This window comes from Curvivirga sp., from assembly GCF_965219885.1.
Classification (GTDB): domain Bacteria; phylum Pseudomonadota; class Alphaproteobacteria; order UBA8366; family Aestuariispiraceae; genus Curvivirga.
Genome location: NZ_CBDCOT010000009.1, coordinates 1,677,475 through 1,908,160 on the forward strand (window position 1 = coordinate 1,677,475; position 230,686 = coordinate 1,908,160).

The window sequence follows — 230,686 nt, forward strand, 5'->3', positions numbered from 1 at the left end:
TGTGCGTACTGGTGGATGTGATTATCGCTGTAGCTGGTGTGACACATTACATGCCGTGGAAAGTAAATATCGCGAAGATTGGCTGCCCATGTCCAGCGAAGATATCTTTGAGGAAGTTAAAAAGCTTTCCAACGATAAACCGCTGGTGGTGACATTGTCAGGTGGGAATCCAGCCACCCAACCGTTAGGGGAGTTGATCGACCGTGGACAACAAGAAGGCTATCGGTTTGCTATGGAAACCCAAGGCTCAGTTGTGCATGACTGGTTTTCCAAGCTGGATGTTTTGACCCTAAGTCCAAAGCCACCTTCAAGCGGGATGGAGACCGATTGGGATAAATTGGATCAAGCCGTTTCTGTGACAGGGACGCAGACGCAAATTGCGCTGAAAATTGTGATCTTTGATGATCAGGATTATGAATATGCCCGCCACGTGTCTGCACGATATCCTGATATTCCAACCTATATTCAACCGGGAAACCATACCCCACCAGATGGGGATGAAGAAGATGGCGAAATCGACATCGACGGGATTATCGACCGATATGATTATCTGGTAAACAAAATCGCCGAAGACCAATGGTTCAACGTAACTTTGCTGCCACAACTCCATGTATTGGTGTGGGGCAATAAACGCGGTGTATAGAAAGAGTAAGAGATTAAGAAAATGAACAAAGAAGATATTTATTCAAATTTACAACAATTAGGTCAACAAACAGACTTACCACAAGATCCTGAAGAAGCTGTGTTGGAAAAGGTGCCTAATCCACAAGAAGGCACAGATTATGTGGTACGTTTTGTTGCGCCTGAATTCACATCACTCTGTCCAATGACAGGCCAGCCGGATTTTGCTCATTTGGTGATTGACTATATTCCAGGGGATAGCTTGGTTGAAAGTAAATCCCTAAAACTATTCCTTGGATCCTTCCGTAATCACGGGGCGTTTCATGAAGATTGTACCGTTTCCATCGCCAAGCGCTTGGTGGATTTGCTTAATCCAAAATGGTTGCGTATCGGTGGTTATTGGTATCCACGTGGCGGTATTCCAATTGACGTATTTTATCAAACCGGTGAAGCACCAAAAGGTGTCTGGATTCCGGAACAAGGTGTACAGAATTATCGCGGACGTGGTTAACCCTGTTTCTGTGATCACTGATTAATAATCATGCTTTGAAACGCGGCCGCGGTTTTTCTTAATCGCGCCGCGTTGTTTTTTCTGATCCGTGCGTTTTGCTTTTGCGGATTTGCTTGGTGCGGTAAATAAATATACATGATCTAAAATTCATATTTAATTCGGCGAATCATGCAAAGTTAAATGAGATTTATAATTCACGTTTAACTTGAGAAATATATGAATACTACGAGCAAGGGAAATACCTTAGAGACTTCTTTTTACAATTATTTGCTTCAACAAAAAGAAGATAACCTTCTAGTCAATGGCATATATCCAGCGCAATTATGCGCGATTTATCGAAAAAAGAAATATTTCTGTAGTGAAAGGCTAAATGATATCGAATTCGATATAGTCATTGAACTTTCGAGAGAGGGAGCAACCTCACCGCATTTAATTATTATATTTGAATGTAAGAACTATATTAATAGTGTGCCAGAATCTGATCTCACTGATTTCTCAGACAAACTTTCGCGAATAGCAAAACATGGTGCTAAAGGAGTCTTGGTTACTAATTCAAAACTACAATCCGGAGCAAAAAATTTAGCGGAAAAAAGAAAAATTGGGATTATTAAGTTCGATGAGCAAGGAGCTAAAATTGTTGCTGAGCGACAAAACAAAATAGCTAACAACTCAAACTACATGTACGATTTACTTTTTAATAAGAGTACAAGTGATAAATCATTAAAATTTTCTGCTTTCTCCGAAGGAAGTTATTTTTCTTCAACACATACATTTATTGCAGCATTAAGTGGGCAATATGTATGCGATGAAAAAGAAGACAATAGTTCAGTACCATTCATACCAGATGACAAACTTCAAGATGAAGCTAATACTCTTCTAACAGACTCCAAATACATATCAGGGGCAGTAGATTTAAGAAAAATATGCTCAATCCTTTCAATTGAATTAGAGTACAGTGACAAAGCTCTTACTCAAGATAATGGACTTGAGGTACTAGGATTAGCAGATTTTGAAAACAGAAAAATTAAGATATTCTCTCATAACAATATACATCGTGAAAGATTTACAATTGCCCATGAGATTGGCCATTTTTATCTAAAACATAATAAATTCTTAAGTAGCGAGTCTGTTATTGCCTCTGATCTATTAATTGATAGTTCTATATCTCATGAATACGAACTAAATAGATTAGAGATACAAGCCAATAGATTCGCGGCATGTTTATTACTACCGCTACATCCTTTCTTATTGGAAATCGCTCAATTGCGAGAGGATTATGATATCAGAGATACAGGCAATGGATATATTTACGTTGATAATCAAGCATGTAACTTAAAAGATTATCATAATATTTTGTTTAGAGCCTCCCGGACATTTAACGTTTCACAACAAGTCATTGAAGTAAAGCTGAAAAAGTTCAAAATGCTAAATGATCAAAGAGTAAGTTCTAACTCTCTGTGGTGAATAATTTACTGATCATTCAATAATCATGTTTTGAAACGCGGCTGCGGTTTTTCTTAATCGCGCCGCGTTGTTTTTTCTGATCCGTGCGTTTTGCTTTTGCGGATTTACTTGGCTTTGTCGGGCGACGTTTTTTAGGCTGGATGGTTGCCTTTCGGATTAAGTCACAAAGTCTTTCACGTGCTTCATCGCGATTGCGTTGCAAGGAACGATGGCTGGTAACCGTTATAATAATCTCACCATCTTGGGTGATCAGATGGCTGGCAATTGTCTTTAAACGATCATAAACGGTTGAAGATAGGGTCGGGCAAGCTTTTGCATTAAAGCGCAATTGTACCGCCGAAGATGTTTTATTCACATGCTGCCCGCCGGGGCCGGGAGCACGAATAAATTTTTCTTCCAGTTCATCATCTTCAATAATGATCGTGTTTGTAACCTTCAAACTAGACACAATTTTCCCTATCTATCTGTGCTTAATTCTTGCTTACAGTTTTTAAAACTTCCCCTGCAAGATGGGCGTGGTCGAAATATAATCAGACATGAAGTCCCGTAAAGCTTTTGCTTTGGCGTTCAGTAATTTTCCCGTCGGCCAGATTGCAAATATCTCTCTTTCAGGACCTTGCCAGTGTGTTAGAACTCTTTGCAATTTTCCTTCATTTAATTCCTTGTATACCTCAGTTATGGGTAACAAGGCGATGCCATGACCGTCTTGTACCATTTGGGAGGCTAAATATATATCATTCAGGATTAAATGCGCATTGGGATAATAATCTTCCCGGCGATTAAGATGGGTATTTGTTAAGGCCCATTTGGAAAAGATATCCGTTACGATGATTTGATGATTTGCAAGGTCAGATAAGTTATTGGGGGAGGCGTATCTATCCAGATATTCAGGTGATGCAACCAGAATTGTTGCGATATTTCCTAATTTCTTTTGATATAAAGCTGAATCATTCTGTGGACCGATGCGAAGTGCAATATCCACTTGGGATAAAATGATATCTTCCAACCCATTACTGATCTGCAAGTTTAGCTGGACTTCCGGATATTGTTTTATGAAATCCGACCACATTGGCTGTAAAATACCGATGGAGATATTTGTCGGTGCCAAAACCTTTAAGGGACCGCTTACTTGATGCATTTCTGAATTTAAATGACGTGCGGTTTCTTCGATCTGTTTTACCAAACCGGAAAAAGCATCGTAATAACTGCTGCCTTCTGCCGTTAAAGCAAAGTTTCGCGCAGATCTATGAATAAGCTGGCATTGCAAGGTTTTTTCAAGCTTTTTTAAGCGCCGGGTTACTGTGGCAGGTGGCAGGTTCAAGCTCTTCCCCGCGGCGGCGAGACTTCGTTGTTCAACGATGTGAATAAAGAGGGCGATGTCGTTTATCATGGTTTCATTTATGGAATTAATAGCTTCATAATTGTCTATATATTTCAAATATAAAACAACATATTTCTATTCATATCAACTAAACAACAGCAATTTAAGGATTTGATATGAGTAATTTATGGGTAAGTGCAGGTATTGAAGTTACGGATGTAACACGTGTTTTTGCAGCGAAAGAAGCGTTGGCAAAATTAGTGGCAGAAACCGTTAAAGAACCAGGATGCATCAAGTTTGAAATACATCAACATCTTTCAGAACCTCAAAAATTTACCTTATGGGAAATATGGGAAACAGCGGATTCTCTGACAAAACATTTTGAGCAGGTGCATACGATTGAATATCTAAGCCATAACTATACCGAAGTGAATTATATTGAGAAAATGTCCGGCCCGATCGGTTAGTGAGGCTTCATGCATTTCAGAATAATTTTTTCCCTTTTGATGTCTTTGGTTTTGTCATTTTTTATGACCTTGTGGGTGACATGGTTAAATCTGGGCTATAGCGACATGTTCTTTGATCATTGGTTTCAAGCTTTTCAATATGCTTGGCCTGCTGCAGCCGTCATTTCGTTCCTATGTGGTCCGCATATCCAAAGCTTAACCGAAAGAATTTATACAAAATTTCAATGATATTTATGGAATAGTAAAATGAATATTCATCGTCAAAATATCACAAAATTGGCAGAGCCTGTTGGGCCATATACCCATGTCGTACAACATGGAGATATTTTATACACATCCGGCTTCACGGCTTTTGGAAGTGATGCTCAGCATGACACAATTGATCAGCAAGCGATTGCGATATTTGATCAATTGAAAATCGTTGCGACCGAAATGGGGAGTTCACTGGATAAGCTAATAAAAGTGACGATTTTTGTGACAGAGTTTGAGGAGATGGAAGCATTGAGAGATACTTTATTCTCCATCTATGGCACACATATACCGGCAAGTTCGCTCATAAAAATCGATCAACTTTTTGCACCGGAACTTAAAATTGAAATCGAAGCAATTTTTGCACAATAGCAATTGTTAAATCAATGTTCAGTCCAATAGGGTCTTTTGTCTCTATTGGACTGAATTATTGATCATACATATTGCCCGGCACAATAGCCGGAAGACCAAGCCCATTGAAAATTAAAACCACCAAGATGTCCGGTTACATCCATAACTTCGCCAATGAAGTATAAACCTTCGGTTTTATTGCTTTCAAAAGTTTTGGATGAGATTTCTTTGGTGTCGACCCCGCCCAGAGTTACTTCGGCTGTGCGATAGCCTTCAGTGCCGGAAGGTTTAACCTGCCAGTTGTTGATCATCGCAGCCGCTTGATTGACAGTTTTCTTGCCAAGTTCCGCCATCGTGCGATCTGCACCGACATCCGCGGTGATTTTCTCTGCGATACGTTTGGGAATGAAATTCGCTAAAACGGTCGATAATTTTTGCTTTGGATGTTTATCACGCGCGGAGGCTAATTCTTCCTGAATATTATGGTCTGGTGCCATGTTGATTGTGATAGGATCCCCTTCTTTCCAATAAGAGGAAATCTGCAAAATGGACGGTCCGCTAATCCCGCGATGCGTGAACAACATTCCCTCACGAAATGTGGTTTTGCCATATTTAATAATAGCATCGACGGATAGTCCTGACAGGGATTTCATATGATCAAGAAGTTGATCTGTGAAAGTTAAGGGAACAAGGCCTGCGCGTGTTTCAAGAATGGTATGGCCAAATTGTGCAGCGACTTCATATCCAAATCCCGTTGCGCCGATTTTTGGAATAGATTTGCCACCGCAGGCGATAACCAAGGATTCACATTCCATTGGTCCCATTGTGCTTTCAAGGGCAAAACCATTATTTGTCTTTGTGATCTGGTTGATGCTTGTTTCCGTGTGAAGAGTGACGCCAGCATCCTGACATTCTTTTAGCAGCATATTGATGATGTCTTTTGCTGAATCATCGCAAAAAAGCTGACCTAATGTTTTTTCATGAAATTTAATGTCATGCCGTTTTACTAAATCAATGAAATCATGTTGGGTATAGCGTTTTAAGGCAGATACACAAAAACGTGGATTGTTGGATAGAAAGTCATTTGGGCTGGCATGAATATTTGTAAAATTACAACGACCACCGCCTGAAATACGGATCTTTTCCGCCATTTTTTTTGAATGATCCACAACCAGAACCTTACGTCCGCGCTGTCCCGCATGGATCGCACAAAAGAGGCCTGCTGCCCCGCCACCAATTATGATTACATCGAATATTTGCATAATGATCTGGATATACTGGTTTTGGCAGGGATAGCCAATAAAAAAGGGGAGAGCCTATAAATATATAAAACTCTCCCTCAAATTACGCTTAGAAGTAATTTATTGAGTTCGCAGCTGAGATACGAAACCTTGCATGGCAGTATCAAGTTTTGCTGCTTGTTCTCGCAAACTTTCAACAGAGTTAAGTACATTCTGAACACGTTCTGTATTGCTTTGTGCATCCATTTTTACATTACCCACATTGTTTGATACGGACGATACTTCTTGGGCCGTTTCTGCTGCTTTATTCGCAATTTCGCGGGTGGCTGCTTCTTGTTCATGAACAGAGGTTTCAATGGATTCTGAGGTGTCTTGTACTTGGCTAATGGCATCGTTAATTGCCTGAATGCTTTTAACGGTATTGTCAGTTGCACCAACGACAGCGTTGATTTGGGTGCCGATTTGTTCGGTTGCTTGTGCTGTTTGACTGGCTAAGTTTTTAACTTCATTTGCAACTACGGCAAACCCTTTGCCAGCTTCACCTGCACGTGCAGACTCAATGGTTGCATTTAAGGCAAGTAAGTTTGTCTGATCTGCAATGCCGGCAATTAAAGTTACAACCTCAGAGATTTCGGTCACTTTCTGTGACAAACTTTCAACATCTGTTGTCGTGTTTAAACCTAATTCTGATGCATTGGTTGAGATTGATTTGGCATGTTGCACTTGGCGGGAAACTTCATTCACCGACACAGATAACTCTTCTGATGCCGCAGCCACGGTTTCAACATTACTGGTAATGCTATCTGCTGACATGGACGCATTTTGTGCGTTTGAATCCAGTTGTACGGCAGCAGATGACATTGTGTCTGCAAGTTGTTGAATGTCATTTGCCGATTGGTTCACATTTGAAATAATTGAGCCCACTTGCGTTTCAAAAGTTGAGGCAACGGACTGCATCTCCATCGCTTTTTCTTTTTGATAGCGTTCTTCGGCTTTCTTTTGTTCTTCCGCAGCTTCTTTGGCAGCGGCAAGGGCTTGATCCGCCTGCTGAGTTGCTTCGCTTGCGCCACGTAGTGCCTCTAAAAGTTTCATGGTCGCAAAGGTAAGGACGGCCGTTTCAAGGATGACGATGACTGCATGCAAGACAACTCTGAAGAAGTCGCCACCATTTGGGAAAACCCAAGCCGGAATAATAAAGTTTAACGCCAGATGGTGGGTTGCAATGACAACTGTGGCAACGATGTAAACGCGCCAGTCAACAAAGGCGAGTAACATGGCAAGGCCCGCAAAGAAATACATATGAATATCCAGCTGCCATGCATGACCTTGGAATGTATAGACGACCACACCGATAATCAACATAAACGAAACTGCAGTCAAATAACGCGAAACAGGTTTGTTACCTACAAGCTTGTAGCTGATAGTTGGAATGATTGCGAAGATGGTTGTCATAACGACTGCCCATAATGGATTATTTCCTGTGATATAGCTTGAAATCCAGACGATCGGGATATGGATATATAGATAAGGTAATAGAAATTTAGCAGCGAGTTCCTGAAGATGGTTTTCTGAATAGTTTGTCATTACTTCGTCCTGGAGTTTTTATAAAATAGGTGTGCAAATCCCAGGTGTTTTGGGATTTAATGCAAGAAGTGCTTTTGATTGCTCAAAGGCTTCTTCAGCAGATTTATTGTTATTGAATTTTGCGATGATGATATTTTCGCTTATGCCAAAAGATATTGGGGTGCCATCAACTGTAATAATTGCATTGAAGCTTTCTTGATGGCTGAAACTGGATGGAAAAACAAAGGCAACTTCATCCTGAGCGAAATCCGCTTTGAATGTAACTGCCATTAGGCCCAAAATTCCCACGACAGCAAATAGAAAGGCGATTGCCATTGCTTTTGCTGTTTCCCCCGCTGTCGATGTGTAATTAGACATCATCTTTCCCTCAGCTGGTTTATTAGAAGATATTTAACTAAAATATTTTATAAAAGGGAAGGCATTAATTTCTTATCTTTTGTTCATACTTCTACGGTTGCGCAGCTTTCAAATTTTTCGAAAGGGTTTAAGGGATTGGTCATTCAATCCTTGGTTGTGATATATTTTTTGCAATTTAAAATCAGTATGATACTATGCACCTAATGAAGCATTTGTTGGGTTTATTTGGGTGGCTTCTTCGTTTGCACGATATATCAGGATCGTATGCATAGGAGTGACCGATGGAACGTAAAACCCGCAGCCTGAAATGGCTTCTACTTATCCCTGTACCCGTTATTGTATTTATCTGTATCATTTTTGCACTAGCAATTTTGCCAGGGCAAATGGCGAATAATGCGCTTGAAGATGCCAAAATCTCTGCTATGCGTACGGCGGATCAATTTAAGACTATTCGTGGCTATTATACAAAAAATGTTATCAGCAAGATCCTCAAAGATGGTGATTTGAAGCCTAGCTACAGTCATAAAAATGAAGAAAAAGGAGTGCCACTACCAGCAACCTTTATTCATGATATGAGCGAGTTATTAGCGGAAAAAGATACATCGATTAAGTTATATAGTATTTATCCGTTCCCCAATCGTCAGACCCGTACATTAGATACCTATCAACAAGAAGCATGGGAATTTCTGGTTGCGAATCCTGGTGAAGCATATGTGCGCAGTGAAACTATAGATGGTAGAGAAGCCATTAGAGTTGGGATTGCAGATACGATGGTCGCTGAAGGATGTGTGAGATGCCATAATAATCGTGCTGATACACCTAAAGCGGATTGGAAGTTAAATGATGTGCGCGGGGTACTGGAAGTACAAACATTTATTGATGATCAGTTAGCGCGTGGCACCAAGTTAAGTTTTGAAATGGTTGCTGGTTTAGTCGTTGTGGGGATTATTTTGACGGCGATTTCTGTCTATTTGAACTCCCAAATTGCCGGTCCGGTTAAGCGTATGACGCAAGCGATGCAGGACTTAGCTAAGGGAAATCTAGATGTAAATATCCCGGGCCAGGAACGTAAACATGAAATCGGTGATATGGCTGTTGCTGTTCAGGTATTTAAAGATGCTGCCATTCAGACCCGTCAATTAGAAGAAGAATCTATGACGGCTGCTCATCAAGCCGAAGAAGATAAAAAGCGAATGATGGCAGATCTTGCCCAACGATTTAATCAAACAGTTGGCGGAATTATCTCTTCCATTACCAATACTATTTCTAATCTGGATGGTATCTCTAAGGAAATGATTAATGCCACATCACAAGCGAGCGACGGGGCATCTGGTGCTGTGGATCAAGCTGAACGTGCATCGTCTAATGTGGAAACAGTTGCGGCGGCTGCGGAAGAACTATCAAGTTCCATCACTGAAATTAGCCGTCAGGTTTCTGATTCATCAAATGTGGCACGTGATGCGGTTTCCCAAGCAGAAACAACACATGGCACCGTACAGGAATTAGCGGAATCTGCAGATAAAATCGGCGAAGTTGTGAAATTGATCACGGATATCGCAGAGCAGACAAACCTTTTAGCATTAAATGCCACGATTGAGGCTGCCCGTGCCGGAGATGCCGGGAAGGGATTTGCTGTGGTTGCAAGTGAGGTAAAGAACCTTGCTCAGCAAACATCCAATGCGACCGACGAAATCAGCCAACAAATTAATGGTATTCAAAATGCCACGAAAGAGGCCGTCACAGCAATTGAAGGTATTACCGAAATTATTTCTTCGATGGATGAGATCGCGGCCAATATTTCTGCGGCGGTTGAAGAGCAGGGAAGTGCAACACAAGAAATTGCACGAAATGTGGATGAAGCTTCTGTCGGAACTCGCAATGTAACTGATGGTATCCAACATGTGAGTAATGCAACAGGCAATGCTGGTGCATCGGCCAATAGCGTGTCTTCGGCTGCACAGGAATTACATGAATTAGCCAGTAATTTAGAAGCGGAAGTGAATAGCTTCCTGAAAAGTATTGAATAACGATGACCTATTTAAAGAAAGGGGAATGATCCCCTTTCTTTGATATTTCTGATAAACATCCTTGTGTTCATGGAGTGGTTTTGTCATAGTTAGTTCATGTCACAAGTTATGCAAATTACCATTCCAGTTATTTGTTGCTGCCCTGCTGAGATTAGCATTATGGGCGGCTGTTGTTGTTGATCCCTTTTCGCGGATAAAACAGCCCAGCCGATCGGCTCTTCAAACATTGAAACCGACCAATGTTTTGGTGACTAACTCTCCAAATATTTTAAAAAAATTGATCTTTTGGACGCGCCGTTTATAAACGGGGTATCATTTTCAGGAACGAGAAATCCAATGCCGTTAAAAATTTATGATACAGCTCAACGTAAAGAGACTGAATTTCAACCACATGATCCGCAAAATATTCGCATGTATGTGTGTGGACCAACTGTATATGACTATATTCATATCGGTAATGCGCGTCCGTTGGTGATTTTTGATGTGTTGTATCGTTTGTTACGTCTGAACTATGGCGAGAACCATGTGAAATATGTACGCAACATCACTGATGTGGACGATAAGATTAATAATCGTGCGCGTGAAAACTGGGATGGAAAATCGGACTTGCGTGATGACATTCGGGCTTTGACTGAAGTCACAAATGGCCAATATCAAGAAGATGCACAAGCCCTTGGATGTTTGCAGCCTGATGTGCAACCACGTGCGACTGAACATATCGCAGAGATGTTAAACATCATTGGGAAACTGATCGATAATGGTCATGCTTATGCTAAGGATGGTCACGTTCTGTTTGATACAAAATCATGGCCTGATTATGGTGAATTTTCTAATAAAGATCAGGAAGAATTGGAAGTCGGTGCCCGTGTTGAGGTTGCTCCGTATAAAAAGAATCCAACAGATTTCGTGTTATGGAAACCAAGTGATGATGAAACACCGGGTTGGGAAAGCCCTTGGGGGTATGGTCGTCCCGGTTGGCATATTGAATGTTCAGCCATGTCGGAAAAACATCTAGGTGAAAATTTTGATATCCATGGCGGTGGTCAGGATTTGATCTTTCCACATCACCAAAATGAAGTGGCGCAAAGCTGTTGTGCCAATAAAGGCTCTTCTTACGCAAAATATTGGATGCATAATGGCTATCTGATGTCTGAAGGCGAGAAGATGTCTAAGTCCTTGGGCAATTTCTACACCGTGAATGAATTACGTCAGGAATTCCCGGGTGAAGCTTTACGTCTTGTGTTATTGAAAAGTCAGTATCGCCAACCTTTGGATTTCTCAAAAGAAAAACTACGCCAAGCTAAAACAGAATTAGATAAGTTCTACCGTTTGATTGGTGAAAATTCAGATGTTGCTGCAAGTCAGGTTGATAAAGAAGTTCAAGCTGCCCTTGAAGATGATTTAAATACGCCATTGGCGATTTCTCGCCTACATGCACTTTATGATGCAGGTGATGTTGCTGGTTTGAAAGCCTCTGCAGAAATTCTTGGGCTATTCCAGCAAGATGCGGAAGTCTGGTTTAAGGGCGAAGGTAATGAAGATGAGGCCGCTGAAATTGAAGCTTTGATCCAAAAGCGTAAAGATGCCAAAGCCAGTAAAGATTTTGCAACGGCAGATGCTGTGCGTGATGAATTAATGGCACGTGGTATTGTTCTTGAAGACAAGCCGGGCGGTGTTACTGAATGGCGTAAGGCATAGGGGGCGATTATGGCTGAGCGTGTATATTTATTTGATACCACTCTACGTGACGGGGCGCAGACATCTGGTGTTGATTTTTCCGTTGCTGATAAAACTGTCATTGCGCAAGCTTTGGATGATCTAGGGGTAGATTACATCGAGGGTGGCTGGCCGGGGGCAAATCATACAGATGATGCCTTCTTTGAGAGCCCACCTGCATTGAGTAATGCCAAGCTAGTTGCTTTTGGGATGACGCGTCGTCCCGGGCGTTCCGCGGAAAATGATCCGGGGTTAGCGCCTTTGGTGAATAGTAAAGCAACCGCAAATTGTTTGGTTGGAAAAAGCTGGGATTTCCATGTGGATGTAGCCCTTGAAATCCCGCGCGAAGAAAATGTAGCCATGATTGCGGATAGTATTGCTTTTTGTAAGATGCGCAAAGAGGAGGCAATGTATGACGCTGAACATTTCTTTGATGGCTATAAAGCCAATCCTGACTATGCGCTGCAATGTGTGAAAGCAGCTTATGAAGCTGGCGCGCGCTGGATTGTCCTTTGTGATACCAATGGGGGTACTTTACCGCATGAGGTTTATGACATCGTGAAGGAAGTATCCGCACATGTGCCTGCGGATCATCTTGGTATTCATGCCCATAATGATACTGAAAATGCTGTGGCGAATTCCTTGGCAGCGGTACGTGCAGGCGCACGTCATGTACAAGGGACTTTAAACGGACTTGGAGAGCGTTGCGGTAATGCAAATATGATGTCCCTGATTCCTTCTTTGATTTTGAAGATGGGCTTTGAGACTGGTATCAAAGAAGATGCATTACATAAGCTGACCTCCATCTCTCGTTTGTTGGATGAGCGTCTAAATCGCGCACCAAATCACCATCAACCTTATGTGGGGGAACGCGCATTTGCCCATAAAGGTGGTTTGCATGTGTCTGCGGTGGCAAAAGACCCAACCACCTATGAACATATTAATCCGGAATTGGTTGGAAACCGTCGCCAGATTGTTGTGTCGGATCAAGCGGGACGATCTAACATCCTTGCACGTCTTGAAGATGCCAAGGTGAAAATTGAGGATGAAGGTAAAATCCGCCAGTTATTGGATGATGTGAAAAAGAAAGAACATGAAGGCTATAGCTATGATGGTGCCGATGCCAGTTTCGAATTGCTTGCACGTCGTTCTATTGGTCAGGTGCCAGCCTATTTCAAGCTGTCCCGCTTTCGGGTGATGGATGATCGTCGCCGGAACGCGATGGGGGAATTGGTTACGGAATCTGAGGCCACTGTAACTTTGGATATGCGTGGTCAATGTTATATGCGTGTGGCAATGGGGAATGGTCCGGTAAATGCGTTGGATAATGCTCTACGTCAGGCCTTGGTTGAATTTTATCCTGTGCTAAAAGATATGCAGTTAGTGGATTATAAGGTGCGTATCATGCAACCAAGCGGTGATAGTACAGGTACGGATGCGATTACCCGGGTGGTGATTGAAAGCCAGCATGGTGATGAGCGTTGGTCTACTGTTGGGGTTTCATCTAACATTATTGATGCCTCCTATATTGCATTACGTGATGCCTACATTTTCAAATTGTTTAGCGCTGGTGAAAAAAGCGCCGATTAAGGTTTAAAGGAAACTCTCATGACAAAGCCGATTGGAATTATCTCTGCGATCCCAGAAGAAATTAAACATCTTCTGGATGGGCAAGCGGAAGAAGTGGTTATTGGGAATATCACTTTTTATCGTGGTGAGATCGAAGGGGAGCAAGCTGTTTTTGTTGAAACAGGTATTGGTAAGGTAAATGCCGCAATTGTGTCGACGTTATTAGTATCACATTTTGATTGTCGCGCATTAATGTTTTCCGGCGTTGCCGGCGGTCTTGACCCAAAATTGAATGTGGGTGATGTGGTTATCGGAGAGCGTCTGGTTCAACACGACTATGGCAAGATTCAAGAAGAAGTATTGCAAACCTTTCAGCCAGGCGCTTTCCCGTTGCCAGGCGTTGATAGTACCCATGGCTTCAATATGTCTGCGGAATTGAAAGCACGCTCCCATGAGTTACTTGATGAGGTGGTGCTGGAAACATTGCCAAATAACGAAACACCTTCCCATCATTTTGGGGCGATTGTAACAGGGGACGCTTTCATCAACTGTGAGGCGACCCGCGTGCGTTTACATAAAGATTTCAAAGCAATGGCAGTAGAAATGGAAGGGGCGGCTGTGGTACAGGTGGCTGAGCAAATGAATCGTCCATGGGTGGTTGTCCGTTGCTTGTCTGACTTGGCGGGAAGTGAAAGTCATATGGATTTTGATACCTTCTTGGCTGCGGCATCTATTAATGCGGCACGCGTAACACGTAAACTTGTGCATTTATTTGGATAAAAATAATGTCTGATAAACCTGTAATTATTCTGGTTGTTCCGCAACTCGGTGAGAATATCGGCATGGTGGCGCGTGCGATGTTAAATTGTGGGTTAACGGAGTTACGTTTGGTGAATCCAAGAGATGGATGGCCTAGTCAATCTGCACGGGATGCATCTTCGGGTGCTATAGAAGTTATTGAAGGGGCAAGGCTCTTTGAGACTACGGCAGAGGCAGTCTCTGATTTGACATATGTATATGCAACGACTGGGCGCCCACGGGATATGGTGGCTCATGTGGTCACGCCGAAAAAAGCCGCGGTTGAAATTCATGAAAAAGCTGCACAAGGACAGACCTGTGGTATTTTGTTTGGTGGGGAAAGATCTGGTCTAAACAATGACGATGTGGCTTTGGCTGATGCGATTGTGAATGTACCTCTTAACCCCGATTTCAAAAGCTTGAATTTGGCGCAGGCTGTATTGTTGTTAGCCTATGAATGGTATCAGCATGCAGATGACACACCGGAAAGTTTTTTAGAAACCAATGATAGCCAGCCTGTGTCCCAAGGCGAATTTAATAACTTTATTTCACGATTGGAAAAGGGGTTGGATCAAGGAGGATTTTTCCGTTCTCCCGATATGAAGCCTGTCGTGATGCGTAATATTCGTAATCTGTTTCAACGTGCGCAGATGACCGAACAGGAAACGCGTACTTTTCATGGCATGATGGTTGCGCTAAAGCGCGCTGGTTTGGAAATTGGGGATGTTGATAAGCTGCGGGATTAGACCGCAGCTTTATTTCTTGGGAACCTCAATCGGTAGAGGCTATGTATAAGTAAGGTGCCGACAACGATTGCGCCGCCATAGATTTCATTGGTATGTGGTTCTGTACCGATCCCAATCCAAACCCAGATTGGACCTAGAACAGTCTCCAATAACATCAATAAACTTACTTCAGCTGCGGGGATATAGCGTGGGCCAATAGCAAGGCAAGCGAAAGATAGGGGCACGACAACAAACCCCATGATTGCCATGTATATCCACTGGCTAACTTCGTAATCAATGCGATATAGGAAGCTTACAGCAATAATTGCACCCATGAAGGCTGAAATCGCTGACGTCGGCAGCATATTTACGTGGGATTTTTTGCGAATTAACGTGAAGGAAAAGGCAAGTGTAATCGCAGTTGCAATACCGAAAATGTTTTGGCTCAAATCTGCGCTACCAAAATCGTCCATAAACACCACGATAATCCCAATGAAGGCGAAGATCATGGCCACTAGTGTAACAGGGCGCACACGTTCTTTCATGATCAGGAAGCTGAATAGGGCCGCCCACATGGATGAAGTCGCAACACAGATCAATGTATTGGCCGCACCGGTCAAGGCGAGGGAGTAAACGAAGGAGATATTACAAATCGCAAAGGAAAGGGAGACAAGTATGCCTGTTTTACCAATCGCTTTGACCATTGGGAAAAACTGATCTTTATAAACAAAAGCCAAACCAATAGTTAGGGCTGTTCCTTGAAACAGGCCTCGCCAAAAGATCATTTCAAACGGATCAACATTCGCTAGAAAGAAAAGTAGCGAATCTGGGGTGAGCACTAATACGCCAATTAAGGTGATTAGTAAGCCTTTACGATGTTGTAATTGATCCATATGATGCCCGCCTGATGAGTTGATTATGGTTTATTTTCTAATATTCCTTATAGACTCTGCCTTATAGGCGAATTCAGGGTTTGACAATCCTTTTTAAATACGTATGATGCGCCCGCTTTCTGGGAATGCGGATTAAGTGGACTTTTATGTTGCACTTCTTCCCGCCAGTTTTCCCAAGACTTCAGTGGAGTTTTGGACTTATTGGACTACCGGGACAACAAACAGACTATGAAATTAAGGAAATAGTGAAATGACACGTCGTATTAGTGCGAAGTACAAAATCGATCGCCGTTTGGGTGTAAACCTATGGGGTCGTCCTAAATCTCCAATCAACTCCCGTGAATATGGTCCAGGTCAACACGGTCAACGCCGTAAGAAACCTTCTGACTTCGGTGTTCAGTTGATGGCAAAACAAAAGCTGAAAGGTTACTACGGTAACATCGGCGAAAAGAAATTCAAAAAATACTATCAAGAAGCTGTACGTCGTAAAGGCGATACATCTGAAAACTTGATCGGTATTTTGGAACATCGTTTGGACGCGGTTGTTTACCGTTCTAAATTCGTACCAACAGTATTCGCTGCTCGTCAGTTCATTAACCACGGTCACGTATTGGTTAATGGTAAGCGCGTTAACATTGCTTCTTACAATGTTAAAGTTGGTGACGTTATCGAAGTTCGTCAAAAGTCCCGCGAAATTCCATTGGTTCTAGAAGCACAAGCTTCTGCAGAACGTGAAGTTCCAGATTACATTGATTTGGACGCAGGTAAGTTAAAAGCAACATTCCAACGCACACCTAAGTTGGAAGACGTTCCTTACCCAGTTCAAATGGAACCAAACTTGATCGTGGAATTCTACTCTCGTTAATTTTTACGAGACGAAATCAGATTACGAAGAAGCCGCTTCATTTCGAAGCGGCTTTTTTCGTTTTGATATATTAGGGGAATCTGTTAAAACTGAAATATTATTTAAGTTGCTACGTTGAGTTGCGGGGAAGGGAACGATGCGTAAATTTCTATTTATACTCAGTTTTATTTTTGGTTTGTCCCAAATTGTGATGGCTGAGGAAGTTCGGGTTAATGTGGCTTTGACATCGAAGCAACCGCCTTTGGTTATTGATACAAGAGAACCAACTGGACTGGTATATGATGTCTTAAAAGCCATGAATGAACATCAGGATGAGTTTCATTTTGTACCACGTTTGATTCCGGCTAAGCGGATATTTTCTACATATCAAAATGGTGACATCGGAGTAATTGCCTATAACGATCTGAGTTGGGGTTGGTCGCAGAGAGGTGGTGTTGGCTCTGTTGCTATGACAGCAGGGGAAGATTTGTTCTTTTCACTGAAAAAGGAATATCTGGGCACGCAACCGGTGAAAGAAATCGGCGCTGTACTAGGCTTTAATTATGCCTTTGCAGGGTTTGATTCCAACAAGACAGCCCATATGGATAATGTGTATCTCGTCAAAGATGAGGAAAGTGTATTTCGTTTGGTAGTTAATAAGCGGGTACAGCAAGGTATTGTGAGTCGATCTTTCCTAGATTGGATGTCTGTATCCAACCCTGTCTGGTACACAAAGATTAACATTAATCCTACCCCGGATCATAGTTATACGCGTCGTTTTATCGTGTTGGAAAAATCTCCTATTAGTGTTGATCAGATAGATTCGATTATTGACGACTTGAAGAGGCAAGGTGTTATTCAGAACATATATGCGAATTACGGTATTAATTTTCCAGAATAGTTAGAAGTTTTATTTCTTATCTACTTTGAAATGGCGGTTATAAATCTTTTCATAGGTGCCATTTGCTTTGATAGCTGCAAGTCCCGTATTGAATTCCGATAGAAATTTTAAGCTGCTTTCACTTTGAATAGTTGACGCGATATGTTGATCATTTTGTGAAATCGCAGGTGATAAAATCTTTATTTTGTTTGGATCATATTCAGGCATGTTTAATAGATTATATTTTAATTGATCTGCATTGACTGCGAAAACATCAATGCGATCATGGTATAATAACTTGATACCTGTAGATTCATCTTTGACAGTTTGCTTGTTGAAGCCAGTATAGTTTTCAAACTCGCTTGAATAGGCCCATTTCAAGCCTGTTGCCATCCGGTAAGGCTTTAATTGATCAAAATTAGAGTATGTATCTAACAAAACTTTGTCTTTATATGCAGCAAAAACCATTTTTGTTGTATTTAATGGGGCGGAAAAATAAAAACTCTTTGCGCGTTCCTCATTATAAAATGCGCTTAATAAACCATCATAGCGACCATCTGCAGCTTCTTTTAAGGCGCGCGCCCATGGTTTGAAATCTATCTCTAGATCATGCCCTCTGATCTTTAAGGCTGCACGTGTCAATTCTACGAGAAATCCGCCTGTGGCACTGTCTTGTGAAGTAAACGGGGTGAATGAAGCAGTTACCAGTTTATAAGTTTCGCCATAGCCAGGTCGGCTAGCCATAAGAACTAAGGATAAAACCAGAATAATTGCTTTTAAATTCATTGCGTACTCCCATACCGCGATGCGTAATCATAGAGGCAATCGAGATTAATGCTACTAAATAATTGATAGAGGTGTGTTTTTATTTTTTGTTTTGGTTGTTTTAGTGATGTGTGACGGATCATGAACTCAGAAAAAACTACTAATTTCTTCCAATGGTTTTTTCTCGGTTGCGTGTTTGGGGATTACGGCATCTCCCGATGGGTATCCTGCGACAAGTAGAATATAGGGTTTCTCATTGGCAGGACGTTCACAAATTTCATTTAAGAAACCCATAGGAGCAGGGGTATGTGTTAATGTTGCCAAGCCTGCATTGTGAAGCGCCATGATCAGGAAGCCAGTCGCGATAGAGACGGATTCCGGCACATAATAATTTTTATACTCTTCGCCATCAGCACCGATACTGCGGCGCTGCCCGAATATAGCAATTAGCCACGGAGCTGTTTTTAGAAAGGGTTTATTAGGGTCTGTGCCAATTGGTTTTAAGGCTTTAAGCCATTCTTCACCAGCCCGTCCGTCATAAAATTCCTGCTCTTCTTTTTCCGCTTCAATCCGAATGCGCTTTTTCTTATGGGAATCACCAATGGCGCAAAAGTGCCATGGTTGGTGGTTCGCACCATTGGGGGCTGCACCAGCAGAGAGAATGCATTGTTCAATAATCTCTTTTGGGACGGATTTGTCGGAAAAATCCCTAACCGTGTGGCGGCGTCTTACTTCGTTGTAAAAGGCTTGCGCACGTTCCAGCATCTCACTTTCAGGATAAGTTTTGTAATCTGGAAGAGGAATTGGTTCGAAATCCTGCCCGAATTGACTATTGGCCATCAAAAATACTCCCGCCACAATTTTGATTTATAATTATGGGCGGGATTATAATTTGCGTTCGGTCCAATAGACAACAAAAAGTCCAAGCAAACTTAAAAATCCAAAGCCTGCGACTAACGGTGTGACGTTGAAATCATACGCATTCCCAACCGCATATCCTAAGAAAATGGAAATTAAAGTGGAGAGGGCGCCGATTACAGAAGAGGCAATCCCAGCAATATGTCCTAATGGTTCTAGTGCAAGAGCGTTAAAGTTCCCAAATAAGATGCCGGTACAAAAGAATGCTGACATACCCCAAATCATGAAATACAGAAGGTCTGGTCGCCCTTCAGCAAAAAGAACAAAGGGTAAGAAAGCGAAGCAAATAACGATCTTGGCTATGAGGGCTTTGATTAGTAAATTGCGCATCCCGTACTTAACAACAAGCTTTCCGTTAACAAGGGAGGCTGCGCCGATGGCGAGTGCCAAAACGCCGAAGTAGATAGGGAAATTTTCACCCGCCTCATAAACATCTTGGAAAATCTGCTGTGCAGAGCTTAGATAGCCAATAAAGGCACCAAAAATGATGCCAGCCGCAATGGTGTAGCCAAAAGATGCGCGGGTGGCACATGTCTCTTTTATACCTGTCCAAATTTGTTTGGGTGAAAAAGGTAATCTTTTTTCTTTATCTAATGTTTCGGGTTGGCGTGTTAATAACCAGATAAAGCCAATCGCAGCCATGATGATGAGTGTAAGGAAAATCCAACGCCATGCTGCAATTGCAAGAATGGCTTGCCCTACGGAAGGGGCCAAGGCTGGCACAATAATAAATACAGCCATAATGAAGGACATAATTTGGGCCATCCCACGTCCTTCATAAAGGTCCCGAATCATAGCCATGGTAACAATACGTGGTCCTGCGACACCCAGTCCCTGAATAAAGCGCCCCCATAACATGGTATCAAAACTTTCAGCTGTGACACAGAGGATGGAGCCAAATAGAAAGAGGCCCAGTCCAAAAAAGATAGCCAGTTTTCGACCAATGCTATCAGATAGAGGTCCCATAAAAAGCTGTCCTATGGCAAAGCCTGAAAACAGAACCGAGACAACCAACTGGTTATCATTCTCTACCAATACGCCAAGCTCTTGCCCCATGATTTGAAGGGCAGGTAACATGGAATCAATGGACATGGCGACAAGTGAAGTGAGCATTGCGCAAAGAGCGATTAGTTCAGCTTTGTGTATGTGTTTTCTATCTTTTTTCATCATGGCGCCAATCTATGAATTCATTCTCCATTAAACAAGTGTTAATCTCGCCCAGGAGTGTTTCCAATTGATGACTATTTATAGAATTTCAGTAATATACATTTATCTGTGGAAAGCATGATTCAGTTGGCTTTCAGGGCTTGAAACGCATGATTAAAAGTTGTACCAAGTCCATGACTTAACAGGTATCGCTTGTTGATACCGTTTGACTTGCTTGGTTGGAGCCAATTTTTCCATGTTAGATAACGATACACAAAATGGCGCAGTATCTCTTTTGCCTCAAGGTCTTGGTGACCAGTTGCCGCCTGAAGCTCTACATGAAGCTGCTGTATTGGATAAAGTTGTGCATGCGTTTGCCTCAATGGGATATGAACGCGTTGAGCCACCACTAGTCGAGTTTGAAGAAAATTTGTTAAATGGTGCAGGGCAAGCGATGGCATCGCATACCTTCCGCCTGATGGACCCGGTAAGCCAACGCATGATGGGGGTTCGTGCGGATATGACGCCCCAGGTTGCGCGCATTGCGGGTACTCGCTTGCGCAGTGTTGAGCGCCCCCTTCGCCTAAGTTATGCGGGGCAAGTTCTTCGGGTAAAAGGCAGCCAATTACGTCCTGAGCGTCAATTTGCCCAAGCTGGCGCAGAGTTGATCGGTGCTGATGTTCCAGAAGCTGACGCAGAAGTAATCACCTTGGCGGTTAAGGCGCTGCAGGCTGCAGGTGTGAAAGATATTTCTGTAGATCTAAGCTTGCCGACGGTTGTTTTGTCTATCGCTGAAAGCCTTGGTTTAACTAAAGAAGAAACAAAATCCTTACGTGTTGCATTGGATCGAAAAGATGCAGCAGAAGTTGCAACACTTCCAGAGAAGGCGGCTGAGATATTTGGTACTTTGTTAAATGCAAGTGGATTGGCAGATCAAGCACTTGAAAAATTGAAAGGTTTGAATTTGCCGGCAGCTGCTGCAGCAGAGCGTGATCGCTTAGCCGCGGTTCTCGATATTTTGAAAAGTAATTTAAATGGCGTGATGTTTACCGTGGATCCTGTGGAACATCGCGGCTTTGAATATCAAACAGGGTTAAGTTTTACTTTGTTTGCCAAAAATATCAGAGGCGAGTTAGGGCGCGGTGGACGCTATGAGGCTGGCGAAGCAAAAGAACCTGCAGCTGGTTTCTCTCTATATATGGATACAGTTTTACGTGCTGCACCTATTGTGGCAGGGTTGAAGCGTGTGTATCTGCCTTACGGCACAGATATGGCTGTTGGCGAAAAATTACGTGAAGAAGGCTGGGCAACAGTTGCAGGCCTTTATGCTGATGAAGATGTGCCCGTGCGGGCCGAAGCTGCAAATTGCGGCTTTATCTGGTTGTCAGGTGAAGTTCAGGAAGTCTAATCCGGGCTGCTGAATGATTTATCTGGCTTAAACTAATGGTTCGATCAGTAGTCGGGCCTGTTTAGTCTGGAAGGACAAAAGAATGACCAATGTAGTTGTGGTTGGTTCCCAATGGGGCGATGAAGGTAAAGGTAAGATTGTAGACTGGTTGTCTGAGCGTGCAGATGTAGTTGTACGTTTTCAAGGCGGTCATAACGCAGGACATACCTTAGTAATTGATGGCAAGGTGTATAAGCTTTCCTTGTTGCCATCTGGTATTGTGCGCCCAGGTAAGCAATCCATCATTGGTAACGGTGTTGTGGTTGATCCATGGGCGCTGGTGAAAGAGATTGAAGCTATTCGTTCTCAAGGCGTTGAAATTGGTCCTGATAATTTAAAGATCGCTGAAAATGCAGCATTGATTTTGCCAGTACATTCTAACTTGGATGCTGTGCGTGAAAAGGCACGCGGGGACAAAAAGATTGGTACCACAGGTCGTGGTATTGGTCCGGCTTATGAAGATAAGGTTGCCCGTCGCGCTGTGCGTGTTTGTGATTTAGCTGATCGTGCTTTCTTGGAAGAACGTATTGATAATTTATTGGCACATCACAATCCATTGTTAAAAGGCTTGGGGGAAGAGCCAATTGATCGTGATAAGTTGATCAGTGATCTTTTGGAGATTGCGCCTAAAGTATTGCCTTATGTAGATGTGGTTTGGAAAACTTTGGATAAAGCACGTCAGGAAAATAAACGTGCGTTGTTTGAAGGTGCGCAAGGCATGTTACTGGATATTGATCATGGTACATACCCGTTCGTAACATCTTCTAATACCATTTCCGGTCAAGCTGCTGCAGGTAGCGGTGTTGGACCTGGTCAGGTTGGCTATATTCTGGGTATTACAAAAGCATATACAACACGTGTTGGGTCCGGTCCTTTCCCGACCGAGCAGGAAAATGAAATCGGTCAAAAGCTAGGCGAGCGTGGTCATGAATTCGGCGTTGTAACAGGACGTAAGCGTCGTTGTGGCTGGTTTGATGCCGTTTTGGTGCGCCAATCCTGCAAAATTTCTGGCATGAATGGTATTGCTTTGACAAAACTTGATGTTTTGGACGGTTTTGAAGAGTTGAAAATCTGTGTTGGCTATAAGATTGACGGGAAAGAGTATGACCATCTACCAGCCCAAACAGACTTGCAGCCAAAGGTAGAGCCTATCTATGAAACCATGGAAGGTTGGAACGAAAGTACCGAAGGTGCGCGCAGTTGGGCCGACTTGCCAGCAAAAGCGATCAAATATGTTCGTCGTATTGAAGAGTTGATTGAAACTCCTGTAGCTGTACTAAGTACAAGCCCTGAGCGTGATGATACAATCTTGGTACGTGATCCATTTGAAGGTTAATTGTGGCGTTGTAATACGTTAAATTAGCAAAAATAATTAAGAAGGGTGTGAGCAATCAGTTTCGCACCCTTTTTCATTTGCCACAACATCCCCAAATCATGTTAGGATTCAAAGAGGTTAATCTAAATTTGGATTAATTTGATTGTATTTTTTATTGCTTCTTACATACTTGAAGCTACTTGGTCTTGGTTAGGGTAGGTATTCTTTAAATGGCGCTGAAAATCGGAAAGCCAAAAAAAGATGCAGCAGGCGGCGGCAAAGGTGGCGTCGTTGACGTAAAAGGGCGCTTTGAAATCCTGCCAGATCAACCTATTCCCAGTATGGATTCTCCTCCGGCATTTGCATTTAAAGCTGTTGCGACACGTAAAAAAGATAAAGAACGTGGCTTTTATGCGTATATCTGCGATCCCGCGATGCCGCCGCGATTGGGCATTATTTCTCTTCTAACACGTCTTGATGATCGACATTTAATCAAAGTACAGGACTGGGATGTTGTGGATTGGCCTCTTGAAGGTCGCCGATGTCCGGTCATGATTTGTGAGAAACCTGAAGGCAATCGCTGTTTCGAAACAGTTGAGACAACGCGCCGCCCTATGAAGGAGGAAGAGCTTCTTCGTATCGTCATTGATCCTCTAACAGCTGCGATCCGCGAAATGCATGCAGTAGGCGTATTCCATGGGGCGATACGCGCAGATAATGTGTTTTTTACATCTGATCAGGAAAATCAGGTCATGTTAGGTGAATGTTATACATCACCCGCAAATGTGGCCCAACCTGTTGCCTATTCCACGATTTCAAATGCTTTATCTCATCCTACAGGACGTAGCCCGGGCTCTCGTGCGGATGATATGTATGCTTTAGGCGTCACATTACTAGCCTTTGTGATGGGAAAAAATCCGGTATCACAATTCCCTGATGATACTGAATTACTTCGGGCGAAACTGACATATGGCACCTATGCATCAATGGCGTTGAGCCATCGTGTCTCCCCGGCTGTAATGGAAGTACTTCGCGGTCTGTTAAATGATAATGAAGAAGATCGTTGGGGGGTCGAAGATCTAGCGATGTGGGTGAATGGTCGTCGTATGAACCCACGGCAGCATTCCATGGGACAAAAAGCATCCCGTCCATTCATGATTAACGGAAAAGAATATGATACTGCACGAGAAGTGGCTTTAGGTTTTTCTCAAAACTGGGATCAGGCTGTTGGGCTTATTCAGGAAGGAAATCTGGATACTTGGTTGCGTCGTAGTCTATCTGATGATGATCGAATTGAAGCTGTTAATATTGCGAAAGGCGTTGCAGCCGGAAATGCAGTAACACAAGCGGATCAAGAAAGGCTTGTATCCCGCATTTTGATGAGTTTATCGCCTATATGGCCCGTACAGGTACGTGAAATTGCCTGTTCATTTGATGGTTTTGCTCAGATGGTGGCAATTAATATTCATAATCGTGATTTTACCCAATTCTTTGTGAAGGTCATTGATATGGGGTTGGTGCCGTTCTGGTTGGAAATGCAGGAACGCCCAAGTCAAGATCAGTTGCGGGTTTTACAAAGGCTTGAAAAAGCAAAGTTACTTTTGGTCAACCGCCAGATGGGGAATGGTCTAGAGCGCGTAGTCTATGAATTAAATGATTACATGCCATGTTCATCGGTTATGTTTGAAGATGACTATGTACCAAATCTTGATTACTTGCTACCGGCGTTGGATCGGTTGGCGCGTCGACGCAAATGGAAGTTAAATGCATTAATTGATCGTAATATTGCAGCTTATATCGCCGTAAATCACAAACGCAATATGAACCGTTATTTACAAGCTATGGATAGTGGGCATCAGGCTGTTGAAAATGCAGTGGCGCAAGTTCGTATTTTAATGCATCTGCAAGAAACAATAAGTAAGCGCGGTTACGTGGATTTAGCGAAAGCTTGCGTGAATTTTTTACAGCCCTACATTGATCAATTTTATTCTAATGATGAACAAGCTGCTATTCGTGAACGGATGGATAAGGCCGCAAAGAATGGCCGCATTAAAGATGTTATTGCTATTGTGGATGATAAAGAAGCCTTGCAAAGGGATCATGCTGAATTCTCCAAGGCGGTGCATGAATATACGGTCGTGGTTGTTAAGCAAGCGCGCTTATATGAAGAGATCAAAGACCGCCATAAGATTGCGGGTACAATCGGTGGTAAGATTTCAAGTGGTATTGCTGCAACACTAGGGGTTCTAGGTGTTTGTATTGCCTCTATTTTCAAACTGTTTTTATAGGTTGAATGGGAATGGCAAAGGATAAAAAAAATAAACAGAATGATGATCAGAAGCAAAACTCTTTCGCTAAGAGATTTATGCTTTGGATTGCCATGCCTGTTACCTCCCTGATTTTCTTTTCAACAGCGATCGTAATAGCAGGTGGGATGATCCCTACGGGTGTTGCTTATTTTGTTGATAAAAGCGAAGGTAAATATGCAACTCGCACAGTTGGATATATGAACATCGCGGGTGCTATCTATGTATGTATGGATATGTGGAGTAGCGGGGATAATACGGTTGAACGTGCGCTTACATTATTAAGCGATCCCTTAAACTGGTTAATCATGTTTGGGACGGCAGGGGCTGGTTGGATCATCTATTTTATGTTGCCACCTGTGGTGTTTTCTTATCTTCACGCATATTCCCTGATCCGTAATAAGAAGATCAAAGAGCAACAAGATGCGTTGGTGAAGGAATGGGGGGAAGTTGTGCGTGAAACAGCGCCGATGGTTTCTGCAGATCTAATGCGTTTCGATCCTGATCTTGCTTTGGAAGACGGCTCACCGCCACCATTGTCCGAAGAGGATCAAGTGAAGGCAGTTGAATTGAAGAAAGCACTTGCGAAAAAAGAAAAAATTAAAGAAGCGCGGGCCAAGAAAAAACAACAAGGTTAAATATTGTTGGTAAAGAAAAAAGCCATCTGAATTTCAGATGGCTTTTATTCTGTTAAACTAAATTTTTCTCCAAGGCCAAATTACGCATAGCCTTTTGAAGTTTTTCAAAGGCACGTGCTTCAATCTGTCTTACGCGTTCTCGACTGATGTTATACACTTGGCTTAGTTCTTCCAGAGTTTGAACAGGGTCTACCAATCGACGCTGGGTAAGAATTTCACGTTCGCGTTCATTTAGATGTTCCATTGCCTCTGTTAACAGCTCACGACGTAGGGTTAGTTCTTCGCTTTCTGCATACACGGCTTCCTGGTTGTCAGTTTCATCTTCCAACCAATCCATCCATTCGCCATCACCATCACCATTTGCTTTTAATGGCGCATTCAAAGAATTATCAGCCCCAGCTAAACGGCGATTCATTGAAACGACGTCTTGTTCTGGTACATCTAGCTCTTCAGCAATTTTCTTCACATTTTCAGGATGAAGATCGCCTTCCTCAAATGCTTGCAATCGACCTTTAATGCGACGTAGATTAAAGAACAATTTCTTCTGAGCTGCCGTTGTGCCCATTTTAACCAAAGACCAACTGTGAAGAATGTATTCCTGAATGGAAGCACGAATCCACCACATTGCATAAGTGGCTAAACGGAAGCCTTTTTCAGGATCAAAACGTTTTACCGCTTGCATCATACCAACATTGCCCTCTGAAATTAATTCAGCGACAGGTAGTCCATATCCTTTATAGCCCATAGCAATTTTGGCAACGAGGCGTAGATGTGAAGTTACAAGTTGATGGGCCGCGTCACGATCTTCGTCTTCGCGCCAGCGACGCGCAAGCATATATTCCTGATCTGGCTCCAGCATTGGGAACTGACGGATTTCATCCATATAACGTTGTAGATTACTTTCCGGCGTTAGAACGGGTAAATTTCCTGTTGCGCTATTACTCATAATTTCACCTTTTAAATCTCTGTTGGTCGGCTCGTTTGTCATTTATCTATTATGACGCTTTTACCTATTACGATCCGATATAGATACAATATGGGCATCACTCATGTTTTTTCAAGGGCTAAAATAAGGCAAAAATGTGGCAATCGCCAAAATTGTATCTTCTACAGGATACTCGGAGATTATCTTAAAAGATAGAGCAGTTCCTCTAAATCACGTGGAAGTGAAGAGGAAAACTGGACTTCTGCACCAGTTACAGGATGTTGAAAACCCAGTGTTTTTGCATGTAGTGCTTGTCTGTTGAAATTTTGTAAAAAGTCTTTCGCCTCATTTGACAGAACGGAATTACGTGCTTTTGTCACTTTTCCATACACAGGGTCCCCCATTAAAGGATGGCCTATGGATGTCATATGGACACGAATTTGATGTGTGCGACCTGTTTCCAATTCACATTCTATCAAACTAGCTGCACCCGCATGGAGGGGTTTTATTGTCTTGTAATGGGTGATTGCATGTTTTCCGGCTGGTGCAGAAACAATAGCCATACGTTTCCGGTCAACTGGATGGCGGCCTATATTACCCTCTATTGATCCGGAGGTAGGGGCAGGTAATCCCCATACGATCAACTGATATTGGCGGGTTAGGTTGTGAGCCGCGAATTGTTCTGAAAGGCCTTGGTGGGCTTGATCAGATTTGGCGATAACTAACAACCCACTGGTGTCTTTATCGATACGATGTACGATGCCGGGGCGCTTAACGCCACCAATGCCGGATAAACTATCACCGCAATGATGCATCAGGGCATTTACAAGTGTGCCTGAAGTGTTGCCGGGTGCAGGGTGAACGACCATCCCTGCGGGTTTATTAACAACCAATAAATGTTCATCTTCAAACACAATGTCCAACGGAATATCTTCCGGTTGCACATCCAGATCTTCAGCGGGAGGGACTTTGACGATTATGCGATCTCCCGGTTTGACCCGCCTTGCGGGGTCCGTTAAGGTGCTGTCGTTCAAGGTGACCATTTTGCCATAAATCAAGGATTGGACACGACTTCTTGAGAGGTCTTCCACTTGGCTGGCAATATACTGGTCCAGGCGCTGACGTTGCTTCTTTGGGATGTCGCCGTCAGGCAATGTAAATTCAAAAATTTCGGATGTTTCGCTCATAGAAGGGGCTATACATCATTGGATAGAAAAAGGCGAGGTCTTTTCATGCAGGCTATACGTACTGTTGTCATCTTTATGAGTTTCTTACTGGTTACCGGGATTGGTGTTCTTTTTTACGGTATCATGAATGATTGGCACAAGAAAAATGACCAAGCCGATGTTGTAGATCCTGTCGCAATTCCTTCTATTCCGTCTCTTAACGCGGTCAGTTCTATAGAACCAATTTTGTCTTTAGAAGCTTTTGGTGATTGGGAAGTTCCATTGCCTGCAGGAGCTGTAATCCGTGATATGGAAAGTAAGAATGGAATGCTGTTTTTACGTTATGTCTCTGGTGGTCGTGGCGGTGTGATCGTTTTGGACCTATCAACAAAAACCCATTTGGGTACAATCAAATTTAAATAATATTTAAAAATATAACGGAGCAGGGAAGATGAATTTCGCATCTGATAATTCTGTGGGGGCTAACCCTGAAATCATTCAGCATTTGCTAACCATTAATGATGGCGGTTTACCTTCTTATGGGGATGACGAAATTACACAGCGTGTAAAAGATAAACTGTCAGAAATTTTTGAACGTAAGGTGGCCGTATTTCCTGTTGCAACAGGGACGGCAGCGAATGTGATTAGTTTATCTGCGATGACGCCTTCATATGGTTCTATTCTTTGTCACAGTGAATCCCATATTCAATTGGATGAATGTAATGCGCCTGAAATGTTTACGGATGGTGCCAAGCTGATCTCTATTGCAGGTGAAAATGGCAAGATGACTGCGAAATCTGTGCAAGATTATCTGGATATGGGATGGAAAGGTGTCGTGCATCATGCCCAACCTTCGGCGATTTCTATCACACAAGCCACTGAATCTGGTACGGTTTATCAGTTGGATGAAATTAAGGCCTTAACAACCGTCGCGAAACAGGTTGATATGAAGGTACATATGGATGGCGCGCGCTTTACCAATGCATTACGCACATTAGGCTGTAGTCCAGCTGAAATGACTTGGAAGGCAGGTGTGGATGTATTGTCTTTCGGGGCTACTAAGAACGGCTGTTTGAATGTGGAGGCAATCGTGGTGTTTGATCCGGATTCTGATATCGCAAAGCAGATGCCTTTTCGTCGTAAACGTGGCGGACATCTATTTTCCAAGATGCGGTATCTTTCAGCTCAACTTGAAGCATATCTGGAAAATGATCTCTGGATTAAAAATGCAGATTATGCAAATGACATGGCAAAACAGATTTCCGATGCTGTTGAAGCCAATCCAAGTTTGGATGTTATTTTTCCTGTTGAAGCAAATATAGTATTTTCAAGAATGACCGCAGAGCAGGCACAGAAATTATATGATCAAGGGTTCTATTTTTATGATTTTCCCGCGGCGGGAAAGGATGCCTATCGTATGGTGACTTCTTGGATAACAAAGCAGGAAGATATTTCTAAATTGGTAGCTGCGATTGCGGAAATTTAAGGAAAAACACTAGGAAATGCAGAAAGTGAAATAAAAATGACATTTTTTGCATTTTTCCTCTTGCAAGGGGCGGCGGAAGCAGATAGAAACCACCCCGTCGCAAGGAACACTTTGTGATCGAAAATATGTCCCCTTCGTCTAGAGGCCTAGGACACCGCCCTTTCACGGCGGCAACACGGGTTCGAATCCCGTAGGGGATGCCAATTTAAAACCGCTCGCAGAAATGCTTGAGCGGTTTTTTTATTATCTGAACTTTGATTTTAATCCCAAAGTAAAAAGCCCGACATGAATGCCGAGCTTTCTTATTTGAGCGATGGGGGGCGCAGAATTAATCTGCTAAAGTACCACAAGCTTTAATTAAATTTAAAATCTGATTTCGAATATCTTCATTGGGTATTGCATCAATTTGCTTTGCTAAAGCAATGGTGCGATTACGTAACGCTTCTACGCCTTGACCGCTACCTGAATCTTGATCTTCGAAATAATAAGAAATGTCTGTATCTAATGCTTTGGCAATTTCCCAAAGGCGGCTGGCACTAATACGGTTGGTGCCTTTTTCGTATTTTTGGACCTGTTGGAAACTAACACCTAGAATCTGAGCAAGCTTTTCCTGGCTGTAATTTTTTGCTGCACGCGCAATACGTACTTTATGTCCCACTTGTACATCAATTGGATGTGGCATGAATATCCCTCATAACATTAGCCCTGCCATCTTAGGTAGTTGATGACAGTTTTATAACTTTAATAATGCCGGAGGAATAACCAACGGGTCGCTGCAAGAGGCTTATCCAAAAGCTGCGATTGATTGATCATCAATCTAGACAGCTTAAATGACGTTGACAACAAAAATCTAGTTCTAGGTGTGGAAAAATATAGGAACAACTTAAAACTGACCATTTGGTTAATAATTTTTACACCTTATAGTATAATTAGCAATTATTGATTATCCTGATGTTTGATTTTTTACAGCAAAATTGTGGTGTTATGATAAGGTTTTTGTTGAGTTAGCTAAAAACCGTCGCAAGTTGTTGAGCAGAATGTTGAGTTAACATCACATAAACGGTTAAACATTGACATGTATTAAATCCATAGTAGAATTATGGTTTATATGTAACGTGGCAGTATTTGTGTTAGAAACATTGATGTTTCTTTCGCACATATTTGGGGGGTGGAGAATGTCATGTTTTCAAACCTACCTCTTAAACGTCAAATTCAATCTATCAGTACTATCGCACTTATCGGTTTTGTAGTCATCGGCGCCGTTGTTCTTATTGGTTTGCTTCAACAAGAAGAAGTCGAATATGAAGTGCAGCATGAGGCAACCACACTCACGATAACTGAAGAAATTAAATACTATTTTTTAAATGCGCGTAGGGCTGAGAAAGACTTTTTAGCACGCTTAGATATGAAATATGTGGATCGTCATGCCGCTATTGCCAATGATATTCATGTAATGAGCGAAGAATTAATTAGTTTGGTACGTGACTCCGAAACAGATACGGGTCTAGTAAATGTACTTGATACGAAATTTAAAGAATATGAAGTTGTGTTTGCGAATGTCGCAGGGCTTTGGCAGGAAATTGGTTTGAATGAAAAAGAAGGGCTTCGTGGTGCATTACGAGGGGCAGTACATAAAGTTGAAGAAAAGTTAAAAACTTTTGATGAAGCGGAATTAACGGTCATCATGTTAATGATGAGACGGCATGAAAAGGATTTCTTATTAAGGTTAGCGGATAAATATATTCCTCGTATGGATAAAAGGAAGTCAGAGTTTTATGAGTTACTGTCTCAATCTTCGATTTCTGAAAGTGATCAGAACGAAATCAAAAAACTGATGGAACAATATCATGCGAATTTTAAGAGTTTGGCAGAAAAGCGCCTGGAAGTTGTTGCCGCAACTAAACAGTTGAGTTCTAAATTCGCTGAGTCACAACCTGTTTTCAGTGAATTGGAAGAACATGTAATTAAGGAATATGAGGATAAGATACGCCAGATGCATGACTTGGCTTTCTTTATTGAAACTCTATCGGTATCAGTCATTATTGTGACAACATTAATTGTGTTTGTTTTAGCTTCGATGATTGCGCGTGGCATCACAGGACCTGTTCAGCAAGTCACTGATATCATGCAGGGGCTATCTGAAGGAAGTTTGGATATTGAGGTTCCATCATTGAAGCGCAAAGATGAAGTTGGTGCAATGATGGAAAGTTTGGCAATCTTTAAAAGCAAACTTGTTGAAAATAAGAAGTTCACTGATCAAGCAAATGCAGAGCAAAAAGAAAAACAGTTAAAAGCGGAAAAAGCGGCTGAACGTACGGCATCATTTAAAAATGAAATCGATCAATCATTAGATCAAGTGAATGATGCAGTAGTTTCAATGAATAGCACTTCCACAGAGTTATCAGGATCAGCTGCACAAACGGACAATCAATCTAAAGCAGTTGCCGCTATTTCTGAAACGGCAACTGGCAATGTGCAAATGGTTTCAGCCGCGGCAGAAGAACTTGGCAGTTCTATCACAGAGATTAGCTCTCAAGTTAGTCGCGCGTCAGATGTGGCGCAACAAGCTGTGACACAGGTTGAAGAAACAAATCGGAATGTCACTGGTTTAGCCGAAGCAGCTCAACGCATTGGTGACGTGGTCGGTTTGATTACGGATATTGCTGAACAAACAAATTTACTGGCCCTCAATGCAACTATTGAGGCGGCGAGAGCTGGTGAGGCAGGCAAAGGATTTGCTGTAGTAGCAAGTGAAGTGAAAAGCCTTGCACAACAAACATCCAACGCTACGGATGAAATCAGCGCCCAAATTACCAATGTGCAATCGGAAACGCAAAATGCTGTTACTTCTATTAGTAGTATCGGTGAAATCATAGAGCAAATTAGTCAGATTTCCGCAGGTATCGCATCTGCTGTTGAGGAGCAACTGGCTGCAACACAAGAAATTGCAAGAAATATTGAGCAAGCATCTTCCGGCGTGCAAGAGATTGATAGCAATATTGTTCAGGTGGCAGGTGCCGCAGGTGATACGGGCGATGCAGCGGCCAAAGTTCAGGATATGGCCAATCTTCTAAAAGATCAGGCCGCTAAACTGGATGAACATATCCGTGGATATCTGTCGGACATGGAAGTTATTGGGTCATAAAATGATTAAGGCCGGAATAAAATCCGGCCTTGATTATCTTTGATGAACTTAGTTAATCTTGTCAAATTCATCATCTGGCAAGCGATTAACGCCATCCAGAATATCCAGACTAATGGCACGAGATAGCCCATCTACATCATTATCTTCAATGGCTTTCATAGCCGCTTGATGTTGATCTTCAACGGTCCCCAATCCTTTGCTTCGCATCGCCATTTTTAGAAATGGACCGATTTGAAGCCAAAGACTTTCGATCAGTGGCATGATGATTTGAGACGGACCATATTGATAAAGGGTGAAATGGAACTCCATATTCTTAATCAAATATGTCTCTACATCATTACGTAAAATAGCTTGATCGATTTCTTTATCTAATTCACGAAGTTCTGTGAGGCGGTCGGCTGTGATATGTTCCATAGCACGCCGTGCTGCCAATGCTTCCATTGCAACACGTGCATCGGCCAATTCACGATACTTCTCCGCAGTCATTTTAGGAACCGTTACGCGACGGTTCGGTAATAGTTCTAACGCGCGTTCGGCAACGAGGCGACGTAATGCCTCACGTACCGGCATTGGGCTTGTGCCTAATTCTTCCGCGAGCCCACGAATGGTAATGGCTTTACCAGGCTCAAAATTCCCAAGCATGATGTCAAGTCTAAGTTGTTGATAGACTTTTTCCTGTAGGGTTAGATGTTCAGGTGTATCCTGAGTTGAATTATCGATCTCTGAACTCATAATCTCTTTTTTTCGAATCACTTAAATTTAGCTGTGATCACAAATTGAGACATGCTTCGCGAATTGTCAATTCCTAGGCCTGAATTTCTGCGGTTTTTTTCGGTTTTCTAGATTCACGCCATGCGATATAGCTGGCACTGAAGGCAATGACGATCCCACCGACAATGGTATAGAAGTCAGGTTCCTCGGCAAATAGAAGCCAACCTAAAATAGCCAGCCAGATAAGGCGGGTATAATCCATTGGCATGACAACATGTGTATCACCCAGTCGCAAGCTTTCAGTCATGGCATATTGCGCTATTGTGCCAAGCAAGCCGATACCAAGTAACCATAACCATCCTTCAGCACTTGGCCAGCTCCAGACAAATAAAGCAGGAATAAGGGTTAGTGGGGTCATCATAATTGTCATGTAGAAGGTGATGGTTAAGCTACTTTCTGTGCGAGACAATAGTTTAATAACCATTAGGGCGCCGGCCCATAAAACAGAAGCAATAATGACTAAAATTGAACCAGTATCAATTTCGACCATTCCCGGGCGCAAGATGATCAAGGCGCCGATAAAGCCTATAATAATCGCAAACCAACGATGATATCCGACTTGTTCTTTAAACATTAGGATAGCTAGAACGGTTGCGAAAATAGGTCCAAGGAAGCTAAGCGCTGTGACATCGGCTAGAGGTGCCACAGCTAGTGCTGTGAAATATAATGTCATTGCGCCTGAATTAAGAATGGCGCGCCATAATAACATACCCGGGCGTTTTGTTTTTAGGGGCGTTAGGCCATGTTTGAAAAGTAGTGGTACCAATACAAACATACCAAAGAAATTTCTGAAGAAGACGACGACTAAAACATCTACATCATGAGATGCAACGCGTATCATGGCATGCATGGCAGAAAACAAAAGAACAGCTACCAACATCCAGATCATACCAGTGATGTTTTCAGATAAATTATGCTTTGTAGATATCATAAAGGCAGCCTTCCCAATCAGTTAGAAAGATAACCTACGGTAAATCTGGGATGGTGCAAGTTACATTTTCTTGTCATGCGAAAATATTCTCAACTCTTTCCGATTATTCTCATTGCTAAGGGGAATGCCAATGGATACAAATTATGCAGCTTGAAATTAATCAATAAAATGGGGAACGAAATGTCTGTTTCTATCTATCACAATCCGCGTTGTTCCAAATCCCGTGAAACTTTGGTTTTATTGGAAGAGCATGGCATCGAAGCTGATATCATTGAATATTTGAAATCTACACCTTCTGTGGATGAGTTAAAAAGCCTTGCCGAAAAACTTGGTGTTGGCCCGCGTCAAATGATGCGTTCTAAAGAAGCCGAATATAAAGAACAAAGCTTGGCAGAAGCAGATGATGAAGCTTTGTTTTCTGCGATGGCTGCAACACCAAAATTGATTGAGCGTCCGATTGTTGTGAATGGTGATAAAGCGCGTATTGGTCGCCCACCAGAAACTGTGATGGAATTATTCTAGGCGACTTTAATCAATGGTTTCTTTGAGGAAAGATATTATGTCTGATCCGGTTTTAATGTCTGTGAAAGATCATGTGGCAACAGTGATATTAAATCGTCCGGATGAGTTAAATGCATTTTCCGATCCGGTGATGATTGATGCTTTCCTTGAAACGTTAGATAAAATTCAAGTCAATCCAGATATTCGTGCAGTTGTTTTAACCGGGGCTGGTCGGGCGTTTTCTGCTGGTGGTAATGTGAAGCATATGCGCGATAAGATGGATATGTTTGCAGGCAGTGCAGAAGATATTCGTCAAGCCTATCTGGATGGTATTTTACGTGTACCACCGCGCTTTTACAACTTGGATATCCCGGTTATTGCTGCTGTAAACGGCCCTGCATTTGGAGCTGCGTTAGATTTGGTCTGCATGTGCGATATTCGCCTTGCAGCACCAGAGGCAAGTTTTGGTGCGCCATTTGTAAAGATCGGTATTGCCCTGGGGATGGGGCGGCTTGGTTCTTACCACGAATTATAGGGCAAAGTAACGCTGCTGAAATGCTGTTAACGGCTGAGCCGGTTAAGGCGGAAAAAGCCCTGGAAATAGGGCTTGTTGGACGCATTATTCCGCAAGAAGATCTCGTCGACGAGGCTATTAAGCTTGCTGAGAAGATTGCTGAAAATGCACCTTTAGCTGTACGGGAAACTAAAAAGCTTCTGCGTGAAGGACAATTTACTAAGCTGGAACCTCATCTCGAAGCCTGTGCAGCTGCACAAGGTAAGCTTCATTGCACAGAAGATCATGTGGAAGCGATTAATGCTTTCTTTGAAAAACGAACTGGCAATTTTAAGAACAAATAATTATTTATCTGTAATAGATGTATATCTCTTGTAAATCTCGATAAATGCACCATCCTGACGTAGTTTGGGGATGATTTTGTCGAAATCTTCTTTCAGTTTTTTATTTTCTGGTTTTTTACTGTAAGCAATATAAACATTCGAAATGTTAATTGGAGGGGTTAAAAATCTGAGCTGATCAGCTACACCCTTTTGTCTAGCAATGTATGATGTGGAGTATTTTAATCCAGCGATTAATTTAACACGTTTATGAACTAGTAATTTTACTAAGTCCTCATTCGAATTTGCGTAATGAAGGTCTTTAAGCAATCTACTTTTGATTGCCTCATTCATTCTTTGGCCGTAGTTCAATGTTGGATGAATACCAATAGAGAAATTGCTTAGTTGATCAAGATTCCCGTCATAAGCTAATTGTTCTTCTATCAATGTAAAAAAGTAACTACCATCCTGCCCAATATACTCTTTAGAGAAATTAAAAATTTCTTCGCGTTCAGGGCTTTTGAGCATGAAAGAGAAATTACTATCTCCCCGTTCCAGCACCTTTTGAACGCGTGCCCATGGGCGCAGGGTTACATTGATTTTATAGCCACTTTCCTTGCTTAACAGGTCAATTAGATCTTTATTTAAGCCTTTATAAATACCATCTTCTTTGTAAAAATATGGTGCAAGCTCAGTTGTTGTATATATGACTTCTTGCTTATTTTTTGAATAACAGGGGGCGGAAGTTATCATGCTGACTGAGATCAGAGTTAGGAACCATAATTTAGCTTTTGATCTGAGCATCAGTGTTTTCCTCTAAGGATGTTTATTGATATATTAGCCTTATTATAAGATTTGAAGAAATAGTTTTTTGTTATTATGGGGTGGGATTTTTCACTCCCTAACTTGGATATTAAAATGAAGACAGCTGTAATTGTGATTGATGTTCAACATGCCTTATTTGAAGCGGATGAAGGGCCGTTTGAAAGAGAAGAGGTGATTGAGCGTATTAATACGCTTACTTCGAAGGCTAGAAATCTAGATGTGCCAGTTATTATGGTGCAACACGAAAGAGAAGATACTGTGGTTGCTTATCAGTCGGCTGGATGGCAACTTTATTCAGAACTCGATACGAAGCCAACTGATGTTATTGTACGAAAGCAAACGCCGGATTCTTTCCACGAAACAGATCTTGCTGATGTTTTGAAGAAGAATAGCGTTACAGACCTCATTGTCTGTGGTTATGCGACCGAATTTTGTGTAGATACAACAGTACGTCGTGCTGCCGCATTGGGGTATGATGTACAATTGGTTGCGGATGCACATACAACACATGATAAAGATCATCTAAATGGAGGGATGATCAGGGGGCATCATAATGCAACTTTGCCTAATGCTACCAGTTTTAGCGGAAATATTGAAGCTGTTGAAGCTATTTCAGTTCGTTTTGGGTGAGAAAGCATCATAGATGATGGTGCCGAAGGTCCCATCTTCACGCATCTCTTGAAGGGCAGTATCAATCGCGTCGGAAACCTGTCGCATGTCGCGTTTTTTCGTGAAGGCGTTATAGACATTCGCATTGCTTAAATTAGGCGTGACAGCTTCTATTGTGTTTGTGAAGCCATTTTTCTCAATGACACTGTCAATCACATAGCTGGCTCCAACAATCAGATCGACTCTTTTTCCTGCGAGTAAGGAAACAAGATTATTGTGGTTATTCGCCCGTTCGATATCTTTAAATGTTCCTGCGGCAAGGGCTTCGTCAAATTTCTTACCGTAACTGATTTTGTTTACAACGCCGATTTTCAATAAAGAAATTTTATTAAAATCCCCATCGTAACTGATGGCGCTGTCAGAATGTTTAAAAAAACGCACCGTTATTGGAAAGATTGGCTTCTGAGAAAATGTATAGATTTGCTCCCGTTCCGGGTTTTTATACATATTCGTAAAATCAGCGTCACCATTTTCAATCATCTTTAAAACACGGGCCCAAGGCCTAAATTCGATCTTTAGATCATAGCCAGCACGTGTGCTAGCCTCTTGAAGAAGGTCAAGCTTAAAGCCCTTCTTCTCGCCATTCTCAAGATATTGATAAGGTGGGAATTCAGGAACCACTAAAGTCAAGCTTTCTGCCGCATGTGCAGGTAAGGAGGAAGCTACATAGATTCCGGCAGAAAAGAACGTCTGTATGCATGCTTTTTTGAATCTTGATGCGAATCTCAATAGTGAGCCCTTTATATGTTTGTTTCTTGGGAAGATAACTTAAAAAAGGTAAGGAATCAAATAAATCATTTGTCTGTTTGCGACAGGAAAATGACGCACAAAAACAAAGATTTGTGAAGTTTTTGTGAATATCTGTTCTGCTATGTCGTTTTGTCGTTAGGAAGGTAAAAAAAGTCGCGAGATTTAATTTTCTATCTGTTTTTTCTGCTTAATCTCGCAGACAATGAAAAGAGACTACTAGAAAAATATTCTTTTCAGTACAAAATTTTTACTTATGGGAAAAGGTACGTCACTATGGCGAAATCTGATATTGATATTGCGCGCGAAGCGAAGATGATTCCAATCACAGAGGTTGGGGCTAAATTGGACATTCCAGCTGATGCGTTGCGCCAGTATGGTCCAGACAAAGCAAAGGTTAGCTTTGAATTCTTGGAATCCATCAAAGACCGTCAAGATGGTAAATTGATCTTGGTAACAGCGATCTCTCCGACACCAGCGGGTGAAGGTAAAACAACTACAACAGTTGGTTTGGGCGATGGCTTAAGCGCAATTGGCAAAAAAGCTATCATGGCATTGCGTGAGCCTTCTTTGGGCCCTTGTTTTGGTGTTAAAGGTGGTGCTGCTGGTGGTGGTTACGCTCAGGTTGTTCCAATGGAAGACATCAACTTACATTTCACAGGTGACTTCCACGCAATCGGCGCAGCACACAACTTGCTTTCTGCTTTGATTGACAACCACATCTACTGGGGCAATGAGCTTGGTTTTGATGAGCGTCGTGTTGCATGGCGTCGTGTTGTTGACATGAACGACCGCGCTTTGCGTGACATCGTTGTATCCTTGGGTGGTGTATCTAACGGTTTCCCACGTCAAACAGGTTTTGACATTACAGTGGCTTCCGAAGTTATGGCGATCTTCTGCTTGGCAAATGATCTTGATGACTTAGAAGACCGTCTTGGCAAAATCGTTGTTGGTTACACACGTGACCGTAAAGCGATTTATGCACGTGACCTGAACGCACAAGGCCCAATGACTGTATTGTTGAAAGATGCGTTGATGCCTAACTTGGTTCAAACATTGGAAAACAACCCGGCATTCATCCACGGTGGTCCTTTTGCAAATATCGCACATGGTTGTAACTCTGTTTCCGCAACAAAAGCTGCGTTGAAATTGGCTGACTATGTTGTAACAGAAGCTGGTTTCGGTGCTGACCTAGGTGCTGAGAAATTCTTCGACATTAAATGTCGTAAAGCTGGCTTGAACCCAGAAGCAGTTGTAATCGTATGTACAATTCGTGCGATGAAAATGCATGGTGGCGTTGCGAAATCCGATTTGGCTGGTGAGAATGTAGAAGCTGTTAAAGCAGGCTTGGAAAACTTGGGCCGTCACATTCGTAACGTTGGTCAGTTCGGTGTACCTGCTGTTGTTGCGATTAACCGTTTCGTACTTGATACAGATGCAGAAGTTGCAGCTGTTCAAGAATATGCGAAAGAGTTGGGTGTAGAGGCAATCATTGCTAACCACTGGGCTGAAGGTTCCAATGGTACAAAAGAATTGGCTGAAAAAGTTGTTGAATTGGTTGAAGGTGGCACTGCACAGTTCCGTACTTTGTACAATGACGACATGCCATTGTTTGACAAAATCAACACTGTTGCACGTAACATCTATGGTGCTGACGAAGCTGTTGCAGACAAAAAAGTTCGCGATCAGTTGAAGCAGTGGGAAGATGAAGGTTACGGTGACTTGCCAGTATGTATGGCGAAGACACAATACTCCTTCTCCACAGATCCTGCGCTTTTAGGTGCGCCATCTGGTCACGTAGTACCTGTTCGTGAAGTTCGCTTGTCTGCAGGCGCTGGCTTCATCGTTGCAGTTTGTGGTGCGATCATGACAATGCCTGGTCTACCACGTGTTCCTGCTGCGAACTCCATCCACTTGGATGACGAAGGTCTGGTACAAGGCTTGTTCTAAGTTTCAGAACAGCTTTAAGACTGAAAACATTTTGTTTTGGAAAGCCGCTGGAGAGAAATCTCCAGCGGTTTTTTTATGCGCCGAAAATCGGAAAATTGGATTTCTACATTAGAACTATTCTAATATTTTTATTGATAATTAATCGCAATATTTATTGACTTTGCGAGTCATTCGCAATAAACCAAATTCATTGATTTACTGCTTAGTATCTTTGAGGGGATCATCTTAAATAAGATACTAACTGACTTGGAGAAGTAAAAATGTTGAAACGCTCTGTTGCAGCGGTTGCACTTTTAAGCCTTGGTGCATGTGTAACTTCTGGGGATAAAGAAGTTACAAAAGCAAATGTTCTAGATACATATGCAAATATCGCTCAAGCTAAATTTGAAGATTCTTTGACAACAGCTCAAGACCTTCAGGCTGCTATTGATGCATTGGTTGCGAACCCATCTGAAGAAACATTGGATGCAGCACGTGATGCATGGGTTGCAGCACGCGTTCCTTACCAACAATCAGAAGTATACCGTTTTGGTAACGCAGCTGTTGACGACTGGGAAGGTAAAGTTAACGCATGGCCGTTGGACGAAGGTTTGATCGATTATGTTGACGCTGGCTATGGTGTTGATTCTGATGAGAACGCTTTATACACAGCAAACGTGATTGCAAGCACAAGCTTGAAATTGGGTGGTGAAACAGTCGATACATCTGTCATTACCAAACAATTACTATCTGAAACATTGCATGAAATCGATGGTGTAGAAGCAAATGTGGCAACAGGTTATCATGCAATTGAGTTCTTGCTATGGGGCCAAGATTTGAATGGTACAGATGCTGGTGCAGGTGATCGTCCTTACACAGATTTCGATGTTGCAAATTGCACAGGCGCAAATTGTGATCGTCGTGTTCAATATTTGACAGTTTCTGCTGATCTTTTGATTGATGATTTGAAAGACGCTGTTGCAATGTGGTCTGAAGGTGGTGAGGCACGTGTTGCTTTAACATCTGACGGCGAAGATGCTGGTTTGACAAAAATCTTCACAGGCATGGGTTCACTTTCTTATGGTGAATTGGCTGGTGAACGTATCAAACTTGGTTTGATGTTGAATGACCCGGAAGAAGAGCATGATTGTTTCTCTGACAACACACATTGGTCTCACTACTACGATGCGAAAGGTATCCAAAACATCTATAACGGTTCTTACACACGTGTGAACGGTGATGTGATTTCTGGCCCTTCTGTGTCTGATTTGGTGAAGGCAACGTCTGCAGATGTTGACGCGGCTGTTCAACAAAAATTGGACGCAACAATGGGTGCGATGACAGTTATGGCTGATATGGCTGAATCTGGTATGGCATATGACCAAATGCTGGGCGAAGGCAATGCAAACGGCAATCGTATCATTCAAGATGTTGTTGATAGCTTAGTTGACCAAACAAAAACTTTCGAAGCTGCAATGGGTACACTTGGCCTGACATTGCCAGAATTTGAAGGTTCTGACAGCTTGGATAATCCATCCGCTGTATTTGAATAAGTCGACAGACTAAAAATAAAATAAGGGGGTGTGGCTTGGTCGTTCCGGGCTACACCCTTTTATGCATTTAATGCATAAAAAAGTGATTAGGATATAAATAAAGCAAATGACAAAAAAGATAATGAGTCGCAGCTTGCTTCCACTAGCATTCATTTCAGGCTTTGGATCTATTTCCCAAGCAGAAATCATCCCACCCACAGATGACTTTTCTAAACCGGAAAAAGGAGAAAAGTTTCAGGGCGGGGCAACAACACATAAAAACAAAGTGGGGCGCAACTCATTTTCTTTTTCGTCACGTAATCTTGCGTTCGAACAAGGCCTTGATTTTAAAATCGGGAATGGTTTCTTCAAACGTATCTGGGTGTCTTCACCTGCAAGTACGAAATCGGCAGATGGATTGGGGCCAATTTTCAATGCTAAATCCTGCCAGCGTTGTCATATTAAGGATGGTAGGGGCCATCCACCTGCAGGTAATTATCCTGATGATACGGCTGTGTCGATGTTTTTACGATTGTCCGTGCCGCCTGCAACGGAAGAAGAGCATGCATTGTTAGCTGCCGGTAAAACAGGTGTTATTCCTGAACCAACATATGGTGGGCAGTTACAGGATTTTTCAGTGCAAGGGGTGCCCGCTGAAGGTCGTATGCATATAGAATATGAAGAGCTGGATGTGGTGTTAGGTGACGGTACCAAAGTATCTTTGCGCAAACCAACCTATAGCGTCACCAACCTGCAATACGGTCCGATGCAAGATGGTGTTATGCTGTCACCGCGAGTAACACCTCAAATGATTGGTCTTGGTTTGCTAGAAGCAATACCGGAAGCAGATATCTTATCGCAAGTTGATGAAAATGACGCAGATGGAGATGGTATCTCTGGCAAGGCAAATTATGCGTGGGCGATGCGTGAGAGCAAGCCAAAGGTTGGTCGCTTTGGCTGGAAAGCCGGCAATGCGACTTTGTTTGATCAGGCGGTACATGCTTCAACAGGGGATCTAGGTATTTCATCCAGTTCTCAACCTGATCCTTGGGGGGATTGTACGGCAAATCAAACTCTTTGCCGTAATGCGCCGGATGGTAACAATCCAGAAAATGATGGGGTGGAAATTTCTGATGAGGCGATGGAAAAACTAGTTTTCTATACGCAGAATTTAGCACCACCGCGTCGTAAAAATATTGATGATCCAAAGGTTCTTCGTGGTAAGGAACTTTTCTATGGGGCGAATTGCATTGCTTGTCATACACCTAAATATCGCACCGGTAATAGTGCAGATTTTAAAGCGGTTAAGAACCAGTTGATCTGGCCTTATACTGATTTATTGTTACATGATATGGGCGAAGGACTTGCCGATAACCGCCCGGAAGGAAAGGCAAATGGGCAGGAGTGGAAAACACCACCTTTGTGGGGCATTGGACATACTCAAAATGTCAGTAAGCACACATTCTTCTTGCATGACGGGCGTGCACGTAATTTAACCGAAGCGATCTTGTGGCATGGGGGCGAAGCAAAAGCATCTCGTGATGTTTTTGCAAATCTTACTCAAGAAGACCGCGAAGCCATGTTGGCTTTCTTGAATTCACTTTAAGCTGGAAAATAAAATGAAGAAAACTCTGCAATTTATCACCGTTGTTTGTACAGCTTTAATAACTGGATCTGCGTTTGCCGGTCAGTTTAAAGAAACGAATGCCAATTATGTGGATCAGCATATTTTCCCGCGCACCGAAGCATTTGCAAAAGAGGCTTTTGAATTTAAAGAAACGACAATCAAGGCATGTCGGTTGACCGGGGCTCAACAACAAGAAACTTTGCAAAAAGCATTTCATGAAGTGGTGGATACATGGCAAGGGATAGAGCATCTTCGGATGGGGCCTTTATCTGATTATGATCAAATGCACCGATTGCAATTTTGGCCAGATAAACGGAATAAAGTGGGCAAAGCATTAGCTAATCTGCAGAAAAAACAAGAGGCTGGTGAACATATTGATGAGCAAAAGATTGCGTTTAGTTCTGTTGCCGGGCAAGGCTTTCCTATTTTTGAACGGATTATCTATCAGGATGGTGAGATTTCAGCAAAGCAATGTGAAATCCTTCGTGCGGTAGCGTCAAATATCTATTCAATCGCCAAGTCAGTTCACCAATCTTGGGTCGATCCAGAATATGGCTATGGTGGTGAAATGAAATTCACTTTGGCTGAGAATGAATTATATACGGATGAATTAAGCGTAACTGCAGATTTATTCACAAATTTATGGTCCGCCTTGCAATGGGTTGAAGATAATAAAATTCGATCTCCATTACGTGAAGACGTAAAGAAGGCCAAACCGCGTCGTATGGAAAACTGGCGTTCATCAAGAAGTTTTAAAAATATCTCAATTGATGTTGCTGCGTTGAAAGATAGCTATGAAACGCTACTGCAAAATCATGTGTTGAATTTAGCTGATGGTGCTCAACGCGATACGTTAATACTTGATAATTTGAATGCGGCTTCCACGATTTCTCAAGAACTTGAAAAAGTGAAAGAAGAAAGCATTAAAAGTGAGACAACATGGAATAAGATGTTGGACATGGCGGTGTATCTTAAAGAGGCTCGCGGGCAATTATTTGCCGTAGCAAAAGAGTTAAGTATCCCGGTTGGTTTTAATAGCCTAGATGGTGACTAAGGTTATTCTTCATGTTGTTTGATTACACCCGCCGAGACTTATTGAAATCTGGTATAACAGCAGGCATCGTTACACTTGCCTGGCCTAAAATCCTGCAAGCCAGAAATGACAGTGGAGGGTTATATTGGTCTGCCTTTGCAAATGCGGATAACAGTTATGGAATGGCAGTCTTTGATCTGCAAGGCGAATTCATTTTTGAAAAAGAGTTGGCTGATAGAGGGCATGGGGCTGCTGTATCTGACATATATGGGCATGTGGCTATTACGGAACGTCGTCCGGGTTGGTTCGGGCAGGTTTGGGATATCAGTGCCGATCGATTGGTTGCTGAGTTAGATCTTCCAAAGGGTCGACATTTCTATGGTCATGCCTCCTATTTGGGAAATCGTCTTTATACGACCGAAAATGCCTATGATGAAGAACGTGGTGTTATCGGCGTATGGGATGTTTCAAATGGCTATAAACGTATAGCGGAGTTTGATGCAGGTGGCATCGGTCCACATGAAATGCGCATTCTCGCAGAGGAGCGCGAAATGGTCATTGCATCTGGCGGTATCCTTACGCATCCAGAAGACGGACGTAGCAAATTAAATATTTCTGACATGACCCCTAAACTTGTTTGGCTGGATTGTAAGTCAGGTGAAATGTTACGTGAATGGGCGCCGGAAACAGAATGGCATAAAGCTTCTATCAGGCATTTGACGACGAATGTTGAAGGGGATGTGTTTTTTGGTATGCAATATCAAGGAAGCCGGAGGGAGCGTGCACCTCTTGTGGGCATAGCCCGCCGTGAGGGGGAAGTCATTATCTCAGAACTACCAGCCGACGTGCATAAGTCGACTCAAAATTACTGTGGAAGTGTTGAACTAGATTCAAGTGCCACCTTCATGGCAGCATCCACACCAAGAGGTAATAAAGTTATCTTTTTCGATGCCCGTGACGGTATGTATTTGGATCATGTTGATATAACGGATGCTTGCGGCGTTATTGCTGCTGGGAATAAATCCGGACAGTTCTTGATTTCCTCAGGGAATGGAGGATTATATTTACATAATACGCTTCAAAAGAAGACTGAATTGATTACTCAAACCAACAAGCGTTGGGATAATCATATGGTACATATTGGTTAACAATTTCTTGAATTGTTATTTTAGAGGGATCACGTTAGCTTTGCCTTAACGGTAGGGCTAAATGAAACGCATATTTTTTCTTATTTTTAATAGTTTAATTCTATTTGCCACAGCGAGCGCGGCAAATGCGCAATCTATTTTTCAAAATATAGAAGATCCTCGTCAACTTGAACAAGTTAATCAAGGACGAAAGATTTTCAACCGTGATTGGCAAGCTTTCCCAGGTGTGAATCCAAATGGAGATGGTTTGGGACCTGTTTTTAACCGTGTATCATGTTCTGGTTGTCATTTTCAGGCTGGCCGTGGACGTCCACCAGAGAGTCCAGATGAGCCTTTTACTTCGATGGTGCTGCGTTTGGGGTTTACCGATGAATTAGGCAGCCGTGCGCATATTGCTTATGGTGAACAACTTAATGATCGTTCTTTACCTAATATCCCTGCCGAGGGACGACCTAGTCTCTCATTTCGTGCAATCAATGGGCAATATGTTGATGGAGAAAGATATACCCTTCGTATGCCACAATATGATGTTAAAGATTTGGGCTTTGGACAGCTGGGTTGGGCGATACAATTTTCTGGTCGCGTTGCACAACCATTACAAGGAATAGGTCTTTTAGAGGCGATACCACAAGAAGTTATAAATGGTTGGTCTGATCCAAATGATTTGGACGACGATGGAATTTCCGGTCGTGTCGCGATGGTATTGGACCAAAGCGGTAGCATGTCGCCAGCCAGATTTGGTTGGAAAGCAGCCCAAGTAAGTTTGTTCAGCCAAACGGCACAAGCTCTGCATCAAGATATGGGATTAACATCAAGTTTACATCTTGAACAAAACTGCACATGGGAGCAACTTGCATGCCGTGCTGCGCCGAAAGAAAACGGGCCAGAAGTAAACGCCGCACAGTTAGATCAATTGGTTAGTTTTCAACGTGCTTTATCTCCAAGAAGTCAACAAAACCGTAATGAACTTGGTCGTTATCTTTTCAATGAAATTGGATGCAACAGCTGCCATATTCCAACAGTTCAGATACCTGAAGATACTTGGCCAAGATATCTTGCAGGACAGAAGATACATCCTTATTCCGATATGTTGCTTCATGATATGGGGGATGGACTTTCAGATGGTTTGTTTCAGGGTAATGCTTCTCCATCAGAATGGAGAACGGCACCGTTATGGGGTTTATCGCAACGACAGCCGCTAAGACTGTTACATGATGGCCGTGCTCGTTCAGTTGCAGAAGCTATTCTTTGGCATGATGGTGAAGCACGTATAAGTAAAGAAGCCTTTCGTCATTTACAAAAACATGAGCGTGAAGCACTTACAGATTTTGTGGAAGGTTTATGAGGTTTATGATTTGTTAGTTCGGCTTGTTCAGGCAGTCCTTCAGAGCTTCTAATAACTGTGCCACATCTATAGGTTTTGTGAGGTATTGATCGAAACCTGAACTCAGTGCTTCATTAATGCCATCCGGTGTGGCATTCGCGCTTAGAGCAATAATGGGGACATTCAAGGTTTTATCAAGCGCTTTCAAGTGACCAACAGCTTCAATACCACTCATCCCGGGTAAATTTATATCCAGAATAATAGTATCGAATTGTTCTTTTTCGGCTAAGGCGATCCCTAGTTCTGCTGTGTGAACTGAGGAGAGATGAATATCTTCAAGTTCATCAATGATATCTTCCATCAATGAAACATTCGCTGAATTGTCCTCAACATATAAGATATGCTTTTTTTCTGAGCCGAGATTGGAAAAAACTGGTGAAGGAGCTTGCGATAATATTGGGGCTTCACAACTTTCTTGATTTTCCGTGATTGGAAAGTCTACCCAGAAAATACTTCCTTTTCCTTCTGTACTTTCCACACCGATTGAACCGTTCATCTCAGAAATCAACTTTTTTGAGAGGAAAAGACCAATCCCAGTTCCGGCAATTTGCTTTGTTTCTTCCCCTAAACGACTGAACGGCTGAAAAAGTTCTGATTGTTGATCAGCAGGAATACCTTTGCCTGAATCACGTACTTGAATACGTAATGTTTTTTCATCTTGGATATGAGCAGAAACCCAAACCTCACCATTTTGGATGTTATATTTCATTGCGTTGGTGAGTAGATTTAGTAAAATTTGTTTGGCGCGAAGTGGATCTGCCCATAGATAAGGAACATCTGATGGTGTTTCGTCGTAGAATGTGACGTTTTTGTCATTGCGGATCGTTTTCATGAAAGCAAGACATTCATGGATTAGATTGCAGGTTGAGACAGCATCATAGTTAAGCGTCATTTTACCTGCTTCGATTTTGGCAAGATCTAGAACTTCATCAATTAGGCCTATTAAATGTTCTCCGCCATCAATGATAAATTTCATCTGAGTTTGTTGGCGTTCTGTGAGAGGAGTCTTTTTACTATTTTTTAATAATTGAGCAAAACCCAAGATGGAATTCAAAGGTGTACGTAATTCGTGACTCATGCTGGATAAGAATTCTGATTTTGCTTTGTTCGCTTTTTCTGCATCTCTTTTCGCACGCACCAATTGAATTTCTGATTCTTGTCGTTGCTGTTGAGTAGCTAAGAATGCATTATACCATGCAATCAATTCTGAGATCTCGTCTTTACCTGACGCTTCCATTCGACTGGATAAATCTAATTGGCCTCTTTGGTATTTTTTAAAACTCTCAGTGATGTTTCTAATTGGTGCTACAATTGTACGGGATAGATAAAGAGCGACCAAAATGACCAGCAATAAACAAACGATAATAATGAACATTATGAAGGTATTAACAGTCGACGCATGTTTGTAAAACGAACTTTCCGGTATCACACTGATAATATGCCATCCAGTCGTGCGGGATTCTATATGATTGAAGACATAAGTTTCATCCTGAATATCGGATATGACAGAGTCGATGGAATTCGTTATCCTTTGTAGCGGGATTGGTAAATCATATTGTGATCCAATCCGTGCTTTGTCGGGGTGATAGATTATTCGCTCATTTTGATCTACAATTAAAATATACCCGTCATCTCCTATTTTTGTTTTGGAAATTTGCTCAAATAAATGGTCTGCACTAAAATTAACGATAATCGTGCCAACAAGTTCAAGATTTAACGTTTCTCTGTTTATTTCTGTGATGCTGCGGACAGCGGGCAATGTGAATTGATCACGTGAATCCAAGCTAACATTGGGTTCAATACCTGGCCAAACGACCCTTGTGCGATTTGTATTACCTATATTCAATAAGCGATTTTTAACATCTTCATCGATTTGATTATTGATCAGGGAATAGCCGACATGAAAATGTGTATCTGTTTTGCTAAACAGATCAATTGATACGATTCCATCTATGTTCAAGAATCTATTTAACGTGTAACCAACACGGGCTTTTGTCGCGAGGTTGTTAAAGGAATCTATATTGTGATCAGCATTGCGAAGGGCGTCGGTAATGGTGCTTAAGCTAGCTATCTGTCCGGATAAAGCCTCAACCTGTTTGATTTGTAATTCTATCAGCTCTTCTTGATTTATAATCAAGGAATTTGTGTAGTTATCCACTTGATTTTTTAGGGCATGCGAAGAATAAAAGTATGAAGTACCTCCAACAATAAAAATCGGTAAGATACTCAGGAAAATCATATAAATAATTAATTTCCAAACGATACTTAGATTAAACACATTCATTTGAAATCCAGAAGGTTATGGCAATTAGTTTAAGTTTTCTGCATTTAGGACACGGACATCAATTAGGATCTCTTGAGATGGTGATATACCGTTGAGCATCTCAAATGCAGTTTTAACCCCCATATAACCTTGCTGAGATGGGCGTTGATCAATTGTAACCTCCATCTTGCCAGACTTGATGGCATTTTTTGCTTCTTCAATGGCATCAAAACCAGCAACCGGGATATGTAAATCATGCTCTTCTAAATACCTGATAGCACCAATAGCCATCATGTCATTTGCTGCAAATATTGCCTGAATATCAGAAGATTTTAGAAAGAAGTCATGCACCACATTATAAGCTTCATCAATTTTCCAATAAGCAGATTGAGAAGCAACAATAGTGATATTTGGATTTTCCTCAAACGCGCGTATGGCGCCTGCTTTGCGAGCTTGGGCGTTGGCAGCTGTCGGAATACCTTCCAAAATTACAACTTTGGTCGGTGTTTTAATTTTATCCGAAATGTATTTCGCTGATAAATACGCTGCTGCTTCATTATCAACGCTGATAAACGGAATTGGTTCCAGACCAAATTTTTCTGCAAAATGTTGATCAAGCTTATTATCGATGTTTACTATTTTAATACCTTGATCTTGTGCTGCTTTTAACGCAGGTAATAATTCAACAGAATCGCCTGGTGCTATAACAATAGCATCGATCTCTCCGCTACGCGTTAGTTCATGTACGATATCTATTTGCTGGTAAATAGATGTTTCTTCCGCAGCGGTTCTGACCACTAACTGAAGATTGAGTTCTTTTTCAGCTTGCCTTGCACCTTGTTCCATCGAAATGAAAAATGGATTGGTATGTGTTTTCATTACTAAGGCAATACGAGGTTTTGCTAGATTATTGGATATGTTGTCATTTGACTGATTGGACGTATCTTCGTCTTGGCATGCAGCCATGATAAGAAGAGCCATAAACAGGCTAAAATGTAGGAAGCTTTTCTTCAGATGACGGAACATCTATACCTCGGCAACTGGATTTTCGTTGTTTTATAAGTTACTCGCAGAAGAATAATAAAGATTATAATAGCCAAGATAAGGGTTCGGGTGAAGCTTATTCTTACTTTCGCTTAATAAAATATAATTAAAATTATTAAGATTGCCTTGCACTCTTAACAAACTGGTTATAAAAGTGGTTGTTAAGAATTATTCGCAAGTAATGTCGTTCTATACTTTCGACAGTTTAATAAAGGGTTTCCAGATGAAAAAAGACCTGTTGGGTTTAGGGGCTGCTATTGCAATCGCCGCTGTATCAATTGCCGGATTAATGAAGAACTCCCATGCTGCGGAAGAGGTTAATGTATATTCCTATCGCCAGCCGTTTTTGATTGATCCAATGTTTGATGCTTTCACCAAGGAAACGGGTATTGCTGTTAATGTTGTTTATGCCAAGAAGGGCTTGGAACAACGCATTAAGCAAGAAGGGCCGAATTCGCCTGCTGATTTGATTATGTCAGTGGATATTGGTCGTCTTTCTTCGATTGTGAATAAAGGTCTTACGCAGCCTGTTGAAAGTGAAATTCTGGAAACAGCAATCCCGGCCAATCTTCGTTCGACTGAAAACCAATGGTTTGCGCTGACGACACGTGCACGTATTGTTTATGCCTCTAAAGATCGTGTTCCAGAAGGTGATTTAACAACATATGAAGATTTAGCGGATCCAAAATTTAAAGGCCGTATCTGTACACGTGCAGGTAACCATTCTTACAATTTGGCTTTGATTGCTTCTATGATTGATGTTCATGGGGAAGCAAAGACAGAAGAATGGTTAAAAGGCTTAAAGGCAAATTTAGCACGTAAACCACAAGGGAATGATCGTGCGCAAGTAAAAGCGATTTGGCAAGGCGAATGCGATTTATCCATCGGTAATACCTATTATATGGGTAAAATGATGTCGGATAAGAAGCAGATCGAATGGGCGAATTCTGTTCGTATCATTTTCCCGAACCAAGAAGGTCGTGGTACACATATCAATGTTTCTGGTGTTTCCATGGCGAAATATGCGCCAAACCGTGAGAATGCTCAGAAACTAATGGAGTTTTTGGTAAGCGATAAAGCGCAAGCTTTATATGCGGAGTTAAACTTTGAATACCCGGTTAAAGAAAGTGTTGAATGGTCACCAGTTGTAAATGCATGGGGTCAATTCAAAACAGATGATATTAGCCTGGACACAATTGCCAGTTTACGTGACGAAGCATCCAAGTTGATCGATAAAGTTGGCTTCAACGAATAAACGATTAGCACTTGCATATACCTGATATAAACAGGTAAGGAGAGAGGAGAGATGATTATCTTTCCTCTTTTTGTTTAGGGATCAAATGTCTGAGACAATCGAATTGCAACCCGCGCAGCGACAAGTAAGCTTTTCCAGAAATAATCTGCGCTGGGTGATTGGGGCATTTGCAATTGCGGGGTTTGTCCTGTTGCCTGTTGTGGCCATTATCTGGCTTGCATTTAATCCCGAAGAAAATATTTGGCCTCATCTGATTAGCACAATGTTACCACGTTATGTGAGTAATACATTGATTTTGATGTTGGGGGTCGGGGCTGGAACAATTACAGGTGGGGTGATGTGTGCATGGTTTGTCACCATGTGCAATTTTCCGGGTAAGCGTATTTTCGAATGGGCGTTATTATTGCCTTTGGCTATGCCTGCTTATGTGGTGGCATATGTCTATACTGATTTATTGGAATATGCAGGGCCTGTTCAAACGAGCTTACGGTATGTTTTTGATTGGAAGCTAAAGTCCGAATATTGGTTTCCTGACATTCGAACTCATGGCGGTGCGATCGCTATGCTTTCACTCGTATTGTATCCTTATGTTTATATGCTTACGCGGGCTGCTTTCTTGCAACAATCAGTATGTGTTCTGGAAGCTGGTCGTGTGTTGGGACGCAGCCCATGGGTTTGCTTTTGGTCTGTTGCACTTCCGTTAGCGCGTCCGGCTTTGGTTGTCGGGACAGCCTTAGCCATGATGGAAACCTTGAATGATTTTGGGACGATTGATTTCTTTGCCGTACATACCTTAACCGCAGGTATTTTCGATGTCTGGCTAAATATGAGTAATATTGGGGGAGCGGCTCAAATTGCTCTGGTGATGTTACTTTTCGTGATCGGTCTGCTTTGGATTGAACGAGCATCACGTAAAGGGCAGAAATATCATAGCACGACAACACGATATAAAGCTTTACCCGGTTATCAGCTACAGGGATGGCATAAATATTTTGCGATTGTGGCGTGTTCAAGTCCGATCCTGTTCGGATTTCTTATACCTGCGGGTACCCTAGCTTTTTATGCCGCACGTCGCTTTGAAGAAAGCTGGACGTCAGAGTTCTTTGGATATGCTTTAAATTCCTTATTCCTAAGTTCTTCTGCAGCCATGTTGGTGATTGTCGTTGGTGTATTTATGGCTTATGCAGTGCGTTTGTCTGGACAGAAGAGTTTGAAAACAGCGACACGGTTGGCAAGTGTCGGTTATGCAATGCCGGGAGCCGTGTTAGCGATCGGTGTGTTGATTCCATTTGCCGGATTTGACAATTTCTTGGATGGACAAATGCGTAGCCTATTTAATGTCTCTACAGGGTTGTTGTTATCAGGAACGGTGATTGCAATTATTTTTGCATATACGGTACGGTTTTTAACCGTCGGTATGGGCGGGGTTGAAACCGGACTGGCGAAGGTAACTCCAAATATGGATGATGCTTCGCGCATGTTGGGTGAGGGGCCTTTAGGGACACTGCGCCGGGTGCATTTCCCACTTATCCGTGGCGGATTGTTAGGTGGCGCCATTCTAGTCTTTGTGGATAGCATGAAGGAACTACCTGCAACTTTGATTTTACGCCCGTTTAACTATGATACATTAGCGACCTATGTATATCAGTTTGCTTCTGATGAATTATTGGAAGAATGCGCATTAGGTGCCCTTACCATTGTGATTGCAGGCATATTGCCTGTGATCCTGCTCAGCCGTTCAATCCGAGCCTCTAGACCCGGACATGAACAAAGTTAGGTCCGTTTAGTTATCACCCTCAAATTGTGGTAAACCATCAGTGATTTCATAATAATCCGCTTTGTCTTTTACGAAGATATGGGATGTTGCTTTTAGTCCCGTTGGTAAGTCTAGGCTACCAGCTAGAATTGCGGTATAGGTGCCTTCGTCCGGTTTCCAGAATAAAGTACTACCACATTGATCGCAAAAACCCCGGCTGGCTGTGTCACTAGCACGAAACCACTTTAGGCCGCCATCTGCCACAAATTCCAATTCATCATTTTCACATGCTGTGGCCGCAAAATAATGTCCGGTTGTTTTTCGACATTGACCACAATGACAATAGGTAACATCGCGTAAATGACCTGTAATTTCAAAACGCACGGCCCCACACAGGCAGCCTCCTTCATGGGTTTCAACTTCAGCCATGTTTTACTCCCTCATTTTATGTTTTTCGGAGTTTAAGCAAAAAAAGAGGCCGAGGGAAATAAATTCCATCGGCCTATTGCATTTATCAGATGGGAGGCATCTGATTGCATTTGGGAGCTTGATTTATGCTGCTTTCATAAACTTTTCTTCGGCAAGACGATCTGCTGCTTCAAATGGTTGAGTATTTGTTGCGCGTGCTTTTGCATAGATTTCGCGCAATGTATCTCCAATACGACCGACATGTTCCATCGCTGTATCACGGCTAGAACCTTCAAGTTGATGATAAAGATAAATCACACCACCAGCATTGATTACATAATCTGGCGCGTAAAGGATGTCTTTCTCAACAAGCATCGCACCATGGCGTTCCTCTGCGAGTTGGTTATTTGCAGCACCAGCAACCACCTTGGCTTTCAAGCGTGAAATTGTGTCGTCATTCAAAGTGGCACCTAATGCGCAAGGAACATAGACATCAACATCTTGATCATAAATGGCATCCGGGTTAACGGCAGTTGCACCTAACTCTGCTTGTGCTTTGCGAATACTGTCATCGTGGATATCTGTCACACAAAGGGAGGCACCCGCTTCTTTTAACTGACGTGCAACATCGTAACCTACATGACCAAGACCTTGAACAGCGACTTTCACATTATCCAGATTATTTTTCCCAAGACGTTCAAGTACAGTTGCTTGAATACCTTTAAACACACCATAAGCTGTTCCGGGAGATGGATCTCCTGCGCGTTCAACTGTTCCTAATACGTGATCTGTATGCTTTGCTATATAGCCCATATCTTCAGGGCTGGTACCCACATCTTCAGCAATACGATAGGTGCCGTTTAGGCGATCGACAAAACGACCCATAGCTTCAAACATTTCTGGTGTCTTATCTTTACGGGCATCGCCAATAATGACCGATTTACCACCGCCCCATGGCAGGCCTGCTAGCGCATTCTTATAAGTCATACCGCGGGCAAGTCGTAAGGCATCTGTAATCGCTTCTTCTTCGGTCGCATAATCCCACATACGACATCCTCCAAGCGCACCCCCAAGATTTGTGTTGTGAATCGCGATAATTGCTTTTAGGCCTGACGCTTCATCATGGCAAAAAACTACATTTTCGTGATTATCAAAATGGGGTGAGGTAAATACAGACATCGATCTATCCTTCGCATTTGTGGTTAAGGATAGCGTCTTTTTTACCCAACTGCAGAAGCCATCCCGTCATTAATTCATTTATTCTTAGATCAGCTTTTATGCTGAATTTAATATTAGATATTTCTACTTTGAAATATTATTTCAATAAATATACTTGTATATATGAGTAGCTCAAAGGGGTAATTTGGATTCTAACGAAAATAACAATTATAATATAATTACCCATATCGTTTGTGAAATAATTCTAAAAGTTGAACTAAATTTTGGGTTAAGATGAAACATTATTTCACTGGTCATTTAGCGGTGAAATTTGATAAAGTTGCCGGAAATAACATAACAATGGCTGTAAGGAAGCGGGAATGAGACAGATTATTTTGGATTGCGATCCGGGATTAGATGATGCTGTTGCAATTATGATGGCATTGGGGGCGTCTGAAAAAATCGAAATATTGGGTATTACGACGGTTGCGGGAAATGTCGGCTTGGATGCTGTGTACCAAAATGCCCGTAATTTGTGTTCTCTTGCAGGGCGTGAAGACATTCCTGTATTTCAGGGCTGCCCACATTCAATTATGGGCAAGCATGTCCGTGCGGCTGAAGTGCACGGATCTGATGGGGTGGGTGGTGTAATTTTGCCGTCCTCAACGCGTGAGCATGATGTGATGCATTCCGTTGATTTCATCGTAGATACTTGCATGAATGCCGAGGATAAAAGTATTACCATTTGCCCGACAGGACCTATGACCAATCTAGCTGTTGCCTTGATTAAGGCGCCTGAGATTGAAGAAAAGATTCGCGAGATCGTATTCATGGGCGGCGTGGCTTTTGGACCAGGCAATTGTACTCCTGCGGCTGAGTTTAATATCTTTGCGGACCCTCATGCAGCACAAATTGTCATACAAACAGATATTCCAAAGGTTATGATGGGGTTGGATGTAACGCATCAAACACCCTGCACGGATGATCGCCTGAATGAATTAAAGGCAATTGGAACGGAACCTGCTAACGCAATCGCCGCCATGATGGAAGCTTATCGTCGTTTGGTAATGAGCCGTGATCATGGGCAAAATGATTGTATGATGCATGACCCATGCGTCATTGCGTATTTGTTGGAGCCTGATCTATTTTCTGGCCGCCATTATTACGTTGAGGTGGATACGCATGATGGCGTGAGCCACGGGCGCACTTTGGCTGATGGTTTAAGTGTCAGCAAGAAAGCCCCCAATGTGAAGATCATGGAAAAGATCGACGATGAAGGCTTTTATCAATTGCTCTATAAAAGTTTACGTGACTTAGGCTAAATCAATTTCATAAACTACGGGAACTGAGGGGCCTGCCATTTTGTGGTATAGACCTCTTGCCCGGAAGTTGAAATGCTGTGTTTGCCAGTACACTTTGGCACGTCCGTCTGCTTTGGCTTGTTCTTTAACTGCATTGATGAGTTTTTCCCCAACACCACCACCACGTATAGATGGACTGACAAATAGGTCTTCCAAATAACAATAACCTTCTTTAAACCACGTGGTTTGATGATAGAGATAATGGGTAAATCCAATCATCTTTTCATTTTCATCAAATGCGCCAAAAGCCATTATTTCATTAGTCTGACCTGTGAGTATGGCCCAAAGATGATTGGTCTGTTCATCGCTAATAACATCAGCAGATTCATAGAATTCCAAATATCCCTGCCAAAGAGGATTCCATGCCTTTCGGTCATGAACTTCTAATGGTCGGATAGTAATAGGCATAGTAAAGGCCCCCTAGACTTTATACTTTCTTATTAAACATTTATTCAGCAGAAAAACATAGACTAGGGGGCGCCAACAAGTGACAATTACACAGAAATATTTTGGAAATTGGCCCTATTAAGTTACGGCTGCTTTCACACGATATTCAGGCTTATCATATTTCTTTTCCGCCATGATAATACGTAAGCGGTCAACTGCATCCCAAACATCTTGATAGCTTGTATAAAGTGGGGTGAAACCAAAGCGTAAAAGATTGGGCGCACGGAAATCACCAATAACTTTATCGGCGATTAAGGCTTGCATGATTGGATAACCATCTTCATGGGCAAAGGAAACCTGACTGCCACGCTGTGCTCGTTCACGCGGGGTTGCCAATGTGAAACCATATTCTGCACAACGTGTTTCAACCAATTCGATAAATGCATCGGTGAGGTTTAGGGATTTCTCACGCAATTGCTGCATATCTACGTCTTGCCAAATTTCCAAACCTGCTTCTAAAGCGAGTAAAGAAAGAACAGGCGGAGTTCCCACCACAAATCGTGTTTGAGTATCTGATGGTACATATTCTGTTGAGAATTCAAATGGAGATTTATGGCCATGCCATCCTGATAATGGTTGGATGACTACGTCTTTATGACGATCCGCAACATAGATAAAAGCCGGGGCGCCAGGACCACCGTTTAGATATTTATAACCACATCCAATTGCGAAATCTGTATTTGTGCCTTTTAGATCAACGGGGAAAGCCCCCGCGCTATGGCATAAGTCCCAGATTACAATGATACCTTTTGCCTGAGCTTGTTGTGTGATCGCATGCATGTCGTATTTACGGCCAGTTCGGAAATTAACTTCATTGAGAAGAAGAACGGCAATTTCTTCTGTTAAGCTTGCCTCAACTTCGGTTTCGTCAACCACCTTAAGCTCACAGTTTTCTTTACCGATCAATTCTTGTAAGCCTTGGATCATATAAAGATCAGTCGGGAAATTTGCTGTGTCAGATAGGACGACAGAACGGCCTGATTTCGCAATTTTTAAAGCCGCTGCAACAGATTTAAATACATTAACAGAAGTACTGTCGCCTACCTTGATTGTTCCTTTGTCAGCCCCCACGATTGGGGCAATCATATCGCCCAGATCGTGTGGTTTATTCATCCAACCATGCTTGTTCCAGCTGGTGATTAAGTCGGTGCCCCATTCGACGTCAATGCCCTTGATAACACGTTCTTTTGTGCGTTTAGGTAAAGGACCAAGAGAATTACCATCCAGATAAATTAAACCATCCGCCAGTTCAAATTCATCACGATATTTAGCCAATGGATCTTGCGCATCCAATTTTTGCAATTTTTCCAAAGTATACATGGTTATTCCTATCCCCTATTTCTATTTCTTCTTATTTGTTAATGCAGCCAAGATTTGTCCGATCTCTTGATCAAATTCACCGTCATGTTTGTTGGGACGAAAGCGAAGTTGAAACGCCGATATGGCCTGAGTGATATCCCTAACATCATAACCAAGTTTGGCAAGAGCCGCGGCTATTACTTTTTCATCATTTGCCATATGAAAAGTTGATAGATCATCGTTTGGCCAGATAGCTAGACCTTCCTTTGCAAGTTCTTTCCATGGAAAAAGAGGTCCGGGATCAACCTTACGCCCCGGTGCAATATCGGAATGTCCAATCACGCCTGCCGTCGGAATATCATGTCGTATACAAATATCCTTCGCGAGTTCAATTAAACTTTCGATTTGTTTTTCAGGGAAAGATTGTAATGGGCCGTTGCTATGTCCGGGATTTGCCAATTCGATACCAATAGAAATACTATTCACATCTGTTTCTTCATGCCAGCAACTGACACCTGCATGCCATGCCCGCTTATTTTCATCTACCATTTGGTAGATTTGACCATCTTCATTGATAAGATAGTGCGCACTGACTTCTGTTGCAGGATCACACATGCGATCTAATGCAGCTTTGGCTGAAAGCATATCGGTATAATGCAGGATCAGAAGGCTTACCTTCTTACCATCACGTCTATCTCCATAATTGGGAGAAGGATGTTGGATGATCTCTACCATTTACTATCCCTGTAATTCTTCCTGTAACATTTCTAGTTCCAGCCAACGATCTTCTGCCTCTTGAAGTTCAGCTTTTTTCTTATCCAAAGTATCTGCCGTTGTTTGAAACTTTAACGGGTCCTTGGAATAAAGATCCGGCGTTGCCAAGGTTGTTTCCAATATTGAAATTTCTGAGCTTAAGGCATCAACTTTTTCTGGGAGCATATCCAGATCACGTTGATCTTTATAGCTTAACTTACTTGCTTTTTTCTTTGGCTTTGGCGTTTCGACTTGTTCAGAAGTTTCTTTGTTTTTGGGAACCTTGTTAACGGATTTATCTGTATTGCCATATTCACGTAGATAGTCGCTGAAACCACCTGCAACTTCCCGGATAACACCATTGCCTTCAAGGGCAATGGTTTGAGTCACAACACGATCCAGGAATTCACGATCATGGCTTACCACTATGAGAGTGCCATCATAGTCGGCTAACATTTCTTCTAGCAAATCCAGAGTTTCCATATCCAGATCATTGGTAGGTTCGTCAAGTACTAAAAGATTTGCAGGCTTGGTTAGGATTTTAGCTAATAAAAGTCTGTTCTTCTCACCACCTGATAAGGTGCTGATCTTACCGCGAATTTGTTGTTCATTGAATAGGAAGTCTTTTAGATAACCGACCACATGACGTTGGTTCTCACCGAGTTGAATTTGATCAGAACCTTCCCCGATAACATCCCAAGGTGTGGAGTTTAATGGTAATTGCGCTCGCTGCTGGTCAAACCAAGCTGTTTGCAGGTTCATGCCAAGTTTGATCTCACCACCATCAGGTTGTTCTTCGCCAATAAGCATCTTCACCAATGTGGTTTTTCCCGCCCCATTAGGGCCTAGAATGCCAACACGATCACCTCGCATAATACGCGTTGAAAATGCTTTGGTGATAGATAAATCACCAAAGCATTTATCGACATTTTCTAACTCTGCAACACGCTTACCGCTCGTTGCAGCCGTTTGGGTTTTAATACTGCCTACCGTTTGGTTATTGCGCCATTCGCGTTTTTCTTTTCGTAGGCTATCTAATCTTTCAAGGCGGCGTACATTTCTTTTGCGACGTGCAGTTACACCGCGAAGTTTATATCTTTCTTCTTGTTTGATGTAGTTTTCAACACGATTGCGTTCAGCTTCTTCAGTGGCTTCGATTTCTTCGACCCATGCATCGAACTTCTCAAAGCCTGCATCAAGGCGACGTAGACTGCCACGATCCAACCATACAACCCCATTTGTGACGCGCTTCAAAAAAGCACGATCATGGCTGACAATTAGTAAGGAGCCACGGAATTGTGAGAGCTCTTCTTCAAGCCATTGAATAGCTGGTAGGTCTAAATGGTTAGTTGGTTCGTCTAGCAAAAGTAAGTCAGGGTCTTGGGCTAGCGCACGGGCTAAATCTGCCCGACGAATTTGGCCGCCAGATAATTTGCTGGCTTCCTGATCAGGCATAAGACCGACAGCATAAATCAAAGATTCTGCACGATATTCTTCTGCACCACCTGCTATGACATATTCTAAAACGGTACCGCTTTCAGGCGCAATGGGATCCTGTGGTAAAGTGGCAAGCTTTAACCCTGCCATAACATATCGTTCACCTTTGTCGAGCCCAAGTTTACCTTCTATCGCCGCTAATAATGTAGATTTACCACTACCGTTGCGTCCTATCAGGCAAAGACGATCTCCCTTAGCAATGCTGAGGTCAGCATCTTCGATAACTGGTGGTGTGCCATGACCTGCGCGTATGCTGCGCAAAGCCAGATATTCAGGACCTTTGGCCATGTTAAACCTGTATTCTTTTCTTGTTTATAGTTAAAGCAAGCCTTTTAAAGGCCGCGTTGTTTTTTTATCTCGTCATAAGCGGCATTTATCGTTGCAAGTTTCTCGTTTGCCATCTCAATAAACTCTTCTGGTAACCCTTGGGCTGTTAACTTATCAGGATGGTTTTCAATAACTAACTTACGATGGGCGGATTTAATGTCTTGATCGCTCGCAGATGAATTTAAACCAAGAATAGCATATGGATCCGCAGCTTGCCCGGATTGTTTGAGACCTGTAACGCGTTCGAAACATTGATCCGTGAAGCCAAAAATATGAGAAACCTTGTACAAGAACTCCAACTCACCCGGATGAATTTTGCCATCAGCTTTGGCAATATGAGTTAAGCACCAAAGAAGCTCTTCAAGAACGTTTGGGGTGTCTTTGAAAGTATCTGCCATTTGTTTGGCGTAAGGTTCAAATCCATGAGAGTCTTGACGGGCCTGATTAAAAATGCGGGCTACATTTTTGACTTCATGATCTGGCACATGGAAGACTTGCTTGAAAGCAATAACTTCATCATCGGTAACTTGCCCATCAGCCTTGGCCATCTTGGCCCCTAAGACAATGACACCAATCGTAAAAGTAATTGTCTTTGTTTGGTCTTTTTGACTGTCTGATTCCGGACCTTCGCGCATTTTATCAAGAACGTGACCGCCCAAGGCACCAACAAGTGCGCCAATCGGACCGCCGACAGCAAAACCGCCAACACCGCCGAGAATTTTACCCCAAATACTCATGCTATTTTTCTAAGCTTTCAATGATTTCAAAACTGTTGATCTATGTGGGTTATCTATACGTCATTGCAAGGGATGTGACTAGAATAAATCCACATCGTCATCATCCCCATCTGTATCATTTGCAGAGGCGTGATGAGCAGCCTCACTATCGGCTTCAGGGAATTGTTCTAAAAAGATTTGTAACGTATGCGTTTCACTTGCAGGTATATTAAATTCTAAATGTACACCTTTATTAGAAATGCGATATACCGTGCCTTCAATTACGTTTACCAGGCCGTCCAATTTAAGTGTGAAAGGCATCCCTTCGTTAAGCGGAATAGGTAAAGGTGGCATTAATGCGCCACCTACCGAGATATCGATGAAATTAGTTTTATAATCCATTCCATCTATCGCTAAGTCTACTTCGAAAGGGAGGGTATAACGAGTATGTTCTCTGCGATTGCCAATAGCTGATTGACGCAGGTTCCCCATCAATTCTGTTAGACGGGATGTCATATTATCCACATCTTTTGCAGATTGTTCGGCTGTATTTCGGACTTCTTGTGACATTTCATTGGTTGTGGTCACAGCTTCCAGAATTTCAGCAGATGATTGGGATACCCCTTGCGATCCTTTTGCTGCTTCCATAATACGATCTGTAATGTCATTTGTCGCGGCAATTTGAACGTCTACTGTTTCTTGGATAGATGTTGAGATGTTATCTATCTGACTAACAACTTCTGTAATTTCTTCAATCGCAACAACGGAATCTCCTGTTGCACTCTGAACGTTTGAAATTTGTGTTTGAATTTCATCAGTGGCTTTTGCCGTTTGATTGGCAAGATTTTTAACTTCTGAGGCGACCACAGCGAAGCCTTTTCCGGCTTCACCAGCACGGGCAGCTTCAATTGTTGCATTGAGGGCTAATAAGTTTGTCTGTTCAGCGATTTCAGTAATGATGGTTACGACATCCCCAATACGATTAGCCGCTTCAGATAAACTTTGAATGCTTTCTCTCGTAGAGTTTGATTTGAGAACCGCTTCGCGTGCGACAGAGGCCGCCTGAGATACTTTTTGACCAATATCATTAATATCAGTTTGCAACTGTTTGGTTTCGTCTGCGGCTATGTCAACTGAATTACCAACATTCTGAGAGATATCAGCTAATTCTTTCATGCGGGCAGAAGCTGTATCTGCTTTACTGGACATTTGTTCAGAAACAAATTTGAGTAAGGAAACATTTTGGGCAACGTTTACACCTGTTTCCTTGACTTGCTGATCTAGGCCTTCTGCGATGCCTACGAGTTCTTCGTTTAGTGATCTTTGTTCTTCGTCTTTGGCTTTGAATTCCTTTGCTAAGAACTGATCAATAGCAAAGAAGTTTTGTTGTATAAGTTCAACGGAACGCACGAAATCAGAATGTGGATCCCCGTATTTTTCAAAATTAATATCGCGCTTACCTGCGGATATTTCTTCCAAGTCTTTAATAAGACTGACTGTTCTTTGATACACACGAAAGAAGTAATAGCATATCGCGATGGTTGCGCATGCAGCTATAACTGCAAATCCAATACCTACAATCCAGTCGACTGCTAGAAAGCTATATATGGTTAGAACCCATCCTAACATGGATGCAATCAGTAGAGTTATTGTTATCGTTTTTGATGCAGAATTCATAACCGCCCCCAGCGAAATAATCCCTTGATGAATATAAGAAATTCATCTTCCTGAACATAATGTATTATTGATGAAACTAAATTTATTCGCAACAATAAGATGATTTCTTTTAAAAATGATTAATTTTTGTCGCATATGATAAAATAATTTTTGCTGACTTATTTAATTTGTCATACATAAATTTTACGGTGCCTATTTGATAGGAAAAGGGAATTTGGTGCTGCTATTATAGCAAATTCCAAAGCTGCCCCCGCAACTGTAGTTGATCGTTCCCATAATGGATAAGTATGGGGAATTTGATACAGGCCACTGAAATTTTCTTTAAGGGAATTTGGGAAGGCGTATCTATAGATCAAAAGCCAGGAAACCTGCCGTGATTTGTGTTAACTCTCATCGGGCGGGGTGCCCCGGAAGGAATATTATGTATCAGAATACATCTGGCTCTATGTCATCTAACGCATCTATGATAATGGCGCGTGAAGTTTTTATGCATTGGATTTTAACAATGCCTGTTAATGCGTCTCCTGCGGTGGAAGCGCAAAAAGTTCTTGAAAAACAAGATAGTCCGCTGGAAAATCTTCCCAAAGAAGTACAAAAAGATCTTCGTCATATGTTACGTCAGGTTGCAGAAAATATTGCAGCTATTCCTAAAAGGCGTCGACGTAATCGCCAGTTAGCGAACTGATTTCAGGGCTTCTAACTTAATAGCCTATCTATGATAGGTTATTAATCTGATTAATCTAATATTAATTGCTAGCCATCTTCGCAAAAATCTGTTCCAATCTTCGTAAATAATAAAAAAAGCCTAGCCAAAACCATTCAAGGGAAAGTTTGTTGGAGTGTGGTTTTGGTTCAATAGGGAGATGAAGAATTGACCGAAGCTAATCAGGTTGAAACTGTTGATAAAAGGCAACAGGCCGAAAGGGCTGCCTTTACGGCTCTTAGAGATTTAGGAACATTAAAAAATACCATTCGGGGTGAGTTTGAGGGCACCGTACACCATGTACAAGAAGCAAGTGCCGAAGCTGAAGCTTATTCTGTAGAAGTTTCCAAAGCAATTGATGCTGTTAGGGCGTTATCAGAAACGGCGCGTTCTGGCGCAGTGGAAGCGACGCAAAATGTAGAAGCTATGGCTGCGGCTACTGAAGAGATGAATGTCTCAATTGGTGTTGTTGGGGATCAAATTCAAAAAACTGCACAACGCGCACATGGGGCGGCAAATGATGCGCATGCAGCAGGTGATGTTATTGAGCGGCTCGTTTCGGCATCAGATAAAATTGGTGATGTGGTGAAGTTGATTGCAGGTATTGCCGGCCAAACGAATCTACTAGCTTTAAATGCAACCATTGAAGCGGCAAGGGCTGGTGATGCAGGTAAAGGGTTTGCAGTTGTAGCTGGTGAAGTGAAAAGTCTAGCGAGCCAAACCGCAGATGCGACAAAAGATATCACGGATCAGATTTCAGAGATTCAATCCGTCACCAAACAGGTTGTTGATGCAATTCAGAATATTTCATCTGCTATTCAGGAAGTGGAAGAATATACAAGTGAAGTCAATCATACAGTTGGTGAACAGGTAGAGGCCGTTCAGGAAATTGGCCAAAATGCTCAACGGGCGGCCTTGAGTACAAGTAATGTAACGGAAGCCATTGAAAATCTATCTGCAGAAATGGCGAATGTTGAGGCCACGTGCGATAACCAACATAGTAAGTCGAAAGAAGTGCACGATCAGGTTGTGCAAATGGAACTGCGTTTAGCTGTTGCTTTAGAAGAAGATGACACAACCGAAAATCATATGCTTAGTCATATTCCTTTTTCCATGCGAGGACGTGTTGAGGGTATAGGCGTATTTGATGTGCAGAATCTTGCAGATACAGGGGGATATGTATTTGAGCCTTTCGCAAGTATGTTAGCCCATAAATCTGTGACGGTAGAGTTAATGCCGGGCTTGCGTATAACAATGAGCTTTGGTGAGCTAAGAGACGAGAAAGTTTACGGTGAGATCGCGCCCGAAGATCAGTCAAAAGTGATACGGTTTATTCAATCTGAAAATGTTATGGATCAGCCTTATATAAGTTTAAATGCGGAAGCCGCAGGGCGAATTTCTAATGCATTTGAAGAGGGGATACGTCGGGGCGAAATCAGTGTCGAGGAATTGTTTGATACAAGCTACATCCCTGTAGAAGGCTCCGATCCTCAACAACATATGACCAAATATATTTCTTTTGTGGATAAGGTGTTGCCGACGATACAGGAGCCTGTCTTAGAGTTTGACGACAAGGTTGTCTTCTGTGCAGCTGTTGATATGAATGGGTATCTGCCAACTCATAATGTGATTTACAATAAGGCACAAAAACCAGATGATCCCGTGTGGAATGCAGGGAATTGTCGTAATCGTCGTATCTTTGCAGATCGTACTGGCGCCGCTGCTGGTGCCAATAAACAACCCTATCTAGTTCAAAGTTACCTGCGTGATATGGGCGGTGGTAGTTATGTCCTTATGAAAGATTTGGTAACCCCAATTATGGTGCAGGGGCGCCAATGGGGTAATCTACGTATTGGATACAAGCCTAGGTAAATACATTATAAGAGCAGCTTCCTATTTATCAAAATAGGAAGCGTTCTGACCACGCAGTTCTTTCATCACCCAAATAGACAGCGCGAATGTAATTGCTGCTCCTGCTTGATGGGTAACAGCTAAATGCATTGGTACAGCGAGTAGCAAGGTAGAGATACCAAGTGCGATTTGAAGGATAAGCATGCCAAGTAATGCGTTTATGGCAGTTTTTGCACGCTGGGCAAGGTCATGTTTTTTGGCTGCGATCCACAGCCAAACAATAACAATTGCAGTGAGATACGCCATGCTTCGATGGTTAAACTGTACAGATTGTACAGTTTCAAAGAAATTGATCCACCACGGGTCACGCCAGAAATACCCATTTGGGAAGAAATCACCATCCATAAATGGCCAATCGTTAAACACGCGACCTGCTCCTAAGCCCGCGACGAGCGCACCACTGATTGCGGTAAAGAAAATAACGGCATGGGCCATAGCACCTAGGCGGCGAAAACTTCGTTGTACCGCTTTACGGCCTTGTTCAATTGGGGCTAAAAAATCAAGCATCACCCAGATTAAGTAGCCTAGGATTAAGAATGCGACACCAAGATGAGTTGCTAATCGATATTGACTTACATCTGTACGATCAACAAATCCGCTTTTAACCATCCACCAGCCGATCACACCTTGAAAACCACCAAGGAAGAGTAAGGCGGTAAAATGACGTTTGTAACCTTTAGGGATTTGACCTCGTAACAAGAACCAGAAAAATGGGAGACTATATACAATACCAATCATACGGCCCCAAACGCGATGGATATATTCCCACCAGAAGATATTCTGGAATTCTTCAAGGCTCATTCCAAAATTTGCAAGTTGATATTCACTGGTTTGTTTATACAGCTCAAACACGCGTGTCCATTCTTCTACACCGATTGGTGGAATCCAGCCAATAAACGGACGCCATTCAACCATAGATAAACCAGATTCAGTAAGGCGTGTGATGGCACCAATGATCATCATCATGAAAACCATAAATGCTGAAAGAGCTAGCCATAAACCAATATGGCGTTCCGTTTTAGCTTGTTGGGTCATATCTTCGTATCCATGGAATGAAGGTTATGTTTATTTGATTGGCTGAGAGAATAGTCACCTTGCAGAATTTGCCAAGACCCCGCATACTTATTGCTAAAATAAATACGTATAAAAGGGGTAATTGGATGCGGTGGCCATTGGTAACAGGGGCAAATGATTTTGTTTTTCCTAATCTGCTGATCTTTTTAGAATCTATGCATGAATTTATGCCCGATGAAAAAATCTATGTTGCTGATTTCGGGTTAACAGATGCACAAATTCGTTATCTTGATGCGCAAGGGTATCTATTACCTTTACCTGAAAAACTCAGAGAATACGATCATGCTTGGTATCGTAAAGCCTCGTTATATGATTATTTAACGCCTCTTGGGGTCGACGGTTTTGTTTGGCTGGATTGTGATATGATTTTGGCTGAAGATTTCCGCCCAGCAATGTCTTCGATTATGGAAGAAATGGAAGCAACGGGCGCAGATATTTCTATTTGTCAGGATGCCGGGGGTATGACCTTCCAAAGTTTTTACGATTTTGGTAAATCCCATGATGCCGATATTGAGCCATTTAAGAATTTAGCCGCAGCGATGGGATGTCCAATGGAAAGTGCGTATCTGAATTCTGGTGTTATGATTCTGAATGGTATGGAATTGCCTATGTTATGGGGCGCCATGACACGTAAACAACATCAATGGTTATTATTTGAACAATGTAGTTTAAATTTACTTGTGCAAAATGGCAGTCGAAAAATGAAGATGCTGGATTGTCGTGAATGGAATGCGCATGGGCCATTCTTGGAAGATGTTATGACTGAAAAGGCACCATATACATCACGTATTGTCCATGTTACTTCTTCTGGAAAATTACATTTCAATCAGGAATTTAAATATGATCATCTTGGCAAAAGTATCTCCGGGAACCTGAAGCTATTTGTTCGAGAAGATTTGAGAAAAACCTTGCTTGATAATTTTGCAAGTAGTTTTGAACGTAACGGCGAGTTGATGGTCGAGACGGGTCTTTTAGTTTAGTTAAAAGTTAAATGTGTCTTTCACGTTATCTCTAAACAGAATCATATTTTGATACCATGGGGTATGACTGCCATCGAAGCCCCATCGCCATTCTGGCGCTTTTTGCAAAATCAGATGTGTACGAACACCCAAAGCACCAGCGAGATGAGCTGGGCCTGTATCTGTTGTAATTACTAGATCAAGTTGATCCATGACTGCAGCTGTATCAATAAAGGCATCATTTCCATGATCGAGCTTCATACCTAGATCCGTAACATTTTCTGGTAATTTTACTCTCTCTATTTCTTCTCTTCCATGAAGGCATTGTAATAGGAAGTAATGACTGTCAGGTCGAAGATGCGGTAAATAGTCAGCGAGCTTTTTGGAACGTCCGGTTTCTGCCTGTGAAGATGGATCCCCTTGCCAGATGAGACCTACTTTCTTTTTCTCGCCAGCATTTCTTAGTGTGTCTTGCCATTGTAGTCGAATATTTTCTTCTGCAGACAGATACGCTTGTGATCCAAGAAGTTCGGCTTCTGTATCGATCTTTAAGAAATGTGGTAAAGATAAAAGAGGGCAATGTATATCAGCTGTTTTGTTCACAGCATCTGTTATCTTGATTTGTTGGCAAGTGGCATCTGTAAGCAAGGACCTTATCAGACGGGCCAAGCGTGGACGTACCCAAAATGTTATCCTACATCCGAATTCAAGTATCTGAGGGATGAAACGAGAAAACATAATCGTATCTCCCATACCTTGTTCATCATGAATTAAAATATGTTTCCCTTGGATGTCTTCCCCTTGCCAAAGAGGCATGGGAAGGTTCGGCATATCCATGGTTTCACGTGCCCACCGACTTTCGTAATCGGCAAAGCCAGCCTTATAATTACCAAGAGCTAGATTCATACAACCATGTTCAAAACGAATCGCTGGGTCGTTTGGGGTTATTTCAAGTGCTTGCCCCAGAAGATCAACGGCAACTTCTGGTTTCGCCAAGTCACGGGCACACATCGCGGCTAGTTTTAAAATCTGTGGGTCACGTCCTGAAAGCAGTATTGCTTTTCGATAGGCATCTAACGCGTCATTTTTCTCGTTTAATCCTGATAAGACATGACCAAGCCAAGTTTGAACTTGTCCGTCTTGTGGTAACAGTTTTTTTGTTTCTAAAAGATGTTCTTTTGCTTTTTCTAGTTGTCCGGACTTCATCAAGGCGATAGTCAGATTGTGACTTGCACCTCTATGATCAGGCATAAGTTCGATGGATTTTTGCCATGATTTAATGGCTTCATCTTCTAATCTTCCTGCAGCTTGGACTGTGCCACGCCAAAACCAGGCCTCAGCATTATCACTTTCTTGAATGATCCACATTTCTGCGTGTTTCAAGGCTCCCATGATATTACCATTTTGCAAACAGGATTGAATGGAAACAGCTTGGCTCATATCTTTCACCCATCGAGTTGAAGGCTAAAGGTTAAAGTGATTTGGATAAAATCCCAATAAAAAACCCCGCACTAGTCATGCGGGGTTTTTAAAAAGGTCTAAGACTAGGATCTAGTCAAACACATTCAAAACTTGACCGATTGGGTGGGAGTAATGAAGTGTTACAACTTCTGTACCTGGGTTGCTGTCACCGATACCTGCATTTGATAAGTGGTATAGAGACGCCCCAATACGCGCGTTGTTGTCAAATTCATAAGCAACTTCGATCGCAGAACGGAATTCGATAGAATGACCTAAATCCTTACCATTGCCATCTGCATAAATGCCTGGTGCAAAAGAAGGAGCGATAATGATGTTGTCTGTCACATACCAGTCGTAACGAACGCCTGCATAAACATAACCAGCACCTTCACCAGTTCCCATAACACCTAAGAATGGGTTTAGGTGAAAAATTTCACTACCGGAAATTAATTCAGCATGGCCTGTTACTGTTTGATCTTCGTCGTCACCGTTTAAGGCATCATAGTAACCAACACCAACACGTAAATACGAAGAATCATGTTCCTGTGCAGATGCAACAGAACTCATTCCAAAAATTAATGCTGCCCCTGCAGCAATCTTCCCCAATAACCTCAGCACGGCTACCTCACTTGATCCACTGTCTTTTAAAATAAACAAACAAATGTGTGTACATATAAATTTGTTTGCAAAATTCTCATTAATCTAGGTTAGGTATACTCAAATATTGGGGGATGGCAAAGTATTTATTCATGTTAATTTCAAGAAAACTATATTTGACTAGATATCGTGACAAGAATGCAACGCTCTGAAATTGATAAGGAAAATTACTGAGAGGCGCATGTAACATAGGTTTAAGGATGCTTGTGGGGGCTTAGGGTATTGACCAATCTGTCTTTCAGGCGTAAAAGAGCGCGCCTTTTATATGATTTTATCTTATTGAGGTGCTTTGTTTATCCTATATTTATACGGACATTCCAAGCTTTCGTGCCATACTGATTCGTAGTTATACAAGTCTGTTTGGTTATCAAGTAAGAAAAGGCGTCAAAAGACGCTAATTGCTATGTAAAGGATTAATCCCATGGCTCGTCGTTGTATGATCACCGGCAAAACCGTGATGAGCGGTAACAACGTTTCTCACGCTATTAACAAGACTCGTCGTCGTTTTCTGCCAAACTTGCAGACAACACGTTTGATGAGCGAAGTTTTAGGCGAAGATGTTCGCTTGCGCTTGTCTACACGTGCATTACGCACAATCGAAGTTAAAGGTGGCTTGGATGCTTTCTTGTTAGGCACACCAAACCGCAAACTTCCAGCTGAAGCGCAAAAGATCAAACGTCGCATTCAGAAAAAAGCAGCTGCTGCATCTTAATTAGATAAAGCATATTTGCTGAAGCATTTCTTGGCCCGATCAATTTGATCGGGTCTTTTTTTTATCTTAATTTTGCTACGCCTTTAAATTTTGCAACATGTTTGCAGCTTCGATCATCTTATCGCGCGCTAAGAGTCGATCAGATGATTGAGGTAATATCGCATTTAATAGAAACTCAATTTCAGTGAGTGCTGTTTGTCGATCAATCCCACCCAGTTGCAGGCCACAGCGAAGCCATAACCCATCTATCGCAGTCGTTAAGGTCATTGTTATTTGTTTCGCATCTTCAACAGTCGTAATGTGTTCTAATGCAGAATATAAGTTTGAATGCATTCTGCGATAAATAACTGCTTGGATTCGTTGAAATTGCATGTTGAATGGAACTTCTGCGCAGAGGTTGATCCAACTATGTGCTACTTCGGGCCTGAAGGATGTATGGGAAAAGTTTGCTTGTACGACCGCGTATATTCTTTCCCATGGATTTTGGGCTACATTGAACAGGCAGACGACTTCTTTCCTGACGACTGAATTCGCCTCTCGCATAGCAGCCTCCAATAGTTCATCTTTATTTTTATAATAATGAAGAATCCCTGCTTTGGATATGCCAGCTTCCTCAGCGACCCTATGCAATGTAGTTCCCTGAATACCATATTTTGTGAGAGTTTGATATGCCGTAATCGCCAATTCCGAACGGCGAATTTTTGCAATATTTTTTCGACCCATCGATAAGCCCCTTTCTTATGGCAGAATAATTTTTGTTGACTCATTAAGCAATACTGAACAATAAATATATTTACTTACCAAATGGTAAGTTTATATTTTGATCGTTCAGGGAGGACGAAAATGAATCAGCAAAAATATATCAAGAAAATAATTGCGCCGTTACTTGCTGTCGCGTCAGTTTGGGCTGTGCCAAGTGTCGCTGCTGATAGCCAAAATTCATGTGACCTTGTACGCATGGCAGAACCAGGATGGACAGATTTGGCTCTGACTACTGGAACAGCTTCAGTCATATTAAAGGGGCTAGGATATGACACAGAAACCAAGGTACTTGGTATTCCAGTTATATATGAAGCGATGGTGAATCGGGATCTGGATGTATTCTTAGGTTACTGGGATCCAGCCATGGAAACATATTTTGCAACCTACAAAAATACCGGGAAAATCAAAACAATTCACAAAAATTTGGACGGTGCGAAATTTACTTTTGCCGTGCCGAAATTCGTTTATGAGGCAGGCGTCACAGACTTTAGTGATCTGAAAGCACATGCTGATAAATTCGATAGGAAGCTTTATGGTTTAGAGGCGGGTTCAAATGAACTAATGTTCGATGTTATTAATGACGCGCAGTTTGGAATTACGGATTGGGAAGTCATTGAAAGCTCAGAACAGGGCATGTTAGCACAAGTCGATCGATCTATCCGTCGAGATAAATGGATTGCGTTTGTCGGCTGGGCACCTCATCCCATGAATACACGATTTGAGATTGAATATCTAACGGGGGGTGATGACCATTATGGCCCAGATTTTGGTGGTGCTTCTGTTTATACGCAAGTGCGTGAAACTTATGCCGATGAATGCCCCAATGTATCAAAACTCCTGAGCCAATTGACCTTTAATGTTTCAATGGAAAGTAAAGGGATGGGATATATTCTGGACGAGGGTATGAGCCCGGAAGAAGCTGGTGTTTTGCTAATAAAAGAGAATGCCAATCTTTTGGATGGTTGGCTTAAGAATGTAAAAACAAAGGATGGTGCAGATGGATTAACCTCTGTGAAGAAATCATTAGGCTTATAGTCGGATGTTATTCACACCTTCAGAAGAAAAAAATGAAATCATAAACGGGAAGCAGATATGTTATGTGGAAATGGGACAATCTGCTTCTCCGGTTCTGATTTTAATCGTTGGCTTGGGTATGCAGCTTGTGGAATGGCCTGTTGGTTTCATTCAGGCCTTATCAAAACAATATAGATTAGTATTGCTAGATAATCGCGACGCAGGGAAATCAGCTAGATATGGTCCTGTTCATGAAGAGACTGCGAAAAATTTTGATTGGCAGTTAAGTGAAATGCGAGGGATGGAATATGATCTATTTGATATGGCTGATGATATCATAGATTTGGCTGATCAATTATCCATTCGCAAATTCGGCTGTATAGGCTTTTCTATGGGCGGCATGATTGCGCAAATTGTAGCAGCTCAACATAAAGAGAGAGTTGAAGCTTTGGCATCCCTATGTAGTAGTGGTGGGACATTGCCTTTAGGAGCGACTAAGGAAGCTGAAAGTGTGATGAATGAAACCATGCACAATGCTGGGCATGATATTGAAACGTATACCTATCGCTTATTTAAGAGTAGCCAATATTTTCTTGGGAATGCGTTCTTTGATACAAAGAAGCTTTTAAATGAAACTCAGAAACTTGTAAAACGCGGGTACAACCCGGGGGGAATATTTAGACAGGCTAAAGCTATCTATGGCACAACTGATCGGCAGAAACTACTAGAAGAGATATATGTTCCAACCTTGATATTACATGGAGTGGAAGATACTTGCATCCATCATTCACATGCAGTGAATACGAAGAGATTAATATCTCAGGCCCGATTAGAACTACTAACAATGCATGGGCATTACTTAAGCGAAGAACTAGGGGGGAAGGTGTTTAATTGGCTTGCAGAGGTTTATTCTAAATAGAAAAAGCCCGGATTTTCTATCCGGGCTAATATTTCGGGTTATTTAACTGCGCAGCTCTGACAAGAAGTTATCGACTTCACGCTTCATTTCGTTACTTTCATTTTCTAAGTCTTGAGCAACAGTGTGAAGTTCTTGAGACAGCGCGCTGGTTTGTTCTGCTGCATTTGCAACTAACTCAATACGCTCACTTACATTACGTGTTGCGGTGGCTGTATTTTCAACATTCATCGCAATTTCACCTGTTGCCGCATTTTGTTCTTCTACCGCGGAGGCAATGCCGCTTGCCATCTCATCAATTGTATTGATCATTTGAGTTACAGCATTGATGTTTTCGGCACTGGCCACAGTTTGACCTTGAATAGCTTTAACCTGATCTTCAATTTGACCTGTCGCGCTAGATGTTTGGCTGGCTAAGTTTTTCACTTCATTCGCTACGACCGCAAAACCTTTACCTGCTTCACCTGCACGCGCCGCTTCAATAGTAGCGTTGAGGGCCAGCAAGTTTGTTTGTTCTGCGATATCATGAATCAGGTTCACGACGTCCCCGATAGATTGTGCCGCTTCGGAAAGGCCAGATACTTCACGATTGGCTTCTTCAACCTGTTCTACGCCATCGCGTAAGGAAGCTGATACTTGTGCTACCTGACGGGAAATTTCCTGAATAGAAGAGGATAGCTCTGTACTTGCGGCAGAAACCGTCTCCACATTTGTACTTGCTTCTGCTGTGACGCGGGATACTTCTCCAGCTTCATCGGTGGTTTGAGTGGCGTTGGATGCCATACGTTCAGACGTGCCTTGAAGTTGGGAAACTGATTTATTGACACTCTCAACGACATTACGGATACGGTTTTCTAAGCTGTCAGCCATGGCTAAGGTGTCTTGGCGACGACGTTCTGTATTCTCTTTTTCTATTTGATCCTGTCGACTACGCAGTTCATCGTTATGCTTTGCCTGGTCACGGAAACCGACAACTGAATCTGCCATTTCTCCCAATTCGTCCCTGCGGCCAATTCCAGTGATTTCTTGGCTATAGTCTTTGTTGCCAATCGCCAACATGTTTTCACGTAAACCTAGCAAGGTGTTCGCGAAGTCACGGCTAATTAGATATCCGATAATTAAAACAACAATTAAGCTGATAACAGCTACGCCGACAAATTCAAACAGGATTGAAAGAGCAGCGGCCTCAAGATCATCAACATAAAGACCCGTGCCAATATGATGGCCCCATGGTAATGGCGCCGCATAGGAGACTTTTTCAAAGGCAGCGTCTTTATCTTCGCCTGGTTTTGCCCAGACATAGCTAAAGAAGCCGTTGTTTTTACCTTTTGATGCAGCCAGCAATTCCTGAATTACAAATAATCCGTTTTGATCCTTAACTTGTGACATATCTTTGCCTACAAGTTTTGGGGCTGCGCCGTGCATTTGTGCGATACCTTTTCCATCATAAGAAAATAGATAGCCTGCACCGTTATCAAATTTTATATCGGAGGCAACTTCATAGTATCGTTTAAGGGCCTCCTCTTTAGTAAGAATACCTTCATCAATTTTCTTTTGATAACCTTCAGCAACGTTGATTGCGGAATCAACAACAGATTTGATTTTATCTTTCCTGTCTTCCAGCATAACTGAAAAAATGGTTGAAGAGCCTAAGAGTGAAATAATGGTTAAGCTAAAGACCATCAGGACGAGAAGAATCCCGAATTTTGCACGCATTTTTAAGTTTTTTATCATTTTCCGGTTCCCCATAATCCTATGAAGTTTATGTTTTATATGATTGTTATTTGTTATTTAGCGACATTATAAAGCAAAAAAAGCCTTAAAAGTCCATGAAATTATTATGACTTATCGGCCTTGGGGAATTGAATAAAAGTTATTTTATACCGAGTTCTTTTAAAACAATCTCTTCATTTTCTTGATGAATATAAGATGCGCGAAACTCTGCGAATTCCGTTTGAGTATATAAGCATTTTAACGCCCAAACTGCAGAACCCCGTATCGTTGGAGATGGGTCTTCTAGCAATTTTTCAATTTTAGGTACGAAGGTTGGATTTCCGCTATTGCCTAGTGCTATTAAAACATTGCGAAGAAAGCGTTCACGACCAATGCGTTTTACAGGGCTTGCAGTAAAGAACTTTCTGAAAGATGCATCATCCATATCAAGGAAATCAATTAGACGCGGGCCTTTCAGTTCCGGGCGCGGCCAGAAATCTGTCTCTTTTGTACGTGTCGCAAATTTGTTCCAGGGGCAAGCAGCCAGACAATCATCGCATCCATAAATCCTATTGCCCATAGGTTTGCGAAACTCTTCATCGATCATGCCCTGATGTTCAATGGTGAGATAAGAAATACAACGTTTTGCGTCCAATTTATAAGGGGCAGGAAAAGCGTTGGTTGGGCAAGCAACCTGACAATCCATACAAGAGCCACAATGATCTTTTTCCGGTTCATCAGCTGGTAATTCTATTGTTGTGAATACTTCACCTAAAAAAAGCCAGCTACCATAATCACGGGACACAATATTGGTGTGTTTTCCTTGCCAACCCAATGTGGATTGAGCGGCGACAGCTTTTTCCAACACGGGTGCGGTATCAACAAACACTTTGACATCGGTATCAGATTGAGCTGTAAAGTTCTGTTCAACGATCCATCGGGCCAGCTGTTTTAAGCGTTTTTTTACCAGATCGTGATAGTCTTTATTTTGTGCATAAACGGAAATATTTGCACGTTCATGAAACAGGTTTTTGATCATGGGATCCAAAGATGGCCCATAGTTTAATCCCAGAACGATCACGGATTTTACCTCTGGCCAAAGACCTTCTGGGCTTTCACGATGTTCAACACGGCCTGCCATCCATTCCATCGTACCATAAGACTTTTCATCCAGAAATTCATGAAGACGTTTTTTATTTCGATCAGGTATAGATACAGGGGCAAATCCAATGGAATCAAAACCAATGGATTTCGCCTTCTCAATGATTTGTTTCTTAATTTCTGTTGTTTCAATCATCTGATCAAATAATTATGTCATTCTGATAATTTAATCAGATGCATAAGTTCTTCTTTGCTGTAACTTTCATTACGATAATCATCCCGGTTTCGATGTAACGTTTTATGTGCATGTTCCGCATCATAGCCATAAATGGTAAAACATAAAATAGCTTCTGGTTCTGTGAGTGGCAGGATGCATCGAAGAGAAGATTTTTCTTGTCCTGCTTGTTCTATTTCACGAAAGGTAATCAGGCATTTTTGGGTTGATCGAGCCTCATTCCATTTTTTAATGATGACGTCAGCGATATGAGGGGAATGGTGCTGATAACTATCGCGTAAAGTAATGCCCTTTTTATCTAACGCATCCAAACCACTAATATGGTCGCCAGCTAAATACATTTTGTAGTCGTCTAGATCTGGCACATAAATATGTATCGAAATATCAGGCAAAGCTGACCAGAATTCCAGCGGGTCCAGTTGTGATTTAGATGGTGGTTTATTAGTATCAGATTGTTTTAACCAATGACGTATCAATGGGCCACAAGCTTTATGAGATAGGATCGTCTCAATGGAAGCTGGAATATGTGATGCAGGCACCGTGAAAGTCGCTCCTTATTTCGGAACACGTATAGGATGACTATGTTTGAAGGCTTCGCAACTGAAACTTAGCTTCTTGAAACATGCGGTATATAATGGCAGTTTTGCAAGGAATTTCATGAGAGTTAATCGTAAAGATAACTTTGAAGCTTGATGTCGTTTAGCCCATTTCGCTGCACGCGAAGTACATCGATAAAGTGCATAGTTTTTGTAGTGTTTTCCAAGATTTGGGTGCTGATCCACAAAGTAAGCAATCGCCATATTCACGTCATGTAAAGTTTGTGCTTCATTACCTGACATACGTTCACCCAGCTCGCTTGGAGCATAAAAGACAGGTGTAGAAATTTTGGCAAATTTCCCAAGATAGGCGGCTGCCAATTCAAAGGAGTAATCTTGAATGAAAACATCGGGATTGGAACCGCCCGTTTTCTCAATTACCTCTTTCTTGGTTAGCAGTGCACTAGGAGTTGTTCTGGCTGAACGCAAAGAATCCATTAATGGATCATGGATAACTTCTACAGGTTCCATTTCAGATACATCTGCAGATATAGGTAAGTGTATATTGTCGTCAGCTGTAATCTCATAGGTATCCTGTTCTGTTGGTGCGCCAAATGACAATATGCAGTCAGGATGTTGTTCTAGAGCTGTAAAGAGGTGGGCTGTCGCATATGGTGCTAAAATGTCATCACCGTCTAGCAGTTTTACGTAAGGGGCCTCAGTCTCCTTTAAGCCACGATTTTGAGCACGCGCAGGTCCCGCATTTTCTTGTTCTATCAAGGTCATAGGAATTGGGCAGGTTTGTTGGAATTGTTTGATGATCTCGATACTGTTATCTGTCGATCCATCATCAACTATGATGATTCTTTTAACAAATTCACCTTGTTGATTAACGATACTTTCCAAGACATGTTTTATATAATTAGCCTTATTAAAACATGTAACCACATAGTCAATATGAGCTGCCACTGAATTTGGTCCCCTACCCACGCCATAGAATTCGGCAAATGATATACATGAACAGTAAAAGAATAAAAAGTTTCTTTTGTCAAAAGGAAAGCCCCGCAAGTTTTATTAGCAGGGCTTAGGAAATGTTAACTTTTGGTGTAAGGGGCGATATCTCCCCCATGGTATTCTTCGTTAAAGGCGGCTTGGAAATCTTCAAAAGTGCCAGCCTCAATGGCATCACGCATGCCTTGCATTAATGTTTGATAATATTGAATATTGTGCCAGCTTACTAACATAAGACCAAGAATTTCCCCGGCTTTGGTTAAGTGATGAAGATATGCGCGACTGTAATTTGTACATGCAGGGCATGGGCATTCTTCATCTAATGGACGTGGGTCATCAGCATGACGGGCATTACGCATATTTACCGTACCACGGCGTGTAAAAGCTTGTCCATTACGGCCGGAACGTGTTGGTAAAACGCAATCGAACATATCAATGCCACGTGCAACTGCACCTACTAGATCAGTTGGTTTGCCAACCCCCATTAAATAACGTGGTTTATCAGCACGCATGGCTGGTGTGGTGAAATCGAGGGTAGAGAACATTAATTCCTGACCTTCGCCAACGGCAAGACCGCCAACTGCATACCCCTCAAAATCCATATCGTTTAGAACTTCCACGGAACGCATACGCAAGTCTTCATGAACAGAACCTTGAACGATACCAAATTGACCGTAACCTTCACGTTGAACGAAAGCATTACGGCTGCGTTCTGCCCAACGCATGGAAAGCTCCATGGATTTACGGGCTTCTTCTTTTTCACATGGGAAAGGCGTACATTCATCAAAAGCCATTGTAATGGTCGCGCCCAACAGATGTTGAATTTCGATAGAACGTTCCGGTGTCAGCATATGGTAACTGCCATCAATATGGGAGCGGAAACGAACCCCTTCTTCGGTCAGTTTACGAAGCTGAGTGAGGGACATCACTTGATACCCTCCTGAATCTGTCAGGATAGGTTTGTCCCAATTCATGAATTTATGCAAACCGCCAAGCTCTGCGATACGTTCAGCTGTTGGACGAAGCATAAGGTGGTATGTATTGCCAAGGCAGATTTCTGCACCAGTTGCGGCCACAGATTCAGGGAACATTGCTTTTACGGTTGCTGCAGTACCAACTGGCATAAACGCGGGGGTTTGAATATTACCATGGGCAGTTTTAACTTCGCCGCGACGGGCTTGGCCGTCTGTGGTTTTTAATTCAAAAGAAAATTCGGTCATCTTGGGATTACTCTTCTATTGCTTCTACGGTATCGTCACGTTCTAATAGGCAACAATCTCCGTATGAATAAAAACGATAGCCATCATCAATGGCATGTTTATAGGCCGTTTGCATGAAATCCAGTCCGGCAAATGCGCTGATCAGCATAAACAAGGTGGATTTCGGTAAATGGAAATTAGTCATCAGGACATCAACAGCTTTGAAGCGATATCCCGGCGTAATGAAGATATCTGTTTCAGCGGCGAAAGGTTGTACCACACCATTTTCGTCCACAGCGGATTCCAAAAGGCGTAGGCTGGTTGTGCCAATGGCGATGATACGGCCACCATTTTTCTTAACGTCGTTAATGCGGGTTGCTTCTTCTTCGGTGATGACACCGTATTCGGCATGCATTTTGTGATCTTTGGTATCATCCACTTTGATTGGCAGGAAGGTACCTGCGCCAACATGCAAGGTAATGGCTTGGAAGCCAACACCTTTCGCTTCAAGTTTTGTTTTTAACTCATCAGTGAAATGCAGGCCGGCTGTCGGGGCTGCAACCGCCCCTTCTTCTTTGGCGAACATGGTTTGATAGTTTTCACGATCCTGGGCTTCTTCACCTTCATCGCCACCTTTTGTGCGTTTGATATAGGGTGGCAATGGCATGATGCCATGATCCCAAAGCGCAAGCACCAAATCGCCGTCAGCTTTGTTGAACTGTAGTAAAACTTCGCCTGCGTCACGCTTTTCAATGACTTGGGCTTGAAAGTCGTCCGCAACAACAAAGAGATCATCTACACGTAACTTCTTGGCAGGACGGGCAAAGGCCGACCAAGTGTCAGAAGCTTCTTGCTTATGTAAAGTAACCTCAACGCCTGCTTCGCCGCGTTTCCCGAACAGGCGTGTTGGAATAACCTTTGTGTCATTGCAAACAATCAAATCGCCCGGTTGTAGGAAGTCAGGCAAGTTAAAGACTTGTTGATCATTTAGCTCCTTGTTCAGGCAAAGTAACATGCGCGAATGATCCCGTGGGAAGACGGGTTGTTGCGCGATGTTTTCCTGAGGCAGGTCAAAATCAAACAGTTCCACTTTCATGGCTGATTTCCTAACAACTAGATAAGGGTGATTTATTAAGCGGCTTCACGCATATTTGCTGGATAAAAAGAAACCAGCAAACGGAATGGGTAAAGCAATACAGCGATCATAACTAATTTGGCTGTGAAATCGCCAAGTGCCCATGTTTCCCATGGTAAACCTGTGCCTGCGAAAGCAAGGGAGAAGAAAATGGCTGTATCAATGATTGAACTTACAAATGAAGAGATAACAGGTGCTTTCCACCATGTGCCCTGACGTAGTCTATCAAATAGAGCAACGTCCAATAGTTGCGCAATCAAGAATGCAGAACCGGATGCAACAGAAACGCGTAACATGCCAAAAGCATCATCATTGTTAAACAAAGCATCAAGCAAAGATGTACCGGTTTCAGCAGCTACTGCCGCCGCGATACTGAAAGCTGCAGATAAAGATAAAAATACACCTAAACCAAAACCAACAATCACAACTTTACGTGCTTTTTCAGGGCCAAAAAGACGATTGGTTGTGTCTGTAACCAAGAAGGCGATTGGGTATGTGAAGGCACCCCATGTTAAAATATCAGCCAATGGCAAGCCAAATAATTCGGTCATACCAAATAGGGAGATTACAGGATGTTGAACAAGTTCGTTGGAGGTTAAAATAACCACGCCCATGCAAATCACAGGGATAAGCAGGGACAAAACAAACCGTAAAGACGGTTTTGTTGCCTCAGTAGACATTTAATTTTCCTTTCGTATTGGGCGATTACGCCGAGGTTCTTCTATAACCTCGAAAGAAACAGGCAAAATAGACCTGTCCCCAATTACCGTTAATGGGCGTCTTCTATCGGAAAAGAGGTGTGGTTGTCAATGGAAGGTAATTTTATGACTTAATCTAGAAAGCCTGTACGTTCTAAAAGGAGGACAGCTGCAGAGAAACGTTTTACGCCAAATTTTTTTGCTATTCGTTTTTGCCTGTTTTTCAATGTGGTTTGGCTGATGTTTAATTTTTCTGCCAGCTCTGCACTGGAAAGATCTGGTTCCAGCATTTGAAGTTTTAGTGTTTCAACTTCTTTTGGGGAGAATAATTCGAACTCTCTCGGTACTGAATACAAGTCCTCACGGTCTTTTAACCAGTGATCAAGCTTACGCGTAGCTGCAAAGTAAGTTATCTCTATATCATCTAGGTTTTCAATTTTTCTAGAAGCTGAATAAAAGGCGGAAGAGTCACAATCAGGGCGACCAGATAAGCATACAATCGCATCGACGAAGCCATGCTTTAACCATATATCATATGCCTTTTCGGCGTTTTTAATTGAATTGAATTGTGGTTCTGCTCTGGCTTGCTCATGAGTGAAAATAGGCCATTGCCTACTTCGAAAGGCCCATGCTGCAGGACAGATTAAGTCAATTTCTTTGCTATAATATTCGTCAAAGAAAGGTGTTTGTATCTGACTATAAGTATAAACGAAACCGGGCGTGTGTCTTTGCCAAGCGTATTGAATATCATAGCTAGCTAAGAGCTCGTTAAAACCTTCCAAGCTATCGCAATTCAAGATGTCATCTATGGTTAGCAATGATCTATCCCTAACGTTGGTCAAAAACTATTATTAACGACATTTAGTTAGCTTTAAAACAATTGGCATCAATTATTCTTACACCTCACTTTTACACAGTTAGATAATAAGTGCATTGAAAGTATAGAATATGCACAACTAATCTATTATTTAGTCAAGAAAACCAGTTCGCTCTACAAGTAATGCGGCACCAATAAAACGCTTTACGCCAAATTTTTTCGTAATTCTTTCTTGGCGAATCTTGAGGGTACTTTGACTAATACCTAATCTTTCAGCTTGTTCTGCAGTTGAAAGGTGGGGTTGGGTCATTTGAAGTTTTAGGGTCTCGACTTCTTTTTCTGAGAGGAATTTAAATTTTCGCGCAATCTTAATCAGGTCTGCATTGCCTTCTAGTAATTTATCAAGTTTTCGTGTTGCGGCAAAGTATGCGATTTCAACTTCATCTAGATTACTTATATGTTCTTTGGATGAGAAAAATGCGAACGAGTTGGTCGTTGGGCGACCAGATAAGCATAAGATGCCATCCACAAAACCATGCTTATGCCATACCTCGTAAGCTTGCTCTGAGTTATTTATAGAATTAAAGCGCGCTTCATTACGTGCTTGATCATGAGTAAAAATCGGCCAAAGCTTACTGCGGTACGCCCACGCGACAGGGCATATGAGGTCAACATCTTCACCAAAGTAATCTCCAAGGAAATTGCTACCGACATAATCGTATATATGAAAATAGTCAGCGCTAACTTTTTGCCAAACATACTTGATATTATGTTTGTCCATTAGGGTGTTGAAATCATTAATATGTTCACAGTCCACTACTTCATTCAAAGTAAGCAATTGGCCGATCCTTAATATTTAATAATTAATCGAGCTCTTTATAGATTGGCTTGAAAGGGCGTTTCCCAAACCAGATCGGAGGCTCACTTGAACGGTGAAAGCCTCTTTTCTCCATATATCTTATTAATCTATCGTCAGCAACTTCGGCAGTATATTTTTTAAACCCAATGGTTTTACAATACTGCTCTGCGAAATCTAGGATAGCATTTAAAGCGGATAATCTATCTTTGGAAGAAGTTGGTAAAGTTGCTAGGCGCCCCCAATGTATGGAGCCGCCATTTTCAATTGAAACGAGGCGTAGTCGCATGCAGGCGACGGGCACTCCTGCGTTTTTTGCAAGAAGGTGAATAACCATTTCAAACTCTTTACCATCAAATTCTTCATCATATGGCTCAGTAGGGAGGAAGGCCACAGCTCTTAGTTGCTGACACTGTAACCACTCTTCTACTGTGTTGACGATACTCACATCAATGTGTGACATGTGTTTACTCCTTTTTATTTAAGTGGAGTAAAATAAATAATAGATTTCACAACCTATGAATTCAAAATTTTCTACTTTATGTAATTATAATTTCGATTTTTGTCGAATTAGTTTGAATTTCAGTTATTTACAGTAATTATTTTAGGGTTAAGCGATAGGCGCAGCGATGTGATTTATTCAAGATATGTTCCTCGCGACTGATATTGCAGTTGGGAAATAGTTTTTGAATAACGTCGAATTCGTTTGCACAAAGATTGCTACATTGTGAGGCCGCCGCACAGATTGGACAGTGGTTTTCGACGAAAAAATAGTCATTACTATCTTCATCTTGATGGATAGCAGCCATGTAACCTTCGTCACTACGAAGTTTGGCAAAAGCATCTAGTCGTTTTTCAAGCGATGTAATGCCTTCCATGCCCCTTTTATAGCTCTCAAATTGTTCTTCGCTACGTTTGGCAATGATCTGGTTTAAACCTTCTTCCCCAAAAATGGCTTTCATATTGTCGAGAAGGCTGAGGGAAAGATCTGCATGGGCATCGGGGAATAGGCGATTGGCTTCCTCTGTCAGGCGCCACAATTTGGCAGGGCGCCCTTTGGGCCTAGGTACTTCTTCATAGGTAACCAGTTTTTCATCAGATAAATCATATAGATGCTGGCGTACAGCCATGGCGGTGACACCAAGTTCAGCGGCTAGATATGCAGCATCCTGCGGGCCATTCTGCTTTAGAATGTCCTGAATTCTTCTTTTGCTGCGCTGGGCTTTTTGGGAGGTGGATAATTTGCTCATACATACTTTCTAAAGCTTTTTCTTGCGTAAATCAAATCTTCTATGTTATGACTTTATAAAGAAAAAACTTTACTTAATAAAAAGATGGATTTGGAGGCGCAAGAAAAGAGGTTCAAAATGGCAAAGCCGATCGTCAGTCTAAAAGTGGGAAATGTTGAATGTTATCAAACCAATGTGCAGCCATGGCGGTTAGATCAGGACCTATCGAAGGACCTGTTGAGTTTTGGGAAGCCTGCTGTTTTTAAATACTCTAAATTCTTCTTATGTTATCTTGTTTTGATGGTTGCATGGATCATCTTGTCGACGTTGAGTAAGTTTCTTTCTGTTGTGATTTAATAAAGAAAAGATGATTTTTGGATAGATTGGGGAGGAGACCCAAATGATAGATACAATGACAATCAGTATTGAAGATGGATATACGAAACTTCAAGAAAAGGGCCGCCTTTTGGTGAAGCAACAAGGGAAGCAAATCGCCTTATTCTTGCGGGGGGAGAAAATCTATGCCTGTAACAATCGATGTCCTCATGAAGGTTATCCGCTGATCGAAGGGCAAGTGGATGCTGATCCGAACTGTGATAAAGGGGCAGATAACAGCTGTGTGCTTACCTGCAGCTGGCATAACTGGAAGTTTGATCTGGAAGATGGTGGAAACCTGTATGAGGGGGATGAGTTACGTGTCTATCCCGCAGCGGTAAACGGGAATGATATCGTTGTTGATATTACGCCGCCTGATCCTGCCATACAGATTGAAAAGGCGCTGGAAAATTTGAAATCCACTTTCGCGCGTCATGAATATGACCGTATGGGGCGGGAAATTGCACGTTTAGATAAGGCGGGTGCGGGCATGGATTTAGCAGTCAAACATGCCATCCTTTGGACATATGAAAATAATGAATATGGTATGACTCATGCCTATCCTTCGGCCGTGGATTGGTTGAGCCAGTATGACCGTCATCTTGCCGCGGGTCGCACAGAATATGCCTTGGCGGCTATTATGGAGGCTGTTGGGCATTTCGCATGGGATACTATGCGTGAGGAAAAATTCCCTTATGCCAAGGCGGCGACTTCTTTTGAGGTTCAGGTGTTGCTAGATGCCATTGAAAATGAAAAAGAAGACATCGCAATTGCGCAGGTGAATGCAGCCTTTGAAGCAGGGTGGGACTTTGCAAGCTTGGAGCCTTATCTGGCTCAAGCCACATTTGCCCATTACCGTGCCTTTGGTCACTCTGCGATCTATCTGGAAAAAACAAAAGCGTTGATAGACCGATTTGGTAAAGATATTGAGCGCGAAGTGACTTTATGTTTTGTGCGCGAACTTGTTTACAGTTGGCGTGAAGATGAAATCCCGGAATTTAAGCAATATCACCCAACCTTGATGCAATGGCAGAAAGGTGAGGGGCAAGGCTTAGCGCAAATTGATGACTTTATTGGTCTGTCTAACAATGCCGCTTATAAAAAGTGTTTAGACTTGTCTCTTGTCGATCCAATGCCTGTTTTTAACGCATTGATGAAAGCTATTTGCTGGAATATGACCCGCTTTGATACATCTTATGGTCATCGCCATGATTTACCTGTGGCACATAATATCAATTGGCTGGACTTCACTCATGGTATTACTTTTGCCAATGCGGTGCGCAAGATTTGTGGCGAATATCCAGAATATTGGCCGCAAGGCTTGTTGCAGATGGCCAGTTTCGTTGGGCGCAACAAATCTTATGTGGATGCCAATCAGGACGTGAAAAAATGGCATGTGCCAAATCCGCCAGTTTTTTTCGGGGAGAAATTCGAAGCCTTACATGATCATGGCTTGTTTAACTATATTGTCTCCTGTCATTTACTGAAAACATTGTCAGCATTACAGGAAGAAATATCTGTGCAGCCAGATGCAGAATGGGCAGAGGAAGGTTTGGCCGCGTTGAACAGGTTTTTTGCATCCGAAGTCAAGGGAAAGCATGTTCTGCGAAATGCAAAACAAGCTTTATCCCTTGTGAATGCAGAAGATTAATTAACCTACTTTTAAAAGTAGATTTTGATGGGACATATGGACAGAATCGGCGTCCAGAGACTGTAGATAGGGTTGAATGCTTTCTTGCTGCATAAAGTCTTTGGAGGCCGCTTTTGCATTTTCCATATTGTCCCACTCAATATATTCCAGCCAAATATTATCCTCGGCTTTTGAAAGATATCTTGTGATAAACCCCTTGCAGTTTTGTAAATAAGCTGTAACGGCTTCAGTTGTTTTGATGAAATCACTTTCTTGAACACCTTCAGCCAGTTTAAAACGAACGATTTCAAATACTTTGTTAGTCATAATGTTTTCCTCAAATTATCAATGAGGTCTATATAACAACACCCTACTGACAGCATTTTGTCAGTAGGGTGTCATTGTTCGCAAATTATTTTATTTTCTAAATAAAACCGAAAGATAGCCAGATGTTGAAACCGTATCCGATGATCATTGAACCAAATAATGCGATGCCAATGAAGGTCAGAAATAAAGGTGTTTTGGTGAGGGCTTTTACCGCAACCGCGGCTGGAATACAGGTTGCCCCACCTGCAACCATAAAGGCTAATGCGGCACCGGGTTGAAGACCTAACTGCATTAATGTGTCTGCCAACGGGATCGCGGCATAGCCATTTAAATAAGCTGGGGCGCCAATAATGGCTGCCATAGGGATGGCATAAGAACCTGTATTTGCTAACCATTCACCAATGATATCCATTGGCACATTGGCAATCATAATACCTTCTAACATAAAGGCGATGGACAGCCATTTGAACAAGAACCAGCTGGTGCTTTTGCCTTCTGCAAAAAAGTCATTACGTCGTTTGTCTTCTTTCCAGAATGCCCAAGCTGGTTTTTCTGTGCGTGTGATGGCGCCGGCCCCGCAACCAGCATTGACCTCAATTCGTAATGGATCAGCAAAACCACCGAGTTTTTGGATAAGTGCCGTGCTGTATCCCCCCATAAGGCCAAGGGATACCGCCGCAACGGTTTTGGCTGCCGCGAATTCAGGGCCCAATATACCTGCAGTCACCAGCATCATTTCCGGATCAATGACAGGCGAGGCCAACCAAAAAGCCATGACAGGCGCGATAGGTACACCTGAAGCTAGCAAGGCAGCGATTAGAGGCACGACACCACAACTACAAAATGGAGAAAAAGCCCCCACAATGGCGGCAACCATCACAGCTTTACCCGCATTTGCACGAAATGCATTGCCAATCAAACTATCCGCACCCGTTGCTTTTATATAGGCTGCAAAGGCAACTGATATGGCTAGATACGGGGCAATTTCCCAAAGGCTTTTGCCGACAAATTCAATACTGGACCAGGATTGATCAGGAACCGTAATCGCAATCGTCACCCATGTCAGGATAAAGGCAATAACAACACGATCCATATCTTTTAATTTTTTAACGAAAGGGTTTTCGTGTTTTGGTTCAACAGGTGTGCCTGCAGAGTCTGGCGCGCAACAACTATTTGCCATTTTTCTTCTCCACAATCATCCCCGATCCTTAGGTGATCCGACTGGGGTCTCTAATCCTTATGCCAATGACCTTTATGATCACTTTCTGGTCTATCCGCACAACATTCCTTTGTAAGGAACAGGACAAGTTCATCCATTTTTGGGATATTTGCACTTACCATGTGGGTCGTGCCTTGTTTCCCGCGCGACACAAGACCAACAAGTTCCAGAAGTTTCAAATGATGGGAAAGTGTTGAGGCCGGAATGGCAAGGGCTTCTTGAATTTGCCCGACTGTGCGACCTTCACCACCTGCCCGAACGAGTAATCTAAAAAGATCAAGGCGTGTCGGGTTTCCCAATGCATCTAGACATTCTGCAATTTGCTCGGTTTCTTGCATGTCATGTTCCTTTGTTATTTCTAGTAATATCGAAATAGTAGTTGCAAGTCAATAAATATTTCGAAATTACTCGAAATACGGAATTTAAAAAGAATTTGAGTATTCGGCGCATATGCGTCAACTCTGGTCGGAAATCTAACTTGCAAAAGAGATTTAGACAAACTACTTCCTATATGTATAAGAAAATAACTGGATGGATTGTAATGAGCAACTTACCGGAAATACCGTCTCCATGTACGGGTGTTTGCAAGATCGAAGATGACAGCCAGCTCTGTGGCGGTTGTTTACGCACACGTGACGAAATTCGCAATTGGCGTAAAAGTTCCAATGATGATCGGTTGCTTGTTCTACAAGAATTGAAAAAGCGTCGTATGGCTAGAGGTAAAGTGAGCGAGTCTGACTTAAAACCCCGCCGCCGTCGCCGTTCTGCATAAAATCAGAAAATAGTCGCTTAGTTCCTCGCAAGAAACGCAATCAGGCGCCTGCGAATGCTCTGGCGTTGGCTGGTTTCATCTTTATCACGTTTCGCCCAGTAAAGCTCGCGATGTAAAATATAGAGGCTACTCGCGACAATGACAGAGGCACCTGCCCATACTTCCCAACCCGGTACTTCACCCCAAATTAAGTAAGCCATGGTTGCTGCCCAAATCAGGGCTGTATATTTAAATGGGGAAACAACCGCCACTTCGGCAACCGCAAATGATCTGGTTGCAAAATATTGGGCCAGTCCACCTAAGACACCAATAGAAATAAGTAATATCCAATCAATGCCACTTGGCATAATCCAGCCTTGGACGGAAATCCCAATTGACGAAACAATTATCCCATAAAGCGTGAAGTAAAAGGCAATGACGGATCCATGATCTTTTTTGCCTAAAACGCGCAGGATAAGCATCGCCGTTGCCATCAAGATTGCCGCCATGATTGGATAAATTGTATCAGATGACAATATGCCGGGCCCGGGCTGGATAATAATCAGGACGCCTATAAAACCTGCAAGAATGGCTAAGCCTCGATGGATTCCGACACGCTCTTTTAAGAAAACAGCCGCCATGATTGAGACAATAATCGGTGCTGCAAAAGTAATACTAACCACTTCCGCCATGGGCAGCTTAATAAAGGATGTGAACACAAAAAACATCGCGCCCATTCCCACGGTACCACGTAAGAAATGTTTAAAAGGCTGTTCGGTTTTTAAAAGTTGAAGCCCGCCAGCCTTCCAGAGGGTAATGCTGATCGGTATCATGGCAAAAACGGTTCTGAAAAACAGTAATTGCATGACAGGATAGCTTTCACCCGTCCACTTAATTAATCCATCCATTAAGGAAAATAGCAGAGTAGAAACAGTTACAAGGTAAATGCCTTTTACTGTATTGGATTCATTATGAGCAGGTGCCTTTACCTGCGATGCAGCCGACGCGGTCATGATACTTTCTTTGAAGGTTAGTTTTATTTGTAACTATTCAAAGCATACAGGCTTCTGTGCCTTAGGGAAGGGGGATGAGTTAAAATAGTTGGAAATTGAGTTGTGACGTAAAGATGTTAATTGGGACTTGCGCCGAATAAGAAGTTGCGCCAATTTGGATTAACTATTGAATAATTATTTAAATAAACGGGGTAAGGTGATGTTTACAACACGTCCGGAATTGGTCGGTACATTCGGGGCTGCGGCTTCGACACATTGGTTGGCAAGTCAGGTATCTATGTCGATTTTGGAACGTGGTGGAAATGCCTTTGATGGTGCCGTTGCTGGTGGCTTTATGCTGCAACTTTGCGAACCTCATATGAATGGTCCGGCAGGAGATGTGCCGTTAATTATTTACTCAGCAGAAGAAGAACAGGCGCGCGTCATTTGTGGGCAGGGTCCGACCCCGGCTGCGGCAACACGTGAAAAATATGAAGAGCTTGGCATTGAGGTTATTCCGGGAACGGGGTTGTTGGCAGCCTGTGTACCTGGTGCTTTTGATGCTTGGATGTTGATGTTACGTGATTATGGTAAAATGTCTTTGCGTGAAGTCTTAGAACCTACCATTGAATATGCGGAAAAAGGCTGCCCTATTACAGCGTCACCAGCGGGTATCATCGGCGCTGCTGCCGAAATGATTGATAAACATTGGCCGTCCACTGCGGCAATTTATTTAAAAGATGGTAAAGGGCCAAAGGCAGGGGATTTTTATACCAATCCACAATTAGCAAAAACCTGGCGACGAGTGATTGAAGACGCAGAAGGCGTTTCTTCAGATCGTATAGAACAGATTGATGCGGCCCGTGATATTTGGGCTGAAGGCTTTATTGCAGAGGCAATGGTTGAGTTCAGTCAGGGGGAACCTCATTACGACCAAACAGGTAAAAAGAATAATGGCTTGCTTGTCGCTGAAGATTTGAAAAACTGGCGCGCTAGCTATGATGAACCCGTCAGCATAGACTATCACGGGCATACAATTTTGAAATGCGGCCCGTGGAGCCAGGGGCCAGTTCAACTACAAGCTCTCTCCTTACTTAAAGATGCAGGGCTTGCGGATATGGATCCAGTTGGGTCTAAATTCGTGCATACTGTGATTGAAGCAATGAAATTGGCTTATGCAGATCGTGAGGCTTTTTATGGCGATCCTGATTATGTGGATGTGCCTATGGAGGTATTATTTTCTGAGGAATATATTTCCAGCCGTCGCCAATTGATGGGCGGCACAGCGTCACTGGATTTCCGTCCAGGCCTCATTGAGGGGTATGGTTTTCAATTTGATTATGAGGCAGCATTAGATCGTGTGCCGGAAGATAATGGTCTTGTTGGATTTGGTGGTGGAGAACCAACTATGGCAAAATTGCATAAAGGCGATACCTGTCATCTAGATGTGATTGATAAATGGGGCAATATGGTTTCTGCCACACCAAGTGGTGGCTGGTTGCAATCCTCACCTGCTATTCCTGAACTAGGTTTTTGCCTTGGTACGCGTACTCAGATGATGTGGATGGATGAAGAGTCACCAAGCGTGATTGGGCCAAAGAAACGCCCACGTACAACCTTAACACCAAGTATGGCTTTAAAAAATGGCAAGCCGTATCTTGCATATGGAACGCCGGGTGGGGACCAGCAAGATCAATGGCAATTGATTATGATTTTACGCCATATCCATCATGGGATGAACTTGCAGGAAGCTATTGATTGTCCAAGTTTCCATAGTGAGCATTTCCCAAGTAGTTTTTACCCACGTCATGCACAACGTGGCCGACTGGTCATGGAAGGGCGATTTGACGCGAAGGTTGTCGAAGAATTACGTGAGCTTGGTCATGATGTGGTGGTTGGAGATGATTGGTCAGAAGGTCGGTTATCTGCGGCCAGTTGGGATGATGGTGTTATTAAAACTGCAGCTAATCCACGTGGCATGCAGGGATATGCAGTTTGTCGTTAGCTTCTTTTTGGGAAAGTATAGACCATGAGCGTAGCGATTGACGCGAAAACAAGTTACAAAAACGAATATATCGCAATTTCAGGTGCGTTGATCTCTATGTTTCTAGGCGGTATTGGATTTGGGATGTCCTTGCCTCTCTTGCCTCTGGTCATGCATCGTTGGGGATTAGGCGAAGCCATGATCGGCTATAATGGGATGGCACAATCGCTTGCGCTCTTTTCCATGTGCCTGATTGTTGTAAAGGTTTTTAGAAAGTTTCATATGTTGCCAACCATGTTGGTTGCGTCGGCAATTATGGTTGTGGGGTCTTTGGCCCTAATTGAGTTCCAATCCTGGTTTGGATGGTTTTTGATCCGTCTTTTTATTGGTGGCGCTTTTGCTTTTATGTGGATTGGGTTTGAAGTTTGGGTCAATCATTTAGCGCCCGAACATCAACGGGGAAGGATTTTGGCAATTTATGCCGGATGTTTTGCCGCACCAACGGCCCTAGGACCTCTTGTCTTGAATTATGTAGGGACGGAAGGTGATTTACCATTTTATGTGATTGCAGCATTATATGGTCTTGGCGCATTACCCATGCTGGTAGGTTATAAAATGCAACCAAATTTCAGAGCTGAAGAAAAAGTAAAGCTTCTGAGTATGGTTAGAGTTATGCCCTTCCTAATTCTATGTGCTGCTATGGCGGGGCTTGGGGATGGCGCAGCCTGGAATATGATGTCCTTATTTGGTGTGAAAGTGGGCTTGAATGAAAGTTCTGCGTTGATGTTGTCATCAACCTTTCTGTTGGGCAGTTTTATCCTTCAATTTCCGATTGGATATCTGGCAGATAAATTCAGCCGCATGAAGCTTCTTATCCTTGTAACCGCGATTGGGGCCGTGGCTTGTGCAGGTGTCGCTTTAAGTGCGGTGAATGGTATCGCGTTTTGGGCTTTGACCTTTGTCGCCGGTGGCATGCTGATGGGCGTATATGTTTTGGCACTAGCCGTTCTTGGTCAACGCTTCAAAGGGGGCACCATGGCGGCGGCAAATGCGGTATTTGTGATTGTTTTTGAGTTAGGGACATTTACAGGTGGTCCTATTTCAGGAGGATTAATGGAATATATCCATCCGTCTTCTTTGTTATGGATGATGGGCTTAGCTTGTTTGGTCGTAACAGTGGCGGCGATTATTTCACGTCGCCTTCAGTCATCACAAGCAGCATAAGCCTATTGCCTGACACCTTTTCCCTTTTCGCAGGTGCGATGTTTCACAATATGATCGATAAAGGCACGGATTTTTGTCGGTGTATAACGTGCAGGCATATAGACCGCATAAATGCCGAAACCAGACATTTCATATTCTTCAAGGACAGATTCTACAGCACCTGAAGCAAGTTTATCCTCACAAAGGAAGGATGGGACACGACAAACCCCGTTACCTTTTTCAGCCATCAAAACTTCCATCCGTCCATTATTGCTTAGGAATTTCCCAGAAACCTTGATGTTTTCCTGCTTTCCGTCAGGGGAGGTAAAACGCCACAATCCGGGATTTTCGGCATTGCTGTAACGCATACAGTTATGATTGAGAAGATCTGATGGAACTTTAGGACGGCCATGTTTTTTCCAGTAATCCGGACTTGCAATGATAACCCCATAAGTCGTGCCAAGCTTTCTTGCGATCAAGCTTGAATCTTTAAGCGTCCCGATGCGGATCGCCAAATCGAAATTGCTTTCCATAAGGTCGATTTTTTGATCCGTCAGATACATTTCGACTTCAAGGTCGGGATAAGCCTCCATAAAACTTGGTAGAATATGACGAAGTTCCATATTGCCAAAGGCGATTGGGGCGGTAATCCGCAAACGTCCCTTTGGGGCCGCTTGGAAGGTTGTAATCTCTGCTTCTGCTTCTTCTGCTTGTTCAATAATAGCGCTGGCTTTTTCAAAATAACTTTGACCCGCATCGGTTAAACTAAGCTTACGTGTGGTGCGGTTTAATAATTTAACTCCAAGGCGTTCTTCCAGCTTGGTGACATGCTTACTGACAGCTGATTTTGTCTGTCCTAGCTGATCTGCAGCTTTTGTAAAACTGCCACTTTCCACCACAGCTACGAAGCTGGACATCCCATCAAGTATTGTCATATTATTAAACCCTATTTGGAAACAATAAATACTAAATATCATATATTATCATTTTATCAATGATAAACTATATCTTTCTTAAGTTAATGGCGAATGCCGATTCATAGATTCTTAAGGAGATAAAAATGGCTAAAGTATTGGTGCTTTATTATTCCATGTATGGACATATGGAAACCATGGCAAATTCAGTTGCAGAAGGTGCGCGTAGTGTTGCAGGTGTTGAGGTTGATTTGAAACGGGTTCCTGAAACAATGCCGGAAGATGTGGCGCGGGAAGCTGGGGCTAAACTGGATCAGGCTGCGCCAGTTGCTTCTCCGGAAGAATTGGCAAACTATGATGCCATCCTATTTGGGAGCCCAACCCGATTTGGTAATATGACAGCACAGATGCGTAACTTTTTAGATCAAACAGGTGGGTTGTGGTTTCAAGGTGGTTTGATTGGTAAAATTGGCTCTGTTTTTACCTCAACAGGTACAAATCACGGGTCGGAAACAACTATTACCTCATTTTGGAATACTTTGGCGCATCACGGTATGTTAATTTCGGGTTTGCCGATGAAAGATCCGCGTATCACAAATACCGAAGGACCAAGAGGTAGTACATTTTATGGGGCTGCCATGATTGCAGGGCATGAACATAATCCTGATCCTGAAATTGATTTGGCCATGGCAAAATTGCAAGGACAGCATGTAGCGGAACTTGCTGTTCGTCTTGCTAACAGTCAGATAGACGCTGAAGCAACAGCAGCGGATTAAAGCGATGTTGAAAAGCGGCTCTACGGGGCCGCTTTTATTATATCCTAAATCTATCTACAGTTTTCTCTATTGGGGGAATTGTCAGATTGGTTTTGAAACCCTACTTTTATAACAAGATAAAAAATTAAATTGATAGGTGGATCGTGAACGGTGTCGGCAGAGATGCAATTAAAGATGGATTTTTTCAACAGATGGCTGAAGAAGGTGAACGCCTTGGCCTGATCCGTCGTTGTACACCTGAAGAACGCGAAGCCAGCTGGCGTCATATTCTTTCAACTAATCCAAATGAATGCGGTAGCGTTTGGATATTTGCTTATGGATCCTTATTATGGAATCCCGCTTTTCATCTGGTTGATCGTGTTGATGGACGCCTCTTTGGATATCACCGTTCCTTTTGTTTGAGAACCTATATCGGGCGTGGTTCACCGGAACAACCGGGCTTGGTTTTGGGATTGGAAGCTGGTGGGTCATGTTGTGGGCAGGCCTTAAAGGTTGATCCAACCAAATTGGAAGAAGAGCTGGATGTTATCTGGTCTCGTGAAATGGTAAGCGGTGCGTATCATCCGCGTTGGGTCAACTTAAAGACTGATCAGGGTGACGTGCCTTCTGTCGCATTTGTGATGGACCAAAATTATGATAATTATGCAGGCGATTTAAGCTTTGAAGAAAAGTGCCATGACCTTGCTCATGCCCAAGGGGCGTTAGGATATGCCTCTGATTACCTCTATGAAACTGTGGCGGCGATGGATAAGATGGGCTTCAAAGATAAAATGCTGGATCAATGCGTAAAGCGTGTAAAAGAAATCCAGTCTGACAATAAGTAAAATTGATAGGATTTGAGCGATGTCTGAAAAGATTGAAAAGTCTGACCGTGAATGGAAAGAAATTCTAACTCCTGATGAATATTATGTATGTCGTGAAAAAGGGACGGAACGCGCCTTTACGGGTGAATATTGGGATGTGTTTAAGGACGGCACTTATAACTGTCGTGCATGTGGGGAAACGCTTTTTCGATCAGAAACTAAGTTTGATGCAGGTTGTGGTTGGCCAAGCTTCTATGAAGGCATCGATAAAAGTAAAATCAACGAACATGAAGATTTAAGCTATGGCATGCGTCGGGTTGAAGTGACTTGTGCCAAATGCGACAGCCATCTGGGGCATGTTTTTCCAGACGGTCCAGCCCCGACAGGCATGCGATATTGTATTAATTCCTTGTCGATTCAACTTGATGAAGATGAAGGTAAGTAGACAATTTACCTTTTCATTTCTTCCAATACATTCTGCGCAAATCCGGTGAGATAGCCAAAATCGGTGCCTATGGACATGAATTGATATCCCCATTTAATCATTTCTTTAGCCATTGCTGTATCTCCGCAATGAATGCCTGCATAGACGTTTTTCTTGCGACACGTATCCGCGATAAGTTTTATGGCATCGCGTACAGCTTGATCTTCCGGCATAGACATTGGTTGGTTGCCATAGGTGAAGCCTAAGTCATTTGGGCCAACCAAGATAGCATCCAAACCTTCGGTTGATAATATTGCATCTAAATTTTCGACAGCTTGTTTTGTTTCAATTTGGGCAATGGCCATAACGTTGCCATTAGCTTTTTGGGTGTAATCACTTCCATAATAAAGCCCTGGTTTCATAGGGCCCCAACTACGTCCACCTTCAGGTGGATAGCGCAATGCATGGACAAACTTTTTTGCTTCTTCTGCTGTATTCACCAAAGGACAAACCACACCGAGGGCCCCACGGTCCAAAGCACCCATAATCAATCCATCATCATTTGTGGCGACGCGCACGATAGGCGTGCAATCGGTACCGATGAGTGGGGTGATCATATGATCCACATCATTACTATCGATCAGGCCATGTTGTTGATCAATAAACACAAAGTCCATCCCCACATTGGCAACGCTTCGTGTAACTAAAGCGCTGTCCATATCAGCGAAAAGGCCGTAACCAGTTCTACCAGCTTGTAACTTTTTTAGTAGTGAATTCATCTGTTTTCCCCGATTTAGGATGTCATCTTTGGGTGGATTAGAAGAGGAAAATTGAAAGATAGCAAGCTTTTAAAACTTAATAGGGAAGTGCCATACTCATTGCCCAATAGTGATAGACAATAATCCGACCTCTGTCATTTGGCAGGAAACGATAGCCAAAGCCAACTTCGGTAAGGTCTGAAACTAACATGGCTTCACGATGTCCGTCTTTTGACTTTTTCCAAGCTTCAACGACTTCTTCAGGTGTAGTTTGACCTGCAGCAAGGTTTTCATAGATTTTTTCGTATTCATATCCCATTTGATTTGCGCGAAAACCGGGGTCTTTTCCGCGTAAGCTTATATGGTCAAAATAATCATAAGTTGCCATGTCATCTGCATGATATTGAGCCGCTTGATGTAGCCGATTATTCATGACCAGCGGGGATAATCCATATTGTGCCCGAAATCTGTTTACGGCTTTTAAAAGGCCTTTTTTCCAATCTGACCTTAATTGTTTCGTTTCTTGAGCTGCGAGGATGATACGTACATTTTGTATGTCACTGCGGCGTTTTTTAAAGTTGGGCCCAATATAGGCAATTCCCATATGCGTGAAATTCTTATCGCCAATTAGACGTCGACCATTGGACGTATTCATCAGGTTATTGGTAAAGCTTTCTTTACTGCGCTCATTGGCAAATACTCTAACGGCGACTGCACCCGCATTGAAGCTCACTTTTGCTAAAGATTCACGAAGCCAATTGTCAGGATAATTTAAATTGCCAGTTTGCATAAAACGTGAAGCGATTTGTTGAGCAAGATGGGCAAGACGTGGATCATTCACCCATTTTTCCTGTCCTTTTGTCGCCTGCCAATTGTTGATCACATGTGCTGCATGGTGAGTCAGTTTGCGATCTTCTTTGGTGATCAAACTTTGTGCATGGGCTGAAAGGCCAAACAAAAATGGCAACAACCCTAAGAGGATTGCTGCCATGATTTTTTTTATGCAATGCAAATAACCAAATGTCATTCGGTGTAGGCTCCTGAAATTTCAGGTTTAAACGTTTGAAATATTTTAGCTGATCGTAATTTTGGGTCCAGTATTTTGTGGTTCACCACTTAGGCTTGTCCATAATTGACTAGCGATGTCATTGTAAATTTTCGCATGTGCGGATTCTGGATCACTTTCGACAATTGGATTGCCATTATCAGATGTTTCGCGGATATCCATATGAAGAGGGATTTCACCAAGGAATGGAATACCAAGTTTTTCTGCTTCTTCTCTTGCGCCACCGTGACCAAAGATATTACTGCGATCACCACAGCTTGGGCATAGGAAGTAGCTCATATTTTCTATAATTCCTAAGACTGGCACGTCGGTTTTACGGAACATGTTTAGGCCTTTGCGGGCATCAATAAGCGCGATATCTTGAGGTGTAGAAATAATGACAGAACCTGCTAATGGGACATTTTGTGCCATGGTCAATTGTGCATCACCTGTACCTGGCGGCATGTCGACAATTAGAACGTCCAAGGGCCCCCAGTTCACATCGTTCAACATTTGTTGCAGGGCGCCCATAACCATGGGGCCGCGCCATACAACAGGTTGATCTTCATCGACCAAGAAGCCCATAGACATAACTTTGAGGCCATAGCCTTCTTTAGGATCGAGCATCTTACCATCTGCGGAGGTTTCCGGTTTGCCAGAAACACCCAACATACGTGGCTGGCTAGGACCAAAAACATCTGCATCCAGCATCCCGACATTTAGGCCGAGTTTCTTCAATGCGAGTGCAAGATTGATGGCGGTTGTGGATTTACCTACACCACCTTTACCACTGGCAACCGCAACGATATGGGTGATTTTGGACGCACCTGCATTTTTCTCTTGGGTGTCCGGTTTTTGCTGTGCTTTTTCTTGTGGCTTTTCTGCGGTTAGGATAGCCGTCACGGCAAGAACGCCTTTTACATCTTTCTTTACCAAGTCTTCGGCAGCTTTGCGCATAGGTTCAAATTTATCAGCATTTTCAGGATTACCGATATCGAGCGAGAATTGGACCATATTATCCTTTACCACTAATCCGGTGATCATATTCATTTCAACCACGGATTTGCCATTTGGAAGTTGTAAGCGGGATAGGGCTGACAGAACCTGATCTTCTGTGACTTGTGCCATTTTTTTCTCCATCTCGATTTGTTTGAAGGCTTTTTAAGTGATTCTTTATCAGTTCTTTTACAAAGCCTCTGGAATTCTTGGATTTGTGACATATATGAAAGATATCGGGCGTTGCAAGCCAGAAGTCATAACTTAGGTCGTTTTTCTTGCGAATAAATCGCAGGAACCGTTGCCTTTGTTGTCTGCTTGGGGTATGCCCTTTAAAGGCCTGTTTTATATATCAGGCGGATACAGATGAATATAATTTGGACGATGAAATAGGGATAGTAAATATGCCTTTGCAAATGAATTCCGGAAACGGCGGCCCATGGGGCGGCGGTGGTACCGGTGGCGGTAATCGCGGCGGTGGAAATGGCGGCAGCCCTTGGGGCAGTGGCGGGGGTGGTCCTCGCGGTGGTGGTCCACGTGGCCAAGGACCAAATCCACAAGACATGGAACGTATGGTTCGTGAAGGACAGGAAAAACTTAAAGAAATGATGCCAGGTGGACTTGGCGGTAAAGGTATTTTCCTGATTGTGGCTTTGGCAGCAGCTATTTGGCTGGGAACTGGTTTTTATACCGTTGAACCGGATGAACAAGGTGTTGAACTTGTATTTGGTAAATTGTCCCAAACAACGGGTTCTGGTTTGAATTATAACTATCCGGCACCAATCGGTGAAGTGTTGAAACCAAAGATTACAACTGTCAATCAGGTTGAAATTGGTTTCCGTACATCTTCCAATTCACGTTCAAATATTTCTCGTGATTTGACGAATGAAAGTTTAATGCTGACCGGTGATGAGAACATCGTTGATGTTCAATTCGTGGTTCAATGGCTCATTGCGGATGCTGGCAAATTCTTGTTTAACGTAAGAAATCCGGAACAATCCGTGAAGTCTGCTGCGGAAGCTGCGATGCGCGAAGTTATCGGTAAATCTGAATTTAAGTCCATTCGTACAGGTGGTCGTGCGCAAATTGCGGCTGATACAAAAGATTTATTACAAGAAATCTTGGATAGCTACGGTGCTGGCATCGCGATCCAATCCGTAAACATTAAGAAGGCAGATCCACCTGCACAGGTCATTGATGCTTTCCGCGATGTACAAGCAGCAAGTGCAGATAAAGAACGCGCAATTAACGAAGCGACAGCTTATAAGAACGAGGTGACTGAAAAAGCCCTTGGTCAAGCTGAACAAGTTACACGTGCGGCGGAAGCGTATCGCGAAGAAAAAATTGCAGCGGCAACTGGTGATGCATCCCGCTTCCTTCAGGTTTATGAAGAATATAAAGGTGCTGAAGAAATTACCAAACGTCGTATCTATCTTCAAACCATGGAAGAAGTCCTTGGTGGTATGGATAAAGTCTTGATTGAAGAAGGTGAAAATGGCTCTGGCGTGCTTCCCTATCTTCCATTGAATGAATTAAAGAAATCTAACTAAGGGGAATGATGATGAAGAAAAGTCCTATTGTTTTGATCATTCTCGTTATTGCGATTTTGATCGGTATTATGTCTACAGCTTTTACAGTACGTGAAACTGAAAAGGCATTGGTGATGCAATTCGGTAATCCTGTTCGTGTTATTGACGAAGCAGGTTTGAATTTCAAAATCCCATTTGTTCAGAATGTTCGTTTCTTTGATAATCGCGTTTTAGATTATGATGCGAATGTTCAAGAAATTCCAACATCTGATCAGAAGCAAGTCTTGGTTGATGCTTATGCGCGTTATCGTATTACTGATCCGCTTCAATTCTTCCAGGCGGTTAACAATGAATTTGCGTTGCGTGCCCGTTTAGATTCAGTAATTTCTCGTTCCTTGCGTGACGTTTTGGGTGAAGTACCTTTGGAAGTTGTGATGACACCAAAGCGTGCAGACCTGATGCGCGGATTTACAGAGCGTGTAGAAGTTGAAGCTAGAAAGTTTGGTATTCAGGTTGTTGATGTACGTATCCGTCGTATTGACTTACCTGAAGAAAACTCTCAAGCGATTTATCGTCGTATGCAAACTCAACGTGAGCAAGAAGCACGTAAGTTCCGTGCGGAAGGTGATAAAGAATCCCGTCGTATTCGTGCGGAAGCAGATAAAGAGCAACGCGTGATTTTGGCCGAAGCACGTAAAAATGCTGAGATTCTTCGTGGTGAAGGGGATGCGAAAGCGCAAGGTATTTATAATGATGCTTATGGTCGTGACGCAGACTTCTTTGACTTCTGGCGTTCTATGCAGGCGATGCAAAAAGGCTTGGGTTCAGAGAGCACAACCTATGTTGGCCCACCAACTGGTGACTTCTTCCGTTTCTTCGGAGATGAAACTGGTAAGGGTGCTCAATAATTTATTGAGTTTCTAGATAAGTGAGAAAGGCAGTCTTTGGACTGCCTTTTTTATTTATATGCTTTTGATACCATGTAAATATTTGATATGCTGTCGATGTGGGGCTTGAACTATCTGTTACAAACAGATGGCGGGAGAGCATCGTGGCCAAATATGATTCTGGATACTTTAAGGATTTTAACTTCAACAGCATAATGCGTTCTGCAAAAGTAGATGAAACTCTATTGCAAACTGTTGTTTGTCGAAATCTTTATACTTGGTGGAAATCTTTCCACCCAAAGTTACCTTCCAGAAAAGATTTTGATATTCTGGATCATCTTAAGGCTGCGCCTCATATCTTTATGATTGAAGTACTTCCAAATCATGAATTCTTATATCGCACGCAAGGTGAAGAAGTTATCAATTTGATTGGTATGAATAATATGGGGAAAGTGTTTTCCCGAACATGTGGGGATAAATCTATGGAAAATTTTGCGATTTTCCTGCATGAAGTAATCGATCATAGGAAAGCAATTCACAGTTATGGCACCATGGAAGCAATGGGACGTGCATTTCTACATTTTGAAGCATTCGATTTACCTTTGATCAACGAAGAAGGGGAGGTTACTCATATTCTGGGTGCTATCGCTTCAAGTGGTAAATATGATGAGAAATATTAGGCAATAAAAATAATGGATAATAATGATTTTTGGGCGGCGCTGGCGACAGCTGCAGGTTTGGTGTTTGTATTAGAAGGCGCCATCTATGCATTGTTTCCACAACAAATGAAAAACATGATGGTGCAAATAATGTCCATGCCGGCAAGCAATATTCGTAAAGGTGGATTAATTGCGGCTTTTATTGGTTGTGCCATTGTATGGCTCATTCGGGGATAAGAGATGAAGATTGGTGAATTGGCAAAAGAGACAGGTGTGTCCACGCATACGTTACGTTATTACGAAAAAATCGGCTTAATAGATACTGCCGCAAAAGATGCAAGTGGACATCGTAATTATGGGGCCTTTGAACTGGATTTGATCAATTGGGTTGTATGTCTCAAGAAATCCGGTATGCCGTTAGAGAAAATTAAAACATATGTGGCTGCCTTTAAGACAGGTGATGCGAATAACATGCGTGAAATGTTAGAAGCGCATCTTGTGAAACTACATAAGCAACAAGCAGATATTGAACATTATCTGGATGTGACAGAACGAAAACTCGCTTCCTTAAAAAAATCGACCACACATTAAATTAACCTGTTGACTTAGAGTATACTCTAACTTGTTAGGCTCCTCTCAAATCAAATTTGAAAGGATAAAATCATGCAAGTTGAAGTAAGTATTGTAAACGCATTCGTGGATCAGGAAAAAGGTGGGAATCCTGCGGGTATCGTATTACAGGCGGATCAATTTACTCAATCAGAGAAACAGGAAATTGCTGCGAAAGCTGCCTTATCTGAAACTGCCTTTGTGAGTAATTCAGATACAGATACGTTTAAATTAGAATTCTTTACCCCGTCTAGACAGATTGCTCATTGCGGTCATGCGACAATTGCAACCTTTAATCATTTACTAGATCAAAAAATGATAGGAGACGGTTTGGCTTCCAAAGAAACAATTGATGGTAGCCGGAAAATTTTAATCAAGGATGGCGTCGTGTTTATGGAACAGCTTGCGCCGACATATACGGATATTACTCATTTGAAGGAGCGAATTTTAGTATCCTTGGGTCTGAATGTAGACGATTTAAGTTTTGAACCTTTGTTAGTGAATACCGGGAATAACTTTGTGGTTGTCGGTGTTAAGGATATTTCTATTCTTGAAGCAATTGAACCAAAACAAGATTTGATAGGCGAGATATCTGAAGAATTGGATTTGATTGGCTATTATGTGTTTACACAAGCAACTGTGAGTTCTGACCGAGACGCGACTACACGTATGTTTGCACCGCGATTTGCTATCCCTGAAGAGGCTGCCACAGGGATGGCTGCAGGGCCGTTAGCATGCGTTTTACATGACAAGTTGAACATCAGAAAAGATAAGATGTTGATTGAACAGGGGGCATATATGCAGCCTGCCTCCCCAAGTCTTATTACAGTTAACCTTGATGTGAAAGGCGAAAATATTGTGTCTTTAATGGCTGGTGGTAAGGCTAAGAAGATGGAAGATATTTGGGTTGATTTAAAATAACATTGGTGTGGCAAAGGGGGATTTCCCCTTTTGCCGCTTTTGTGATTTATCCATCACCTTACGTAAAAAACGTTTAATTAAGGCTGAAATGCCTTAATTTTGCCCTGAAATGGGTGGAATTATTCACTTTTATGTCATTCTGGCCCGGAGGGCCAAGGTTGCGGTTGAAGTCTTTTGCAAACCCCCCTACATCTTAATGATAGGCTTAACCGTATAAACATAACAAAAGCTGATTTAGGAGTGAAAGAAATCATGAAACTTCATCAAGTATTGGACCAACAAGGACAGGTTGCCCAATCTGGAAGCATAAAAGGAAATGCAATCACTGCTTTACCACGTGGTATGGTGATGGCGATTTTTACGACTTTGTTTACCGTTGCTTTGGCTGCCAGCAATATGGCGCATGCACGTGGCGCACCAGATGGATTTGCTGACCTCGCAGAACGTTTATTGCCATCTGTTGTAAATATTAAAGCAGTTCAAACATCTGTATCTGCCGAAGATGGACAAGCACAAGGTGGTTTCCAAAGCCCATTCCCACCAGGGTCCCCTTTTAATGAATTTCTTGAACAATTCCAAAATCGTGGTGGTGAAGCCCCACAAGCACGCCCGCGTCAATCTGCAGGTTCAGGTTTCATTATTGATTCCGATGGTATTGTGGTTACCAACCATCATGTGATTGATGGTGCTGATGAAGTATATGTTATCTTTAATGGTGAACGAGAAGAACATCGTGCTGAGGTTCTTGGTGCAGATCCTGGTGCGGATTTAGCAGTATTAAAGATCAAAGTTGATCGTGATTTGCCTGCGGTGAAATTTGGTGATTCAGATGTTGCCCGTATTGGTGACTGGGTTGTTGCGATCGGTAATCCATGGGGATTAGGCGGTACAGTGACAGCTGGTATTATCTCTGCACGTAGCCGTGATATTGATAGCCAATCTTTTGTCGATTATATCCAAACCGATGCACCGATTAACCAAGGTAACTCAGGTGGCCCATTGTTTAATATGGATGGTGATGTGATCGGTATTAACACTGCAATTTATTCCCGTACTGGCGGATCAATTGGTCTTGGTTTTTCTATCCCATCTAATCAAGCGAAAAAGATTGTTCAGCAGTTACAGGATGAAGGTAAAGTGAGCCGTGGCTGGTTGGGGGTTTCTATCCAAACCGTAGATGAGGAAATTGCAGAAGGCATGGGCCTTGGAAAGACACGAGGCGCATTGGTTTCTTCGGTGTTTGATGGAAGCCCAGCGTCTGATGCAGGTGTACAAAACGGTGATGTGATTATCGAATTCAATGATGTTGATGTGCCGGATGCAACAAGTTTACGTCGTGCCGTTGCGTCAACAGATGTTGGTAAGGAAGTGGATGTTGTTGTATGGCGTCGCGGTAAAAAGGAAACCTTACAAATTGAACTAGGTGAGCGTAACGAAGCGCAATTGGCAAGCTTGGGGAATTCTAACGGGAATGTGCCTGAAAGCCCTAATCAGGATCGTCTAGGTATGGCTTTATCTTCCCTAACACCAGAGAACCGCGCTGAATTTGGTGTGCCAGAAGATTTGGAGGGTATCTTGATTAAGGATGTGAAGCCTGAGTCTGATGCGGCATTAAAAGGTTTACGCCCGGGTGTGGTGATTGTTGCTGATGCAACAGGCCCAATCAAATCCATTAAGGATCTGGATGAGAAGATTGATCTGGCCGAAGAATATGGTCGTGAAACTGTTTTGTTACATGTTTGGAATGAAGGTGATATGCGTTTTGTTCCTGTCAAGATTGCTGAGAAGTAATCTATAAACTAACAAAATGACTCCTAAGATGAAGGCTGCGTCTTTGACGCGGCCTTTTCTTTTTTTACGAGTCTCTATAGAAGTTAGGCGCAATCAAAAAGAAAATGTTGGGGAAGTTGTTATGAAAGTCTATACCGTTGGTGGTTTGGTAGGTCTTGGGCATGGGGCGACTCATTGGATTATTGGGGCCTTTTATTTCCTACTTCCTTTCATCGCGGATGACCTGAATCTTTCCTATATAGAAGCAGGAGCTTTCGCTACAATTTTTCAAATTGCTTCCTTCTCAGCAAACATTATCAGCGGACCTGTTGTCGATATGACAGGGCGCCGCGTTCTATGGCAGGCAGCGTCCCTGTTAATAGGGACTGCAGCCTTGTTTTTTGTAAGTGAAGCCGCGGGATATGTTGGACTAGTGATCGCAATGGTGTTTATTGGCGCCACCAATAATCTATGGCATCCAGCAGCCATTTCATATCTATCTAATCGATTTAGAGATCAACGTGGTTTAGCGCTCTCTCTGCATGCATTGGGAGCAAATATCGGCGATGCGGTCGCACCATTGTTACTCGGTCCTGTGTTACTGATCATCACTTGGCGTGAAACCGCAGCTTGGGCATCTTTGCCACCTGTTATCGTTGCGATTGCATTGGTTTTGTTTTTAAAGCGCAGTCAAAAACAAGAAGCTAAATCTGCTACAACCCCGAAAGAAAGCAAGGTAAGTGGTAGCGATTATATTGCTGGCCTTAAAGCGTTATTGAAGAATAAGCTTGTTTTGATCCTGTGCGTTATGTCTGGTTTCAGAAATATGGCGCAACAAGGCCTATTGGTGTTTCTGCCACTTTATCTCTTGAATGATATGCAACTGTCGCCAGAGATGATGGGCCTTGCTTTGTTTGCTTTCCAAGGCGCTGGTATTATGGCGGCGCCAATTGCAGGTGGTTGGTCTGATAAAATCGGGCGTCGCCCCGTGGTGATGTCAGGTTTGGTTTTGACCACGGTGATTTTATTGGGGCTTACACTGCTTAATAACCCGATCGCATTCGTCATTGGTATTTCAATTATGGGTTTTGGATTATTTGCTATTCGTCCTGTGGTGCATAGCTGGCTTATGGATATGACACCAGACGAAATGGGAGGGTCTGCGACCTCACTGATGTTTGGTATTCAATCGCTATTGGCAATGGTTTCACCGATCATTGGTGGATATCTGGCAGATGAATATGGTTTGATTTCTGCCTTCTATTTCCTAGGCGGCGCTATGTTGATTGCCAATGTGATTGTGATGATTTTACCAAACGAAAAACCCGCTAACTAAACGACAGAGACGAATTCATTTTTGTGATAACCTTGGAAATAAAGCAAAGTTGTCATATCGCCAAAACGGATATTGAACGCCGCCTTTTCTTGAACAATTGGTTTGCCGTGAAAACCGACACCCATACCTGCAGCCTGAATCATATCAAGGTCATTGGCGCCATCGCCAATGCAACATGCAAGTTCGGATGTGATATCAAGTTTATCGCATAATTCTTCCATTGTATGCTGCTTACTGTCGCGTGCGAGAATGGGATCAATCACATTACCGGTCAGTGTGTTATCTTCAATTTCAAAAACATTGGCACGGGCTTCATTAAAGCCAAGCTTTGGCCCAACAATATCTGTTGTGAAGGTGAAGCCACCAGAAACCAAAGCACAATATGCACCATGTTTGATCATTGTTTTTACAGTTACTTCAGCTCCATCTGTATAAGGGATGTCTTCTAATACTTTTGACATGGCATCAGTCGATTGGCCTTTTAACAATGCAACGCGGGTACGAAGACTATCGGCAAAGTCTAGCTCACCGCGCATACTGCGTGCGGTGATTTCATTAACTTCTTCGCCAAAGCCTAAAATTTCTGCCAGATAATCCAAAGTTTCCAGTTGGATCATGGTGCTATCCATATCGGCTACAAGTAGTTTCTTGCGGCGATTTTCATTCTTTTGGATCGCAATATCTGTATTTGCTAGTGCGGTAAGTAACTTTTCTTCTAGCTCATCTTTGCTAACTGGTTCACAAGGAATAATTAGGTCACAGGCACGACCTTCATCTAGCCAGATGATTTGGCTATCTAGTCCAAGTAATGATTGGGCTTTCTTCACTTGATCGTTGGCGAGTTGGTTCTCTTTTGTTGCTACAAGTGTAACAGCCCAGCTGGTCATGATTTTATCCTGTCTGAAAATCTTTATAATAGAATTAAAAGGCAGATGCCCAAGATTTGCGGTAGCATATCTTTCAAGGCTTTAGCTGGCAACAAATGATCCTTATGTCATTGCAGTATATGCAAAGACGGACTAGATTGCCGCTAAAGATAAGAAGTAACAAACTTATGTCGGGAAAGAATAATGTCTCAAAAAATCTGGTCTATTTATCTATCTGGTGAAATCCATTCTGATTGGCGTGAACGTTTGATTGATGGTTCTGCAAAGGAAGGTTTGCCTGTTGAATTTGTATCTCCTGTAACCGTGCATGATGACAGTGACGATTGTGGGGTGGCTATTTTAGGCGAAGCCCCAAATGATTTCTGGAAAGATCAAATGGGCACCCGTGTGAACGCCATTCGTACACGCAACTTGATCCAGAATTGCGATATGGGTGTTGTACGTTTTGGTGATAAGTACAAACAATGGAATGCTGCATTTGATGCAGGGTATCTAGCTGCCCTTGGCAAGCCGTATGTAACTTTGCACAGTCCAGACATTAATCATCCCCTAAAAGAGGTTGATGGTGCGGCAAATGCAGTTGCAGAAACCCCGGAACAAGTTGTAAAAATCCTTAAATATGTGATTACGGGCGAACTTGATCGCGGTTAAGCATTCTATTGTAAGAGGCTAAAATTTATATGGCGGATATTCTGATCCTTGTCGGGCCAACTGCATCCGGTAAATCTTCTTTGGCGATGGCGATTGCCAAAGAGTTTTCTGGCGATGTGATTAATGCTGACTCAATGCAGGTATATAAGGATTTACGAGTTTTATCCGCCCGCCCCTCTGAGGCGGATGAGGCAGAGGTACCACATAAGCTTTATGGTGTTTTAGATGCGGATGAAACTTGTTCCGCCGCAAGTTGGCGTGATATGGCGGTTGAGGCGATCGAAGAAACGCTGGCCGCAGGACGACTTCCTATTGTCTGTGGTGGGACGGGGTTATATATCCAAGCGCTAACAGATGGCCTGAACCAGGTGCCACCTGTGGATGAAGATATCCGACATCAAGTACGTGACCTTCAAGCCCAAGATGTCGCGGCTCTCCATGCAGTACTTAAGGAAGCCGATCCAGATATCGCAGCACAGTTAAATGCCACAGATTCACAACGTATGGCCCGCGCCTTGGAAGTTATTCGATCCACTGGTAAATCCCTATTATGGTGGCAAGCCCAAGCGCCTATATGTACACCACCTGAAGGATGGACTTTCCATATATTGGCGTTGATCCCGCCGCGTGATGTTTTATATGATCGATGTAATCGACGTTTTGATTTGATGTTGGAAGAAGGGGCGTTGGAAGAGATTGCCGAATTGGAAAAAAGAAATCTTCCTGATACACTGCCTTGTATGCGGGCGTTGGGCGTGCCGGAATTGATTGCCTATACACGCGGTGAGATGAGTATAGAAGACGCTGCAGAAAAGACTCGTATGTTCACCCGCCGCTATGCGAAAAGACAAAATACTTGGATCAAAAATCAGATTATTTCAAAAAAATCTATAAATGCGCAATATTCGGAAAAATTACACCCTGAAATTTTTTCATTTATTCGAAAAACGGTCTTGACCGACCCCGAATAGGATCATAATCTGCGCCTCTATTTTGCAGTTGCGAGATTTCGGTTTCAAAATTGTAAAGCCTGAGGGTTTATCTCTCTCCCCTACGACTAAAGATGGCTAGATTGGGTTTTAACCCAAGGGGTATTTTTGTCCGAATTAGAGAGTGTTTTTATTAAAATTCCCGTCACATTTCATTTTAGACGGACAGAATAAGAGGTTGAAAAAAGGACATGAGCACAAATGCCATGAGTGGAGCCCAAATCGTCATCCAAGCCTTGAAGGATCAAGGCGTGGAAGTCGTCTTCGGATATCCAGGTGGTGCCGTGCTGCCAATTTATGACGCCCTGTTCCAACAGAACAATATTCGTCACGTATTGGTACGCCATGAACAAGGTGCTGTTCATGCGGCAGAAGGTTACGCCCGTTCTACAGGGAAACCTGGTGTCGTCCTCGTGACTTCTGGTCCTGGTGCGACAAACGCTGTTACAGGTTTAACGGATGCGTTGTTGGACTCTATTCCGATTATCTGCTTGTCCGGTCAGGTACCAACACAATTGATTGGTAATGATGCGTTTCAGGAATGTGATACAACAGGGATTACCCGCCCTTGTACAAAACATAACTATTTGGTGAAGCGTGTTGAAAAACTTGCCCCGACCTTGCATGAGGCATTTTATATCGCCACACATGGTCGTCCGGGTCCGGTTGTGATTGATATCCCGAAAGATGTTCAGTTTGCAGAAACTGAATATAACGGTCAGGTGTCTGCTGAACACAAAACCTATAAGCCAAAAGTGAAGACAGATATTGAAGATATCGAAGAAGCAGTTGATTTGCTTTTGAATGCCAAAAAGCCAATCATCTATGCGGGTGGCGGTGTTATTAATGCAGGACCTGCGGCTTCTCAGTTGCTTACCGAATTCACTGAAATGACCAATATTCCGATCACATTAACTTTGATGGGACTTGGTGCGTTTCCTGCGAATAAGCCGCAATTCCTTGGTATGTTGGGAATGCATGGAACCTATGAAGCAAACTGGACCATGCATGATTGCGATGTGATGTTATGTATCGGCGCGCGTTTTGATGACCGTATCACAGGTCGTGTTGACGCATTTTCACCGAATTCCACAAAGATTCATATCGATATTGATCGCAGCTCTATCAATAAAAACGTTCAGGTTGATTTGCCAATCGTTGGCGATGCAGGTCATGCCCTTGAAAGTTTGATCAAAGTTTGGAAATCCAAGCAGAAGAAAGTTGATGAATCTGCGTTGGATGCGTGGTGGAAACAGATCGATACTTGGCGTGCCAAGAAATGTTTGTCTTACAACCAGTCTGATGATGTGATTAAGCCACAATATGCGATCGAACGTCTTTACGAATTGTCTAAAGACAAGGATCCATTGATCACAACTGAGGTAGGTCAGCATCAAATGTGGGCCGCTCAACATTTCCATTTCCAACAGCCAAACCGTTGGATGACCTCTGGTGGTTTAGGTACTATGGGTTACGGCTTGCCTGCGGCTGTGGGCACGCAAATGGGGAATCCAGGGCGATTGGTAGTTGATATTTCTGGTGAGGCTTCTTTCTTGATGAATATGCAAGAAATGGGCACTGCGACCCAATATCGTCTGCCTGTAAAAGTATTTATCTTGAATAACCGCTATATGGGTATGGTGCGTCAGTGGCAGGAATTACTCCATGGTAGCCGTTACTCTGAATCCTATTCGGAAGCTCTACCGGATTTCGTTGGTTTGGCTGAGGCCTTTGGCTGGAAAGGTATTCGTACCAATGATCCAAAAGATCTGGATGCAACCATTCAGGAAATGATTGACTATGACGGTCCGGTTCTTTGTGAGATTGGCGTATGTGATCAGGAAAACTGTTATCCGATGATCCCATCAGGTGCAGCACATAACGATATGTTGTTGGGCCCTGTGGCCGAAGGTGAAGAAGCAATTGGCGACGCGGGTAAAATTCTGGTCTAAGGCCTTGGCTTTATAGATCAGATTTATCCAGTTACAGAAAAGTTAGATTAAGGAATTAGAAAAATGGCTATGGTTGATAAACGTAAAAACCAACCGGGTTCCGCCTATGATATTGTAATGACCCGCGAAGCAAAGCACCGTCACACATTTGCTGTGATCGTGGATAACGAACCGGGGGTGCTTGCCCGTGTTATCGGTCTTTTCTCTGGTCGTGGGTATAATATTGAGAGCTTGACCGTATCTTCGGTGAATGAAGAGGGGACAATTTCTCGTATCAATATTTCCACCAGCGGCACAGCAATGGTGATTGAACAAATTAAAGCTCAATTGGATCGTTTGGTTCCAATTCATGAAGTGCATGATTTGACCGTTGAAGGCCCGCATGTGGAAAAAGAATTGGCATTGGTAAAGGTGAAGGCATCTGAACATAATCGCCGTGAATCTTTGCGTATTGCCGATATCTATAACGCACGTGTTGCGGATACCACATTGGAAAGCTTTGTCTTTTTGATTGATGGTGATACTGAAAAGGTAAATAGCTTTATTGAATTGATGCGTGCTTTGGGCGACGTAGAAATTTCACGCTCCGGTGTGGTTTCCATCAGCCGTGGGTCCAAGGTGATCGAACTGTAAGGTTTCACCAATATCTGAATTAAGAGAGCCGCTCAGATTTGAGCGGCTTTTTTGTTATGAAATTCTATCTTGATTTGATCTGGTGTTGATAAGACTTGATGAAATAGTCGATATCAAGAATTTCTTTGCGGGTCGGATTGTAAAACTTGAAACCAGCGTGATTCTTTTTCTGCCAGATCTGCTCGGCTCTGCAAGTCACTTTCATTTCACGATTAGACAAGGTGAAGTTGAACTCGATATTGATAATTTCATTCGCTGCATTTGGTATGTTTATATCTTCAATCGCGAAACCAGAATGTGACAAGTCCGTTAGCTTATAGATGCATTCGTTTAGGGAAACTTCGATATCTTCAAGATGGATTCTTTCATCTCTACGTTTATCAGAAGTTAGGATTTTGTTCAGAATCATATGTTTGGTTTTCTAATTATTTTACAAGCGTAAGAAGATTAAATCGTTATTTCCTAATTAACGTAAGTTATGACTCAGGTAAATGGAAAAAATTACGAGAAAGAGATTGCGCATAAGATACTTGTAGATAATATTTGTGCCACAGCGGGAAAGCTAAAAAGAAAAATAATTATAAGTTATGGGTTCTGACGATTTGATCGTCAGGTTGGATAGTTATGTTCTTTTTTGCTTAAGGGGTTTTTATGCAAAAAATTAAATTAGGGGCTATCTCAATGATGGCCATGATGGCTTGTACATCTGCTGTACAAGCTGCAGACCTTGCTATGATTGAGGCGCGGCTGGCTGAATTAGAGGTTCTACAGGGGCATTTGGATCATGTTTGGACGACAATTGCAGCTTGTTTAGTGTTCTTTATGCAAGGTGGTTTCTTGTTGTTGGAAGCAGGCTTGGTTCGTTCCAAAAACTCAATCAATGTCGCGCAAAAAAACATTGCAGATATGGTTGTTGCAATCATCGTTTTTGGCGGCGTCGGCTACATGATTATGTTTGGTGACTCTGTTGGTGGCTTCTTTGGGATTGATGGGGAGTTATTCGCGTTTAACAAAGTGGATGACTGGGTATTCACCTTTTTCTTCTTTCAAGTGGTCTTTGTAGGTACTGCCGCTACAATTGTGTCTGGTGCTGTGGCGGAACGTATGAAATTTAATGGTTACCTGTTTATGACATTGGTGATTTCAGCACTAATTTATCCCGTATTTGGTCATATGGCTTGGGGCAATTTGTTAAACGGAGACAATGCAGCTTTTTTAGCTGATCAGGGTTTTATTGACTTTGCCGGGTCGACTGTTGTGCATTCTATCGGGGGGTGGATTGCCTTGGCAGGGGTGATTGTGATGGGCGCGCGTATCGGTCGCTTTGATGAAAATGGTAAACCGGTCCATATTCATGGTCATAGTCCTGTGTTAGCTACCATGGGGGCAATTATTCTTTGGATCGGATGGATCGGATTTAATGGTGGCTCCACAACAACTGGAAATCCCGCATTTGCTCATATTATTTCCAATACAATTATTGCAGGTGCCATGGGTGGCGGGGCTGTGATGTTAGCAGCTCGGGTGATGGATGGTGTATTTCGTCCGGATCGTTCTATCAATGGCGTGTTGGGCGGCTTAGTCGCCATTACAGCTGGTTGTGATAACGCAGAAATCTGGGGTGCTATATTCATTGGTGTAACGGGTGGTCTTATTGCTTTGGCAAGTCAAGAATTTATGGAGCGTAAGCTCAAACTGGATGACGCTGTTGGTGCGGTATCAGTTCATGGTGTTGCGGGGGCCTGGGGAACTATCATGATTGCCTTGGTTGCGCCGGCTGATACATTGCTTGCGGATAGTCGTCTGGAACAGCTATTGGTTCAGGTTGAAGGCGTTGTAATCGCATTTGTTTGGGCGTTTGGTCTAGGTTGGCTTGCATTTAAAACAATCGACAAGTTAAGCGGTGGTATTCGCGTTTCTCGTGATCATGAACTGCGTGGCTTGAATGAAGCAGAGCATGGCGCAACTTTGGGCACAGGTGAAATATTGAAGCATATGATGGCGTTTAGTCATGGTAATGCAGATATTGATGCACGTCTTGATGAAAATTCTTCTGATGAGGCGGGTGATTTAGGATATGCCTTCAATCGAGTGATGGATAACATTGGGTCTGCGATTAAACAAACAGCTTATAATGCGGATCAATTGGATAAGGCATCGGGCGAATTGCAAGGAATGGCGAGTAACCTTGAAGTGAAAACCGCAGAAGCAGCAAATATTAGTGGGCATGTTTATCAAAAAAGTACTGGAGTAAGTGAGAATGTACAATCTGTTGCAAATCACTTGTCAGATGTCCGGGAAACAACCGATCAGATTACTAACAGTACATCTTCGATGGAAGAAACTGTGCAAGTCGCAACAGAGGGCGCAAATCAAATTCGAGATGCTATTAGCGACATTGAACGCAATGCCACTGAGGCCCGTTCAATTGTAGACGAAGCCTTGCAGAAGTCCAATATGGCTTCCAACAATGTTGGCCAGCTTTCAGGGGCAGTTGCAGAGATCACAGATGTTCTTACCTTCATTGAAGAGGTCGCAGAACAGACTAATTTGTTGGCATTGAACGCAACGATAGAAGCGGCACGGGCTGGTGAAGCTGGGAAGGGTTTTGCGGTAGTTGCCAGCGAGGTGAAAGGGCTCGCCAATCAAACTGCAAGGGCTGTTGAGGAAATCCATGTCAAGATCAGCAAGGTTAAAGAGGAATCTGAAAATACTGTGAATGTAATTGAACAAACTGCAACAATCACAGGTAAAATGGGACGGTCGATGGAAGATATAAATATGGCTGTTTCCAATCAGATGAAAGCATCTGAAGAAATTGCCCTTCAGATGCAACAAGCCATGACAAATACGACTATGGTTGCCCAGGCAGTTGGACAAACAGTTGAAGCCATTCGTCAAGCAGAAGGACAAGCTTCTGCTGCTGCTGAAGGGGCCGCAGAGATGCGCGATGAAATTCGGCGTGCTGAAACATCTGTCACTGAAGCCCAAGAGACCGCGTCTGCTGTATCAAAGTCAGCAGATTTAGTGAAATCTGTCGCTAGGAAATTAAATTCAATAGTGAAGGCAATGGTGCAAGATCCAGATATGGCAGTTAAGCGCGCTGCATAATAATGTTGATGTATTATTAAATTTAGGGGGGCGGTACTGCTCCCCTTTTTATTCTGCCGCCACCTGATATTGATGGGATTTGATGAAATAGGCCAAGTCTTTGGTTTCACGATGCGTTAATTCAAAGAATTCGAAACCCGCTTTGTCTTGTCTATGCCAGATTAATTTTGCACGACAAGAAACCATCATCTCTCTATTCGCAAGAAAAAAGGTAAAATCCACATTCATAACTTGATCGGCAACTTCCGGGCGCAACTTGCCTTCGATAGCAAAACCCGTATGGGATAAATCCATAAGGTAATATTGCTTCTTGTTGAGAAAAACTTTCGTGCCGTCTAAATAGATGCGCACGTCATAGCGTTTCTCACTCTTAAACAAGTTATTTAAAAACAACATGATTGAGAAGTTTTCGCCTGTGTTACAATTATATGAAATTTCTTATGGAATCAGTTGTTAGCCGATGTTCGTTTCGGCGTAAATAAAATTCGACATAGAGTTTAGATGTATTTTAAAAAGGCTTTCAACCATTCAGTGCGGCATGAATAATTCGATACATACTTTGGCGATAATCTTCACGATCTTCGCACTTTAAAAGCAAACCCTTAGAGGACATCATCAGAAGAAAAGTTATATCCTCCGCTTCTTTTTTTGATGAGCATAAATTCTGATGAAATAAAAATTCGCTAATAGAATCTTCATAATGCGATACATGGCGTTCGTTGTTTTTATTCGTTAATCTTAACCCACGTTCTATGATGTCTCGACCATAGGTCGCCTGATGTAAATGATAGGCGTCACGTCCAGCCCATTGCATAAAAGCGGTTAAAAGGCAGTCTGTCGGTGAAATACCATCTGTGTGAAGAGCTTGTTCTGCTTTATATGTATTTTCTGCGATGTAAAGGCGCATTGCCCAATTAAAGGCCTCTTCATTATTCTCAAACTCTTTACGTAGACGATCTTTGCAAATTGTCGTTTCTTGTCCGAGATCCGCTTTTAGTGCGGCCTCGTAACCTCTATTTACAAAGAATGTAAGAATCTTTATGTGCTCTGGCATTTCAGTCATATTGTTAAAATGACGTGTTATTTATCATTTGAAAAGAAATTTTATTTCTAATTTTATGAAAAAAAATCGATAAAATTGCTTTGTCCTGCATGGAAAAGGCATTTTTCTATATTTTTTAGGAATCTTGGTTGCATCTATCGCGCGTCGGATATAGAACAAGCGCGGTTTTACTAATTTAAAGCTTCTTCTTATTCAAAAGAGGCGTGTTTCTTAACTTTATAAAGGGAAGTCGGATCATGCGCGTATATTATGACCGTGACGCAGACGTTAACTTGATCAAAGGCAAAAACGTTTTGATCGTAGGCTATGGTAGCCAAGGCCATGCACATGCAATGAACTTGCGTGACAGTGGTGTTGAAAATGTACGTATTGGTTTGCGTGCAGATTCTTCTACTCGTGCAAAGGCAGAAGCTTCTGGCTTCACATGCATGACTGCTGCTGAAGGTGCTGCATGGGCAGACGTTGTAATGATGTTGACACCTGATGAACTTCAAGGCGACATCTATGCAAACGATCTGCATGCGAACATGAAAGAAGGCGCTGCTCTGATGTTTGCTCATGGCTTGAACGTTCACTTCAACTTGATTGAGCCACGTGCTGATTTGGATGTATTCATGGTTGCACCTAAAGGCCCAGGCCACACAGTGCGTTCTGAATACCTAAAAGGTGGTGGTGTTCCAACATTGGTTGCGATCGCACAAGACAAAACAGGTAATGCAATGGACTTGGCGTTGTCCTATGCTTCTGCAAATGGTGGCGGCCGCGCTGGTATCATCGAAACAACATTCAAAGAAGAATGTGAAACTGACTTGTTTGGTGAACAAGTAGTTCTTTGTGGTGGTTTGGTTGAGTTGATCCGAGCTGGTTACGAAACATTGGTTGAAGCTGGTTATGCACCAGAAATGGCTTATTTCGAATGCTTGCACGAAACAAAACTTATCGTAGACTTGATCTACGAAGGTGGTATTGCAAACATGAACTACTCCATCTCCAACACAGCGGAATATGGTGAATATGTAACTGGTCCACGTATCATCACAGCTGAAACAAAAGCAGAGATGAAGCGTGTCCTGGAAGACATCCAAACAGGTAAATTCACACGTGACTTCATGTTGGAAAACAAAGTTAACCAAGCATCCTTTAAAGCGACACGTCGTTTGAATGACGCGCATCCAATTGAAGAAGTTGGTGACCGTCTACGTGCGATGATGCCTTGGATCAGCGAAAACAAAAAAGTGGACAAGGCTGTAAACTAATTTATTTGTTTGCTGACAAGTTCTAAAACCCCGCAGATTTCTGCGGGGTTTTTTATTATTTTTTATTTAATGATTATTTGCCTAGTCTATTGAATATACCTGTATTACTATGCGTTACTATAATACGGCACTACGATAGAAATAATAAAATAAGACCTTGAGGGAAGGCCTATGCGTGCAACGATTTTGCTCTTTTGCTTCAGTTTATTGGGGCAAGTTTCTTATGCTCAAACTCTCGATGAGTATTGGACCCTAAGTGAATATGAAACATTATATCCAAAGCAAACTGAACTTGGAGATGCATTTAATCAAGTTGTATGCAACGACGCGGAAGCTCTTCTTGTTGAGCAGCAAGAACGCGTTAAAATTCTGATGGTTTATCCGGGGGTGCAAGTTTCTGATTATTGGCGCCGAAGTGTTCGTTCCTTTGAGGCACGTATGCTAGAGCTTGGCGTTAGTTATCGGCTTGAATCCTATTTTACCAAGGCAGGGACGGAGCTTGCTTTGCAAGCAGATTTGTTGGCTGGTAGCATTGCAGACGAGCCGGATGTTTTAGTCTTTACGCTAGATGCAAAGCGTCATAAAGACATCATTAATCGTATTTTGATACGAGGTAAAACTAAGGTTGTTTTGCAAAATATTACAACGCCGCTTAAAGATTTTAAGGAACAACAACCATATATGTATGTGGGATTTGATCACTTAAAAGGGACAAGGATTTTAGCGGATAAATATTTGGAACGTTTTCCAGGTGGTGCGAAATATGCAGTATTATATGGATCACGTGGGTATGTTAGTAAGTTGCGTGGCGATGGTTTTATATCTTTTATGTCAGAGCATGAAAAAATGGAATTTGTCGGCGGTAAATATACGAACTTTGATCGGGAGAAATCCTCCATTGCTGCAATGGAGCTGCTTTCGGAACATCCAGACCTCGATTTTATTTATGCGGCTTCAACAGATATCGCACATGGCATAACTGATGCGCTGAAAGAATTAAATATGCTTGGAAAAGTCATTGTAAACGGATGGGGCGGTGGCAGTTCGGAAATTCAGGCAATGGCAGATGGTGAAATTGATTTCACCGTGATGCGTATGAACGATGATAACGGTGTGGCGATGGCAGAAGCTGTAAAACTGCTGATTGAGGGGCGTGAAGAGGAAGTCCCTCTCGTATATTCTGGTGAGATTAGACTTTTGGATGAGGCTGTTTCGGCCGAACAGATTCACGATATGCGTAACTTTGCATTTCGCTATTCGGACAAAATTGCAAAATAACCAATCTCTCCATTTTATAGTTAGGAATATTTTCGGCGATTATCAGAATGCGTGTCTATGGCAGAATAAAACGTTGCAGTTCCGTGTAAAACCTCGTAAACCCTAAATTGAAGCTATGTCTGATCGTATCTGTGACTATTTTCCTGTATTTTTATTACCTATTTGCGGTTTTAAATGAAATATAGTAAAGTATTCGCAAGTGTAGTTTAAAGCTTCGCAAGTAGTTTGAAATATTACATGATACGAACAGAGTTGGGGTTTAGGTTTTGAGGTGTGAAAACTTTTTGATTTTAAAGTTTTTTTGCCGTTCTTTTGCCGTAATTCCCTTGTAGCTATAGGATAGTTTTACTTTCGATGTGATTTTAGAGAACACATCAATTTATTAGGGATTTTGGAGGCTGCCGTCAGTCATGTTTTCACGACTTCTTGGGTTTTTATCTGCCGATATGGCGATCGATTTGGGTACGGCGAATACGCTGGTTTATGTGAAGGGCCGTGGGATCGTTTTGAATGAACCTTCTGTTGTTGCTATTGCAGAAGTAAAAGGCAAAAGACAAGTTTTGGCTGTTGGCGATGAAGCGAAATTGATGTTGGGTCGTACACCTGGCAATATTCAGGCTATTCGTCCATTACGTGACGGTGTGATTGCCGATTTCGATGTCGCCGAAGAAATGATCAAGCATTTCATTCGTAAAGTGCATAATCGTCGTAGTTTTGCGGCACCTCGAATTATCGTATGTGTACCTTCTGGTTCTACTGCGGTTGAACGTCGTGCCATTCAGGAGTCAGCTGAATCTGCGGGCGCGCGTGATGTATTACTTGTTGAAGAACCAATGGCTGCTGCGATTGGTGCAGGTTTGCCAGTGACGGAACCGACTGGTTCTATGGTCGTTGACATTGGTGGTGGTACAACTGAGGTCGCTGTCTTGTCTTTGGGTGGTATCGTCTATTCCCGCTCTGTACGTGTAGGTGGGGATAAAATGGATGAGGCCATTATTGCTTATATCCGTCGTAATCATAATCTGCTTGTTGGTGAAAGTTCGGCTGAGCGTATTAAGAAGTTGATCGGTTCTGCTTGTCCTCCGGAAGACGGGGATGGAGAAAGCATGGAAATAAAAGGTCGCGATTTGATGAATGGGGTACCTAAAGAGCTACACATTTCTGAACGTCAAATCGCTGAGAGCTTGGCTGAGCCTGTTGGTGCTATTGTGGAAGCGTGTAAAGTCGCTTTGGAGCAGACGCCACCAGAATTAGCTGCTGATATTGTGGATAAGGGTATCGTGCTAACAGGCGGTGGTGGTAACTTGCGTAATCTGGATTCTGTATTGCGCAATGCTACTGGATTACCGGTTTCTATTGCAGATGATGCATTAAGTTGTGTTGCTTTAGGTACGGGTCGTTGTCTGGAAGAGATGCGTACATTACGTAACGTTTTGATTAGTATGTATTAACAATAAAAAATCTTTAGGATTTTTTAATAAATATATACTACTATAGGTTTGTAAGAAGCCCGATTTTTCAGGAATCGGGTTTCTGGAATCCTAAATCAGGATTCATAGGAAGTTCATTAAAGGTAAGTAACGCGTAAAGGAAGTGTTAGTGAGAGCAAAACAAGGATCAGTTCCAAGAATTGCTGAAATCCGTGCTTTAATGCATCGGTTTGCTTTTTTACTTCTTTTAATGGGAGCTATTGCAGTGATGGTTCTTGGGCGTGCAGAACCTAAATTTTTTGAAAACGCACGTGATATTGTTACTGACTTTTCGGCACCTGTTTTGGATCTGATTTCTCGTCCTACTGCGACGATTGATCGTTGGGTGCAGGATGTACATGATTTGATTGCTCTTCGTGAAGAAAATGTACGTCTAAAGGCTGAAAACCAACGTTTGTTGCAATGGTTAACCCTGGCAAAACAATTACAACATGAAAATAAGGAATTGCAGAATCTGCTTTCCTTTAAGAGAGATGATATTTCTCGTTTTATTACAGGACGTGTGATCGGGAGTGGTAACGATTTCTATCATACTCTGATGCTTAATGTGGGTCTTGACGATGGTGTCCGTAAAGGCCAAGCTGCGGTTAATAACAAAGGTTTGGTTGGACGTGTTTATGCAACAGGACGAAATTCCAGCCGTATTTTACTTGTAAATGATATCAATAGCCGTATTCCGGTACGTATTGAAGAAACACGGGTGCGTGCGGTTCTTGCAGGTGAAAATGATAAGAGCCCGCGTTTAATTTATACCTCTGCGGATTCCGGTTTTGAGGTAGGACAACGTGTAATTACTTCTGGCCACGGAGGGGCATTTGCGCCGGGGATTCCTGTTGGTACTGTTTCTTCTGTTACCGAAGGCGGCGTGTTGGTTGATCTTTATGTTGATCCGGAAAATGCTGAGTATCTTCGATTAATGGATTTTGGATTGAATGGTATTTTGCCTGATACAGAGTGAACCTTCTGTCCGAATTGTTCATTTATTTATCCAAATCTATCTCTATTTTTTCCACTCAGACTCACCTATAATAAAGTTTGGCTAGTTATCCGGATTTTGACCTTCGATGATTTCACAAGAACAAACTATTTGGTCACGCATTGATCATTTTGCCCGTTCCAGTTTGCCTTTATTGGTAACTGTAATCGCGGTTATTCTTGGCGTTATTCCGCTGCACCTTCCTGATAGCGAAGTGATCAAGCCGATGTTGGTTCTGGCATGTGTATATTACTGGACAATTTATCGACCAGATCTAATGCCAATGTTTTTGGTGTTTATTATCGGATTATTTCAGGACTTATTATATGGCTCGCCTATTGGTATTTCTTCATTCGTATACTTAATTATTGCATTTCTTGTTGGAACCCAGCGTCGTTTCTTTCATGGGAAAACATTTGGTATCGTTTGGTGGGGATTTATGGTTGTTGCGGTTTTAGCAGCTTTTCTTTTTTGGGTCGTGTTTTGTATTCTCGTTAAAGATTATGTCAGTCCGATGTCTTTTATCTTTCGCTATTTGATGTCTTTGGCGTGGTTTCCAATTGCATTTGTAGTGATGGTGCTCGTTCATAAACTTATTCCACCAAGAGGTCAGTAAGGATGCGTATATGAAGCCGGAAAAAGATCGTGCTAAATTATTCAATCGACGTGCTGCTTTCTTGATCGGCGGGAAGCTCGCATTATTGTCCGGGTTGGCAGGTCGAATGTATTATCTGCAGGTGGTTGAGTCTGAGCGGTATAAACTGATGGCGGAAGATAACCGGGTGAATTTCCGACTTCTTCCACCATTACGTGGCTTTATCGTGGATAGAAGCGGCGATTATCTAGCTATTAATATTAAGAACTATCAAATTATTTTAGTGCCCGAGCAGGCGAATAATGAATCCACTGTAAATGATGTTTTAAGCAAACTTATCCAGCTTATCGATTTGGAAGATCATGAGATTAGAAGAATCTTAAAAGAGATTTCACGTCGTCGTGCTTTTGTTCCGGTAACCGTACGTCAAAATTTATCATGGGAAGATGTTAGTCGTCTTGTGGTAAATACCCCTGATTTACCAGGCGTTCATGTGGAAGTTGGTCAGACACGCCATTATCCTTATGCGGAAACCATGGCACATGTGTTGGGATATGTGGGCGCTGTTACTGAAAAAGAATTAACCGGTGATCCGCTACTTGAATTACCCGGGTTCAAAATTGGTAAGCGAGGTATTGAGAAAGTCCAAGATCTTGCCTTACGAGGAACAGGTGGTAATAGTAAAGTAGAAGTGAATGCGCTTGGCCGTGTGATTAAAGAACTTGAACGTGTCGAAGGTTTACCAGGCCATGAGTTGAAATTAACTCTTCTAATGCGCTTGCAAGATTATGTTGGGCAACGCGTAGAGAATGAAAAAGCAGCAGCTGTTGTGGTCATGGATGCCCATAATGGGGATGTCTTATCTTTAGTTTCCACGCCTTCTTTTGATCCGAATGCCTTTAGCGAAGGGTTAAAAACGGATGAATGGAATGACCTGATTAATAATCCATATAAGCCACTTACTAATAAGGCAATTGCGGGTCAATATGCGCCAGGATCTACATTTAAAATTGTTGTGGCGTTGGCAGCTTTAAAGCATGGCATCTCACCGGATTATAAGGTTTTTTGTCCTGGGCATATGGACGTTGGGGATCGTCGTTTTCATTGCTGGAAAAAACATGGGCATGGTCTCGTTAATTTAACGGACGCTATGCGTGGATCTTGTGATGTTTGGTTTTATGATGTTGCACGTAAAATAGGTGTAGATAAGATAGCAGAAATGGCATTCAAACTGGGCCTCGGTGAACGAAGTGGGCTTGGGTTAGACGGAGAACGTAAAGGTCTAATCCCAACAAAGGCGTGGAAAAAACGCGCTTTAAAACAAAGCTGGCATTTAGGAGAGACGCTTATCGCAGGCATCGGGCAAGGATATGTATTGGCAACACCTATGCAGTTGGCTGTCATGACAGCGCGTGTCGTAAATGGCGGTAAAGCTGTTGCTCCGCGTTTGACCCATCAAATGTTTGATGATGCAAATTTGATGGGTATTGAAGATGACGTTAGTTTTGAAAGTCTGGATATCCCTGAAGCACATTTGAAGATCGTTCGTGATTCAATGGATGAAGTTGTGAATCATCCCGAAGGAACCGCGCGTGGTTCAAAGATCACAATAGCCGGCCGCGAGATGGGCGGTAAAACAGGTACCAGTCAGGTACGCCGTATTAGTGAAGCAGAACGTGAAGCTGGTATCAGAAAAGGCGAAGATATTGAATGGCGTCTTCGTGATCATGCTTTGTTTGTTGGGTATGCGCCTGTAGATAACCCACGCTTTGTTGTAAGTGTCATCGTTGAACATGGTGGCGGAGGGTCTAAAGCTGCAGCCCCAATTGCACGGGATGTATTGTTGAAAGCTCAAGAGTTAATGGCTGAGTCTGAAGCTGAAGCACAAGAAGCTCAGGCAAATACTAAGACCAAAGAGATTTAGGGAAGAGATAATGGCGAGCGAAATCGGCAAAAAAGAACTCACCCTTACCCAGAAATTCTGGCAACTAAATTGGGGATTGATACTTATTATTTCTTTGGTGGCAAGCGTTGGTTTTGCCATGCTTTATTCTGCAGCTGAAGGAAGTTGGGATCCATGGGCCTCACGTCAAGCGCTACGTTTTGGCATGGGGTTCTTCTTAATGGTCGTCATTGCTGTTGTTGATATCAAATTCTGGATGCGGCTTTCCTATATTTTATACGGTATCGGTTTTTTACTCTTAGTCGCAGTGGAAGTTTTTGGTCAGGTCGGGATGGGCGCCCAACGCTGGATTGACTTAAAGGTTATCGTGCTTCAACCCTCAGAAATTATGAAAATTGCGTTGGTATTGGCTTTGGCGCGATATTTCCATGGTATCCCCATAGAGGATATTGGACGTATCCGTACCTTGATTATCCCCTTGTTGTTGGTGTTTTTGCCGATTGGTCTGATCTTAAAACAACCTGACCTTGGTACATCTTTAATGTTAGTAGCTGGTAGTGGCGTGATCTTCTTTCTGGCAGGTGTACGGATTTGGAAATTTGCATTGGTGATTGTCGGTGTGTTGGCATCTTTACCTGTCGCTTGGAACTATCTTCACCCTTATCAGCAAAACCGGGTATTGACCTTTCTTGATCCAGAGCGAGATCCTTTAGGGGCAGGTTATCATATTATGCAATCTAAAATCGCTATGGGGGCAGGCGGCATGTTTGGCAAAGGGTTTATGCAAGGGTCTCAAAGCCAGTTGAAATTCCTTCCCGAAAAGCAAACCGATTTTATATTCACCATGTTGGCAGAGGAAATCGGACTTGTTGGTGGTTTAGGATTGATGGGGCTTTATGCGCTATTGATGATCTATGGAACCTTCATTGCTGTGCGTTGTCGCAATCACTTTGGCCGTTTGACGGCATTAGGGGTAACGACAACCTTCTCGCTTTACGCTTTTATTAATATCGCGATGGTTATGGGCGTTATTCCTGTGGTTGGTGTACCTCTTCCGATGGTTTCATATGGTGGTACAGCGATGTTAACCGTGATGATCGGCTTCGGATTGCTGATGAACTGTTACGTGCATCGTGACATGCGTATTCCAAGAAACTGGCGCGAAATGTAATTGTTGTATTAAGATAAAAGACTAAGAAATAAAAAGCCGGATTGAGTGAGTATCAATCCGGCTTTTCATATTTCAATATAAAATTTTTGGTTAACTTCTAACTTGTCGCAAATTGGATCACATAGAAGATAATAGCTGCTAAGCTTGCAGATGCAGGCACGGTAATAATCCATGCTGACGCAATCTTTAAAGCCGCAGAACGTGCAACCAGTTCGTTTTTATAGGTCTGCTTAAGTGCCTTACGGTCTTTTTTGGAAAGTCCCATACGCTTACCTTTGGCTTTAAGGTTACGCATCATTTTGCCTTTTTCTTTGAAGTCGGCATCTTCAAAATCTTCAAGGAAGGCATCTAAAGCATAGGATTCTTCATCTGCATAATGTGCTTTTATCTTGGCAATCTTTTTATGGTAATTCCTTTTAATTGCTTCACGTAGGAAACCAACACCAAATACTGCGCCAATGGCCACATGTGTGGAACTTACAGGCAGTCCAAGCTGGCTTGCAATGATCACCGTGATTGAGGCGGCCATCGCGATGCAGAAAGCACGTGTTTGATCTAGTTCTGTGATCTCGGATCCAACTGTGCGGATAAGTTTTGGACCATATAATGCAAGCCCTAAAGCAATGCCGATTGCACCAACAAGCATTACCCAAAGAGGAATAGAAGCTTTTGTACTAATCTCACCATGGATAAGTGAATCTGTAATCGCAGCTAACGGACCAACGGCATTGGCGACGTCATTCGCACCATGGGCAAAACTTAAGAGAGCTGCTGCGAAAATTAAAGGAATAGTGAAAAGCTTGTTGATGCTTTTCTTTGTGTTCTCCAAATTTTCTGAGGCACGACGGATCATTGGTTTTACAATCGCATAAATAACTGCAGCAATCCCGAAACCGTAAAGAACAGCCATATCAAAGTCTATCTTAACGATTTTCTTTAGGCCCTTCATGATCAAATAGGTACTGAATGCCCATGCCATAATCGCTATCAGAATAGGGACCCATTTCCGTGCGGATTTAATTCGGTCGCGTTTATAGTTAATCCGGTGTTTGATAAGCATTAAGAAGCCTGCTGCAATCAATCCACCTAAAACAGGTGAAATAAACCAACTGGCCGCGATAGATCCCATCTGACTCCAATTTGCAACATTGATACCGCCTGCAGCTATGCCTGCCCCTAAAACGCCACCAACGATAGAGTGGGTGGTCGATACGGGGAGGCCATAATATGTCGCGAAGTTAAGCCATAATGCACCAGCCAATAAAGCTGACATCATGAGCCAGATAAAGGTCGCTGAATCAGAGATTGCAGAGGGGTCAATGATCCCTTTTTTGATCGTTGAAACAACATCACCACCTGCGATTATAGCGCCTGCGGCCTCGAATATTGCAGCAATGATAATTGCCGCACCCAAGGTAAGGGTTTTAGAACCAACGGCAGGACCAACATTATTTGCTACATCATTGGCACCAATATTCATCGCCATATAAGCGCCAATAACGCCGGCAACAATTAGGAGGTGACCATTTTCAATACCTGTAGACAGGAATTCAGTATAGATTGTGATCAGGACAATAAAGACCGCAGCCACGGCAAGTCGTAACATTTCACGACGTCGGTTTGAGGTTACGTTCTGAAATTCATTCAGCGTGTTCATATCGCTCGTGAGTCTCTCAATTAAATCATTATCAACGGAATTTATATTAGCTATCTATTTCACCAATAGCTTATTTGTGGCTATTGGTATCGTGATGAGAGGTGAGTTGCAATAAAAAATACATAAAACAATTTCCCATATTCCTTGGTTTCCTTGAAAAAGAGGCTTAATTGCATTTGCATTCCTTTGTGGATTTCAGTAGATGGAAATAAATATTCTTTTAACTGAGGGTCAAATGTTCGAAAATTACGTTGAAAGCTATTATAGCCAAACATGTGTATCATCTGATTATCCCGTGCAGGAAGGCGATCAGTCCATAGATATCTGTGTAATTGGGGGCGGTTTAGCCGGTTTGAATACCGCATTAGGCTTGGCGCAACGTGGTAAATCAGTCATTTTGATCGAAGCCAATAAGATAGGCTGGGGCGCTTCAGGGCGCAATGGTGGTTTTGTATCGGGCGGCTTTAATCGTGACAAAGATTTTCTGATCCGGAAGATTGGTCATGATAATATGATGGCTATGCATAAGCTGGATCAGGATGCCTTAAATTTGGTGCGTGAACGGGCAAGTAATGCAGAAATAGATTGTCAGGTGGTTCATGGTAATATCGAAGGTTATCTATGGGACCAATCCCAAACAGCCCCACAGGAACTTGTAAAAAGTAATGAAGAGTTTGGTACTAACTATGAGTATTGGGATATAGGAAAAACTCAACATCATTATAAAACGAAAGCGTATAAAGGGGCTCGTTTTAATCCGGATGCTTTTCATTTTCATCCTTTGAATTACTCCCTCAATATCGCGCAGTTAGCTAAAAAAGCGGGGGTTGAAATTTATCAAGATAGCCCCGCCTTAAAAATCAATGATAAGGGCGGGCAAGTTATTGTTGAAACACCAAAAGGAAAGATTAAATCAAATCAGATTGTTTTGACCTGTAGTGGCTATATTAAAAACCTATATCCAAAGCTTAGTCAGGCAACCATGCCGATCACCACATATGTGCTAGTGACAGAGCCCTTAGGAGATCGTTTGCAAGAAACAGTTACGGATCTTGCTTATTCCGTGATTGATGAGCGTATCTCATGTGATTATTGGCGTCCTATTCCAGATCGATCAACGCGTATTTTATGGGGAGGACGTATTACGGCTTTCCCGGTTGCGCCACATAAAGTTGCTGAAATTATGCGTAAATCTATGCTGCGTGTTTATCCGCATTTAGCGGATGTGAAGATTGAAACATCATGGTCAGGTAAAATGGCCTATGCCAGCCATCGTATGCCTATGATTGGAAAGATTAATGATCAAGTTTGGTATAATACTGGATTTGGCGGACATGGTATGGCCGCAACTACAATGGGTGGTGAAGTTATCGCACGGGCGCTTTCGGAAGGTAGTGAAGATTACAAGTTATTCCAAACATTTGGATTGCCTTATGCAGGAAGCTTTCTTGGTCCGGTTGCAGCACAAGCTTATTACGTGATGAAATACCTGCAAGATGAATATAAAATCTGGCGAGGATAAATTAAAAAAGCCGCAGAAAATATTCTGCGGCTTTTCTTTTATCTTTATTTGTGAAGCTTAGATGTAATCGTTATTTTTTAGATACTCGATTACCTGATCTGCGGCTTCTTCTGCGGAAAGGTCGGCTGTTTTCAAGATAACTTCTGCCGTTTGTGGCGTTTCGTAATCTGAATCAATGCCTGTGAAGTTCGTAATTTCACCTGCGCGAGCTTTTTTATACAAGCCCTTCGGATCACGTTTCTCACAAAGTTCCAGAGGTGTATCGACGAAAATCTCCAAAAACTCGTTTTCAGCAACAGATTGGCGTGCCATACGACGTTCGCTGATAAATGGGGAAATGAAGGATGTCAAAACGATCAAGCCTGCATCCACAAACAATTTGGATGTCTCTGCAATACGGCGGATATTTTCCACACGATCTGCATCAGTAAAGCCAAGATCTTTGTTCAATCCGTGACGTACATTATCACCATCCAACGTATAGGTATGCTTACCCATAGAATGAAGTTTCTTTTCGACAATATTAGCGATGGTCGATTTGCCGGACCCAGATAGACCCGTAAACCATAGAACCGCTGGATTTTGATTTTTAGCTTCAGAACGGCTTTCTTTATCTACATCCAAAGCCTGCCAATGAATATTTGTAGCCCGGCGCAATGGGTGCTTGATCATACCGGCACCAATGGTGGCATTGGTAAAACGATCAATCAGAATAAAGTTACCTGTATGGCGGTTTTCTTCAAATGGATCAAACGGAAGTTCTTTGTCCAAGCTAATAGTCACATAGCCAACTTCGTTCAATTCAAGTGTTTTACCAGCTAAATGTTCCAGGTTGTTTACATTGATTTTGTGTTTCAGTTCAGAAACTTGCGCATTAATCGTGTTACCGCCCATCTTAATCAGATAGCGACGGCCAGGAAGCATTTCATCTTCGGTCATCCAGATCAAATGAGCTGCAAATTGGTTGGCTACTGCTGGTGGATGGTCTGGTGTTGCCAGCAAGTCACCACGGCTAATGTCAATTTCATCATCCAGAGTAATGGTAACAGCCTGACCTGCCTCAGCAGAAGGTAAGTCGCCATCGAATGTTGTGATGGTTTTCACCGTGCTGGTTTTGCCACTTGGCGCAACGCGAATTTCATCTCCTGGTTTGATCATACCAGCTGAAATAGAACCACTAAATCCGCGGAAATCAAGATTTGGACGGTTTACCCATTGTACATGCATACGGAATGGAGATTCATGCAAGTAAGATGTATTATCCACTGTCTCCAAATGATTCATCAAGGTAGGGCCTTGATACCAATCCATATTCGAAGATTTTTCGATGATATTATCACCTTCCAATGCAGAAATTGGCACATAGGTAATATTTTCCAGACCAAGTTTTTCTGCGAATTCGGCATATTCGGCTTTGATTTCTTCAAATCGATCTTCGGCGTAATCAACCAAATCCATTTTGTTCACTGCCAAGACAACATTTTTGATGCCTTGAAGAGAAACGATAAAGCTATGGCGACGGGTCTGTGTTAGAACACCCTTACGTGCATCCGCAAGAATAATTGCCAAATCAGCGGTAGAGGCGCCAGTTGCCATATTCCGGGTATATTGTTCATGCCCAGGTGTATCTGCGACGATAAATTTACGCTTATCTGTCGAGAAAAAGCGATAGGCAACGTCGATAGTAATACCTTGTTCGCGCTCTGCTTGCAGGCCATCCAATAGCAAAGCGTAATCGATGTTACCACCTTGCGTTCCAACTTTTTTGGAATCATTGGAAAGAGCCGCTAATTGGTCTTCAAAAATGAGTTTGGAATCCCAAAGTAAACGACCAATCAAAGTGGATTTGCCGTCGTCTACACTGCCGCAAGTGATGAAACGAAGAAGACTTTTTTCTTCCTGCGTTTTTAAATAGGCAAGAATATCTTCGGAGATAAGTGCGTCTTGATGTGCCATCTTAGAAGTATCCTTCCTGTTTTTTCTTTTCCATTGAGCCAGCTTGATCATGATCGATCACGCGCCCTTGTCTTTCGGAAGTTTTTGTTAGCAACATTTCTTGAATAATATCAGGTAAAGTATCTGCGCCAGACTCCACGGCTCCGGTAAGCGGATAGCAACCAAGGGTACGGAAGCGAACAGATTTCATTTCTGGAGTTTCACCTGGATTTAACGGCATGCGGTCATCGTCAACCATGATCAGGTTGCCATCACGTTCAACCACAGGGCGTTCCGCAGCATAATAAAGTGGAACAATGTCGATGTTTTCTAGATAGATATATTGCCAGATGTCGAGCTCAGTCCAGTTGGAGATCGGAAAGGCACGGATGCTTTCACCTTTACTTACACGGGCATTATATAAATTCCAAAGTTCAGGACGTTGCGCTTTTGGATCCCAACGATGTTCTTCGTTACGGAAAGAGAAAATACGTTCTTTTGCACGTGATTTTTCTTCATCTCGACGGGCACCACCAAAAGCTGCATCGAAACCATATTTATCCAAAGCTTGTTTCAAGGTTTCGGTTTTCATAATGTCTGTATAAAGTGCACCATGAGTGAATGGAGATACATTATTTTTAATACCTTCTTCATTCTTATGCACGATCAAATCAAAACCATATTCTTTGGCTGTACGATCACGAAATTCGATCATATCTTTAAATTTCCATGTGGTATCCACATGAAGTAATGGGAATGGCAGCTTGGACGGATAAAATGCTTTCCGAGCCAAATGCAACATAACGGCACTGTCTTTACCAATGGAGTAAAGCATCACCGGATTTTCAAATTCAGCAACCACTTCACGGATGATGTGGATACTTTCAGCTTCAAGCGCACGCAAATGAGTTAGCATGTGAGTTTGTTTCCAATTTATTATGATGCGTTCCAGAAAATAACTATTATTGGAACATTTTTATTTCTTTAGCCTAAAATAGGTATTCTTACAAATTAAACAAGTAATATTTGTTGAATTAAAATTAAAACAAAAAAATAATGTAGAATAAATGAATTTTGTGATTTTGATGGTAGAGTGTTATGTAGGGTAAAATATTGATTTAATTGGGGTCAAGATCATGAAAAAGATTTGGGATATAAGTCCTTCTCTTCAGCCAGGCATACCTGTTTGGCCTGGGGATACCGCTTATGAAGAAACGCGTACCTGGGAATTGGATGAGAATTGTCCCGTAAATGTATCTCGTTATACCATGTCGACTCATACCGGGGCCCATGTGGATGCGCCTTTTCATTATGATCCCCATGGAATAAAAGCGGGGGAAATGGATTTAAATCGTTATTTAGGAGTTTGTCAGGTTATCGATTTAACTGGTTTATCCCGCCCCATCTCTATTGCTAATGTGAAAAATGTTTTTGAAGAAAATATTCAGAAGGTTTTATTTAAGACCTATGAATATGCGCCACAACACGCATGGGATTCAAATTTTATATCAATTGAAGCTGCAACAATAGAATGGTTAGCCTCAAAAGATGTACATCTAGTTGGTGTTGATACAGCATCTCTGGACCCACAAGACAGTAAAACTTTGGATGCACATCATATGGTGAAAAAACATGGTCTATCTATTTTAGAAGGCATTGTGTTGGATGATGTGTCTGCGGGTAAATATGAATTGATAGCTTTGCCGTTAAAGTTGGCTAACTTGGATGCCGCGCCAGTACGCGCGATTTTAAGAGAAATTTAAAATTAAACAGATTATAAACGGGGTATATGATGAGTCAGGATTTTAATGATCAACAGGTAATGCCGGAAGGCGCCCATGAAAATTTTGATGGTGAAATGTCTTATGGGGATTACTTAGGGTTAGATAAGATCCTATCGGCACAATATCCACAAAGTTCAGAACATGATGAGCCTCTATTCATTATTATTCATCAAGCAACTGAATTATGGATGAAGTTAATCATTCATGAGGTTGCTGCTGCACAGAAACTTATCGCTGAAGATAATCTCTCTCCGGCTTTTAAGATGTTGTCCCGTGTTTCGAAAATCCAAACTCAAATGATCCAGAGCTGGAGTATTCTTGCTACTATGACACCAGCAGATTATCTAAGTTTTCGAGATAGTTTAGGGCAATCATCTGGGTTTCAATCTTATCAATATCGCGAAATAGAATATCGTCTGGGTAATAAAAATCGTGCTTTATTGAAACCGCATGCACATCGTGATGATTTACGTGATAAGCTAGAAAAAGCTTTATCTGACCCAAGTTTGTATGATCAAGCTATCCTGTTGTTATCCCGCCGTGGTTTCGATATTGATCCGGCTATTTTTAAACGAGATTGGACAGAACGTCATAAAGCAAATGCTTCTGTAGAAGCTGCATGGAGCAAAGTGTATCACAATACTGAAGAATATTGGGATTTGTATGAATTGGCAGAAAAGCTTGTTGATCTGGAAGATAGTTTTCAGCAATGGCGCTTTCGTCATTTGAAAACAGTTTCTCGTATTATTGGGCATCGTAGAGGTACGGGGGGAACCGCAGGGATTAACTATCTTGAAAAAGCGCTGCAGTATTGTTTCTTTCCGGAACTTTGGGATTTAAGAGCATCTCTTTAAAATCACTCTATCGCATGTGAAAGAATTGGGATAAGTTTCAATTCTTTCACTTAACGAGAAAGAGCTTTTCTGATGTTCACTTTATATGATTTTCTGGAATCTGGTAACGGGTATAAAGTTAGATTAACCCTGCATTTGCTTGGGCTCGATTATAGATTAATTGAAAAGAATATTTTAAAAGGTGAAACACGATCAGAAGAGTTTTTGAAGATCAATCCCGTGGGAAAAATTCCTGCTATACAGATTGAAGATGGTCGAATCCTTTTTGAATCCAATGCCATTCTGACTTATTTAGCACGCAATACGGCGTTGATGCCAGAAGATGATTTTGCTCAGGCACAAGTCATGAGTTGGCTTTTCTTTGAACAATATTCTCATGAACCCAATATCGCGGTTTTAAGATTCTGGCGCCATTATATTGAAATGACCGATGAACAGAAAAAACGCGTTCCAGAAAAAGAAAAAGCAGGATATGAGGCTTTGGATATTCTCGAAATGGGCGTTAAATATAGCCCTTCTGGATGGCTTGTCGGAAATGATGTCAGTATCGCGGATATAGCGTTATTTGCTTATACGCATGTTGCGGAAGAAGGCGGTTTTGAATTAGATCGATATCCAGCTATACAGGATTGGATAAAGCGGATAGAGGCATTAGATGGCTATAAACCTATCACTTACAGGCATATAGCAGCTTAATTATTGCATCCGATGCTTTTTCATCCATTCTTTCATATATGTTGCAAGTAATGTGAAATCAGAATCACGACTACTGCTTTGGCGCCAACACAGTCCAATATGTCTGATCGGTTGTGGATCTTTAAATCGGCGCAAATGTAAGCCAGAGAACTTGGTTAAGTTACCTGATGAATTTTGGTTTAACGCTATTTCCGGTAATAAGGTGACACCTGATCCTTGGGCGACCAAGGCAACTAAGGTGTGTAAAGAAGATGCCCGAAATTCATCAGATGCAACATCCAAACGGCATGCTGATAGCGCATGATCTCTTAAGCAATGGCCATCTTCAAGCAAGAGAAGAGGACGATCGTCTCTTGTAATATCACTTACTGATAAAGGTGTATCGATATTCTTTTCAGATATCGGTTCCGCTAAAACAAAGCTATCATCGCATAAAACAAAAGTTTTCGTGCCGGCAGATTCATATGGCAGGGCTATAAGTAGGATATCCAGTCTTCCGGTTTGCAGTTTTTGTATCAGATTGGCACTAAGATCTTCCTGAATTGAAAATTTTGCCTGCGGATATTCCGTTTGTAGGTCCGGCAATAACTGGGGCAATAAAAACGGTGCAATGGTTGGAATAACACCAAGGCGCACAGGACCGCTTAGAGGTGTATCTCTTTCTTTGGCAACATATTCAATTTCCTGAGCCAATTCTATGATTTGATTGCCTTTACGTAAGACTTCCTTGCCAATATCAGTGAGCATGACTTTACGTTTTGTTCGTTCTACAACTTGTGCGCCAATCATGTTTTCTAATTCTTTTATGCCAGAGGAAAGCGTGGATTGCGTCACAAAGCATTGATCTGCAGCGAGACTGAAATTTAGTGTTTCGGACACGGCTTGTAGATATTGAAGCTGGCGGATCGTTGGTAAAGGCATTGCGGAACGTAAATCCTAGTGAAAATTGGATTTATCGATTTTTTCGATAATAAGCCGCTATCATACTTATTGTTAGATATTTGTCTAATGAATTAGAAGAAGTAAAAGAAGAGTATCACTTCCTAAACAAGTAAAGGTTCGACAGCCTTCCGTACTCGCTGAGGAATCGTAACCGGGCGTCTGTCTTCATTATCAACATATACATGTACGAAATGACCAATGGCTGATGGATTATCTTTCGCTTGTTTAAAAAGGCCAATTTCGTAAATGATGCTGCTATTTCCTAATTTGCTAACTCGTAAACCTGCATCAATGGTTTCCGGGAAGGACAGTTCTTCCAGAAACTTACATTTAGTCTCTACAACTAAGCCAATTTCCTTACTCGTCTTGGGAGCAAGCCCTGCATGCCTCATCAAATGTTCATTCACAACGGTATCGAAATAGCTGTAATAAGTGACATTGTTCACATGCCCATAAACATCGTTATCCATCCATCGTGTGGGGATGGATAAAAAATGCTTGAAATCTTGACGTGTGAGCTCTCTATTTTCTGACATAAAAGAGGTGCCTTAATTACTCTATGCCTGCAAAATCCATAAGAGCTTTGTTAAAGCCTTCTGCATCTTCTTGCATCATCATATGTCCAGCCATAGGTAAGATTACTTTATGACTTTCGGAAAGCATTGCTTCCAGTTTTTCGCCACCCTTAACAGGGGTCATTTTATCTTCTTCTCCGAGGAGTAGAAGGACCGGGATATCAATTTTCTCCGCTAGTTCTTGCGCCTCTGAAAAGTCATTACAAGCATTCATATCTTTTCCAAGTACGCCATCAGCACAACCATCAACCAACGCGATGGATGTCTCAATTCGATCTTGTTTTATGTCATCAGATAAGGCGCTACCGTAACTCCATTTCGCAATCATTTTTGCAGCAGCAATATCATTTGCTTCCGCCAAACCTAATAAATCCGGATGAACAGGCATGCGACTGGAAATGCCACACAGACATATAGAAGAAATGTTTTTATTTCCAGATGCGCCAACAGCCAACGAGATTAAAGCACCCATGGAATGGCCAGTTAATAATACGTCATTTAATCCAGAAGCATCGATGATATCAATTACGTCTTTAGCCATATCTGTAATGCTGGTTGCGGCCTCTCCCTTGCTTTTACCATGTTCGGGGAGGTCCAGTTCAGCAATTTGAAAACCAGCGTCTTTAAGAGGAAGAATTTGTTCCGACCAGACGGAATGATCCATACCAGCTCCATGTAGGAATAGGATGGTTGGGTTCTCATTTGCTTCGCCATGCAAGGTTAAGGAAATATCTGATGCAAAAGTATTGAATGGCATGATGGCCTCCCCATATAAATTGATATGATTTTCATTTATACAATGGCATATAAAATATCGCTGCAAAATGACGTAGATATGAAAAGAGGCCGTCTCTATTAGGACGACCTCTCTCGCATTTTTGCTTGTTGATACACAGTTGGTCTGGATTATTTCCGACTCTGAACCGTGTCCCCTGTTCAACTCGCTTACCTGCGCTGAAAGAAAGTTACCCCTATATGTGAATTTGGCAAAGCAAAAAATTAACAAAAATGAAACTTTTTTTGCTTGTTTTTTCCTGTTTTTCTGCTCCATGAAAATATTTTCTATTTATAGATGATAAAAATTCAACCTAAGATAAGTCGCATTATATATATTGAAAAACAAATGAGCCGTCTAAATTATAGACGGCTCAGGCGAACAGGGGTCTTTTTTATTGAGTGTCAGGGCCCGGGTGTTGGGTAAGGGTGGGTTATGGGCCCATGGGGTAGACACTGGTAGATTAATAATGAAACGTTAGATCAATTCTAAGTAAATGTCAAAAAATTATTTAAAATTGTAATAATAATACTAATTGTACAATTGCACAGTAAAATTAGATTTTATTAATATTCACACTTGAAACTTCTCTTAATCCAATAAGTGAGTTTGAAATCAATATCTTATCAGCGATATCCAAATCAGATAGGGAAAGACAATGCTCAAGAATAACTTGTTTCTCAACTTTGAGTTTATGAATAGTTATATCGCGATAAATCCCAGGTAGAATGCCATCTTCTTTTGGCGGTGTATGCCAAGCATCATCGATTTTAAGAAAGATATTCGCACTGGTTGTGCAAGCAATTTTATCTTTGGTATTTAGCAAGATGGCATCATCAAAGCCAGCGTCTTTAGCTTCTTTAAGCGCTAAAATATTATCCAGATAACCACCAATTGTCTTTAAACGACTAGTTGGAGAGGTTTCATTTCTCCTGATCTTGGAAATTGTCAGATTAATCGCTGGAAATTCATTTCGTTTTATATGCCCTTTAGCGCAAGTAATAAGCGTTGTGCTATGGCAATCGTTTGGTGGCAGTAATCCACGTGGTCCGGTTCCTCTGGAAACCGTCAAGCGTAAAGAACCAAAATTTATTTCATTTGCGCTAAGGCAAGATTGAATTGCGTGCTTAAGCTCTGCTTTGGAGTAGGGGCAAGATATGTCTAGAATATTCAGACTCTGATTTAGTCGGTCTAGATGTTCATCAACTTCGCAAGCATAGCCATTATCCACATAGAAGGTTTCAAACAGTCCGTCTCCTAGTAGAAAACCGCGATCATTAATAGCAATCGCAGAGGAATCTTTTTTAAGTTCACCATTAATCCAAAATGTCATGCGGCTTTTTCCTGCCAAAAATGGTCAGTGATTTGCAGGAAGTTTTCTATCAATTTATGGCCCCCTTGCGTTAGGGCGGCTTCTGGATGGAACTGAACGCCATACACGGGATATTCTTGATGGTAAACAGCCATAATATCGCCATTTGCTGTTTGAGATTGAATACGCAACGGAGAAGAGGCAGATAGTTCCGGATCAATAACCAGAGAATGATAGCGGGTTACCGTTAACGGTGATGGTAGGTGCGTGAAGAGGCCATTTCCATCATGTTCAATATCACTGGTTTTTCCATGCATTGGCTGGGATGCACGAACTGTGTTGCCGCCAAAAACCTGACCGATAGCTTGATGGCCAAGACATACGCCTAATATAGGGATGCTTGGTGCAAAGGTTTTTATAATTTCAAGAGACAAACCAGCCTCGTTTGGTGTGCAAGGGCCAGGCGAAATAACAATTGCTTCCGGGTTTAAAATTCCGATTTCTTCAAGGCGAAGTGCGTCGTTACGAACAACTTTGACGTCGCGTCCCAATTCCTCAAAATAGCGTGCTAGATTGTAAACAAAGGAATCATAGTTATCGATGACAAGAATCATGATGCCACCTTTGATGTTTTCTCTTCACCAATACCCGATAAGATAACGGACTGTCCGGAGCTCATTGAATCAAATGTATCAAAAATCCCACGCGCCTTAACAAGGGTTTCTTCATATTCACTGGCCGGGATAGAATCAGCAACAATACCACCACCGACATTAAAGCGGGCAACACCATCTTTGAGCGTGACTGTACGAATTAGGATAGATGTGTCCATATCACCAGCAAAACTGATGAAACCAAGAGAGCCGCAATAAGCTCCGCGACGCCAAGGTTCCAGTTCAGCGATTATTTCCATGGAACGTAACTTGGGTGCACCTGTGATGGAACCACCAGGGAAGGCTTCTGAGAGTAAGTCAAGACTGTTGCGATCAGACTTTAATCGACCTGTTACACTCGATACCAAATGATGGACTGAGGCATAGCTTTCAAGCGCGCAAAGTTCAGGGACTGTAACAGTATGTGGGGCACAATTTTTTGATAAGTCATTACGTAGCAGATCTACGATCATGACATTTTCAGAGCGATCTTTTTCTGCGGCTAGTAAATCTGCTGCAGATGCACGGTCTTGTTCTGGATCATCAAAACGCGGGCGAGTACCTTTGATTGGTCGTGTTTCTGCTTGCCCATCTTGCACTTTGATGAAACGTTCTGGTGACGAGGATGCAATCACCATATCGTTGGTTTTTAAATAGCCTGCAAAAGTGGCCGCGTTGACTTTACGCAATGCTTTATAGAAGGCCAACGGATTAAAGCCTTCAGGTAAAGTCGCACGAAATTGCTGAGATAAATTCGCCTGAAAAATATCACCCGCATAGATGTAGTCGATCACTTTTTGAACTTGATCTTCGTAATCTTGGCGGCTGAGGTCTGTTCGCCAAGTCAGAGGTGGAATGATTTGATCCGGCCAATCGAGATTATCTGCCTGTGACAATAAATCTTGCAAGTAAGACAAACGTTTTTCAGCCAGATTCACATCTGGTTCAGCATGATTAGAGCTTTGTCCTGTGGAAATAATCCAACTACGCTGTTGGTTATGGTCAAACGCTAACACCAGGTCATATAGGCCAATTGCCAATTCAGGGATATTTGCATCATTGCCTTGGTGAGTAGGTAGTTTTTCCAGATACCATCCCAAATCATAACTAAATAATCCTGCCGCACCGCCTTGGAAAAGAGGAACATTTTCGTCTTCAAGGCGTTCCAAATGGTAATGGTTTAAAAGATCTGTCAGATGATCAATGGGATGAACATCAATTTCTTTACCATTTTGCTGGCAATGACCTTCTTTTGCTTCAAAGATAATAAATGGATCAATTGCAATATAAGAAACAGCCCCCAAACGCGGGTCCGCCATCGCGCTATCTAGGAATAGAGGATGGTTTTCCTGTTCTAGGATTGGAAAAACCAATGAAGGATCTTGATACGGGATTTCTTTATAAAGGGCAGGAAATGCCATTTCTTTGCCTGTCTTCACGTTATTGTCTTTGGGTCGAATATATTTGTCGACAAGGTCATAAAGTAACAAATCATTATACCCATTTATGATCTTTGGGCGACATATACTTGGTGTTACGAGAATTTTCCAGTTTTTTTCCGGAGTATATTTTCAAAAATAAATGAATTCCGACCATGTGAACTGATTATAGGGAACGAATAGTTACGAGAAGTTGAACGTAGAAAAACATTTGGCGCGCTGGCAAGGACTTGTAAATTAAGTTGAACACCTCATATTCAGGTCATGAAAGCAGTTTTCCCGCAAATCGACAGGAAAAGTTTAACATCTTTCTGCAAAAGATGGGTTGTCTAGACCTGTCTGTCTGTTTATTGAAGACGGTATAAAAATTATATCGACACGTTATATTAGTGGTATCTGGGTCTATGGATTTTATTTATATTATTGCAGGTTTGGTTTTGTTGTTTGTTGGCGGTGAAATCAGCTTACGCGGCGCCATTGCTTTGGCTAAAAAACTTGGCGTAAGTCCTGCGATTATTGGTTTGACCGTTATTGGATTTGGTACCTCTGCGCCTGAATTGCTTGTAACTGTAAAAGCAGCACTTCATGGGCAACCTGATTTGGCGATTGCCAATGTTGTTGGAAGTAATATCTCTAATATTCTTTTGATCCTTGGTGTGGGCGGTTTGATTTGCCCGCTTGTATGTGAGCCAAAAGCGCTACGCAGAGATGGTACCGCGATGGTCTTAGCTATGGCATTGCTGACTGGCTTGGCGATGACAGGTTGGATCGTGTTCTGGCAAGGCGCAATGATGTTAAGTGCATTGGTTGCGTATCTTGTTTGGTCTTATTACCAAGATAAGAAACAGGACAATACTGCTGAGCTTCATGAAAAAGAAACAGAAGAGATGCAAAACGTACCAGAAAACTGGTTCGTTATTTCAGCCTTTATTCTTTTAGGCCTGATCGGTCTTGTCGGTGGTGCAAATATCCTTGTGATCGGGGCTGTAAATATCGCAACTTCCTTTGGTATTCCTGAATCTGTAATTGGTTTGACCATTGTTGCGTTAGGTACCTCTTTACCTGAACTTGCTGCAACTGCAGTTGCTGCAATGCGTCGCCATACAGATGTTGCCATTGGTAACGTGGTAGGTTCATGTCTATTTAACGTGCTATCCATTCTTGGTATCACTGCGATGATTACACCGTTGGAAATTGCAGATGATATTGCACATATCGATGTTTGGGTAATGATGGCAGCTTGTCTGGCATTGGGGCCTTTATTGTTAAAAGATTATAAAATCTGTCGTTGGGATGCAGCCTTTTTGCTAGTTGCTTATTTTGTTTATATCGGCAGCTTGGCATTCCGTATTCCGGGTTTGATGAGTTAAGGGAATTAGAATTATGGCGCTTTCATCAAAAATTTTCGGTCATCGTGGTGCATCAGGTCATGCACCAGAAAATACTTTGTCAGCAATCGCAAAAGCGGCTGAATTGGGGTGCAAATGGGTTGAGGTTGATCTGAAACTGACTGCCGATGGTGTGATCGTTTTATCCCATGATGACGATTTCAGTCGCACAGCGAATGCAGAACGTACTTGTTCTGAAACCCCCTTATATATGATTAAGGCTTTGGATGTAGGGCGCTGGTTTAGTGACGAATTTATTGGTGAAACCGTACCAACGGTATCTGAATTCTTAAGCCTTTTGACTGTCTTGAATATGGGCGTAAATCTTGAATTGAAACCTGACAAAGGTTTTGAACAAGAAACAGGCCGTAAAATTGCAGAATATGTGCGTGATAACTGGCCTAGCCAATTACCATCCCCGATTATTTCAAGCTTTGACCGTGATGCACTTGCAGCCTCACATGAGGTTTTACCACGTGTGGAACATGCGATCCTTTGGGAGGATATTCCATCCAATTGGCAGGATGAGGTTGAGAGCTTGAAGGCTGATGCCATTCATGTGGATTCGGATAAGCTCACAGAAACACAATGTAAGGCCTTTATCGATTCTGGCTCACCGGTACGTTGTTATACAGTGAATGATAAAGATCGCGCCGCAGAGCTTATAAGCTGGGGTGTCGATGGGATCTTTACCGACTATCCTGATCGCATGAAGGGCTTAAAATAAAAGCGTATAATTTGCGCTAATTAATATATTAATTATATTAGAAGTTATTGAAATATAATCATAAAATAATGTACTAGTGCTCATTTTAGATTCGTAAAATGATTCTAAATTTGCTATGTCCCCTCTATAAAATAATGGATTATCTCAAGGGCATGATCTGTGGATCGTGACCCTATTGGGAAGGGGATCAAATGTTTCTTCAAAATAGCAAGTTAGCCGATAAGATTGACGCAATTAACAAATCTCAAGCAGTGATTGAATTCGACCTGCAAGGGACAATTATGGATGCAAATCAGAATTTTCTGAATGCAATGGGATACAGTCTATCAGAGATCAAAGGTAAACATCATAGTATGTTTGTGGAGCCTGATTATAAGAATAGTCAGGATTATAAAGATTTCTGGGCTGGCTTTAAAACGGGTAAATTTCAACAAGCCGAATATTGCCGCCTTGCCAAAGGCGGACGTGAAGTCTGGATACAGGCATCTTATAATCCCCTGATAGGCAAAAACGGAAGACCTTATGGGGTTATTAAATTTGCGACGGATATCACCGCGCAAAAATTGCAAAATGCTGACTATCAAGGGCAGGTTGAGGCGATTGGAAAATCCAACGCCGTCATTTCCTTTGAACTGGATGGCACTATTATTGAAGCTAATTCGAACTTCTTAGGGGCTGTTGGATATCAACAATCTGAGGTGCAAGGCAGACATCACAGTATTTTTATGGACCCCAAAGAAAAGAATACACCACAATATAGAGAGTTCTGGGCGAAGTTAGCACGTGGTGAATATCAGGCAGGTGAATATAAGCGTATCGCAAAAAATGGTGAGGAAATCTGGATACAGGCGTCCTACAATCCAATTTTTGATATGAATGGTCGTCCGTTCAAGGTGGTAAAATATGCTGTGGATATTACAGATCAGATGAATGATCGCATGCGACGTCAGGATTTACAGCATCAAATCGATATTGATCTTTCTCAGATCACTGAATCCGTGAATAAAGTCATGAACCAGACAGAGGCTGCAACAATTTCATCTGAATCTGCATCTGAGAATGTACAGGCTGTTGCGACAGGTGCAGAAGAACTTGCTGCATCAATTGGGGAAATTAGCGCGCAAGTATCCCACGCACGTGAGATTTCTGCATCTGCTGTGGCACAAGCAGAAGATACAAATAATGTGATCTCCGGTTTGGCAGAAGCGTCTCAGAAAATTGGTGAAGTTGTTGCATTAATTAATGACATCGCAGAACAAACCAATTTATTAGCTTTAAATGCGACGATCGAAGCTGCCCGTGCGGGAGATGCAGGTAAAGGATTTGCTGTTGTGGCAAATGAGGTGAAAAGCCTCGCCAGTCAAACTGCAAATGCGACCAATGAAATTGGAACTCAGATTTCTGCGGTACAAGAATCTACCAGGGATTCTGTTGCGGCAATTGGGTCAATTTCAAGCACAATTGAACAAGTGAATGATATCTCAACTGCAATTGCTGCTGCGATTGAGGAACAAACTGCAGTTACACAAAATATGTCGTCGAATATGCATGTGGCAGCTGATGGTGTGAATACTATCAATAACAGCATGACAGAGATTGCGATTTCTACTGATTTCGTCAGCAGTGCGGTGTTGAAGGTGAAAGAAGCTTCGGAATCATTGAACTAAAACGCATACAACAGGCTTATAAGAAAAAAGGGCAGCGAATTCGCTGCCCTTAATCTTTTCTGCTTCCGTTTCTAACTTAGTTAGATGGGAATGCCAGTTGAACACCATCTTTGATGCCGCCTGTTGGCCAACGGGAGCTAACTGTACGCAACTTGGTGAAGAAGTTGATGGATTCTGGACCATACATTTGTGTATCACCGAATTTAGAACGTTTGGAACCACCGAATGTGTGGAAGCTCAATGGCACAGGGATCGGCACGTTTACACCAACCATACCAACATCAACATTACGTTGGAAGTGACGTGCAGATTCACCATCACGTGTAAAGATTGCCACACCGTTACCATATTCATGCTCATTCACCATGCGAACCGCATCTTCATATGTTTGTGGTGTTGTCACAGATAATACTGGGCCAAAGATCTCTGTCTTATAGATGTTCATGTTTTCTGTAACATTGTTGAACAAGGATGCGCCAACGAAGTAACCGTTTTCATAGCCTTGTAAACGTGCGCCACGACCATCAACAAGTAGGTCAGCACCTTCTTCAACACCAGATGTGATCAAGCCTTCGATACGCTCTTTAGCTTGCATTGTAATCACTGGGTTTACATCTGCATTTGGATCATCATATGCGCCAATGCTTAGTTTTTCAATGCGCGGTACCAAACGTTCGATCAACGCTTCTTGTGTACCTTTGCCAACTGGAACGGCAACGGAAATCGCCATGCAACGTTCGCCAGCAGAACCGAAACCAGCAGAAACAAGCGCATCAGCTGCGTTGTCCATGTCTGCATCTGGCATAATAACCATGTGGTTTTTCGCGCCGCAGAAGGATTGAACGCGTTTGTTATGTTTACAACCTTCTTGGTAAACATATTCACCAACACCTGTGGAGCCCACGAAGGAAATTGCTTCTACATCTGGGTGGTGCAACAAGCTATCTACAACAACTTTGTCACCGTTAATGACGTTCCAAACGCCATCTGGAAGACCAGCTTCTTTCCACATTTCAGCAAGCATAAGGGAGGAAGATGGATCGCGTTCTGATGGTTTGTTTACATAGGTATTGCCACATGCAACAGCCATAACACCCATCCATAATGGGATCATAACCGGGAAGTTAAATGGGGTAATGCCACCAACAACACCAACCGGCATACGGATAGAAGTGATATCGATACCACCGCCAACATTTTGGCTATTCTCACCTTTTAGAAGATGTGGAATACCTGTTGCGAATTCAACAACCTCTAGGCCACGTGCCAATTCACCTTTAGCGTCTGGTAGGGTTTTACCATGTTCTTTACCCATTGCTTCTGCGAGGTTATCCCATTCGCGTAGCATGATTTCGCGGAATTTGAACATCACTTGTGCGCGTTTCACGCTTGGTGTCTCAGACCAGATCTCAAAAGCTTCTTTTGCATTTGCAACTGCTGCGTCAACTTCTTCTTTGGACGCATACGGGCATTGACCTGTTACTTCGCCTGTTGCCGGGTTAAACACATCGCCAAAACGACCGCTTTTGCCTTTTACGCGTTCGCCATTGATCCAGTGGAATAATTCTTCAGCCATGAAAGCACTCCTACCAACTTTTATTGTTCGCCTGCAAAATTGCAGAATTTTACCGTTATTCGGTTTATATCTGCGTCTTCCAACTCTCAAGGGCCAGTGTTATGCAAACCAATAGGCCAGTTGATAAATGCCGGAAATCCGCGTTTCTGGACAGTACTATAGGGAAAAAAAGTTTCCATGCAATAGGTAAAGAATAAAAAACATACGCATGCGTATGGTAAGCAGTTGTGAATACAGGTTTCAAAAGAAAACGCGTGATCAAATGACCACGCGCATTCCTTTGCTATAGGCAAGTATAGGGGAAGAGGGAGGGGACTTACCTATAGCGTCCGATATAGAGTTATTTAAGCTTCTAAAGATTTCGGTGCAGATGTTTCAATCTGGACAGCCTTAGGCTTTTTGGCTTCGGGGATATCACGAACCAGTTTGATATGTAGCAGGCCATGTTCCAGTTTGGCACCGGTTACTTTGATATAGTCCGCTAATGAGAAGCGACGTTCAAAGGCGCGTTGGGCGATGCCACGATGTAAAAAGTTACGCTGGTCTTCTGAGTCTTGATCCAGATCTTTTTTGCCTGTCACTTTGAGTTGGTTTTCCAGAACTTCGATGTCGAGCTCGTTATCGGAAAAGCCTGCAACAGCCATGGAAATCTGATAGCCATTTTCATCTAACTGTTCGATATTGTATGGGGGGTAACTGTTCCCTGCACCTTCTGAGGCGATGTTATCCATCAGGCGTGCCATACGGTCAAAACCGATTGCGTTACGGAATAATGGGGAAAAGTCTAAATCTCGCATAATATAAATCCTCTTATCAATGAGCGATTAATGTCAGTGTTACGCCACCACCCGATCCATTTGATCCTATTGGGTATTATGGTCGACGAAACGATTTACTGTAACCTTCAAGGACCCAGCATTAGGCATCCTTTTCAATTGTTACCATATTGATATGGGCGTGGATTTTTTGCTTTCAAGATTTATTTTTCAAATTTGTGATAAAAGAAAAACCCGGACCAAATGATCCGGGTTTTCCAAAACTCTGACTTACAAATGTAAGGAGTCTGTTTCTTATAGGCCGAAACCAGAGAAACGTTTGTTGAAGCGAGCCATTTGACCACCTTCAAGAATACGTTGCTGACCGCCTGTCCACGCTGGGTGAGCTTTTGGGTCGATCTCTAGGCGCATTGTGTCGCCTTCTTTGCCCCATGTGGAACGTGTTTTGTATGTTGTACCATCTGTCATTTCGACAGTGATCCAGTGGTAATCCGGGTGGATTTCTTGTTTCATTGTTCGGCTCCTACAAACCATCGCGCCATAATGTGGGCTGCGATGTATTTGGTTAAAATAACTTCATTCTCATGAATGATCGCGCGTATGTACTGGATTAATGGGCTAGATGCAAGCTTTTATTTGGCTTTTCCTAGCGCTGGGTCAGTTTTAATTCAATACGACGATTGCGACGATAAGCGATTTCATCATCACGTGGATCAAGAGGTTGGAATTCCCCATACCCGACAGCAGATAAATGCTTCGCTGGAAGGCCCTGACTGCGTAGGAATTTCACCACAGAAATCGCACGTGCTGCGGATAATTCCCAGTTGGATGGGAATTGCGCTGTGCTGATGGGTTGGGCATCGGTATGACCTTCAACCTGTAAAACCCAATTTAGTTTTTCCGGAATATCACGGGAAATATCAAGTAAAGTGGTTGCTAAACGGGATAGTTGTTCTTCACCTGCAGGACCCAGATCGGCAGAGCCGGAAGTGAATAAAACTTCAGATTGGAAAACGAAGCGATCATTCACAATTTGGACGCCACGACGGTTCCCTAAAATTTCACGTAGTCGACCAAAGAATTCGCTACGATATTTGCTTAATTCTTGTACTTTGCTCGCAAGGGCCTTGTTTAGTCGTTTACCTAACGCTTCAATTTGGGCTTGCTGTTCCGCATCTTTTAATTCGGATGCCGCCAAGATGTTGTTGAGTTCCTCAATTTGTGCAGCTAGTGCTTTTAGTTGCTGGTTAAGAAGGGCCGCTTCCGCGCGTGCAGCAACAACTTCTTCATCTGCTTGTGCCAATTTAGAGGCCGCTTCAGATTCAAGTTCTTCTTTTAAGGCTTTTAACGCTTCAATTTGATTTTCTAAAAGAGCGAGTTGACCTAGCTGAGCCTCAATCGTTTCTTTATTTGCTTCGATGGTTTTATAGGCATCTTCTAAATCTGCGCTTACAACGGCCAAAGCGCCTTCACTTGCTTCTAATTCTTTCTTGAGACCTTCATTTTCACCGCTCAAAGACTTTAGTTGAGCTTCCAGATCTGCTCGCTTGGCAAGAGAGGCGCGTAACTCAGAAGAAAGATCAGAAACCTGATTGCGTAAATCTGCACTACTGGCCCGTTCAAGTTTTAACATATCTGCGAGTTCTGAGACTTGCAGATTTAATTTGTCCAAGGCCTTGTCACGACCCACCAATGCGTCATTGAGGAATACTTGTGAAATCACAAAGATAAGCAATAAGAAGATAATCACCATCAACAAGGTTGCCAAGGCATCTACAAAGCCTGGCCAGATATCCATATTATTGCGATTTCGTCTTGCAAGAGCCATGATCTATCCGCCTTACGATATACCTAAATCTTAGTTAGATGAAGTTTCGCCAAGTGCCGCGATTGTACGCGCAAGTAAGCGGATCTCACTACGAATTTCTTGAACTGCATCTTCGCGTCCCTTGGGGGCATCCGTCGACATGCGCGATAGATGATGTTCAATATTGCGTAAGGTATTCACTGCGGATGCATCCATGCCACCGCCGCTACTCTGACCAGATTTCATCACATCTACCAGATCTTCCAAGCGATCATTTAAGGTATTCATATTGCGCTCAGCCTGCAAACGGCCTTCTTCACTACGGGAAATAAGACGTTGCAGAGATTCTACACTATCAGCCGTTTTTTCCAGCAATGCATTCGTATAGGCGGAAACAGATTGTTCGCCATCAGCAATTGGGCCGCTACCGCTTAATCGTGTTAGGCCTGACAACCACTCTTCAAAGTCATTGTAGAAACGGTTTTGCGCTTGTGAAGCTTGCAGGGATAAGAAGCCAAGGACTAGAGAGCCCGCCAAGCCAAATAGAGAAGAACTAAAGGCTGTGCCCATTCCGGACAATGGTGCTTGCAACCCTTCTTTTAAGGCCGCTAGCGCATCCGATATCTCACCACCTGCGCCACTGATTTCTAAATTTGCCACAACATCGCCAACACTGGAAACGGTGCCCATCAAGCCCCAGAATGTCCCTAACAAACCAAGGAAAACAAGAAGGCCAACCATATAACGACCTGTTTCACGGGTTTCATCAAGGCGCGTGCCAACACCATCCAGTAATGTTTGCATCGCTGTGGTGGAAAGATTCAGCTGAGCCGATCTTTCATTACGATCACCAAGCATAGTTGCAGCAGGGGCCATAAGACGAGGTGGTTTTCCAGTTGGTGTTACGCCGCCTTGAGATGCGCGTTTGAAATCTTCAATCCAAGTGACTTCACGCCCCAACATGGCAACAGTCCTAAACGCATGCCCGATACCAATCACCAAGACTGCCAGGATAATTCCATTTAAGAATATATTGGCGTTGAACGCCTGCATGAGAGGTTGGTGAATTAAGACGACGCCGGCAATGATGGTCAGGGTAAATATCATCATGATCATCAGGTAACGGGTTGGCTGTTTCAATGTAAATCTCCCACGGAAAAGGTCCAATGTACCAAAGGGACGGCCATATTGCTGTGAATTTGTCAGTGTCTGTTTTGTCATGCACCAAGTTTCAAAGCCAATCAGGGCATGAATAGGGCAGAAACATGTTTATTCCATTACGCTGATTCTATGAATCCTGTCAGTGAAAAAATTCATACCTATAAGAATAAAGCCTGCAAACTCAAGGAGTCGCAGGCTTTAAAGCATTTTTGGTCCATTTAGTCTTACTCAAAAAAGACATCAACGCGATCTGTATTGCCACCATCAGATTTGTCACCAAATGCGCGAACTTTGATGCGACGACTAGGAATTTCTTGTTTCACAAGGTAATTACGAACTGAAATCGCACGGAACAAAGACATGCGACGGGACTGGTTCGGTGACGCGTCAGGAATATACGCATATCCCTCAAGAAACAGTTTTAAATTCTCATCTGCTTTCATCTGAACTACGATATTATCCAATTCACCTTCTGCAGCTTTTGGTAAATCAGTTTCAACTGGATCGAAAACAACAGTTACAATACCATCGTTCTTTTGGATAACATCTCTATCTTCAAGTTTTGTAAGCGCAGCAGTCTGTTTAGGTTCTACAGGCTCTTCAACTTTAGGAGCTTCCGGTACGGGTGCCGGCGCCGGTGCGGGCGCAGGTGTAATTGAAACTTGTTTAGGTACCTCTTTAGGTGCCTCAACAACCTTAGGAGCTTCAACTACCTTCGGAGCTTCAGCTGCCTTCGGAGCTTCAACTTTCGGGGCCACAGGAGTTGGCGTCGGCGCAGGAGCAGGCTTAGCTGTTTTGGCAACAGGTTCTGGGGCGGTTGCTACAACTTTTGGTTCAGCTGTTTTTGGAACTGACTTTGTAGGAGCTACTTCCGTTTTGGGAGCCGCAGCTACAAGGGTGCTAGATGGCATTGTTGAGACAGCAGCTGCTTTTGGAGTAGGACTTGCAACAATCTTGGATGTTACTGGTTTTACCGCGCGCGGTGCTGCTTGAGGTGCCACATTTGTTGTTAAACCAGATACAGGCATTCCATTGGCTGTCGTCGTGGAACGCGCAATTGGATTTGTATTTACAATACGTGGTAGTTCATTTGTTAAAACTGGAGTGGTTGCACTGGCTCGCGGATTGAGTAGACCTGGTAAAGTTTGTTGATCACCTAGGTTATCTAGCACATTTAAATTCACACTAACTGCGTTATCAAGTTGCGTATTTCCCCAATAATAGGAATTTTGTGCATTTGCCTCAGATGTAGATAACACTGTGGCGAATAGACCAATAGTCAACGCTGTTACAGAAGCAGCGGTAGCAAAATGCGTTTTTACTGTTTTAGTCATTCCCAACTCGCATAATTATTTCATAGGCCCGAAACAAGGGCCTGCCCCATTTGAAAATATCATAGACTAGGCTTCTTTCGCCGACAATAGCTAGCGTGAAAAAGCCGTGTTTTGCAAGTTAAGTTTTTGTAATTTATAAATTATTTATATTTTTGAAAGTAACAAAAAAGCCTCGATCGAAAAAAATAATTTTCAATACGAGGCTTTTTGATTCGTTTTTGATGAATTAAGAAGCTTATTTGGCGCTTCTTAATACATCTAACAAGCTTTTGTGAATCTTTTCATTTGCTGTAACCACGTCAGCACGTTTGAAGCTAAATGCACGACCCTGTGCATCTGTTGCAAAACCACCAGCTTCTTTTACGAGTAACACACCTGCAGCAACATCCCATGGGGCTAATCCACGTTCCCAGAAACCGTCGTAACGACCCGCAGCTACATAGGCGAGGTCAAGGGATGCCGCACCAAAACGACGAACGCCTGCTGTTTTTTCCATAATTTTTTCTAGGCGACGCAAGAATAAACCATGACCATCATCTTCGGTATCGCGTCCCATGAAAGGAATACCTGTTGCGAAAATACTTTCAGATAGGCGTGTCCGTGCTGATACACGTAGGCGACGATCATTTACAAAGGCGCCTTTGCCTTTTTCTGCCCAGAACATTTCGTCTTTCACAGGATCATAAATTACGCCAGCAACAATTTCTCCCTTTTCTTCCAAGGCAATAGAAATGGCAAAATGCGGAATGCCATGAAGAAAGTTTGTTGTACCGTCGAGAGGATCAACGATCCAGCGGTAATCTTCATCAGAACCTTTAACCACACCTGCTTCCTCCAATAGGAAGCCATATTCAGGGCGTGCTTTTTCAAGTTCGCGGCGGATTGTTTCTTCCGCACGTTTGTCAGCTGTAGATACGAAATCTGCAGGCCCTTTTTTTGAAACCTGTAGTTGTTCTACCTCGCCGAAGTCACGTACAAGACCGCGGCCAGCCTTTTCAGCTGCTTTGATCATTACGTTTATATTTGGGGATCGTACAAACATTGTGTTTGCCTTCCATATTTATAGTTGGGGCTAGTCTTTCGCGCGTTCTACGAAAGTTGCATCATCTGTGTTTACTACAATGCGGATACCTGTTTCCACATAAGGCGGTACCATCACACGTACACCACCCTCAACAACAGCAGGTTTATAGGAAGAGGATGCTGTTTGACCTTTCACAACCGCATCTGCTTCTAATACCTCAACAGTTACATGTTGCGGTAATTCCACACCGATTGGGCTTTCTTCAAAAGACTCAATTACAACAACCATACCGTCTTGTAGGAATTTTGCTTGATCTTCACCAATCATGTCTTCGTTCAATGTGATTTGATCGAAGGTTTCTTGGTCCATAAATGTGAAGTCGGAACCATCAGCGAAAAGGAATTGGAATTCTTTTTGTTCCAAACGCACTCTTTCAACTGTTTCTGAGGAGCGGAAACGCTCATTCAATTTTGTGCCGTTGCGAATTTCTTTCAATTCTACCTGCAAAAATGCGCCGCCTTTTCCAGGCTTTACATGTTGTGTTTTAACTGCGCGCCACAAGCCACCTTTATGTTCAATAACGTTACCTGGACGAATAGCGTTGCCATCAATCTTCATGAGTCTCACCAATCAGTTGGAGTGCCAAATTTTCAAAGAACAAAATCGGCGTTTTCTATAGGGTAAAAAGCTGGCCTAGACAAGTCTTTTCCTGAAAGGCATTTGCGCAATACAGCATTGCACCTTCTGCATGGCGTCAGTTTGTTAAGAATTTTGGTAAGTCTGTGTTGCTTCGTAAAATATTTTGGCGGCAGCAACCGGACCTTCAGGATGTTGCCATATACCGGATAACGGGGCGATGAATTCAGCACCAGTTGCTAAGGCAATATTTACATTATCTGTAGTGATCCCACCTATAGCAACGCAAGGCACTTCCATTGCCAAGGCCCAAGCGCGTAAACATTCATCTACACCTTCTTCTGCGGGCATACCTTTGGTTGGTGATGGAAAGAGTGGACCAAAACTCACATAATCAGCACCTGCTTCGCCTGCGAGCATTGCTGTATGCGTCGAGTTTAAGCAAGAAACACCAATAGATCGGTCATTCCCAACAATCTTTCGAATAGCTTTTACATGTTTGGCGTCGACACTGGTTTCCAAATGCACGCCGTCTAGATCCATTTCGACTGCTAAGTCTGGCTGATCACATAGCAACACAGCTGCCTCATGTTCCCATGCAATGGGTGCGAGTTTCTCAATTGCAGCCTTAAGAATGTTTTTGTCGGCATGTGGGAGGCGAATTTGTAAACAGGAAACTGGTACCTCATTCATGACGCCTTTTAAAGAGGATGCGAATTGATCCAGCTCTATTTCTTCTGGCGTGATAAGATAAATTTCTGCAGCAGGCAGTATGTCGACCATGGACGTTTCCTATTTCGAAGTGCTTTGATGCATTGATATCTTTATATGGCATAAATAGCAATGGGGCCAAACAGGCCCCATTGTCATGCAAGATAATTTCTTTTTTTATGTGAGAATCGAAAGTTGCGCTTTGATGATATCTTGAGTTCTATCAACAGGTTTATGCAAGTTCAGCGCGTAAGTAAGGTTTTGTTCTCTGGTCACAATGTTGGTGCCCGTATGATCAAAATCAAAATAAAAACCTTTGCCTTGGCGATATAGGTCTGCTGCATCTACTTGCCACTGCGAAGTTGTTTCTACCTCAAAATCATCTTTTAAAAATTGAGGGGTAATATGATTAAGGCTTAATTGTGATGCAGGGGTATCACGATGTAAATTATTACGAATGGCAATTTCACCATCATCATCTAGAACAAGTAAGAAATCATCGTCATCAGTACGATTACCAAGTGCCAAATGGTGCCAAGACTTGGTCGCGCTTCCCGGGTTTTCCAGAATAAATTTGAGTTCATCACGGGCGGCAAGTAACTTTAATCGGTCATCAATATCTTCAACTTCAGAGAAATCATGTTCCAATTGGTTAATTGCAACAATTTCACCTTCGCCATTTAGGCCTACCTGAACAGGAATGCCTAATTCAGCATAACGTTGAAAATCAATTTCCCACGGATCTTCTGCCGGTGCATGCTGTCTCATCATAATGAGACGAGCTGCGGCATTGTTGTATGAGTTTAAATACCCATTACGTGCACTCTCTTGGTCAACCTGATTAGCAACACTGTCAAACTGTTGAATCGCGTTGGCAATACCAAGCTTTTGAGCTTCGTTAAAATCACTTAAAATGCCATCTGCTTGTGCTTCGACAGAAAGAGCACCATTTGCGGCTATTTTGATTTGATATGGTTGGCCTGTCGCTTGAAGATAGGCGCCAACGACTTCCCATTCACGGTCTTGATTAGGTTCAACAATACCTTGAGCAATACCATTGAGGCGATTGATCGCAGAGTTCATAATTAAACGATTATTTGCATTAACATCGCTTTGACTAAGCGTTGTTTGGATATTGGTTACAGCAGATGTTTTGGGCTTAAATTCCCCAGGCTTTGTGTTTGACAAAGCCACATTCAACATACTTGCGGCTGCTGCACCGCCATTTACTGTAATAGCCACTTGTTTATCCTCGCCTTTCTAGCAAAATTAGGAATTTATTTATGAAAAAATTCCTCTCACGATGTAAAGCAAACATCGGGCCAGATTCTTCTGACAAAAGACTTATATCAGTTTTTTTTATAAAAAGCTAGAGAAAAGCTTTTAATTGATGTCTATCTAATTCATGATACGGCAATAGGGAAGGACGTTGTATTCAAGAAATATAATGAAGGTTATTAGGATGCTGAGAAGTTCCCGATTGTTGGTGTTTTGTTTTATGTTGTTATTTAGTACACATACTGCAAAAGCCGAAATGATTTTGCATTTATATGAGCTTGATGATCGACTAACACCTGCCGAAGATAGAGGGTATAATTTATATCTTAATGATTTGCTTGATGGGTTTGATGAGAGGATCACAAAAAAATACGCACCAATAAAGCGCAATACAGCGAATTTTATGCGTGATATTAAGTCTTGTGCCTTTCCAGCTAGTGTACAGGCAATCAGTACAAGGTTACCAGAGGCAAAAGAAATGGACTTATTGTCATCTAAGTCCGTGGATGAAGTATCCGTATATGTGTATGTCTCTAATGCACAGGTTCCTCCTCGTACTATCAAGGAGTTGGAAAAATTGCGAATAGGTCATGTCATTGGTAACATCGGTGCAACTATGATCAAGGATAAAGCTCCTTATTTGCATGCGGCACGTAACAATGAAAATTTGATGAAGATGCTTAAAGTAGGCCGTATAGAGGCGATCGTTGGGTTCCATCCTGACATCGCTATTGCATTTGATGACTTAGGATATCACGATTTGATACATTCTCCGCAGCTAACAATATTTAAAACTACGGTACATTTTGTGTGTCATGATACGCCTGAGAGTAGGAAATTTGTTAATTTTGTGAATCAGATTATTCCCGTAATGGCCCAAGATGGAAGGGCTCAAAAATACCTTGGGAAACATGCAGAGATTACACAACACGAAACGCATGTTGATTTACAAAATTAAAAAAGCCCCAACAAGACGTTGAGGCTTTTTTGTTATGAAAATGACTTAGGATTACATATTTCCCATATGCGCTGCAGTATCCAGCATACGGCAAGAGAAGCCCCATTCGTTATCATACCAGCTCATTACCTGAACAAGACGACCATCCATAACTTGTGTTTGTGTTTGGTCAAAAATGGAACTTGCAGGATGGTGATTAAAGTCTGTGGAAACCAGTGGAAGGTTGTTCACAGCTAATACACCTTTCATCGGACCAGAAGCCGCGTCAGCCATCAACTGATTAATTTCCTCAATGCTTGTGTCTCGCGCAGAGTTAAATTTCAAGTCCACCAAGGATACATTTGCTGTAGGTACCCGGATAGCGGACCCATCCAATTTGCCCTTCAAGGATGGCAATACCAAACCAACAGCTTTTGCTGCCCCTGTGGATGTTGGTACCATGGAAAGGCCTGCAGCACGTGCACGGCGAAGGTCTTTATGGCTGTTATCCAAAATACGTTGATCACCTGTATAGGCGTGAACTGTTGTCATGAAGCCATGTTCAATGCCGAGATTTTCTTCTAATACTTTCGCCATTGGCGCCAAGCAGTTTGTTGTGCAAGATGCGTTAGAGACGATTAAGTCGTCAGCTGTGATCTCTTCATGGTTTACACCATAAACAACGGTTTTAGTTTGGTCTTTCGCTGGCGCAGAAAGTAATACTTTCTTGGCACCTGCTTTGATATGTGAATTAGACTTTTCTGTACTGTTAAAGTGGCCAGAACATTCAAGGACAATGTCAATGCCCAAACTTTTCCAAGGTGCATTATGTGGATCACGATGGCTGGAGACTTTTACTTTACCCATCCCCATATCCAACCAGTCTGCGCCAGCTTCTACATCGCCAGGGAAACGACCATGTACACTGTCATATTGCAACAAATGAGTTGTTGCGTCGATGGAACCAGGGGTGTTGATTGCTACTAATTCAATATCGTTGCGGCCTAATTCATAGATTGCACGTGTTACCAAACGTCCAATACGACCAAAACCGTTCACTGCTACGCGAATAGCCATTTTGTAAGTCTCCGTTTCTTTTTAATATGGCCCCAAACCTTGTTTGTGACCTACTAGCTGAATAGCAAGTCGCTATCCATTCGCCTCTAGTATTTTTGCCTCAATAAAGAAACGGCCCTTTTGAGTAAAGGGCCGATTCAATAGTTATTTATGCCTCAAGTTGCCCCTTGGCAGCTTCGACAACGGCTTCTGAAGTGATGCCGAAATGTTTGTAGAGATCGGCTATTGGTGCTGATGCCCCAAAACCGTTCATACCAATGAAGGACCCTTTGATCCCTAGATATTTATCCCAACTATCACGTAGAGCTGCCTCACAAGCGACACGTGCTGCACCTTCACCCAATACGGATAAACGATAGTCTAGTGGTTGCGCATCAAACAATTCCATACATGGCATGGATACAACTGCAGTCGGGATACCTTCTGCTTGCAACGCATCGCGCGCATTCATCATGATTTCAACTTCGGACCCACTTGCCATCAAGGTAACTTTACGCTCGCCACCTTCAGCCTCACGTAATACATAACCGCCTTTGGCTGTCAGGTTTTCTTCAGTATGTTCGGTACGAAGAATTGGAAGACCTTGACGTGTTAATGCCATCGTAGATGGTGTATTTGTGTGTTCAAGTGTCAATGCCCAAGCTTCTGCTGTTTCGACTGTGTCACAGGGACGGAAAACATGCATGTTTGGAATAACGCGCAATGCAGCTAGATGTTCAACAGGCTGGTGTGTTGGGCCATCTTCGCCCAAGCCGATAGAATCGTGGGTCATTACATAACCAACGCGCAAACCCATCAACGCAGATAGACGCATGGATGGACGGCAGTAATCTGTGAAAACTAGGAATGTTGCACCGTAAGGAATAAGACCACCGTGAAGAGCAATACCATTCATTGCCGCAGCCATGCCATGTTCACGAACACCATAATAGACGTAAGAATTCTCGTAAGAACCAGCTTGGATACCTTCCATGCCTTTTGCTTTGGTATTGTTAGAACCTGTTAAATCCGCAGAGCCGCCCAGCATTTCAGGAATTGCTTCGGTGAGGACATTTAATACCAATTCAGAAGATTTTCGTGTTGCTGTTTTTTCCTGCGCTTCAGATGTTTGTTTTTTGAAAGCGTTAAGCGCTTCTTTCCAACCATCCTTTAATTCACCCGCTTGGCCACGTTCAAACTCGGCACGTTTAGCAGCATCAATAGATGCCATACGTGTGTTCCATGCATCACGGTCCGCCTGACCACGTGAGCCTGCTGCGCGCCATGCGTCCAAAATTTCTGCTGGAATGTCGAATGGACCATGTGCCCAACCGATAGCATCTTTTGTGAGCTTGATTTCATCATCACCCAATGGGGAACCATGAGAAGAAGATTTACCAGCTTTCGCAGGGGAGCCGTAACCGATTGTTGTTTTGCAAGCAATTAAGGATGGTTTGTCTGTCAATTTCGCTGCGGCGATTGCTTTTTCGACTGCCTCTGCATCGTGACCATCACAAGCAGATACATCCCAGCCGCTTGCTTTGAAACGTGCTAATTGATCATCGGATACAGAAACGTCTGTGGAACCGTCAATTGTGATGCCGTTATCGTCAAACAAAACGATCAAACGATCTAGCTTCAAATGACCTGCCATGGAGATTGCTTCGTGGGAGATACCTTCCATCAAGCAACCGTCACCTGCGATTGTATATGTATAGTGATCAACAACATCATTGCCAAAACGTGCATTCAAGATGCGTTCAGCTAATGCCATACCAACCGCGTTGGCGATACCTTGGCCTAGTGGGCCAGTTGTTGTTTCAATACCTGCTGCATGACCATATTCAGGATGTCCTGCTGTACGTGCGTGAAGTTGACGGAAGTTTTTGATCTCATCCAAAGTGATATCTTCATATCCTGTGAGATACATCAACGCGTATTGAAGCATGGAACCATGACCTGCGCTCAAAACAAAGCGATCACGATCAGCCCAAGTTGGTGTCTTTGGATCAAATTTTAGAAATTTGGTGAACAAAACAGTCGCCACATCGGCCATGCCCATTGGCATGCCTGGGTGACCGGAATTTGCTTGTTGGACAGCATCCATAGCCAAAGCACGGATAGCATTGGCCAAATCTTTATGCGAAACAGCAGACATATGTATAAAGCTCTTTAGCGTTCCAGCAACATCGCCCTACATCTCATATATTTTATCGAATCAGCAAGGGATGCTCGGTTTTCCCCTTATATATCCGGTAAAAACCCGGGCCGGATTATTCGGGGCAAGTTGCGCAAAATAACTATCCAAAAGATTTCCCTACAGATAGCGCGCGCAAAATGCACAAAATGGACTGGAAGGTCAATGATTCTTTCCATTTATTCGTCAAAATTCCCATAAAGAAGATCTTGGCTTTCATTTCAACTTTGGCATATTAATCCAGTTGTCCTGTTGACGAGAAAGGGATCACCACTTAATTTCAAAGTAATTAATTAAGATAACTGAGAGTTTACAATATACTTTCGGTTGGGTCGCAGGTTGGAAGGTTTAAAGGCAAATGAGTCAGTTGGACGAAATTGCACGTAATTTAGATGCCGCTTTGGAGCGTCTTGAAGGGGCGGTGGAGACGCGCCTGCAAAATGCGTCAAATGTAAATGCGGAAGAAAATACTGTAACGGCTGATGAGGTTGAACAATTGCGTTCTGAATGTGATCAGTTACAGCAGGAAAATGCCTTGTTACGACAGGATGCCGCAGGGTTGGTTCAACGTTTGAGTACAGCGTTACAACGTCTGGATACTGTGATTGCCGGTGATGATGAAAATGATGAAGACGCGCATCGGCAGGAGGCAGTCTTATGAGCCAGCTAGATATTCAAATCAATGGACGGCATTATAATATAGCTTGTGATGATGGCCAGGAAGAGCATCTCCAGAAGCTAGGCAGATTTTTTGGTGATCGCGTCGAAGAACTCGCGGCTGCTATGGGGCAGGTGGGAGATGCACGTTTGATGTTGATGGCAGGATTGATGGTTGCAGATGAATTATCTGATGCATATGCCGAAGTTGAAAAATTGAAAGAAGATATGATAACGCTTCAAAAAAATGCGACGCAAGTTATGCCGGACCAAGGAACAATGGAAATATTCGCGAATATGACAAATAGGATTGAGGCGATCGCCGCACGGTTGGAACAACCTGTAGAAACATAAAAAAAACGCCCGTAAATTTGCGGGCGTTTTTGTATCTGAGATTTGCAGAATTATTCTTCTGCGTAATCTGCGTCTTCTTCTTCATCAATCATGTCCAGGCCACGTCGTTCTGCACGTGGGGTTTTACCGAACATATCTCGATAACATTTGGAGAAATGGGAGGCGGACGTAAAGCCGCTGGCAAAAGCAACCTCTGTAACAGGCATTGTTGTCTGTGTTAACAGTTTACGAGCACGATTTAAGCGAAGTTTCAAATAATAGCGTGCTGGGCTTGTGGAAAGATAGCGACTAAACAAGCGCTCCAATTGGCGACGTGATAAACCCACACGACGTGCAATTTCATCGCGGCTTAGGGCTTCTTCAGTGTTTTTCTCCATCTCCGAAATTGCCTTGATCAATTTCGGGTGGCTCACACGTAAGCGTGCTTGTAATGGCAGGCGTTGATTGTCGTTACCTTCGCGGATTCGCTCATGCATAAACTGTTCGGAAACCGCACCTGCGAAATCAGATCCATGTTTGCGGCCGACTTCATTCAGCATCATATCAAGTGCAGCAGTTCCGCCTGCACAAGTGAAGCGATCACGATCAATTTCATATAGCTCGGCACGTACATCAATATCCGGGAATTCTTCGGAAAAACTATCCAAATTTGCCCAGTGAATAGTACAGCGATAGCCATTCAATAGACCTGCATGAGCCAGAATATGTGCGCCAGTACAAATAGCACCCATTTGTGTGCCTTCGCGGGCCCATCGACGTAAGTAACCAAATGTTAATGCATCGTTGTAAATATGTGCATCTACCCCAGAGCATACAACCACATTGGTTGGGCGAACCACTTCGGTTGCTGTACTATTGGGTGTGATTTCGATGCCATTTGATGCCATAACGGGTAAACCGTCACGACTAATCAATTCCCATGTGTAAAGGGTTCTTTCAGCGACTTGATTTGCCAAGCGCAAGGGCTCAAGAAGGCTTGTGAAGGCAATCATGGAAAACTGTGGAATCAGGAACAAAGAAATATGTTCCGGTTTGTCTTCCCCTACATCTTTATACATCGCAGCTGTTTGCATATCTTTGCTACCTTATAAAACTGTATTCAGTAGAGTTGCCGTTTTATATCGATCCTACTGACAAATAATCCCTAAAAGCGTTTGTTACATTTTTTTTAATTTTTAACGCAGAGCACTGCCACATAATAGGAAGTGAAATTTCTGTCAATCGCGTTTTTACTATAAATGTCACTTCTTTATAGAGATATACCAATATTTATACTAGAAATGCATTCTATTGTCATGTAAGCGACAATTAGTCTAAATGCTAGTCGCTTTTAGGGATGTTTGCTATGAATTTTTTAATGAAGAGAGAATTAATTTATAAGCTTATCTTTAAAACGACATGAAGGTGGAAAGAATCTAGTCTTTGAATTGATCCGGTGGACGTAAGTTTCTCGTATGGAAATATGATATACGATAGTGCTGCCGTTCATTAGTAATATTGGATAGCGACTTTTTTTGATGTTGTGTCGCTTTGTCTAAGCTTTATTAGTTTAAGTTTTATAAAATGGTTTTAATTATGGTGGTTTTCTTTATTCGGGTGAAGATAGGAGACTTTTTATTTTCGCAGTAAAGCTTGGTTTTCTGCGGGATTTAGAGGGGAAAGTGTAGAAAAAATGTGTTATGTCGCTTTTTACTTTTTTCCTGTCGCGCAATCGCGCTTATAGCAGGCTCTTCTCCCATAAAAGGATTTAAGTTTAGCATTATATCGGCCTGACCAATTGAACTTCCATTCGGGAAGAACGAAGAAGCAGGTGTTTTTTGAGCAGGAAATGGGAAGAGAATGAATAAATATTCTGTTTTCTCACTCGTCCGTAACGCGATGAGTTATCATGAAAATTGGCAAAAGGCTTGGCGTAGCCCGGATCCAAAGAAAGAATACGATGTTGTGATCGTTGGTGGTGGAGCCCACGGTTTGGCTACAGCGTACTACCTTGCAAAAGAATGTGGCATTACAAATGTTGCCATTCTTGAGAAAGGCTGGTTAGGCGGTGGTAACACAGGTCGTAACACAACAATTGTACGTTCTAACTATCTTTGGGATGAATCTTCTGCGATTTATGAACATGCGATGAAACTGTGGGAAAATCTTAGCCAAGATTTGAACTACAACGTGATGTTCTCTCAACGTGGTTTGTTGCATTTAGCGCATAACGTTCATGACATGCAAGAAATTGGTCGTCGTGGCCATGCCATTCACTTGAACGGTATCGACAGTGAATTCCTGACACCTGAACAAGTAAAAGAGATCGAACCGACAATTAACCTAGATTGTCGTTATCCGGTTCTTGGCGCGTTGTTACAACGTCGTGGTGGTAGTGCACGACATGATGCGGTTGCATGGGGTTATGCGCGTGCGGCTGACGCTATGGGTGTTGATATTATCCAAAACTGTGAAGTGACAGGCTTTGATATCCAAGATGGCGTTGTGAAGGGGGTTCAAACTTCTCGCGGTCATATTGGTGCTAAGAAAGTCGGTGTGGTAACAGCAGGTCATTCTTCTGTAATGGCTGCTATGGCTGGTTTCCGTATGCCACTTGAAAGTTTCCCACTGCAAGCGATGGTATCTGAACCATTGAAACCAGTGATCAACACAGTGATCATGTCTGGCGCAGTTCACGTATACCTATCCCAGTCCGACAAAGGTGAATTGGTTGTAGGTGCGGGTTCCGATAACTTTGTAAGTTATTCCCAACGCGGTAGCTTCGACATGATGGACCACATTGTTGGCCCATTGAAAGAATTGTTCCCGTTCACATCTCGTCTACGCATGATGCGTCAATGGGGTGGTATTGTTGACGTGACAGTTGACCGTTCTCCGATTATCACAAAAACACCAGTTGAAAACATGTTCTTCAACTGTGGTTGGGGTACAGGTGGCTTTAAGGCAACACCTGGTTCCGGTAACGTATTCGCACATTCCATTGCAAATGGTGAACTTCACCCAATTGCAGCACCATTTACAATGAACCGTTTCAATACAGGTGCATTGATTGATGAGGGTGCAGCTGCGGCTGTGGCTCACTAAGGAAAGAGGAGAAATTTAGATGTTAGTTATTAAATGCCCTTTCTGCGGTGAACGTGATCAAACAGAATTTACATGTCATGGTGAGGCGCATATCGCGCGTCCGGAAAACCCTGATGAGTTAACTGATGAGCAATGGGGGGATTATATTTTCTTCCGTCAAAACATCAAAGGTTACCAATATGAACGTTGGTCTCATGATCATGGTTGTGGCCGTTGGTTCAACGCACTTCGCAACTCTGTGACAGATCAGTTCGTAGATACTTATAAAATAGGCGAAGAAAAGCCTGCTATTCCTTCTGACGAGGGCAAATAAAAATGAGCCAGTCTAACCGTATTAAAACTGGCGGTCGTATTGATCGCAATAAACCGGTTTCTTTCACATTTGATGGAAAAACCTTCCAAGGCTTTGAAGGCGATACATTGGCTTCTGCATTGTTGGCAAACAACGTGCACCTAATGGGTCGTTCCTTTAAATATCACCGTCCACGTGGTGTTTTGTCTGCGGGTTCTGAAGAACCAAACGCAATCGTAACTATTGGTTCCGGTAAGCGTTCTGATCCAAACACACGTGCAACAGTTGTTGAAATGTTTGATGGTCTTGAAGCGTCTAGCCAAAACTGCTGGCCGTCTTTGAACTTTGATATTGGTGGTATCAACAACAAACTATCCCGTTTCTTCCCAGCTGGTTTCTACTACAAAACATTCATGTGGCCAAAATCCATGTGGATGAAATATGAGGAAATCATTCGTGCCTCTGCTGGTATGGGGGTTGCGCCTGAAGAAGGCGATCCAGATACATATGCGGTGAAACACGAATATTGTGACGTGTTGATTGCAGGTGGTGGCCCTGCTGGTCTATCTGCTGCATTGACAGCAGGTCGCACAGGTGCGCGTGTTATCTTGATCGATGAGCAAAATGAATTCGGTGGTTCCTTACTATCTGATCATGGTGCGGAAATCGATGGCAAACCAGCAATGGACTGGGTTGACTCAGCGATTGCTGAATTGAAAGAAATGGAAGAAGTAACCATTTTGAACCGTACAGCGGTTATCGGCTACTTTGACCATAACTTCATCACAGCGATGGAAAAAATCACTGACCATCTTGGTCCACAAGACAACAATGACACACCACGTCAGCGTTTCTGGAAAATCCGTGCGAAACAAGTTGTTTTGGCATCTGGTTCTTTCGAACGTCCAATGTTGTTTGGTGACAATGACCGTCCAGGTGTGATGTTGGCATCTGCTGTTCGTACTTACATCAACCGCTATGGCGTATTGCCGGGTAAAGACATGGTTGTCTTCACCAATAATGACAGCGCGTATAAAACAGCTCTAGATGCTTTTGCAAATGGTGGTCGTGTTGAAATCGTCGACACACGTGTTGATCCAAAAGGCCCATTGGTTGAACAAGCACGTAGTTTGGATATCACAATCCACACAAATGCTGCGATCGTTGGGACAAAAGGCTACCGTCGTCTAAAAGGCGTGGAAGTTATGGAACTGAACGAAGCTGGTGACGGCGTGAAAGGCACAAAATTCCATATCGGTTGTGATGTGGTTGCAATGTCTTCCGGTTGGAACCCTGCAGTGAACTTGTTCTCTCAAGCGCGTGGTAAATTGCGTTATGACGAAGAGCTAACAAGCTTTGTGCCTGATCATTGCCAGTGGGATAACTATTCCGTTGGTTCCTGTAACGGTACATTTACGTTGGAAGGCGCTTTGTCTGAAGGTCTTGAAGCTGGTTTGAAAGCGGCACAAGCTGCTGGTTTTGGTGAAGGTCAATCTGTACCTGCAACACCATCCGCACCAGAAGTTGAACATGGTGACATGCGTACATTGTGGTATATCCCGATGGATCGTCCTTTGGCACGTGGCAAAAAACATTTCCACGAATTCCAAAACGACTCCACCGTTGCTGACATTCACTTGGCAGCACGTGAAGGTTATATCTCTGTTGAGCATTTGAAACGCTATACAACAACAGGTATGGGTACCGACCAAGGTAAGACATCCAACGTAAACGCGCTCGCAATCATGGCGCAAATCCGTGGCGTGTCTATTCCACAGGTTGGTACAACAACGTTCCGTCCACCTTTCGTACCAGTAACATTCGGTGCGATTGCGGGTCACGATGTCGAAGACCTATTCTTGCAAGCACGTAAAACACCAATGCATTCCGCACATGATCGCAATGGCGCGATTTATGAGGATGTGGGTGACTGGAAACGTCCATACTACTTCCCGAAAGCGGGTGAAGACATGCATGCGGCTGTTCAACGCGAATGTAAGGCTGTTCGTGATAGCGTAGGTATCATGGATGGTTCCACATTGGGCAAATTGGACATCCAGGGTAAAGATGCGTCTCGTCTATTGAACCTTCTATACACAAATGCATGGAGCAAGTTGGCACCAGGCAAATGTCGTTACGGTTTGATGTTGAACGAACATGGTATGGTATTTGACGATGGTGTGACCACATGCCTTGCAGAAAACCACTATCACATGACAACCACAACAGGTGGCGCTGGTCGTGTGGCGAACTGGATTGAGGAATGGTTGCAAACTGAATATCCTGAATGGGATTGTTATGCGACGTCTGTGACAGAACAATGGGCAGTGTCCATCTTGAACGGTCCTAAATCCCGTAAGGTGCTTGAGAAGTTGGTCGACATTGACCTATCTGCAGAAGCATTCCCGTTCATGTCTATGAAAGAATGTCATATCGCAGGTGTGCCGGCACGTATCTATCGTATTTCCTTTACTGGTGAGCTTTCTTACGAGATCAACGTACCTGCACGCTATGGCTTGCATGTATGGGATGCTTTGTTGGAAGCAGGTGAAGAGTTTGATATCTGCCAATATGGTACAGAAACTATGCACGTTCTTCGTGCGGAAAAAGGTTTCATCATTGCAGGCCAAGATACAGATGGCTCCGTAACACCTATGGACCTTGATATGGACTGGATCGTGTCCAAGAAGAAAGGTGACTTCCTTGGTCGTCGTTCCTTCACACGTACCGATACAGCCCGTACAGACCGTAAGCAATTGGTTGGTGTGCTAACCGAAGATCCGAATGTGGTTCTGATGGAAGGTGCGCATCTCGTTCGTGAGTTGAAAGATAAGCCACCTATGGACATGTTGGGGCACGTAACATCCAGTTACATGTCGCCTAACTGTGGTCGTTCTATTGCGATGGCGTTGATCCGTGACGGTAAGAACTTGAAAGGTCAATCTTTCATGGTTCCAACTATGGGCGGTAAGGCACATAAAGTAACAATCACCGATCCGATTTTCTTCGATAAGGAGAATAAACGTATCGATGGCGAACCGTCCTAAGACGTTCTGGAGGAATTAATAATGGTTGAAACAGCAATCAAAAAAGTTAGCCCTCTGGACGGCTTGGCAGGTCCGGTTGGTGGTAACGTAAAACTAACCAGCAATGGTTTTGTTGGCAAAGTCATCATTCGTGGTGACTCCGACAACAAAGATTTTGTAACTGCGGTTAAAGATGTGACTGGTGTGGATATTCCAACAACAGCTTTGACATTCAACGAAGGCGAAACATATTCCATCTACTGGATGGGCCCGGATGAATGGATGATCATGACACCAGAAGATGGTGAAGTGGCATTGGAAACAGCATTGCGTGAAAAATTGGGCGAAACCCCAAGTCAGGTTGTAAACGTATCTGATTATTACGCATCCATGCGCCTTTCCGGTCCGGCAGCACGCGAAGTGTTGAAAAAAGGTTCTCCGTTGGATTTGCACCCAAGCAAATTTAAAGCGGGTAATTGCACAGGCACACGTTTTGCCCATGCAACTATCTTTATGGTGCAACGTGATGAAGAATCAACATATGATATTAATGTGCGTATTTCCTTCGCCGAATATCTATGGAACTACTTTGTTGAAGCTTCCCGTGAGTTTGGTTAATACAACTCTTAAAGCTTAAGCGAAATTCGAAAAGGACGTTGAGATTTCAACGTCCTTTTTTATGTCTTAAAACTAATTTTGAAACGCTTACAAATATTTTCATAAAGTCTTTCCAATATAGTCTATCTTTGTGAAGAGATAGAAAATGGTAAAACGAGGTAATAAGAATTTCACCCACAGGAAAAGTAAATGTTAACAGTGAACCGTTTATCTATTGAAGATGCTTATATATTAATCGAAGGCGCACGTAACAAAGCCAATGAAATTGGTGTACCGATGTGTATTTCTATCGTTGATGAATCTGGGAATCCCATTGCTTTTGAACGTATGAATGGCGGTAAGGTAACAAGTGCGATTATTGCTGGCGATAAAGCCTACACGGCGGCCGCCGCACGTAAAGCGACCCATGAATATAATGAAGTTTGTAAACCGGGCAGTCTAGCTTTCGGTATTCACACAGCAATCGGCGGTCGTCTCTGTGTTGTCGGTGGTGGTTTACCTGTTTCCGTGAATGGCGAAGTTGTTGGCGGAATCGGTTTAAGTTCCGGTACACCACAACAAGATATGGAATGCGCACAGGCAGGCATAGACCATTTCTTGGCAAGCTTAAACGCATAAGAATAATCTGTTCCAAATTGAAACAGCCTTAGGAAATTCCCAAGGCTGTTTTTATTTATCTTGGATCAAATGAGAATTCCAATCTGGTGCCGCCGGGCTCACGGATCATAAAATGTTCTTTAGGGCCTTTCCCTGAAAATTCAGGGGTAAATTCCACTTTGACCTTTGGCCAGTTTTTTACTTTTTCAAAGGCGTCCAACAACTCTTCCCGACTGGAAATTTTTAGGGCGAAGTGATGTAGGCCTATATTTTTATGGCGATTGAAATCCTGATAATCGGTTTCTTTAACCTGCCAAACAGTAAGTTTTGAGGTGCCATCAGTTAGATAGGCCGCGGGATAGTCAGGATTACCGCCAAATTGAGACCATCCAAGTAACTCCGTAAAGAAATGAACCGTTGCAGATAAATCCTGAACGGTTATCCCTAGATGATCAATACCATGTGTTTTTATCATGTCAGTCATTTTCCCCCCCTTAAGCGTATTTTGGAATAAAATAGACTGAATAAACAAGCCGTTACAGAGCCATAAAACTTTTAAAGGTGGCTTCGATTGGCTCTTTATTGATATTGCGTGTGATCATCACCAAACGTGATTTACGATTATCATCCGGCCATTTTTCTAGCTGAGCAGGTGGGTGGAATACATGTTGTACGCCATGTACGACAACAGGGCCTTCCGCCTCAACCACATTTAAGATGCCTTTCATGCGAAGCAAGTTTGCCCCGTGGGTCGCTAGCATACTTTCCATCCAGTCGACAAAGCTGTCCCATTTAATTGGTTCTTCATATTCAAAGACAAATGCCTTAATGCCGTCACCATGACGGTTCACATCATGATGGTGATGTCCGTGGTCGTGACCATGTCCGTGATGATGGTCATGATGGTGGTGATCATGGTCTTCCTTATAGGCTTCTTCCTTCATCCATGCTTTGACATCGGATGTTTTTGTTGCCGGATCGAATAAACCAAAACCTGTAAGTTCGCTTGCCGCAACTTTACCTTGGATAGGCTTGGTCACTGTGGCAGCAGGATTAATGTCTTTGAGGCGTATCTCAAGATTATTTAACGCAGCTTCATCTTTGACCAAGTCCGTTTTTGTGAGCAAAAGCTTATCGGCCACAGCTGCCTGTTTCACGGCTTCCGGTTGCTTATCCATTTGATCCATTGCATTTATTGTATCTACGCAGGTTACAATGCCATCTAAACGATAACGATGGGAAATCACAGCATCGGTAATAATGGTATGTAAAATGGGTGCAGGATCAGCCAGACCGGTTGTTTCAATCATCAAACGATCGAATTTTGGAATTTCACCATTCCAACGTTGCTTCAATAAACGACGAAGTGTTTCAATCAAGTCGCCACGGATGGTACAACATAGACAACCGCTATCCATCACAATCATATCTTCGGTCGCAGTTTCAACCAACATATGATCAAGGCCCACTTCACCGAATTCATTAATCACCACGGCGGTGTTTGCCATGTCATCTTGTTGCAACAGATTTTTTAAAAGGGTGGTTTTGCCACTTCCTAGAAAACCTGTGAGGATGGTAATCGGAAGACGTTCGATTTCTTGTTCTGTTTCTTGTGTATTGTCGGTCATGACTATTTCCTGATGCAACAAGTCTAAAATATTTAAGCTGTCTTAGCGAAAAACACCAAAGACTGCCAGCGGTTTATTGACTAAACAGTTATGATAAATAATCATGATCTTATTCAGTAAGCTATTTCGAAAATAGCCTTGCGCATTGGGACGTAACAAGTATGTTAGCCTCATGAAATTATTTAGGCATTACGATACCACCCCGCCAGATCATCAAGGCGGCGTCGTGGTTCTTGGAAATTTTGATGGGGTACATCGTGGTCACCAGGCCGTTATCGGTATGGCGGCCGCGCTTGCGCGTGATCTTGACGCACCTTTACAGGTGATGAGTTTTGAGCCACATCCGCGTCAATATTTTAAGCCCGACCAAGATCCGTTCCGCCTAACGCCGATGCGTAATAAGGTTCATCATATAGAAGCTTTAAATGTCGATAGTTTATTCGTTTTAAATTTTGACGAAAGCTTTTCAGAACTGACTGCCGAAGAATTTTTACAACAGGTGATCGTTGATGGCCTGAAAGCCAAACATGTGGTTGTTGGCTATGATTTTTGTTTTGGCAAAGGCCGTGTCGGTAATGCCGAAATGATGACTGCCTTTGGTAAAGAGAAGGGCGGTTTTGGCGTAACTGCAGTTGATCCGCAATCCAGTGCAGATGATGAAGTTTATTCTTCGACCATTATTCGTGATTACTTACGTGAAGGGCAACCGGGTTGGGCGGCTGCTATTCTTGGTCGTCCTTTTGAAATTGAAGCTCATGTAAATAAAGGGGCTCAACTAGGACGCACTATTGGTTTTCCAACAGCGAACCTGTCCCTTGGGGAATATATTCGACCAAAATATGGTGTCTATGCCGTGCGCCTAGGTGTTGAGGTGGATGGTGACGTTGAATGGTTTGATGGCGTTGCCAATCTGGGTAAAAGACCAACAGTTGATGGTTTGACAGAACTTTTAGAAGTTCACGTATTTGACTTTGATCGTGACTTATATGGCAAAGCTGTTCGTGTTGCCTTGATCGAATTTATTCGTGCCGAACAGAAATTTAACGGCGTGGATGAGCTAAAAGCACAAATTGCCATCGATAGCGAAACCGCACGACGCATTTTGCTGACCCGTGCTGCCGGGGCTTAGAATTTTCCCTGTCATTCCTGCTTTTTTCCGATGTTTACTTGACCCAAGCGGTGAGACTGCATAAAGTCGCGCCCATGAGATTTACTGATGTAAAAGAGATCGGATTTATGCGCCCGATTGGCATACGAATTATTGGCCCGGCTTCCTGCACCTGGATGTGAGGAAGAACCGGGATTTTGGCGTTCCAGTGGTTTCGAACTTTCCGAATACCCGTAACGACCACAGGCTGAAACATCTGCTAAACAGCTAGATTTCGCCTATTTCCATTTCGAAAAGATTTAGATTATTGCGCATGAAATCCAACAGATGCGCCTTTCAGGATTAAGAGACATGACCGTCGATTATAAAGATACTATCGCCCTTCCAGAAACTGATTTCCCAATGCGTGCGGGTTTGCCAAAAGCAGAACCTGTCATGTTGAAACGTTGGGAAGATCAAGGCCTATGGCAAAAGCAACGCGAACAATCCAAAGGCAATGAGAAATTTGTTCTTCACGATGGCCCTCCATATGCGAATGGTCATTTGCATATCGGTCATGCGTTAAACAAGATCTTGAAAGATATCATTGTTCGTTCTCAACAATTTATGGGGAAAGATTCTTTATATGTACCTGGTTGGGATTGCCACGGTTTACCAATTGAATGGAAAATCGAAGAACAGTACCGCGAAAAAGGGTTGGATAAAGACGAGGTTGATATCAACGAATTTCGTAAGCAATGCCGTGAATTCGCTGGTGAATGGATCAATACACAACGTGAAGAATTCAAACGTCTAGGTGTGTTTGGTGACTGGGATAATTACTACAACACTATGTCTTTCAAAGCGGAAGCACAGATTGCCCGTGAGTTAGGTAAGTTCTTGATGAATGGCAGCCTTTATAAAGGCTCAAAGCCAGTTATGTGGTCTGTAGTTGAGAAAACAGCTTTGGCCGAGGCGGAAGTTGAATATAAAGAACATAAATCCACAACTATCTTTGTACGCTTCCCGATTAAGAAAGCAGGTGAGGCGGCATTGGAAGATGCGTCTATCGTGATCTGGACAACAACACCTTGGACCATCCCTGCAAACCGTGGAATCGCCTTTGGCCCGCATATCAACTATAGCCTATATGAAGTTGTTGAAGCGGAAGAAGGTTCTGCCACTGAAGCAGGCCAGAAGATCATTGTTGCAGATGCAATGGCAGAAGATGTTCAGGGCCGTTTCAAAGTCACCGAATGGAAACATCTACAATCTGTTTCTTCTGAAAGTTTGGAAGCGACTATTTGTCATCACCCATTCCACGATGCAGGCTATCCATATGACGTACCTGTCTTGGCAGCTGAATTTGTAACCACGGAACAAGGTTCTGGATTTGTGCATTGTGCACCGGGCCATGGTGCAGATGACTATGAATTATTGACAATTAAACATGGTATGCCAATTCCAGATACTGTGGCTGAAGATGGTACCTATTACCCATCCGTGCCGATTTTCGCGGGTGAAAGCACCTATACGCAGGATGGTAAACCGGGTACAGCTAATGGTGCTGTAATGCGTGAATTGGCAATGCGCAAATGTTTGATGGCGAAAGAAAATATTCGTCATAGCTATCCGCATAGCTGGCGTTCCAAAGCACCATTGATTTTCCGTAATACACCACAATGGTTTGTATCTATGGAAACAAATGACTTGCGTGAGAAAGCCTTGAAAGCGATTGATGATACTTCTTTCTTCCCGGAAACAGGCCGTAATCGTTTACATAGTATGATTGCTAATCGTCCTGATTGGTGTGTATCCCGCCAACGTGCATGGGGGGTACCTTTACCGATTTTCGTGAGCAAGCAAACAGGTGAACCGTTGCGTGATCAAGAAGTACTGGACCGTATTTTTGCGGCCTATGAAGAAGAAGGCGCGGATGCGTGGTTCTCTCGTGATCCACAAGAGTTTTTGGGCAATCAATATAACGCAGACGACTTTGAACAAGTAAAAGACGTTGTGGATGTATGGTTTGATTCCGGTTCTACACATGCCTTCGTATTGGAAGGTCGTGACGAATTAAAATGGCCAGCAGATTTATATCTGGAAGGCTCTGATCAGCATCGTGGCTGGTTCCATTCCTCTTTACTTGTTGGTTGTGGAACACGTGATCGTGCACCATATGATGCTGTGTTAACTCATGGTTTCGTATTGGATGAAAAAGGCATGAAAATGTCTAAGTCCCTGGGCAACGTGACGACACCACAAGAAGTGAACGACCAATATGGTGCGGATATCTTGCGTCTTTGGGTGGTGTCCGAAGATTACACTATGGATTTACGTATCGGTAAAGGTACGTTGAAACAGTTGGCGGATTACTATCGTCGTTTCCGTAATACCTTCCGTTGGTTATTGGGGAATATGGCGCATTATGATGCCTCCAAACGTGTAGCTGTTGAGGATATGCCAGAATTGGAACGTTGGGTTCTTCACCGTTTGCAAGAACTTGATGTATTGGTTCGCGAAGCATGCAATAAATATGATTTCCACAAAATGTATCGTGCCTTGCATGATTTTTGTGCAATCGATTTGTCTTCATTCTATTTCGATATTCGTAAAGATAACCTTTACTGTGACGCGTCGGATGATCCAAAACGCTTAGCTGCGTTAACTGTTTTGGACGAAATCTTTGATCGTTTAGCTATCTGGATGGCGCCGATTTTAACCTTCACAACTGAAGAAGCTTGGTTGGAACGCTATGGTGATAGCATGGAGAACTCAGTTCATTTACAGCAATTCCCCGAAACACCGGTTTCCTGGAATGACGCTGATCTCGCAGCTAAATGGGCAAAAATTCGCGATGTACGTCGTGTTATTCTTGGGGCATTGGAAATCGAACGCGCAGAAAAGCGTATTGGTTCGTCATTACAAGCAGCACCTGTTGTAACAGTGTCAGAAGAAATTGCTGCGATTTTGGCGGATGTTGATATGGCTGAGGTTTCTATTACTTCCGATATCACTATTGAAACAGGTGATGTTGCTTCTGATGCTTTCAAATTGGATGATGTCGAAGGCGTTGGGGTTGTCGCTAAGGAAGCTGAAGGTGGCAAATGTGAACGCTGCTGGAAAGTTTTACCAGAAGTGACAGAAGAGCACATTATTTGTAACCGTTGTGATGAAGCGACATCTCATTTAGCTGCTGCGGAGTAAGGCCTTGTCTGAAAGTGAAACATTGGCAGATAAATATCCGTTTATGAAACTGGGATTAACGGTGGCTGTGATCTGTGCAGTTGCCGACCAGTTGAGTAAATGGTGGGTGCTGGAAGGTGTGTTTAATTTATCTTTCTGGCCGCCTCAACAGGGTTTCCCTTGGGTAGGGCGTATTGAACTTCTGCCATTTTTCAATCTAGTAACAGTATGGAACCAAGGCGTAAGCTTCGGATTATTTAGCAACTCAGCTGATGCAACCAGATGGATTTTAGTTGTTGTCACCAGTGCAATTGCGCTTGGCATGATGGTATGGCTTACAAAGGCGAATAATAGATTCCTCGCATTTAGTTTAGGACTAATTCTTGGCGGCGCTGTTGGTAATATTATGGATCGTATACGGTTTGGGGCGGTTTTTGATTTTCTGGATTTTTTTGTGGGAAATTATCATTGGCCAGCGTTTAATATTTCCGATTGCGCTATTACAGTAGGCGCCGTTCTTGTTTTGCTTGAAGGCTTTATTGTCAAAAAGGATGAAGCAACTTAATTTGCTTGATCGAAGAGAAACGAATCGCCATATAGTATAGGGTAGATTAATGGTAAGGATGCAGGTATGTCTGTATTAGTCAGATCAATTATTTTAACCGCGGGTTTAAGCTTATTAACAGCATGTGGCGGCAGCGTAGGTAAAGTTCTCGGGCTTGAAAAAGAAGCACCTGACGAATTTGCGGTTGCGACTCGTGCGCCATTGGTTTTACCACCGGATTTTGGTTTGCGTCCACCTGATCCACGTGACAAACGTGCGGAAGAAGATCGTGTGAAAGGTCAAGCGGAAGCGGCTTTGTTTGGTTTACAAAGCAGTCGTGAAAAACGGAAAAATGCTGCAGATGTGCAAAATCAGTTTGATGCTGGTGAATTTGCGATGCTTGAAGAAGCCGGGGCCGTTGGCGCGAAAGCTGATATCCGTGAAGTGATTGATTCTGAATCAGATGCCTTGGCCCGTGCTAATGAGAGTTTTGTTGACGATTTCATGTTCTGGAAAACTAAAGAACCAGGCATTATCGTTGACCCTGAAGCGGAAGATGCGCGTCTAAGTGAGAATGCAGGCCTTGGACGCCCTGTGACCGAAGGCGATACGCCAATGATTATTCGCGAAGGTGAAAATTCTTTATTCTAATTCTCTTTTTATGAGGAGATTACATGCCAACCGCGCCGGACATTCCGGTTGAATTTATAAATAAAGCTGAAATCCCTTTAATGGATGCCACGGAATTTATGTGCGATGATATTAAGGATTTCTATGCGTATTGGCTGGCTTGTAAAGGTAAACGGAATTTTCCCTCTAGGGCAGATATTGATCCCACGGACTTACTAAAATTTATGCCTCGTATATGGATGTTAGATGTCTTTCATGACAATCCATTGCGTTTTCGTGTGCGCCTATCTGGTACCGAAATCGTTGAAAAAGTCGGACGAGATAAAACGGGGCAGTTTTTGGATGAAATCGAAGAAGATTTTTATAATAGTCTTGGTTACATGAATATGCGTATGGTTGCCCAAGATGGTATCCCTATCTGGTATCATGGCAAGCCATCCCATCGTTCAACTAAATATGTAAGAAATCTTGAATATGTAATGTTACCATTATCTGATGATGATCAATTGGTTAATATCATCTTATGTGTAACTTACACTGATTTTTCCAAGCGGCAGAATGTATTGAATTTAAAAAGGGGAAGTTAAAGAACTTCCCCTTTTCATATTTAGCGCTTTGGACGACCTCTGAAGAGTGGTTGGTCACCACTGCTATCAATCTTGTTTGGTCCTTTACGTGGTTTAGACGTTTTCTGCATATCCTTGTTTCTATCCGATGCAGGTTTAGCAGATGCATTTTTACCACGTGATTTCTTCGTCCATTTACGATCATCGTTTTTGCGATCACGGTCTTTACGATCATCACGTGAAGGACGATCAAAGTCACCTTTGTCACGGAAATCTTTGCGATCTCCGCGTTTGAAATCTTTGCGTTTAAAATCACTTTTTTCTTTATGATCAAAGCGATCTTCACGACTGTCACGACGGGATTTATCTCCACGAGGTTTGCGCTCTCCACTACGATCATTGCGCTCATCACGGTTAAAGCGTCCGCCGCGTACTGGATAGTCGTCACGATCACGGCGTTCACGACGATCTTTGCGATCACCGCCATCCTTACGACCTTTGCGTTCGTCACGATCTAGTCCACGATCAAAACTACGTTCTTTTTTAAACGGACTACGTTTCTTTTCGTTGTCTTGATATGAAGAAGGATTATCAAAGAAACCTTGATCTTCAGTTTCCTTTTTGCTGTGTCGCTTTGCACGCGCCTCTTTGGCAGCAGCGCGATCTTGTTTGCGATCTTTGCTCCAACGCTCTTTCTTCGCACCACCTTTTGCAGGGCGGGATTTGCGAGAACGTCCGCCATCTTTCTTGCGACCAGAATTTGCAGCTGCTTCATCATGGAAATCGTGATTTTCATCCACATCCAGCTTCATATTCATAATGCGCTCGATAGAATTTAAGATACCTTTTTCGGCCTTATCACAAAATGCAATGGCATGACCTGTGGTACCCGCACGCGCAGTACGTCCAATACGGTGGACATAGTTTTCAGGTTCCATTGGTAATTCAAAGTTAATCACATGGGTAATGTTACTAACATCGATACCGCGTGCGGCAACATCTGTTGCGACAAGTACTTTAATTCGACCTTTTTGAAATGCATTTAAAACACGTTGGCGTTTTGCCTGTTTTTTATCACCATGGATAGCTTCGGATGGGGTGCCGGAGCGATCTAGATGGGCTGCTACTTTATCTGCTTTCCACTTTGTCTTGGTAAAGATAATAACGCGCTCTAATTCTTCTTTTTGTTCTTTGAAGATCTTCATGAGCAAGTTTAGTTTGTCAGTTGCACTTACAAACATCACTTTTTGAGTGATACGATCTACAGGTGTAGATTCCGGTGTGATTTCGATAGATTCAGGATTTTGCAGTAAGCTTGCACCAAGTTCTTTTACCTTTGGCGGCATGGTCGCAGAGAAGAGCAAGGATTGGCGTTCTTCCGGCATATGCTCAATCAATTGACGGATGTCATGGATGAAGCCCATGTCTAACATACGGTCAGCTTCATCAAGAATTAACAATTCAAGGAAGTTTAAGTTAACAACACCACGTTCTAGCAAATCTTTCAGGCGACCTGGTGTCGCAACTAGAATATCAGCACCTTTTTTCATTGCCTGAATTTGGAAGCGGTAGGTTGTACCGCCATAAACAACAACATGCTTCATACGGAAATGGTTCGCATAGATACGCATGTTTTTGTGAATTTGTTCTGCTAATTCGCGGGTTGGTGCCAAGATCAAGGCACGCACTTCATTTGGTCCAACTTTAATCGGCTTTTCAGACAGTAATTGGATTGTCGGGATCGCAAATGCAGCGGTTTTACCTGTACCTGTTTGAGCAACAGCTAAAAGGTCCTTACCTTCCAATAACATTGGAATAGCTTGCGATTGGATTGGAGTTGGGACTTCATGTCCAGTTTCATTGAGGGCACGCAGAATACGGTCGTCCAGACCGAATTCGTCAAAATTCGTATGGCTCACGGGCTCATCCTTAGTATATGACAAAGACAGAATTGGGCCGCGGCGAATTCCACGGCAACTTTATTGTTATTTTGTCAGTTTGTCGTTCAACCAGGCGCACTCGTGGGTGACGAAATTCATAAATTTTCAAACCAGTCATTCGGATTAAGGGACATTTTATTACGGCCTTCTCTGCCAACCCTTTATGCGCAATCTCAGAATGCTTTTACGGTGGCGCAGGTAATGGCGGTTTTTTTAGGCCAAGTCAAGTTGCATTCGTTGCATAGCTGCCTTGCATAGGCAGAATTCTTCGTTTTCTATGAGAAAACTTGCAATTTCATGCTATATAAGGGTATAGAAAGCCCACTCACAAAAAAGTGGATAATAATTTAAGTACAGATGGATCGACCATGGCTGACATGAAAGCTGTTTCTGACAAACAAACAATATACCTAACTGCAACCGGACGACGTTCGGAATTGCTTATGCCTGCTGGCTCTTTGGAGAAGCTGAAGGTAGCTATTCTATATGGCGCGGATGCGGTTTATATGGGAACACCTGATATGTCTTTGCGCACGAAATCCAGTGTAACACTGGAAGATGTGATTGAAGGTGTGGAATTTGCCCATGCCCGTGGCAAACGCGTCTATCTAACGCTTAATCTGTTTTCGCATAACAAAGACATCAATAAACTTGATGAGTATATTGAGACAGTGCGTAAGGTAAATCCTGATGGCTTGATCGTTGCTGATCCGGGTGTCTTCATGTTTGTGAAGGAAAAAGCACCCGAACTTGAACTTCATGTGTCCACACAGGCAAATATCTGTAGCTGGCAGTCGGTTAAATTCTGGCAAGATATTGGGGCTAAACTGGCGGTTCTTGGTCGTGAAGTTTCTTATGAAGAGCTCACAGAGATCCGTGAGAAATGCCCGGATATTAAACTGGAAGCATTTGTACATGGGTCCATGTGCATGACCTATTCAGGTCGTTGCTTATTGTCAAACTTTATGGCGGAACGTGGCGCCAACCAAGGAGCTTGTGCGAATAGTTGCCGCTGGGGGTATAAAGTTCATATTCGTCTTAAAGATGGTACCTTGAAGGAGTTGGAGCTGTCCGAGGAAGAAATGGATAAGTTCGAATTCTTCCTGGAGGAAGATTATCGCCAAGGTGAATTGATGCCATTGGAAGAAGATGCACGTGGATCATATATCCTGAATTCACGCGATCTGTGTATCATGCCGAAACTGGATGATTATCTTAAAATTGGCGTGGATAGTCTGAAGGTGGAGGGACGTGGTAAATCTGCATACTATGCAGGAATGGTGGCACGTGCTTATCGTATGGCCATTGATGATTGGTATGACGATCCTGACAACTGGAACCCGAAGAAATATTTGGACGAATTAACGGCAGTACCAAACCGTGGTTATACGTTAGCATTCCATGAAGGTCGCTTAACAAATTATTCCCACGCCTATGATGATAATCAGAATATCGGTGATTACGAATATGCAGGCCAAATTGTAGAAGTGCGTGATGATGCATTTATCGTGGATATCAAAAACAAACTTACCAAAGGTGAGGTTCTTGAATTCATGTCGCCGTATCAACAAGACCCTATGATGATCCGTATGTATGAATTTGAGGATATTCGTAGTGGTGAAACCGTAGAAGTTGTGCAACCGGGCAAAAAACCACAAATTCGTATTCCTTTTTCATTGTTCCATGAAGAAAATTTGGAAAATTTGAAAAAGAATTTCCCCGTTATGACTATCTTGCGTAAAGAGCGCCCTTTGACCCAAGATCAATGGGATCGTATGAAGGTGGATTATGAAGTCCGTATGATGGAAGCGGGCCTTGGTAAAGAAAGCACATACGAAAAACGCGCTGAACAACTCCGCACATCCATTAAGGATCGCAGTAAAGACCGTAAGCTTAAAACCCCGCGCATGGGTACAGAAGGCTGTTGCGGTAAAGGTTGTAATGGTTGTATGATTTTCTGGAATGATCCTATTTATGAAAAAGCTCGTATGTTACTAAAGCAAAAGAAGCAGGGCGAAATGTTTGATCGAGATATGAAAGAAGACCTTACTTTATCAGATCAATCTATAGAGCAGGTATCTGCCGCAGAATAATTTAGGAAAGGTAAATATGTCGAACGTTGTTCAAAGACTGATTAAGGATCACCAACGTCAGGATGAGAGCTTTTTGACATATTGCCATCCCAAAATTAAAGCTTTCTATGAATATTGGCAAAGCAAGCAGCCTGAAGACGGAATGCCTGGTCGTCAGGATATTACGCCTGAAGAGATGATCTCTTTTTTACCGGGTATAACCTTGGTTGATAAAAACGAAGACGGTGAGCTTCGTTATCGTTTAGTCGGTACCATGGAAGTTGAGATGCGGGGAGAAGATCCCACGGGGCGATTGGTTGCCCAAGGGCATTTAGCGACCAATGAACATCCCGCGATAGATAATTATAACCTCGTCTTAAATACCGGAAAATTTCTCTATGAACATAATGAAGTTATGGACCACAAAGACATGCATCTTTTAGATGAATGTCTTTTTTTACCATTAGCGAAGGATCATAAGAATCCTGATATGGTTATTGTCTATGCCACAGTCCGCTACGCGCGGGATGGCCGGGACTATCAGGGCCGTTAGGCTATTTAAAACAATATTCCGGAAAACATACGTATACTTGTTAAGAGTAGGAAAATCCCAAAAGCGATCCGTAATGCTTTTTTACTAATACTATGGGCGATTTTAGCGCCAAGTGGCGCAAAAAGCATTGTTACTGGTGAAATAAGTGCTAAACCGATGAGGTTTACATATCCTAGGCTTGCTGCTGGAAGGCTTGGATGTCCCCAACCGTTATAAATAAAACCAATCGTTCCGGGTAAACTTATGAGCAAGCCAAATAAAGCTGCGGTGCCGACTGCCCGATGAATTGGAAAGTTGAATAGGGTCAGGATTGGAACACTTAAAGTACCTCCACCAATGCCCATTAGGACAGAGAAACCGCCAACCGCGGCAGCGATCGGTTGCGCGATTAGTTTATTAGGTAATTCCTGCCAAATCGCCTTGCCATTGGGGTTGGTTAACATATTTAAAGCGACGATAAGAGCAATAATAGCGAAGACAGCTGTCAGTGTCGGACTTTTAACCTGACCGGCAACCGCTATCCCAATAATAGCACCAATGACAATAGAAATGGCCCATATTTTTATAAGACTAAAATCAACGGCGCCACGTTTATGATGGGCACGCGATGACGAAATGGATGTTGGTATGATCGTCGCAAGAGACGTACCAACCGCAATATGCATTTGGATGTCAGGATCAATATTAAGGAAACCGAGCGTCGTATATAAAACCGGGACGATAACAATTCCGCCACCTACGCCCAATAAACCAGCAAGAACACCGGCAACAGCACCGCAAGCAAGCATGCCCAAGGCAAGATAAAGTGTTTCAGCTGTTAACAAGCCTTCCATTGGAACCCATCCCTATTTCATTGATATTTATTAGGAAGGCATTGTGGCTTTTATCACAAATTTAGCAAGGGAAAGTTGAGGGCATTTGTTACATCCTGCAGTAAGGGATGCTTGCAGGATACGATAGGACAGCACCGTAACAAAGCCCTCAAGAATTGATATGAAAAGTATTGAGAGGAAAAATTGTCTTACATAAATAACTTTTCATTTTTTATGTTTTTATACATATCAGCTACATAATCGCCATATCCATTATAAAGCATGGTTGGGACGCGCTGGTTAGTACCCAACACACGTTCATGTGATTGTGGCCAACGTGGATGTGGTACATCAGGATTAACATTTGCCCAGAAACCATATTCTGATGCTTGAATTTCTTCCCAGTAACTTACAGGTCGTTCATCAGTGAAAGTAATCCGGACAATGGATTTGATTGACTTAAAACCATATTTCCATGGTGTCACCAAACGAATAGGCGCACCATTTTGTTTTGGCATTGGCTTACCGTAAATACCTGTTGCCATAAAGGTAAGGTCGTTGGTTGCTTCTTCAATTGTTAAACCTTCCACATAAGGCCACGGATACCAGAATGCAGAAAGACCCGGCATGGTGTCTTTATCTTCTAAAGTTTCCATGCGTACATATTTTGCGCCGGATAACGGTTTTGCATAGTCAATGAGGGATTTCATCGCAAAACCTGTCCAAGGAACAGCCATGGACCAAGCTTCCACACAGCGATGGCGATAGGTACGCTCTTCCATCGGCATTTGACGGATCAAGTCATATACGTCGACTTTCTTTTCTTTTTCGACCATGCCATCAAAGGTGATTGTCCATGGTTCAAGCTTCATAGCTTGGGCTTCATCGGTAATGTTTTTGCTGCTACCAAACTCATAGAAGTTACAATAACTGGTCGCGTATTTTTCTAAAGTTAATTCACGATCAAGAGGGTAGGCAGGATTAAGTTTTGATGGGAATAAATCCGCAATTGGATGCGGTGATGGTGCATTTGCCAAAGCTGATGTGCTACCAAGTAAAGAGCCACCGCCTGCAGCCAGAATTGATCCCGCAGCCAAGCCTTTAATTAAATTGCGGCGATTACGGAAATGGTTTTCATCTGTGAGATGGCATTCTTTAATATCCCATCCACGGTTCTTTTTAATCAGCATCATAAATAATCCTGCTATGTTTTAGGTGATCTATACATAGCAGGATTTAGCTATAACAACCAAATCAAACAGATGTGATCAGTGTGTTAGAAAATAGGATTAAGGAATTAAAACCAGTTTTCCTGTATGTTTTTTCTCTAGGAAATCTTTTTGCGCCTGAACAATGTCAGATAGAGGATATTCCTTGGCGACCAATGGTTTGATTTCACGTTGTTCAATATAGGAAACTAAATTTGGGAAAACGCAATCTTCTAGGGCTGTGGCACCAATCAAAGTCAAATCTTTCAGATATAAAGTTCTTAGATCCAGTTCCACCATCGGCCCCGCGATTGCACCTGCAACAGCGTAACGCCCTTTCCGTTTTAAGATTTCAAGCAGATCGGGCCAATTATCGCCACCGACAACATCGATAACCACATCCACGACTTCGGTACCTAGCGCTTCAACTAGGTTAGTACCTCTGTTAAAGAATTCTGTCGCACCTGCATCCATTACTTCTTCTTTTTTTGCAGCGCCCGCCACTGCGATCACATGCGCACCACGACGTTTTGCGAGTTGAACTGCTGCTGAGCCTACGCCACCGGATGCACCTGTAATTAATACGTTCTCGCCGCTTGAGACTTTTGCACGTTCCAACATATTTTCAGCGGTAGTGTAAGAACATGGGAAACTGGCCAGTTCGGCATCAGTCATATCTGAATTGATGTCCAACACATGGATGGAAGGGATCACCACATATTCTGCAAAACCACCATCTAGTTCAGAACCAACAAAACGTGTTTCATTGATTGTATCTCCCGGTAGGCAAGGGGCGACCAAAACGCGTGACCCAACACGTTTAGTATCTATATCTGAACCAACAGCAACAATCTCGCCAGCTATATCAATACCTTGGATACGAGGGAAGGAAAGAGCGGCACCGCCCCATGAGGCATCATCTGAATCTGCAGTACTGCTGTTTTCACTCGAAGATACAGAGGCTGTATCACCTGTATTCGCTTTGGAATACCATCCGACACGCGTGTTAATATCAGTGTTGTTGACTGCAACAGCACCGATTTTGACAAGAACTTCATCTGCATTAGGCACGGGCTTGGGAATATCATTACGATATTCAAGTTTGTCAAAATCCCCATGCCCAGTCAGATATACGCCTTTCATCACTTCGCTCATTTCTTATTCCTCAAGCAGTATGGTTTATTTCGCTCTTGAAGTTATACGGCGAGATGTATCGAAATGCGCAATGAATTATTTCGATGGGAAGCAGTGAAAAATCGATATAAGTCTTTAACTTATTGTTTATAAATAAGGATCATCTTTGCTGCGGCTTCTAATTACCTGTGCAGGTGTACCATAAGCCACGACATTATTTTCCATATCACTATGTACATAACTATTAGCACCAATCACTGTATTGGCACCGATCGTTACGCTATGTTTAACTTTAGCGCCTATAGCAATGTTACTTCTTGGGCCAAGTGTAACTTGTCCGGCCAAAATTGCCCCGGGGGCAAGAGATGAAAAGTCAGCCATAACCCCGTCATGATCAATAGATGACATCGTATTTAACATACAGAACTGACCAATATCACATTGTGCACCGACTACAACGTTTGGCATGATAATAGTGCCTTCGCCAATTTTTGCGCCTTGTGAAATAACCGCACTTGGATGGATTAAGGGCAAAAAGACAAGTTCAGGATAATTGGCGGAAGTTTCCTGATAAATTTTTTCACGACGGGTGTTATCTCCTACACCGATCGCAAAATAGTATTCATCTGGATCTACATCTTTGAAATCAGCTTTGATGGGTACGTCATATTTACTGTCCCCTGCAAGGCGTGGATCCACTAGTCTAGAAACCACATAATTTCGGGCATAGGCTATACTGAGAATAGAACTAATACCGGCACCTGCGCCGAGGATAATAAGGGGCTTATGCTTCTTTGGCATGATTGCCTATCCTTTCCGAACTGTGACTTGAATGTCTAAATACATCAATAAGTTCTAATGTATTATTGCCAAAGATCGAAAATGGGGCAATAGAAAAAAGAAAACCGCAAAGTGTTTTACTTTGCGGTTTCGCTTGTTACGCCTTGCCGTGGCAATGTTTGTATTTTTTTCCTGACCCACAAGGACATTCCGCATTACGTGGAACTTTACCCCATGTTTCTTCATCTTCAGGGTCAAGAATACGCCCTGTTGCAGCATGTTCAACCCATCCATCAGGCGCATCATCTAAAGATGCATATTGACTAGCTTGGCCGCCTGCTGTCGCTGTGCCGCCGGCTTGATTGACTTGAGCAGTAGATGCAGAAGCTTGACGTTGTTCTTGTTCAGTTGCTGCTTCTTCCGGTGTTGGTTCTGTGCGGAATTCTACATGAGATAAGAATTGTGTGACATGTTCACGTAGCTTATCCAGCATATTCTCAAACAGGTTAAAGCTTTCCTGTTTATATTCATTCAACGGATCACGTTGCGCATATGCACGAAGGCCAATACCCTGACGTAAATGATCCAATTGTAACAAATGATCTTTCCATTGGTGATCAAGGATTTGCAGCAAGAAGGATTTTTCCGCAGCTCGCATGATTTCAGGACCATAATTTGCTGCTTTTTCCGCCATCTTTTTATTAACAGCAGTGGAAATACGTTCCAGCATCTCTTCATTCGCAATGCCTTCTTCGTTCCCCCATTCTTGGACAGGAAGATCCATGCTGAAGAGGCGCATGCATTCTTCATGTAATGCATCCAAATCCCATTGGTCATGCATAGAACCAGCAGGCATACAGCGATTAACCATATCTTCCAAAACTTCTATACGCATATCAGAAATCGTATCGCTGACATCTTCCGCACGCATTAAATCCTTACGTTGTTCGAAGATCACTTTGCGTTGATCATTCATCACGTCGTCGAATTTTAAGAGTTGCTTACGTACTTCAAAGTTGCGTGCTTCGACTTTTTGTTGAGCTTTTTCGAGTGCTTTATTCACCCAAGGGTGAATGATAGCCTCACCATCTTCTAAGCCCAGTTTACGGAGCATGCCATCCATGCGATCTGATCCGAAGATGCGCATTAGGTCATCTTCAAGAGAGACATAGAATTTGGAAGCACCCGGATCACCTTGACGGCCAGAACGACCACGCAACTGGTTATCGATACGACGACTTTCATGGCGTTCTGTACCAATGACATATAAACCACCATTTTCCAAAACCAGCTTTTTCTCTGCTTCGATTTCAGCGGTGATTTCTTCGGTGCGCTTGTCGCGTTTTGCTTCGTCTTTGATATCTGCTAATTCACGTTCAAGACGCATTTCAAGGTTACCGCCTAGCTGAATATCAGTACCACGACCAGCCATATTGGTCGCCAATGTGACGGCGCCACGTATACCTGCATCAGCAATGATATGCGCTTCGCGTTCATGTTGGCGTGCATTCAGGGTTTCATGTTTGATCCCTGCTTTTTTCATCAAAGCGGAAAGTTCTTCAGAACGTTCAATGCTTGCAGTACCGACCAAAACAGGTTGGCCCTTTTCAACGCATTCTTTTACCTGCAAGATAACTGCGTTATCGCGTTCACGCGATGTACGATACACCTCGTCATCATAATCTTTACGTTCTGTTGGCTTATTTGTTGGGATTTCTACAACCGGCAAGTTATAAATTTCCTCAAACTCTGCAGCTTCTGTCATCGCAGTACCTGTCATGCCGGCAAGCTTTGGATACATACGGAAATAATTCTGGAAAGTTACAGAAGCCAGTGTCTGGTTTTCATTTTGGATTTGCACACCTTCTTTGGCTTCAATTGCTTGATGAAGACCATCACCGTAACGTCGACCTTCCATCATGCGACCTGTAAATTCGTCAATAATAACAACTTTGTTGTTTTGAACGATGTAATCTACATCTTTTGTGAAAAGTTTATGAGCACGCAGACCTTGATTGACGTGATGGACGATACTGACATTTTCCACATCATACATGTTGCCATCGTTAAGAAGGTCGGTTTGATCACGCAGAACACCTTCGATGAATTCTGTACCTTCATCAGTCATCGTGATGTTTTTGGCTTTTTCATCAATTTCGTAATGTTCTTCCTGCATTAACGGAATTAATTTATCGACCGCAGCATATGTTTCAGATGAATCTTCAGCTGGACCAGAAATAATGAGTGGGGTACGCGCCTCGTCCACCAAAATGGAATCAACTTCGTCGACAATCACAAAGTTAGGGTCGCGTTGTACCATTTGTTCAATGCTGGTTTTCAAATTATCGCGCAGATAATCAAAGCCGAGCTCGTTATTGGTGGTATACGTAATATCTGCATTATAGGACGCTTGGCGAGACGCATCATCCATACCAGGAACTACAATACCGATGGATAATCCAAGCCAGTTATAAAGCTGTCCCATCCAACGAGCATCGCGTGCAGCCAGATAATCGTTCACAGTAACAACATGCACGCCTTTACCGGAAAGCGCATTTAGATAAACAGCTAAGGTGGCAACAAGCGTTTTACCTTCACCTGTACGCATTTCGGAAATCTTACCGCTATGAAGAACCATGGCCCCCACAAGCTGAACATCGAAATGACGCATGCCTAATACGCGTTTGGAGGCTTCCCGGACAACGGCAAAGGCTTCTACCAGAATGTCATCTTCGCTTGTACCTTCAGACAGGCGTTTTTTGAATTCGTCCGTTTTTGCTTTCAGTGCATCATCTGACAATTTTTCCATTTCTGGTTCGAGCGCATTAATACGTTCTACTTTTTTTGCCAGTGTTTTTACGATGCGATCATTTGTAGATCCGAAAACAGCTTTTAATAATCCGCCAATCATGGAAGGCGCCCCATTTGTAATTAAGAAATTAAATTAAGATACGAATCAAATTCGTGAAGTTCATAGAAAACTGAACAATTTGAGATAGTGTTCCAGAGCGGACCTGTCAATGCGAAGTCACCCTGAATTATTGAAGAATCGACAAATAACAGTCGTTTTAAGGAAATAGAATGAAAAATCAGTCTTAGTCACGTGAAACAAGGCCAAGCTCGATTTCTAAGGCACCACATAACATTTGCCCTAAAGTAATGTGCATTTCCTGAATGCGGGCAGTTACCTGACTAGGGATGATGATACAAGGATCGCATAAATTTTTCATAGATCCACCATCACGACCACTGAGGCCCATGGGTTGAACACCCATTTCCTTAGCTGCGATCAACGCGCGGTTCACATTTTCACTTTTGCCACTGGTCGAAATACCAATTGCAATATCTCCGGGCTTGCCAATCGCCTGAACTTGACGTTCGAATAAGGCATCAAACCCCATGTCATTACCAATTGCTGTTAGGCTCGAGGTATCCGTAGTTAATGCTATAGCGGCAATAGGGGCACGATCTTTCACATAACGAACCGCTAGTTCCGTTGCCAGATGTTGAGCATCACCTGCGCTACCGCCATTACCAAAGAACATGATCTTGTTGCCATCTCTAATGGCAGTAACACAACCAGCTAACATATGTGTGAAACCATCACGGCATGCGTCTTTGGTTGCTGCAACTACCGCTGCATGATCTTCAAATTCGCTATTGTAGAAATTATCAAGTTCAGTCATGGACGCAAATGTAGTCGCTTCGAAACGGGGCTGCAAGGACTGATGCTATAGGAATGCAGAGAACTTTCATATTTTTTAGCTTTTACAAAAGTCTAACCTCATGTATGTTGCAGTGCAGTATAAAAAGAAAATGTTGATACCACGATGATTACGATAAAAGACATCTGCCGCTTCCCAGTAAAAGGATTGGCTGCAGATTACATGGATAGTGCAGAATTGGAGCCAGAGCGCGGTTTACCTTTCGACCGTAAATGGGGGATTATTCATGCCGCTTCTGATGTTGATCCAGCCGCAGTAGAATGGGCACCGAAGAAAAATTTTCTTCAACTAGCAAAAGATGAAAAACTGGCGCAGTTAGGTCTTTCCTTTGATGAGGCTACCCGTACAGTTAGTATTCTGCGTAAAGGACGTCCGGTAAGTAAAGGGCGCCTTGATGAAACGATGGGACGTAACATCTTACAAACATTTTTATCTGGATTTGTTGCACAAGGCCCACGTGGTCGTCCTCGTATCGTTGAGGCACCAAAAGGAAGTTCTTTTCAAGATGTGCCAACGAAATGGGTGTCTATCATCAATTTGGCGAGTGTAAATGATTTGCAAACTCGTATTATCCGTAAATCTATAGACCCAATTCGTTTTCGTGGAAATCTGTATATTGAAGGTGCGGATGCGTGGATTGAACGTAGCTGGATTGGTAAGCAGGTCAAGATTGGCGATGCTGTATTAGAAATTACGGAAGGTATTGGACGCTGTGCTGCGACTAATGTTGTTCCTGGATCTGGTGATATTGATATGAATATTCCGTTGAGCCTTCGTCAGGGATTCGATCATATGGAAATGGGTGTTTATGCCAAAGTAATAAAAGCTGGCAAGATTACTAAAGGCCAAGAACTAGCAGTCAACTAAGTAGAATATTTCTTGATCCATTTTATTTTTTAAAGGGCGGTTCTTGTAGGAGCCGCCTTTTTAGATTTAGGCTTTCTTCTGCTTTTCCTTTAAACTTTTAACTTCTGTTTCCAGCCGCGTGATTTCATTCTTCAAAGCTGTTTCTTCGGATGCTTCAGCTGATTTTAATTCCGCTTTTTTTGTCCTAACTTGAGCTTCTAATAAGGCCAATCGAGCTTTTAAAGCTGCGTTTGCTTTCTTTACGTTTGTGCCAGCTGCACCTGCTTGTGCAAGTGTAGCTTCTTGTTCAGCAAGTTCTTTTTGACCTAACTGCCCAGCTTCAGGCCTTGTTTGATCTTCTGTATCTTTAGATTGCTTACTGTTCTCCGCGTTCTCATCTCCATAAAAATTCATGATACCGAAGTCATCAATTTCCATTTCATCAAAACCAAAGGCTTTATCTACGGTTTGATGAAATCTTTCATCTGCCTGTAGAATTTTAACAATTTGTTCCTCGTTTAAGGGCTTTCCATTATTCTCTTTTGCAATATTCAAGATTTCTTGCTGAAAGGCTTCGCCAGCTTTCTTTATTTCAGCAGAACCTTCTTCACCAGCTTCATTTGCATAAGATAATGCTTCAGCGACTCCGCTGAAAACATCTTTGAGCATCTCATTTACTTCATGCGCAAATGGATTGTTTTCATCTTTTTTTGACGCTTTCAAAGAGAGTGTTTGCGCCTCTTTAGAAAGGTTGATTTGAAATGCAGGACCATAACCATCCTCTTTGTCATTTTTGGCCGATAGAGGTTTTTCGCCAATTGTCAGCACATTTTGTCCAAATAGGGGAGCATTTACTTGTGACGCTGTATTTTCAATTTCCATAATTAGTTTTCCTATGTCGAGCAGCTAGCAAGTGATAAAAGGCAGGGTTTCTACCCTCGTGGAGCCCACTATTTTCTAATATGGTTTAGGACGATAAGTGTAAATTTATCGATAATCAATAAAAAAATGCCGAAAATAAATAAAAATATATTGATTATTGAAAAATATGATGTAGCTGTTTATGGATAGATTAATAGTGGTTTTCAATTTAATTAGGGGAATATGAGATGGCACATGCGGGTAACAATCAGTTCCAAAGGTATAATCAGATATTTCGGATAATTCTTTTAATATCCTTTTTAGCATCATTGGTTGATTGCTTCTTCCCACTTGTTTTTCCTGACGCGGAAATTGAAGTGATGACAGAAAACGGATTTGAGGTTATCGGGATTGCGATGATGTCTAAAAGCCATGTCGTTCTTCTGGCAATGATTTTTTCTGTGACACCAATTTTATGGATGTATGCACTATGGCAATTATTCGGGATTAGTAAGATATGGCAAAAAGGAGAGTTCCTGACGAGAGAAATCGGTGCATATTTTAAACGTTTTAGCTATGTAATATTGGCAATTTTCGTTGTTGAAACTATCTTGCATCTAACGGTTGATTCTCTGTTGGTAAGCTGGAATTATGTCACTGCTTTTCCAGAGATGTCTTTGGAAGATATCTTGTTTCTTGTTGAATTACCTTTCCTCGTCGCGTGCATTTTCTTGATTATGGGCAGTAAGGCCATGTCCGAAATTATTGTGATGAAAGAAGAATCTGATTTAACAATCTAATAAGAGTGAAAGATCATTGGGAACTAGAAAGTGAACCTATGCCGATCATTGTGAATCTGGATGTCATGTTGGCGAAACGTAAAATGACATTATCTCAACTGGCCGAAGAGGTTGATATTACAATTGCAAATCTTTCTGTCCTGAAAACCGGGAAAGCAAAGGCAATCAGGTTTTCTACTCTTGATGTGATTTGTTCTGTGCTAGATTGCCAGCCGGGGGATTTATTAGAATATCGATCAGAAGAAACTGATTAGAGGCAATAAAAAGCCCTGTTGAATCATCTCAGCAGGGCTTATTGTAATCTTTTAGAAGCGACTATTATTCTGCGGCAGCATTTTTGCTATTATCAGCAACTTCTACTTCCGCTTCATCAGCATTGTCTTCGTTACTCGCATCATTTGCTGCTTCCTTTGCGGATTCAACAACAACTTCAGCCTCGCCTTCTTCTTCATCTTCTTCTACGTCCGCATCTTCGGCATCTTCTTCCGCTTCTGCGGCTTCAGCATTTGCTGCACGTTCTGCAGCGCGTGCTGCACGGGCTTCTTCTTGTTGTTGTTTACGACGATCGCGGGCTTCTTGATCAGCTGCAACGATACGGCCATAATGTTCAGCATGCTGTAATAAGTTTTCAGCTAGAATCCAGTCCGCAGAACTGGATGCATCGCGTGCCAAAGACACATATTTATCATAGATTTGAGAGGCTGTACCACGAATACGTACACCAGGCCCGTTTGAGTCATAATTTTGACGTGGATTAGGGCGACGGTTATTATTGTTATTGTTGTTATTATTGCGATGACGGCGGTTTTTGTTGTTGCCTTGTCTCATAATCTTTTCTCGTACCAAAAGCAGTTATTCAGAAGCTGAATATTTAAAATAATAATTATATATGCTCATGCGACATGATGTTCATGTCACGGTGCTTGTTCATTTCGGGATAGTCGACTTTCTATTTCAGGCGCTGGTTCCAAGCCAGGGCCACTGATGCTTTCACATACCACTAATGATGCGCATCACCTCTTCGACTAAGGATTAAGCTACCAATACACAGCGGCTTTTCAAGTTATTTTTTTAGCAAAACTGCATATTTTCACAAAAAATTCATCATTTTTGAGCAAAAATCATGAAAAAGCCGTCGCACAGCGAATTATCCCGGAAAGATCAGGGTGTAATTGGATGTCTTTATATCCATTCCGATCGAGCAAGCTGGCTACCGAATCGGCTTGTTCATAACCAAATTCAAGGCAAATCAAACCGTTTTCCTTGAGTAATTGTTTACCTGCTGGAATCAGAATCCTATAAGGTTTCAATCCATCTTCTCCACCATGCAGGGCGAGATGCGGTTCATGATCATAGACATCTTTTGAGAGTGTCTTCATGTCAGCGCTGGTAATATAAGGTGGATTTGAAATTAGAATATCGTATTGACCAGAAACTTTCTCATGCCAGTTTGATTGGATAAATTGGCAGCGCGACTGTAGATCTAGATTTCTTGCGTTTTCCTCAGCAATTTTTAAAGCTGTATCTGAGATATCTACCGCGGTGCCTAACGCCTGTTTATATTCAGAGATTAAAGTGAGTAGAAGGCAGCCACTACCTGTACCGAAATCTATGATATCGACTGCATCACTATGGTTTGGTTTTCTTTCAAGAACAGCTTCGATCAATGTCTCACTATCGGGGCGTGGATCAAGAACATCACTTGTTACCTTGAACGGAAGGCTCCAAAACTCTCTCTCTCCCAAAATATGAGAGACAGGCTCAGACAGACTGCGTCGACTAATCAAAGCATTGAAATCTTCACGACCTTCTAATTCTTTCTCAGGAAAGGCCATGATTGATGAGATATCTTTATCCAAATGATAGGCCAGCAATAACCTCGCATCCTGACGCGCAGAGTCAATCCCTGCTTCTTTGAGGGTCGCCTCTGCGAAGGTGAGAGCTTCCCCCCAATTCATTTAGATACCTTCCGCAAACTCAGCCAACATGGCGGTTTGTTCATCCAAGATCAAAGCATCTACGACTTCATCCAGAGCTTCACCTTGAAGCACTTGATCGAGTTTATAAAGGGTAAGGTTGATGCGATGATCAGTGACACGACCTTGCGGGTAGTTATAGGTGCGAATACGTTCACTACGATCTCCGGAACCAACTTGTGATTTGCGATCTTCTGCACGTTCAGATGCAATTTTTTCACGTTCATATTCATAAAGACGTGCGCGAAGAACCTTCATGGCCTGTTCTTTATTTTTATGCTGTGAACGACCGTCCTGACATTGGACAACAACACCTGTTGGAATATGGGTGATACGTACAGCAGAATCGGTGGTGTTTACATGCTGTCCACCAGCACCAGAGGCACGATAGGTGTCAATGCGAAGATCGACATTGTTGATTTCAATATCAACGTCTTCAGCTTCTGGTAAAACAGCAACGGTTGCAGCAGATGTATGAATACGACCACCGCTTTCGGTCACAGGTACACGTTGTACACGATGGGTGCCGGATTCATATTTCATTTTTTTAAACACATTATCGCCTGTAATATTGGCAACGACCTGACTATAGCCACCAACGCCGTTATCACTTTCTTCGATCAATTCGACTTTCCAGCCGCGAACAGATGCATAGCGTTGATACATACGCAGAAGATCGCCTGCGAAAAGACCGGCTTCATCACCGCCGGTTCCTGCACGAATTTCAAGGATCGCATTTCGGGCGTCTGCTTCATCTTTTGGCAGAAGAGCCAATTGCATGTCTTTTTCAAGATTAGGCATTTTTTCTTTGAGTTCCTGAAGTTCATCTTCAGTCATCTCTTTCATTTCAGCATCCAGATCAGGATCCTGAAGCATTTCTTGTAGATCTGCAATTTCCTGTTCTGTACCTCGGAAAGCGTTGATTGTTTCAACCACCGGAGTAAGTTCTGCAAACTCTTTTGAAAGAGCTGAGATTTGATCTTGGGCTACCTGACCAGAGGCCAAAGTATCTGATAACTCTTGATGACGGGCCAGTACGCGATCCAAACGATGGGTCCAGCTCATGGGTTATTCTCCTTCAGTCTCTATTTCTTCTTTATTGTCAGTATAATCGCTCAGGGTGAATAGTTGTTCTAATACCCTGTTTACGGTGATCCAATCCTTGATGTCGGCATCACTACCATCTGCAGCCATGGCGCGTAAAGCTTCACTTGGTCGATGTAGTAATTTGTTGATTAGAAGGCGGGTTGCCTCTGTTGCATCAAGATGTGGATGTTCCTGTAAAACAGTTTGGCGGGTTTTGTCAAAATGTTCTCGTAATCCAATCAACGCGGGGATGCCGTCTTGTTCCGCTAGACCACGGCGATATTCAATGACAGCTTCTTGGACCATTAATCGCGCCTGACTAGCTTCTTTCTCACGATTTGTTTGCCCGCGTTCAGCCAAGCGTTCCAAGTCTTCTATGCTATATCTGAAGAGGCTATCCAAGGAATCTACAGCAGGGTCAATATCCAATGGTACACCGCAATCAATAATCAGTAGAGGCTTATATCGACGTTTTTCCATCAGAACTTTAAAAGCTGTATCATCTAATAGAAATCGTCCTAATCCAGACGCGGTGATTAAGATATCACAATTAACCAGTTTATTTTCCAGATCATCTTCCGGGACAAAATGGCAATTTAATCGTTTTGCATATCTTTCTGTACGTCTTGATGATCCTGAAAGCATCCAGTTATGCATGCCGGCGGCATTAAACTGATCCAACATGATTTGACCAGCTTCACCTAGGCCATAAATCATGCCACGAGAATGAGTTAGTTCTCCATGTAAATCTTTTGCGAGTTTTACACCTGCGGATGCGACAGAAACTGCACCTTCACCAATCTTGGTTTGGGTACGCACACGTTTTGCTAGGTGAAAGGCAGTTTGCATCAAACTGTCAAGATCATGTCCCATACAATGATCTTTTTGAGAGTCTGTATATGCCTCTTTGATTTGCCCGAGGATTTGAGCTTCCCCAATCATTTGACTGTGAAGCGCAGTACAAACTTCAAAGATGTGAAGAATGGCATCGTCGTCATATCGACGGAAAAAGATTTCATCCGCTTGGCTACGAGATGAGGGGGCGTGTTCGATTAATTTTTTTTGAATAGTGAGACAGACGTCTTCTGCATCTAGGTGAAAACCAAAAAACTCAACCCGATCACAGGTCGAAATAATTTGGAATTCTTTAATGTCTTTTTCAATTAAGCTTTTGCGAAATACTGCGCGCTCTTCTTGATCAAGAAACAGCTTATCCCGCAAACCTGAAGGGCAGGTTTGATAATTTGCACCAATAACAAAAGGGCGTTGGGACAAGCTGGTCTCCTAGTTACAGTAATCCTTGATTAGGATTTAATATCTTTTAAGGCGATTGCCAATTGATCCAAAGATACTTCGGTTTGTTCACCTTTGTCCAAATTCTTTAGACCAGCAACACCTTTTGCCAATTCGTCTTCACCCAATACAACAGCTGCATAGGCATTGATTTTATTGGCGCGGGTCATACGTTTTTTCATATTGCCGCCATAGCCCATTTCAACACGTAAGCCTTCGCCGCGTAGATGTTTAGCAATGCTAAGCGCTTTCAATTCAGCGGCTTCACCTAATGGCACTAATGCCACAGGGCGTTGTTTAGCTTCAGGATCGTTTGCAAGCATAGAGAGACGTTCGATACCCGCAGCCCAACCAACACCCGGTGTCTGTGGGCCACCCATGGTTTTAATCAAGCCATCATAACGGCCACCAGCCATCACTGTACCTTGCGCACCAAGTTCTGTGGTGGTGAATTCAAAAGCGGTATGGCAATAATAATCCAATCCCCGAACGAGGCGTGGGTTTAAGGTATAATTCACACCAACGGCTTTTAGCCCTTCACAAACCTTGCCAAAGAAATCCTGACTTTCTTGGTTTAAGTGGTCGGAATAGATCGGGGCGTCTTTTACAATGACTTTATCGCCTTCATCTTTGGAATCCAGAACACGTAACGGATTTTTCTCCAAACGATTTAATGAGTCCTCAGAAAGTTGGTCTTTGAAGTCCATCAGATAGTTGATCAAGGTTTTACGATATCCGTCACGACTTTCTTGATCACCCAATGTATTGAGTTCCAGATTAATATTCTTAAGACCTAAATTTTCAAGAATGGCTGCACCACAAGAAATAACTTCAATATCGGCGATAGGTTGCGCTGCGCCAATCAATTCAATTCCGATTTGGTGGAATTGACGAAGGCGTCCTTTTTGAGGGCGTTCATAACGGAACATTGGGCCAGAATAGAAATATTTGCATGGTACATTTTGTGTCAAACCATTGGACATAAATGCGCGGGCCACGCCGGCGGTATTTTCCGGGCGCAATGTAATGCTATCACCACCACGATCTTCAAATGTGTACATTTCTTTTGTTACAACATCAGATGTATCGCCCAAGGTTCTATCGAATACTTGTGTGAATTCAAAGATAGGGGTCGCGATCTTGTCATAGCCATGAGTTTCCGCAACTTTTTGTGCAGTGGTGGAGACATGTTCATGCTTTGCCAATGCATCTGGCAAGAGGTCATGTGTGCCGCGTACGGGTTGTAAATCCGCCATGGGAAGTTCCTTTCACAAAAGTAAGTTGCTATTCCGCAGCAGAAGTTGCTGTGGAGTTTTTAGAATCTAATGCAGCTTTTTCCGCATCAATTTCCGCCTGAATTTCTTCAGCTTTTTCTTCGACCAATTCGACAAGATGATCGACGATTTTTTGATCTTTCAATCGGTGCGCTTGGCTACCATCAATATAAACCTGATGAGTACCTTTGCCGCCCCCTGTGAAACCGATATCTGTTTCACGTGCTTCACCCGGACCGTTCACAACACAACCAATCACAGACAAAGTCATGGGGGTAGTGATATGAGCTAACCGTTCCTCCAGCATACCAACAGTTTCAATGACGTTGAATTGTTGGCGCGCACATGACGGACAAGAAATCACATTCACTCCACGATGACGTAGACCAAGGGTTTTCAGAATATCGTAACCCACTTTGACTTCTTCAACAGGGTCCGCAGAAAGTGATACGCGAATAGTATCACCAATGCCCGCCCATAGAAGCCCGCCCATACCGATGGAAGATTTTACAGAACCTGCACGTGTGCCACCAGCTTCGGTAATACCAAGATGTAGGGGATAATCACATGCTTCTGCTAACCCATGATAAGCAGCAACAGCCAAGAAAACATCTGAGGCCTTCACGGAGATTTTAAATTCATGGAAATCTTGATCTTGTAAGATACGCATATGCTCTAGCGCGGATTCAACCATGGCATCCGGGTTAGGTTCGCCATATTTTTCCAATAGATGTTTTTCCAGAGATCCAGCATTCACGCCAATACGCATGGAACAACCATGATCACGTGCCGCAGCAACAACTTCTTTGACTTTTTCTTCTTTACCAATATTGCCGGGATTGATGCGTAAGCATGCAGCACCTGCTTCGGCTGCTTCAATCCCACGACGATAATGAAAATGAATATCTGCAACAATTGGAACCGGAGATTCTTTTACAATCTCTTTCAAGGCACGGGTAGAATCTTCATCAGGACAAGACACACGTACTATATCTGCTCCGGCTTCGGCACATGCCAACACTTGTTCGATGGTTGCCTTCGCATCACTGGTCAACGTATTGGTCATTGTTTGTACAGTGATTGGGGCATCTCCCCCAACAGGTACATTTCCAACCATAATTTGCCGGGATTTCCGGCGGTAAATATCGCGATACGGGCGAATACTCATTTGTCTGATCCTGTGGAATAAATTATCAGGTTATAGCGATGACGTTTCGCCACAAATGCCTGTGGCGGGAAAATGCGCTGAAATAGGGAAAAAATCAAGCTTTCATCAAGTTATAAATGATATTTATTGCAAATATTCGACACCATATTTTTGATGTAATTGATGATAGATACCATTTTGGCGCATCCAACGAATTTGTTCATCAAATGCATCACGGATGACAGTCAGGTCTCTTGCACGTGTGAAAGCAATGTGGCCTTCGGCAAAATCTACAATGGTTGGCAAACGCTCAATCTCATCTTGAAGGTTGAACTTCTTGATGCTTCCCTCTGTATAAGAGGTGAACCCTAAAAGAAGATCAAATCGATCATTCATCAATTTGGTAAAGTTATGAGCTATATCTGTAGCTTCGTCTGTGTCCAGTTTCCAAAGAGCCTGAATTTTATCAAAATATCGACCATAGCTGTAACCTTGGATAACGCCAAACTTCTTATCCTTTAGTCTGTTCCATTCGCCATTGAAGGTAATGTTCTTGCCTTTTTGTTTGTATAAAGCAATGGCTTCACGAATTAGTACTTCACGAGAAAAATCCAGCTTTTCGTGCCGTTCCGGGTTCCAGAATGGTTTTAAAACCGCATCATATGTACCAGCATATGTTCCATTTAAGGCACGGTTCCATGGCAGAATTTTGAATTCAACTTCAATATTCATACGATCCATACCTGTTTGCACTAAGTCTATGACCAGTCCTGTTGGTTTACCGTTTTCATCGTGATAAGCATTGAGGTCTTGTTTTACAGAAGCAATGGTGAGTTTCTCTTTTGTATGTCCGAATGTAGGAATTAATAAGCCGAACAGAAGGAGAGACAGCGAAATGATTTTCATATTATTTCTTAAATTTTTATTTGTTATTTATCTAACTATTTTGTCGGAACTCTCCCGGTTTTTCAAATTAATTCTATACAAAAAATGAAGCCCTCACATAAGGTTATGTAAGGGCTTCATTAATAGTAACATTTTATGGAGATTATTGGTTGGCGAAACTTTCCAGTAAAGCATCTGCATCCAAAAGATAATCTCTGCGAACTGCACCAATGGGACCTGAAGGGCCAAGTTCGGTACCGTCCACGATGATGACGACACCACCTGCGTTACCAGTGACCATAGTTAGCCCTGACTCATTAGGAACCATGTAACGGTCTCCTTTGCGTAGTAGGCGTGTCAATGTTAGTTCGCCGTCAGATTTAGCGACTTCAACCCAAGCGGAGTCTGCAGCCAATAAGGTGACACGAGAACCTGTATTTTCTTCTCCATAAACGCGGGCTGTTCGCTCCTCAGAATTATTAGTCACGGGCGCTGGTTGGACTACTTCTTGAACTATTTCTTCTGAAGCTTCCTCGACTGTTTCAACAACCTCATTGACTGTTTCTGCGACTTCCTCAGTCGACGTTTCTACTGTTTCTTCAACTGCATCAGTTGCATCATCGCTAGACGTTGTCACTTCTTCTGTCGAGATATTTGTTTCTGTTTCAGTCGTGTCGATTGCTTCTTCGACCTCTAGAGCAGCTTCATCGGAAGCTTCTTCAACAACTTCATCCACAGCATTTGCTGTATCTTCAACAGTTGCAGCAGCTTCGTTTGCTGTATTTTCCAAAGTAGTTGTTGTTTCTTCTACGGTTTCTTCAACTGTCGCCGCTTCTGATGTAACTGCTTCTTCTACAATTGCAGAAGTTTCAGCGCTGGCTTCTTCAGTAGTCTCAACAGTTTCTTCCGCTACTTCCTCAGTAGCTTCTTGAATTTCTTCAGTTGTATTCTCAATTGTTTCTTCTAATGTTTCCTCAGCTGGTAAGGTGGATGGGGCTGTTTCAATTGCTTCAACCTGTTCAGAAGACAAGCTGGGCACATAATCGCTGATTCCCTTGCCTTGATTATTCAAATACCACCAAGCACCATAGAAAAGAATAGCAAGGATCGTACCGATGAATAACAATGCGACGACCGGAACTCCGCGTGATGGAAGAGGTTCAGGAAAGTTTAGAGCAATTTCACGCTCTAATTCTTTTGCTTCTTCTTTGTATTGCTCTACTAGTTCACGACTATTCAAACCTAGATAGTCAGCGTAACTTCGAACAAATCCAAGAGCATAAGCAGCACCTGGAAGGTTTTGTGGTTCACTATTTTCAATAGCTTCCATAAAAGGGAGGCGGATTGCTAAAGCTTTAGCCACGTCTTTTAAATCTTCGTCACGTAAAATACGCTCGTCACGAAGTATATCGCCAACCTTGCGACGTGGTTCAGAAGATGTATTTGTATCTGTACTATCCGACATAACCCTGTTCTTTCGAATATAATGTTGTAGCGTGATCAGCCCCCAATGCTGTATCAACGCTTAAATTCAGCCCCTAGTATGTCTGCTTCGCTTTCGAAAGGCAAAGATTGTTTCATTTCAGTGACTCATAGGGGGTTAAAATTGAATATGATGATCCTTTGCGAAGGCGAGGAGTCGGTTTTTCAAGCTATGATCGCCGACATCCAAAACAGAAGACATGAAATGTTTTAATTCTGATGTATCAAGACTTCGAACCATACTACGCACCGGACCAATGGACCAAGGTGACATACTTAAAGACCGAATCCCGATACCAATTAAGGCCATTGCAAAAACCGGGTTGCCTGCAATTTCACCGCAAACCGAAATAGTCTTACCATGTTCATTACATTTATCGGCAACCATTTTAAGCATCTTCATAAATCCCGGGTTAAGTGGATCGTAACGATTATCTAAACGCGGATTGCCGCGATCACTGGCAAAAAAGAACTGCATCAAGTCGTTTGTGCCAACTGAAATAAAATCAATATGTGGCAATAAACTATCCATCTGGAAGGCCAGGGAAGGCACTTCAAACATAATCCCTACTTCCAGATTGGAAGGAAGCGGGATACCGCGTTTTTTTGCACGGGTTAGTTCGGCATCTAAAGCTTGTCTTGCCTTTAACAATTCAGATGTTTCTGCGATCATTGGGAACATGATTTTTAATGGATGACCATCCGCGGCCAAAATCATTGCACGTAATTGCTGACGTAACATGGCTGGACGATCAATGCCGACACGTATTGCCCGCCATCCCATAGCCGGGTTTTCTTCATTTTCTTCGTTGAAATAAGGCAAGACCTTATCGCCACCGATATCCAAGCTTCTGAAAATAACAGGCTTGCCTTCAGACTGATCATACACACTACGATAGATTTTTGCCTGTTCTTCCACATTTGGGAAACTGGATCGCACCATGAAAGGAACTTCCGTACGATATAAACCGATACCGGATGCACCTGTTTCATGAAGATGCGGTAAGTCGATCAGGAGGCCCGCATTCATATTTAGCGTAATACGTTTTCCATCCAATGTGACAGGTGGTAACAAGCGATCACGTGCATAGGCAGCCTGTTTTTCCTTATGCATATCCATGGAAATCTTAAATGTACGACGGAATTCTTCTCCCGGGCGTACAAAACAGATTGCGTTATTTCCATCTACAATGAGGCGGTCATAAGGCTCCACACGTGTAAGGATACGTGGAACACGACCGATAATTGGAATATTTAAGGCGCGGGCGACAATCGCCACATGGGCTGTAGAGGAACCTTCTTCTAATACGATCCCTTGGACTTTTTCCAAGTCGTAATCCAATAGTTCAGCTGGTCCCATATTGCGGGCCACGATGATGGTATATTCAGGTAAATTCTTATTGCGCTCTTCAATATCAGCTTCGCCTGCTAAATGTTGTAATAGGCGATAGGCTAAATCTTCTAAATCAAGCAGTCTTTCACGGATATAGGGATCTGAAACATGGTTCATACGTGCACGATTTTCATTTTGAACACGTACAACAGCACCTTCTGCGGTTAAACCTGTATCAATAGCCTCATTGATTTTCCTTACCCAGCCACGATCTTCTGCAATCATCCGATAAGCTTGTAAGATTTCAATATGATCGCCGCCTTTGTCATGCTTGGTCATATTTTTAAGCATGTTATCCAGATTGGAATGCATCGAACTCATCGCTTCATCAAGGCGTTGCTTTTCAGTTTCGCTATCTTCAGCAACCATATGATCTGCAGAAATCTCGGGACGATGCAAGACAGCGCGTCCCATTGCCAGACCTTGACATAACTTGACCCCGTCAAGACGTAGTGGCTTTGTTGCCAGACCATCAACGGGGGTTTGTTCCTTACGTCTAACAACACCACCAGCTGCGATGATTTCAGCAACAATCATGCTGACGGTTTCAAGAATTTCTACTTCAGCATTAGTGAAATCGCGTTCGTCTTTATTTTGAACCGCAACAACGCCCATGATGCGTCCGCCACGTAAAATAGGTACACCCATCATGGAATGATATTTTTCTTCGCCTGTTTCTGGTCGATAAGCGAATTTTGGATGGGATGGCGCATCAGCCAACGCAAAAGGACGGGCTTCCGCAGCCACATGACCAACGATACCTTCGCCAACACGCAGACGTGTTTGGTGAACAGCTTCGGCACTTAAGCCTTTTGATGCGAAAAGTTCTAATACATCCCCGGCACGACGGACATAGATTGAACATACATCAGCGCGCATTTCATCTGCGATGATACGTGTTACACGATCTAATCTATCTTGGGCTGCTTCCCCCGTTGCCATAACATCACGTACACGACGCAAAATGTCACGACCACTGGCCGCCCAACCCTCTCTATCCTGATCATTTGCAGGCGCATGTTGGTTCTGTTGCATGTCTGGCAACTCCCAAAGAATATTTACATGTCGTAATTTGTGTGGGGGCTTGAGTTTGGGTGCAGCCATACACGTATACGATGTATTTAAATTATAGTATCTCAATCCACATCAAAAGTCCAATTTTACCAATTGAATCAAAACCCTTTGATATATTAGGGAGATGTGAAGTTGTGATTGAAAAGACGAACGTAATATGGGTTTGAATTGTGACCAAATCATGTCCATCCGACTAAAAGTTGAAGAAATACCTATTAAAGAAAACCGGCGGAAGATTTCTCTGCCGCCGGTCTTTGTTGAACTCATTTTGGGAAGTTTCTTTTATTCTTCTTCCGCGTCCAGACCGTAGGCTGTGTGTAAGGCACGAAGGGCCAGTTCGGTATATTCCTCATCAATCAAAGTGGAAATCTTGATTTCACTTGTGGAAATAACCTGCAGGTTAATGCCTTTTTCAGCTAATGTTTTAAACATCTTCTGGGCCACACCTGTATGGCTTCGCATGCCAACACCGATAATGGAAATCTTCACAACGCCACCATCAGCAATAAGGTCTTTGAATTCGATCTCAGCTTCGTTTTCTTTTAAAACTTGTACTGCACGATCAAGGTCAGTGCGACCAACAGTGAAAGTCATATCTGTTTTTTTACCATCAGAAGAAACAGATTGAACGATCATATCCACATTAACAGCGGCATCAGATAATGGACCAAAGATGCTGGCAGCAATACCCGGCTTATCAGCAACGTCGACCAATGTCACTTTGGCTTCATCGCGGCTATAGGCGATACCGCTTACAACTTGTTGTTCCATAATTTCATCCTCACTTACAACCATGGTTCCCGGCAAGTCTTCGAAACTGGATAGAACCTGCATTCTTACGCCATGGTTCATTGCCATTTCAACAGAGCGGGTTTGTAATACTTTCGCGCCCAAAGATGCCATTTCAAGCATTTCTTCGTGGCTGATTTTGTCAATTTTACGTGCTTTTGCAACAATGCGTGGATCTGTTGTATAGACCCCATCTACATCTGTATAAATGTCACAACGATCCGCATCCATTGCGGCAGCAAGGGCAACCGCTGTGGTGTCTGAACCACCGCGTCCCAATGTTGCGATACGGTTTAATGGGCTTACACCTTGGAAACCTGCAACAACAGCAACTTGATTTTCATCTTCAAAACGTTTCACCATGTCTGTGGTGTCGATTTCATCGATGCGTGCCTTGCCGTGCACTTCATCTGTCTTAATCGGAATTTGCCATCCTAGCCAGCTGCGGGCATTCACCCCCATTTCCTGAAGGCGAAGGGCCATCAAACCAGCTGTAACTTGTTCACCAGAGGCAACAATGCTGTCATATTCACGGGCATCATACATTTTGCTGGTTTGATCTACATAGGAAACCAGCTGGTTGGTTACACCCGCCATTGCAGAAACAACCACCGCTACTTGGTTCCCTGCGTCTACTTCTTTTTTCACACGTTTAGCGGCATTTGCGATCCGGTCAAGATCTGCAACAGAAGTGCCACCAAATTTCATGACGATACGTGCCATTTTTTGTATCCTCAAACTTGTATTTATTATGCTTGCCTGATAGGAGCGGGGTATCCATACTCGTTTGAACCAGCCTGTGCAAGGCCACAGGCTTAAAGAAGTAACATTTTCGATCTGTTTTTGATGTTTTTACGTAATAGTATATATTTATGATCACAAATTACGGACATGTTATTAGGACTTTCAGCAAAAGAATCGATGCCATGACTGAAAATATGCAAGCTACTGAAAATCAGGCAACTGACAATTTAGGACAAACTGTTGATGATGCAGAAATCGCAAAATTTGCGGCGATGGCTGAAGAATGGTGGGATCCACATGGTAAATTCAAACCCTTGCATAAATTTAATCCGGTTCGCATTGAATATCTTCGAAATCAGATTTGTGCCCATTTTGGTCGTGATCCTTTACAGGCCGAGCCCTTGAAAGGTCTTCGTATCTTGGATATTGGTTCTGGCGGTGGTTTGTTATGTGAACCGATGTGTCGCATGGGGGCGGAGATTACCGGCGTTGATGCAACGGAAAAATCAGTGCATATCGCTAAAAGTCATGCGGAAACTATGGGACTTCAGATTGATTATCGATATACGTCTGCGGAGCAACTTGTTGAGGCGGGTGAGAAGTTTGATGTGGTTCTCAATATGGAAGTGGTTGAACATGTTGCAGACGTGAACTCGTTTGTGTCTGCTTCTTCCGCACTGGTCAAGGAAGATGGCTGTATGTTTATGGCAACGATGAACCGTACTGCAAAATCGTATGCGCTGGCTATTGTCGGGGCTGAATACATACTTGGCTGGTTGCCGCGCGGTACACATGACTGGAAGAAGTTTTTAAAACCTTCTGAATTATCCGGACATCTTCGAAATGCGGGGATGCAAGTGGCCAAAATTACAGGTGTGTCTTTTAATCCTTTACAGGATAAGTGGTCTTTAGCACCTAAAGATTTATCTGTGAATTACATGCTGATGGCTAAGAAATCCTAATTGCTGATTTTGCAATAATGTCCATAGACATAAGAAGATGGTTTTTTCTGGCCTTCTTCCATAAATGATTTGACGCTTAGATATTTTTTAAACTTCACGTCAATACAGGCGAAAGGTGCCAGTGGATAAGTTTTTATACCACTGGCTATGACTTCGGCTTTAGTCTCTGTATTCATGTTACAGACACGATAAACAAGAAAACTGTCCTTTAAACCTTCATTGCCAAAAATTTGGGTATGCCCATCAAGGATATCTGCACGAGTTTCCCAGAATCCAGCAGTATTATCCCCGCATTGCAATTGTGCATATTCCATTTCCTGAGATGCCGTTAGGTTCTGAGGGATATCACGTGCTAAGACTGAGCTGGAAAACGAAAATGTCGCTATGAATGTGATACTAATCAGATTGAAATATGCCATCTTGGATATCCTCTCAAAATAAGGTTAATCAGATATTCTAATGAATCGTTTCTTTTCACAAGTTCTGTGATTTGAAGCGTAACCTGTAAGGAGGTAAGCTTCTAACAAAAGGGGAGCTTGAATATGTCAATAAATGTGAAGCCTGTTCATAAGCTTGTATGTCATTGTGGGAATGTGGAAATAGAGTTGCAATTACCTAACGGGATTGAAAATCCACGACGTTGTGATTGTTCTTTTTGTCGACGACGCGGCGCAATTGCAGGGTCTGTTACTTTAGATCGATTAAAAGTTATTAAAGGGCAAAAGCATCTTAAGCTTTATCAGTTTAAGACAAATACAGCAGAGCATTATTTTTGTGATACTTGTGGTATTTACACTCATCATCGTCGCCGATCCAATCCGCATGAATATGGCTATAATGTAGGATGTCTGGAAGGGGTTAATCCATTTGATTTAGGCGAAGTCGAAACGGCTGATGGTGTCAATCATCCCTCTGATAATTAATCAATTAACATTAGAAGAATTCAATGCTCGACAATATTAGTTTGGTTTGATCTACTTAATTTATAAAAGTAGTAAGGACGTTATATGCTTGAGCAACTTGAACAGATTTTCTATTCGACTGTTTCTCATCTGGATATATGGATGAGAAAGGAATTATTGACGCTTGATAGTGGCTTACAGCTAGCAGTGCTATTGGTGGTTACGATTGTTTTAAGGCTGTATAAAAGGCGCCTTCTTCGATTTATAGAGCATATAAAATTTACAAAAAAAATTGAGTTATATGAAACGCAGATTAAGAAATTGATGTCTGCGTTAATCGTGCCTTTGATAGCTCTTTTTCTTCTATGGTTTGCCGTTTTTGCTTTCAATCAAGTCGGGATCCACAGCAAAATAATTAACACGATTGTTAGTCTGTTGAATGCCTGGGTGGTGATCAGGCTTATTTCCGGTGTAATTGAAGACTCCAACTGGTCGAAGGTTATAGGTGGGTTGGTTTGGATTGTAGCGGCCCTTAACATCGTTGGTCTGTTAGATATTACGACACAGTTCTTAAGAAGTTTATCCTTTAGCCTTGGAAGTGTTACATTCTCTGCCTTGGGTATGATCAAAGGTATTTTTGCAATTGCGATATTGTTTTGGATCTTTTCTTTGCTGGAAAGATTTATCAATCGCAAGATCACCTCATTTGCCAGTATTACACCTTCGGCAAAAGTATTATTGAGTAAGTTTGTCCGTATCAGTTTAATCTTTTTTGGGATACTGATTTCTTTGGATGCAGTGGGAATTGATCTGACAGCACTGGCTGTCTTTGGCGGTGCCATCGGGATCGGTCTAGGCTTTGGGTTGCAAAAGGTGGCTGCCAACTTGATTAGCGGTGTGATCTTGCTGGTCGATCGATCTGTGAAACCTGGCGATATTATTAGTCTCGGCGAGACCTATGGTCGGATCGATAAGCTTGGCGGGCGTTATGTGTCGGTAATTACACGTGATGGCACAGAGCATCTTATACCGAATGAAGAACTTATTACCCAACGCGTAGAGAACTGGTCATTTTCAGACACAAATGTCAGGCAAAAGGTCTTGATTTCTATTGATTACAACTCCGATCTAGATCTTGCAATGCAACTATGTCTGGAGGCATGTGAAGATGTTGATCGTATTGTGAATGATCCGTCTCCAAGATGCCTTTTACGTGATTTTGCCGATAGCGGCGTGCATATAGAAATTCGCTATTGGGTGAGTGATGCTGAAAATGGGTTAGGGGGGGTGCGTAGTGATTTCCTGAAGCTGATATGGCGAAAATTCCATGATCAAGGAATCGATTTTCCCTATCCTCAAAGAGATATTCATATTAGAGGTGCCGTACCTGTGGAAATCGTTGAGAAAGATTAAGGAGCAGAAAAACTCAATTATTTTGCGCGTGGATGAGCTGCGTTATAGGCGTCTAACAAGCGGTCTTTATCAACTTCGGTATAGCGCTGCGTGCTGACCAAAGAGGCATGTCCTAATAGTTCCTGAATACTGCGTAAATCACCACCGCCTGAAAGTAGGTGAGTGGCAAAAGCGTGACGTAAAGCATGCGGCGTTGCTGTATCAGGTAGCCCAAGAAGAGGGCGCATTTTTTGAAGGGATAGTTGGATTTGTCTTGGGTTTAGACGTCCACCTTTTTTGCCACGGAAAAGAGGACTTGTAGAAGCCTGTGCATAAGGCGTAGCAGATTGATAAATTGTGACAGCTTCTTTAACTTGAGGTAGCAAAGGAACACGGCGTTGTTTACCACCTTTACCTAAAACAACGAGTGCATTGTCGCTTGGCCAGTCTTCTACGTTAAGATTTAAAGCTTCTGATATACGCAGGCCACATCCGTATAATAGGGTGAAGACTGCAATATCTCGTTTTCCTTGCCAATCATCGTCATATAGTTCACCTGCCAACTGGATCAGGTTTTTCGCATCCATAACAGAGACTGGTTTAGGGACTGCCCTTGGGAGTTTAGGGCTTCTTACTGACTTAATGGCCGGATTGCTAACCAGATCATGTCTTTCCATCCAACGAAACCAGCTACGTACTGCTGATAATGCACGTGAGATACTGGTTTTCGCTAAATCTTTTTGACCCAATTTCGCAAGCCAGCTACGGAAGTCCATTGTCTTTAAATCTTGAAGATCAGTCATTGATGGTGTGTTCCCCAGATGTGTGGTGAGGAACCTTAGAAAATCTGAAAGATCGTGCTGATAGCCTATAAATGTATTTTCTGAATAACGTTTTTCGGTTCGAATGAAAGTAAGAAAATCACGATAGGAATGTGCCACTGCATTATTCCCAAGCAGCGGGTCTAAATCGATTTCCCATTCTTGTCTATTTTGTTTCATTCGCTTCAATTAATTTTAAACGTTATTTTTTCTTTTGAGTTTTTTTAGGGCTGATTGCAACAAAATCCGTGAATACAATTTATGGAAGCCCATAAAGAAACGAAACGTAAAACCTATATCTTCTTTTGTATTCTTGCTGGTTGTGTTTGGGACGATTGCAGAGCCAAAGTAAAGATTTGTTTTATTCGCCTGTTCTTGTTTCGTATGGAACCATGTGCGGATTTGGCTGTCCTCTACTTCCAAAAGCAACTCTTCCTCATTTCTCTTTTTCGTTTTCCAAAGCGCGAATTGCTGGCCATGCCCGGAGGCAAGCTCTTTAATTTCTGACTGCTTAATGCGTTTGAGCAGGAATAAAGATAATATAGCCCGTTCAATTCGGAATATTGGTGAATCAAAGAATGCTAAGATATAATCTTCTAACGTAATTATACCATCGATTTGTCCTACAAAAGCATCTGCATGATGCCCCGGAGATTCATGATAAAAATTCATAAAGCTATTCAAGGGTATAGTTGTCTCTTTTACTTCAGTCATTGGTCTTATCTATTGTCGAAACTTTGATGGATTTATGCAAATTCCGGCACAAATTGTCCACGATAATTATAGGTATAATCCATCGCGAATTCTTCAGCCGCTTGTTGTGTCCAATCTTCATCCAGACCACCGTTTAATGGATATTCAATCTCTGGGGAATATACTGACCCTGTATTGCTTAGATAGCTTGAATAAAGAACAAATTGATGGGCTGTATAGGACAAGCCTTTTGGAAAATGATGTTTTTTTGCGTAATCATGTAACATGACTTCGGGAGTTGGTTTCATGCGGGCCAAGGTAACATGAGGGCAAAATTTACGTGTTTCAGGTTCCATACCGCATTTAATCATCGCACGTTCCACTTTCTTTTGAAGATGCAACAAGCTAGGTGTCTTTTCTGCCATCGCAATTAAGCTATTTGCACGACCTCGTTTACCGAAATGACCAAAACCGTTTAATTTTATCTCAACGGCCTCTTCTGAAATCATGGATAATGCCGCATCTAGATCGTCAGCTTGATGATGGGCAATCTCACCGATAAATCGTAAAGTCAGATGATAATTTTCTGAAGGTACCCAGCGGGCACCGGGTAATCCACATGTTAGCTCAGATAGTTTCTGAGTAATATCGCGTGGAAGAGGTAGGGCAACAAATAAACGTAACATGGCGCAGCCTCCTGAAAGTCTGTTTATGTAGCCAGCCGGATTGCTTACCCATATTGTTAGGCAAGCTATAGGTCCACCTAACTTCTAAATCGCTAACATGATTTGGGCTTTTGGGGGAAGGCGTTTTTTCGTGAAAGAATTATGAAACTGGGCGGAAGTGATGCTAAGATTCTGATCCTAATAAATTTTTTGCGTAAAAAATAAATAAGGGAGAGGCTTTAACCTCTCCCTTCGAAGATCAAAGTATAACCATATCCTTAATGGGTTACAGGATATGGTACGTCTAAATGCAATTTATGAATCGCAGAAAGCGTTTCATCGCTTAGTTTTGTATTTGCACTATCTATCGCCACTTTCAGCTGATTCATTGTTGTGGCACCAATAATGTTGGATGTCACGAATGGTTGTTGGTTAACGAAAGATAAGGCTAAGGTCACAGGATCCAATCCAGCTTCATCAGCAACCTCCATATATTTCGCAATTTCGGCTTCCACACCTGGGCGAATGTAACGCGGGAAATATTCCGGCCATAGGCTGATGCGTGCACCTTCCGGGCGTTGACCATTAAGATATTTGCCGCTTAAGGCGCCCATCGCAAGTGGGGAATAGGCAAGCAAGCCAACATTTTCACGAATGGATACTTCTGCACAGCCAACTTCAAAATCGCGTTTTAATAAATTATACGGATTTTGGATAGATTGTGGGCGTGGCAGACCTTTTTGTTCGGCAACGCGAATATGTTCCAACATACCCCATGGTGTTTCATTGGAAAGGCCCACATGACGAACCTTACCAGCTTTGACTAACTCATCCATGGCGCTCATGGTTTCTTCGATGGATACACCATCTTTTCCATCTTGATGTGTATATCCTAATTGACCAAAAAAGTTAGTTGCACGACTTGGCCAGTGAATCTGATAAAGGTCAATGTAATCGGTCTTAAGGCGTTTCAGGCTGGCATCACATGCAGCCAGTACATTTGGCCTATTAAGATCGACGCGCCCATCATTGAGCTCTGGCCGTACATAAGGAAAGCGTTCTGCGGCCCCTAAAACCTTCGTGGCCAGAATGACGTCATTACGACGGCCTGTTTTTTCAAACCAATTGCCGATGATAGTTTCTGTTGCACCATATGTTTCTTGACGCGGCGGAATGGCATACATTTCCGCTGTATCGATAAAATTAACACCGTTACTTAAGGCAAAATCCAGTTGTTCATGTCCTTCGGCTTCAGTGTTTTGTTCGCCCCAGGTCATTGTACCTAGGCAAATCAAACTTACATCAAGGTCTGTACGACCTAAACGTCTTTTTTCCATATTTAGATTGTCCCCAATTGAAGATCAGTGATGATCCCTGCTTTCATTCCGACCTATAATATAGGTTACAGGAATAAAGTTAAAACCCCTGTATAGCTATATAATCGGTCATAACTTACTTCACCATTCGCAAAAAAGCCTGTGATAGGTACATTATCGCCCAGTTCTTCACGGATAATTTCCATCTCACGGGAATTTCCACCAAATTGGTTTGGGCCACGTCCTGCACAGTTAATGTAGACACCGCCCTTGATGGGCGAAGTACCAGCGCGAACTCTCAAATCTTTGAGTAAGCGGCGTAAATCTTCTTCGGCTGTTTCTGTGTCTCTTTTACAGAATAAAACCTCATCGCCAGGTTCTAATTCGGCCCCAATTGCAATCATCTGCTGTCCTGGGTCAATGGCAAGAATGTTACGCACCATATAATCGCCTTTGTCACTGCCCTCTACTGGTAAGGCAGAGAAAATATATCCTGCGACCTTCTCTAAATCGCGAGATAGAATATCACCGATTTCTTCTTTAAATACTTCTAGGGCTGGGCGATTATCTAAACTAATGAGGATGTTATCTTCGGATTCTGTAACCCGATGAATTGGGCCAATTGGACTACATCCTTGGGTGAGGCCGGTAATCATTGGGGCAATCCGATTGGAAAACATGACTCCGCTGATCCCTTTACCTTCAAGGCCATCTGCTAATTGAGAACCTTCACCCATGGTAGATGTTAAACCACCAACAAGATAAGCACTACTTTCCAAGGTGATATCTTGTAATAAGCCAGGGATGACATTGTTACTTGGATCTGCGTGGATTAAGGCGAGAGGCACATCCACCTGAGATAACCAGGAAGAGGCATGTGACAAGCCCGGTTCTGTATCCTCATGAATTTCTTTTAAAACATGAAACCCATCTTCAGGGATCGGGCAAAGCATAGCCGTCATTGCAGGCGCTTCAAAAATTTCTTCGCGATGGGTTAAGACCCCATGACCCACGCAACCAACCCAATGAGGTACGCCTGTCGTTTGGCGGAAAAACACTTCAATATCGGACATGTTGTGAGCGTAAGCGCTGCTAACGTAAATAATACCCAGCCGATGTAGGGCAGTGGGTGTTCCGATCTGTCGAAGGATATCTGCGGCTGCCATGTGCCAATCATCTGCTTGTGCAATTCCAACTCTAAAGTCAGCTTGAGTTGCAGAAAAGGTCATGGCGGTGCTCCTTCCATATTATTTTGTTTATTGTTTCTTATAGCTTACGCCTATTTTACCCTTGTGAGAAGCTTTTCTGTGTATGGTAGAATATTTGTGACAATTTTATCGACACCTTCAGCATTTGGGTGAATGCCGTCTGATTGATTCAAGACGCTTTTCCCGGCAACGTCTTTTAAGAAAAATGGGTAGTATAGGGTGCGATAAGTTTGTGCCAAATCACCATATAAACCATTGAATTTTTCTGAATAGTCACGCCCTAAATTAGGAGGTGCCATCATGCCTGCAAGCAATACAGGCACCTTGGCTTTTTTGAAACGCAATATGATTTGTTTAAGATTTTCACGTGTTTGTTTTGGTGAAAGTCCACGTAAGCCATCGTTACCACCTAGGGTGACAATAACCGCGTCTGGATTTTCAGCCATCAACCATCCAACACGCGAAAGGCCGCCAGCAGTTGTGTCACCTGATACACCTGCATTAATAACGGAAATATCTTTATGCCCACGTTTTTTAAGTGCATTTTCAAGTTTGACGGGGAAGCTTTCATTCTCAAGCAAGCCGTATCCGGCTGTTAAACTGTCGCCTAAAGCAAGAATACGCATACCTGCAAAAGCATTTTGTGCAAAGAAAATGCAAAAAACTGCAAGAAATAAAGCAAGGAAGTGATTGTAATAGCGGGACTTGATCCCATATCCTTGGGTTAGGACAGATACAGTCTTCATAAATGTAGCCTTTTTATTTTATTAACCGCAAGCAGGGCTTTGGGTGGAGTTAAATCATATGACCATGACTGGTAATAATCAATCAACCGTGATCCAACTTGATAATGTAACCCTTAAATTGGGGGTTGAGGGCCGAGAGGTCAATATCCTAAGGGGAGTTGATTTGGAAGTTTCTTCAGGTGAAGTGGTCGCTGTGGTTGGCCCAAGTGGTGCTGGTAAAACTTCAATGTTAATGGTTTTGTCAGGCCTTGAAGCCGCAACAGGTGGCAAAATCACTGTCTGCGGCGAGGATTTAACATCCATGAATGAAGATCGGTTGGCTCTATTTCGTCGTGATAATGTCGGCATTGTTTTTCAGGACTTCCATCTAATCCCGACAATGACGGCACTAGAAAATGTTGCGATGCCGATGGAGCTTTCAGGACGACGCGACGCAATGCAACAAGCTAAAGAGGGGCTTGAAGCAGTTGGATTAGGTCACCGTCTGGATCATTATCCTGCACAGCTATCGGGCGGGGAACAACAACGTGTGGCACTTGCCCGTGCTGTAGCGTCCAAGCCAAGATTGCTTTTGGCAGATGAACCAACAGGTAATTTGGACGGTGATACAGGACAGAAAATTATGGATTTGCTTTTTTCTTTGTCCAAAGATTTAGGGTCGACCTTGGTTTTAATTACACATGATCCAAAATTGGCCGAGAAATGTAGCCGTATTGTGCGTATGGCAGATGGGAATTTGACCGAACTTGAAAGCATGGATGCATAAGCCATGTTTATGAAAGATTTAAAACAAGCTCTCTCCATCGCCAAGCGAGAACTGCGCGGCGGTCTGGCTGGCTTTCGAATTTTCTTGGCCTGTTTAACACTGGGTGTTGCTGCTATCGCAGGCGTTGGCAGTATCAGTGGTGCCATTGAAGATGGTCTTAAAAGGGATGCAAGAAAGCTTTTAGGAGGGGATGTCGATCTGCGTCTCACCCATCACGAATTTTCGGCGGATCAAGAAGCATGGATGGAGGCAAATACGCTAAGTCAGTCTCAGGTCGCGCAGATGCGGGCAATGGCTATTCGACTGGATGGCGAAGATCGTCGTCTGGTTGAGCTGAAGGCGGTTGATGATGCATATCCACTTTTTGGGGAATTGGCGACAAAATCCGGCACAACATTTGACCATGATCTGAAGGATGAGCAAGGGCGCTGGCCGGCTGCAATTGGGCCATCCTTATTGGAAAGACTTTCCTTGTCCATTGGCGAAGGGTTTCGCATTGGTGATGTGGAACTTTACGTATCTCACCTAATCGATAATGAACCTGACCGTGGTACACAGGCCTTTAACCTTGGTCCGCGTGTTATTATCGCACGTGGTGCCTTGGATGAAACGGGGTTGGTCGTGCCGGGAAGCTTGATCCGTTACCATATGCGTCTTGCGATTCAAAATCCGGAAGCGGTGACAGGTTTCGTTGATCAAGTGAAAGCTGAATTCCCCAAAGCCGGATGGCGTATCCGTGATCTAGAAAACGCAGCACCAAATATTCAACGCTTTGTGGATCGTGTGCGCATGTTCTTAACATTAGTCGGTTTAACGGCGCTCCTTGTTGGTGGCGTCGGAATTGGAAATGCTGTCAGTGCCTATCTGGAAAGCCGTACAGGCGTGATTGCAACATTAAAATGTATTGGTGCTTCTTCTCGTTTAATCTTCTTAACCTATTTGAGCCAACTCTTAGCTTTGGGTGTCATTGGTACCTTATTAGGTGCCTTTATTGGATCTGTAACGCCAATGGTCGTTGCTCCTTTGTTGGATGGACGTTTACCAGTTAATCTTGATATTGGGTTTTATCCAATGCCCGTATTACTAGCTGTCTTATATGGATTACTAACCGTCGTGTTATTTAGTTTCTTGCCTTTAGCACGTGCCAAAATGGTGAGAGCAGCTGATCTATTCAGATCTAAAATGGGTGCTCTTGATGGAAAAATTGGTTGGCGAAATAGCTTGGTTGTTTTCGTGTTGGCGCTCGTGCTTGGTGCGTTAGCTATCATGACAGCGGATCAACCGAAATTGGCGATGGTTTTTGTGATTGGTGCTATTGGTGCTTTGTTGGTTTTTCGTGTTACAGCTTGGATTGTGATGCGTTTGGCTAAGGCTATGCCTCGGTCCAGAAATATGCGTTTCCGTTTGGCGATGGATAATCTACATAGACCGGGATCTCCAACTGCAAGTGTTGTTGTCTCTCTCGGTCTTGGTTTAACTGTTATGGCATCCATTGCATTGATCGAAGGAAATTTAAATAATCAAGTCGGCAAAGTTTTACGTGGTGAAGCACCCGGATTTTACTTTATCGATATCCAGCCTTATCAAATTGATGACTTCCGAGATTTGATGGCAGATTTCCCGGGTGTCTCTAAATCCGAAGATACACCAATGTTACGTGGCCGTTTAACCGCTTTAAAAGGAACGCCTGTAGAGGATATTACCCCGCCACCAGAAGCTGCTTGGATATTACGTGGTGATCGCGGATTAACATGGTCTAGAACACCGCCGGAAAATGGAAAAATCGTAAAAGGAAACTGGTGGCCGGAAGATTATTCCGGTGATCCACTTGTGTCCTTTGATGCAGAAGCTGCGGGACATCTGGGACTTGATATCGGCGACCAGCTAACCGTGAATATTCTAGGCCGTGAAGTCGATGTGACCATTGGAAACTTACGAGAGATCGATTGGACGTCTATGGGGATCAATTTCGTAATGGTGTTTTCACCAGGCATGTTGGAGCATGCCCCACAAAGTTATATTTCTACGGCCCATATTGAAGAGAGCCAGGAAAATGCGCTGGAACGTGCCATTGTTGATAAGTTTCCCAATGTATCCAGTATTCGCGTAAAGGAAGTTTTAGAAAGTGTTGCTGAAATTGTGGCTCAACTTGGTGTAGCTGTAAGGGTGATCGCATCCATTGCGATTGCGGCTGGTGTCTTGGTGCTGGCAGGTGCAATAGCTGCAGGGCGCCAGAAACGTATCTATGAATCTGTGTTGTTAAAGGTTATTGGTGCCACCCGTAAGGATGTGATGTCGGCTTATATTTTGGAATACGTCATTATGGGAACAATCACAGCGGTTATTGCCGCTGGATTCGGTGCCCTTGCATCCTGGGCAGTGATCACGGGCTTTATGGAAGCTGAATGGACCTTCTTACCAGAGGCCCTTATTCTTGTGCTTGTTTTATCGGTCTTAACGACAGTTATGCTTGGTGGAATCAGTGCTTGGTCCGCATTGGGAACAAAGGCAAGTCCATATTTAAGAAATGACTAGGAACTCCTTCCTGTACTATTTGTGAAGAATGGGACGAAAACTATTGAATTTTGTTTCATTCCTCCCCATATTAGCCACAGGAAGCGATTCATTATAGGTGAACCGTAATAATTATTTGTATGTCCAATTTCGGACAACACTATGGAAAAGGGAAGAAAAATGGCTGTTGATCCACGTTTCAATATGACGATTGAACGCGATGCATCTAATGCTGAAATCGACGCAGGTTTGCGCTCGCATATGCTTAAAGTGTACAACTTGATGGCACTTGGTGTTGGTGTTACAGGTTTAATCTGTTTCTTTGTTGCCACTAATATGGCGCTTTTACAGGCATTGATGCCGATTTCTTTTGTCTTCTTACTAGCTTCTATTGGTGTTGGCTGGTTTGCACCAAAAGTTATCATGTCTAAGAGCATGGGTGCAGCTCAAGGCATGTTCTGGGCTTATGCAGCGCTACTTGCGCTTGGTATTGCGCCGATGGTTGCAATGTATCTAAACACAAACCCAATGATCGTAGCACGTGCTTTCTTGATTTCTGCTGGTATGTTTGCTGGTGCCAGCTTGGTTGGTTACACAACTAAGAAAAATTTGAGTGGCATGGCGCAATTCATGATGATGGCAATGATTGGGTTGTTCATCTTGATGCTTGTTAACATCTTCTTGGGTAGTACACTTCTTAGCTTGGGTGTATCCTTTGCGATGGTGATTTTGTTGGCTGGTATGACAGCATATGAAACACAAGAAATTAAATCCATGTATTTGTCTGCACCTTCTGAGGAAGTTGCACGTCGCTTGGGTATCATGGGTGCGTTGCAACTATACAGCAGCTTCGTAATCATGTTTATTCATGTTCTTAACATTTTGGGTATTATGAATAGCGACGACTAATCGCTTAACTGATATCTAACTGTTTGAAACACCCGCAGAATTCTGCGGGTGTTTTTATTTGTACGTAAAAAAAATCACCTAAATTGAATTTTTTTAGCGCTTTTTTTTCAAAAGTCGCGTATGGGGGAATATGAGACGTGAATTGATAATCAGAAACAGGCGGCTCATAGCATAAGCCTGCTTCATTTTAATCACGCATAAATTATAAGAGTTTTTATAAAACCTTTCGATACTTAGGAGTATTGCCAATGTTGGCTGCTGTACGTGGATGTTGGGCCCTGTTTTTAGGCTTGAGCTTTATTATGCTCGGCAATGGGATGCAGGGTACTTTAATTGGTATCCGGATGAAGTTGGAAGGTTTTGAAACGTCAATCACAGGTTTGATTGGAACAGGATATTTTCTTGGATATTTAATCGGTGCAATTATTATCCCGTTTTTTATTCGTCGTGTTGGTCATATTCGCATTTTTGGGGCGTTGGCGTCTTTAGCTTCGATTTCCATCCTTGTGCATGCCGTCGTAATTGATCCATGGGTTTGGTTCTTCATGAGGCTGATTACTGGCTTGGCATATGCCGGGTTATATGTGGTCTGCGAAAGTTGGGTGAATGAAGCTTCCTCCAATGAAAATCGCGGTAAGATGATGTCCGTCTATATGCTTGTTATGATGGGATCTGTAACTGTCGCAACATTGGCGTTGAACTTGGGTGACCCAAATAGCTTTGAATTATTTACGCTTGTATCTGTAATGATCAGCCTCTCCGTAATACCAATTTTGACTTCTGTATCACCTGCGCCAAGTTTTGAGCAGTCGGAAAATGCGACGGTAAAAATGGTTTATACGGTTTCTCCCCTTGGTGTTGTAGGGATGTTCCTGACCAACTTTGGACTTGGTAGCGCCTTTATGCTAGGGGCGATTTATGCGGCCAATATTGGCCTAAGCATTCAGGAAACCACATTCATGATCACGGCTTACATGGGGGGGACTTTGATCTCTCAATGGCCAATTGGTTGGCTATCAGATCGTTTGGATCGACGTAAAGTTTTAGCCGGCGTGGCTTTAGCTTCAGCTGTTGCTGCTGTTGGTACCACCCAGTTTGTGGAGCCAGGTTGGCAAATGTATTTGGCATTCTTGGTTCTTGGGGGATTATCTCAACCTCTTTATTCTTTATGCATTGCACATACAAATGACTATTTGAACCCAGCTCAGATGGTGGCTGCAAGTGGTACGATGGTGATGATTGGTGGCGTGGGTGCGTTACTTGGACCAGCTATTGTGGGTTACACTATGGAATTTTGGGGAGATGCCTTCTATTTGTTAACGCCAGGTGCAGCCTTTACAATTATCTTTGTCTTTGCGCTTTATCGTATGACACAACGTGCGTCTATTCCAGTGGCGGAACAAGCAGATCACGTTATGCTTTCACCTAACCCGCTTTCTGCGGTATTAAACCCAGAGGTGGATGTAACTGAGTGGCAACCTGAAGAAGATGATCAACCAGATACAGTAGAAGAATTGTTTGAGGAATTCTTTGAGCCTGACGAAGGGGATAATGGCCCTTCAGAGGAAGAGGAAGCGAACTCCTGATCTAGAGAGGAACATCTTTTATGAACTATTGGTTGATGAAATCTGAGCCTGAAACTTGGTCTTGGGAACAACAAGTTGCGAAAGGTGCGGAAGGTGAAGGATGGGATGGTGTACGTAATCATCAAGCCTCCAACTTTATGAAAGAGATGAAGCTCGGTGATCAGGTTTTTTTCTATCATTCAGGTAAGGCAAGAGAAGTCGTTGGTATTGTTGAGGTTTGTAAGGAGTATCATCCTGACCCCACTGATTCTAAAGGACGTTTCGGGATGGTTTCAGTGAAAGCCCTTGAAACAATACAGAAGCCGGTTAGTTTGAAAATGATTAAGGATGATCCAAGACTTTCCAAGCTTGCCTTGATTAGACAATCCCGCCTTTCGGTGATGCCAATTCCCGAAGATGCATGGCATATTATTTTAGGTATGGCTAAATAGAGGTTTAGCTAGCTTTGTGACATTAGATTGTAACTTGAACCTAGATGCGAAACTGTCTAGATTAGCGCCATGAAAAATACCACACTTCCTTATGCCCAAGATATTGGGGATTGTCTGGCAGATACGATTGGCTCTGGCGGTCTAACTAATAAAAAATATGATATGTTGTTAACTCAGGCTAAGGTAGGTTTGGAAAAACTTAAGGCTGCATACGCCGATGGCAGTCTGCCTTTGTTACACTTACCAGAAAAAGACGATGATTTAGCAGAACTGGTACCTGTTGCGGAGCATTATCGCCGCAATTTTAAGGATGTTGTGATTTTAGGAACCGGAGGTTCATCTCTTGGTGGGCGTGCCTTGTTTGAAATGGCTACACCCAAAGTATCACAAGGGGAAGCAAAACGAACAGTTCCTAATTTGCATATTGTTACAAATGTAGACCCTTTTGTTTTTGAGGCTTTGATAGAAAAGCTTAATCCAGAAACAACGGGTATTATCGCAATTTCAAAATCAGGTAGTACAACAGAAACTGTGATGCAGTTTTTGGCTTTCCTACCTAAGTTTCGTGAAGCGCTTGGTGATGAGAAATTACCAAGTCATTTCACTATTATCACAGAACCGGGTAAAAATCCGATGCGTGATCTGGCAGAACGGTTTGATTTGCCCTTATTGGATCATGACCCCAAAGTTGGTGGGCGCTATTCCGTACTTAGTTTAGTGGGCATGTTACCTGCAATGATTGTTGGGCTTGTGCCACAACTAGTGCGTAAAGGCGCAGAAGAAGTTTTGAAAAATGCGCTGGAAGTTGAAAATTCTTGTGACTGTCCAGCAGCGGTTGGTGCTGCGATCTCGGTGGGGTTAGAACAAGAAAAAAAAATAAGCAGTTCTGTAATGCTTGCATATAGTGATCGTTTAGGGTCATTAGCACGTTGGTATCGTCAACTTTGGGCTGAAAGTCTGGGCAAAAACGGTAAAGGGACAACTCCAATTTATGCAACAGGACCTGTGGATCAACATAGTCAATTACAGTTATGGTTGGATGGTCCGTCTGATAAGATGTTCACGGTTCTGGGTGGGCCTGTGTCTTCAGGGGGGAATCCGATTTGTGCGGATTTGGCCAATGACCCGAAGCTTTCATTTATGGTTGGCCGTACGATGGGCGAGTTGATGGAAGCATCCCGTCGGGCGACAGCGGAAACTTTGGCGAAGAATGGCAAGCCTGTGCGTCGTTTGACTTTGGATGAGATCAATGAATATTCCATGGGCGCCTTGATGATGCATTTCATGCTTGAGACAATTTTGGCTGCCGACATGTTAGGCGTTGATCCATATGATCAACCCGCTGTTGAAGAAGGCAAAATTCTCATTCGTCAATATATGGCTGAAATGGGCGAATCGCACTAGGCTTCAGTCCTTATTTTAGTTTTTATTCTTTTTGAGATTTACCTATGGCAATTCGTCGTCTTCCTGATCAGGTGATTAACCGTATTGCGGCTGGTGAGGTCGTTGAACGTCCTGCATCTGCTGTCAAAGAATTGGTAGAAAATGCTATTGATGCCGGGGCGAGCCGTGTTGATATAACTATTCGTGAAGGTGGTCGTTCCTTGATCCGGGTTGTGGATGATGGATGTGGTATGTCCCCTGAAGAGTTACCGGTAGCGATCGAACGCCATGCGACGTCTAAATTACCAGATGATGATTTATTCTTTATTTCCACATTAGGCTTTCGTGGCGAAGCTTTGCCTTCAATTGGATCTGTTAGTCGGATGACAATTACCAGTCGTACGGAAGATGCATCTGAAGCTTGGGCAATTCATATCGAAGGTGGTGTCGTCTCTGGTCCCGAACCTGCTTCGGGAAGTAAAGGAACACGGATTGAAGTACGTGATCTTTTCTTCGCCACACCTGCAAGATTAAAATTTATGCGATCTGAACGGGCTGAGACATCTGCCGTTATTGATGTATTGCAACGTTTATCTATGGCGCATCCGGGCGTTAGCTTCACTCTGAATGATGGCAATCGTGATCGTTTGCGTGTCATGGGAAAACAGGGGGACTTCCTTGATCAACGATTAAAACGTCTTGGTGATATTATGGGGCGTGAATTTGCGGAAAATGCATTGCCCATTGATGCAGAACGTGAAGGTATTCGATTAACTGGTTTTGCGGGATTACCAACTTTGAACCGTGGTAATGCAATGATGCAATTTTTGTTCGTGAATGGACGTCCAGTAAAAGATAAGCAGCTGACTGGGGCAGTGCGAGCGGCCTATATGGATTTCTTGGCAAGAGACAGGCATCCCATGTTGGCTTTATTTTTGGAAACAGAACCGCGTGCGGTTGATGTGAATGTGCATCCAGCAAAAACAGAAGTGCGTTTCCGTGATGCGGCTTCTGTTCGTGGATTAATTGTTGGCGCTTTAAAACATGCATTGGCGGAAGCTGGCCATCGTGCTTCCACGACGGTGTCTCAAGCGGCATTAGGGGCGATTAAAAGTGAAGGGGATGTTGCGAGCTTGCCTTTGTCTGCCATGCCTCAACGTCCTATGGGTGGTTTCAGTCGCTATAGTGGACGAACTGGCGGTGGATCCTATAATTATCAGGCTCAACCACTAAATACTGGTATGGCGGAACAAGCATATCAATTTCAAGCGCCATCTGCTGCAAGTCAAAATCAGCCAACACCAAATAGCGATATTGGTACAAGTTTTACTGACGCACCAACTTTTGAGCCAGCTGCACCAGCCAGTGGGTCTTATGCTGAAACAAATCCTACAATGGATCAGACTGCCCACCAATTGCAAAGTTACCCGTTAGGGGCTGCGCGTGCTCAATTACATGAAACCTATATCGTGGCGCAGACTGATACGGGGATTGTGCTTGTCGATCAACATGCGGCCCATGAGCGGCTTGTGTATGAACGTATGAAAGAGGCGATGGCGGAAACAGGTGTAGCACGACAAGGTCTTTTAATTCCAGAAATTGTAGAGATGGATGAAGAAGCGGCGAAAGCTTTAGTTGATCGTTCTGAAGATCTTGAAAAATTTGGTTTGGTTTTGGAAAGTTTTGGGCCAGGTGCTGTGGCTGTTCGTGAGACGCCCTCCCTTTTAGGTGAGGTTGATGTTCAAGGTTTAGTCAAAGACCTCGCTGATGAATTTATGGATCTTGGTGGTACTTTTAGCTTGAAAGAAAAAGTGGAAGAGGTCTGTGGCACCATGGCATGTCACGGCTCTGTCCGGTCTGGCCGGCGTCTGTCATTGGAAGAGATGAACGCATTATTACGTCAAATGGAAGCAACGCCGCATTCTGGTCAGTGTAATCATGGCCGTCCGACTTATGTGGAATTAGCTCTTTCAGATATTGAAAAACTCTTTGGTCGACGCTAAACCTGTTCCGCGTTTTATAAAATCTTGGATAATCACCATGAGCGAAATGAAAAAACTGGCGCCTGTCGCCCTTGCTACCGGTATTAGCATCATTGGGCTGGGAACAGTTATTCCGATTTTGCCATTTTATGCAAAAAGCATGGATGCTGATGCATTTACAGCGGCGTTGGTTTTTTCCACATTCTCTGCAGCGGCGTTTTTTTCTACCCCATTTTGGGGGAGTATGTCAGATAAGATAGGGCGAAAGCCTGTTATGCTGTTATCGGCGCTTTGTACCGTGATTGCGTATCTTTGGTTGGCCCATGCCTCCGTTCTTTGGGAAATTTTTGCAAGTCGTGCTTTTGCCGGATTTACTGCTGGCTGGCTTGCAACATCACAAGCCTTTGTTGCGGACGTAACGTCACAAGAAAATCGGGCCAAAGGTATGGGCATGTTAGGGGCTGCATTTGGTATCGGATTTACGATTGGTCCAGGGCTTGGTGCTTGGTCTGTAGGAAGTATCGATAATCCAGATTTTACCACACCTGCTTATATTGCAGCTGCAATGGCTGCATTATCCCTAGTGATAGCTCTGATTTTTGTAAAAGAGCCTGAACGTCATAGAGATATCACCGCACGTATGCCAATGCGTAAGGTCTTGAAAGATAGCGTGTTGGCGCGTTTACTCGGGGTTTATTTTGCGGTTTCTTTGATGTTTACGGCGATTGAAGGAACATTTGCTTTTTGGGCGGCAGATAAATTCGGTCTTGGACCGCGAGATGTTGGATTATATTTGGTCTTCGCTGGCGTAGTCACAGCCTTTGTGCAGGGTGGGATTGGGCGCATCGTTCGAAAACGCGGTGAAGCAAAGGTTGTCTTACTTGGTGTCGGTTTCCTTTTCCTGTCTTTCCTGATTATGACTCAGATTACCGGGGAGAATGGCATTTATTTCGTAATGGGCGCCTTGGCATTAGCGATGGGCTTGCATAATCCTGCAATGCAGAGTTTGTTTAGTCGTCTGGCATCAACGCAAAACCAAGGTGGTGTGATGGGGGCCGCACAGGCCGCAACCGCATTGGCGCGTGTACCTGGGCCTGCATGGGCAGGATTTGTTTTTGCGCATTTCGGAGCGGATATGCCTTATTATGTCGGCGCGGTGGTTCTTTTCTTCTTAATTTTTGCTGTTTTGATTGTGACGCGACAAGCTACAAAGCGCATTGAAGAAGCAGGATAAGATTATCCTTTTACGAATAAATCTTTGAACTGTTGTTCTCCGACCTTTGTAAATTTAATTATTCTGGAAGATGGTTCGCGACTGGCCCATTTGAGGTCTAATATTTTGTCTAATAATGCTCCACCTAAATCACCTGCAAGATGGTGACGTCGCGCGCTCCAGTCCAAACAAGGTTTGCATAAAGGTTTGGAAGGTTTTTGAAGACTAGCTGGATTTAGACCGAATGCTTCGAAAAAATCTTTGCCAGCAGCTGTTAAATAAGCCTCGTCATCATTTTCCGAAGCTTCCATATATTTCTTTTCGATCAGTTGATCATAAGCAAATACAGCCAGTTCACCAGCAAGATGCGAATAGCAGGCACGTGCATGACGAAGTGCGGGATCTTTTGGACCTGTACGGGTTCTTAGTTGGCCATTTTGTGCTGCCAGGCCCATCATGGTTTCTAACAAATGGGCAACGTCATTATTTTTAAGGGTGAAGTATTTATGACGCCCTTGTTTAGTGGCTTTTACCATAAAAGCCTGTTCCAGTTTCGCTAGATGAGAACTGGCCGTTTGAGGCATAATACCAGCTTCGTTGGCAAGCTCGCTCGCGGTTAATGCTTTTCCACTCATAAGAGCAATCAGCATATTTGCGCGTGCGGGGTCACCAATCATGGTGCCTAATAATGCTATATCTGGTCCTTCTTTCATCATTCGATCATAATCGAAGCATTTATTTGGTGCAATATGTAATCATGTGCATATCGAAATTGTCATGAAAGAAAATTAAAATGATTACATGTTTTATTCGTTACCACATTGACCCAACCAAGAAGGCAGAATTTATGGAATATGCTGCTAACTGGGGGCAAGCTATCCCAAGAAACGGCGCTGATTTGATTGGATATTATGCACCTTATGAAGGTAGTTCTACACTTGCCTATGGTGTTTATAATATTGAAAATTTAACGGAGTATGAAGCTTATAGAGCACGCCTTGCCGCGGACCCACTTGGAAAGGAAAACTATGAATTTGCCATGAAGGAAAAGTTCATCCTTCGAGAGGATCGATGTTTTCTAAAACTCGCTTCAAGCCCCCATAGTAAATTGGTGAAACTATGATAGCAGTTATTTTTGAAGTTCATCCGAAATCCGAAAGAAAGCAGGAATACTTGGATATCGCAGCCATCTTGAAAGAAGAATTGGTAAAAGTGGAAGGGTTTATTTCTGTTGAAAGATTCCAGAGTCTAACCAACCCTGACAAAATCTTGTCATTGTCATTTTTTGAAAATGAAACAGCAGTCAAGAAGTGGCGGGAATTAAAATCACATAGAGCTGCCCAACAAAGCGGGAGAAATGGTATCTTTGAGGATTATCGTTTGCGCGTTGCATCGGTGATTAGGGATTATGGTATGGAAGATAGGGACGAGGTTCCTAAATAGAAAATTAATCCAGAAGCGCTGATTATTTCTTAAGAATAACTGGCGCTTCCCTTGCTTCCCAACCTTTACGTTCCAATTCCGGCTTGTCATCCACATAGACAGGATAACCGATACAGAAATATCCAATCAGCTGCCAGTCTTCAGGCACGTCCAAAATGGTGTTTATCTTATCTGGATCAATAATAGAAACCCAACCAAGACCAATACCTTGAGCCCGTGCCGCCAGCCACATTGTATGGATCGCCATTGTACAGCTATAGGCCAATGTCTCAGGCATGGTTTTACGGCCTAGACCTGCCCCTTTTTCTGGATCAGGGTCGCAATAAACCGCCAATTGTACTGGGGCTTCTTTCATGCCAGATAGTTTCAAAGAGGCATAAAGTTTTGCCTTCTCGCCATGATAATCGTTTAAAGCTTTATCGTTTTCCGCTTCAAATACTTTTAAAACCTTTGCGCGGCTTTCAGAACTTGAAACCTCAACAAAACGCCATGGCTGGCTCAACCCTACGGAGGGCGCCATATTGGCATAATTTATAAGCTCTTCCATCTTCCCATCTGGTAACGGATCGGTTTTGAAGTGACGAACGTCCCGGCGCCATGTGAGTAGGTCGAGGAATTCTTCGCGGAAATGTTGATCAAAGTTTTTCATAATTTTTATTTTATGAGCTTCGTTTCAGGAAAAACAAAAGGGCTGCGCCATATTTTCGTTCATCTGCGATTTCAAAACCATTAGGGACAGTGACAGGGTCAGCAGGATGGCCTTGAGTAATAATGACGCCATCTTCTGCAAGCCACCCTTTTTCAATTAATGGAGGTAAGCAAATGTTGATCAGATCTTTCCCATAAGGGGGGTCAATAAAGATAATACCGCATGCTTCCGGTGCCCGTGGTGGTTTGGAGGCATCAACACGGAAAATGCGAGCCTCATCATCGACACGACATTTTGTGATATTCGCTTCTAGATGTGGTAAAGCATGGCGACCATTTTCAAGAAAATATCCTTTGGATGCTCCTCGGCTAATAGCTTCCAGGCCAACGGCGCCAGTACCTGCAAAGACATCAGCGAATGGACGATTACGCAGTTGTTTGGAGAATTTCCCATTTAACAAAAGATTAAACAAAGATTCTCTTGTACGATCAGATGTTGGACGCGTGTCATGCCCTTTTGGAGCTTCTAGTTTTGCCCCTTTAAAACGACCAGAGATAATACGCATTATTTACCTCTTTTTTGTACAGGCTTACCAGCTGGTTTTTTATTAGAATCACGTTTCTGTAAGAAAGCTTTTTTAGGGGTTGCTGATTTGCTTCCAGCGTGCTTTGCAGGTGCGTTTTTGCTGAATGGTTTCTTTGCAAATCCTTTTTTAGCTGTCGCTTTTTTAGCAAGTTTATAACCTTTTGAGCGTGGGCGTGCTTTTTTAGGTTTTGCCTTCGCCCCTTTATGGGCAGGCTTACCAAGCAGTTTACGAACTTCAGCAGGGCTAACCTCGTCCACATTATTACGTGGCAACTGGCCTAAGAAGAAATAACCATAACGCACACGTATTAATCGGTTAACGCTATAGCCTATATGTTCCATAACGCGTCTGATTTCGCGATTTTTTCCTTCGGTTAGGGTAACTTCTAACCATGCATTTGATCCCTGTTGACGTTCAACGGTTGCTGTGATGGCACCATAATGCACACGATCAACAACGATGCCATCTTCCAGCATCGCCAGTTTTTTCTCATCTACAATTCCACGTACACGCACACGGTAGGTGCGACGTAAACCCGTTTCCGGAAGCTCTAATTTACGCGCCAACTCCCCATCATTTGTGAGGAGAAGTAAGCCTTCGGAATTGATATCAAGTCGACCAACGGAAATCACACGCGGCATTTCTTTCGGCAGATTATCAAACACAGTTGAGCGGCCATGTTCATCCTTGGCGGTGGTTACAAGTCCGACCGGTTTGTGATAGCGCCAGAGACGAGGGGGCTCTATTTTTGGCAAAGCTTTTCCATCGACTTCAATTTCGTCTTCATCACCCACATTCAAAGCTGGAGATTTGATAATTTCACCATTTACGGACACACGGCCTTCTTCAACCCATTTTTCAGCATCGCGACGACTGCAAAGTCCTGCACGTGCCATAACTTTCGCAATGCGCTGCTTTTCAGCAGGTTTTGTTTCTTTTTCTTCTGCTGTTTCTGTTGGGCTGGTCATATGAGGTGATCCTGTGATAGGGATGAAATTATTTGTTATCTATAGCTTATCCTAGAGACTGAGCATAGTTAATAACGATTATAGGGCTTTGGTGCAATCTGCAAACGTAGCTTTTAAAGGGAATAAAGCGAATTATGTCTCGAAATATTTCACCTATGGAAATTGCGCTTCAAGAAGCCGCTCATGCAGCTTCTCGCGGGGAAGTTCCTGTGGGGGCCGTTATTGTAAGAAGAGAGACTGGTGAAGTTATTGCCAAGGCTGGCAATAGGGTTGAAGAATGGGAAGATGCGACGGCCCATGCAGAGATGCTTGTAATGAAAGAAGCATCTCAGAAACTTAATCAACTGCGTCTAGAGAATTGCGATCTTTATGTTACCTTAGAGCCCTGTACCATGTGTGCTTCTGCTATTTCTCATAGTCGTATCGGACGTGTTTTCTTTGGGGCGTATGATCCAAAAGGTGGTGGCATAGAACATGGCGCACGTTTCTATGAAAAAGACACCTGTCATCATAAACCTGAAGTGATAGGCGGTATGCGTGAAGCAGAATGCGTGACGCAACTTAAAGAGTTTTTTGCAAAACTCAGAGATTAACTTCTACGCTTGTTTCGTTTTTCCATCTCAAGTTCTTTTTGAATGTTGGACCACCAGTTATTGGTTTGTTTGACGACTTCCTTGAACATATCAATATCCAGATCATTTAAATTTCTCTCTTTAAGAGATATTTCGAAATCTATGCATAAACTGTTTAATTTTGAGGCGAATAACGAGGCGGAAATACCTTTGATCGCATGGACTGCTTCATTAGCTTCTGTATAACTCTTACGTTTTAGTGCTTCTTTTAACTTGGCTGTTTGCTTCGCAATATTCTCAGGTGCAACTGCCAGTACTGGCAAGAACGCCTCAATCCCTAAGCTATCAATCGTTTCACGCAATTTTCCTTCTTCCCCAATTAATAGAGCAGGTGCTTCTTCTGTGAAATCATGATGATTTGAGGTTGTGATTTTTTTGGATTTGGCAATAACTTCTTCGGGTAAGAATTCAATAATGGCTTTTTGTAATTGTATCTCCGTGAAAGGCTTCGTGATAACACGGGACATGCCAGCTTGCATGAATTCAGCATGTCGGTCTGCGAATGCTTCGGCAGTTAAACCAATGATAGGCATGTCTTTGTAGCGATCTGATTTACGTAATTCGATTGTAGCTTCTATGCCATTCATTTCTGGCATATGAATATCCATAAATACGAAATCAGGCCTTTGTTTTCGTATTTCTTGTATCGCAACTCTCCCATTTTCTGCGATACGTACATGTTGGCCAAATTTCTCAAGGAAAGCACGTGCGATCATCGCGTTTGTAGGATTGTCTTCAGCTATTAAGATATCATGTGCGGGAGGAATAAAATCTATACTCTCTTTATTTATTTTTTCTATTTTTTCTATTTCTTCCAGTGGCGCTTTATCTAATGGAAGGTAAACGTCAAATGTACTTCCTTGTCCTACTTCACTTTGTAGATGAATGCTGCCATGCATTAATTCTATAATGTTGGTGACAATAGATAGTCCAAGGCCCGTACCGCCATAGCTGCGAGTGATAGTGTTATCCTCCTGGATAAATGGATCAAAGATAGACTCTTGTCGCTTTTGATCAATGCCCTTGCCGGTATCTTTTATTTGTAAATGAATAACGGTATCACGTGTCTCACTTACAAAATGATTGAAACTCTTAGAGTTACAATCGATGTTAACCGTAACCCCACCTTTATCAGTAAATTTGATGGCATTGCTTAACAGATTCCATATGATTTGTCGGATTCGAATAGGATCGCCCATGAGCACATTCGGGCAGGTTCCTGTCTCGTTTATTCTAAAACGTAATCCCTTTTCTTGCGCTAGGCTATGTAAAGCAGAAATACTGCTAGAGAGCATGTGGGAGAGGCTGAAAGCAGTTGTTTCAAGTTCAATTTTGCCGGCCTCTATTTTGCTCATATCTAAGACATCATTGATGATTGAAAGTAGGGTATGCCCGGATTGTTGAATTGTGTTTATCTTATCGCGTTGATCTGTGGTTAGCTCTGAATTAGCAATAAGTTGCGCCATGCCAAGAATACCATTTAGCGGGGTGCGAATTTCATGGCTCATGGTGGATAGAAAATTCGTTTTTGCCAGATTTGCTGTCTCTGCCTGCTTACGAGCTTCAATAAGTGTTTCTAAATCCTTTTTCCGCTGTGTAATATCGTTTTGTATGGCTATAAAGCCAGTAACGTATTGGTTTTGATCTAAGATTGGCGTGCATGTGATTTCTGTCCAATAGGGAAAGCCATCTTTGTGATAGTTTAAAAGTTCCTCATGAAAACCAGCTCCTCGCTGAATAGCTTCATTTATGCGAGAAACTGTAGGTCTGTCTGTATCTGGTCCTTGAAGGAATGAGCCTGGGGTCCGATTTAAGGCTTCTTTAGTTGTAAAGCCAGTCATTCGAGTAAATCCTTCATTCACCCATTCAATTATCCCGTTTACATCGGTGATAACCACAGCGTTAGTCGTTTGACTGGCAACCATTGACAACCGCTCTAATTCGGCGGTTCTTTGTTTGACACGTTCTTCTAGGCTGTTGCTTAAATCGACTTGTTTCTTGAAGGATTTATTTATGGATTCGGACATTCTTTGCAGAGAGTTTGCAAGGTCGTCATATTCAAGAATACTACTGTCAGGGAAAAGGAAGTAACTTTCTTTGCCAACCTTATCCTTTAGGGATGCACTTGTTTCTGCCAGCCGTGTAATTGGGCCAATTAAAAGACTTGTCAGGAATCTGGAAACCAACAGTGCTGCTAAGAGTAAGATGGTTAAGCTGACCATGGTTCTAAGTTTGTGTTTTTCAATATATTCGACTATGGGGCGTGCGGAATAACTAATGATTAAACTCGTTAACTCATCATCCAATATGACTGTTGTTTTTAAGTAATATTCACCTTCCGCCCAACGACGCATATTTGCCATTTTCCCTTCAGGTTGCCATGTTTTTAGCCTGCCAAATGTATTTTGAACTGTTCCGTTGGGGGACGCACTTTTTACATGACCATGTTGGTATATAATTTTGCCATCTTGGCTGAGAAAGGCGATATTGAAACCTTCAAGTATCGCCGTATTCCCTGAGAAGAAATCCTCAACTTTTTCTCTTGAGACGTATCTATTAAGTTGTGAGGTCTCAGGGTTTTCAAAAAAAGCTTTGGAATAATTTTCCATATGGTCGTGTAAGATTTCTTCTCTTGTTTTGACCGCATCATAACTATCAATAACAAGGGGGATTGCGCCTGAAGTTAAAGTAAGTAAACATAATGTATTAGACGTAAGATTCCAGACGCGTACTTTCCGTTTTCCAGTACTGCCTCCGTCTGTGATAATAATGCCGATGTCTATGAGGAGAGCAGCAACCAAAGCGTTAAAGAGTCCGTTTAATGGTTGTTTTAGGACTATTAGAGTAACCGCAGTTTCATTTAATCCAATTGAATAACGATAGAATATCCAGGCAAGTGGGGCTCCTATAAAAATCCAAAATAGGAAGTCACTATACACATAATTTGAAATATACTTTCTTAATAACCCAACAGTAAGTATTTCTGCGAAAAAGATTATTGCCGCGTATGGATGGCCCCATAGAATATAAGTATATGAACCTGCACAAATAGCGACAATTAGAGCTGAAGTTAGGCCACCCTTTCTTAAAGCTATAAATGCAAATATTGATCCGAAAATGAAGTCTACAGAGAAGAATAGAGGTACTTTTAAAAAGTTTCCAAGAAAACCCAATCCGGCCAGTATTAGGGTCATCAAGATAATATTTCCCAAAGGCTTTTTTGGGGATGTGTGGTTTATGATCGAATCAGATGTAGATTGTTCCACTTTAATGCATGTCCCCAATGCTGTTTGGTTAAACATGAGCAAGGATCAAGTAATTGTAATTACTTTTGATATAGTCCCTATTATCAGTTAGCCTAACAGAAAATTAAGTGGCTCGTCCACTTTTTAGTATGAAATCAAACTCTGTGTCTTGCATGCGTATATAATGTGGGACACCGAATTTTTATGGATAAGAAGATGAAGCAATTACCGCCAATTGCTGCGATGCGTGCCTTGGAAGCTGCTGCACGTCATAAGAATTTTACGAAAACTGCAGATGAGTTGAATATTACTCAAAGTGCAATTAGCCACCAAATTCGACATTTAGAAGACGTTTGGGGGTTTAAGTTGTTTGTTCGTCGAAAAGGCGGCTTAGAATTAACGCCAAAAGGAGATACGATTTCTCGTGTTATCCGCGGTTTTTTGGAGGATATGGAAAAAACGCTGGCATCTTTCGAGGATGCGGACAGAAGAGGTTCTCTTCGCGTAAGTTTATTGCAATCTTTTGCCGTGAACTGGATGGTGCCACGCTTGCCTGACTTTACGACGAAGCATCCAGATATTGATGTTTGGATTTCAACAAAGGAAGAAATTATAGATTTCGCTGACGAAGAAGTTGACGTTGCAATTCGACTGGGAGGTGGGAATTATCCAGATTTGTTTACAGAACTTCTTTTGCAAGAGAAGGTTTTTCCGGTTTGTGCGCCAAGCTTACTTGAAGAGTATGGTACACCAAAAGATCCAAGAGATCTTTTAAAGTTTCCACTGTTGTTAAGATTTAATGAGGGGCGCACGGCTACGTGGCAAGAGTGGTTTGAATATTCAGGGGTAACTGATGCTCCCTTGTCATTTGGGGCACGTTATCCCGATACGAATATGGCTTTGCAAGCGGCTATTAATGGGCAAGGTGTGGCCTTGGTACGTAGTGCGCATATGGAAAGAGAGTGGCAGGAAGGTCGTGTTGTACGTTTGTTGGAGGTGGATTATCAATCCCCTTCTTCCTACTATTTTATTTGCCCTAAGGGACGTGAGAATGCACCGAAAATTAAAGCATTCCGTGAATGGGTGCTGGCACAGGCAAAAGTTGCTCAGGAAGAATATAAGCGGTTAGGTATCTAAGGAGGCTTGCGATTAAATGACGTTATTATCGTCATAAAACTTTCACTAGTTTCTTCTGGGAACAGGGTATAAAAACACTGAGCCCCTAACCTGGGGGGAAGGGGCGGTTAGGGGCTCAGTTAACTACAGGAGTAAACTCACTGTCGCCGGGCGATATGGATTGGCTGCAATGCCCAGCTTATGTAACTAATATTGCATTTGTTATGCCAAACTTGTCAGGTCATGCCAAAACTTAATAAGTATATGAAAATAAACAACAAATAAATTACATTAAATTTTATGTAACTTATTGCAAATTGCAAAATAGATGGGTTTTTGATATTTTATTCGCATTATGCAAATTGCATTATGCGAATATTTTTTATAATTCACAAAAAAGTAACTGTAATTTGCTTGATAATTATTTACGAAGCACCCAACTATAACTTCTGACAAATAAAAAGAGATAAATAAGTAAGGAAGAGTGAAATGAATATTGGCGTGAAAGATGAGAGAGCCATGTTTGGTGCGGGATGCTTTTGGGGGGTGGAGCACGCGTTTCGTCAAATGGATGGTGTCTTGGAAACATCGGTTGGATATAGTGGGGGGCATGTGAATGGTGCCAACTATAAAGAAGTATGTTCCGGGGAAACAGGACATGCCGAAGTTGTTTTTATTCGTTTTGATCCTTCGCGCATTGAGTATGAGGATCTTGTACGATCCTTCTTTGAATTACACGACCCTACCCAGTTAAATCGTCAGGGGCCGGATGTTGGTACGCAATATCGAAGTGCTATTTTTTATTTTGATGAGAAGCAGCGTGAATTGGCGCAAGCAACGAAAGAGGCATTGCAGCCAGCTTTTAACAATAATATTGTAACAGAGGTGACAGTGGCGGGTCCATTTTGGGAAGCAGAAGAATATCATCAGCAATATTTAGAAAAGAAAGGTGTGAGTTCCTGTCGAATTTAGGTGAACTCAACATTCTGATCTTGAGGCTCCTCTGGGAGCCTTTTTTATTGATCTTATCTATATATAAGCATAGTTTCGCCCAAGAAACCTTTTAGGATATATGCAAAGGTAACGCTTATGATTGATCAAGCAACCCTATTCACATATGTGGCGATTTTGTTTGGCTTTGTGTTGATTCCAGGGCCTGCGGTCATTTTTACTCTGGCACAGGCAAGTCGTAGTGGTACGAAAGTGGGCGTCTCTACGGGCTTTGGTATTGCGGCAGGTGATTTAGTGCATACTGCCATGGCTGTCCTTGGCTTATCTGCAATTATTCAAACCTCTGCTTTGGCATTTACAATTGTTAAAATCGCAGGGGCTACCTATCTTTTATATTTGGGCATAAAAGCTATTTTTGCGAAAGTCGAAGCCATTGAACTGAATGGTGGTAAGGCAGTAACGGCAAGGCAGGCCTTTCGCCAAGGTGCAATTGCAGAAATTACAAATCCTAAAACAGCGATGTTTTTCCTAGCGTTTCTACCGCAATTTGTGAAACCGGAAAATGGATCTGCAGCTTTGCAATTAACAACATTGGGTGTCCTGTTTGTTGTTATTGGGATGGGGAGCACTTTACTGGTGGCTTTTTCCGCAGGTGCGATGAGCCGTTTCTTACAACGAAATCAATTTGTGATGCGTTGGCAGGGAAAAGTTGTCGGCTGTATTTATTGGGCGTTAGGTATTCGTCTGGCTTTTCAAGAAAAATAGTTAACCTCAGTTGAGCGCCTCTGATGCATCGCGGCGGATACGCTCAACCATTGAAACCAATCCATTGCGGCGGTTTGGGCTGAGATGCTGATCTAAACCAACTTGAGCTAGCACGGCTATAGCGTCAGTGTCCGCAATATAACTTGGGCTTTTTCCGTCATAAATTGCCATAAGCACGGCGATTAAACCTTTTACAATAAAAGCGTCGGAATCTGCATTAAAGCGCATGATTGTATTGTTTTCTTCTAAACGACTTGTGACCCATACTTGGCTCATGCAGCCACGGACTTTATTTTGCTCAATCATTTCCTCTTCGGGCATTGGGGCCATTTTTTTGCCAAGATCAATGATGTAACTGAAGCGATCATCCCAATCGTCAAAAAGTTCAAAATTGTCTATTAGTTCTTCGATTGTAATTGCTTCAGACATGTAGAGGCCCTTTTTAAGAGTTGTGATCTTCAAATAGCGAGGCTGACCGATTTTTACAAGGGTGGATTATAGGCTGGTGGCTGCTCTGGCTGCTTGGTCATATAGGCCCGATAGAGCGCGTAAATGTTTTGCAAGCTGTTTTATTTCATCTGGATCAAAGCCGCCAATTGCGTCAAATGAGTCAACAAGACAGGCTTCGCGTATTTTGCGATATTCACTGCACAGTTGAGTGCCTTGATCTGAGGTTTTATAAAATTGTTCTTTACCTCGTTTTTTGCGTGTAATGAGTTCTGCTTTTAAAAGTTTTTTAAGGGCATAATTAACAGTATGGGTATCTTCTACATTTAGGGTAAAGCATATATCGGAGAGACGTTTTTCGCGATCCCTGTGGTTGCAGCTGTGAAGAACAAGAATTTCCAGTGGGCTAAGCTCTTGATGCCCTGCGGCACCCATGCATCTCTGCATCCAGCGGGAAAAGGCGTGCCCTGCGATAATAAGGCCAAATTCATATTCGGAAAGTTC

General features: G+C 42.7%; 216 protein-coding genes, 1 tRNA gene, 1 pseudogene and 1 riboswitch (2 of these 219 running past the window's edge). Of the genes and pseudogenes, 109 read left to right on the top strand and 109 right to left on the bottom strand.

Annotation, left to right across the window (positions count from 1 at the left end; genetic code table 11):
* The 3 genes from queE to ACOQOA_RS13395 form a co-directional block, all read left to right on the top strand.
* Positions 1 to 643 carry the 3' portion of a 7-carboxy-7-deazaguanine synthase QueE gene (queE, locus tag ACOQOA_RS13385; RefSeq protein WP_420549123.1) on the top strand. Its footprint begins 74 nt before the window's first position, so the window shows 643 of its 717 coding nt (coding positions 75-717); its start codon lies beyond the left edge, outside the window; its stop codon occupies positions 641 to 643.
* A gap of 21 nt (positions 644 to 664) precedes the next feature.
* A complete protein-coding gene (gene queF, locus ACOQOA_RS13390; RefSeq protein WP_420549124.1) occupies positions 665 to 1,132 on the top strand; it encodes a preQ(1) synthase in 468 nt (155 codons plus the stop codon).
* Between the two features lie 216 nt (positions 1,133 to 1,348).
* Positions 1,349 to 2,596, top strand: a complete 1,248-nt coding sequence (locus ACOQOA_RS13395; protein WP_420549125.1) for an ImmA/IrrE family metallo-endopeptidase — start codon at positions 1,349 to 1,351, stop codon at positions 2,594 to 2,596.
* Between the two features lie 16 nt (positions 2,597 to 2,612).
* Here the strand turns inward: ACOQOA_RS13395 and arfB are convergent, their stop codons facing one another.
* Together arfB and ACOQOA_RS13405 are read right to left on the bottom strand one after the other, a co-directional pair.
* On the bottom strand, positions 2,613 to 3,044 hold the full coding sequence (gene arfB / locus ACOQOA_RS13400; RefSeq protein WP_420549126.1) for an alternative ribosome rescue aminoacyl-tRNA hydrolase ArfB: 432 nt from the start codon (positions 3,042 to 3,044) through the stop codon (positions 2,613 to 2,615).
* A gap of 42 nt (positions 3,045 to 3,086) precedes the next feature.
* On the bottom strand, positions 3,087 to 3,986 hold the full coding sequence (locus ACOQOA_RS13405) for a LysR family transcriptional regulator (protein ID WP_420549127.1): 900 nt from the start codon (positions 3,984 to 3,986) through the stop codon (positions 3,087 to 3,089).
* Positions 3,987 to 4,093: 107 nt separating this feature from the next.
* Between ACOQOA_RS13405 and ACOQOA_RS13410 the strand changes: the two genes are divergently transcribed.
* Genes ACOQOA_RS13410 through ACOQOA_RS13420 form a run of 3 tightly spaced genes read left to right on the top strand, consistent with a single transcriptional unit; the run spans position 4,094 to position 5,005 of the window.
* Positions 4,094 to 4,384, top strand: coding sequence for a putative quinol monooxygenase (locus tag ACOQOA_RS13410; protein WP_420549128.1), 291 nt, complete (start codon positions 4,094 to 4,096; stop codon positions 4,382 to 4,384).
* Between the two features lie 39 nt (positions 4,385 to 4,423).
* A complete protein-coding gene (locus tag ACOQOA_RS13415) occupies positions 4,424 to 4,612 on the top strand; it encodes a DUF2798 domain-containing protein (RefSeq protein ID WP_420550110.1) in 189 nt (62 codons plus the stop codon).
* A gap of 18 nt (positions 4,613 to 4,630) precedes the next feature.
* Positions 4,631 to 5,005 (top strand): RidA family protein, encoded by a 375-nt coding sequence (locus ACOQOA_RS13420; protein ID WP_420549129.1) that lies wholly within the window; start codon positions 4,631 to 4,633, stop codon positions 5,003 to 5,005.
* 62 nt (positions 5,006 to 5,067) lie between these two features.
* On the opposite strand, the gene ACOQOA_RS13425 is transcribed toward ACOQOA_RS13420, so the two are convergent.
* The 3 genes from ACOQOA_RS13425 to ACOQOA_RS13435 form a co-directional block, all read right to left on the bottom strand.
* A complete protein-coding gene (locus ACOQOA_RS13425; RefSeq protein ID WP_420549130.1) occupies positions 5,068 to 6,246 on the bottom strand; it encodes an NAD(P)/FAD-dependent oxidoreductase in 1,179 nt (392 codons plus the stop codon).
* Between the two features lie 99 nt (positions 6,247 to 6,345).
* Positions 6,346 to 7,809, bottom strand: coding sequence for a methyl-accepting chemotaxis protein (locus tag ACOQOA_RS13430; RefSeq protein ID WP_420549131.1), 1,464 nt, complete (start codon positions 7,807 to 7,809; stop codon positions 6,346 to 6,348).
* An 18-nt stretch (positions 7,810 to 7,827) separates the two neighbouring features.
* Positions 7,828 to 8,169 (bottom strand): hypothetical protein, encoded by a 342-nt coding sequence (locus ACOQOA_RS13435; RefSeq protein ID WP_420549132.1) that lies wholly within the window; start codon positions 8,167 to 8,169, stop codon positions 7,828 to 7,830.
* 278 nt (positions 8,170 to 8,447) lie between these two features.
* Here ACOQOA_RS13435 and ACOQOA_RS13440 point away from each other — a divergent pair, with 278 nt between their 5' ends.
* The 5 genes from ACOQOA_RS13440 (at position 8,448) to ACOQOA_RS13460 (ending at position 15,022) form a co-directional block, all read left to right on the top strand.
* The gene (locus ACOQOA_RS13440; protein ID WP_420549133.1) at positions 8,448 to 10,193 is read left to right on the top strand and encodes a methyl-accepting chemotaxis protein; all 1,746 of its coding nucleotides are present in this window, start codon (positions 8,448 to 8,450) and stop codon (positions 10,191 to 10,193) included.
* Positions 10,194 to 10,529: 336 nt separating this feature from the next.
* Entirely contained in the window at positions 10,530 to 11,891 is a 1,362-nt protein-coding gene (gene cysS / locus ACOQOA_RS13445; RefSeq protein ID WP_420549134.1) for a cysteine--tRNA ligase, read from the top strand.
* A gap of 9 nt (positions 11,892 to 11,900) precedes the next feature.
* Positions 11,901 to 13,499, top strand: a complete 1,599-nt coding sequence (cimA, locus tag ACOQOA_RS13450; RefSeq protein ID WP_420549135.1) for a citramalate synthase — start codon at positions 11,901 to 11,903, stop codon at positions 13,497 to 13,499.
* Positions 13,500 to 13,517: 18 nt separating this feature from the next.
* Positions 13,518 to 14,258 (top strand): 5'-methylthioadenosine/adenosylhomocysteine nucleosidase, encoded by a 741-nt coding sequence (locus ACOQOA_RS13455; RefSeq protein ID WP_420549136.1) that lies wholly within the window; start codon positions 13,518 to 13,520, stop codon positions 14,256 to 14,258.
* Positions 14,259 to 14,263: 5 nt separating this feature from the next.
* The gene (locus ACOQOA_RS13460; protein WP_420549137.1) at positions 14,264 to 15,022 is read left to right on the top strand and encodes an RNA methyltransferase; all 759 of its coding nucleotides are present in this window, start codon (positions 14,264 to 14,266) and stop codon (positions 15,020 to 15,022) included.
* Here ACOQOA_RS13460 and ACOQOA_RS13465 read toward each other — a convergent pair.
* Positions 15,019 to 15,894 (bottom strand): DMT family transporter, encoded by an 876-nt coding sequence (locus ACOQOA_RS13465; protein ID WP_420549138.1) that lies wholly within the window; start codon positions 15,892 to 15,894, stop codon positions 15,019 to 15,021. The two genes, ACOQOA_RS13460 and ACOQOA_RS13465, sit on opposite strands and share 4 nt — an antisense overlap.
* A gap of 250 nt (positions 15,895 to 16,144) precedes the next feature.
* On the opposite strand from ACOQOA_RS13465, the gene rpsD reads away from it, so the two are divergent.
* On the top strand, positions 16,145 to 16,759 hold the full coding sequence (gene rpsD, locus ACOQOA_RS13470) for a 30S ribosomal protein S4 (RefSeq protein WP_155154732.1): 615 nt from the start codon (positions 16,145 to 16,147) through the stop codon (positions 16,757 to 16,759).
* 136 nt (positions 16,760 to 16,895) lie between these two features.
* Entirely contained in the window at positions 16,896 to 17,639 is a 744-nt protein-coding gene (locus tag ACOQOA_RS13475) for an ABC transporter substrate-binding protein (protein WP_420549139.1), read from the top strand.
* Between the two features lie 9 nt (positions 17,640 to 17,648).
* Here ACOQOA_RS13475 and ACOQOA_RS13480 read toward each other — a convergent pair whose 3' ends face one another.
* The 3 genes from ACOQOA_RS13480 to ACOQOA_RS13490 form a co-directional block, all read right to left on the bottom strand.
* A complete protein-coding gene (locus tag ACOQOA_RS13480; RefSeq protein WP_420549140.1) occupies positions 17,649 to 18,404 on the bottom strand; it encodes a substrate-binding periplasmic protein in 756 nt (251 codons plus the stop codon).
* 126 nt (positions 18,405 to 18,530) lie between these two features.
* The gene (locus tag ACOQOA_RS13485) at positions 18,531 to 19,223 is read right to left on the bottom strand and encodes a nitroreductase family protein (protein ID WP_420549141.1); all 693 of its coding nucleotides are present in this window, start codon (positions 19,221 to 19,223) and stop codon (positions 18,531 to 18,533) included.
* Between the two features lie 45 nt (positions 19,224 to 19,268).
* A complete protein-coding gene (locus tag ACOQOA_RS13490; protein WP_420549142.1) occupies positions 19,269 to 20,471 on the bottom strand; it encodes a multidrug effflux MFS transporter in 1,203 nt (400 codons plus the stop codon).
* Between the two features lie 232 nt (positions 20,472 to 20,703).
* On the opposite strand from ACOQOA_RS13490, the gene ACOQOA_RS13495 reads away from it, so the two are divergent.
* The 4 genes from ACOQOA_RS13495 (at position 20,704) to ACOQOA_RS13510 (ending at position 26,153) form a co-directional block, all read left to right on the top strand.
* The gene (locus ACOQOA_RS13495) at positions 20,704 to 21,855 is read left to right on the top strand and encodes an ATP phosphoribosyltransferase regulatory subunit (RefSeq protein WP_420549143.1); all 1,152 of its coding nucleotides are present in this window, start codon (positions 20,704 to 20,706) and stop codon (positions 21,853 to 21,855) included.
* An 82-nt stretch (positions 21,856 to 21,937) separates the two neighbouring features.
* A complete protein-coding gene (locus ACOQOA_RS13500) occupies positions 21,938 to 23,230 on the top strand; it encodes an adenylosuccinate synthase (RefSeq protein WP_155154737.1) in 1,293 nt (430 codons plus the stop codon).
* A 209-nt stretch (positions 23,231 to 23,439) separates the two neighbouring features.
* On the top strand, positions 23,440 to 25,497 hold the full coding sequence (locus ACOQOA_RS13505) for a hypothetical protein (protein ID WP_420549144.1): 2,058 nt from the start codon (positions 23,440 to 23,442) through the stop codon (positions 25,495 to 25,497).
* A gap of 11 nt (positions 25,498 to 25,508) precedes the next feature.
* The gene (locus ACOQOA_RS13510; protein ID WP_420549145.1) at positions 25,509 to 26,153 is read left to right on the top strand and encodes a hypothetical protein; all 645 of its coding nucleotides are present in this window, start codon (positions 25,509 to 25,511) and stop codon (positions 26,151 to 26,153) included.
* A 52-nt stretch (positions 26,154 to 26,205) separates the two neighbouring features.
* Here the strand turns inward: ACOQOA_RS13510 and rpoH are convergent, their stop codons facing one another.
* Positions 26,206 to 27,099 carry an RNA polymerase sigma factor RpoH gene (gene rpoH, locus ACOQOA_RS13515; RefSeq protein WP_420549146.1) on the bottom strand — a complete coding sequence of 298 codons (894 nt, stop codon included), beginning with the start codon at positions 27,097 to 27,099 and terminating at the stop codon, positions 26,206 to 26,208.
* A gap of 179 nt (positions 27,100 to 27,278) precedes the next feature.
* The gene (locus ACOQOA_RS13520; protein WP_420549147.1) at positions 27,279 to 28,265 is read right to left on the bottom strand and encodes an RluA family pseudouridine synthase; all 987 of its coding nucleotides are present in this window, start codon (positions 28,263 to 28,265) and stop codon (positions 27,279 to 27,281) included.
* Positions 28,266 to 28,310: 45 nt separating this feature from the next.
* Here ACOQOA_RS13520 and ACOQOA_RS13525 point away from each other — a divergent pair, with 45 nt between their 5' ends.
* The 3 genes from ACOQOA_RS13525 to ACOQOA_RS13535 all read left to right on the top strand — a co-directional run bounded on the left by ACOQOA_RS13525 (position 28,311) and on the right by ACOQOA_RS13535 (position 29,933).
* Complete coding sequence (locus tag ACOQOA_RS13525) at positions 28,311 to 28,667, top strand: hypothetical protein (protein WP_420549148.1); 357 nt, start codon at positions 28,311 to 28,313, stop codon at positions 28,665 to 28,667.
* 28 nt (positions 28,668 to 28,695) lie between these two features.
* Positions 28,696 to 29,730, top strand: coding sequence for a threonine aldolase family protein (locus ACOQOA_RS13530; protein ID WP_420549149.1), 1,035 nt, complete (start codon positions 28,696 to 28,698; stop codon positions 29,728 to 29,730).
* A gap of 127 nt (positions 29,731 to 29,857) precedes the next feature.
* Positions 29,858 to 29,933 (top strand) — tRNA-Glu (locus ACOQOA_RS13535).
* Between the two features lie 125 nt (positions 29,934 to 30,058).
* Here ACOQOA_RS13535 and ACOQOA_RS13540 read toward each other — a convergent pair.
* The gene (locus tag ACOQOA_RS13540; RefSeq protein WP_155154744.1) at positions 30,059 to 30,412 is read right to left on the bottom strand and encodes a helix-turn-helix domain-containing protein; all 354 of its coding nucleotides are present in this window, start codon (positions 30,410 to 30,412) and stop codon (positions 30,059 to 30,061) included.
* Between the two features lie 498 nt (positions 30,413 to 30,910).
* Between ACOQOA_RS13540 and ACOQOA_RS13545 the strand changes: the two genes are divergently transcribed.
* Positions 30,911 to 32,875 (top strand): methyl-accepting chemotaxis protein, encoded by a 1,965-nt coding sequence (locus ACOQOA_RS13545; RefSeq protein WP_420549150.1) that lies wholly within the window; start codon positions 30,911 to 30,913, stop codon positions 32,873 to 32,875.
* A gap of 48 nt (positions 32,876 to 32,923) precedes the next feature.
* Here the strand turns inward: ACOQOA_RS13545 and ACOQOA_RS13550 are convergent, their stop codons facing one another.
* Together ACOQOA_RS13550 and ACOQOA_RS13555 are read right to left on the bottom strand one after the other, a co-directional pair.
* Complete coding sequence (locus ACOQOA_RS13550; RefSeq protein WP_420549151.1) at positions 32,924 to 33,607, bottom strand: GntR family transcriptional regulator; 684 nt, start codon at positions 33,605 to 33,607, stop codon at positions 32,924 to 32,926.
* Positions 33,608 to 33,680: 73 nt separating this feature from the next.
* Positions 33,681 to 34,577 (bottom strand): DMT family transporter, encoded by an 897-nt coding sequence (locus tag ACOQOA_RS13555; protein ID WP_420549152.1) that lies wholly within the window; start codon positions 34,575 to 34,577, stop codon positions 33,681 to 33,683.
* Positions 34,578 to 34,757: 180 nt separating this feature from the next.
* On the opposite strand from ACOQOA_RS13555, the gene arsC reads away from it, so the two are divergent.
* Together arsC and ACOQOA_RS13565 are read left to right on the top strand one after the other, a co-directional pair.
* On the top strand, positions 34,758 to 35,099 hold the full coding sequence (gene arsC, locus ACOQOA_RS13560; RefSeq protein ID WP_420549153.1) for an arsenate reductase (glutaredoxin): 342 nt from the start codon (positions 34,758 to 34,760) through the stop codon (positions 35,097 to 35,099).
* A gap of 55 nt (positions 35,100 to 35,154) precedes the next feature.
* Positions 35,155 to 35,936 (top strand): annotated as a pseudogene (locus tag ACOQOA_RS13565) (enoyl-CoA hydratase-related protein).
* Here the strand turns inward: ACOQOA_RS13565 and ACOQOA_RS13570 are convergent.
* Positions 35,937 to 36,716: a substrate-binding periplasmic protein gene (locus tag ACOQOA_RS13570; protein WP_420549154.1), complete on the bottom strand. Its 780-nt coding sequence runs from the start codon at positions 36,714 to 36,716 to the stop codon at positions 35,937 to 35,939.
* Positions 36,717 to 36,830: 114 nt separating this feature from the next.
* Here ACOQOA_RS13570 and ACOQOA_RS13575 point away from each other — a divergent pair, with 114 nt between their 5' ends.
* Positions 36,831 to 37,367: a cysteine hydrolase family protein gene (locus tag ACOQOA_RS13575; RefSeq protein WP_420549155.1), complete on the top strand. Its 537-nt coding sequence runs from the start codon at positions 36,831 to 36,833 to the stop codon at positions 37,365 to 37,367.
* Here ACOQOA_RS13575 and ACOQOA_RS13580 read toward each other — a convergent pair.
* A complete protein-coding gene (locus ACOQOA_RS13580) occupies positions 37,350 to 38,135 on the bottom strand; it encodes a substrate-binding periplasmic protein (protein ID WP_420549156.1) in 786 nt (261 codons plus the stop codon). The genes ACOQOA_RS13575 and ACOQOA_RS13580 overlap by 18 nt on opposite strands.
* 294 nt (positions 38,136 to 38,429) lie before the next feature.
* Here ACOQOA_RS13580 and ACOQOA_RS13585 point away from each other — a divergent pair, with 294 nt between their 5' ends.
* From ACOQOA_RS13585 to ACOQOA_RS13610, 6 genes are all read left to right on the top strand, one after another.
* Positions 38,430 to 40,103, top strand: a complete 1,674-nt coding sequence (locus ACOQOA_RS13585; protein WP_420549157.1) for a formate--tetrahydrofolate ligase — start codon at positions 38,430 to 38,432, stop codon at positions 40,101 to 40,103.
* 260 nt (positions 40,104 to 40,363) lie between these two features.
* Entirely contained in the window at positions 40,364 to 41,635 is a 1,272-nt protein-coding gene (locus tag ACOQOA_RS13590; RefSeq protein WP_420549158.1) for an imelysin family protein, read from the top strand.
* A gap of 106 nt (positions 41,636 to 41,741) precedes the next feature.
* A complete protein-coding gene (locus ACOQOA_RS13595) occupies positions 41,742 to 43,220 on the top strand; it encodes a di-heme oxidoredictase family protein (protein WP_420549159.1) in 1,479 nt (492 codons plus the stop codon).
* A gap of 13 nt (positions 43,221 to 43,233) precedes the next feature.
* Positions 43,234 to 44,295, top strand: coding sequence for an imelysin family protein (locus ACOQOA_RS13600; RefSeq protein ID WP_420549160.1), 1,062 nt, complete (start codon positions 43,234 to 43,236; stop codon positions 44,293 to 44,295).
* Between the two features lie 11 nt (positions 44,296 to 44,306).
* Complete coding sequence (locus ACOQOA_RS13605) at positions 44,307 to 45,422, top strand: DUF1513 domain-containing protein (RefSeq protein WP_420549161.1); 1,116 nt, start codon at positions 44,307 to 44,309, stop codon at positions 45,420 to 45,422.
* 61 nt (positions 45,423 to 45,483) lie between these two features.
* Positions 45,484 to 46,767, top strand: a complete 1,284-nt coding sequence (locus tag ACOQOA_RS13610; protein ID WP_420549162.1) for a di-heme oxidoredictase family protein — start codon at positions 45,484 to 45,486, stop codon at positions 46,765 to 46,767.
* A 13-nt stretch (positions 46,768 to 46,780) separates the two neighbouring features.
* Here the strand turns inward: ACOQOA_RS13610 and ACOQOA_RS13615 are convergent, their stop codons facing one another.
* Positions 46,781 to 49,090 (bottom strand): ATP-binding protein, encoded by a 2,310-nt coding sequence (locus ACOQOA_RS13615; RefSeq protein ID WP_420549163.1) that lies wholly within the window; start codon positions 49,088 to 49,090, stop codon positions 46,781 to 46,783.
* Between the two features lie 24 nt (positions 49,091 to 49,114).
* Complete coding sequence (locus tag ACOQOA_RS13620; RefSeq protein WP_420549164.1) at positions 49,115 to 50,095, bottom strand: substrate-binding domain-containing protein; 981 nt, start codon at positions 50,093 to 50,095, stop codon at positions 49,115 to 49,117.
* Between the two features lie 241 nt (positions 50,096 to 50,336).
* On the opposite strand from ACOQOA_RS13620, the gene ACOQOA_RS13625 reads away from it, so the two are divergent.
* Both ACOQOA_RS13625 and ACOQOA_RS13630 read left to right on the top strand, forming a co-directional pair.
* A complete protein-coding gene (locus ACOQOA_RS13625; protein WP_420549165.1) occupies positions 50,337 to 51,368 on the top strand; it encodes a Fe(3+) ABC transporter substrate-binding protein in 1,032 nt (343 codons plus the stop codon).
* Positions 51,369 to 51,453: 85 nt separating this feature from the next.
* Positions 51,454 to 53,145 carry an ABC transporter permease gene (locus ACOQOA_RS13630; protein ID WP_420549166.1) on the top strand — a complete coding sequence of 564 codons (1,692 nt, stop codon included), beginning with the start codon at positions 51,454 to 51,456 and terminating at the stop codon, positions 53,143 to 53,145.
* Positions 53,146 to 53,151: 6 nt separating this feature from the next.
* On the opposite strand, the gene ACOQOA_RS13635 is transcribed toward ACOQOA_RS13630, so the two are convergent.
* Together ACOQOA_RS13635 and ACOQOA_RS13640 are read right to left on the bottom strand one after the other, a co-directional pair.
* Positions 53,152 to 53,553, bottom strand: coding sequence for a GFA family protein (locus ACOQOA_RS13635; protein WP_420549167.1), 402 nt, complete (start codon positions 53,551 to 53,553; stop codon positions 53,152 to 53,154).
* A 123-nt stretch (positions 53,554 to 53,676) separates the two neighbouring features.
* Positions 53,677 to 54,711, bottom strand: coding sequence for a Leu/Phe/Val dehydrogenase (locus tag ACOQOA_RS13640; RefSeq protein ID WP_420549168.1), 1,035 nt, complete (start codon positions 54,709 to 54,711; stop codon positions 53,677 to 53,679).
* Positions 54,712 to 55,070: 359 nt separating this feature from the next.
* Here ACOQOA_RS13640 and ACOQOA_RS13645 point away from each other — a divergent pair, with 359 nt between their 5' ends.
* On the top strand, positions 55,071 to 56,012 hold the full coding sequence (locus ACOQOA_RS13645) for a nucleoside hydrolase (RefSeq protein WP_420549169.1): 942 nt from the start codon (positions 55,071 to 55,073) through the stop codon (positions 56,010 to 56,012).
* Here the strand turns inward: ACOQOA_RS13645 and ACOQOA_RS13650 are convergent.
* The 6 genes from ACOQOA_RS13650 to ACOQOA_RS13675 form a co-directional block, all read right to left on the bottom strand.
* Complete coding sequence (locus ACOQOA_RS13650; protein WP_420549170.1) at positions 56,004 to 56,459, bottom strand: GNAT family N-acetyltransferase; 456 nt, start codon at positions 56,457 to 56,459, stop codon at positions 56,004 to 56,006. The two genes, ACOQOA_RS13645 and ACOQOA_RS13650, sit on opposite strands and share 9 nt — an antisense overlap.
* Positions 56,460 to 56,576: 117 nt before the next feature.
* Complete coding sequence (gene kynU, locus ACOQOA_RS13655) at positions 56,577 to 57,818, bottom strand: kynureninase (RefSeq protein WP_420549171.1); 1,242 nt, start codon at positions 57,816 to 57,818, stop codon at positions 56,577 to 56,579.
* A 21-nt stretch (positions 57,819 to 57,839) separates the two neighbouring features.
* Complete coding sequence (locus ACOQOA_RS13660) at positions 57,840 to 58,532, bottom strand: N-acetylmuramoyl-L-alanine amidase (RefSeq protein WP_420549172.1); 693 nt, start codon at positions 58,530 to 58,532, stop codon at positions 57,840 to 57,842.
* Positions 58,533 to 58,535: 3 nt separating this feature from the next.
* The gene (locus tag ACOQOA_RS13665; protein ID WP_420549173.1) at positions 58,536 to 60,335 is read right to left on the bottom strand and encodes an ABC-F family ATP-binding cassette domain-containing protein; all 1,800 of its coding nucleotides are present in this window, start codon (positions 60,333 to 60,335) and stop codon (positions 58,536 to 58,538) included.
* A gap of 44 nt (positions 60,336 to 60,379) precedes the next feature.
* Positions 60,380 to 61,111: a TerB family tellurite resistance protein gene (locus ACOQOA_RS13670; protein WP_420549174.1), complete on the bottom strand. Its 732-nt coding sequence runs from the start codon at positions 61,109 to 61,111 to the stop codon at positions 60,380 to 60,382.
* A 78-nt stretch (positions 61,112 to 61,189) separates the two neighbouring features.
* Positions 61,190 to 62,767, bottom strand: a complete 1,578-nt coding sequence (locus ACOQOA_RS13675; RefSeq protein WP_420549175.1) for a methyl-accepting chemotaxis protein — start codon at positions 62,765 to 62,767, stop codon at positions 61,190 to 61,192.
* 169 nt (positions 62,768 to 62,936) lie between these two features.
* Positions 62,937 to 63,158: riboswitch (cobalamin riboswitch) on the top strand.
* A gap of 30 nt (positions 63,159 to 63,188) precedes the next feature.
* Between ACOQOA_RS13675 and ACOQOA_RS13680 the strand changes: the two genes are divergently transcribed.
* Both ACOQOA_RS13680 and ACOQOA_RS13685 read left to right on the top strand, forming a co-directional pair.
* Positions 63,189 to 63,452, top strand: coding sequence for a hypothetical protein (locus ACOQOA_RS13680; protein ID WP_420549176.1), 264 nt, complete (start codon positions 63,189 to 63,191; stop codon positions 63,450 to 63,452).
* Positions 63,453 to 63,638: 186 nt separating this feature from the next.
* On the top strand, positions 63,639 to 65,342 hold the full coding sequence (locus ACOQOA_RS13685; RefSeq protein WP_420549177.1) for a methyl-accepting chemotaxis protein: 1,704 nt from the start codon (positions 63,639 to 63,641) through the stop codon (positions 65,340 to 65,342).
* A 21-nt stretch (positions 65,343 to 65,363) separates the two neighbouring features.
* Here the strand turns inward: ACOQOA_RS13685 and ACOQOA_RS13690 are convergent, their stop codons facing one another.
* Positions 65,364 to 66,416 carry a COX15/CtaA family protein gene (locus ACOQOA_RS13690; RefSeq protein WP_420549178.1) on the bottom strand — a complete coding sequence of 351 codons (1,053 nt, stop codon included), beginning with the start codon at positions 66,414 to 66,416 and terminating at the stop codon, positions 65,364 to 65,366.
* A 125-nt stretch (positions 66,417 to 66,541) separates the two neighbouring features.
* Between ACOQOA_RS13690 and ACOQOA_RS13695 the strand changes: the two genes are divergently transcribed.
* On the top strand, positions 66,542 to 67,435 hold the full coding sequence (locus tag ACOQOA_RS13695; RefSeq protein WP_420549179.1) for a hypothetical protein: 894 nt from the start codon (positions 66,542 to 66,544) through the stop codon (positions 67,433 to 67,435).
* Here the strand turns inward: ACOQOA_RS13695 and ACOQOA_RS13700 are convergent, their stop codons facing one another.
* Together ACOQOA_RS13700 and ACOQOA_RS13705 are read right to left on the bottom strand one after the other, a co-directional pair.
* Entirely contained in the window at positions 67,436 to 68,854 is a 1,419-nt protein-coding gene (locus tag ACOQOA_RS13700) for a hypothetical protein (protein ID WP_420549180.1), read from the bottom strand.
* A gap of 111 nt (positions 68,855 to 68,965) precedes the next feature.
* Entirely contained in the window at positions 68,966 to 69,493 is a 528-nt protein-coding gene (locus ACOQOA_RS13705; RefSeq protein WP_420549181.1) for an acyloxyacyl hydrolase, read from the bottom strand.
* 460 nt (positions 69,494 to 69,953) lie between these two features.
* Between ACOQOA_RS13705 and rpmB the strand changes: the two genes are divergently transcribed.
* Positions 69,954 to 70,244 carry a 50S ribosomal protein L28 gene (gene rpmB, locus ACOQOA_RS13710; protein ID WP_155153511.1) on the top strand — a complete coding sequence of 97 codons (291 nt, stop codon included), beginning with the start codon at positions 69,954 to 69,956 and terminating at the stop codon, positions 70,242 to 70,244.
* Positions 70,245 to 70,319: 75 nt separating this feature from the next.
* On the opposite strand, the gene betI is transcribed toward rpmB, so the two are convergent.
* Positions 70,320 to 70,967 carry a transcriptional regulator BetI gene (betI, locus tag ACOQOA_RS13715; RefSeq protein ID WP_420549182.1) on the bottom strand — a complete coding sequence of 216 codons (648 nt, stop codon included), beginning with the start codon at positions 70,965 to 70,967 and terminating at the stop codon, positions 70,320 to 70,322.
* Positions 70,968 to 71,087: 120 nt separating this feature from the next.
* Between betI and choX the strand changes: the two genes are divergently transcribed.
* On the top strand, positions 71,088 to 72,041 hold the full coding sequence (choX, locus tag ACOQOA_RS13720; protein ID WP_420549183.1) for a choline ABC transporter substrate-binding protein: 954 nt from the start codon (positions 71,088 to 71,090) through the stop codon (positions 72,039 to 72,041).
* 4 nt (positions 72,042 to 72,045) lie between these two features.
* A complete protein-coding gene (locus ACOQOA_RS13725; RefSeq protein WP_420549184.1) occupies positions 72,046 to 72,939 on the top strand; it encodes an alpha/beta fold hydrolase in 894 nt (297 codons plus the stop codon).
* A 42-nt stretch (positions 72,940 to 72,981) separates the two neighbouring features.
* Here ACOQOA_RS13725 and ACOQOA_RS13730 read toward each other — a convergent pair whose 3' ends face one another.
* From ACOQOA_RS13730 to ACOQOA_RS13780, 11 genes are all read right to left on the bottom strand, one after another.
* Complete coding sequence (locus tag ACOQOA_RS13730; protein ID WP_420549185.1) at positions 72,982 to 74,670, bottom strand: methyl-accepting chemotaxis protein; 1,689 nt, start codon at positions 74,668 to 74,670, stop codon at positions 72,982 to 72,984.
* Between the two features lie 139 nt (positions 74,671 to 74,809).
* A complete protein-coding gene (gene queG / locus ACOQOA_RS13735) occupies positions 74,810 to 75,946 on the bottom strand; it encodes a tRNA epoxyqueuosine(34) reductase QueG (protein WP_420549186.1) in 1,137 nt (378 codons plus the stop codon).
* Between the two features lie 17 nt (positions 75,947 to 75,963).
* A complete protein-coding gene (locus ACOQOA_RS13740; protein ID WP_420549187.1) occupies positions 75,964 to 76,524 on the bottom strand; it encodes a PAS domain-containing protein in 561 nt (186 codons plus the stop codon).
* Between the two features lie 15 nt (positions 76,525 to 76,539).
* The gene (locus ACOQOA_RS13745; RefSeq protein ID WP_420549188.1) at positions 76,540 to 77,490 is read right to left on the bottom strand and encodes a glycosyltransferase family A protein; all 951 of its coding nucleotides are present in this window, start codon (positions 77,488 to 77,490) and stop codon (positions 76,540 to 76,542) included.
* A 125-nt stretch (positions 77,491 to 77,615) separates the two neighbouring features.
* The gene (gene tgt, locus ACOQOA_RS13750; protein ID WP_420549189.1) at positions 77,616 to 78,752 is read right to left on the bottom strand and encodes a tRNA guanosine(34) transglycosylase Tgt; all 1,137 of its coding nucleotides are present in this window, start codon (positions 78,750 to 78,752) and stop codon (positions 77,616 to 77,618) included.
* A 7-nt stretch (positions 78,753 to 78,759) separates the two neighbouring features.
* On the bottom strand, positions 78,760 to 79,827 hold the full coding sequence (gene queA, locus ACOQOA_RS13755) for a tRNA preQ1(34) S-adenosylmethionine ribosyltransferase-isomerase QueA (protein ID WP_420549190.1): 1,068 nt from the start codon (positions 79,825 to 79,827) through the stop codon (positions 78,760 to 78,762).
* A gap of 35 nt (positions 79,828 to 79,862) precedes the next feature.
* Complete coding sequence (locus tag ACOQOA_RS13760) at positions 79,863 to 80,546, bottom strand: queuosine precursor transporter (protein ID WP_420549191.1); 684 nt, start codon at positions 80,544 to 80,546, stop codon at positions 79,863 to 79,865.
* A gap of 149 nt (positions 80,547 to 80,695) precedes the next feature.
* The gene (locus ACOQOA_RS13765) at positions 80,696 to 81,382 is read right to left on the bottom strand and encodes a response regulator transcription factor (protein WP_420549192.1); all 687 of its coding nucleotides are present in this window, start codon (positions 81,380 to 81,382) and stop codon (positions 80,696 to 80,698) included.
* 150 nt (positions 81,383 to 81,532) lie between these two features.
* Positions 81,533 to 82,219, bottom strand: coding sequence for a hypothetical protein (locus tag ACOQOA_RS13770; RefSeq protein WP_420549193.1), 687 nt, complete (start codon positions 82,217 to 82,219; stop codon positions 81,533 to 81,535).
* Positions 82,220 to 82,244: 25 nt separating this feature from the next.
* Positions 82,245 to 82,700, bottom strand: a complete 456-nt coding sequence (locus tag ACOQOA_RS13775; protein ID WP_420549194.1) for a hypothetical protein — start codon at positions 82,698 to 82,700, stop codon at positions 82,245 to 82,247.
* A 136-nt stretch (positions 82,701 to 82,836) separates the two neighbouring features.
* A complete protein-coding gene (locus ACOQOA_RS13780) occupies positions 82,837 to 83,487 on the bottom strand; it encodes a helix-turn-helix transcriptional regulator (RefSeq protein ID WP_420549195.1) in 651 nt (216 codons plus the stop codon).
* Between the two features lie 117 nt (positions 83,488 to 83,604).
* On the opposite strand from ACOQOA_RS13780, the gene ACOQOA_RS13785 reads away from it, so the two are divergent.
* Entirely contained in the window at positions 83,605 to 83,823 is a 219-nt protein-coding gene (locus ACOQOA_RS13785; protein ID WP_420549196.1) for a hypothetical protein, read from the top strand.
* A gap of 43 nt (positions 83,824 to 83,866) precedes the next feature.
* Complete coding sequence (locus ACOQOA_RS13790; protein WP_420549197.1) at positions 83,867 to 85,492, top strand: Rieske (2Fe-2S) protein; 1,626 nt, start codon at positions 83,867 to 83,869, stop codon at positions 85,490 to 85,492.
* Here the strand turns inward: ACOQOA_RS13790 and ACOQOA_RS13795 are convergent, their stop codons facing one another.
* The 3 genes from ACOQOA_RS13795 to ACOQOA_RS13805 form a co-directional block, all read right to left on the bottom strand.
* Positions 85,493 to 85,798: an antibiotic biosynthesis monooxygenase family protein gene (locus tag ACOQOA_RS13795; RefSeq protein WP_420549198.1), complete on the bottom strand. Its 306-nt coding sequence runs from the start codon at positions 85,796 to 85,798 to the stop codon at positions 85,493 to 85,495.
* Between the two features lie 97 nt (positions 85,799 to 85,895).
* Positions 85,896 to 86,978 (bottom strand): permease, encoded by a 1,083-nt coding sequence (locus ACOQOA_RS13800; protein ID WP_420549199.1) that lies wholly within the window; start codon positions 86,976 to 86,978, stop codon positions 85,896 to 85,898.
* 50 nt (positions 86,979 to 87,028) lie between these two features.
* On the bottom strand, positions 87,029 to 87,355 hold the full coding sequence (locus ACOQOA_RS13805) for an ArsR/SmtB family transcription factor (RefSeq protein ID WP_420549200.1): 327 nt from the start codon (positions 87,353 to 87,355) through the stop codon (positions 87,029 to 87,031).
* 203 nt (positions 87,356 to 87,558) lie between these two features.
* Between ACOQOA_RS13805 and ACOQOA_RS13810 the strand changes: the two genes are divergently transcribed.
* Positions 87,559 to 87,789, top strand: coding sequence for a DUF1289 domain-containing protein (locus ACOQOA_RS13810; protein WP_420549201.1), 231 nt, complete (start codon positions 87,559 to 87,561; stop codon positions 87,787 to 87,789).
* Positions 87,790 to 87,806: 17 nt separating this feature from the next.
* On the opposite strand, the gene ACOQOA_RS13815 is transcribed toward ACOQOA_RS13810, so the two are convergent.
* Positions 87,807 to 88,781, bottom strand: a complete 975-nt coding sequence (locus tag ACOQOA_RS13815; RefSeq protein WP_420549202.1) for a DMT family transporter — start codon at positions 88,779 to 88,781, stop codon at positions 87,807 to 87,809.
* A gap of 199 nt (positions 88,782 to 88,980) precedes the next feature.
* On the opposite strand from ACOQOA_RS13815, the gene ACOQOA_RS13820 reads away from it, so the two are divergent.
* Both ACOQOA_RS13820 and ACOQOA_RS13825 read left to right on the top strand, forming a co-directional pair.
* Positions 88,981 to 90,765: a gamma-glutamyltransferase family protein gene (locus ACOQOA_RS13820; protein ID WP_420549203.1), complete on the top strand. Its 1,785-nt coding sequence runs from the start codon at positions 88,981 to 88,983 to the stop codon at positions 90,763 to 90,765.
* Positions 90,766 to 90,789: 24 nt separating this feature from the next.
* Positions 90,790 to 91,968 carry an MFS transporter gene (locus ACOQOA_RS13825; RefSeq protein WP_420549204.1) on the top strand — a complete coding sequence of 393 codons (1,179 nt, stop codon included), beginning with the start codon at positions 90,790 to 90,792 and terminating at the stop codon, positions 91,966 to 91,968.
* A 2-nt stretch (positions 91,969 to 91,970) separates the two neighbouring features.
* On the opposite strand, the gene ACOQOA_RS13830 is transcribed toward ACOQOA_RS13825, so the two are convergent.
* Entirely contained in the window at positions 91,971 to 92,882 is a 912-nt protein-coding gene (locus ACOQOA_RS13830) for a LysR substrate-binding domain-containing protein (RefSeq protein WP_420549205.1), read from the bottom strand.
* 125 nt (positions 92,883 to 93,007) lie between these two features.
* Here ACOQOA_RS13830 and wrbA point away from each other — a divergent pair, with 125 nt between their 5' ends.
* From wrbA to msrB, 3 genes are all read left to right on the top strand, one after another.
* On the top strand, positions 93,008 to 93,637 hold the full coding sequence (gene wrbA / locus ACOQOA_RS13835; protein WP_420549206.1) for an NAD(P)H:quinone oxidoreductase: 630 nt from the start codon (positions 93,008 to 93,010) through the stop codon (positions 93,635 to 93,637).
* 191 nt (positions 93,638 to 93,828) lie between these two features.
* Positions 93,829 to 94,461 (top strand): gamma-glutamylcyclotransferase, encoded by a 633-nt coding sequence (locus tag ACOQOA_RS13840; protein ID WP_420549207.1) that lies wholly within the window; start codon positions 93,829 to 93,831, stop codon positions 94,459 to 94,461.
* A gap of 19 nt (positions 94,462 to 94,480) precedes the next feature.
* Positions 94,481 to 94,885: a peptide-methionine (R)-S-oxide reductase MsrB gene (msrB, locus tag ACOQOA_RS13845; RefSeq protein ID WP_420549208.1), complete on the top strand. Its 405-nt coding sequence runs from the start codon at positions 94,481 to 94,483 to the stop codon at positions 94,883 to 94,885.
* Positions 94,886 to 94,890: 5 nt separating this feature from the next.
* Here the strand turns inward: msrB and ACOQOA_RS13850 are convergent, their stop codons facing one another.
* The 3 genes from ACOQOA_RS13850 to ACOQOA_RS13860 all read right to left on the bottom strand — a co-directional run bounded on the left by ACOQOA_RS13850 (position 94,891) and on the right by ACOQOA_RS13860 (position 97,795).
* Positions 94,891 to 95,643 carry an HpcH/HpaI aldolase family protein gene (locus ACOQOA_RS13850; RefSeq protein WP_420549209.1) on the bottom strand — a complete coding sequence of 251 codons (753 nt, stop codon included), beginning with the start codon at positions 95,641 to 95,643 and terminating at the stop codon, positions 94,891 to 94,893.
* A gap of 76 nt (positions 95,644 to 95,719) precedes the next feature.
* Positions 95,720 to 96,649: a CAP domain-containing protein gene (locus ACOQOA_RS13855; RefSeq protein WP_420549210.1), complete on the bottom strand. Its 930-nt coding sequence runs from the start codon at positions 96,647 to 96,649 to the stop codon at positions 95,720 to 95,722.
* A gap of 45 nt (positions 96,650 to 96,694) precedes the next feature.
* Positions 96,695 to 97,795 carry an Mrp/NBP35 family ATP-binding protein gene (locus ACOQOA_RS13860; RefSeq protein WP_420549211.1) on the bottom strand — a complete coding sequence of 367 codons (1,101 nt, stop codon included), beginning with the start codon at positions 97,793 to 97,795 and terminating at the stop codon, positions 96,695 to 96,697.
* 272 nt (positions 97,796 to 98,067) lie between these two features.
* Between ACOQOA_RS13860 and hflK the strand changes: the two genes are divergently transcribed.
* From hflK to ACOQOA_RS13900, 8 genes are all read left to right on the top strand, one after another.
* Positions 98,068 to 99,213, top strand: coding sequence for an FtsH protease activity modulator HflK (gene hflK, locus ACOQOA_RS13865; protein WP_420549212.1), 1,146 nt, complete (start codon positions 98,068 to 98,070; stop codon positions 99,211 to 99,213).
* Positions 99,214 to 99,224: 11 nt separating this feature from the next.
* Positions 99,225 to 100,100 carry a protease modulator HflC gene (hflC, locus tag ACOQOA_RS13870; RefSeq protein ID WP_420549213.1) on the top strand — a complete coding sequence of 292 codons (876 nt, stop codon included), beginning with the start codon at positions 99,225 to 99,227 and terminating at the stop codon, positions 100,098 to 100,100.
* A gap of 143 nt (positions 100,101 to 100,243) precedes the next feature.
* Complete coding sequence (locus ACOQOA_RS13875) at positions 100,244 to 100,759, top strand: PAS domain-containing protein (protein ID WP_420549214.1); 516 nt, start codon at positions 100,244 to 100,246, stop codon at positions 100,757 to 100,759.
* A 12-nt stretch (positions 100,760 to 100,771) separates the two neighbouring features.
* Positions 100,772 to 100,975, top strand: coding sequence for a DUF2065 domain-containing protein (locus tag ACOQOA_RS13880; RefSeq protein WP_420549215.1), 204 nt, complete (start codon positions 100,772 to 100,774; stop codon positions 100,973 to 100,975).
* Positions 100,976 to 100,978: 3 nt separating this feature from the next.
* On the top strand, positions 100,979 to 101,329 hold the full coding sequence (locus ACOQOA_RS13885) for a MerR family transcriptional regulator (protein WP_420549216.1): 351 nt from the start codon (positions 100,979 to 100,981) through the stop codon (positions 101,327 to 101,329).
* A gap of 72 nt (positions 101,330 to 101,401) precedes the next feature.
* Complete coding sequence (locus ACOQOA_RS13890; RefSeq protein ID WP_420549217.1) at positions 101,402 to 102,268, top strand: PhzF family phenazine biosynthesis protein; 867 nt, start codon at positions 101,402 to 101,404, stop codon at positions 102,266 to 102,268.
* A 252-nt stretch (positions 102,269 to 102,520) separates the two neighbouring features.
* The gene (locus ACOQOA_RS13895) at positions 102,521 to 104,059 is read left to right on the top strand and encodes a Do family serine endopeptidase (protein WP_420549218.1); all 1,539 of its coding nucleotides are present in this window, start codon (positions 102,521 to 102,523) and stop codon (positions 104,057 to 104,059) included.
* A gap of 121 nt (positions 104,060 to 104,180) precedes the next feature.
* The gene (locus ACOQOA_RS13900; protein ID WP_420549219.1) at positions 104,181 to 105,374 is read left to right on the top strand and encodes an MFS transporter; all 1,194 of its coding nucleotides are present in this window, start codon (positions 104,181 to 104,183) and stop codon (positions 105,372 to 105,374) included.
* On the opposite strand, the gene serB is transcribed toward ACOQOA_RS13900, so the two are convergent.
* Positions 105,371 to 106,261 (bottom strand): phosphoserine phosphatase SerB, encoded by an 891-nt coding sequence (serB, locus tag ACOQOA_RS13905; RefSeq protein ID WP_420549220.1) that lies wholly within the window; start codon positions 106,259 to 106,261, stop codon positions 105,371 to 105,373. The two genes, ACOQOA_RS13900 and serB, sit on opposite strands and share 4 nt — an antisense overlap.
* Positions 106,262 to 106,444: 183 nt before the next feature.
* Here serB and ACOQOA_RS13910 point away from each other — a divergent pair, with 183 nt between their 5' ends.
* From ACOQOA_RS13910 to ilvN, 4 genes are all read left to right on the top strand, one after another.
* Positions 106,445 to 106,912 carry a YtoQ family protein gene (locus tag ACOQOA_RS13910; RefSeq protein ID WP_420549221.1) on the top strand — a complete coding sequence of 156 codons (468 nt, stop codon included), beginning with the start codon at positions 106,445 to 106,447 and terminating at the stop codon, positions 106,910 to 106,912.
* A 29-nt stretch (positions 106,913 to 106,941) separates the two neighbouring features.
* Positions 106,942 to 107,883, top strand: coding sequence for a tRNA (adenosine(37)-N6)-dimethylallyltransferase MiaA (gene miaA, locus ACOQOA_RS13915; RefSeq protein WP_420549222.1), 942 nt, complete (start codon positions 106,942 to 106,944; stop codon positions 107,881 to 107,883).
* A 209-nt stretch (positions 107,884 to 108,092) separates the two neighbouring features.
* A complete protein-coding gene (locus ACOQOA_RS13920; RefSeq protein WP_420549223.1) occupies positions 108,093 to 109,853 on the top strand; it encodes an acetolactate synthase 3 large subunit in 1,761 nt (586 codons plus the stop codon).
* A gap of 117 nt (positions 109,854 to 109,970) precedes the next feature.
* The gene (gene ilvN, locus ACOQOA_RS13925) at positions 109,971 to 110,486 is read left to right on the top strand and encodes an acetolactate synthase small subunit (protein ID WP_155154914.1); all 516 of its coding nucleotides are present in this window, start codon (positions 109,971 to 109,973) and stop codon (positions 110,484 to 110,486) included.
* 64 nt (positions 110,487 to 110,550) lie between these two features.
* Here ilvN and ACOQOA_RS13930 read toward each other — a convergent pair whose 3' ends face one another.
* Positions 110,551 to 110,895: a hypothetical protein gene (locus tag ACOQOA_RS13930; RefSeq protein WP_420549224.1), complete on the bottom strand. Its 345-nt coding sequence runs from the start codon at positions 110,893 to 110,895 to the stop codon at positions 110,551 to 110,553.
* Positions 110,896 to 111,137: 242 nt separating this feature from the next.
* Here ACOQOA_RS13930 and amt point away from each other — a divergent pair, with 242 nt between their 5' ends.
* A complete protein-coding gene (amt, locus tag ACOQOA_RS13935) occupies positions 111,138 to 113,597 on the top strand; it encodes an ammonium transporter (RefSeq protein WP_420549225.1) in 2,460 nt (819 codons plus the stop codon).
* Positions 113,598 to 113,645: 48 nt separating this feature from the next.
* Here the strand turns inward: amt and ACOQOA_RS13940 are convergent, their stop codons facing one another.
* Together ACOQOA_RS13940 and ACOQOA_RS13945 are read right to left on the bottom strand one after the other, a co-directional pair.
* Complete coding sequence (locus ACOQOA_RS13940; RefSeq protein ID WP_420549226.1) at positions 113,646 to 113,993, bottom strand: PilZ domain-containing protein; 348 nt, start codon at positions 113,991 to 113,993, stop codon at positions 113,646 to 113,648.
* A 124-nt stretch (positions 113,994 to 114,117) separates the two neighbouring features.
* A complete protein-coding gene (locus ACOQOA_RS13945) occupies positions 114,118 to 114,651 on the bottom strand; it encodes a hypothetical protein (protein ID WP_420549227.1) in 534 nt (177 codons plus the stop codon).
* Positions 114,652 to 114,896: 245 nt separating this feature from the next.
* Between ACOQOA_RS13945 and ilvC the strand changes: the two genes are divergently transcribed.
* The 7 genes from ilvC to rodA all read left to right on the top strand — a co-directional run bounded on the left by ilvC (position 114,897) and on the right by rodA (position 123,329).
* Positions 114,897 to 115,916: a ketol-acid reductoisomerase gene (gene ilvC / locus ACOQOA_RS13950; protein ID WP_420549228.1), complete on the top strand. Its 1,020-nt coding sequence runs from the start codon at positions 114,897 to 114,899 to the stop codon at positions 115,914 to 115,916.
* 171 nt (positions 115,917 to 116,087) lie between these two features.
* The gene (locus tag ACOQOA_RS13955) at positions 116,088 to 117,194 is read left to right on the top strand and encodes a substrate-binding domain-containing protein (protein ID WP_420549229.1); all 1,107 of its coding nucleotides are present in this window, start codon (positions 116,088 to 116,090) and stop codon (positions 117,192 to 117,194) included.
* 410 nt (positions 117,195 to 117,604) lie between these two features.
* Positions 117,605 to 118,645, top strand: coding sequence for a rod shape-determining protein (locus ACOQOA_RS13960; RefSeq protein WP_155152964.1), 1,041 nt, complete (start codon positions 117,605 to 117,607; stop codon positions 118,643 to 118,645).
* 148 nt (positions 118,646 to 118,793) lie between these two features.
* The gene (gene mreC / locus ACOQOA_RS13965; protein WP_420549230.1) at positions 118,794 to 119,642 is read left to right on the top strand and encodes a rod shape-determining protein MreC; all 849 of its coding nucleotides are present in this window, start codon (positions 118,794 to 118,796) and stop codon (positions 119,640 to 119,642) included.
* A 106-nt stretch (positions 119,643 to 119,748) separates the two neighbouring features.
* Positions 119,749 to 120,276, top strand: a complete 528-nt coding sequence (mreD, locus tag ACOQOA_RS13970; RefSeq protein WP_420549231.1) for a rod shape-determining protein MreD — start codon at positions 119,749 to 119,751, stop codon at positions 120,274 to 120,276.
* 10 nt (positions 120,277 to 120,286) lie between these two features.
* Positions 120,287 to 122,179 (top strand): penicillin-binding protein 2, encoded by a 1,893-nt coding sequence (gene mrdA, locus ACOQOA_RS13975; protein ID WP_420549232.1) that lies wholly within the window; start codon positions 120,287 to 120,289, stop codon positions 122,177 to 122,179.
* A 10-nt stretch (positions 122,180 to 122,189) separates the two neighbouring features.
* On the top strand, positions 122,190 to 123,329 hold the full coding sequence (gene rodA / locus ACOQOA_RS13980) for a rod shape-determining protein RodA (RefSeq protein ID WP_420549233.1): 1,140 nt from the start codon (positions 122,190 to 122,192) through the stop codon (positions 123,327 to 123,329).
* Between the two features lie 97 nt (positions 123,330 to 123,426).
* Here rodA and ACOQOA_RS13985 read toward each other — a convergent pair whose 3' ends face one another.
* Positions 123,427 to 124,986: an inorganic phosphate transporter gene (locus ACOQOA_RS13985; protein ID WP_420549234.1), complete on the bottom strand. Its 1,560-nt coding sequence runs from the start codon at positions 124,984 to 124,986 to the stop codon at positions 123,427 to 123,429.
* Between the two features lie 235 nt (positions 124,987 to 125,221).
* Between ACOQOA_RS13985 and ACOQOA_RS13990 the strand changes: the two genes are divergently transcribed.
* Positions 125,222 to 126,508 (top strand): NAD(P)/FAD-dependent oxidoreductase, encoded by a 1,287-nt coding sequence (locus tag ACOQOA_RS13990; RefSeq protein ID WP_420549235.1) that lies wholly within the window; start codon positions 125,222 to 125,224, stop codon positions 126,506 to 126,508.
* Positions 126,509 to 126,565: 57 nt separating this feature from the next.
* Here the strand turns inward: ACOQOA_RS13990 and cysN are convergent, their stop codons facing one another.
* On the bottom strand, positions 126,566 to 128,464 hold the full coding sequence (gene cysN / locus ACOQOA_RS13995; RefSeq protein ID WP_420549236.1) for a sulfate adenylyltransferase subunit CysN: 1,899 nt from the start codon (positions 128,462 to 128,464) through the stop codon (positions 126,566 to 126,568).
* Between the two features lies 1 nt (position 128,465).
* The gene (gene cysD, locus ACOQOA_RS14000) at positions 128,466 to 129,359 is read right to left on the bottom strand and encodes a sulfate adenylyltransferase subunit CysD (protein ID WP_155153453.1); all 894 of its coding nucleotides are present in this window, start codon (positions 129,357 to 129,359) and stop codon (positions 128,466 to 128,468) included.
* A 220-nt stretch (positions 129,360 to 129,579) separates the two neighbouring features.
* Here cysD and kynB point away from each other — a divergent pair, with 220 nt between their 5' ends.
* From kynB to ACOQOA_RS14015, 3 genes are all read left to right on the top strand, one after another.
* Complete coding sequence (kynB, locus tag ACOQOA_RS14005; protein WP_420549237.1) at positions 129,580 to 130,206, top strand: arylformamidase; 627 nt, start codon at positions 129,580 to 129,582, stop codon at positions 130,204 to 130,206.
* A 29-nt stretch (positions 130,207 to 130,235) separates the two neighbouring features.
* Positions 130,236 to 131,081 (top strand): tryptophan 2,3-dioxygenase, encoded by an 846-nt coding sequence (gene kynA, locus ACOQOA_RS14010; RefSeq protein ID WP_420549238.1) that lies wholly within the window; start codon positions 130,236 to 130,238, stop codon positions 131,079 to 131,081.
* Positions 131,082 to 131,153: 72 nt separating this feature from the next.
* Positions 131,154 to 131,777 carry a glutathione S-transferase family protein gene (locus tag ACOQOA_RS14015; protein ID WP_420549239.1) on the top strand — a complete coding sequence of 208 codons (624 nt, stop codon included), beginning with the start codon at positions 131,154 to 131,156 and terminating at the stop codon, positions 131,775 to 131,777.
* Here the strand turns inward: ACOQOA_RS14015 and ACOQOA_RS14020 are convergent, their stop codons facing one another.
* The 6 genes from ACOQOA_RS14020 to pabB form a co-directional block, all read right to left on the bottom strand.
* Complete coding sequence (locus tag ACOQOA_RS14020; RefSeq protein WP_420549240.1) at positions 131,778 to 132,698, bottom strand: hydrogen peroxide-inducible genes activator; 921 nt, start codon at positions 132,696 to 132,698, stop codon at positions 131,778 to 131,780. It lies immediately after the preceding gene.
* Positions 132,699 to 132,820: 122 nt separating this feature from the next.
* Entirely contained in the window at positions 132,821 to 133,255 is a 435-nt protein-coding gene (locus tag ACOQOA_RS14025; RefSeq protein ID WP_420549241.1) for an acyl-CoA thioesterase, read from the bottom strand.
* 16 nt (positions 133,256 to 133,271) lie between these two features.
* Positions 133,272 to 134,051, bottom strand: coding sequence for an alpha/beta fold hydrolase (locus ACOQOA_RS14030; RefSeq protein ID WP_420549242.1), 780 nt, complete (start codon positions 134,049 to 134,051; stop codon positions 133,272 to 133,274).
* Between the two features lie 574 nt (positions 134,052 to 134,625).
* Positions 134,626 to 135,402 (bottom strand): aminotransferase class IV, encoded by a 777-nt coding sequence (locus ACOQOA_RS14035; RefSeq protein ID WP_420549243.1) that lies wholly within the window; start codon positions 135,400 to 135,402, stop codon positions 134,626 to 134,628.
* Complete coding sequence (locus ACOQOA_RS14040) at positions 135,399 to 135,995, bottom strand: anthranilate synthase component II (protein ID WP_420549244.1); 597 nt, start codon at positions 135,993 to 135,995, stop codon at positions 135,399 to 135,401. Before ACOQOA_RS14040 ends, ACOQOA_RS14035 begins: the two co-directional genes overlap by 4 nt.
* Positions 135,992 to 137,524: an aminodeoxychorismate synthase component I gene (gene pabB, locus ACOQOA_RS14045; RefSeq protein WP_420549245.1), complete on the bottom strand. Its 1,533-nt coding sequence runs from the start codon at positions 137,522 to 137,524 to the stop codon at positions 135,992 to 135,994. Before pabB ends, ACOQOA_RS14040 begins: the two co-directional genes overlap by 4 nt.
* A gap of 353 nt (positions 137,525 to 137,877) precedes the next feature.
* Here pabB and ACOQOA_RS14050 point away from each other — a divergent pair, with 353 nt between their 5' ends.
* The 3 genes from ACOQOA_RS14050 (at position 137,878) to ACOQOA_RS14060 (ending at position 141,255) form a co-directional block, all read left to right on the top strand.
* Entirely contained in the window at positions 137,878 to 138,843 is a 966-nt protein-coding gene (locus tag ACOQOA_RS14050) for a calcium/sodium antiporter (protein ID WP_420549246.1), read from the top strand.
* A gap of 13 nt (positions 138,844 to 138,856) precedes the next feature.
* The gene (locus ACOQOA_RS14055) at positions 138,857 to 139,588 is read left to right on the top strand and encodes a glycerophosphodiester phosphodiesterase family protein (RefSeq protein WP_420549247.1); all 732 of its coding nucleotides are present in this window, start codon (positions 138,857 to 138,859) and stop codon (positions 139,586 to 139,588) included.
* A gap of 191 nt (positions 139,589 to 139,779) precedes the next feature.
* Positions 139,780 to 141,255, top strand: coding sequence for a methyl-accepting chemotaxis protein (locus tag ACOQOA_RS14060; RefSeq protein ID WP_420549248.1), 1,476 nt, complete (start codon positions 139,780 to 139,782; stop codon positions 141,253 to 141,255).
* Between the two features lie 76 nt (positions 141,256 to 141,331).
* Here the strand turns inward: ACOQOA_RS14060 and ACOQOA_RS14065 are convergent, their stop codons facing one another.
* The 10 genes from ACOQOA_RS14065 to ACOQOA_RS14110 all read right to left on the bottom strand — a co-directional run bounded on the left by ACOQOA_RS14065 (position 141,332) and on the right by ACOQOA_RS14110 (position 151,522).
* On the bottom strand, positions 141,332 to 142,831 hold the full coding sequence (locus tag ACOQOA_RS14065) for a CoA-acylating methylmalonate-semialdehyde dehydrogenase (RefSeq protein WP_420549249.1): 1,500 nt from the start codon (positions 142,829 to 142,831) through the stop codon (positions 141,332 to 141,334).
* Positions 142,832 to 143,175: 344 nt separating this feature from the next.
* Positions 143,176 to 143,628 (bottom strand): Hsp20 family protein, encoded by a 453-nt coding sequence (locus ACOQOA_RS14070; protein ID WP_155156638.1) that lies wholly within the window; start codon positions 143,626 to 143,628, stop codon positions 143,176 to 143,178.
* Positions 143,629 to 143,901: 273 nt separating this feature from the next.
* Positions 143,902 to 144,120 carry a 50S ribosomal protein L31 gene (gene rpmE / locus ACOQOA_RS14075; protein WP_155156636.1) on the bottom strand — a complete coding sequence of 73 codons (219 nt, stop codon included), beginning with the start codon at positions 144,118 to 144,120 and terminating at the stop codon, positions 143,902 to 143,904.
* A gap of 133 nt (positions 144,121 to 144,253) precedes the next feature.
* Positions 144,254 to 145,435 carry a peptidoglycan -binding protein gene (locus ACOQOA_RS14080; protein ID WP_420549250.1) on the bottom strand — a complete coding sequence of 394 codons (1,182 nt, stop codon included), beginning with the start codon at positions 145,433 to 145,435 and terminating at the stop codon, positions 144,254 to 144,256.
* 30 nt (positions 145,436 to 145,465) lie between these two features.
* Positions 145,466 to 146,635 carry a MotA/TolQ/ExbB proton channel family protein gene (locus ACOQOA_RS14085; protein WP_420549251.1) on the bottom strand — a complete coding sequence of 390 codons (1,170 nt, stop codon included), beginning with the start codon at positions 146,633 to 146,635 and terminating at the stop codon, positions 145,466 to 145,468.
* 164 nt (positions 146,636 to 146,799) lie between these two features.
* A complete protein-coding gene (locus tag ACOQOA_RS14090; protein WP_420549252.1) occupies positions 146,800 to 147,909 on the bottom strand; it encodes an OmpA family protein in 1,110 nt (369 codons plus the stop codon).
* A gap of 235 nt (positions 147,910 to 148,144) precedes the next feature.
* On the bottom strand, positions 148,145 to 148,951 hold the full coding sequence (locus ACOQOA_RS14095; protein WP_420549253.1) for an inositol monophosphatase family protein: 807 nt from the start codon (positions 148,949 to 148,951) through the stop codon (positions 148,145 to 148,147).
* A gap of 30 nt (positions 148,952 to 148,981) precedes the next feature.
* Positions 148,982 to 149,551: an elongation factor P gene (gene efp, locus ACOQOA_RS14100; RefSeq protein ID WP_420549254.1), complete on the bottom strand. Its 570-nt coding sequence runs from the start codon at positions 149,549 to 149,551 to the stop codon at positions 148,982 to 148,984.
* Between the two features lie 144 nt (positions 149,552 to 149,695).
* On the bottom strand, positions 149,696 to 150,352 hold the full coding sequence (locus ACOQOA_RS14105; RefSeq protein WP_420549255.1) for a thiamine phosphate synthase: 657 nt from the start codon (positions 150,350 to 150,352) through the stop codon (positions 149,696 to 149,698).
* A 105-nt stretch (positions 150,353 to 150,457) separates the two neighbouring features.
* A complete protein-coding gene (locus tag ACOQOA_RS14110; RefSeq protein ID WP_420549256.1) occupies positions 150,458 to 151,522 on the bottom strand; it encodes a hypothetical protein in 1,065 nt (354 codons plus the stop codon).
* A 256-nt stretch (positions 151,523 to 151,778) separates the two neighbouring features.
* Between ACOQOA_RS14110 and ACOQOA_RS14115 the strand changes: the two genes are divergently transcribed.
* Positions 151,779 to 152,516, top strand: coding sequence for a hypothetical protein (locus ACOQOA_RS14115; protein ID WP_420549257.1), 738 nt, complete (start codon positions 151,779 to 151,781; stop codon positions 152,514 to 152,516).
* A gap of 51 nt (positions 152,517 to 152,567) precedes the next feature.
* Here ACOQOA_RS14115 and gap read toward each other — a convergent pair whose 3' ends face one another.
* Together gap and tkt are read right to left on the bottom strand one after the other, a co-directional pair.
* On the bottom strand, positions 152,568 to 153,572 hold the full coding sequence (gene gap / locus ACOQOA_RS14120) for a type I glyceraldehyde-3-phosphate dehydrogenase (protein WP_420549258.1): 1,005 nt from the start codon (positions 153,570 to 153,572) through the stop codon (positions 152,568 to 152,570).
* 148 nt (positions 153,573 to 153,720) lie between these two features.
* Positions 153,721 to 155,709 carry a transketolase gene (gene tkt, locus ACOQOA_RS14125; RefSeq protein WP_420549259.1) on the bottom strand — a complete coding sequence of 663 codons (1,989 nt, stop codon included), beginning with the start codon at positions 155,707 to 155,709 and terminating at the stop codon, positions 153,721 to 153,723.
* 397 nt (positions 155,710 to 156,106) lie between these two features.
* On the opposite strand from tkt, the gene ACOQOA_RS14130 reads away from it, so the two are divergent.
* Together ACOQOA_RS14130 and ACOQOA_RS14135 are read left to right on the top strand one after the other, a co-directional pair.
* Positions 156,107 to 156,409 (top strand): hypothetical protein, encoded by a 303-nt coding sequence (locus ACOQOA_RS14130; RefSeq protein ID WP_420549260.1) that lies wholly within the window; start codon positions 156,107 to 156,109, stop codon positions 156,407 to 156,409.
* Positions 156,406 to 156,759 (top strand): cell division protein ZapA, encoded by a 354-nt coding sequence (locus ACOQOA_RS14135; protein WP_420549261.1) that lies wholly within the window; start codon positions 156,406 to 156,408, stop codon positions 156,757 to 156,759. Before ACOQOA_RS14130 ends, ACOQOA_RS14135 begins: the two co-directional genes overlap by 4 nt.
* 50 nt (positions 156,760 to 156,809) lie before the next feature.
* Here ACOQOA_RS14135 and ACOQOA_RS14140 read toward each other — a convergent pair whose 3' ends face one another.
* Positions 156,810 to 157,832 (bottom strand): GlxA family transcriptional regulator, encoded by a 1,023-nt coding sequence (locus ACOQOA_RS14140; RefSeq protein WP_420549262.1) that lies wholly within the window; start codon positions 157,830 to 157,832, stop codon positions 156,810 to 156,812.
* Positions 157,833 to 158,598: 766 nt separating this feature from the next.
* On the opposite strand from ACOQOA_RS14140, the gene ACOQOA_RS14145 reads away from it, so the two are divergent.
* From ACOQOA_RS14145 to ACOQOA_RS14165, 5 genes are all read left to right on the top strand, one after another.
* Positions 158,599 to 159,843: a sarcosine oxidase subunit beta family protein gene (locus tag ACOQOA_RS14145; protein WP_420549263.1), complete on the top strand. Its 1,245-nt coding sequence runs from the start codon at positions 158,599 to 158,601 to the stop codon at positions 159,841 to 159,843.
* A gap of 19 nt (positions 159,844 to 159,862) precedes the next feature.
* Positions 159,863 to 160,156 (top strand): sarcosine oxidase subunit delta, encoded by a 294-nt coding sequence (locus ACOQOA_RS14150; protein ID WP_155156609.1) that lies wholly within the window; start codon positions 159,863 to 159,865, stop codon positions 160,154 to 160,156.
* 2 nt (positions 160,157 to 160,158) lie between these two features.
* The gene (locus ACOQOA_RS14155) at positions 160,159 to 163,182 is read left to right on the top strand and encodes a sarcosine oxidase subunit alpha (RefSeq protein WP_420549264.1); all 3,024 of its coding nucleotides are present in this window, start codon (positions 160,159 to 160,161) and stop codon (positions 163,180 to 163,182) included.
* Positions 163,183 to 163,203: 21 nt separating this feature from the next.
* The gene (locus ACOQOA_RS14160; protein ID WP_420549265.1) at positions 163,204 to 163,779 is read left to right on the top strand and encodes a sarcosine oxidase subunit gamma; all 576 of its coding nucleotides are present in this window, start codon (positions 163,204 to 163,206) and stop codon (positions 163,777 to 163,779) included.
* Positions 163,780 to 163,968: 189 nt separating this feature from the next.
* Complete coding sequence (locus tag ACOQOA_RS14165; protein WP_420549266.1) at positions 163,969 to 164,397, top strand: GlcG/HbpS family heme-binding protein; 429 nt, start codon at positions 163,969 to 163,971, stop codon at positions 164,395 to 164,397.
* 55 nt (positions 164,398 to 164,452) lie between these two features.
* Here ACOQOA_RS14165 and ACOQOA_RS14170 read toward each other — a convergent pair whose 3' ends face one another.
* Positions 164,453 to 164,860 carry a VOC family protein gene (locus ACOQOA_RS14170; RefSeq protein ID WP_420549267.1) on the bottom strand — a complete coding sequence of 136 codons (408 nt, stop codon included), beginning with the start codon at positions 164,858 to 164,860 and terminating at the stop codon, positions 164,453 to 164,455.
* Between the two features lie 52 nt (positions 164,861 to 164,912).
* Entirely contained in the window at positions 164,913 to 166,004 is a 1,092-nt protein-coding gene (locus ACOQOA_RS14175) for a CobW family GTP-binding protein (RefSeq protein ID WP_420549268.1), read from the bottom strand.
* A gap of 172 nt (positions 166,005 to 166,176) precedes the next feature.
* Here ACOQOA_RS14175 and ACOQOA_RS14180 point away from each other — a divergent pair, with 172 nt between their 5' ends.
* The 5 genes from ACOQOA_RS14180 to ACOQOA_RS14200 all read left to right on the top strand — a co-directional run bounded on the left by ACOQOA_RS14180 (position 166,177) and on the right by ACOQOA_RS14200 (position 172,038).
* A complete protein-coding gene (locus tag ACOQOA_RS14180; protein WP_420549269.1) occupies positions 166,177 to 167,133 on the top strand; it encodes a bifunctional riboflavin kinase/FAD synthetase in 957 nt (318 codons plus the stop codon).
* Positions 167,134 to 167,463: 330 nt separating this feature from the next.
* Complete coding sequence (gene ileS, locus ACOQOA_RS14185; RefSeq protein ID WP_420549270.1) at positions 167,464 to 170,298, top strand: isoleucine--tRNA ligase; 2,835 nt, start codon at positions 167,464 to 167,466, stop codon at positions 170,296 to 170,298.
* Between the two features lie 4 nt (positions 170,299 to 170,302).
* Positions 170,303 to 170,842, top strand: coding sequence for a signal peptidase II (gene lspA / locus ACOQOA_RS14190; protein WP_420549271.1), 540 nt, complete (start codon positions 170,303 to 170,305; stop codon positions 170,840 to 170,842).
* 66 nt (positions 170,843 to 170,908) lie between these two features.
* Complete coding sequence (locus ACOQOA_RS14195) at positions 170,909 to 171,472, top strand: DUF3035 domain-containing protein (protein ID WP_420549272.1); 564 nt, start codon at positions 170,909 to 170,911, stop codon at positions 171,470 to 171,472.
* Between the two features lie 23 nt (positions 171,473 to 171,495).
* Positions 171,496 to 172,038: a PAS domain-containing protein gene (locus ACOQOA_RS14200; RefSeq protein WP_420549273.1), complete on the top strand. Its 543-nt coding sequence runs from the start codon at positions 171,496 to 171,498 to the stop codon at positions 172,036 to 172,038.
* Between the two features lie 20 nt (positions 172,039 to 172,058).
* Here ACOQOA_RS14200 and ACOQOA_RS14205 read toward each other — a convergent pair whose 3' ends face one another.
* Positions 172,059 to 173,936, bottom strand: a complete 1,878-nt coding sequence (locus ACOQOA_RS14205; protein WP_420549274.1) for a DEAD/DEAH box helicase — start codon at positions 173,934 to 173,936, stop codon at positions 172,059 to 172,061.
* A gap of 389 nt (positions 173,937 to 174,325) precedes the next feature.
* On the opposite strand from ACOQOA_RS14205, the gene ACOQOA_RS14210 reads away from it, so the two are divergent.
* Together ACOQOA_RS14210 and ACOQOA_RS14215 are read left to right on the top strand one after the other, a co-directional pair.
* On the top strand, positions 174,326 to 176,050 hold the full coding sequence (locus ACOQOA_RS14210) for a U32 family peptidase C-terminal domain-containing protein (protein WP_420549275.1): 1,725 nt from the start codon (positions 174,326 to 174,328) through the stop codon (positions 176,048 to 176,050).
* A 16-nt stretch (positions 176,051 to 176,066) separates the two neighbouring features.
* A complete protein-coding gene (locus ACOQOA_RS14215; RefSeq protein ID WP_155156588.1) occupies positions 176,067 to 176,582 on the top strand; it encodes a PAS domain-containing protein in 516 nt (171 codons plus the stop codon).
* Positions 176,583 to 176,587: 5 nt separating this feature from the next.
* Here the strand turns inward: ACOQOA_RS14215 and ACOQOA_RS14220 are convergent, their stop codons facing one another.
* From ACOQOA_RS14220 to ACOQOA_RS14245, 6 genes are all read right to left on the bottom strand, one after another.
* The gene (locus ACOQOA_RS14220; protein ID WP_420549276.1) at positions 176,588 to 177,415 is read right to left on the bottom strand and encodes a sulfite exporter TauE/SafE family protein; all 828 of its coding nucleotides are present in this window, start codon (positions 177,413 to 177,415) and stop codon (positions 176,588 to 176,590) included.
* A gap of 188 nt (positions 177,416 to 177,603) precedes the next feature.
* Entirely contained in the window at positions 177,604 to 178,587 is a 984-nt protein-coding gene (gene msrP, locus ACOQOA_RS14225; protein WP_420549277.1) for a protein-methionine-sulfoxide reductase catalytic subunit MsrP, read from the bottom strand.
* Positions 178,588 to 178,683: 96 nt separating this feature from the next.
* A complete protein-coding gene (locus ACOQOA_RS14230) occupies positions 178,684 to 179,757 on the bottom strand; it encodes an alcohol dehydrogenase family protein (protein ID WP_420549278.1) in 1,074 nt (357 codons plus the stop codon).
* 126 nt (positions 179,758 to 179,883) lie between these two features.
* Positions 179,884 to 180,537: a NeuD/PglB/VioB family sugar acetyltransferase gene (locus ACOQOA_RS14235; RefSeq protein WP_420549279.1), complete on the bottom strand. Its 654-nt coding sequence runs from the start codon at positions 180,535 to 180,537 to the stop codon at positions 179,884 to 179,886.
* A 136-nt stretch (positions 180,538 to 180,673) separates the two neighbouring features.
* Entirely contained in the window at positions 180,674 to 183,427 is a 2,754-nt protein-coding gene (gene secA, locus ACOQOA_RS14240; protein ID WP_420549280.1) for a preprotein translocase subunit SecA, read from the bottom strand.
* Between the two features lie 184 nt (positions 183,428 to 183,611).
* Entirely contained in the window at positions 183,612 to 184,202 is a 591-nt protein-coding gene (locus ACOQOA_RS14245) for a D-sedoheptulose 7-phosphate isomerase (RefSeq protein ID WP_420549281.1), read from the bottom strand.
* A 144-nt stretch (positions 184,203 to 184,346) separates the two neighbouring features.
* Here ACOQOA_RS14245 and ACOQOA_RS14250 point away from each other — a divergent pair, with 144 nt between their 5' ends.
* Positions 184,347 to 185,108: an MOSC domain-containing protein gene (locus ACOQOA_RS14250; protein WP_420549282.1), complete on the top strand. Its 762-nt coding sequence runs from the start codon at positions 184,347 to 184,349 to the stop codon at positions 185,106 to 185,108.
* A gap of 66 nt (positions 185,109 to 185,174) precedes the next feature.
* Here the strand turns inward: ACOQOA_RS14250 and ACOQOA_RS14255 are convergent, their stop codons facing one another.
* Positions 185,175 to 185,969, bottom strand: coding sequence for a hypothetical protein (locus ACOQOA_RS14255; RefSeq protein ID WP_420549283.1), 795 nt, complete (start codon positions 185,967 to 185,969; stop codon positions 185,175 to 185,177).
* Between the two features lie 359 nt (positions 185,970 to 186,328).
* Here ACOQOA_RS14255 and ACOQOA_RS14260 point away from each other — a divergent pair, with 359 nt between their 5' ends.
* Positions 186,329 to 186,748: a hypothetical protein gene (locus ACOQOA_RS14260; RefSeq protein ID WP_420549284.1), complete on the top strand. Its 420-nt coding sequence runs from the start codon at positions 186,329 to 186,331 to the stop codon at positions 186,746 to 186,748.
* A 38-nt stretch (positions 186,749 to 186,786) separates the two neighbouring features.
* Entirely contained in the window at positions 186,787 to 187,002 is a 216-nt protein-coding gene (locus tag ACOQOA_RS14265) for a helix-turn-helix domain-containing protein (protein WP_420549285.1), read from the top strand.
* Positions 187,003 to 187,066: 64 nt separating this feature from the next.
* On the opposite strand, the gene ACOQOA_RS14270 is transcribed toward ACOQOA_RS14265, so the two are convergent.
* From ACOQOA_RS14270 to ACOQOA_RS14315, 10 genes are all read right to left on the bottom strand, one after another.
* On the bottom strand, positions 187,067 to 187,576 hold the full coding sequence (locus ACOQOA_RS14270; RefSeq protein ID WP_420549286.1) for a DUF4167 domain-containing protein: 510 nt from the start codon (positions 187,574 to 187,576) through the stop codon (positions 187,067 to 187,069).
* A 293-nt stretch (positions 187,577 to 187,869) separates the two neighbouring features.
* Positions 187,870 to 188,706 carry a peptide chain release factor N(5)-glutamine methyltransferase gene (gene prmC, locus ACOQOA_RS14275; protein WP_420549287.1) on the bottom strand — a complete coding sequence of 279 codons (837 nt, stop codon included), beginning with the start codon at positions 188,704 to 188,706 and terminating at the stop codon, positions 187,870 to 187,872.
* Positions 188,707 to 189,789, bottom strand: a complete 1,083-nt coding sequence (gene prfA / locus ACOQOA_RS14280; RefSeq protein ID WP_420549288.1) for a peptide chain release factor 1 — start codon at positions 189,787 to 189,789, stop codon at positions 188,707 to 188,709.
* Between the two features lie 3 nt (positions 189,790 to 189,792).
* Positions 189,793 to 191,085, bottom strand: a complete 1,293-nt coding sequence (hemA, locus tag ACOQOA_RS14285) for a glutamyl-tRNA reductase (protein ID WP_420549289.1) — start codon at positions 191,083 to 191,085, stop codon at positions 189,793 to 189,795.
* 29 nt (positions 191,086 to 191,114) lie between these two features.
* Positions 191,115 to 192,359, bottom strand: a complete 1,245-nt coding sequence (gene hisS, locus ACOQOA_RS14290) for a histidine--tRNA ligase (RefSeq protein ID WP_420549290.1) — start codon at positions 192,357 to 192,359, stop codon at positions 191,115 to 191,117.
* 28 nt (positions 192,360 to 192,387) lie between these two features.
* Positions 192,388 to 193,545: a flavodoxin-dependent (E)-4-hydroxy-3-methylbut-2-enyl-diphosphate synthase gene (gene ispG, locus ACOQOA_RS14295; protein ID WP_420549291.1), complete on the bottom strand. Its 1,158-nt coding sequence runs from the start codon at positions 193,543 to 193,545 to the stop codon at positions 192,388 to 192,390.
* Between the two features lie 123 nt (positions 193,546 to 193,668).
* On the bottom strand, positions 193,669 to 194,430 hold the full coding sequence (locus ACOQOA_RS14300) for a substrate-binding periplasmic protein (RefSeq protein WP_420549292.1): 762 nt from the start codon (positions 194,428 to 194,430) through the stop codon (positions 193,669 to 193,671).
* Between the two features lie 142 nt (positions 194,431 to 194,572).
* The gene (locus tag ACOQOA_RS14305; RefSeq protein WP_420549293.1) at positions 194,573 to 195,874 is read right to left on the bottom strand and encodes a helix-turn-helix domain-containing protein; all 1,302 of its coding nucleotides are present in this window, start codon (positions 195,872 to 195,874) and stop codon (positions 194,573 to 194,575) included.
* 135 nt (positions 195,875 to 196,009) lie between these two features.
* Positions 196,010 to 198,319, bottom strand: coding sequence for a phosphoenolpyruvate--protein phosphotransferase (ptsP, locus tag ACOQOA_RS14310; protein WP_420549294.1), 2,310 nt, complete (start codon positions 198,317 to 198,319; stop codon positions 196,010 to 196,012).
* Positions 198,320 to 198,640: 321 nt separating this feature from the next.
* The gene (locus ACOQOA_RS14315) at positions 198,641 to 199,870 is read right to left on the bottom strand and encodes an aspartate kinase (RefSeq protein WP_155153928.1); all 1,230 of its coding nucleotides are present in this window, start codon (positions 199,868 to 199,870) and stop codon (positions 198,641 to 198,643) included.
* A 203-nt stretch (positions 199,871 to 200,073) separates the two neighbouring features.
* Between ACOQOA_RS14315 and ubiG the strand changes: the two genes are divergently transcribed.
* Positions 200,074 to 200,853 carry a bifunctional 2-polyprenyl-6-hydroxyphenol methylase/3-demethylubiquinol 3-O-methyltransferase UbiG gene (gene ubiG, locus ACOQOA_RS14320; protein WP_420549295.1) on the top strand — a complete coding sequence of 260 codons (780 nt, stop codon included), beginning with the start codon at positions 200,074 to 200,076 and terminating at the stop codon, positions 200,851 to 200,853.
* On the opposite strand, the gene ACOQOA_RS14325 is transcribed toward ubiG, so the two are convergent.
* Positions 200,850 to 201,272 (bottom strand): hypothetical protein, encoded by a 423-nt coding sequence (locus ACOQOA_RS14325; RefSeq protein ID WP_420549296.1) that lies wholly within the window; start codon positions 201,270 to 201,272, stop codon positions 200,850 to 200,852. The two genes, ubiG and ACOQOA_RS14325, sit on opposite strands and share 4 nt — an antisense overlap.
* 123 nt (positions 201,273 to 201,395) lie before the next feature.
* Between ACOQOA_RS14325 and ACOQOA_RS14330 the strand changes: the two genes are divergently transcribed.
* The gene (locus ACOQOA_RS14330) at positions 201,396 to 201,776 is read left to right on the top strand and encodes a GFA family protein (protein ID WP_420549297.1); all 381 of its coding nucleotides are present in this window, start codon (positions 201,396 to 201,398) and stop codon (positions 201,774 to 201,776) included.
* A gap of 141 nt (positions 201,777 to 201,917) precedes the next feature.
* The gene (locus ACOQOA_RS14335; RefSeq protein ID WP_420549298.1) at positions 201,918 to 203,168 is read left to right on the top strand and encodes a mechanosensitive ion channel family protein; all 1,251 of its coding nucleotides are present in this window, start codon (positions 201,918 to 201,920) and stop codon (positions 203,166 to 203,168) included.
* Between the two features lie 17 nt (positions 203,169 to 203,185).
* On the opposite strand, the gene ACOQOA_RS14340 is transcribed toward ACOQOA_RS14335, so the two are convergent.
* The 6 genes from ACOQOA_RS14340 to ACOQOA_RS14365 form a co-directional block, all read right to left on the bottom strand.
* On the bottom strand, positions 203,186 to 204,148 hold the full coding sequence (locus tag ACOQOA_RS14340; RefSeq protein ID WP_420549299.1) for a tyrosine recombinase XerC: 963 nt from the start codon (positions 204,146 to 204,148) through the stop codon (positions 203,186 to 203,188).
* Between the two features lie 15 nt (positions 204,149 to 204,163).
* Positions 204,164 to 204,682: a hypothetical protein gene (locus ACOQOA_RS14345; RefSeq protein WP_420549300.1), complete on the bottom strand. Its 519-nt coding sequence runs from the start codon at positions 204,680 to 204,682 to the stop codon at positions 204,164 to 204,166.
* A 32-nt stretch (positions 204,683 to 204,714) separates the two neighbouring features.
* Entirely contained in the window at positions 204,715 to 205,347 is a 633-nt protein-coding gene (gene thpR / locus ACOQOA_RS14350; RefSeq protein WP_420549301.1) for an RNA 2',3'-cyclic phosphodiesterase, read from the bottom strand.
* Positions 205,348 to 205,604: 257 nt separating this feature from the next.
* The gene (locus ACOQOA_RS14355) at positions 205,605 to 206,663 is read right to left on the bottom strand and encodes an aldo/keto reductase (RefSeq protein WP_420549302.1); all 1,059 of its coding nucleotides are present in this window, start codon (positions 206,661 to 206,663) and stop codon (positions 205,605 to 205,607) included.
* Between the two features lie 65 nt (positions 206,664 to 206,728).
* Entirely contained in the window at positions 206,729 to 207,871 is a 1,143-nt protein-coding gene (locus tag ACOQOA_RS14360; protein WP_420549303.1) for an FIST signal transduction protein, read from the bottom strand.
* A 50-nt stretch (positions 207,872 to 207,921) separates the two neighbouring features.
* On the bottom strand, positions 207,922 to 208,596 hold the full coding sequence (locus tag ACOQOA_RS14365; RefSeq protein ID WP_420549304.1) for an arylesterase: 675 nt from the start codon (positions 208,594 to 208,596) through the stop codon (positions 207,922 to 207,924).
* A gap of 58 nt (positions 208,597 to 208,654) precedes the next feature.
* Between ACOQOA_RS14365 and ACOQOA_RS14370 the strand changes: the two genes are divergently transcribed.
* The 8 genes from ACOQOA_RS14370 (at position 208,655) to ACOQOA_RS14405 (ending at position 219,401) form a co-directional block, all read left to right on the top strand.
* Positions 208,655 to 209,362 carry an ABC transporter ATP-binding protein gene (locus ACOQOA_RS14370; protein ID WP_420549305.1) on the top strand — a complete coding sequence of 236 codons (708 nt, stop codon included), beginning with the start codon at positions 208,655 to 208,657 and terminating at the stop codon, positions 209,360 to 209,362.
* 3 nt (positions 209,363 to 209,365) lie between these two features.
* The gene (locus ACOQOA_RS14375) at positions 209,366 to 211,897 is read left to right on the top strand and encodes an ABC transporter permease (RefSeq protein WP_420549306.1); all 2,532 of its coding nucleotides are present in this window, start codon (positions 209,366 to 209,368) and stop codon (positions 211,895 to 211,897) included.
* 159 nt (positions 211,898 to 212,056) lie between these two features.
* Positions 212,057 to 212,785, top strand: a complete 729-nt coding sequence (locus tag ACOQOA_RS14380) for a Bax inhibitor-1 family protein (RefSeq protein WP_420549307.1) — start codon at positions 212,057 to 212,059, stop codon at positions 212,783 to 212,785.
* Between the two features lie 248 nt (positions 212,786 to 213,033).
* Entirely contained in the window at positions 213,034 to 214,371 is a 1,338-nt protein-coding gene (locus ACOQOA_RS14385; RefSeq protein WP_420549308.1) for an MFS transporter, read from the top strand.
* Positions 214,372 to 214,391: 20 nt separating this feature from the next.
* On the top strand, positions 214,392 to 214,802 hold the full coding sequence (locus ACOQOA_RS14390; RefSeq protein ID WP_420549309.1) for an EVE domain-containing protein: 411 nt from the start codon (positions 214,392 to 214,394) through the stop codon (positions 214,800 to 214,802).
* A gap of 69 nt (positions 214,803 to 214,871) precedes the next feature.
* Complete coding sequence (locus tag ACOQOA_RS14395) at positions 214,872 to 216,206, top strand: glucose-6-phosphate isomerase (protein WP_420549310.1); 1,335 nt, start codon at positions 214,872 to 214,874, stop codon at positions 216,204 to 216,206.
* Between the two features lie 44 nt (positions 216,207 to 216,250).
* A complete protein-coding gene (mutL, locus tag ACOQOA_RS14400) occupies positions 216,251 to 218,188 on the top strand; it encodes a DNA mismatch repair endonuclease MutL (protein ID WP_420549311.1) in 1,938 nt (645 codons plus the stop codon).
* A gap of 37 nt (positions 218,189 to 218,225) precedes the next feature.
* Positions 218,226 to 219,401, top strand: coding sequence for an MFS transporter (locus tag ACOQOA_RS14405; protein ID WP_420549312.1), 1,176 nt, complete (start codon positions 218,226 to 218,228; stop codon positions 219,399 to 219,401).
* Between the two features lie 2 nt (positions 219,402 to 219,403).
* Here ACOQOA_RS14405 and ACOQOA_RS14410 read toward each other — a convergent pair whose 3' ends face one another.
* Positions 219,404 to 220,096 carry an ArsR/SmtB family transcription factor gene (locus ACOQOA_RS14410; RefSeq protein WP_420549313.1) on the bottom strand — a complete coding sequence of 231 codons (693 nt, stop codon included), beginning with the start codon at positions 220,094 to 220,096 and terminating at the stop codon, positions 219,404 to 219,406.
* Positions 220,097 to 220,173: 77 nt separating this feature from the next.
* On the opposite strand from ACOQOA_RS14410, the gene ACOQOA_RS14415 reads away from it, so the two are divergent.
* Both ACOQOA_RS14415 and ACOQOA_RS14420 read left to right on the top strand, forming a co-directional pair.
* Entirely contained in the window at positions 220,174 to 220,503 is a 330-nt protein-coding gene (locus ACOQOA_RS14415) for an NIPSNAP family protein (RefSeq protein ID WP_420549314.1), read from the top strand.
* Positions 220,500 to 220,823 carry an antibiotic biosynthesis monooxygenase family protein gene (locus ACOQOA_RS14420; protein WP_420549315.1) on the top strand — a complete coding sequence of 108 codons (324 nt, stop codon included), beginning with the start codon at positions 220,500 to 220,502 and terminating at the stop codon, positions 220,821 to 220,823. Before ACOQOA_RS14415 ends, ACOQOA_RS14420 begins: the two co-directional genes overlap by 4 nt.
* Before the next feature lie 22 nt (positions 220,824 to 220,845).
* Here the strand turns inward: ACOQOA_RS14420 and bluB are convergent, their stop codons facing one another.
* From bluB to ACOQOA_RS14435, 3 genes are read right to left on the bottom strand one after another with little or no spacing between them, the layout of a single operon-like run.
* A complete protein-coding gene (gene bluB, locus ACOQOA_RS14425; protein ID WP_420549316.1) occupies positions 220,846 to 221,472 on the bottom strand; it encodes a 5,6-dimethylbenzimidazole synthase in 627 nt (208 codons plus the stop codon).
* 10 nt (positions 221,473 to 221,482) lie between these two features.
* On the bottom strand, positions 221,483 to 222,037 hold the full coding sequence (gene rsmD / locus ACOQOA_RS14430) for a 16S rRNA (guanine(966)-N(2))-methyltransferase RsmD (protein WP_420549317.1): 555 nt from the start codon (positions 222,035 to 222,037) through the stop codon (positions 221,483 to 221,485).
* Positions 222,037 to 223,026 (bottom strand): pseudouridine synthase, encoded by a 990-nt coding sequence (locus ACOQOA_RS14435; protein ID WP_420549318.1) that lies wholly within the window; start codon positions 223,024 to 223,026, stop codon positions 222,037 to 222,039. Before ACOQOA_RS14435 ends, rsmD begins: the two co-directional genes overlap by 1 nt.
* A gap of 134 nt (positions 223,027 to 223,160) precedes the next feature.
* Here ACOQOA_RS14435 and ACOQOA_RS14440 point away from each other — a divergent pair, with 134 nt between their 5' ends.
* On the top strand, positions 223,161 to 223,619 hold the full coding sequence (locus ACOQOA_RS14440) for a nucleoside deaminase (RefSeq protein WP_420549319.1): 459 nt from the start codon (positions 223,161 to 223,163) through the stop codon (positions 223,617 to 223,619).
* Here the strand turns inward: ACOQOA_RS14440 and ACOQOA_RS14445 are convergent.
* Positions 223,616 to 226,924, bottom strand: coding sequence for an ATP-binding protein (locus ACOQOA_RS14445; protein WP_420549320.1), 3,309 nt, complete (start codon positions 226,922 to 226,924; stop codon positions 223,616 to 223,618). The two genes, ACOQOA_RS14440 and ACOQOA_RS14445, sit on opposite strands and share 4 nt — an antisense overlap.
* A 195-nt stretch (positions 226,925 to 227,119) precedes the next feature.
* On the opposite strand from ACOQOA_RS14445, the gene gcvA reads away from it, so the two are divergent.
* The 3 genes from gcvA to ACOQOA_RS14460 all read left to right on the top strand — a co-directional run bounded on the left by gcvA (position 227,120) and on the right by ACOQOA_RS14460 (position 229,735).
* Positions 227,120 to 228,040, top strand: coding sequence for a transcriptional regulator GcvA (gene gcvA / locus ACOQOA_RS14450; RefSeq protein WP_420549321.1), 921 nt, complete (start codon positions 227,120 to 227,122; stop codon positions 228,038 to 228,040).
* Positions 228,041 to 228,508: 468 nt separating this feature from the next.
* Positions 228,509 to 228,991 (top strand): peptide-methionine (S)-S-oxide reductase MsrA, encoded by a 483-nt coding sequence (gene msrA, locus ACOQOA_RS14455; RefSeq protein ID WP_420549322.1) that lies wholly within the window; start codon positions 228,509 to 228,511, stop codon positions 228,989 to 228,991.
* A 117-nt stretch (positions 228,992 to 229,108) separates the two neighbouring features.
* The gene (locus ACOQOA_RS14460) at positions 229,109 to 229,735 is read left to right on the top strand and encodes a LysE family translocator (RefSeq protein ID WP_420549323.1); all 627 of its coding nucleotides are present in this window, start codon (positions 229,109 to 229,111) and stop codon (positions 229,733 to 229,735) included.
* Positions 229,736 to 229,741: 6 nt separating this feature from the next.
* Here the strand turns inward: ACOQOA_RS14460 and ACOQOA_RS14465 are convergent, their stop codons facing one another.
* Complete coding sequence (locus tag ACOQOA_RS14465; protein ID WP_420549324.1) at positions 229,742 to 230,164, bottom strand: SufE family protein; 423 nt, start codon at positions 230,162 to 230,164, stop codon at positions 229,742 to 229,744.
* A 66-nt stretch (positions 230,165 to 230,230) separates the two neighbouring features.
* On the bottom strand, positions 230,231 to 230,686 hold the 3' portion of the coding sequence (locus tag ACOQOA_RS14470; protein ID WP_420549325.1) for a winged helix DNA-binding protein. The gene runs 51 nt beyond the window's last position; only the last 456 of its 507 coding nucleotides appear in the window; its start codon lies off the right edge, out of view; its stop codon occupies positions 230,231 to 230,233.

What these genes read in the sequence shown, in the direction of transcription:
- queF (WP_420549124.1), top strand. Translation starts at nt 665, where the DNA reads ATGAACAAAGAAGATATTTATTCAAATTTACAACAATTAGGTCAACAA.
- ACOQOA_RS13395 (WP_420549125.1), top strand. Translation starts at nt 1,349, where the DNA reads ATGAATACTACGAGCAAGGGAAATACCTTAGAGACTTCTTTTTACAAT.
- ACOQOA_RS13405 (WP_420549127.1), bottom strand. Translation starts at nt 3,986, where the DNA reads ATGATAAACGACATCGCCCTCTTTATTCACATCGTTGAACAACGAAGT.
- ACOQOA_RS13410 (WP_420549128.1), top strand. Translation starts at nt 4,094, where the DNA reads ATGAGTAATTTATGGGTAAGTGCAGGTATTGAAGTTACGGATGTAACA.
- ACOQOA_RS13415 (WP_420550110.1), top strand. Translation starts at nt 4,424, where the DNA reads ATGTCTTTGGTTTTGTCATTTTTTATGACCTTGTGGGTGACATGGTTA.
- ACOQOA_RS13420 (WP_420549129.1), top strand. Translation starts at nt 4,631, where the DNA reads ATGAATATTCATCGTCAAAATATCACAAAATTGGCAGAGCCTGTTGGG.
- ACOQOA_RS13425 (WP_420549130.1), bottom strand. Translation starts at nt 6,246, where the DNA reads ATGCAAATATTCGATGTAATCATAATTGGTGGCGGGGCAGCAGGCCTC.
- ACOQOA_RS13430 (WP_420549131.1), bottom strand. Translation starts at nt 7,809, where the DNA reads ATGACAAACTATTCAGAAAACCATCTTCAGGAACTCGCTGCTAAATTT.
- ACOQOA_RS13435 (WP_420549132.1), bottom strand. Translation starts at nt 8,169, where the DNA reads ATGATGTCTAATTACACATCGACAGCGGGGGAAACAGCAAAAGCAATG.
- ACOQOA_RS13440 (WP_420549133.1), top strand. Translation starts at nt 8,448, where the DNA reads ATGGAACGTAAAACCCGCAGCCTGAAATGGCTTCTACTTATCCCTGTA.
- cysS (WP_420549134.1), top strand. Translation starts at nt 10,530, where the DNA reads ATGCCGTTAAAAATTTATGATACAGCTCAACGTAAAGAGACTGAATTT.
- cimA (WP_420549135.1), top strand. Translation starts at nt 11,901, where the DNA reads ATGGCTGAGCGTGTATATTTATTTGATACCACTCTACGTGACGGGGCG.
- ACOQOA_RS13455 (WP_420549136.1), top strand. Translation starts at nt 13,518, where the DNA reads ATGACAAAGCCGATTGGAATTATCTCTGCGATCCCAGAAGAAATTAAA.
- ACOQOA_RS13460 (WP_420549137.1), top strand. Translation starts at nt 14,264, where the DNA reads ATGTCTGATAAACCTGTAATTATTCTGGTTGTTCCGCAACTCGGTGAG.
- ACOQOA_RS13465 (WP_420549138.1), bottom strand. Translation starts at nt 15,894, where the DNA reads ATGGATCAATTACAACATCGTAAAGGCTTACTAATCACCTTAATTGGC.
- rpsD (WP_155154732.1), top strand. Translation starts at nt 16,145, where the DNA reads ATGACACGTCGTATTAGTGCGAAGTACAAAATCGATCGCCGTTTGGGT.
- ACOQOA_RS13475 (WP_420549139.1), top strand. Translation starts at nt 16,896, where the DNA reads ATGCGTAAATTTCTATTTATACTCAGTTTTATTTTTGGTTTGTCCCAA.
- ACOQOA_RS13480 (WP_420549140.1), bottom strand. Translation starts at nt 18,404, where the DNA reads ATGAATTTAAAAGCAATTATTCTGGTTTTATCCTTAGTTCTTATGGCT.
- ACOQOA_RS13485 (WP_420549141.1), bottom strand. Translation starts at nt 19,223, where the DNA reads ATGGCCAATAGTCAATTCGGGCAGGATTTCGAACCAATTCCTCTTCCA.
- ACOQOA_RS13490 (WP_420549142.1), bottom strand. Translation starts at nt 20,471, where the DNA reads ATGATGAAAAAAGATAGAAAACACATACACAAAGCTGAACTAATCGCT.
- ACOQOA_RS13495 (WP_420549143.1), top strand. Translation starts at nt 20,704, where the DNA reads ATGTTAGATAACGATACACAAAATGGCGCAGTATCTCTTTTGCCTCAA.
- ACOQOA_RS13500 (WP_155154737.1), top strand. Translation starts at nt 21,938, where the DNA reads ATGACCAATGTAGTTGTGGTTGGTTCCCAATGGGGCGATGAAGGTAAA.
- ACOQOA_RS13505 (WP_420549144.1), top strand. Translation starts at nt 23,440, where the DNA reads ATGGCGCTGAAAATCGGAAAGCCAAAAAAAGATGCAGCAGGCGGCGGC.
- ACOQOA_RS13510 (WP_420549145.1), top strand. Translation starts at nt 25,509, where the DNA reads ATGGCAAAGGATAAAAAAAATAAACAGAATGATGATCAGAAGCAAAAC.
- rpoH (WP_420549146.1), bottom strand. Translation starts at nt 27,099, where the DNA reads ATGAGTAATAGCGCAACAGGAAATTTACCCGTTCTAACGCCGGAAAGT.
- ACOQOA_RS13520 (WP_420549147.1), bottom strand. Translation starts at nt 28,265, where the DNA reads ATGAGCGAAACATCCGAAATTTTTGAATTTACATTGCCTGACGGCGAC.
- ACOQOA_RS13525 (WP_420549148.1), top strand. Translation starts at nt 28,311, where the DNA reads ATGCAGGCTATACGTACTGTTGTCATCTTTATGAGTTTCTTACTGGTT.
- ACOQOA_RS13530 (WP_420549149.1), top strand. Translation starts at nt 28,696, where the DNA reads ATGAATTTCGCATCTGATAATTCTGTGGGGGCTAACCCTGAAATCATT.
- ACOQOA_RS13540 (WP_155154744.1), bottom strand. Translation starts at nt 30,412, where the DNA reads ATGCCACATCCAATTGATGTACAAGTGGGACATAAAGTACGTATTGCG.
- ACOQOA_RS13545 (WP_420549150.1), top strand. Translation starts at nt 30,911, where the DNA reads ATGTTTTCAAACCTACCTCTTAAACGTCAAATTCAATCTATCAGTACT.
- ACOQOA_RS13550 (WP_420549151.1), bottom strand. Translation starts at nt 33,607, where the DNA reads ATGAGTTCAGAGATCGATAATTCAACTCAGGATACACCTGAACATCTA.
- ACOQOA_RS13555 (WP_420549152.1), bottom strand. Translation starts at nt 34,577, where the DNA reads ATGATATCTACAAAGCATAATTTATCTGAAAACATCACTGGTATGATC.
- arsC (WP_420549153.1), top strand. Translation starts at nt 34,758, where the DNA reads ATGTCTGTTTCTATCTATCACAATCCGCGTTGTTCCAAATCCCGTGAA.
- ACOQOA_RS13570 (WP_420549154.1), bottom strand. Translation starts at nt 36,716, where the DNA reads ATGCTCAGATCAAAAGCTAAATTATGGTTCCTAACTCTGATCTCAGTC.
- ACOQOA_RS13575 (WP_420549155.1), top strand. Translation starts at nt 36,831, where the DNA reads ATGAAGACAGCTGTAATTGTGATTGATGTTCAACATGCCTTATTTGAA.
- ACOQOA_RS13585 (WP_420549157.1), top strand. Translation starts at nt 38,430, where the DNA reads ATGGCGAAATCTGATATTGATATTGCGCGCGAAGCGAAGATGATTCCA.
- ACOQOA_RS13590 (WP_420549158.1), top strand. Translation starts at nt 40,364, where the DNA reads ATGTTGAAACGCTCTGTTGCAGCGGTTGCACTTTTAAGCCTTGGTGCA.
- ACOQOA_RS13595 (WP_420549159.1), top strand. Translation starts at nt 41,742, where the DNA reads ATGACAAAAAAGATAATGAGTCGCAGCTTGCTTCCACTAGCATTCATT.
- ACOQOA_RS13600 (WP_420549160.1), top strand. Translation starts at nt 43,234, where the DNA reads ATGAAGAAAACTCTGCAATTTATCACCGTTGTTTGTACAGCTTTAATA.
- ACOQOA_RS13605 (WP_420549161.1), top strand. Translation starts at nt 44,307, where the DNA reads ATGTTGTTTGATTACACCCGCCGAGACTTATTGAAATCTGGTATAACA.
- ACOQOA_RS13610 (WP_420549162.1), top strand. Translation starts at nt 45,484, where the DNA reads ATGAAACGCATATTTTTTCTTATTTTTAATAGTTTAATTCTATTTGCC.
- ACOQOA_RS13615 (WP_420549163.1), bottom strand. Translation starts at nt 49,090, where the DNA reads ATGAATGTGTTTAATCTAAGTATCGTTTGGAAATTAATTATTTATATG.
- ACOQOA_RS13620 (WP_420549164.1), bottom strand. Translation starts at nt 50,095, where the DNA reads ATGTTCCGTCATCTGAAGAAAAGCTTCCTACATTTTAGCCTGTTTATG.
- ACOQOA_RS13625 (WP_420549165.1), top strand. Translation starts at nt 50,337, where the DNA reads ATGAAAAAAGACCTGTTGGGTTTAGGGGCTGCTATTGCAATCGCCGCT.
- ACOQOA_RS13630 (WP_420549166.1), top strand. Translation starts at nt 51,454, where the DNA reads ATGTCTGAGACAATCGAATTGCAACCCGCGCAGCGACAAGTAAGCTTT.
- ACOQOA_RS13635 (WP_420549167.1), bottom strand. Translation starts at nt 53,553, where the DNA reads ATGGCTGAAGTTGAAACCCATGAAGGAGGCTGCCTGTGTGGGGCCGTG.
- ACOQOA_RS13640 (WP_420549168.1), bottom strand. Translation starts at nt 54,711, where the DNA reads ATGTCTGTATTTACCTCACCCCATTTTGATAATCACGAAAATGTAGTT.
- ACOQOA_RS13645 (WP_420549169.1), top strand. Translation starts at nt 55,071, where the DNA reads ATGAGACAGATTATTTTGGATTGCGATCCGGGATTAGATGATGCTGTT.
- ACOQOA_RS13650 (WP_420549170.1), bottom strand. Translation starts at nt 56,459, where the DNA reads ATGCCTATTACTATCCGACCATTAGAAGTTCATGACCGAAAGGCATGG.
- kynU (WP_420549171.1), bottom strand. Translation starts at nt 57,818, where the DNA reads ATGTATACTTTGGAAAAATTGCAAAAATTGGATGCGCAAGATCCATTG.
- ACOQOA_RS13660 (WP_420549172.1), bottom strand. Translation starts at nt 58,532, where the DNA reads ATGGTAGAGATCATCCAACATCCTTCTCCCAATTATGGAGATAGACGT.
- ACOQOA_RS13665 (WP_420549173.1), bottom strand. Translation starts at nt 60,335, where the DNA reads ATGGCCAAAGGTCCTGAATATCTGGCTTTGCGCAGCATACGCGCAGGT.
- ACOQOA_RS13670 (WP_420549174.1), bottom strand. Translation starts at nt 61,111, where the DNA reads ATGAGTATTTGGGGTAAAATTCTCGGCGGTGTTGGCGGTTTTGCTGTC.
- ACOQOA_RS13675 (WP_420549175.1), bottom strand. Translation starts at nt 62,767, where the DNA reads ATGAATTCTGCATCAAAAACGATAACAATAACTCTACTGATTGCATCC.
- ACOQOA_RS13680 (WP_420549176.1), top strand. Translation starts at nt 63,189, where the DNA reads ATGTATCAGAATACATCTGGCTCTATGTCATCTAACGCATCTATGATA.
- ACOQOA_RS13690 (WP_420549178.1), bottom strand. Translation starts at nt 66,416, where the DNA reads ATGACCCAACAAGCTAAAACGGAACGCCATATTGGTTTATGGCTAGCT.
- ACOQOA_RS13695 (WP_420549179.1), top strand. Translation starts at nt 66,542, where the DNA reads ATGCGGTGGCCATTGGTAACAGGGGCAAATGATTTTGTTTTTCCTAAT.
- ACOQOA_RS13700 (WP_420549180.1), bottom strand. Translation starts at nt 68,854, where the DNA reads ATGAGCCAAGCTGTTTCCATTCAATCCTGTTTGCAAAATGGTAATATC.
- rpmB (WP_155153511.1), top strand. Translation starts at nt 69,954, where the DNA reads ATGGCTCGTCGTTGTATGATCACCGGCAAAACCGTGATGAGCGGTAAC.
- betI (WP_420549182.1), bottom strand. Translation starts at nt 70,967, where the DNA reads ATGGGTCGAAAAAATATTGCAAAAATTCGCCGTTCGGAATTGGCGATT.
- choX (WP_420549183.1), top strand. Translation starts at nt 71,088, where the DNA reads ATGAATCAGCAAAAATATATCAAGAAAATAATTGCGCCGTTACTTGCT.
- ACOQOA_RS13725 (WP_420549184.1), top strand. Translation starts at nt 72,046, where the DNA reads ATGTTATTCACACCTTCAGAAGAAAAAAATGAAATCATAAACGGGAAG.
- ACOQOA_RS13730 (WP_420549185.1), bottom strand. Translation starts at nt 74,670, where the DNA reads ATGATAAAAAACTTAAAAATGCGTGCAAAATTCGGGATTCTTCTCGTC.
- queG (WP_420549186.1), bottom strand. Translation starts at nt 75,946, where the DNA reads ATGATTGAAACAACAGAAATTAAGAAACAAATCATTGAGAAGGCGAAA.
- tgt (WP_420549189.1), bottom strand. Translation starts at nt 78,752, where the DNA reads ATGACCGAATTTTCTTTTGAATTAAAAACCACAGACGGCCAAGCCCGT.
- queA (WP_420549190.1), bottom strand. Translation starts at nt 79,827, where the DNA reads ATGAAAGTGGAACTGTTTGATTTTGACCTGCCTCAGGAAAACATCGCG.
- ACOQOA_RS13760 (WP_420549191.1), bottom strand. Translation starts at nt 80,546, where the DNA reads ATGTCTACTGAGGCAACAAAACCGTCTTTACGGTTTGTTTTGTCCCTG.
- ACOQOA_RS13775 (WP_420549194.1), bottom strand. Translation starts at nt 82,700, where the DNA reads ATGTCACACATTGATGTGAGTATCGTCAACACAGTAGAAGAGTGGTTA.
- ACOQOA_RS13780 (WP_420549195.1), bottom strand. Translation starts at nt 83,487, where the DNA reads ATGAGCAAATTATCCACCTCCCAAAAAGCCCAGCGCAGCAAAAGAAGA.
- ACOQOA_RS13785 (WP_420549196.1), top strand. Translation starts at nt 83,605, where the DNA reads ATGGCAAAGCCGATCGTCAGTCTAAAAGTGGGAAATGTTGAATGTTAT.
- ACOQOA_RS13790 (WP_420549197.1), top strand. Translation starts at nt 83,867, where the DNA reads ATGATAGATACAATGACAATCAGTATTGAAGATGGATATACGAAACTT.
- ACOQOA_RS13795 (WP_420549198.1), bottom strand. Translation starts at nt 85,798, where the DNA reads ATGACTAACAAAGTATTTGAAATCGTTCGTTTTAAACTGGCTGAAGGT.
- ACOQOA_RS13800 (WP_420549199.1), bottom strand. Translation starts at nt 86,978, where the DNA reads ATGGCAAATAGTTGTTGCGCGCCAGACTCTGCAGGCACACCTGTTGAA.
- ACOQOA_RS13805 (WP_420549200.1), bottom strand. Translation starts at nt 87,355, where the DNA reads ATGCAAGAAACCGAGCAAATTGCAGAATGTCTAGATGCATTGGGAAAC.
- ACOQOA_RS13810 (WP_420549201.1), top strand. Translation starts at nt 87,559, where the DNA reads ATGAGCAACTTACCGGAAATACCGTCTCCATGTACGGGTGTTTGCAAG.
- ACOQOA_RS13815 (WP_420549202.1), bottom strand. Translation starts at nt 88,781, where the DNA reads ATGACCGCGTCGGCTGCATCGCAGGTAAAGGCACCTGCTCATAATGAA.
- ACOQOA_RS13820 (WP_420549203.1), top strand. Translation starts at nt 88,981, where the DNA reads ATGTTTACAACACGTCCGGAATTGGTCGGTACATTCGGGGCTGCGGCT.
- ACOQOA_RS13825 (WP_420549204.1), top strand. Translation starts at nt 90,790, where the DNA reads ATGAGCGTAGCGATTGACGCGAAAACAAGTTACAAAAACGAATATATC.
- ACOQOA_RS13830 (WP_420549205.1), bottom strand. Translation starts at nt 92,882, where the DNA reads ATGACAATACTTGATGGGATGTCCAGCTTCGTAGCTGTGGTGGAAAGT.
- wrbA (WP_420549206.1), top strand. Translation starts at nt 93,008, where the DNA reads ATGGCTAAAGTATTGGTGCTTTATTATTCCATGTATGGACATATGGAA.
- ACOQOA_RS13840 (WP_420549207.1), top strand. Translation starts at nt 93,829, where the DNA reads ATGGCTGAAGAAGGTGAACGCCTTGGCCTGATCCGTCGTTGTACACCT.
- msrB (WP_420549208.1), top strand. Translation starts at nt 94,481, where the DNA reads ATGTCTGAAAAGATTGAAAAGTCTGACCGTGAATGGAAAGAAATTCTA.
- ACOQOA_RS13850 (WP_420549209.1), bottom strand. Translation starts at nt 95,643, where the DNA reads ATGAATTCACTACTAAAAAAGTTACAAGCTGGTAGAACTGGTTACGGC.
- ACOQOA_RS13855 (WP_420549210.1), bottom strand. Translation starts at nt 96,649, where the DNA reads ATGACATTTGGTTATTTGCATTGCATAAAAAAAATCATGGCAGCAATC.
- ACOQOA_RS13860 (WP_420549211.1), bottom strand. Translation starts at nt 97,795, where the DNA reads ATGGCACAAGTCACAGAAGATCAGGTTCTGTCAGCCCTATCCCGCTTA.
- hflK (WP_420549212.1), top strand. Translation starts at nt 98,068, where the DNA reads ATGCCTTTGCAAATGAATTCCGGAAACGGCGGCCCATGGGGCGGCGGT.
- hflC (WP_420549213.1), top strand. Translation starts at nt 99,225, where the DNA reads ATGAAGAAAAGTCCTATTGTTTTGATCATTCTCGTTATTGCGATTTTG.
- ACOQOA_RS13880 (WP_420549215.1), top strand. Translation starts at nt 100,772, where the DNA reads ATGGATAATAATGATTTTTGGGCGGCGCTGGCGACAGCTGCAGGTTTG.
- ACOQOA_RS13885 (WP_420549216.1), top strand. Translation starts at nt 100,979, where the DNA reads ATGAAGATTGGTGAATTGGCAAAAGAGACAGGTGTGTCCACGCATACG.
- ACOQOA_RS13890 (WP_420549217.1), top strand. Translation starts at nt 101,402, where the DNA reads ATGCAAGTTGAAGTAAGTATTGTAAACGCATTCGTGGATCAGGAAAAA.
- ACOQOA_RS13895 (WP_420549218.1), top strand. Translation starts at nt 102,521, where the DNA reads ATGAAACTTCATCAAGTATTGGACCAACAAGGACAGGTTGCCCAATCT.
- ACOQOA_RS13900 (WP_420549219.1), top strand. Translation starts at nt 104,181, where the DNA reads ATGAAAGTCTATACCGTTGGTGGTTTGGTAGGTCTTGGGCATGGGGCG.
- serB (WP_420549220.1), bottom strand. Translation starts at nt 106,261, where the DNA reads ATGACCAGCTGGGCTGTTACACTTGTAGCAACAAAAGAGAACCAACTC.
- ACOQOA_RS13910 (WP_420549221.1), top strand. Translation starts at nt 106,445, where the DNA reads ATGTCTCAAAAAATCTGGTCTATTTATCTATCTGGTGAAATCCATTCT.
- miaA (WP_420549222.1), top strand. Translation starts at nt 106,942, where the DNA reads ATGGCGGATATTCTGATCCTTGTCGGGCCAACTGCATCCGGTAAATCT.
- ACOQOA_RS13920 (WP_420549223.1), top strand. Translation starts at nt 108,093, where the DNA reads ATGAGCACAAATGCCATGAGTGGAGCCCAAATCGTCATCCAAGCCTTG.
- ilvN (WP_155154914.1), top strand. Translation starts at nt 109,971, where the DNA reads ATGACCCGCGAAGCAAAGCACCGTCACACATTTGCTGTGATCGTGGAT.
- ACOQOA_RS13930 (WP_420549224.1), bottom strand. Translation starts at nt 110,895, where the DNA reads ATGATTCTGAACAAAATCCTAACTTCTGATAAACGTAGAGATGAAAGA.
- amt (WP_420549225.1), top strand. Translation starts at nt 111,138, where the DNA reads ATGCAAAAAATTAAATTAGGGGCTATCTCAATGATGGCCATGATGGCT.
- ACOQOA_RS13940 (WP_420549226.1), bottom strand. Translation starts at nt 113,993, where the DNA reads ATGTTGTTTTTAAATAACTTGTTTAAGAGTGAGAAACGCTATGACGTG.
- ACOQOA_RS13945 (WP_420549227.1), bottom strand. Translation starts at nt 114,651, where the DNA reads ATGCCAGAGCACATAAAGATTCTTACATTCTTTGTAAATAGAGGTTAC.
- ilvC (WP_420549228.1), top strand. Translation starts at nt 114,897, where the DNA reads ATGCGCGTATATTATGACCGTGACGCAGACGTTAACTTGATCAAAGGC.
- ACOQOA_RS13955 (WP_420549229.1), top strand. Translation starts at nt 116,088, where the DNA reads ATGCGTGCAACGATTTTGCTCTTTTGCTTCAGTTTATTGGGGCAAGTT.
- ACOQOA_RS13960 (WP_155152964.1), top strand. Translation starts at nt 117,605, where the DNA reads ATGTTTTCACGACTTCTTGGGTTTTTATCTGCCGATATGGCGATCGAT.
- mreD (WP_420549231.1), top strand. Translation starts at nt 119,749, where the DNA reads ATGATTTCACAAGAACAAACTATTTGGTCACGCATTGATCATTTTGCC.
- mrdA (WP_420549232.1), top strand. Translation starts at nt 120,287, where the DNA reads ATGAAGCCGGAAAAAGATCGTGCTAAATTATTCAATCGACGTGCTGCT.
- rodA (WP_420549233.1), top strand. Translation starts at nt 122,190, where the DNA reads ATGGCGAGCGAAATCGGCAAAAAAGAACTCACCCTTACCCAGAAATTC.
- ACOQOA_RS13985 (WP_420549234.1), bottom strand. Translation starts at nt 124,986, where the DNA reads ATGAACACGCTGAATGAATTTCAGAACGTAACCTCAAACCGACGTCGT.
- ACOQOA_RS13990 (WP_420549235.1), top strand. Translation starts at nt 125,222, where the DNA reads ATGTTCGAAAATTACGTTGAAAGCTATTATAGCCAAACATGTGTATCA.
- cysN (WP_420549236.1), bottom strand. Translation starts at nt 128,464, where the DNA reads ATGGCACATCAAGACGCACTTATCTCCGAAGATATTCTTGCCTATTTA.
- cysD (WP_155153453.1), bottom strand. Translation starts at nt 129,359, where the DNA reads ATGCTAACTCATTTGCGTGCGCTTGAAGCTGAAAGTATCCACATCATC.
- kynB (WP_420549237.1), top strand. Translation starts at nt 129,580, where the DNA reads ATGAAAAAGATTTGGGATATAAGTCCTTCTCTTCAGCCAGGCATACCT.
- kynA (WP_420549238.1), top strand. Translation starts at nt 130,236, where the DNA reads ATGAGTCAGGATTTTAATGATCAACAGGTAATGCCGGAAGGCGCCCAT.
- ACOQOA_RS14015 (WP_420549239.1), top strand. Translation starts at nt 131,154, where the DNA reads ATGTTCACTTTATATGATTTTCTGGAATCTGGTAACGGGTATAAAGTT.
- ACOQOA_RS14020 (WP_420549240.1), bottom strand. Translation starts at nt 132,698, where the DNA reads ATGCCTTTACCAACGATCCGCCAGCTTCAATATCTACAAGCCGTGTCC.
- ACOQOA_RS14025 (WP_420549241.1), bottom strand. Translation starts at nt 133,255, where the DNA reads ATGTCAGAAAATAGAGAGCTCACACGTCAAGATTTCAAGCATTTTTTA.
- ACOQOA_RS14030 (WP_420549242.1), bottom strand. Translation starts at nt 134,051, where the DNA reads ATGCCATTCAATACTTTTGCATCAGATATTTCCTTAACCTTGCATGGC.
- ACOQOA_RS14035 (WP_420549243.1), bottom strand. Translation starts at nt 135,402, where the DNA reads ATGACATTTTGGATTAATGGTGAACTTAAAAAAGATTCCTCTGCGATT.
- ACOQOA_RS14040 (WP_420549244.1), bottom strand. Translation starts at nt 135,995, where the DNA reads ATGATTCTTGTCATCGATAACTATGATTCCTTTGTTTACAATCTAGCA.
- ACOQOA_RS14050 (WP_420549246.1), top strand. Translation starts at nt 137,878, where the DNA reads ATGGATTTTATTTATATTATTGCAGGTTTGGTTTTGTTGTTTGTTGGC.
- ACOQOA_RS14055 (WP_420549247.1), top strand. Translation starts at nt 138,857, where the DNA reads ATGGCGCTTTCATCAAAAATTTTCGGTCATCGTGGTGCATCAGGTCAT.
- ACOQOA_RS14060 (WP_420549248.1), top strand. Translation starts at nt 139,780, where the DNA reads ATGTTTCTTCAAAATAGCAAGTTAGCCGATAAGATTGACGCAATTAAC.
- ACOQOA_RS14065 (WP_420549249.1), bottom strand. Translation starts at nt 142,831, where the DNA reads ATGGCTGAAGAATTATTCCACTGGATCAATGGCGAACGCGTAAAAGGC.
- ACOQOA_RS14070 (WP_155156638.1), bottom strand. Translation starts at nt 143,628, where the DNA reads ATGCGAGATTTAGACTTTTCCCCATTATTCCGTAACGCAATCGGTTTT.
- rpmE (WP_155156636.1), bottom strand. Translation starts at nt 144,120, where the DNA reads ATGAAACAAGAAATCCACCCGGATTACCACTGGATCACTGTCGAAATG.
- ACOQOA_RS14080 (WP_420549250.1), bottom strand. Translation starts at nt 145,435, where the DNA reads ATGGCTCTTGCAAGACGAAATCGCAATAATATGGATATCTGGCCAGGC.
- ACOQOA_RS14085 (WP_420549251.1), bottom strand. Translation starts at nt 146,635, where the DNA reads ATGACAAAACAGACACTGACAAATTCACAGCAATATGGCCGTCCCTTT.
- ACOQOA_RS14090 (WP_420549252.1), bottom strand. Translation starts at nt 147,909, where the DNA reads ATGACTAAAACAGTAAAAACGCATTTTGCTACCGCTGCTTCTGTAACA.
- ACOQOA_RS14095 (WP_420549253.1), bottom strand. Translation starts at nt 148,951, where the DNA reads ATGTTTGTACGATCCCCAAATATAAACGTAATGATCAAAGCAGCTGAA.
- efp (WP_420549254.1), bottom strand. Translation starts at nt 149,551, where the DNA reads ATGAAGATTGATGGCAACGCTATTCGTCCAGGTAACGTTATTGAACAT.
- ACOQOA_RS14105 (WP_420549255.1), bottom strand. Translation starts at nt 150,352, where the DNA reads ATGGTCGACATACTGCCTGCTGCAGAAATTTATCTTATCACGCCAGAA.
- ACOQOA_RS14115 (WP_420549257.1), top strand. Translation starts at nt 151,779, where the DNA reads ATGTTGTTATTTAGTACACATACTGCAAAAGCCGAAATGATTTTGCAT.
- gap (WP_420549258.1), bottom strand. Translation starts at nt 153,572, where the DNA reads ATGGCTATTCGCGTAGCAGTGAACGGTTTTGGTCGTATTGGACGTTTG.
- tkt (WP_420549259.1), bottom strand. Translation starts at nt 155,709, where the DNA reads ATGTCTGCTGTTTCGCATAAAGATTTGGCCAATGCTATCCGTGCTTTG.
- ACOQOA_RS14130 (WP_420549260.1), top strand. Translation starts at nt 156,107, where the DNA reads ATGAGTCAGTTGGACGAAATTGCACGTAATTTAGATGCCGCTTTGGAG.
- ACOQOA_RS14135 (WP_420549261.1), top strand. Translation starts at nt 156,406, where the DNA reads ATGAGCCAGCTAGATATTCAAATCAATGGACGGCATTATAATATAGCT.
- ACOQOA_RS14140 (WP_420549262.1), bottom strand. Translation starts at nt 157,832, where the DNA reads ATGCAAACAGCTGCGATGTATAAAGATGTAGGGGAAGACAAACCGGAA.
- ACOQOA_RS14145 (WP_420549263.1), top strand. Translation starts at nt 158,599, where the DNA reads ATGAATAAATATTCTGTTTTCTCACTCGTCCGTAACGCGATGAGTTAT.
- ACOQOA_RS14150 (WP_155156609.1), top strand. Translation starts at nt 159,863, where the DNA reads ATGTTAGTTATTAAATGCCCTTTCTGCGGTGAACGTGATCAAACAGAA.
- ACOQOA_RS14155 (WP_420549264.1), top strand. Translation starts at nt 160,159, where the DNA reads ATGAGCCAGTCTAACCGTATTAAAACTGGCGGTCGTATTGATCGCAAT.
- ACOQOA_RS14160 (WP_420549265.1), top strand. Translation starts at nt 163,204, where the DNA reads ATGGTTGAAACAGCAATCAAAAAAGTTAGCCCTCTGGACGGCTTGGCA.
- ACOQOA_RS14165 (WP_420549266.1), top strand. Translation starts at nt 163,969, where the DNA reads ATGTTAACAGTGAACCGTTTATCTATTGAAGATGCTTATATATTAATC.
- ACOQOA_RS14170 (WP_420549267.1), bottom strand. Translation starts at nt 164,860, where the DNA reads ATGACTGACATGATAAAAACACATGGTATTGATCATCTAGGGATAACC.
- ACOQOA_RS14175 (WP_420549268.1), bottom strand. Translation starts at nt 166,004, where the DNA reads ATGACCGACAATACACAAGAAACAGAACAAGAAATCGAACGTCTTCCG.
- ACOQOA_RS14180 (WP_420549269.1), top strand. Translation starts at nt 166,177, where the DNA reads ATGAAATTATTTAGGCATTACGATACCACCCCGCCAGATCATCAAGGC.
- ileS (WP_420549270.1), top strand. Translation starts at nt 167,464, where the DNA reads ATGACCGTCGATTATAAAGATACTATCGCCCTTCCAGAAACTGATTTC.
- ACOQOA_RS14195 (WP_420549272.1), top strand. Translation starts at nt 170,909, where the DNA reads ATGTCTGTATTAGTCAGATCAATTATTTTAACCGCGGGTTTAAGCTTA.
- ACOQOA_RS14200 (WP_420549273.1), top strand. Translation starts at nt 171,496, where the DNA reads ATGCCAACCGCGCCGGACATTCCGGTTGAATTTATAAATAAAGCTGAA.
- ACOQOA_RS14210 (WP_420549275.1), top strand. Translation starts at nt 174,326, where the DNA reads ATGGCTGACATGAAAGCTGTTTCTGACAAACAAACAATATACCTAACT.
- ACOQOA_RS14215 (WP_155156588.1), top strand. Translation starts at nt 176,067, where the DNA reads ATGTCGAACGTTGTTCAAAGACTGATTAAGGATCACCAACGTCAGGAT.
- ACOQOA_RS14220 (WP_420549276.1), bottom strand. Translation starts at nt 177,415, where the DNA reads ATGGAAGGCTTGTTAACAGCTGAAACACTTTATCTTGCCTTGGGCATG.
- msrP (WP_420549277.1), bottom strand. Translation starts at nt 178,587, where the DNA reads ATGATGCTGATTAAAAAGAACCGTGGATGGGATATTAAAGAATGCCAT.
- ACOQOA_RS14230 (WP_420549278.1), bottom strand. Translation starts at nt 179,757, where the DNA reads ATGAGCGAAGTGATGAAAGGCGTATATCTGACTGGGCATGGGGATTTT.
- ACOQOA_RS14235 (WP_420549279.1), bottom strand. Translation starts at nt 180,537, where the DNA reads ATGCCAAAGAAGCATAAGCCCCTTATTATCCTCGGCGCAGGTGCCGGT.
- secA (WP_420549280.1), bottom strand. Translation starts at nt 183,427, where the DNA reads ATGATTGGCGGATTATTAAAAGCTGTTTTCGGATCTACAAATGATCGC.
- ACOQOA_RS14245 (WP_420549281.1), bottom strand. Translation starts at nt 184,202, where the DNA reads ATGACTGAACTTGATAATTTCTACAATAGCGAATTTGAAGATCATGCA.
- ACOQOA_RS14250 (WP_420549282.1), top strand. Translation starts at nt 184,347, where the DNA reads ATGATTACGATAAAAGACATCTGCCGCTTCCCAGTAAAAGGATTGGCT.
- ACOQOA_RS14255 (WP_420549283.1), bottom strand. Translation starts at nt 185,969, where the DNA reads ATGGAAATTGAAAATACAGCGTCACAAGTAAATGCTCCCCTATTTGGA.
- ACOQOA_RS14260 (WP_420549284.1), top strand. Translation starts at nt 186,329, where the DNA reads ATGACAGAAAACGGATTTGAGGTTATCGGGATTGCGATGATGTCTAAA.
- ACOQOA_RS14265 (WP_420549285.1), top strand. Translation starts at nt 186,787, where the DNA reads ATGCCGATCATTGTGAATCTGGATGTCATGTTGGCGAAACGTAAAATG.
- ACOQOA_RS14270 (WP_420549286.1), bottom strand. Translation starts at nt 187,576, where the DNA reads ATGAGACAAGGCAACAACAAAAACCGCCGTCATCGCAATAATAACAAC.
- prmC (WP_420549287.1), bottom strand. Translation starts at nt 188,706, where the DNA reads ATGAATTGGGGGGAAGCTCTCACCTTCGCAGAGGCGACCCTCAAAGAA.
- prfA (WP_420549288.1), bottom strand. Translation starts at nt 189,789, where the DNA reads ATGAGCTGGACCCATCGTTTGGATCGCGTACTGGCCCGTCATCAAGAG.
- hisS (WP_420549290.1), bottom strand. Translation starts at nt 192,359, where the DNA reads ATGGCGGATTTACAACCCGTACGCGGCACACATGACCTCTTGCCAGAT.
- ispG (WP_420549291.1), bottom strand. Translation starts at nt 193,545, where the DNA reads ATGAGTATTCGCCCGTATCGCGATATTTACCGCCGGAAATCCCGGCAA.
- ACOQOA_RS14300 (WP_420549292.1), bottom strand. Translation starts at nt 194,430, where the DNA reads ATGAAAATCATTTCGCTGTCTCTCCTTCTGTTCGGCTTATTAATTCCT.
- ACOQOA_RS14305 (WP_420549293.1), bottom strand. Translation starts at nt 195,874, where the DNA reads ATGTCGGATAGTACAGATACAAATACATCTTCTGAACCACGTCGCAAG.
- ptsP (WP_420549294.1), bottom strand. Translation starts at nt 198,319, where the DNA reads ATGCAACAGAACCAACATGCGCCTGCAAATGATCAGGATAGAGAGGGT.
- ACOQOA_RS14315 (WP_155153928.1), bottom strand. Translation starts at nt 199,870, where the DNA reads ATGGCACGTATCGTCATGAAATTTGGTGGCACTTCTGTTGCAGATCTT.
- ubiG (WP_420549295.1), top strand. Translation starts at nt 200,074, where the DNA reads ATGACTGAAAATATGCAAGCTACTGAAAATCAGGCAACTGACAATTTA.
- ACOQOA_RS14325 (WP_420549296.1), bottom strand. Translation starts at nt 201,272, where the DNA reads ATGGCATATTTCAATCTGATTAGTATCACATTCATAGCGACATTTTCG.
- ACOQOA_RS14330 (WP_420549297.1), top strand. Translation starts at nt 201,396, where the DNA reads ATGTCAATAAATGTGAAGCCTGTTCATAAGCTTGTATGTCATTGTGGG.
- ACOQOA_RS14335 (WP_420549298.1), top strand. Translation starts at nt 201,918, where the DNA reads ATGAGAAAGGAATTATTGACGCTTGATAGTGGCTTACAGCTAGCAGTG.
- ACOQOA_RS14340 (WP_420549299.1), bottom strand. Translation starts at nt 204,148, where the DNA reads ATGAAACAAAATAGACAAGAATGGGAAATCGATTTAGACCCGCTGCTT.
- ACOQOA_RS14345 (WP_420549300.1), bottom strand. Translation starts at nt 204,682, where the DNA reads ATGACTGAAGTAAAAGAGACAACTATACCCTTGAATAGCTTTATGAAT.
- thpR (WP_420549301.1), bottom strand. Translation starts at nt 205,347, where the DNA reads ATGTTACGTTTATTTGTTGCCCTACCTCTTCCACGCGATATTACTCAG.
- ACOQOA_RS14355 (WP_420549302.1), bottom strand. Translation starts at nt 206,663, where the DNA reads ATGGAAAAAAGACGTTTAGGTCGTACAGACCTTGATGTAAGTTTGATT.
- ACOQOA_RS14360 (WP_420549303.1), bottom strand. Translation starts at nt 207,871, where the DNA reads ATGACCTTTTCTGCAACTCAAGCTGACTTTAGAGTTGGAATTGCACAA.
- ACOQOA_RS14365 (WP_420549304.1), bottom strand. Translation starts at nt 208,596, where the DNA reads ATGAAGACTGTATCTGTCCTAACCCAAGGATATGGGATCAAGTCCCGC.
- ACOQOA_RS14370 (WP_420549305.1), top strand. Translation starts at nt 208,655, where the DNA reads ATGACCATGACTGGTAATAATCAATCAACCGTGATCCAACTTGATAAT.
- ACOQOA_RS14375 (WP_420549306.1), top strand. Translation starts at nt 209,366, where the DNA reads ATGTTTATGAAAGATTTAAAACAAGCTCTCTCCATCGCCAAGCGAGAA.
- ACOQOA_RS14380 (WP_420549307.1), top strand. Translation starts at nt 212,057, where the DNA reads ATGGCTGTTGATCCACGTTTCAATATGACGATTGAACGCGATGCATCT.
- ACOQOA_RS14385 (WP_420549308.1), top strand. Translation starts at nt 213,034, where the DNA reads ATGTTGGCTGCTGTACGTGGATGTTGGGCCCTGTTTTTAGGCTTGAGC.
- ACOQOA_RS14390 (WP_420549309.1), top strand. Translation starts at nt 214,392, where the DNA reads ATGAACTATTGGTTGATGAAATCTGAGCCTGAAACTTGGTCTTGGGAA.
- ACOQOA_RS14395 (WP_420549310.1), top strand. Translation starts at nt 214,872, where the DNA reads ATGAAAAATACCACACTTCCTTATGCCCAAGATATTGGGGATTGTCTG.
- mutL (WP_420549311.1), top strand. Translation starts at nt 216,251, where the DNA reads ATGGCAATTCGTCGTCTTCCTGATCAGGTGATTAACCGTATTGCGGCT.
- ACOQOA_RS14405 (WP_420549312.1), top strand. Translation starts at nt 218,226, where the DNA reads ATGAGCGAAATGAAAAAACTGGCGCCTGTCGCCCTTGCTACCGGTATT.
- ACOQOA_RS14410 (WP_420549313.1), bottom strand. Translation starts at nt 220,096, where the DNA reads ATGATGAAAGAAGGACCAGATATAGCATTATTAGGCACCATGATTGGT.
- ACOQOA_RS14415 (WP_420549314.1), top strand. Translation starts at nt 220,174, where the DNA reads ATGATTACATGTTTTATTCGTTACCACATTGACCCAACCAAGAAGGCA.
- ACOQOA_RS14420 (WP_420549315.1), top strand. Translation starts at nt 220,500, where the DNA reads ATGATAGCAGTTATTTTTGAAGTTCATCCGAAATCCGAAAGAAAGCAG.
- bluB (WP_420549316.1), bottom strand. Translation starts at nt 221,472, where the DNA reads ATGAAAAACTTTGATCAACATTTCCGCGAAGAATTCCTCGACCTACTC.
- rsmD (WP_420549317.1), bottom strand. Translation starts at nt 222,037, where the DNA reads ATGCGTATTATCTCTGGTCGTTTTAAAGGGGCAAAACTAGAAGCTCCA.
- ACOQOA_RS14435 (WP_420549318.1), bottom strand. Translation starts at nt 223,026, where the DNA reads ATGACCAGCCCAACAGAAACAGCAGAAGAAAAAGAAACAAAACCTGCT.
- ACOQOA_RS14440 (WP_420549319.1), top strand. Translation starts at nt 223,161, where the DNA reads ATGTCTCGAAATATTTCACCTATGGAAATTGCGCTTCAAGAAGCCGCT.
- gcvA (WP_420549321.1), top strand. Translation starts at nt 227,120, where the DNA reads ATGAAGCAATTACCGCCAATTGCTGCGATGCGTGCCTTGGAAGCTGCT.
- msrA (WP_420549322.1), top strand. Translation starts at nt 228,509, where the DNA reads ATGAATATTGGCGTGAAAGATGAGAGAGCCATGTTTGGTGCGGGATGC.
- ACOQOA_RS14460 (WP_420549323.1), top strand. Translation starts at nt 229,109, where the DNA reads ATGATTGATCAAGCAACCCTATTCACATATGTGGCGATTTTGTTTGGC.
- ACOQOA_RS14465 (WP_420549324.1), bottom strand. Translation starts at nt 230,164, where the DNA reads ATGTCTGAAGCAATTACAATCGAAGAACTAATAGACAATTTTGAACTT.